Source organism: Providencia rustigianii (assembly GCF_900637755.1).
In the GTDB taxonomy this organism is placed as follows: domain Bacteria; phylum Pseudomonadota; class Gammaproteobacteria; order Enterobacterales; family Enterobacteriaceae; genus Providencia; species Providencia rustigianii.
On sequence record NZ_LR134396.1, the window covers coordinates 692,058 to 922,743 of the forward strand.

At 41.2% G+C, this 230,686-nt stretch carries 192 protein-coding genes, 1 tRNA gene, 1 other RNA gene, 1 pseudogene and 1 other annotated feature (2 of these 196 only partly in view); of the genes and pseudogenes, 111 read left to right on the forward strand and 84 right to left on the reverse strand.

Features of this window, described 5'->3' with window-relative positions; all coding sequences use genetic code 11:
• From deoB to EL244_RS03140, 4 genes are all read left to right on the forward strand, one after another.
• Window positions 1-403, forward strand: the final stretch of a protein-coding gene (gene deoB, locus EL244_RS03125) for a phosphopentomutase (RefSeq protein ID WP_006815891.1). It extends 821 nt beyond the left edge of the window; 403 of the gene's 1,224 nt are visible here — the last part of the coding sequence; its start codon lies off the left edge, out of view; its stop codon occupies window positions 401-403.
• Window positions 404-486: 83 nt separating this feature from the next.
• Entirely contained in the window at window positions 487-1,203 is a 717-nt protein-coding gene (deoD, locus tag EL244_RS03130) for a purine-nucleoside phosphorylase (RefSeq protein ID WP_006815890.1), read from the forward strand.
• 139 nt (window positions 1,204-1,342) lie between these two features.
• Complete coding sequence (locus tag EL244_RS03135; RefSeq protein ID WP_126458688.1) at window positions 1,343-1,648, forward strand: type II toxin-antitoxin system HigB family toxin; 306 nt, start codon at window positions 1,343-1,345, stop codon at window positions 1,646-1,648.
• Between the two features lie 2 nt (window positions 1,649-1,650).
• Entirely contained in the window at window positions 1,651-2,010 is a 360-nt protein-coding gene (locus EL244_RS03140) for a helix-turn-helix domain-containing protein (protein ID WP_115164848.1), read from the forward strand.
• Window positions 2,011-2,056: 46 nt separating this feature from the next.
• Here EL244_RS03140 and EL244_RS03145 read toward each other — a convergent pair whose 3' ends face one another.
• Window positions 2,057-2,557, reverse strand: a complete 501-nt coding sequence (locus EL244_RS03145) for a GNAT family N-acetyltransferase (protein ID WP_126458691.1) — start codon at window positions 2,555-2,557, stop codon at window positions 2,057-2,059.
• Between the two features lie 171 nt (window positions 2,558-2,728).
• Here EL244_RS03145 and EL244_RS03150 point away from each other — a divergent pair, with 171 nt between their 5' ends.
• Window positions 2,729-3,772, forward strand: coding sequence for a hypothetical protein (locus tag EL244_RS03150; protein WP_126458694.1), 1,044 nt, complete (start codon window positions 2,729-2,731; stop codon window positions 3,770-3,772).
• 82 nt (window positions 3,773-3,854) lie between these two features.
• Here EL244_RS03150 and EL244_RS03155 read toward each other — a convergent pair whose 3' ends face one another.
• The 5 genes from EL244_RS03155 to EL244_RS03175 all read right to left on the reverse strand — a co-directional run bounded on the left by EL244_RS03155 (window position 3,855) and on the right by EL244_RS03175 (window position 12,811).
• Window positions 3,855-6,644 (reverse strand): M16 family metallopeptidase, encoded by a 2,790-nt coding sequence (locus tag EL244_RS03155; protein ID WP_126458697.1) that lies wholly within the window; start codon window positions 6,642-6,644, stop codon window positions 3,855-3,857.
• Entirely contained in the window at window positions 6,634-8,340 is a 1,707-nt protein-coding gene (locus tag EL244_RS03160; RefSeq protein ID WP_126458700.1) for an ABC transporter ATP-binding protein/permease, read from the reverse strand. The genes EL244_RS03155 and EL244_RS03160 overlap by 11 nt, the downstream gene beginning before the upstream one ends.
• 47 nt (window positions 8,341-8,387) lie before the next feature.
• Window positions 8,388-11,168 carry a TonB-dependent receptor gene (locus EL244_RS03165; RefSeq protein ID WP_126458703.1) on the reverse strand — a complete coding sequence of 927 codons (2,781 nt, stop codon included), beginning with the start codon at window positions 11,166-11,168 and terminating at the stop codon, window positions 8,388-8,390.
• 123 nt (window positions 11,169-11,291) lie between these two features.
• Window positions 11,292-12,275, reverse strand: coding sequence for a FecR family protein (locus EL244_RS03170; RefSeq protein WP_126458706.1), 984 nt, complete (start codon window positions 12,273-12,275; stop codon window positions 11,292-11,294).
• Complete coding sequence (locus EL244_RS03175) at window positions 12,275-12,811, reverse strand: RNA polymerase sigma factor (protein WP_126436368.1); 537 nt, start codon at window positions 12,809-12,811, stop codon at window positions 12,275-12,277. The genes EL244_RS03170 and EL244_RS03175 overlap by 1 nt, the downstream gene beginning before the upstream one ends.
• Window positions 12,812-12,976: 165 nt before the next feature.
• Here EL244_RS03175 and EL244_RS03180 point away from each other — a divergent pair, with 165 nt between their 5' ends.
• Window positions 12,977-13,759, forward strand: coding sequence for an energy transducer TonB (locus tag EL244_RS03180; RefSeq protein WP_039855640.1), 783 nt, complete (start codon window positions 12,977-12,979; stop codon window positions 13,757-13,759).
• Between the two features lie 25 nt (window positions 13,760-13,784).
• On the opposite strand, the gene EL244_RS03185 is transcribed toward EL244_RS03180, so the two are convergent.
• Window positions 13,785-14,543 (reverse strand): AhpA/YtjB family protein, encoded by a 759-nt coding sequence (locus EL244_RS03185; RefSeq protein ID WP_006815878.1) that lies wholly within the window; start codon window positions 14,541-14,543, stop codon window positions 13,785-13,787.
• A 159-nt stretch (window positions 14,544-14,702) separates the two neighbouring features.
• Between EL244_RS03185 and serB the strand changes: the two genes are divergently transcribed.
• The 3 genes from serB to nadR all read left to right on the forward strand — a co-directional run bounded on the left by serB (window position 14,703) and on the right by nadR (window position 19,081).
• Complete coding sequence (serB, locus tag EL244_RS03190) at window positions 14,703-15,680, forward strand: phosphoserine phosphatase (protein WP_006815877.1); 978 nt, start codon at window positions 14,703-14,705, stop codon at window positions 15,678-15,680.
• A 650-nt stretch (window positions 15,681-16,330) separates the two neighbouring features.
• Window positions 16,331-17,713 carry a DNA repair protein RadA gene (gene radA / locus EL244_RS03195; RefSeq protein WP_115163972.1) on the forward strand — a complete coding sequence of 461 codons (1,383 nt, stop codon included), beginning with the start codon at window positions 16,331-16,333 and terminating at the stop codon, window positions 17,711-17,713.
• 129 nt (window positions 17,714-17,842) lie between these two features.
• Window positions 17,843-19,081 (forward strand): multifunctional transcriptional regulator/nicotinamide-nucleotide adenylyltransferase/ribosylnicotinamide kinase NadR, encoded by a 1,239-nt coding sequence (gene nadR / locus EL244_RS03200; RefSeq protein ID WP_112836153.1) that lies wholly within the window; start codon window positions 17,843-17,845, stop codon window positions 19,079-19,081.
• 49 nt (window positions 19,082-19,130) lie between these two features.
• On the opposite strand, the gene ettA is transcribed toward nadR, so the two are convergent.
• Complete coding sequence (gene ettA, locus EL244_RS03205) at window positions 19,131-20,798, reverse strand: energy-dependent translational throttle protein EttA (protein ID WP_039855637.1); 1,668 nt, start codon at window positions 20,796-20,798, stop codon at window positions 19,131-19,133.
• 437 nt (window positions 20,799-21,235) lie between these two features.
• Between ettA and EL244_RS03210 the strand changes: the two genes are divergently transcribed.
• The 3 genes from EL244_RS03210 to trpR all read left to right on the forward strand — a co-directional run bounded on the left by EL244_RS03210 (window position 21,236) and on the right by trpR (window position 24,419).
• On the forward strand, window positions 21,236-21,817 hold the full coding sequence (locus EL244_RS03210; RefSeq protein ID WP_006815873.1) for an NleF caspase inhibitor: 582 nt from the start codon (window positions 21,236-21,238) through the stop codon (window positions 21,815-21,817).
• 275 nt (window positions 21,818-22,092) lie between these two features.
• Window positions 22,093-24,021, forward strand: a complete 1,929-nt coding sequence (gene sltY, locus EL244_RS03215; RefSeq protein WP_126458709.1) for a murein transglycosylase — start codon at window positions 22,093-22,095, stop codon at window positions 24,019-24,021.
• A gap of 80 nt (window positions 24,022-24,101) precedes the next feature.
• Window positions 24,102-24,419 carry a trp operon repressor gene (trpR, locus tag EL244_RS03220; protein ID WP_112836155.1) on the forward strand — a complete coding sequence of 106 codons (318 nt, stop codon included), beginning with the start codon at window positions 24,102-24,104 and terminating at the stop codon, window positions 24,417-24,419.
• 73 nt (window positions 24,420-24,492) lie between these two features.
• Here the strand turns inward: trpR and yjjX are convergent, their stop codons facing one another.
• Window positions 24,493-25,029 carry an inosine/xanthosine triphosphatase gene (gene yjjX / locus EL244_RS03225; RefSeq protein WP_006815869.1) on the reverse strand — a complete coding sequence of 179 codons (537 nt, stop codon included), beginning with the start codon at window positions 25,027-25,029 and terminating at the stop codon, window positions 24,493-24,495.
• A 52-nt stretch (window positions 25,030-25,081) separates the two neighbouring features.
• Here yjjX and gpmB point away from each other — a divergent pair, with 52 nt between their 5' ends.
• A complete protein-coding gene (gene gpmB / locus EL244_RS03230) occupies window positions 25,082-25,729 on the forward strand; it encodes a 2,3-diphosphoglycerate-dependent phosphoglycerate mutase GpmB (protein WP_126458712.1) in 648 nt (215 codons plus the stop codon).
• 55 nt (window positions 25,730-25,784) lie between these two features.
• Here gpmB and robA read toward each other — a convergent pair whose 3' ends face one another.
• Window positions 25,785-26,696, reverse strand: a complete 912-nt coding sequence (gene robA, locus EL244_RS03235) for an MDR efflux pump AcrAB transcriptional activator RobA (RefSeq protein WP_006815867.1) — start codon at window positions 26,694-26,696, stop codon at window positions 25,785-25,787.
• 187 nt (window positions 26,697-26,883) lie between these two features.
• Here robA and creA point away from each other — a divergent pair, with 187 nt between their 5' ends.
• Window positions 26,884-27,387: a protein CreA gene (creA, locus tag EL244_RS03240; RefSeq protein ID WP_126458715.1), complete on the forward strand. Its 504-nt coding sequence runs from the start codon at window positions 26,884-26,886 to the stop codon at window positions 27,385-27,387.
• A gap of 229 nt (window positions 27,388-27,616) precedes the next feature.
• Here the strand turns inward: creA and EL244_RS03245 are convergent, their stop codons facing one another.
• The gene (locus EL244_RS03245; protein ID WP_197721686.1) at window positions 27,617-28,120 is read right to left on the reverse strand and encodes a phosphoribosyltransferase; all 504 of its coding nucleotides are present in this window, start codon (window positions 28,118-28,120) and stop codon (window positions 27,617-27,619) included.
• 853 nt (window positions 28,121-28,973) lie between these two features.
• On the opposite strand from EL244_RS03245, the gene thrL reads away from it, so the two are divergent.
• From thrL to thrC, 4 genes are all read left to right on the forward strand, one after another.
• A complete protein-coding gene (gene thrL, locus EL244_RS03250) occupies window positions 28,974-29,042 on the forward strand; it encodes a thr operon leader peptide (RefSeq protein WP_108479263.1) in 69 nt (22 codons plus the stop codon).
• Window positions 28,981-29,101, forward strand: a sequence feature (Thr leader region). Its footprint overlaps the gene before it by 62 nt.
• A gap of 24 nt (window positions 29,102-29,125) precedes the next feature.
• A complete protein-coding gene (thrA, locus tag EL244_RS03255; protein ID WP_112836159.1) occupies window positions 29,126-31,585 on the forward strand; it encodes a bifunctional aspartate kinase/homoserine dehydrogenase I in 2,460 nt (819 codons plus the stop codon).
• Between the two features lie 3 nt (window positions 31,586-31,588).
• Complete coding sequence (gene thrB, locus EL244_RS03260; protein WP_126458718.1) at window positions 31,589-32,518, forward strand: homoserine kinase; 930 nt, start codon at window positions 31,589-31,591, stop codon at window positions 32,516-32,518.
• A 3-nt stretch (window positions 32,519-32,521) separates the two neighbouring features.
• Window positions 32,522-33,817: a threonine synthase gene (gene thrC, locus EL244_RS03265; protein ID WP_126458721.1), complete on the forward strand. Its 1,296-nt coding sequence runs from the start codon at window positions 32,522-32,524 to the stop codon at window positions 33,815-33,817.
• A 61-nt stretch (window positions 33,818-33,878) separates the two neighbouring features.
• Here the strand turns inward: thrC and EL244_RS03270 are convergent, their stop codons facing one another.
• From EL244_RS03270 to EL244_RS03290, 5 genes are all read right to left on the reverse strand, one after another.
• Window positions 33,879-34,370 (reverse strand): hypothetical protein, encoded by a 492-nt coding sequence (locus EL244_RS03270; RefSeq protein WP_230084845.1) that lies wholly within the window; start codon window positions 34,368-34,370, stop codon window positions 33,879-33,881.
• Window positions 34,371-34,562: 192 nt separating this feature from the next.
• A complete protein-coding gene (locus EL244_RS03275) occupies window positions 34,563-34,772 on the reverse strand; it encodes a hypothetical protein (RefSeq protein WP_126458727.1) in 210 nt (69 codons plus the stop codon).
• A 219-nt stretch (window positions 34,773-34,991) separates the two neighbouring features.
• Window positions 34,992-35,444 carry a hypothetical protein gene (locus tag EL244_RS03280; protein ID WP_126458731.1) on the reverse strand — a complete coding sequence of 151 codons (453 nt, stop codon included), beginning with the start codon at window positions 35,442-35,444 and terminating at the stop codon, window positions 34,992-34,994.
• Between the two features lie 96 nt (window positions 35,445-35,540).
• Entirely contained in the window at window positions 35,541-36,923 is a 1,383-nt protein-coding gene (locus EL244_RS03285; protein WP_126458734.1) for a Cu(+)/Ag(+) sensor histidine kinase, read from the reverse strand.
• Window positions 36,916-37,599: a heavy metal response regulator transcription factor gene (locus EL244_RS03290; RefSeq protein WP_126458737.1), complete on the reverse strand. Its 684-nt coding sequence runs from the start codon at window positions 37,597-37,599 to the stop codon at window positions 36,916-36,918. Before EL244_RS03290 ends, EL244_RS03285 begins: the two co-directional genes overlap by 8 nt.
• 157 nt (window positions 37,600-37,756) lie before the next feature.
• Between EL244_RS03290 and EL244_RS03295 the strand changes: the two genes are divergently transcribed.
• Genes EL244_RS03295 through EL244_RS03310 form a run of 4 tightly spaced genes read left to right on the forward strand, consistent with a single transcriptional unit; the run spans window position 37,757 to window position 43,913 of the window.
• Window positions 37,757-39,136: an efflux transporter outer membrane subunit gene (locus EL244_RS03295; RefSeq protein ID WP_126458740.1), complete on the forward strand. Its 1,380-nt coding sequence runs from the start codon at window positions 37,757-37,759 to the stop codon at window positions 39,134-39,136.
• Between the two features lie 10 nt (window positions 39,137-39,146).
• On the forward strand, window positions 39,147-39,491 hold the full coding sequence (locus tag EL244_RS03300) for a copper-binding protein (RefSeq protein ID WP_126458743.1): 345 nt from the start codon (window positions 39,147-39,149) through the stop codon (window positions 39,489-39,491).
• Between the two features lie 12 nt (window positions 39,492-39,503).
• Window positions 39,504-40,772, forward strand: coding sequence for an efflux RND transporter periplasmic adaptor subunit (locus EL244_RS03305; protein WP_126458746.1), 1,269 nt, complete (start codon window positions 39,504-39,506; stop codon window positions 40,770-40,772).
• 3 nt (window positions 40,773-40,775) lie between these two features.
• Window positions 40,776-43,913: an efflux RND transporter permease subunit gene (locus EL244_RS03310; RefSeq protein WP_126458748.1), complete on the forward strand. Its 3,138-nt coding sequence runs from the start codon at window positions 40,776-40,778 to the stop codon at window positions 43,911-43,913.
• A gap of 86 nt (window positions 43,914-43,999) precedes the next feature.
• Here EL244_RS03310 and EL244_RS03315 read toward each other — a convergent pair whose 3' ends face one another.
• Window positions 44,000-45,013 carry an aldo/keto reductase gene (locus EL244_RS03315; RefSeq protein ID WP_126458751.1) on the reverse strand — a complete coding sequence of 338 codons (1,014 nt, stop codon included), beginning with the start codon at window positions 45,011-45,013 and terminating at the stop codon, window positions 44,000-44,002.
• A gap of 196 nt (window positions 45,014-45,209) precedes the next feature.
• Window positions 45,210-45,986, reverse strand: a complete 777-nt coding sequence (gene yaaA, locus EL244_RS03320) for a peroxide stress protein YaaA (protein ID WP_126436384.1) — start codon at window positions 45,984-45,986, stop codon at window positions 45,210-45,212.
• A 366-nt stretch (window positions 45,987-46,352) separates the two neighbouring features.
• Between yaaA and tal the strand changes: the two genes are divergently transcribed.
• On the forward strand, window positions 46,353-47,306 hold the full coding sequence (gene tal / locus EL244_RS03325) for a transaldolase (protein WP_039855672.1): 954 nt from the start codon (window positions 46,353-46,355) through the stop codon (window positions 47,304-47,306).
• A 205-nt stretch (window positions 47,307-47,511) separates the two neighbouring features.
• Window positions 47,512-48,096: a molybdopterin adenylyltransferase gene (gene mog, locus EL244_RS03330; protein WP_006815852.1), complete on the forward strand. Its 585-nt coding sequence runs from the start codon at window positions 47,512-47,514 to the stop codon at window positions 48,094-48,096.
• A 66-nt stretch (window positions 48,097-48,162) separates the two neighbouring features.
• Here mog and satP read toward each other — a convergent pair whose 3' ends face one another.
• Window positions 48,163-48,729 (reverse strand): acetate uptake transporter, encoded by a 567-nt coding sequence (satP, locus tag EL244_RS03335; RefSeq protein WP_006815851.1) that lies wholly within the window; start codon window positions 48,727-48,729, stop codon window positions 48,163-48,165.
• A gap of 350 nt (window positions 48,730-49,079) precedes the next feature.
• On the opposite strand from satP, the gene dnaK reads away from it, so the two are divergent.
• Both dnaK and dnaJ read left to right on the forward strand, forming a co-directional pair.
• Entirely contained in the window at window positions 49,080-50,990 is a 1,911-nt protein-coding gene (gene dnaK, locus EL244_RS03340) for a molecular chaperone DnaK (protein WP_006815849.1), read from the forward strand.
• A 104-nt stretch (window positions 50,991-51,094) separates the two neighbouring features.
• The gene (gene dnaJ, locus EL244_RS03345; RefSeq protein WP_006815848.1) at window positions 51,095-52,237 is read left to right on the forward strand and encodes a molecular chaperone DnaJ; all 1,143 of its coding nucleotides are present in this window, start codon (window positions 51,095-51,097) and stop codon (window positions 52,235-52,237) included.
• 60 nt (window positions 52,238-52,297) lie between these two features.
• Here dnaJ and EL244_RS03350 read toward each other — a convergent pair whose 3' ends face one another.
• Both EL244_RS03350 and EL244_RS03355 read right to left on the reverse strand, forming a co-directional pair.
• On the reverse strand, window positions 52,298-53,686 hold the full coding sequence (locus tag EL244_RS03350) for an amidohydrolase (protein WP_412033782.1): 1,389 nt from the start codon (window positions 53,684-53,686) through the stop codon (window positions 52,298-52,300).
• A gap of 118 nt (window positions 53,687-53,804) precedes the next feature.
• Complete coding sequence (locus EL244_RS03355) at window positions 53,805-54,653, reverse strand: EamA family transporter (protein WP_006815845.1); 849 nt, start codon at window positions 54,651-54,653, stop codon at window positions 53,805-53,807.
• A 394-nt stretch (window positions 54,654-55,047) separates the two neighbouring features.
• On the opposite strand from EL244_RS03355, the gene nhaA reads away from it, so the two are divergent.
• Both nhaA and nhaR read left to right on the forward strand, forming a co-directional pair.
• Window positions 55,048-56,250, forward strand: coding sequence for a Na+/H+ antiporter NhaA (gene nhaA, locus EL244_RS03360; protein WP_006815844.1), 1,203 nt, complete (start codon window positions 55,048-55,050; stop codon window positions 56,248-56,250).
• 160 nt (window positions 56,251-56,410) lie between these two features.
• Window positions 56,411-57,334, forward strand: a complete 924-nt coding sequence (nhaR, locus tag EL244_RS03365; RefSeq protein ID WP_126458756.1) for a transcriptional activator NhaR — start codon at window positions 56,411-56,413, stop codon at window positions 57,332-57,334.
• A 51-nt stretch (window positions 57,335-57,385) separates the two neighbouring features.
• On the opposite strand, the gene rpsT is transcribed toward nhaR, so the two are convergent.
• Window positions 57,386-57,646, reverse strand: coding sequence for a 30S ribosomal protein S20 (rpsT, locus tag EL244_RS03370; protein ID WP_036950300.1), 261 nt, complete (start codon window positions 57,644-57,646; stop codon window positions 57,386-57,388).
• Window positions 57,647-58,245: 599 nt separating this feature from the next.
• Here rpsT and ribF point away from each other — a divergent pair.
• From ribF to carB, 8 genes are all read left to right on the forward strand, one after another.
• Window positions 58,246-59,184: a bifunctional riboflavin kinase/FAD synthetase gene (gene ribF / locus EL244_RS03375; RefSeq protein ID WP_006815840.1), complete on the forward strand. Its 939-nt coding sequence runs from the start codon at window positions 58,246-58,248 to the stop codon at window positions 59,182-59,184.
• Window positions 59,185-59,212: 28 nt separating this feature from the next.
• A complete protein-coding gene (ileS, locus tag EL244_RS03380; protein ID WP_126458758.1) occupies window positions 59,213-62,023 on the forward strand; it encodes an isoleucine--tRNA ligase in 2,811 nt (936 codons plus the stop codon).
• Window positions 62,023-62,526, forward strand: a complete 504-nt coding sequence (gene lspA, locus EL244_RS03385; protein WP_006815838.1) for a signal peptidase II — start codon at window positions 62,023-62,025, stop codon at window positions 62,524-62,526. Before ileS ends, lspA begins: the two co-directional genes overlap by 1 nt.
• A gap of 102 nt (window positions 62,527-62,628) precedes the next feature.
• A complete protein-coding gene (fkpB, locus tag EL244_RS03390; RefSeq protein ID WP_112836171.1) occupies window positions 62,629-63,099 on the forward strand; it encodes an FKBP-type peptidyl-prolyl cis-trans isomerase in 471 nt (156 codons plus the stop codon).
• A complete protein-coding gene (gene ispH / locus EL244_RS03395; protein WP_006815836.1) occupies window positions 63,080-64,033 on the forward strand; it encodes a 4-hydroxy-3-methylbut-2-enyl diphosphate reductase in 954 nt (317 codons plus the stop codon). The genes fkpB and ispH overlap by 20 nt, the downstream gene beginning before the upstream one ends.
• 220 nt (window positions 64,034-64,253) lie before the next feature.
• Window positions 64,254-65,075, forward strand: a complete 822-nt coding sequence (gene dapB, locus EL244_RS03400; protein WP_126458761.1) for a 4-hydroxy-tetrahydrodipicolinate reductase — start codon at window positions 64,254-64,256, stop codon at window positions 65,073-65,075.
• A 446-nt stretch (window positions 65,076-65,521) separates the two neighbouring features.
• Window positions 65,522-66,685, forward strand: coding sequence for a glutamine-hydrolyzing carbamoyl-phosphate synthase small subunit (gene carA, locus EL244_RS03405; RefSeq protein WP_115164849.1), 1,164 nt, complete (start codon window positions 65,522-65,524; stop codon window positions 66,683-66,685).
• 15 nt (window positions 66,686-66,700) lie between these two features.
• Complete coding sequence (gene carB / locus EL244_RS03410; protein ID WP_006815832.1) at window positions 66,701-69,922, forward strand: carbamoyl-phosphate synthase large subunit; 3,222 nt, start codon at window positions 66,701-66,703, stop codon at window positions 69,920-69,922.
• A gap of 74 nt (window positions 69,923-69,996) precedes the next feature.
• Here the strand turns inward: carB and EL244_RS03415 are convergent, their stop codons facing one another.
• From EL244_RS03415 to EL244_RS03445, 7 genes are all read right to left on the reverse strand, one after another.
• On the reverse strand, window positions 69,997-70,614 hold the full coding sequence (locus EL244_RS03415) for a bifunctional 4-hydroxy-2-oxoglutarate aldolase/2-dehydro-3-deoxy-phosphogluconate aldolase (RefSeq protein WP_112836175.1): 618 nt from the start codon (window positions 70,612-70,614) through the stop codon (window positions 69,997-69,999).
• 23 nt (window positions 70,615-70,637) lie between these two features.
• Window positions 70,638-71,570 carry a 2-dehydro-3-deoxygluconokinase gene (gene kdgK / locus EL244_RS03420; RefSeq protein ID WP_126458764.1) on the reverse strand — a complete coding sequence of 311 codons (933 nt, stop codon included), beginning with the start codon at window positions 71,568-71,570 and terminating at the stop codon, window positions 70,638-70,640.
• A gap of 119 nt (window positions 71,571-71,689) precedes the next feature.
• The gene (locus EL244_RS03425; protein ID WP_112836179.1) at window positions 71,690-72,268 is read right to left on the reverse strand and encodes a DJ-1/PfpI family protein; all 579 of its coding nucleotides are present in this window, start codon (window positions 72,266-72,268) and stop codon (window positions 71,690-71,692) included.
• 48 nt (window positions 72,269-72,316) lie between these two features.
• Window positions 72,317-73,171, reverse strand: coding sequence for a tagatose bisphosphate family class II aldolase (locus EL244_RS03430; protein WP_126458766.1), 855 nt, complete (start codon window positions 73,169-73,171; stop codon window positions 72,317-72,319).
• Window positions 73,172-73,284: 113 nt separating this feature from the next.
• Window positions 73,285-74,760: a DUF2264 domain-containing protein gene (locus tag EL244_RS03435; RefSeq protein ID WP_126458769.1), complete on the reverse strand. Its 1,476-nt coding sequence runs from the start codon at window positions 74,758-74,760 to the stop codon at window positions 73,285-73,287.
• A 52-nt stretch (window positions 74,761-74,812) separates the two neighbouring features.
• Window positions 74,813-76,420 (reverse strand): sulfatase family protein, encoded by a 1,608-nt coding sequence (locus tag EL244_RS03440; protein WP_126458772.1) that lies wholly within the window; start codon window positions 76,418-76,420, stop codon window positions 74,813-74,815.
• Window positions 76,421-76,445: 25 nt separating this feature from the next.
• Window positions 76,446-77,681 carry an anaerobic sulfatase maturase gene (locus EL244_RS03445; protein WP_006815825.1) on the reverse strand — a complete coding sequence of 412 codons (1,236 nt, stop codon included), beginning with the start codon at window positions 77,679-77,681 and terminating at the stop codon, window positions 76,446-76,448.
• A 525-nt stretch (window positions 77,682-78,206) separates the two neighbouring features.
• Here EL244_RS03445 and agaR point away from each other — a divergent pair.
• The 11 genes from agaR to EL244_RS03500 all read left to right on the forward strand — a co-directional run bounded on the left by agaR (window position 78,207) and on the right by EL244_RS03500 (window position 88,183).
• Entirely contained in the window at window positions 78,207-78,983 is a 777-nt protein-coding gene (gene agaR, locus EL244_RS03450) for a transcriptional repressor AgaR (protein WP_039855619.1), read from the forward strand.
• A 52-nt stretch (window positions 78,984-79,035) separates the two neighbouring features.
• Entirely contained in the window at window positions 79,036-80,319 is a 1,284-nt protein-coding gene (kbaZ, locus tag EL244_RS03455; RefSeq protein ID WP_126458775.1) for a tagatose-bisphosphate aldolase subunit KbaZ, read from the forward strand.
• An 8-nt stretch (window positions 80,320-80,327) separates the two neighbouring features.
• The gene (locus tag EL244_RS03460; protein WP_126458776.1) at window positions 80,328-81,512 is read left to right on the forward strand and encodes an SIS domain-containing protein; all 1,185 of its coding nucleotides are present in this window, start codon (window positions 80,328-80,330) and stop codon (window positions 81,510-81,512) included.
• Between the two features lie 33 nt (window positions 81,513-81,545).
• Window positions 81,546-82,040 (forward strand): PTS N-acetylgalactosamine transporter subunit IIB, encoded by a 495-nt coding sequence (agaV, locus tag EL244_RS03465; RefSeq protein WP_006815820.1) that lies wholly within the window; start codon window positions 81,546-81,548, stop codon window positions 82,038-82,040.
• Between the two features lie 49 nt (window positions 82,041-82,089).
• Window positions 82,090-82,860 carry a PTS N-acetylgalactosamine transporter subunit IIC gene (gene agaW, locus EL244_RS03470; protein WP_006815819.1) on the forward strand — a complete coding sequence of 257 codons (771 nt, stop codon included), beginning with the start codon at window positions 82,090-82,092 and terminating at the stop codon, window positions 82,858-82,860.
• A complete protein-coding gene (locus tag EL244_RS03475) occupies window positions 82,850-83,737 on the forward strand; it encodes a PTS system mannose/fructose/sorbose family transporter subunit IID (RefSeq protein ID WP_126458779.1) in 888 nt (295 codons plus the stop codon). The genes agaW and EL244_RS03475 overlap by 11 nt, the downstream gene beginning before the upstream one ends.
• A 57-nt stretch (window positions 83,738-83,794) precedes the next feature.
• On the forward strand, window positions 83,795-84,226 hold the full coding sequence (gene agaF / locus EL244_RS03480; protein ID WP_112836187.1) for a PTS galactosamine/N-acetylgalactosamine transporter subunit IIA: 432 nt from the start codon (window positions 83,795-83,797) through the stop codon (window positions 84,224-84,226).
• Window positions 84,223-85,395, forward strand: a complete 1,173-nt coding sequence (gene nagA / locus EL244_RS03485) for an N-acetylglucosamine-6-phosphate deacetylase (RefSeq protein ID WP_126458782.1) — start codon at window positions 84,223-84,225, stop codon at window positions 85,393-85,395. The genes agaF and nagA overlap by 4 nt, the downstream gene beginning before the upstream one ends.
• A gap of 37 nt (window positions 85,396-85,432) precedes the next feature.
• Window positions 85,433-86,263, forward strand: a complete 831-nt coding sequence (gene kduI / locus EL244_RS03490) for a 5-dehydro-4-deoxy-D-glucuronate isomerase (RefSeq protein WP_126458784.1) — start codon at window positions 85,433-85,435, stop codon at window positions 86,261-86,263.
• A gap of 78 nt (window positions 86,264-86,341) precedes the next feature.
• Window positions 86,342-87,097: a 2-dehydro-3-deoxy-D-gluconate 5-dehydrogenase KduD gene (kduD, locus tag EL244_RS03495; protein WP_115163983.1), complete on the forward strand. Its 756-nt coding sequence runs from the start codon at window positions 86,342-86,344 to the stop codon at window positions 87,095-87,097.
• Between the two features lie 18 nt (window positions 87,098-87,115).
• Window positions 87,116-88,183 carry a glycoside hydrolase family 88/105 protein gene (locus EL244_RS03500; RefSeq protein ID WP_126458786.1) on the forward strand — a complete coding sequence of 356 codons (1,068 nt, stop codon included), beginning with the start codon at window positions 87,116-87,118 and terminating at the stop codon, window positions 88,181-88,183.
• Window positions 88,184-88,345: 162 nt separating this feature from the next.
• Here EL244_RS03500 and EL244_RS03505 read toward each other — a convergent pair whose 3' ends face one another.
• The 4 genes from EL244_RS03505 to metC form a co-directional block, all read right to left on the reverse strand.
• Window positions 88,346-89,065, reverse strand: a complete 720-nt coding sequence (locus EL244_RS03505) for an oligogalacturonate-specific porin KdgM family protein (protein WP_126458789.1) — start codon at window positions 89,063-89,065, stop codon at window positions 88,346-88,348.
• Window positions 89,066-89,185: 120 nt separating this feature from the next.
• Complete coding sequence (locus tag EL244_RS03510; protein WP_006815811.1) at window positions 89,186-90,745, reverse strand: sulfatase-like hydrolase/transferase; 1,560 nt, start codon at window positions 90,743-90,745, stop codon at window positions 89,186-89,188.
• A gap of 460 nt (window positions 90,746-91,205) precedes the next feature.
• Window positions 91,206-91,880 (reverse strand): DedA family protein, encoded by a 675-nt coding sequence (locus tag EL244_RS03515; protein ID WP_006815809.1) that lies wholly within the window; start codon window positions 91,878-91,880, stop codon window positions 91,206-91,208.
• Window positions 91,881-92,016: 136 nt separating this feature from the next.
• Window positions 92,017-93,201, reverse strand: a complete 1,185-nt coding sequence (gene metC / locus EL244_RS03520; protein ID WP_126458792.1) for a cystathionine beta-lyase — start codon at window positions 93,199-93,201, stop codon at window positions 92,017-92,019.
• A gap of 387 nt (window positions 93,202-93,588) precedes the next feature.
• On the opposite strand from metC, the gene exbB reads away from it, so the two are divergent.
• The 4 genes from exbB to yedF all read left to right on the forward strand — a co-directional run bounded on the left by exbB (window position 93,589) and on the right by yedF (window position 97,720).
• Entirely contained in the window at window positions 93,589-94,533 is a 945-nt protein-coding gene (exbB, locus tag EL244_RS03525) for a tonB-system energizer ExbB (RefSeq protein WP_126458795.1), read from the forward strand.
• A 5-nt stretch (window positions 94,534-94,538) separates the two neighbouring features.
• Window positions 94,539-94,964 carry a TonB system transport protein ExbD gene (gene exbD / locus EL244_RS03530; RefSeq protein WP_006815805.1) on the forward strand — a complete coding sequence of 142 codons (426 nt, stop codon included), beginning with the start codon at window positions 94,539-94,541 and terminating at the stop codon, window positions 94,962-94,964.
• A gap of 1,305 nt (window positions 94,965-96,269) precedes the next feature.
• Window positions 96,270-97,484: a selenium metabolism membrane protein YedE/FdhT gene (gene yedE / locus EL244_RS03535; protein ID WP_006815803.1), complete on the forward strand. Its 1,215-nt coding sequence runs from the start codon at window positions 96,270-96,272 to the stop codon at window positions 97,482-97,484.
• Entirely contained in the window at window positions 97,481-97,720 is a 240-nt protein-coding gene (gene yedF, locus EL244_RS03540; RefSeq protein WP_006815802.1) for a sulfurtransferase-like selenium metabolism protein YedF, read from the forward strand. The genes yedE and yedF overlap by 4 nt, the downstream gene beginning before the upstream one ends.
• A gap of 204 nt (window positions 97,721-97,924) precedes the next feature.
• Here yedF and EL244_RS03545 read toward each other — a convergent pair whose 3' ends face one another.
• Window positions 97,925-98,434 (reverse strand): GNAT family N-acetyltransferase, encoded by a 510-nt coding sequence (locus tag EL244_RS03545; RefSeq protein ID WP_006815801.1) that lies wholly within the window; start codon window positions 98,432-98,434, stop codon window positions 97,925-97,927.
• 230 nt (window positions 98,435-98,664) lie between these two features.
• Window positions 98,665-99,570 (reverse strand): recombination-associated protein RdgC, encoded by a 906-nt coding sequence (rdgC, locus tag EL244_RS03550; RefSeq protein ID WP_006815800.1) that lies wholly within the window; start codon window positions 99,568-99,570, stop codon window positions 98,665-98,667.
• Window positions 99,571-99,746: 176 nt separating this feature from the next.
• On the opposite strand from rdgC, the gene mak reads away from it, so the two are divergent.
• Both mak and EL244_RS03560 read left to right on the forward strand, forming a co-directional pair.
• On the forward strand, window positions 99,747-100,652 hold the full coding sequence (mak, locus tag EL244_RS03555; protein ID WP_126458798.1) for a fructokinase: 906 nt from the start codon (window positions 99,747-99,749) through the stop codon (window positions 100,650-100,652).
• A gap of 716 nt (window positions 100,653-101,368) precedes the next feature.
• Entirely contained in the window at window positions 101,369-103,321 is a 1,953-nt protein-coding gene (locus EL244_RS03560) for a bifunctional 2',3'-cyclic-nucleotide 2'-phosphodiesterase/3'-nucleotidase (RefSeq protein ID WP_126458801.1), read from the forward strand.
• A 236-nt stretch (window positions 103,322-103,557) separates the two neighbouring features.
• Here EL244_RS03560 and EL244_RS03565 read toward each other — a convergent pair whose 3' ends face one another.
• From EL244_RS03565 to sbcD, 4 genes are all read right to left on the reverse strand, one after another.
• A complete protein-coding gene (locus EL244_RS03565) occupies window positions 103,558-103,857 on the reverse strand; it encodes a hypothetical protein (RefSeq protein WP_126458804.1) in 300 nt (99 codons plus the stop codon).
• A 446-nt stretch (window positions 103,858-104,303) separates the two neighbouring features.
• On the reverse strand, window positions 104,304-104,903 hold the full coding sequence (locus EL244_RS03570) for a nitroreductase family protein (protein ID WP_006815796.1): 600 nt from the start codon (window positions 104,901-104,903) through the stop codon (window positions 104,304-104,306).
• Window positions 104,904-105,093: 190 nt separating this feature from the next.
• On the reverse strand, window positions 105,094-108,777 hold the full coding sequence (locus EL244_RS03575) for an AAA family ATPase (RefSeq protein ID WP_126458808.1): 3,684 nt from the start codon (window positions 108,775-108,777) through the stop codon (window positions 105,094-105,096).
• A gap of 2 nt (window positions 108,778-108,779) precedes the next feature.
• Complete coding sequence (gene sbcD, locus EL244_RS03580; protein WP_126458811.1) at window positions 108,780-109,994, reverse strand: exonuclease subunit SbcD; 1,215 nt, start codon at window positions 109,992-109,994, stop codon at window positions 108,780-108,782.
• Between the two features lie 302 nt (window positions 109,995-110,296).
• Between sbcD and phoB the strand changes: the two genes are divergently transcribed.
• From phoB to brnQ, 3 genes are all read left to right on the forward strand, one after another.
• Complete coding sequence (phoB, locus tag EL244_RS03585; protein WP_115163991.1) at window positions 110,297-110,986, forward strand: phosphate regulon transcriptional regulator PhoB; 690 nt, start codon at window positions 110,297-110,299, stop codon at window positions 110,984-110,986.
• A 23-nt stretch (window positions 110,987-111,009) separates the two neighbouring features.
• Complete coding sequence (gene phoR, locus EL244_RS03590; RefSeq protein WP_112836195.1) at window positions 111,010-112,323, forward strand: phosphate regulon sensor histidine kinase PhoR; 1,314 nt, start codon at window positions 111,010-111,012, stop codon at window positions 112,321-112,323.
• Window positions 112,324-112,815: 492 nt separating this feature from the next.
• The gene (gene brnQ / locus EL244_RS03595) at window positions 112,816-114,144 is read left to right on the forward strand and encodes a branched-chain amino acid transport system II carrier protein (RefSeq protein ID WP_126458814.1); all 1,329 of its coding nucleotides are present in this window, start codon (window positions 112,816-112,818) and stop codon (window positions 114,142-114,144) included.
• Between the two features lie 72 nt (window positions 114,145-114,216).
• Here brnQ and ggt read toward each other — a convergent pair whose 3' ends face one another.
• The 3 genes from ggt to EL244_RS03610 form a co-directional block, all read right to left on the reverse strand.
• Window positions 114,217-115,923, reverse strand: a complete 1,707-nt coding sequence (gene ggt / locus EL244_RS03600; protein WP_232004563.1) for a gamma-glutamyltransferase — start codon at window positions 115,921-115,923, stop codon at window positions 114,217-114,219.
• A 290-nt stretch (window positions 115,924-116,213) separates the two neighbouring features.
• Window positions 116,214-116,816, reverse strand: coding sequence for a peroxiredoxin C (locus EL244_RS03605; protein WP_006815789.1), 603 nt, complete (start codon window positions 116,814-116,816; stop codon window positions 116,214-116,216).
• A 206-nt stretch (window positions 116,817-117,022) separates the two neighbouring features.
• Window positions 117,023-117,634 (reverse strand): acyl carrier protein phosphodiesterase, encoded by a 612-nt coding sequence (locus EL244_RS03610; RefSeq protein ID WP_006815788.1) that lies wholly within the window; start codon window positions 117,632-117,634, stop codon window positions 117,023-117,025.
• Between the two features lie 164 nt (window positions 117,635-117,798).
• Between EL244_RS03610 and queA the strand changes: the two genes are divergently transcribed.
• The 11 genes from queA (at window position 117,799) to pgpA (ending at window position 127,854) form a co-directional block, all read left to right on the forward strand.
• The gene (gene queA, locus EL244_RS03615; RefSeq protein WP_006815787.1) at window positions 117,799-118,875 is read left to right on the forward strand and encodes a tRNA preQ1(34) S-adenosylmethionine ribosyltransferase-isomerase QueA; all 1,077 of its coding nucleotides are present in this window, start codon (window positions 117,799-117,801) and stop codon (window positions 118,873-118,875) included.
• A gap of 82 nt (window positions 118,876-118,957) precedes the next feature.
• On the forward strand, window positions 118,958-120,085 hold the full coding sequence (gene tgt / locus EL244_RS03620) for a tRNA guanosine(34) transglycosylase Tgt (RefSeq protein WP_126458820.1): 1,128 nt from the start codon (window positions 118,958-118,960) through the stop codon (window positions 120,083-120,085).
• Between the two features lie 216 nt (window positions 120,086-120,301).
• Window positions 120,302-120,634, forward strand: coding sequence for a preprotein translocase subunit YajC (gene yajC / locus EL244_RS03625; protein ID WP_006815785.1), 333 nt, complete (start codon window positions 120,302-120,304; stop codon window positions 120,632-120,634).
• Between the two features lie 27 nt (window positions 120,635-120,661).
• Window positions 120,662-122,509: a protein translocase subunit SecD gene (gene secD, locus EL244_RS03630; protein WP_071599562.1), complete on the forward strand. Its 1,848-nt coding sequence runs from the start codon at window positions 120,662-120,664 to the stop codon at window positions 122,507-122,509.
• Between the two features lie 10 nt (window positions 122,510-122,519).
• A complete protein-coding gene (gene secF / locus EL244_RS03635) occupies window positions 122,520-123,488 on the forward strand; it encodes a protein translocase subunit SecF (protein ID WP_006815783.1) in 969 nt (322 codons plus the stop codon).
• A 112-nt stretch (window positions 123,489-123,600) separates the two neighbouring features.
• The gene (gene nrdR, locus EL244_RS03640; RefSeq protein ID WP_039855609.1) at window positions 123,601-124,050 is read left to right on the forward strand and encodes a transcriptional regulator NrdR; all 450 of its coding nucleotides are present in this window, start codon (window positions 123,601-123,603) and stop codon (window positions 124,048-124,050) included.
• A gap of 5 nt (window positions 124,051-124,055) precedes the next feature.
• Window positions 124,056-125,171, forward strand: a complete 1,116-nt coding sequence (gene ribD / locus EL244_RS03645; RefSeq protein ID WP_006815781.1) for a bifunctional diaminohydroxyphosphoribosylaminopyrimidine deaminase/5-amino-6-(5-phosphoribosylamino)uracil reductase RibD — start codon at window positions 124,056-124,058, stop codon at window positions 125,169-125,171.
• Between the two features lie 103 nt (window positions 125,172-125,274).
• On the forward strand, window positions 125,275-125,748 hold the full coding sequence (ribH, locus tag EL244_RS03650; protein ID WP_006815780.1) for a 6,7-dimethyl-8-ribityllumazine synthase: 474 nt from the start codon (window positions 125,275-125,277) through the stop codon (window positions 125,746-125,748).
• Window positions 125,749-125,817: 69 nt separating this feature from the next.
• Window positions 125,818-126,234: a transcription antitermination factor NusB gene (nusB, locus tag EL244_RS03655; protein WP_006815779.1), complete on the forward strand. Its 417-nt coding sequence runs from the start codon at window positions 125,818-125,820 to the stop codon at window positions 126,232-126,234.
• A 127-nt stretch (window positions 126,235-126,361) separates the two neighbouring features.
• Window positions 126,362-127,345, forward strand: coding sequence for a thiamine-phosphate kinase (gene thiL / locus EL244_RS03660; protein WP_126458825.1), 984 nt, complete (start codon window positions 126,362-126,364; stop codon window positions 127,343-127,345).
• On the forward strand, window positions 127,345-127,854 hold the full coding sequence (gene pgpA / locus EL244_RS03665) for a phosphatidylglycerophosphatase A (protein WP_006815777.1): 510 nt from the start codon (window positions 127,345-127,347) through the stop codon (window positions 127,852-127,854). The genes thiL and pgpA overlap by 1 nt, the downstream gene beginning before the upstream one ends.
• Window positions 127,855-127,919: 65 nt before the next feature.
• Here pgpA and dxs read toward each other — a convergent pair whose 3' ends face one another.
• From dxs to xseB, 3 genes are all read right to left on the reverse strand, one after another.
• Window positions 127,920-129,785 carry a 1-deoxy-D-xylulose-5-phosphate synthase gene (gene dxs / locus EL244_RS03670; RefSeq protein ID WP_126458828.1) on the reverse strand — a complete coding sequence of 622 codons (1,866 nt, stop codon included), beginning with the start codon at window positions 129,783-129,785 and terminating at the stop codon, window positions 127,920-127,922.
• A gap of 157 nt (window positions 129,786-129,942) precedes the next feature.
• Window positions 129,943-130,860, reverse strand: a complete 918-nt coding sequence (ispA, locus tag EL244_RS03675; RefSeq protein ID WP_006815775.1) for a (2E,6E)-farnesyl diphosphate synthase — start codon at window positions 130,858-130,860, stop codon at window positions 129,943-129,945.
• Window positions 130,861-130,863: 3 nt separating this feature from the next.
• The gene (gene xseB, locus EL244_RS03680; protein WP_006815774.1) at window positions 130,864-131,115 is read right to left on the reverse strand and encodes an exodeoxyribonuclease VII small subunit; all 252 of its coding nucleotides are present in this window, start codon (window positions 131,113-131,115) and stop codon (window positions 130,864-130,866) included.
• A gap of 220 nt (window positions 131,116-131,335) precedes the next feature.
• On the opposite strand from xseB, the gene thiI reads away from it, so the two are divergent.
• The gene (thiI, locus tag EL244_RS03685; RefSeq protein ID WP_006815773.1) at window positions 131,336-132,787 is read left to right on the forward strand and encodes a tRNA uracil 4-sulfurtransferase ThiI; all 1,452 of its coding nucleotides are present in this window, start codon (window positions 131,336-131,338) and stop codon (window positions 132,785-132,787) included.
• Window positions 132,788-132,854: 67 nt separating this feature from the next.
• Here the strand turns inward: thiI and yajL are convergent, their stop codons facing one another.
• Both yajL and panE read right to left on the reverse strand, forming a co-directional pair.
• Window positions 132,855-133,448 (reverse strand): protein deglycase YajL, encoded by a 594-nt coding sequence (gene yajL / locus EL244_RS03690; protein ID WP_126458831.1) that lies wholly within the window; start codon window positions 133,446-133,448, stop codon window positions 132,855-132,857.
• Window positions 133,411-134,322: a 2-dehydropantoate 2-reductase gene (panE, locus tag EL244_RS03695; RefSeq protein WP_126458835.1), complete on the reverse strand. Its 912-nt coding sequence runs from the start codon at window positions 134,320-134,322 to the stop codon at window positions 133,411-133,413. The genes yajL and panE overlap by 38 nt, the downstream gene beginning before the upstream one ends.
• Before the next feature lie 174 nt (window positions 134,323-134,496).
• Here panE and EL244_RS03700 point away from each other — a divergent pair, with 174 nt between their 5' ends.
• Window positions 134,497-134,988 carry a YajQ family cyclic di-GMP-binding protein gene (locus tag EL244_RS03700; protein ID WP_115163995.1) on the forward strand — a complete coding sequence of 164 codons (492 nt, stop codon included), beginning with the start codon at window positions 134,497-134,499 and terminating at the stop codon, window positions 134,986-134,988.
• Window positions 134,989-135,045: 57 nt separating this feature from the next.
• Here EL244_RS03700 and EL244_RS03705 read toward each other — a convergent pair whose 3' ends face one another.
• The 9 genes from EL244_RS03705 to EL244_RS03745 form a co-directional block, all read right to left on the reverse strand.
• On the reverse strand, window positions 135,046-136,407 hold the full coding sequence (locus EL244_RS03705) for an MFS transporter (protein ID WP_126458838.1): 1,362 nt from the start codon (window positions 136,405-136,407) through the stop codon (window positions 135,046-135,048).
• Window positions 136,408-136,774: 367 nt separating this feature from the next.
• Window positions 136,775-137,662 carry a heme o synthase gene (gene cyoE, locus EL244_RS03710; RefSeq protein WP_006815767.1) on the reverse strand — a complete coding sequence of 296 codons (888 nt, stop codon included), beginning with the start codon at window positions 137,660-137,662 and terminating at the stop codon, window positions 136,775-136,777.
• Window positions 137,663-137,674: 12 nt separating this feature from the next.
• Window positions 137,675-138,007 (reverse strand): cytochrome o ubiquinol oxidase subunit IV, encoded by a 333-nt coding sequence (locus tag EL244_RS03715; RefSeq protein ID WP_006815766.1) that lies wholly within the window; start codon window positions 138,005-138,007, stop codon window positions 137,675-137,677.
• Window positions 138,008-138,622 (reverse strand): cytochrome o ubiquinol oxidase subunit III, encoded by a 615-nt coding sequence (locus EL244_RS03720; RefSeq protein ID WP_006815765.1) that lies wholly within the window; start codon window positions 138,620-138,622, stop codon window positions 138,008-138,010. It lies immediately after the preceding gene.
• Window positions 138,612-140,603, reverse strand: coding sequence for a cytochrome o ubiquinol oxidase subunit I (gene cyoB / locus EL244_RS03725; protein ID WP_126458841.1), 1,992 nt, complete (start codon window positions 140,601-140,603; stop codon window positions 138,612-138,614). The genes EL244_RS03720 and cyoB overlap by 11 nt, the downstream gene beginning before the upstream one ends.
• Window positions 140,604-140,607: 4 nt before the next feature.
• Window positions 140,608-141,600: a cytochrome o ubiquinol oxidase subunit II gene (cyoA, locus tag EL244_RS03730; RefSeq protein ID WP_126458844.1), complete on the reverse strand. Its 993-nt coding sequence runs from the start codon at window positions 141,598-141,600 to the stop codon at window positions 140,608-140,610.
• Window positions 141,601-142,026: 426 nt separating this feature from the next.
• On the reverse strand, window positions 142,027-142,818 hold the full coding sequence (locus EL244_RS03735) for a nucleoside-specific channel-forming Tsx family protein (protein ID WP_126458847.1): 792 nt from the start codon (window positions 142,816-142,818) through the stop codon (window positions 142,027-142,029).
• Window positions 142,819-143,096: 278 nt separating this feature from the next.
• Complete coding sequence (gene ampG, locus EL244_RS03740; RefSeq protein ID WP_126458850.1) at window positions 143,097-144,608, reverse strand: muropeptide MFS transporter AmpG; 1,512 nt, start codon at window positions 144,606-144,608, stop codon at window positions 143,097-143,099.
• A gap of 157 nt (window positions 144,609-144,765) precedes the next feature.
• The gene (locus EL244_RS03745) at window positions 144,766-145,347 is read right to left on the reverse strand and encodes a YajG family lipoprotein (RefSeq protein ID WP_126458853.1); all 582 of its coding nucleotides are present in this window, start codon (window positions 145,345-145,347) and stop codon (window positions 144,766-144,768) included.
• A 316-nt stretch (window positions 145,348-145,663) separates the two neighbouring features.
• Between EL244_RS03745 and bolA the strand changes: the two genes are divergently transcribed.
• From bolA to EL244_RS03790, 9 genes are all read left to right on the forward strand, one after another.
• Complete coding sequence (gene bolA, locus EL244_RS03750; protein ID WP_039855596.1) at window positions 145,664-146,002, forward strand: transcriptional regulator BolA; 339 nt, start codon at window positions 145,664-145,666, stop codon at window positions 146,000-146,002.
• Window positions 146,003-146,343: 341 nt separating this feature from the next.
• Window positions 146,344-147,648, forward strand: a complete 1,305-nt coding sequence (gene tig / locus EL244_RS03755; protein ID WP_006815755.1) for a trigger factor — start codon at window positions 146,344-146,346, stop codon at window positions 147,646-147,648.
• A 457-nt stretch (window positions 147,649-148,105) separates the two neighbouring features.
• On the forward strand, window positions 148,106-148,726 hold the full coding sequence (gene clpP, locus EL244_RS03760; RefSeq protein ID WP_006815754.1) for an ATP-dependent Clp endopeptidase proteolytic subunit ClpP: 621 nt from the start codon (window positions 148,106-148,108) through the stop codon (window positions 148,724-148,726).
• A 118-nt stretch (window positions 148,727-148,844) separates the two neighbouring features.
• A complete protein-coding gene (gene clpX / locus EL244_RS03765) occupies window positions 148,845-150,122 on the forward strand; it encodes an ATP-dependent protease ATP-binding subunit ClpX (RefSeq protein WP_006815753.1) in 1,278 nt (425 codons plus the stop codon).
• A 233-nt stretch (window positions 150,123-150,355) separates the two neighbouring features.
• Window positions 150,356-152,785, forward strand: coding sequence for an endopeptidase La (gene lon / locus EL244_RS03770; protein WP_126458856.1), 2,430 nt, complete (start codon window positions 150,356-150,358; stop codon window positions 152,783-152,785).
• 239 nt (window positions 152,786-153,024) lie between these two features.
• On the forward strand, window positions 153,025-153,300 hold the full coding sequence (gene hupB / locus EL244_RS03775) for a nucleoid-associated protein HU-beta (protein WP_172459960.1): 276 nt from the start codon (window positions 153,025-153,027) through the stop codon (window positions 153,298-153,300).
• Between the two features lie 169 nt (window positions 153,301-153,469).
• Window positions 153,470-155,338, forward strand: coding sequence for a peptidylprolyl isomerase (gene ppiD / locus EL244_RS03780; RefSeq protein ID WP_126458859.1), 1,869 nt, complete (start codon window positions 153,470-153,472; stop codon window positions 155,336-155,338).
• Between the two features lie 144 nt (window positions 155,339-155,482).
• Window positions 155,483-155,854 carry a ComEA family DNA-binding protein gene (locus EL244_RS03785; protein WP_126458862.1) on the forward strand — a complete coding sequence of 124 codons (372 nt, stop codon included), beginning with the start codon at window positions 155,483-155,485 and terminating at the stop codon, window positions 155,852-155,854.
• 212 nt (window positions 155,855-156,066) lie between these two features.
• Window positions 156,067-156,495: an acyl-CoA thioesterase gene (locus EL244_RS03790; RefSeq protein ID WP_006815748.1), complete on the forward strand. Its 429-nt coding sequence runs from the start codon at window positions 156,067-156,069 to the stop codon at window positions 156,493-156,495.
• 50 nt (window positions 156,496-156,545) lie between these two features.
• Here EL244_RS03790 and queC read toward each other — a convergent pair whose 3' ends face one another.
• Window positions 156,546-157,241 carry a 7-cyano-7-deazaguanine synthase QueC gene (gene queC / locus EL244_RS03795; RefSeq protein WP_126458865.1) on the reverse strand — a complete coding sequence of 232 codons (696 nt, stop codon included), beginning with the start codon at window positions 157,239-157,241 and terminating at the stop codon, window positions 156,546-156,548.
• Window positions 157,242-157,468: 227 nt separating this feature from the next.
• Between queC and EL244_RS03800 the strand changes: the two genes are divergently transcribed.
• From EL244_RS03800 to EL244_RS03810, 3 genes are all read left to right on the forward strand, one after another.
• Window positions 157,469-157,930, forward strand: coding sequence for an Lrp/AsnC family transcriptional regulator (locus EL244_RS03800; protein ID WP_006815745.1), 462 nt, complete (start codon window positions 157,469-157,471; stop codon window positions 157,928-157,930).
• Between the two features lie 74 nt (window positions 157,931-158,004).
• Window positions 158,005-159,750, forward strand: coding sequence for a SmdA family multidrug ABC transporter permease/ATP-binding protein (locus EL244_RS03805; protein ID WP_126458868.1), 1,746 nt, complete (start codon window positions 158,005-158,007; stop codon window positions 159,748-159,750).
• Window positions 159,747-161,531: a SmdB family multidrug efflux ABC transporter permease/ATP-binding protein gene (locus EL244_RS03810; RefSeq protein WP_126458871.1), complete on the forward strand. Its 1,785-nt coding sequence runs from the start codon at window positions 159,747-159,749 to the stop codon at window positions 161,529-161,531. Before EL244_RS03805 ends, EL244_RS03810 begins: the two co-directional genes overlap by 4 nt.
• 106 nt (window positions 161,532-161,637) lie before the next feature.
• On the opposite strand, the gene tesB is transcribed toward EL244_RS03810, so the two are convergent.
• A complete protein-coding gene (gene tesB / locus EL244_RS03815; RefSeq protein WP_006815742.1) occupies window positions 161,638-162,504 on the reverse strand; it encodes an acyl-CoA thioesterase II in 867 nt (288 codons plus the stop codon).
• A 242-nt stretch (window positions 162,505-162,746) separates the two neighbouring features.
• Here tesB and EL244_RS03820 point away from each other — a divergent pair, with 242 nt between their 5' ends.
• Together EL244_RS03820 and ffs are read left to right on the forward strand one after the other, a co-directional pair.
• Window positions 162,747-163,205, forward strand: a complete 459-nt coding sequence (locus EL244_RS03820; protein WP_126458874.1) for a YbaY family lipoprotein — start codon at window positions 162,747-162,749, stop codon at window positions 163,203-163,205.
• Window positions 163,206-163,349: 144 nt separating this feature from the next.
• Window positions 163,350-163,446: signal recognition particle sRNA small type (gene ffs / locus EL244_RS03825), an RNA gene on the forward strand.
• 315 nt (window positions 163,447-163,761) lie between these two features.
• Here the strand turns inward: ffs and EL244_RS03830 are convergent.
• The 4 genes from EL244_RS03830 to gloB form a co-directional block, all read right to left on the reverse strand.
• On the reverse strand, window positions 163,762-163,965 hold the full coding sequence (locus tag EL244_RS03830; RefSeq protein WP_006815740.1) for an HHA domain-containing protein: 204 nt from the start codon (window positions 163,963-163,965) through the stop codon (window positions 163,762-163,764).
• 71 nt (window positions 163,966-164,036) lie between these two features.
• On the reverse strand, window positions 164,037-164,405 hold the full coding sequence (tomB, locus tag EL244_RS03835) for an Hha toxicity modulator TomB (protein WP_006815739.1): 369 nt from the start codon (window positions 164,403-164,405) through the stop codon (window positions 164,037-164,039).
• Between the two features lie 527 nt (window positions 164,406-164,932).
• Window positions 164,933-166,309, reverse strand: coding sequence for a murein transglycosylase D (gene mltD / locus EL244_RS03840; RefSeq protein ID WP_126458877.1), 1,377 nt, complete (start codon window positions 166,307-166,309; stop codon window positions 164,933-164,935).
• Window positions 166,310-166,392: 83 nt separating this feature from the next.
• Window positions 166,393-167,145: a hydroxyacylglutathione hydrolase gene (gene gloB / locus EL244_RS03845; protein ID WP_126458880.1), complete on the reverse strand. Its 753-nt coding sequence runs from the start codon at window positions 167,143-167,145 to the stop codon at window positions 166,393-166,395.
• Window positions 167,146-167,179: 34 nt separating this feature from the next.
• On the opposite strand from gloB, the gene EL244_RS03850 reads away from it, so the two are divergent.
• On the forward strand, window positions 167,180-167,905 hold the full coding sequence (locus EL244_RS03850; protein WP_126458883.1) for a class I SAM-dependent methyltransferase: 726 nt from the start codon (window positions 167,180-167,182) through the stop codon (window positions 167,903-167,905).
• Window positions 167,906-167,913: 8 nt separating this feature from the next.
• Here the strand turns inward: EL244_RS03850 and rnhA are convergent, their stop codons facing one another.
• A complete protein-coding gene (gene rnhA, locus EL244_RS03855) occupies window positions 167,914-168,384 on the reverse strand; it encodes a ribonuclease HI (protein WP_006815735.1) in 471 nt (156 codons plus the stop codon).
• A gap of 54 nt (window positions 168,385-168,438) precedes the next feature.
• Between rnhA and dnaQ the strand changes: the two genes are divergently transcribed.
• Complete coding sequence (dnaQ, locus tag EL244_RS03860; protein ID WP_006815734.1) at window positions 168,439-169,200, forward strand: DNA polymerase III subunit epsilon; 762 nt, start codon at window positions 168,439-168,441, stop codon at window positions 169,198-169,200.
• Window positions 169,201-169,321: 121 nt separating this feature from the next.
• A tRNA-Asp gene (locus EL244_RS03865) sits at window positions 169,322-169,398 on the forward strand.
• A 139-nt stretch (window positions 169,399-169,537) separates the two neighbouring features.
• Here EL244_RS03865 and yfdE read toward each other — a convergent pair.
• The 5 genes and pseudogenes from yfdE to frc form a co-directional block, all read right to left on the reverse strand.
• Window positions 169,538-170,671, reverse strand: a complete 1,134-nt coding sequence (gene yfdE / locus EL244_RS03870; protein WP_126458886.1) for a CoA:oxalate CoA-transferase — start codon at window positions 170,669-170,671, stop codon at window positions 169,538-169,540.
• A gap of 137 nt (window positions 170,672-170,808) precedes the next feature.
• Window positions 170,809-171,039, reverse strand: a pseudogene (locus EL244_RS03875) (CoA transferase); the annotation flags it as partial.
• A 66-nt stretch (window positions 171,040-171,105) separates the two neighbouring features.
• Window positions 171,106-172,050 carry a transporter YfdV gene (gene yfdV, locus EL244_RS03880; RefSeq protein ID WP_126462718.1) on the reverse strand — a complete coding sequence of 315 codons (945 nt, stop codon included), beginning with the start codon at window positions 172,048-172,050 and terminating at the stop codon, window positions 171,106-171,108.
• Between the two features lie 99 nt (window positions 172,051-172,149).
• Entirely contained in the window at window positions 172,150-173,853 is a 1,704-nt protein-coding gene (oxc, locus tag EL244_RS03885) for an oxalyl-CoA decarboxylase (RefSeq protein WP_126458892.1), read from the reverse strand.
• A gap of 69 nt (window positions 173,854-173,922) precedes the next feature.
• The gene (frc, locus tag EL244_RS03890; RefSeq protein ID WP_126458895.1) at window positions 173,923-175,173 is read right to left on the reverse strand and encodes a formyl-CoA transferase; all 1,251 of its coding nucleotides are present in this window, start codon (window positions 175,171-175,173) and stop codon (window positions 173,923-173,925) included.
• A gap of 2,558 nt (window positions 175,174-177,731) precedes the next feature.
• Here frc and EL244_RS03895 point away from each other — a divergent pair.
• The 9 genes from EL244_RS03895 (at window position 177,732) to fbaA (ending at window position 194,978) form a co-directional block, all read left to right on the forward strand.
• On the forward strand, window positions 177,732-178,241 hold the full coding sequence (locus EL244_RS03895) for a cell envelope biogenesis protein OmpA (RefSeq protein ID WP_126458898.1): 510 nt from the start codon (window positions 177,732-177,734) through the stop codon (window positions 178,239-178,241).
• 64 nt (window positions 178,242-178,305) lie between these two features.
• Window positions 178,306-184,008 (forward strand): Ig-like domain-containing protein, encoded by a 5,703-nt coding sequence (locus tag EL244_RS17880; protein WP_172597497.1) that lies wholly within the window; start codon window positions 178,306-178,308, stop codon window positions 184,006-184,008.
• An 84-nt stretch (window positions 184,009-184,092) separates the two neighbouring features.
• Complete coding sequence (locus EL244_RS03915; protein ID WP_126458901.1) at window positions 184,093-185,352, forward strand: TolC family protein; 1,260 nt, start codon at window positions 184,093-184,095, stop codon at window positions 185,350-185,352.
• A 4-nt stretch (window positions 185,353-185,356) separates the two neighbouring features.
• The gene (locus tag EL244_RS03920; protein WP_126458904.1) at window positions 185,357-187,570 is read left to right on the forward strand and encodes a type I secretion system permease/ATPase; all 2,214 of its coding nucleotides are present in this window, start codon (window positions 185,357-185,359) and stop codon (window positions 187,568-187,570) included.
• Between the two features lies 1 nt (window position 187,571).
• Complete coding sequence (locus EL244_RS03925; RefSeq protein ID WP_126458907.1) at window positions 187,572-188,807, forward strand: beta-barrel domain-containing protein; 1,236 nt, start codon at window positions 187,572-187,574, stop codon at window positions 188,805-188,807.
• 415 nt (window positions 188,808-189,222) lie between these two features.
• Window positions 189,223-191,217: a transketolase gene (gene tkt, locus EL244_RS03930; protein ID WP_126458910.1), complete on the forward strand. Its 1,995-nt coding sequence runs from the start codon at window positions 189,223-189,225 to the stop codon at window positions 191,215-191,217.
• A gap of 337 nt (window positions 191,218-191,554) precedes the next feature.
• Window positions 191,555-192,574: an erythrose-4-phosphate dehydrogenase gene (gene epd, locus EL244_RS03935; RefSeq protein ID WP_006815721.1), complete on the forward strand. Its 1,020-nt coding sequence runs from the start codon at window positions 191,555-191,557 to the stop codon at window positions 192,572-192,574.
• A gap of 103 nt (window positions 192,575-192,677) precedes the next feature.
• Window positions 192,678-193,841, forward strand: coding sequence for a phosphoglycerate kinase (pgk, locus tag EL244_RS03940; RefSeq protein ID WP_006815720.1), 1,164 nt, complete (start codon window positions 192,678-192,680; stop codon window positions 193,839-193,841).
• Window positions 193,842-193,901: 60 nt separating this feature from the next.
• Window positions 193,902-194,978: a class II fructose-bisphosphate aldolase gene (fbaA, locus tag EL244_RS03945; protein ID WP_006815719.1), complete on the forward strand. Its 1,077-nt coding sequence runs from the start codon at window positions 193,902-193,904 to the stop codon at window positions 194,976-194,978.
• 122 nt (window positions 194,979-195,100) lie between these two features.
• Here fbaA and hpaC read toward each other — a convergent pair whose 3' ends face one another.
• From hpaC to EL244_RS04010, 13 genes are all read right to left on the reverse strand, one after another.
• Complete coding sequence (gene hpaC, locus EL244_RS03950) at window positions 195,101-195,619, reverse strand: 4-hydroxyphenylacetate 3-monooxygenase, reductase component (protein WP_006815718.1); 519 nt, start codon at window positions 195,617-195,619, stop codon at window positions 195,101-195,103.
• 19 nt (window positions 195,620-195,638) lie between these two features.
• The gene (gene hpaB, locus EL244_RS03955) at window positions 195,639-197,201 is read right to left on the reverse strand and encodes a 4-hydroxyphenylacetate 3-monooxygenase, oxygenase component (RefSeq protein ID WP_006815717.1); all 1,563 of its coding nucleotides are present in this window, start codon (window positions 197,199-197,201) and stop codon (window positions 195,639-195,641) included.
• A gap of 446 nt (window positions 197,202-197,647) precedes the next feature.
• Window positions 197,648-198,526, reverse strand: coding sequence for a 4-hydroxyphenylacetate catabolism regulatory protein HpaA (gene hpaA, locus EL244_RS03960; protein WP_126458913.1), 879 nt, complete (start codon window positions 198,524-198,526; stop codon window positions 197,648-197,650).
• 347 nt (window positions 198,527-198,873) lie between these two features.
• Complete coding sequence (hpaX, locus tag EL244_RS03965; protein ID WP_006815714.1) at window positions 198,874-200,244, reverse strand: 4-hydroxyphenylacetate permease; 1,371 nt, start codon at window positions 200,242-200,244, stop codon at window positions 198,874-198,876.
• Window positions 200,245-200,401: 157 nt separating this feature from the next.
• Complete coding sequence (hpaI, locus tag EL244_RS03970) at window positions 200,402-201,208, reverse strand: 4-hydroxy-2-oxoheptanedioate aldolase (protein ID WP_126458917.1); 807 nt, start codon at window positions 201,206-201,208, stop codon at window positions 200,402-200,404.
• Between the two features lie 10 nt (window positions 201,209-201,218).
• A complete protein-coding gene (gene hpaH / locus EL244_RS03975) occupies window positions 201,219-202,022 on the reverse strand; it encodes a 2-oxo-hept-4-ene-1,7-dioate hydratase (RefSeq protein WP_006815712.1) in 804 nt (267 codons plus the stop codon).
• Window positions 202,023-202,206: 184 nt separating this feature from the next.
• Window positions 202,207-203,670 carry an NAD-dependent succinate-semialdehyde dehydrogenase gene (locus EL244_RS03980; protein ID WP_126458920.1) on the reverse strand — a complete coding sequence of 488 codons (1,464 nt, stop codon included), beginning with the start codon at window positions 203,668-203,670 and terminating at the stop codon, window positions 202,207-202,209.
• The gene (locus EL244_RS03985; RefSeq protein WP_154600428.1) at window positions 203,667-204,896 is read right to left on the reverse strand and encodes a Bcr/CflA family multidrug efflux MFS transporter; all 1,230 of its coding nucleotides are present in this window, start codon (window positions 204,894-204,896) and stop codon (window positions 203,667-203,669) included. Before EL244_RS03985 ends, EL244_RS03980 begins: the two co-directional genes overlap by 4 nt.
• Before the next feature lie 24 nt (window positions 204,897-204,920).
• Entirely contained in the window at window positions 204,921-205,304 is a 384-nt protein-coding gene (locus tag EL244_RS03990; protein WP_006815708.1) for a 5-carboxymethyl-2-hydroxymuconate Delta-isomerase, read from the reverse strand.
• A 9-nt stretch (window positions 205,305-205,313) separates the two neighbouring features.
• Window positions 205,314-206,195, reverse strand: coding sequence for a 3,4-dihydroxyphenylacetate 2,3-dioxygenase (gene hpaD, locus EL244_RS03995; RefSeq protein ID WP_006815707.1), 882 nt, complete (start codon window positions 206,193-206,195; stop codon window positions 205,314-205,316).
• Between the two features lie 406 nt (window positions 206,196-206,601).
• On the reverse strand, window positions 206,602-208,068 hold the full coding sequence (gene hpaE / locus EL244_RS04000; RefSeq protein ID WP_006815706.1) for a 5-carboxymethyl-2-hydroxymuconate semialdehyde dehydrogenase: 1,467 nt from the start codon (window positions 208,066-208,068) through the stop codon (window positions 206,602-206,604).
• Window positions 208,068-208,835, reverse strand: a complete 768-nt coding sequence (locus EL244_RS04005; protein ID WP_006815705.1) for a fumarylacetoacetate hydrolase family protein — start codon at window positions 208,833-208,835, stop codon at window positions 208,068-208,070. Before EL244_RS04005 ends, hpaE begins: the two co-directional genes overlap by 1 nt.
• Window positions 208,835-209,467, reverse strand: coding sequence for a fumarylacetoacetate hydrolase family protein (locus EL244_RS04010; RefSeq protein ID WP_126458923.1), 633 nt, complete (start codon window positions 209,465-209,467; stop codon window positions 208,835-208,837). The genes EL244_RS04005 and EL244_RS04010 overlap by 1 nt, the downstream gene beginning before the upstream one ends.
• Window positions 209,468-209,861: 394 nt before the next feature.
• On the opposite strand from EL244_RS04010, the gene hpaR reads away from it, so the two are divergent.
• Complete coding sequence (hpaR, locus tag EL244_RS04015; RefSeq protein ID WP_126458926.1) at window positions 209,862-210,314, forward strand: homoprotocatechuate degradation operon regulator HpaR; 453 nt, start codon at window positions 209,862-209,864, stop codon at window positions 210,312-210,314.
• 152 nt (window positions 210,315-210,466) lie between these two features.
• Here hpaR and EL244_RS04020 read toward each other — a convergent pair whose 3' ends face one another.
• Both EL244_RS04020 and EL244_RS04025 read right to left on the reverse strand, forming a co-directional pair.
• Window positions 210,467-212,473: a BCCT family transporter gene (locus EL244_RS04020; RefSeq protein WP_126458929.1), complete on the reverse strand. Its 2,007-nt coding sequence runs from the start codon at window positions 212,471-212,473 to the stop codon at window positions 210,467-210,469.
• An 831-nt stretch (window positions 212,474-213,304) separates the two neighbouring features.
• Window positions 213,305-214,042, reverse strand: a complete 738-nt coding sequence (locus EL244_RS04025) for an SDR family oxidoreductase (RefSeq protein WP_172597498.1) — start codon at window positions 214,040-214,042, stop codon at window positions 213,305-213,307.
• 95 nt (window positions 214,043-214,137) lie between these two features.
• Between EL244_RS04025 and EL244_RS04030 the strand changes: the two genes are divergently transcribed.
• A complete protein-coding gene (locus EL244_RS04030) occupies window positions 214,138-214,962 on the forward strand; it encodes a LysR family transcriptional regulator (RefSeq protein WP_115164005.1) in 825 nt (274 codons plus the stop codon).
• Window positions 214,963-215,020: 58 nt separating this feature from the next.
• Here the strand turns inward: EL244_RS04030 and cptA are convergent, their stop codons facing one another.
• A complete protein-coding gene (cptA, locus tag EL244_RS04035) occupies window positions 215,021-216,730 on the reverse strand; it encodes a phosphoethanolamine transferase CptA (RefSeq protein ID WP_112836222.1) in 1,710 nt (569 codons plus the stop codon).
• A gap of 340 nt (window positions 216,731-217,070) precedes the next feature.
• Here cptA and EL244_RS04040 point away from each other — a divergent pair, with 340 nt between their 5' ends.
• From EL244_RS04040 to EL244_RS04105, 14 genes are all read left to right on the forward strand, one after another.
• On the forward strand, window positions 217,071-218,249 hold the full coding sequence (locus EL244_RS04040) for an ion channel (RefSeq protein WP_126458932.1): 1,179 nt from the start codon (window positions 217,071-217,073) through the stop codon (window positions 218,247-218,249).
• A gap of 33 nt (window positions 218,250-218,282) precedes the next feature.
• Entirely contained in the window at window positions 218,283-218,900 is a 618-nt protein-coding gene (gene ccmA, locus EL244_RS04045; RefSeq protein ID WP_112836225.1) for a cytochrome c biogenesis heme-transporting ATPase CcmA, read from the forward strand.
• Window positions 218,900-219,565, forward strand: coding sequence for a heme exporter protein CcmB (gene ccmB, locus EL244_RS04050; protein WP_006815695.1), 666 nt, complete (start codon window positions 218,900-218,902; stop codon window positions 219,563-219,565). Before ccmA ends, ccmB begins: the two co-directional genes overlap by 1 nt.
• A 37-nt stretch (window positions 219,566-219,602) precedes the next feature.
• Entirely contained in the window at window positions 219,603-220,418 is an 816-nt protein-coding gene (locus EL244_RS04055; RefSeq protein WP_154600429.1) for a sulfite exporter TauE/SafE family protein, read from the forward strand.
• 136 nt (window positions 220,419-220,554) lie between these two features.
• The gene (locus tag EL244_RS04060) at window positions 220,555-221,115 is read left to right on the forward strand and encodes a LemA family protein (RefSeq protein ID WP_006815693.1); all 561 of its coding nucleotides are present in this window, start codon (window positions 220,555-220,557) and stop codon (window positions 221,113-221,115) included.
• Between the two features lie 30 nt (window positions 221,116-221,145).
• Window positions 221,146-222,183: a hypothetical protein gene (locus EL244_RS04065; RefSeq protein WP_126458938.1), complete on the forward strand. Its 1,038-nt coding sequence runs from the start codon at window positions 221,146-221,148 to the stop codon at window positions 222,181-222,183.
• 1 nt (window position 222,184) lies between these two features.
• Window positions 222,185-222,727, forward strand: a complete 543-nt coding sequence (locus EL244_RS04070) for a LemA family protein (RefSeq protein ID WP_126458941.1) — start codon at window positions 222,185-222,187, stop codon at window positions 222,725-222,727.
• On the forward strand, window positions 222,724-223,146 hold the full coding sequence (locus EL244_RS18265; RefSeq protein ID WP_126458944.1) for a hypothetical protein: 423 nt from the start codon (window positions 222,724-222,726) through the stop codon (window positions 223,144-223,146). Before EL244_RS04070 ends, EL244_RS18265 begins: the two co-directional genes overlap by 4 nt.
• A 283-nt stretch (window positions 223,147-223,429) precedes the next feature.
• Window positions 223,430-223,960, forward strand: a complete 531-nt coding sequence (locus EL244_RS04080) for a fimbrial protein (protein ID WP_126458946.1) — start codon at window positions 223,430-223,432, stop codon at window positions 223,958-223,960.
• 63 nt (window positions 223,961-224,023) lie between these two features.
• Window positions 224,024-224,749: a fimbrial biogenesis chaperone gene (locus tag EL244_RS04085; protein WP_126458949.1), complete on the forward strand. Its 726-nt coding sequence runs from the start codon at window positions 224,024-224,026 to the stop codon at window positions 224,747-224,749.
• 12 nt (window positions 224,750-224,761) lie between these two features.
• Complete coding sequence (locus tag EL244_RS04090) at window positions 224,762-227,290, forward strand: fimbria/pilus outer membrane usher protein (RefSeq protein ID WP_126458951.1); 2,529 nt, start codon at window positions 224,762-224,764, stop codon at window positions 227,288-227,290.
• Complete coding sequence (locus EL244_RS04095) at window positions 227,287-228,657, forward strand: fimbrial protein (protein ID WP_126458954.1); 1,371 nt, start codon at window positions 227,287-227,289, stop codon at window positions 228,655-228,657. The genes EL244_RS04090 and EL244_RS04095 overlap by 4 nt, the downstream gene beginning before the upstream one ends.
• Window positions 228,657-229,346 (forward strand): fimbrial biogenesis chaperone, encoded by a 690-nt coding sequence (locus EL244_RS04100; protein ID WP_126458957.1) that lies wholly within the window; start codon window positions 228,657-228,659, stop codon window positions 229,344-229,346. The genes EL244_RS04095 and EL244_RS04100 overlap by 1 nt, the downstream gene beginning before the upstream one ends.
• A gap of 940 nt (window positions 229,347-230,286) precedes the next feature.
• Window positions 230,287-230,686, forward strand: partial view of a fimbrial protein gene (locus EL244_RS04105; RefSeq protein WP_126458960.1) — the 5' portion only. 227 nt of this gene lie beyond the right edge of the window; 400 of the gene's 627 nt are visible here — the first part of the coding sequence; it begins with the start codon at window positions 230,287-230,289; its stop codon lies beyond the right edge, outside the window.

Sequence of the window (230,686 nt, forward strand, 5' to 3'; positions counted from 1 at the left end):
AGCGACCGGCATCAATGCACTGTTTGACGCGACATTAGAAGAGATGAAAATTGCGGGAGACGATACTATCGTTTTCACTAACTTTGTTGATTTCGACTCTGCTTATGGTCACCGCCGTGATGTTGCTGGTTATGCTGCTGCCCTCGAATTATTCGATAGCCGCTTACCTGAAATGCTGAAACTGGTCAAAGAAGACGACATTCTAATTTTAACGGCTGACCACGGTTGCGACCCAACTTGGCCGGGCACTGACCATACTCGCGAGCACATTCCTGTTCTGGTCTATGGTCCAAAAGTAAAACCTGGTTCATTAGGCCACCGTGAAACTTTCGCAGATATTGGCCAAACCGTCGCGAAATATTTTGATTTATCACCAATGGAATACGGCAAGCCAATGTTTTAAGCTGGTGACATTGTGATTTAAAAATAAGGTGGGTAACCACCTTATTTATTTTTAATAATTTTGATGATTAAAAGGGAATAATAATGGCTACTCCACATATTAATGCAGAAATGGGTGATTTTGCTGACGTCGTATTGATGCCAGGCGACCCACTGCGCGCGAAGTACATTGCAGAAACATTCCTTCAAGACGTTCGCCAAGTGAACAACGTTCGTGGCATGTTAGGTTTCACTGGGACTTATAAAGGCCGTAAGATTTCGGTGATGGGTCACGGCATGGGTATCCCTTCATGTTCAATCTACGCAAAAGAATTAATCACTGATTTCGGTGTTAAAGTCTTGATCCGTGTTGGTTCATGTGGCGCAGTCATGGATGATGTCAAACTGCGTGACGTTGTTATCGGTATGGGCGCATGCACAGACTCGAAAGTAAACCGTCAGCGTTTCAAAGACCATGACTTTGCAGCAATTGCAGATTATGACTTAGTGCATAACGCAGTTGAAGCAGCAAAAGCGAAAAATGTTAATGTTCGTGTGGGTAACTTATTCTCTGCGGATCTGTTCTATTCTCCAGATCCAGACATGTTCAAAGTGATGGAAAAATACGGCATTTTGGGCGTGGAAATGGAAGCTGCGGGTATTTACGGTGTTGCTGCTGAGTTTGGCGCACGCGCACTGACTATCTGTACCGTCTCTGACCATATCAAAACTGGCGAACAAACCACTTCAGATGAGCGTCAAACTACGTTCAACGAAATGATTGAAATCGCACTGGATTCAGTTCTGCTAGGCGATAAATAATCGTTTATTAGAGTTTAAATCTAAAGATTAAATGCCACTTTTGAGTGGCATTTTTTTTGTATTTGATTACCGCTTGAAGTTAGTCCTAAAATGGGACTATAATTTGACTTCATCCCAGCGTGGGACTATAAATCTGGATATGAAAATTATATCCATAAAAACTCTGAAATATTTTTGGGTTCGATACCCTGAAACGGAGCAGCCATTGAGAGCTTGGGTCGATGAAGCTGTAAAAGCTGCATGGAAAACACCCGCAGATATCAAAGGAATGTACCGAAACGCGAGTATTTTAAAAAATAAGCGTGTGGTTTTTAATATAAAAGGAAATAGTTACCGATTGATTGTGGCGATTGCATATCAGCGTGGATGGATATTTGTTAAGTTCGTAGGTACTCATGAACAATATGATGAAATTGATGCAGAAACGGTGGAGTTACTATCATGATTATGAAGATTAAACCCATCAGAACCGAACAAGACTATGAAGCTGCATTGAAAGCTATTTCTCCAATGTTTGATAATGAACCTGAAATAAATACCCCTGAAGGCGATTATTTTGAAGTCATGTGTTTATTGATAGAAGAGTATGAAAAACGGCATTACCCGATTGAGGCGCCTGATCCTATTGAGGCAATTAAATTCCGAATGGAGCAGCAGGGTTTAACCGTAAAGGATTTAGAGCCTGCGATTGGTAAAGCTAATAGAGTATATGAAATTCTTAATGGAAAACGTAAGTTAACACTTCCGATGATCCGCCGCTTACATTGTCAATTTGGTATTCCATTGCGTAGTTTGGTTGGTGTTTGACCGAAAAAAAAGCCACTTTTGAGTGGCATTTTTCGAGGGAATGACATCAATTTTTTTGTCTAATCCGACTCATCATGATCGCATCCATATATTTACCATCACGGAATGCATAATCACGCATGATGCCTTCCTGCGTAAATCCAAATTTTTCATATAGCCCAACACCGCTGCCGTTGGCGGCAAAAACCTCACATTCAATGCGATGGATATTGAGCCAATTGTCACAGTAATCCACCATCACTTGCATTAATTGCGAGCCAATTCCTTTACCTTGATGCGCTTCACTCACGGTGATCCCAAAAGTCGCAACGTGACGGCGGCGGATTTGTGGTGGCTGGTGAATGACCAGTAACCCTACAACATCCTCGCAAATTGTCGCAACAAACTGTGTTACTAGAGGATCATTCGCGCCTAATCGAGCCTCCCATGTTTTAGTCGTTGGGTAAGGAAGCTGCAAAGTATTAGCGTAGGCAGAATAGTCCGCATGAATTTGGGTGATTGTAGGAACATCTTCTAATGTAGCTCTGCGTATTATTACGTCATTCATAAAATTCTCCAGATGTTTATAACATATAGTAATCACATTAATGAAATTGTCTGTCAATAGTGGATATCTATGTATTAAAAATAATAACTGGTTTATATCAATATATGATACAAAGTTATTTATTATCTTTATATACTTTTATTTTATGGATTTTAAAAAGGAATATTGATAATGAAATTTTTTGAAATAATTAATGCTCATAAAAACATTGGATCTGAAGTGATTAAATATATTCATTCGAAAAATAAAAATACAGAGATAAAAGATAATTCGCTGAATAAAATCATGAGTAAATTATATGAAATAAAAAACACATACTCTTATGTTGATTTTTCAAATCAAATAGAGTCAGCGAAAAGTCAGTTATTAGATTTTCACAGTGAGGGTGTTAGAAGTAAAATTCAGAGTGTCATCATTAAAGTAGAAAATACATCAAATACAGAATCTTTATCCGAATGTATTTATACTATAGGTAATCATAAAAAAAACAATTTATCATTAATTAAAACACCGTTGAAGAAAATGATTTTATTGTATAAGGATAAACCGACATATATAAAATCTGAAGACACGCTTACTGATATTGTAAAATTGAAAAAGAGTAATACGAGAGTATCAAATAAAACGGTAAGAGCTATTAATAAACGTGTTGATAAGATGTTGGATGGGAAGTCAAAAGATGAAGCAAAATGTGAAATGAAAAAAATACAGGATATTATTGTCGAGGGTAAGTTAAAACGTACCGCCCACATAAAAATAATGAAAAGTCTTAATAAAAAAAGAAATGGAATAGATAATATACTAAAAACATACCCTAAATTATCATTACCTGTTGGTAAGGTAAGTGAATCTAAAGAAAAACAATCTAATGCACTATTACTGAGTGTGAAAAATGAAAGTTCTTTAAAATATAGTGAACTAGATATGGAAATAGATTATCTACCTAAATATAAAATTTTAAAAATGATTTTAATAGAAACATTAAAGGATAAAGGCATTGAAAATAAGGGGGTTGAAAAAATATTAAAACACCTCAGTTATCTTGAACACCAAGTCGGTTATGATAAATTGAAAATAAAATTATATTTGACTACAAAATTGATAAATAGAGACGGACTTTTTTTAGATAAACATTGTATAGATCTTTACCTAATGGATAGATTAAATTTGCCAGTTAAAAACCTTATACTCATTATTAATGGACTTACATCATAAATAACAGAGATTAATTTAAAGGTGATGGTTAGTGAGAGAGAACCAACTACCAAAATTTTCTGGTAGCTGGTTGTTAAACTGATTACGGGGTCATCATAAACACTTTCTGGTTTTGGCCTAAATATTGCTTAGTAAGCCGGTTAATATCTTGAGTACTGAGCTTCTCAATAATTGCTTGCTCTTGGGTGATACGTTGGAACTGTTTATCATCCGCTGCCACTTGAGCTAACGCTTCAGTCCAATAACTTGAGCTGTCTGTTACCTGCGAATTTTCCGTGAGCCAGATATTTTTGGCTTCAGTTAACTCTTTCTCTGTCACACCGGATTGACGAATTTTATCCACCGTTTTTTGGGCGATTTGTACCATCTCAGAAGCGCGCTCTGGAGACGTGGTAAAATTCAAGCGTCCCATATAATAAGGTTGCGGTCTTTTTGCTAACATTTGAGAGAATCCAAGGGCATAGATACCGCTCGCTTTCTCACGCAGTTCTCCACGTAAACGCTGGCTAACAATCGTATCAATTAACTGCATGGCTAATTGATCTTGCTGTGACCACTGGGCTGGTGCGGCAAATTGAATGCTGACCATGCTTTTATCGCTGCTACTGATGGGATATTGCTGATTAAAGCTCTCCATCTTTGGCATGATCCCTTGGTTACGCCATACCAACTTACCATCATGAGCTGGGATAGAAGCAACCCATTGTTCTAACAAAGGTTTCAGTTCACGGGCATTCATGGCTCCGGTGATCACCAACGTCATATCTGCCGTCGACGTTAATAATTGGCGGTTAGCTTGCTGCAATTGTTGGGCGGTGAATTGCTTCCAAGCACCTTGTGGTGAAATCACTAATAGCTCGCCGTGCTGATAACTTTGCTGATTAATATGATCGAGGAAAGTGCGTTCAACAGGCGTTTTTGCCAGATTTAATTCAAATGCTTGTTTCTGTTGTTCTAGCTTTGCACCACTAAATTGTGGAGTAGTCAGCTTTAAGTTAAGAAGTTTCAGCGCAGTTTCTAAATTATCGACTGGCGTTTTACCGCGATAACCGTGAGTCAGTAGCTCACTGTATGGTCGCACACTAATTTGATTTTGTTTTGCGAGCAAGGCTAGATCACGGGCACTATAGTTACCATAACCACTGGTTTCGGGGAGTTTTAACGCCCAATCGGTTAAACCTGCGGTTTGTGGGGTTTCTAAGGAGCGTCCACCGGGTAACTGTAAATTGAATTGAATATCATCTTTCAGATTTTTATCTGATTTAACAATAACCTTGATTCCATTACTTAATATCCATTGCTCTGTTTTGGCGATCGGTAAGTCAGATTCTTGTGCAATTGAGCCTTTAGTAACTGCGGGTAATTGCAAATTAATCGCCTGAGATCGTAAGGCAAAAGGACCCGGAGAGGTTTGGCGAATTTTCTGCCATTGTTCGCTAAAGGTGGCTTTATTAACACTGTTGGCATCGGTATCAGGGCCAATTAACGCTAAACGTGGAGAGGCAACCTGCAAAAGTGTTGCAACGTGACGTTGTAAATCTTGTGGCTTGATATCTTTTGTTAACTGGTAACTGTTATCTAATTGCTGGCGCTTATTCCACATTGGCATCTCATATTCGAGTGCGGTGGTCAGTTGTCCAGCCATATAGTCATTACTGTAACGTTGTTCGGAACCTGCTTGTTGGCTGAGTTTTTTCAGCATAGCTTGTTTTGCTGTGTCTAATTCTTGCTGAGTCACTGGCTCTGTTGCAAGACGCTGCAACTCCGTGAATAACACTTCAGTGGCTCCCGCATAATCATTGCCTTTTGGATGGATAATCATGAGTTGCTGGAGACGTTGATTATCCAGCATTGATCCCTGCTCATTGATACTGATAGACGGCAGAATGCCATTATCCACCATCACAGAAAAACGTTGATTTAGGATGGTTAACCATAAATTATCCATCAAATCTTCAGCTTGACCTTGGCGAGTATTTAGCGGTGCAGAGACATTTTTTTGCAGAGCAAACTGAACATAACGCGCTCCTTGCTCTTTATCAAAAATCCCTTGAACTAACATATTATTAGAATCGGTAAAGCGCTTCCACTCCGGTGAATCTTGGGAAATTTTTTCTGGCTTCGGAAGTGCGAATAAGGTGTTAACCTCATTGCGAACTGACGAAGAATTAAAGTCCCCAATAATCAATAAGCTCATACGTTGAGGCTGATACCACGTTTGGTAATAGTTTTTAGCTTGTTCAATGGGGGCTTGGCGAACCACATCGAGTGAACCAATCGGATTGCGTTCGGCATAGCGGCTACCGTGGTAGCGTAATTTTTCTAAGCTGTCATTGATGCGGTAACCCATTCCTTGGCGTAAACGCCACTCTTCGATAATCACAGGGCGCTCTTTTTCAAAAGCATCTGCATCGAAGGTCATATTCGCCGCCCAATCTGCCATGACCTGCAATCCACTGGTCACTTGCGCAGGTGTTGCATTAGGTAACGATAGTTTGTACAACGTGCTGTTTAAGCTGGTGATTGCATTCACATGGCTTCCTAATTTCAGTCCCTGTTGCTCCAACTGTTTAAAGCCAGTGGTTCCCGGGAAATGTTTAGTACCTTTGAATGCCATGTGCTCAGTAAAGTGCGCTAATCCTAGCTGCTGCTCAGTTTCTTGTAACGACCCCGCGTTGACTAATAAACGCAGTTCGACACCCGGCTGGTCTCGTTGCAGCAAGTAAACTTGTAAGCCATTATCGAGTTGATAATGTTGTAAGTCTTGGCGAACAGGCAACAACTGTTGCCCATGATTTTTCGGCGACATATTGCCAGCACAGCCACCAAGCAGCAGGGCAACAGCGGCAGCTAAAGTAATTTTACGAAACATATTCAGGGGTTCCTGTCATTAAAGGGGCATCATTGTGAGGCTCAGTTAAATCAACATGTTGATCAGCGAGCTGACCGACAAAGCGTTGATGACTCACTAACACAATGCTGCTTTCAGGGAGCTGGTTTTTCAGCAGTTGTAGCAGGGCTAACGCGCTGTTTTCATCTAATGCAGACGTGGTTTCATCCAATAACATCAGTTTTGGTCGGTTGAGTAACAAGCGGGCAAACATCACTCGCTGCTGCTCACCACCCGATAAGCGATTATTCCAGTCAGTTTCTAAGGCGAGCTGATGATGAAGTTTTTCTAATCCAACGAGGCTCAACGCATGTTGCAATTCAGCCTGTGAAAATTTGCTGGCATCTTGTGGATACGCTAACAAGTTATCGAGACGACTGACGGGGAGATATAGACGCTGAGGTAGCCACATTACGCTGTGAGTTCGCGTGATATCGCCATGAAAGAATGGCCAATGACCGCTTAACGTTCGTAGTAAGGTCGATTTGCCAATCCCTGAGCGACCGGAAACTAGCACTAATTCGCCAGTTTTGACATTGAGAGAAACGTTATCCAATAGAGGGCGATGGTCTGCGGTAAATAAGCTAACGGTCGCCTTGAGTGGTGATTGATTTTCTTCAATAGTGACTTCAGGGGTTTTATCATGCTCCAGTAAAACCACGAAATTATATAGACGAGCAACGGTTGCTTGCCATGCGGCAATTTCTTTATAGGCAAAAATAAACCAGCCTAATGATGTGGCAACGCTGGAGAATGCTTGGCGTAATTGCATCAACCCACCAAGCATTATTTCACCTGCCAAAAATTTGGGCAGTGCCAGTAATACAGGGGCTAATGCGGTCACTTGCTGATAGCCAACGGTATAAAACGAAAGGTTACGTTCACAACGAATGAGCTGGTTCCAGTTACGGATGATTTCGCTGAAACGACCCATTAATTCTTTACGATCTTGATTCTCACCCCGCTGTCCGGCGATGGCATCACCGTGCTGGCGGCAGTTAATTAAACTACTACGATAATCGGCTTCACGACGCTGTTTATCCATATGCAAACGACGTAATGGATAACCAATCAGTTGGGTTAGAGCGATCCCGAAGATAGTATAAATAATACATGCCCAGAACATATAGCCGGGAATGGTCCAAACACTGTCTGCGAAACTAAATGAGAGGCTGCCAGATAGCGTCCATAAAATGGCGGCAAAGGAGACCAGTGTTAGCATGGAGTGCAGGAACGTCACCAGCAAATTCAAGGTGGACTCAATCAGTAAGCGGATATCTTCCGCGATACGTTGGTCTGGGTTATCAGGTTCTTGGGAGGCTAATCTCAGCATATAGTGTTTACTATTACTGGATAACCAACGACTCAAAACTTGTTCGGTCATACCTTTACGCCAGCGGATAATAAGCATCTGCTTGAGGTAAGAGCCCATAACGACCACAAAAATTAGCCCACTGACTAAAATAACAAAATACTGCAATAGCCCGTAAAGAGCTTGTCCATCTAACTTTTGCAGAGCGTTATAAAAGTCACCATTCCACATGTTCATTTTGACATTGAACCAGACGGAGGAAAGGGTTAATCCCAGTGAGGCAAACAGTAATAGCCAGCACAAAAGGGCAGCACGCTGCCCCCAAAAAGGTGTTACTAAATAGAAAAATTGTTTAATAGTCTTCATCGCACTATTTCTTGGTTATGGTTTTTGACATTGCTCATTGGTATCGCTTAGAAGTCGTAATTCACTTGAAGCCAGAATTGACGACCCGGATCGTAAGATTTAATGGTCCTATTGCTGTAGGTAAAGGTATCTGCAACGTTTTTGTTATTCAGGACGTTATTGACTTCAACAGAGACACCAAATCCATAAGCAAAATCAGGTTTCCAGCCTAGGCGGGTATCCCATGTATATTTGCTTGAGTAATGTTGGTCAGTGTATCGACGAATTAAACCATACTCAGGATCGGTGTAGGTGCCTTCTCCATTTCCATAACGAACGACTTGGTCACGAGCTCCCCACCACTGTAGGCGGTTGTACCAAGTTAGGTCATAGTTATCCCACACACTGGTTAGCTCTAAGTTAACTTTGAAAGGGGAGTTGAAGCTTGTTGAAGGTAATTTTGAGGCATCAATGACTTTGCCATTATAATAAACTTTGTTTAGATTCAGGTCATTACGACCTTCAAAGTAGTTATAGCCAGAGTCTTTTGGAGTATTACTGTCTGTTTGTTGCCAAGTTAATGACGCCGTCATCACATGGGAAGCTTCCGCCCATTCCCAAGGTTGTGAGTTGTTAACAGATAATGTCACAGTATCATGTGAGCTACGCCCATCATTATCGAAAACTCGGATCTTGCTTTCAGGATCAAACATATCCAATTTTTTTGTTTTTGTACGGCTACGAACTTCATCATAGCCTTCGCGATGAACATATTGTAAGCGCCATGTAGTCGCAAGAATATCTTGTTGAAGCGCAAGGGTAAGTTCGTCGTTATATGGTGTTTTAAGTGAGTCTAAGCCTTCATAATCTTTCTTGTTTTCCCAAGTATTGATATTGGGGTTAACAGTACATACATCAGACATCATATCGCAGGTTTGCATACCACCATTTTGAGCACCGTATAATGCGTAGTTAAGCATGGAACGTCCATAATAGCGGTTGGCGCCCGCAATAATTTGGGTTTTTCCATTACCAAATACGTCATAAGTTCCTGTAAGGCGGGGGGCTATATTGGTACGGCTAACGAAGTCATCACGGTCAAGACGAATACCGGGGCGTAATGTGAGTCGACCATACTCGATAGTGTCATCTAAAAATAGTGCATAGTTGGTGTAATCAGCGGTGTATTTACCTGCTTTAAAGCGGGCGGCATTCCACAGCATCCCATTAAACATATCATCTTTATCAACGTTTCCTGTAAACGTGTATTGAATATAATCTTTGTCACGTTTATAGATGCCTTTTGTATAGCTGATTTCGGTTCCGACCGTTGGTTTATGGGTCGCTCCTAAACCATCTTCTAATGGATTAAAGCGCATGACAGCTTTCGCACTTTGACTTCTTTGTTGGGAAATAAGATCCCCTAAGCCACCACTATTGGCATCGACCATATTGCTGTAATCATTGTCAACGGCAGCACGAAGAATGACGGAATATTTTTGGTCATTATCGCGCTCATCTTTCAGATCTTGCGTATTGGCGGTGAGCTCTAATTGACCAAGACTCAACTGATGTTTATAAACGGCTGTTAGACCAAAACCATTATGCGTTGAGTCATAACCTGAATTCATCACAGATGAAGAGAAGAGGCGGCTTTGATACGACGCATAGTTAGCGGATAAATCTAGCGAGTTAACATCCGATAAATCAATCGAGTATTTTAGGAAATAGTTATCTGACGTTCTGTGCTGGTTTTTGGAGCCAGAAGCGAACTCAGTCATCTCAACTTCACCGTTCTCGATGACAGCACCAGCACCTCCCGTCACGGTCATCGGGATTGTCGAGCTACGGCGTGATGCGGAGAATACCACCCCAGAATTTTCGGTGACACCCAGTTCAAACCAACCACCAAAATCATTTTTATCATAGCGATTCTGGAAACGAGCAGGGTTTGCCGTGTCATTCTTGCTGGTATCAATGGCTTGGGTTGAATCGTGGAACAGATTATTCCAGCCAGAGCGGGTCAAGCGATAATAGGCGTGGGCGCTATTTTCACCTTGCCAGCGGCGGCTATTTACTTCAACGGTGCCCCCAGTAAAACCACCAAATTCCACAGGAATATTGTTATCGTAGACTGCCATGCTATCAATCAAGCGGCTATCAATGTAGATCCCTTGATCGCTACTGCTGAGCTTCGTTGCCGTTTCCCCTAAGCCATTATCGGCAGGGTCAAAGTCATTATTGAAACTGACGCCATCAAGGCGATAGGCATTTTGGTAGCTGCTCGAACCGTGAATAGAAATACGGGAAGGCTTGATTTCCCCTTGGTTCATGGAGTTACTATCGTTATTGGCAAATTGCACCGCAGGGTTGGTTTTCATTAAATCTGTGATGTTGCCGTCACCGGTGTTTTTTTGGCTAATTTCTTCTGCGGTGACATATTGTGGTGCCGACATCACATCCATTGATGGGTGATTTTGCACCGCGCCAGAAACTTGGGTTTCGGGCAGAACCAATGTGCCTTGGTTTAAATTCTGCGGGCGGATCACTAACATGCCATTTTCATTGACTAATTCTAACCCGCTACCAATGAGGATTTTTTGTAATGCGGTTTGCGGAGAATAAGTCCCTGATAATGCGGGGGCGCGTAAGCCGTTAAGCTGCCCCTTATCGTATAACAGTGCGACTTGCCCTTGACGGCTAATTTGCTCAATGGAACTAGCAAGCCCTTGTTCGGGTAGTGAAAACGTAAGTTCTTGAGCGATAACTGATTGGCTGACTAAGGCGCTAGCGACCGCCACTGACAGCGCAATCGGTTTAAATCGGCCGATTGTGAATTGAATTGCCATGGATATCCCTTATTCTTAAGCTGCACAAAAAGTGTGCGATAAAATGTTCAATAAAAAATGAAGCTACTTAAGAAGAGGGTGAAATGAGAATTATCCTCACCTGCAAATGAAAATATTTTTCAGTTATTTTTGTTTATTCTGAATAATCAATAGATTAGTTTTGTCTTGATAGACAACTTGTACAGGAAGCAATGAGGGAAGTGCCTGAAAAAAGGCTTCAGGACGCTGGAGATTTATTCGACCAGAGATTTTTCGAGCGGCTAATGTGCTTGGCGAAAGTTCAACATTGAAACTTGAATAGGTTTTTAATTCTGCAAGAACATCAGAAAGCGGTTTATCCACAAAAACCAGTTCACCGTAACGCCATCTCGCCACATCTTGGGGATTAACGTTACGTAACGCGATTTGGCCATCAACTTTCGGACTTACGGCACTTTGCCCAGCGAGTAAAAATACCGGTTTAGCCTCTTTTTGGCTTTGAAAGGTGACGATACCTTGGCTGACATTTACCGCGACTTGCTGCCCTTGTTTATTGACTTCGAATTCGGTTCCTACCACTTGGATCCGCCGTTGATCCGCTTGAACAATAAATGGACGATAAGGATTCGACTTTACCTTAAAGTAAGCGGTGCCTTGGTCTAAATACACTTGGCGAACTTGAGTCTCATAGGCGACGCGGATTCGAGTATTGTGATTAAGAAACAGTCGTGAGCCATCGGATAGAGTGACTTCTTTAGGGGAATCAGTGGCGGCTAATGTCATGTTATTTAATAACATGGACGGTAGGTGGCTATAGGGTAAAAAGAGTACGGCGGCAATAAAACAGGCGGCAACAAGATGACCCATTGGCTTCCAAAAAAAAGAAAGTTGGCGTTTGGGTATCGTGATATCAGTACTCGTCGGACGTGGCATTTCATCAAAATCTTGCCAAATTCCGGCGATAGATTCAAAAGCATCAGCATGAGCTTTCGAAGCTTGTAGCCAAGCTTTGAATTGCTGAGATTGCTGGTTGCTAAGCCGCTGGCTATGTACGCGAGTAAACCACAGCGCCGCGTCTTCATCGATGCGCTGTTGTTCATCCAGTTGCTGAGTTTTTGAGTCTGCCATTACTTATTATTGCCCTGATCTTCAAGGTGTTTTTTACAGTGAACTAATGCCGCAGCAATATGTTTTTCAACCATACTGATAGAAATTTCCATCCGTTCAGCAATCTCACTTTGCGATAAGCCATCAAAGCGATACAGCAAAAACGCTTCTCGACGACGAGGAGGCAAGAGATCAATGGCTTCACTTAACTGCGTAATACGTTGCTGATGTTCCAATATTTCACTGGGATCTGCCGCAGTTTGCTCGAAACTATGCTCATGAGCGACATCATCAATCGAAGTCGCTGATTGATTTTGTTGCTGATTACGTCGCCAATGGTCAATTAACACATTACTGGCAATTTTGAACAGATAAGCGCGGCTCTCTTTGACGGGATCCTCCGCTTTACGGTTCAGCCATAGTGTAAACACATCCTGTGATAAATCATCCGCATCGTTACTATTACCTAGCCGATTGCGGAAAAATCGCACAAGCTGGCTATGGGTTGATTGGTACGCCCCACTAATCTTGCGGGCAAGGGATTTATCGATAGTCATTTTCTGGTGTCAAAAGTGAAAGAGTTCAAATTATTTGCTCAAATTTACTTTGTAAAATAAATCAATACCTTGTAGTTACTATTGTTATTTTATTAATAATAATGAATATCATTTTGATTTGTATTATGCCTATAATCGGCGAAAAATAAAGATGTGAGGCAAAATATGAACAGCAGTATGGGTCAGCTGGATCGCCCAATTTTTCGTCCTCTGGGCGGTTTATTTGTTAGTCTTGTTTTCCATGGAACACTCGCAATGATTTTTATTGGATGGTTCACGTCGAATCTTCCGAGAACTGGGGTTTTGCCACCTGCAATCTCTTTGCAGCTGGGGCTATATCAGCTTGAACAGCAGAATGAGCCTGAGGTGAATAACGCCCCAAAACAGCAGATGGCGACGCGTGAGGAAATTCAACCTGAAGTCGTTGAAAAAGTAGAAAAATTACCCCAAACTCCCCTCGTAGATAATGGAACGTTAACCCGAGTTACCGAGAAAAAACGTCCACCGAAAAAGCAACAAATCCAAGAGAAAAAAGTGTTGGAAGACGCGCCGGTTTCCCCTCAAGAATCAATGGTGACTTCCGTGCCGACATCCGGTAGTGCATCGAATAACAGCGCTAATTTTTCCAGCAATGCTGCGGCAGCGGTGAGCGGCCATCAAGGATGGCAAAGTGAAGTCCATCAGCGACTAGCAAAATCCAAGCGTTACCCAAGAGCGGCATTGCGTTTTCGTTCTACAGGAGTATCGCAGGTAAAAATTATCGTTGATAACCATGGCGGGCTGGTGAGTGCGAGTTTGATTAACTCATCAGGAACTAAGATTCTGGATAAAGAGGCAATGGCGACTATCCAGCGAGCAGCGCCATTCCCTGTACCACCAGAAACGTTACTTGTTGAAGGAAAAGTGGAGCTAATTGCGCCGATCGTGTTCGATACGACGTCAATCTAGAGAATAAATGGGTTGTTTTTTTCGATTAATTTTCTGGTTTATTGACGTGTTTTTTTACCACTCGTCTGGAACGATGTGCACTCGGTTCCTTACGGCGTTTTCCGTGAGGACGTTTATTCGGTGTTTTTAGTGGGGGGCTGTTTTGTTGTACGGCTCCCTTGCCATTATCACTTTCATCATTCTCTTCTGGCGTGACAATTAACGGCTGCTGCTGACCTTTCTTTTTCTTCAAACGGAATAACGTATTTGCCAAGATAAATCCGATGCACAATGCTAATAATATAAAAGTGCGCATAATATTTGTGCTGTTATCGGTTTGTTGAGTATCTGCGATGAGCAATTCAGTATCGATAGTTAGGCGTAAATAGCCTTTCGGTTCTTTTTCCCCTTGAACGGGGACGACTAGCTGATATTGAAAATTTTGCAGTGCGACATTGCTATCGATAGCCAACCTTTCTTTGACGGTTGTAGGCTCACCGACTTGAGTGACTAGCACGCCTGCGGCAGTATATAAACTCGCATCTAAAATATATTTATCTCGGGCGAGATGATTAAGATTGGCATTAATTCGTTCTAAATTAAAATCTTTGCTGCCGGGAACCATATAATCGGATAAGCTGAATGCCACTTGCTCAGCTAATACCTGAGTTAATTGCTTAAATTGTTCCACTCGATTTTGATTTTGGCTATAGCCCAAGTATGAAACCCCATGCATCAGCAAGGTTACCAGTGCAACGCAAATAACGATAATAACGGTTTTGTGTAGCCTAAACGGGAGTTTCATAAGATTAATGGTGCTCTTTGTCTGTTTGACCGCAATGGCGTGAATAGCAAAACGATAACGTGCTGGAAAATCTAAGTATAGTAATTTTATTCAGGGTATACATTACAAAAAAAAGGTTGTGCCCACAAAAGTTTGTATCCACTACAGGAGCTAATTTTCATGTCAACGAGTTTGACCTATTGTTATCTGCCCGATGAAATCCAGAAATGGCCGGGTTTACCACTTTCACTAAGTGGTGAAGAAGTGATGCCATTAGATTATCGTGCAGGGGACACAGGGTGGTTATTATATGGCCGTGGTTTAGATAAAGCCCGGATCAGTGATTTCCAGCAGCGTTTAGGGATCGCTATTGTGATCGTCTCTTCTTGGCGCATTGATGACTATCAAGTTGTCCGCATCGCCGGCAGCATTACTCCTAGAATTAAAAAACTTGCCGATGATAGTCAATTGGATGTGGTGCCATTAGGTAAAATTCCGCGTTTACGATCTCCTGGGATCTTGCTGATGGATATGGATTCTACGGCGATCCAAATCGAGTGTATTGATGAAATTGCTCGACTAGTCGGTGTGGGTGAACAAGTTTCTGAAGTGACTGAGCGGGCGATGCAAGGTGAGCTAGACTTTACAGAAAGTCTGCGTGCTCGTGTTGCACTTCTCGAAGGTGCAGATGCTGCAATCCTCGATCAAGTCCTTGAAACCTTGCCACTGATGCCTGGATTGACCAGCTTGGTTCGCAAACTCCAAGCGATGGATTGGCATATTGCGATTGCGTCCGGCGGCTTCACTTTCTTCGCGGATAATTTGCGCCAACGCTTAAAACTGGTCGCGGCCGTGGCTAACCAACTCGAAGTGAAAAATGGCAAACTGACGGGGAAAGTTAAAGGCCCTATCGTGGATGCCAAATACAAAGCACAAACCCTCGTAAAACTGGCTGAAAAATTAGACATTCCACTGGAACAGACTGTGGCTATTGGTGATGGAGCAAACGACCTCAAAATGCTCAGAAAAGCAGGGTTGGGAATTGCGTATCATGCGAAGCCGAAAGTGTATGCGAGGGCGAAAGTGGGGATTAAGCATGCGGATCTCATGGGAGTCCTATGTGTCCTGAGCGGGGGGCTCAAGCACGAGGAACGCTAATTTTCGTCATATTTCGGATTGTAGGGGTGTTGGCTTCTTTCGGTTATCCTAGTCACATACTTGTGTATGCTCCTAGGAATATCCTCAATTGCCGCCTACCTACAACGCCGAACTATTTAGAAAATTTGTAGAAGTTAAAAACTAAAGAGTTTTCGTCATATTTCGGATTGTAGGGGTGTTGGCTTCTTTCGGCTATCCTAGTCACATACTTATGTATGCTCCTAGGAATATCCTCAATTGCCGCCTACCTACAACGCCGAACTATTTAGAAAATTTGTAGAAGTTAAAAACTAAAGAGTTTTCGTCATATTTCGGATTGTAGGGGTGTTGGCTTCTTTCGGCTATCCTAGTCACATACTTATGTATGCTCCTAGGAATATCCTCACTTGCCGCCTAGTCGTAACGTGAACTATTTAGAAAATTTGTAGAAGTTAAAAACTAAAGAGTTTTCGTCATATTTCGGATTGTAGGGGTGTTGGCTTCTTTCGGTTATCCTAGTCACATACTTGTGTATGCTCCTAGGAATATCCTCACTTGCCGCCTAGTCGTAACGTGAACTATTTAGAAAATTTGTAGAAGTTAAAAGTCAAAGAATTAAAGATTTAAAAATAAAGCGCTAAATATTTTTATTGGGTGATTAAGGAGTGGCTGTGGCGAAAGGTGCAAAAAGGGCATTTGTGTGTAATGAGTGTGGGGCGGATTATCCGCGCTGGCAAGGGCAGTGTAGTGCCTGTAATGCATGGAATACCATTACGGAAGTGCGCTTGGCATCGACGGCGGCGGCTCGTACAGATAGGCTGACGGGGTATGCAGGAAATGCGGCTGGCGTCAGTAAAGTCCAAAAACTGTCTGAAATTAGCCTCGAAGAACTGCCGCGTTTTACCACGGGATTTAAAGAATTTGACCGCGTGTTGGGGGGAGGGGTAGTACCGGGAAGTGCAATTTTGATCGGGGGAAGCCCGGGGGCAGGTAAAAGTACCCTATTGCTGCAAACTATGTGCTTGCTATCCCGAGAAATGAAAACCCTCTATGTGACTGGGGAGGAATCCCTACAGCAAGTCGCGATGCGTGCTCACCGTTTAGGGTTACCAACAGATTCACTGAATATGTTGTCGGAAACCAGTATTGAACAAATCTGCCTGACTGCCGAGCAAGAACAGCCTAAATTGATGGTTATTGACTCCATTCAGGTCATGCATATGGCGGATATCCAATCCTCGCCGGGTAGTGTAGCGCAAGTGCGTGAAACCGCCGCCTATCTGACTCGCTTTGCCAAAACTCGCGGTGTGGCGATCATCATGGTCGGTCATGTCACCAAAGATGGTTCACTGGCGGGACCTAAAGTCCTTGAACACTGCATTGACTGCTCGATTATGCTCGATGGGGATGCGGATAACCGTTTTCGTACTTTGCGTAGCCATAAAAACCGCTTTGGTGCAGTCAATGAGCTGGGTGTTTTTGCTATGACCGAACAAGGGTTAAAAGAAGTCAGCAACCCTTCGGCAATTTTTTTAAGCCGTGGGGATGAAGTGACGTCTGGTAGCTCGGTGATGGTGGTATGGGAAGGTACGCGCCCATTACTTGTAGAAATTCAAGCCCTTGTCGACCATTCTATGATGTCCAATCCACGCCGTGTTGCTGTCGGTTTAGAACAAAACCGTTTGGCTATTTTGCTGGCGGTGCTGCATCGCCATGGCGGGCTACAAATGTCCGACCAAGATGTGTTTGTGAACGTGGTCGGTGGCGTCAAAGTGACGGAAACCAGCGCTGACCTTGCGTTGCTATTATCTTTAGTGTCGAGTTTCCGAGATCGTCCTTTACCTCGCGATTTAGTGGTGTTTGGTGAAGTTGGACTGGCAGGAGAAATCCGCCCTGTACCGAGTGGGCAAGAACGTATTTCAGAAGCGGCAAAACATGGTTTCAAACGCGCTATCGTTCCCCATGCCAATATGCCAAAAAAATTACCGGCCGATATGAAAGTGTATGGGGTGAAGAAGTTGGCGGATGCATTAAGTATTCTCGATGAGCTCTAAATTATCGTCATGCTCCGCGCTGTCGCTGTCGCTTGCGCCTAGCGACAGCACGGATCATTTAGATAATTGTGAGTAGGAATGGTTGAAGAGCATCCTCATTAAGGCGCTCAAAGCGAAAGGACAAATAATATGGCTGAATTTGATTATCTAAAAAGTGCCATCAAGGGTGCTGGTTATACATTACAGCAAGTGGCTGATGCAACAGAGATGACCAAAGGGTATCTCAGCCAGTTAATTAATGACAAAATCAAAAGTCCGAGTGCTCAAAAAATTGCTGCACTTCATCGTTTCTTAGGCTTGGAGTATCCCATCCAACAAAAAACGATTGGCGTGGTATTCGGTAAATTTTATCCGTTACATACGGGGCACATTTATTTGATTCAGCGAGCGTGTAGCCAAGTTGATGAGCTGCATGTGATTTTATGTCACGACGAGCCTCGCGATAAAGAGCTATTTGTGAATAGCTCCATGTCTCAACAGCCTACCGTGAGTGACCGACTGCGCTGGTTGCTACAAACCTTTAAGTATCAAAAAAATATTCATATTCACTCATTTGATGAGCAAGGAATTGAGCCTTATCCTCACGGTTGGGAAGTGTGGAGCGAAGGAATGAAAGGCTTTATGAAAAAGCACAATATTCATCCTAGCTTTATCTATTCTGGTGAGTCAAATGATGTTCAACGTTATAAAAAGCACCTTGGGATCGAAACTATCTTGATTGATCCTGAACGCACCTTTATGAATATCAGTGGAAATCAAATTCGTCAGGCGCCATTCCGTTATTGGGAATATATTCCAACCGAAGTGAAGCCTTTCTTTGTACGTAAAGTGGCAATTTTAGGTGGCGAATCTAGCGGGAAATCAACGTTAGTGAATAAGCTGGCGAATATTTTTAATACTACCAGTGCGTGGGAGTATGGGCGCGATTATGTCTTCAGCCATTTGGGTGGCGATGAGATGGCGCTGCAATATTCTGATTACGATAAAATTGCGTTAGGGCATGCCCAGTATATTGATTTTGCAGTGAAGTATGCGAACAAAGTTGCCTTCATTGATACGGATTTTGTCACCACTCAAGCATTTTGTCTGCGTTATGAGGGTAAAGAGCACCCTTTCGTGCAGGCATTGATTGACGAATATCGTTTTGATTTGGTGATTGTTCTGGAGAATAATACGCCGTGGGTGGCGGATGGGTTACGTAGCTTAGGCAGTGATAAAGACCGTATGGAGTTTCAAACTTTATTGATTGAGATGCTGAAGAAAAACAGTATTGATTTTGTCCATGTGGAATCCTCTGACTATGACTCACGTTTCTTAGAGTGTGTTTCGTTAGTTCAGCAATTACTGATGCTAGATAACTCAATGTAATTAAAAAAAACGGCACCCAAAGGTGCCGTTTTTTGATCATAAAAAGGGACTATTTAGTCATCTTTTTATACTTGATACGGTGTGGTTGCAACGCATCAGCACCTAAAGTACGTTTCTTGTAATCTTCGTACTCAGAGAAGTTACCTTCGAAGAAGGTAATGTTGCCTTCATCTTGGTAATCGATAATGTGAGTCGCGATACGGTCAAGGAACCAACGGTCATGGGAAATAACCATTGCACAGCCTGGGAATTCTAACAGGGCGTTTTCCAGTGCGCGTAAAGTTTCAACATCAAGGTCATTGGTTGGTTCATCGAGGAGCAGCATGTTACCGCCAACTTGCAGCAGTTTTGCTAGATGTAAACGACCACGCTCACCACCAGATAGCTCACCGACACGTTTACCTTGGTCAATGCCTTTAAAGTTAAAGCGACCAACATAAGCACGGCTTGGGATCTCAAAGTTACCGATACGCATGATATCTTGACCATTGGAAATCTCTTCCCATACAGTTTTGCTATCATCCATCGCATCACGGAACTGATCCACGGAAGCAATCTTCACGGTATCACCCAACGTGATTGAGCCAGAATCCGGTTGTTCTTGACCTGAAATCATGCGGAATAGGGTTGATTTACCCGCACCGTTCGGACCGATGATCCCCACGATCGCCCCTTTCGGGATCGAGAAGCTCAGATTGTCGATCAGTACACGATCCCCATAAGATTTACTCAGGTTTTCAATTTCGAGTACTTTGTCACCCAGACGTGGTCCAGGTGGAATAAACAGCTCGCTGGTTTCGTTACGTTTTTGGTATTCGACGCTGTTAAGCTCTTCAAAGCGAGCCAGACGCGCTTTACCTTTCGATTGGCGGCCTTTAGGATTTTGACGGATCCACTCAAGTTCTTTCTCGATGGATTTACGACGAGCAGCTTCAGTTGACGCTTCTTGCGCCAGACGCTCATCTTTTTGCTCCAACCAAGAAGAGTAGTTACCTTCCCAAGGAATACCTTCACCACGGTCAAGCTCGAGGATCCAGCCTGCGACGTTATCGAGGAAGTAACGGTCATGGGTAATTGCCACAACGGTGCCCTCGTAGTCATGCAGGAAGCGCTCTAACCAAGCTACGGATTCAGCATCCAAGTGGTTAGTCGGTTCATCGAGTAGCAACATGTCAGGTTTTTCTAACAGTAGGCGGCAAATTGCCACTCGGCGGCGTTCACCACCAGAGAGGTTTTCAATTTTGGCATCCCAAGCTGGTAAGCGTAATGCATCCGCGGCACGCTCAAGTTGGTTATCCAAATTATGGCCATCATGAGCGGCGATAATTGCTTCTAGCTCACCTTGCTCTTTGGCTAATTTATCAAAATCCGCATCAGGATCGGCATACAGAGCATAAACCTCATCAAGACGGTTTAATGCTTGTTTCACTTCACCTACAGCTTCTTCAACCGCTTCACGTACAGTGTGCTCAAGGTTCAGTTTTGGTTCTTGTGGCAGATAACCAATTTTAATGCCTGGCTGAGGACGTGCTTCCCCTTCAATATCCGTATCAATACCCGCCATAATGCGCAGTAAGGTGGATTTACCAGCACCGTTAAGACCTAAAACACCAATTTTAGCTCCAGGAAAGAAGCTCAGAGAGATGTTTTTTAAAATATGACGTTTCGGTGGAACAATTTTTCCCACTCGATACATGCTGTAGACGTATTGAGCCAATTTATCTTACCTTTTGTTTTATAAGAAAAAATTAAATATTTTTCATCTATGAGACATATCAGGGACATTTATCGCTAACTTTAGCATTTTAGTACTTCAACCTGGCAACTTATGTGCTCAGAGGGGGAATTCCCATAGACAGTAAAATCATTTGTGCCTAACTGTAATTGTTCTTGTACCTAAGTCAATAATTTCCCATATGAGAGTGCCATATCGATCAAAATTTTGTCTGTTGTTGCGATCAAACCATGAGATTGTTTATGACGCAAAGGATGGCGTTTCGTGCAATTTAGTAATCATTAACTCGTTTAAGATGGGAGCGATAACGGGATAAATAGCATGTTTTAAGCATGGTTTATTAGCGTTATAAAAATATGGACTCATTTACTTATCATTGTGTTTTTATACTGAAATAAATCTGCGTAAAAGGAATTAATATGTTTTCAGCTAATATTTCTCATCGTCATTCTGATTTAATTGATTTTAGCGATGTATCCACTCAAGGCAATACAAAAACCAATGGCTTTAATTCTTCAACGACAGTGAATGAATTAAATGCTTATCACTTATTGGATTCATCACAACAAAATGAAGTGGATAGTATGATTAATGCTTATTCAATATCGAATAAGGAACAACGAAATCAATTAAGTAGCAAAATAGATAAAATTGTTGATGATTTATTTGAGATTCGAAATTCGGTTTATCAGTTTATCAATGAAGGAACGGATAGTGTTCGCGGGGAATTCAAACCGGGGAAGAACGCTAATGATAGAGACCACTATATTAGAATGTTAGTGGCTTTTAATACGATAAACAATGGAATTGAAAAAGTGAGAGAAGACAAAGGGTTTGCAAAATGTGATGTCGATGTCAGTCTCCATCTCCACCACTCTTCTTCAGTATATGGAGACCTGCAATCATTGAATAAATTATTGAGTGAAAATAGCATGAGAGCTGATTCAACGGCTCATCTTCCGAACCTAACGTATAATAAAGGCGAACTTCAATTTGGCTAAATAGCAATCTAGGTATTATTTCTAGAACGGGAATACAGATAAATATCCCTATAATTCACGCCAACACATTTTGTTGGCGTGATGATGTTGGTTTTTCTAGCGCCTTCAACCGCCCCGCCCCCCCGCACTAATGAGTGTAAAAGTATTGTAAACTCGATAAATTCAAGAAATCTCCACTGTCACTGGCTGAAAACTTTAGGTAGCATTAATATTATTGATACATGTAATTGATGCTTTGGGTATGTTTGAGGTTTATCTCTAACAGGATTTAAGCGATGGAGCGGGTAAATATGAAAGGTTGGTTAGCGGCAGTTCCAGTGACGATGCTGTTAGTATCCACAACAGTTTGGGCGGATTCTATACAGGCACAACGTGAACGTTATCAAGCGATTAAGCTCGCTTGGGATGCCAATAAAATGGATGAAGTGGAACGATTGTTACCAACCTTACAGGATTATCCACTCTATCCCTATTTGATTTACCGTGAGCTGTCCCAAGATTTGGATATTATCTCCCCAAGACAAGCTCAAGAATTCATTAATACCTATCCGACGTTACCTGCCGCAAAAACACTCAAAAACCGTTTTGTGAATGAGTTAGCACGTCGCCAAGAGTGGAAATCATTACTGGAATTTAGCCCTGAAGCTCCTCAACCAGCAGAAGCGCAATGTAATTTCTATTTTGCAAATTGGGCAACGGGAAATAAACAAGTTGCGTGGCAAGGTGCTGAAAAATTATGGCTCAATGGCCATTCGATGCCAGCTTCCTGCGACAAATTATTTAATGAGTGGGAAAGGGAAGGCTACCTATCGACCGATATGATTTTGGCGCGCATTCATTTAGCGATCAAAGAAGGAAATACGTCAACCGCAACTTATCTTGCTAAGCGTCTTCCGAACAGCTATAAAACGGTCGCAGATGCGTTGGTTAAATTGCAAAATGATCCGGCATCGGTAGTGGCATTCGCCAAAAACCTCACACCAACAGATTTTACTCGCCAAGCGACGATAGCGGGTTTTAGTCGCTTTGCACGTCAATCACCGGATGAAGCGCGTGCCGCTTTAGCGGGAATTAGTTCTGCCCAGAAAATGAATATGGCAGAAACCCAGCAACTCAAAGATAGCGTAGCATGGCAATACATGGGGGATGTAACCCCTGAGCAGGCAATGTGGCGTGATGAAACTATCCGTGAAACGAATTCAGCAACCTTAAAAGAGCGCCGCGTGCGCTTGGCCTTGGGGCAAGGTGACAAAGCGGGCGTCGCAACGTGGTTGAAGCAACTTCCTAATGAAGTGAAAAATAAGGAAGAGTGGCAATATTGGCAGGCGATGACATTAATTGATCAAGGTAAAACCGCAGAAGGGGAAACACTACTGCGCCAGTTAACGTCAAAACGTGGTTTTTATCCAATGGTTGCGGCTCAGCAGCTGAAAATGGATTATCCCGTGTATGTGAATAAAGCCGTACAACCGGATGAAAGTATTCATAATATGCCGCAAATTCAGCGTGTACGTGAATTGATGTATTGGGAAATGGATAATCTTGCGCGTTCCGAATGGATTAATTTAGTCTCTTCGATGTCTGCTAATCAGCAGGAGCAGTTAGCGCGCTATGCCTTTAACAATAAATGGGCAGATCTCAGCGTTCAAGCCACGATCACGGCGAAGTTGTGGGATCATCTGGAAGAGCGATTCCCTCTTGCATGGGAAAAGCAATTTAATACTTATACTCGTGATAAAAGCATCCAGAAAAGTTATGCAATGGCGATTGCTCGTCAAGAAAGCGCATGGAACCCTCAAGCACAATCTCCTGTGGGCGCAACGGGCTTAATGCAGTTGATGCCAGCAACAGCAAAACATACTGCGAAAAAGCAAGGTATTAGCAACTATGTGAATACCAGCCAACTGACTAACCCAGTCATGAATATTGAACTCGGAACTGCCTACTTAGATGATGTTTATCAACAGTTTGGTAATAACCGTATTTTAGCCAGTGCGGCTTATAATGCGGGGCCATCACGAGTGAATCGTTGGTTAGGTAACAGTGCAGGGCGTATTGATGCAATTGCATTCGTAGAAAGTATTCCATTCTCCGAGACCCGTGGCTATGTGAAAAATGTACTGTCTTATGATTTATTTTATAAGCATTTCTTAGGGGAGAAAGGGAATGTGTTATCTGCTTCTGAATGGAATATGAAATACTGATTCTTATTTTATTTTTAACTATGACGGATAGCGTTCTGTGCTATTATTTGTACTAGTTTAATAGTATGGAAGGTAAGGCGATGACTGTAGAATATACCCCTGATCCGGCATTAACCGCCGATGAGAATGCAGATTGGCAACGTTTTGTGGAACTGCTGCAAATGGCATTTGAACAAAATATACAGCATTCAATTCTTCAGCTATTACTCACTCCGGATGAACGGACAGCGCTAGGAACTCGAGTGAGGATAGTGCAAGAGTTGATGCGAGGTGAAATGAGCCAACGAGAGTTAAAAAATGAGTTAGGTGTTGGGATCGCAACCATTACTCGTGGGTCGAATAGTTTGAAATCAGCACCGATTCCGGTCAAAGAGTGGCTAGAGTCGAAATTACTTTAGTCTTATTTAACCAAAAAGCAGGGCTCCCAATGATTGAGAGCCCTGCATGCATTTTAAATTGTTTCGGGTATAATTAATCGTCTATCTGGTTTAGCTCTTTATAAATTTCGTGCTTAATAGGAACTAAGGCAAGTATTAAGGCTTGTTGATAAACACTGGTGCGCGTCAGAACGCCATTGGTGAAAAAGCCAATAGCGCCACCTTGTTGCTTGATATTATCAATACCGGTTAAGAATGCCATTTCGTCGCCAAGCTCACGCCCTTCACGGATCCCCGCAAGAATTTTTTCTGGGATCATGATACTGGCAGAACGAGATTCTCCACGAATTTGGCTGTGTTCGATAACAATCCAAGCGAATGTCATATCATCTTCGACGCCAGCTTCAATACCGACCCAAAAGTCAGCTTCTGGGCGAACTTGTCTCGATGCCATCACTCGTTGTCTTGCACCTGTACGGGTTTCATTATTACCGATAGGTTGCTGTGGAACGCTGCTATCGACATTAATATCTTCAATTTGATAACTGCCTGGTCCAAAAACAGCATCGAAAGCAAGATGAATTGCTTTAATTTTGGCAGGATTAGTCGTTGCAGCTATAACTTGGTACATTAATTATTTTCCTTTGAACACATACTTTGCACAGTAATAACGGAACACATCTATGTTACAGGTTTATCTTGTTCGCCATGGCGAAACTAAATGGAACGTTGCTCGTCGCATACAGGGTCAATCAGATAGCCCTCTGACGGCTCTTGGTCGTAAACAGGCGGAACAAGTCGCCAATCGGGTCAAATCAGAAGGTATTACCCATATTATCACTAGTGATATGGGACGCACACGCGAAACTGCACAAATTATTGCGGATGTTTGCGGTTGTGAAATTATCACAGAACCGCGTTTACGTGAACTAAATATGGGCGTATTAGAACAGAGAGAGATTGATTCACTCACCGAGCAGGAAGAGCAATGGCGTCAGAGCTTGATCAATGGCGCAGATGGTGGACGTATTCCTAATGGTGAATCAATGGATGAATTGTTTACGCGCATGTTTGCAGCATTGAATCGTTGCCTTGAATTACCTGAAGGTAGCCGCCCATTGCTGGTTAGCCACGGTTTAGCGCTAAGTACCTTATTAAGTCGTATCTTAGGGGTTCCTGCTAATTCACCGCGTCGTTTACGATTGCGTAATTGCTCCCTTTCTCGAGTGGATTACCAAAATAGCCCATGGTTAGCCAATGGCTGGATCGTAGAAACGGCGGGAGAGGTAACCCATTTAACACAGCCTGCCTTAGATGAGCAGCAGGGTTAATGGTATAAAAAAGGCGTTTTCATAGAAAACGCCTCAATCACCAAAAAGACCTATTTTATTGTGCGTACTGTGTGCTATCTATTTTGATAGGTACATAGTAGCTGAATGCATCAATATGGGTTTTCGGATCACTATTGCTCACATCATCAATCTCAACATCTTTAATTTTGTAATGCTCAATATCATAGCCAGGGCGACGAGTTAGGTTTAGCTTCGGCAGATAGATACCATAAATCTGATACAAAAATTCTTGTAGTCTTTCTCTATTTGCTTCACCACTGAAATTGAACTTCACATATTCCCCTGCGGGAATGGTGATATGGCTGTATTGCGTATTATTGAAACTTGCATCTTCAGGTTTGACCGCTGTGGTATAAAACACGGTCTGCTCATCTTCTTTTTCAGCATTGTGAATAGCGTGATGTAAGCCAAAGACTTCAGATGCTACGCTGGTGGTATGTTCTAGGTAATAGCGCCAGAATGATTGACGCATTTGCGAACAGGCTGTTGACCACTCCTCTAAGGCGTAGGAGCAGCTTTGTTCTAAACCAACCAATGATTGTTCCGGTATCTGCACAAATTCATAATTCAGAGGGTGGTGATCATTCAACAAGATAGGTGGACAGATACCCGCGGCACACCACTCTTCAGTGCGGCGATAAAATGCCGGAGTTAGGTTAAATTGTTTTTTAAATGCACGAGTGAATGTCTGTTGTGAATCAAATCGGTACTGTAATGCAATATCAAGGATGGGACGGCTGGTTAGGCGCAGTGCTACAGCCGCTCGGGACAGGCGTCTTGCGCGAATATAAGCACCGATAGCTTGATCGGTTACATCCTTGAACATTCTCTGTAAATGCCACTTTGAATACCCCGCTTTAGCGGCAACATTATCTAATGATAATGGTTTATCAAGGTTATCATCTATCCAGCGAAGAAGATCGCGAATAATATTAGTTTGATCCATGGATATCCCCAAGCAATACGACTCACAGGACTGATATGAGTTATCAATGATTCGCTATTCTATAACAAGTTATCTTTTTCGTTTATAGTAAATGCGGTGTATTTAAGATTTAGTTACAAAACAGAGTGATCATCATTTTTATTATATTAAGATGCTGTAGTTAATTAAGCTGAAAAGGGAATACAGAATGCGTTTTTCTAGATTAAAAAATTACGCCTTAGGCGATACCATAAAAAAACTCGTTATCGCATCATTACTATCGACATTCTCTTTTGCCACGGTGGCTGAAGAAATTGGCTCAGTGGATACGGTATTTAAAGTATTTGGTCCGGATCATAAAATCGTTGTCGAAGCTTTTGATGACCCCGATGTAGATAATGTAACGTGCTATTTAAGTCGTTCTAAAACAGGTGGAATTAAAGGCGGTTTAGGCTTAGCCGAAGATACGTCGGACGCTGCAATTTCTTGCCAGCAAGTGGGCCCCATTGAATTGACTGATCGTGTAAAACGTAACCCACAGAAAGGGCAGGTCGTTTTCCAAAAGAGAACTTCATTAGTCTTCAAAAAGCTGCAAGTGGTGCGTTTCTATGATCCAAAACGCAATGCGTTAATCTACTTGACGTATTCGGATAAAATGATTGATGGCTCACCAAAAAATGCATTGAGTGCAGTGCCAGTTATGCCTTGGTAACGATATAAATGCAAAAGGCACTTTTTACAGTGCCTTTTGATTGTGCAATGTGAAACGACATTTTTACAACCTGTTAGTTGCCTTATCCGCTCTCTAAGGATGTGATTTCTGACCCTTACGGTCTGGCTACACACGCGCAGCGCGGGCGACGTTCGATAATTTATAGAGCAGGGCCGCTCATACCAGCTCTTATGGGTATCCTATCGATTATGACTATTCGAGGCAATTATTATTTTTTACTTGAGCCAAATAAGGTGAGAGCCTCAATATTAACGATTGGATATCGTTGTTTTAGTAACTTAAATGCCGCCATCAATGAGGTACCTGTTGTTACCATGTCATCAACAAGTAAAATATTACAGGGGACAGATATATTGCTGGGTATATTTCCCCAAGTTAGCGGATTAATATATTTTCTTAACTTGACCCGAGTAATTGATTTTATTTCAAAAGGTGTTTTGGGTGAGTTAAATGAAATAAATCGTTTAATATCTTCATGTAAGGCGGAGCGTTCGGACGATCGTATGGGTAAATTATAAAGGCTATCAAGTGTATGTTGTGCGCTATTTTTTATTATTATGTCGTGATGATACTCACCAATTCCTGAATGTTTGATTACTTTCTTAGCAAATAAAGCTGTTAAATTACTAGATGATGGTAATGGAATAAGCCAATCCCATACAAAACCAGCGGCGAGAAATTTTGGCAATATTTGTCGATAGCTTTGATACATATCAAAATCAATTGTAGCACGTTAACAAAGATTGTTAGGTAGAGAATTATACCAAATTTAGATTACTCTGAGGTATCGAATTGAGGTAAAAAATAATAGTTTTAAAAATAGATAATGTTTTTATTTCATGAGTATATGGATGAGAGCCCGCATAGTTATGGGGTACTCACTACTGAAATTTAACTTAAGGTGGTTGAAGGAACGTTTTTTTACTGTAATTTTTTTTCTAAAAATAAGGAAGAGTAAAATCAATTTTATTAATCTAAAATCGCGTAAAAATAGCAATTCTGGTTTTTTATAACTCAAACTAGGGGATTACACCTATTCACTTTGAATTATTTCCTTTTATTTTACGAAAAATTAACAAATTGATTAAGAAATATCTGAATTCTATTTTCTTCTTTATAATAAATTTTATGACTATTGAGTAATCAATTAATGGAATTGATTTGTGACTTGGTAAGGTGATTTTATGGTTGGCATCAATATTGATGAAAAATAATTCAAGATAAACATAGATTTTCAAAACCGTGTTTATCTCAATATTTTGATTACCTCTGAGCTAGCAATGACAGATATCAATAATTAGAATTTGACTGTTTATTGAACAATAAATGCATCCACTATTGAAATAATATTTAAATCTGACAACTCAATGGTGATTGGTTTTTATTTCTGGATTATGGAGATTTTGCCTGTTTTTATACAGGAATATTCCCTAAAGCTAGGTGATCTTTAATCTAGCGAAAGGACGGAATTATGCGAGTTAGAGCAAATAAATTTGACATTTTTCAACAATTACTTTAACCGTATAGGGAGAAATTAAATGTTCCCAATGAGACAGACAGAATTTATGCGTAACATCAGCCTGACTACGATTATTACCACCACCACCGTAACCACAGGAAACGGGGCGGGCTGACGCATCCAAAAAATAAAAATGAAAAAGCCCGCATCCAAAAAGATGTGGGCTTTTTTTTGGTGTTAATTCAGGAGAGAAATACCATGCGTGTGCTTAAATTTGGCGGTACTTCGGTTGCAAATGACGAACGAGTACTGAACGTTGCTGACATCGCTGAAAGCAAATTAGCTGATGGTCAAGTGGCTCTGGTGCTATCTGCACCAGCAAAAATCACTAACCATCTCGTTGCAATGATTGAAAAAACAGTCGCGGGTCAGGATGTCATCACGCATGTGAATGATGCAGAAATGATTTTTGCAAATCTGTTAAAGGGCTTGAAAGATAAGCTACCCGGCTTCGAATATGACAAGTTAAAAAAACTAACTGAACACGAATTCGCGCAAATTAAACAAGTACTGCATGGTATTACTCTTCTTGGACAATGCCCTGACAGCATTAACGCCGCAATTATCTGTCGTGGTGAAAAACTCTCTATTGCCATCATGGAATCTGTTTTAAAAGCGCGTGGTCACAAAGTTACTGTGATAAACCCAGTCGAAAGCTTGCTTGCAAAAGGGCACTATTTAGAATCCACAGTTGACATCAATGAATCAACAAAACGGATTGCAGAATTAAATATACCAAAAGACCATTTTATCTTGATGGCAGGTTTCACCGCAGGGAATGATAAAGGTGAACTCGTGGTTTTAGGGCGTAACGGTTCTGACTATTCTGCGGCGGTATTAGCGGCATGCTTACGCGCTGATTGCTGTGAGATTTGGACTGATGTTGATGGTGTTTATACCTGTGACCCACGTTTAGTGCCTGATGCAAGATTACTCAAGGGAATGTCGTACCAAGAAGCGATGGAGCTTTCATATTTCGGCGCGAAAGTTCTTCATCCTCGGACTATTGCACCGATTGCTCAGTTCCAAATTCCTTGCTTGATCAAAAACACCACTAATCCGAGTGCTCCGGGAACGTTAATTGGGGATGGACAAACGGATGTCAGTACCCCAGTTAAAGGGATCACTAACCTGAATAATATGGCGATGATCAACGTCTCAGGTCCGGGAATGAAAGGCATGGTGGGTATGGCTGCGCGTATTTTCTCAGTCATGTCGCGTAAAGGAATCTCCGTGGTACTGATCACCCAATCGTCCTCAGAATACAGTATCAGTTTCTGTGTGCCACAAAATGAACTTCGACGAGCACGTACTGCGCTAGAAGAAGAGTTTTATTTAGAGCTGAAGGATGGGGTATTAGACCCATTAGATGTGATGGAGCAACTGGCTATCATCTCCGTTGTGGGTGACGGTATGCGCACGCTAAAAGGCATTTCAGCGCGTTTCTTCTCTGCATTGACTCGTGGCAATATTAATATCGTGGCGATTGCTCAGGGGTCCTCTGAGCGCTCTATTTCCGCGGTTATTGCCAATGAATCAGCGACAACGGCGGTGCGTTTATGTCACCAAATGCTCTTCAATGCAGAACAAGTGATTGAGGCCTTTATAGTGGGTGTCGGTGGGGTTGGTAATGCGCTGATTGAGCAGATTCATCGCCAGCAACAATGGCTAAAACAGAAACATATTGACCTGCGTGTGTGTGGTATCGCGAACTCAAGAGCGATGCTAACTAATATGCAAGGTATTGATTTAGATAACTGGAAAGCGGAGCTCGCTGAAGCAAAAGAGCCATTTAGTCTTAGCCGCTTGATCCGCTTAGAGCGTGAATATCACTTCTTGAATCCAGTAATTATCGACTGTACATCAAATCAAGAAATTGCTGAGCAGTATGTTAATTTCTTAAAAGATGGTTTTAACGTCGTGACGCCGAATAAAAAAGCCAACACATTGTCGATGGATTATTACCATCAGCTACGTGAAGCATCAGAGAATTCGAAACGTAAATTCTTGTATGACACTAACGTTGGCGCAGGTTTACCGGTAATCGAGAATCTTCAAAACTTACTCAATGCTGGGGATGAGCTGGTTCATTTCAGCGGTATCTTATCTGGCTCCCTTTCGTTTATTTTCGGTAAGTTAGATGAAGGCATGTCATTGTCTGAAGCGACAACATTAGCAAAAGAGAAAGGCTTTACAGAGCCGGATCCTCGAGATGATTTATCCGGTATGGATGTAGCACGTAAATTATTAATTCTTGCCCGTGAAGCGGGATATAAATTAGAACTGGAAGATATTGAAATTGAATCAGTATTACCCGCTGATTTTGACAGTTCAGGTAACGTGACTGAATTTATGGCACGTTTACCCCAGCTAGATGCCCCATTTGCTGAGCGCATAAAAGCCGCAGAGGCAGAAGAAAAAGTGTTACGCTATGTCGGTCTTATCGAAGAAGGTCGCTGTCAGGTGAAAATTGTCGCCGTTGATGGTAACGACCCACTGTTTAAAGTGAAAAATGGCGAAAACGCACTGGCATTCTATACGCGCTATTACCAGCCAATTCCTTTAGTGTTAAGAGGCTATGGTGCAGGTAATGATGTAACTGCGGCGGGTGTATTTGCGGATATGCTGCGTACCCTATCATGGAAATTGGGAGTTTAAGAAGTGATTAAAGTTTATGCACCTGCTTCAATTGGGAATGTGAGCGTTGGGTTTGATGTGCTTGGCGCGGCAGTTTCACCTATTGATGGCTCATTATTAGGTGACTGTGTCAGTATTGAAGCGGCGGATACTTTTTCATTAACCAACCAAGGTCGATTCGTTAGCAAGCTGCCAAAGAAAATGGAACACAACATTGTTTATCAATGTTGGGAACTGTTTTGTGAGCGTCTTGGTAAAAAACTGAATGTGGCAATGGTTCTCGAAAAGAATATGCCCATTGGTTCTGGTTTGGGATCAAGTGCATGTTCAGTGGTTGCCGCACTGATGGCACTCAATGAATTTGCAGGTAAACCGTTTGACCAAACTGAACTGCTTGGGATGATGGGGGTCTTGGAAGGACGCATTTCAGGAAGTATTCATTATGATAATGTTGCACCTTGCTACCTCGGCGGCTTACAGCTGATTATAGAGCAAAATGGCATTATTTCGCAGCCGGTTCCTGCCTTTAAAAATTGGTATTGGGTAATGGCTTATCCGGGGATTAAAGTCTCCACTGCGGAAGCGCGTGCCATTTTACCCGATAGTTATTCCCGCCATGACATTGTGAACCATGGGCGATATTTATCAGGCTTTATCCACGCTTGCCATACTAACCAGCCAGAATTGGCGCTCACGATGATCAAAGATGTAGTTGCCGAGCCATACCGAACTCAATTACTACCGGGTTTTGCTCAAGCTCGTGAGTATGCTAAACAAATTGGGGCGCTAGCCTGTGGAATTTCAGGTTCAGGTCCAACCTTGTTCACCATTAGCGATGATATAAAAATCGCGCAAGAAATGGTGGAGTATCTAAAACAACATTACATTCAAAATGATGAAGGCTTTGTGCATATCTGCCATTTAGATCTGGTCGGTGCAAGGACAATAGGGTAAACGATGAAACTGTATAATTTAAAAGATAACAATGAACAAGTCAGCTTCGCGCAAGCCGTGAAACAAGGTTTAGGTAAGCAGCAAGGTCTGTTTTTCCCGCAAGATTTACCCGCTTTTAGTGCGAGTGAAATAGATGAATTATTAAAACTGGATTTTGTTACTCGCAGTAGCCGAATTTTAAGTGCATTTATCGGCGATGAAATTCCAGCAGAACAGCTACAGGCTCGTGTTAAAGATGCTTTCGCATTTCCTGCCCCGGTATCTAAAGTGGAAGATGATGTGGCTACGTTAGAGCTATATCATGGGCCAACGTTAGCGTTTAAAGATTTTGGCGGGCGTTTTATGGCGCAAGCGTTAGCACAAGTTGCAGGCGGGGCGCCAGTGACTATCCTAACGGCAACTTCGGGTGATACTGGCGCAGCAGTTGCTCATGCTTTCTATGGTGTGGACAATGTTCAAGTCGTGATCCTGTATCCGGAAGGAAAAATCAGCCCACTACAAGAAAAACTGTTCTGTACACTGGGTAAAAATATCAACACAGTGGCTATCAAAGATGATTTCGATGCGTGCCAGGCATTAGTGAAGCACGCTTTCGATGATGAAGAATTGAAAAAAGCGTTGTATCTAAACTCTGCGAACTCAATCAATATTAGCCGTTTATTAGCGCAAATTTGCTACTATTTTGAAGCTGTCGCTCAAATCCCAGCAGAAAAACGGGATCAATTGGTGATTTCGGTACCAAGTGGTAACTTTGGGGATCTAACAGCGGGATTACTCGCGAAATCGATGGGATTACCGGTTAAGCGCTTTATTGCGGCGACGAATGTGAATGATACTGTTCCTCGTTATTTAGAGGATGGCAAATGGACACCACATCAAACGGTCGCTACTTTATCGAACGCGATGGATGTGAGCCAACCAAATAACTGGCCACGAATTGAAGAGCTATTCCGTCGTAAAGGTTGGTCATTAGACGAGCTGGGTCATGGGGTAGTCAATGATGAAGTGACTAAAGAAACGGTACGTGAATTAGATAAAAAAGGGTATTTATCTGAGCCTCATGCCGCAGTCGCTTATCGTGTTCTGCGTGATCAACTGCAAGATGGTGAATATGGCTTATTCTTAGGAACAGCTCACCCTGCGAAGTTTAAAGAGAGCGTTGAAGCTATCTTAAACAAACAAATTCCATTGCCTAAAGAATTAGCGGAACGTGCAGATTTACCGCTATTATCGCATTTTTTACCTTCTGATTTCGCTCAGCTGCGTGAATTCTTAATGAAACTAGCGCCAAAGCAATAATTAATATTGATGTTTATAACGGAAGCTGAGGCTTCCGTTTTTTATGCCGTGATCCTTACGCTTATGAATCGGTTCCATCAGAACCATTTTGTCCTCCGTTAGGGCCTCCTTTTCCTCCTTTACCGGGTTGCCCTCCAGGGCCTGAATTGCCACCACTGCCACCATTGCCACTACCAGATGCATCACCGCCATTGCCCCCATGCCCACCATTATATCCGCCGTGACCTCCACTGCCTCCGTTACCATTGATGGAACCATTCCCACCGTTGCCGCCATTACCTAAACCATCACCATTTCCACCGTGGCCACCATCGCCACCGCTAATACCACCGTTTCCTCCATTTCCACCATTACCATTGCTGCCTGGTGTTGCATGTCCTCCATGATTGCCATGACCATGATTTCCGCCATTGCCTCCATTCCCTCCTTGTTGACCGTCGCCGCCTCTACCCCCTTGACTGGTATTTCCATGCTGTCCGTTTGTTCCATTATTTCCATTGTACGAGAAATGAAAATAAGTATCTCGACAGTGAAAAGGTAAGCAAAGGTTCAAAATTGATTTATTATCATTAATATTTTGCTTATTTAAATAAGATAAATATATTTGATTATTAATAATATTATTAGAGTAACTTGAGGTTGATATAATAGAAAAAGATAGAATAGAAAAAAATGAAAATAAAGAGTAATTCGTCATAGTATGCTCCATTCCCCCCATGATAAAGGGGGGAGTAATTGTCTTTATTTAATTTCCGTTACCGCCATTACCACCGTTGCCACCATTTCCACCATGGCCACCGCTACCCCCGTTACCGCCGTGCCCTCCATTGCCGCCATTACCTCCATTATTCAAAAGATATTCAGTGGTTGGAGTAATGTTATTAACTTGAACAGTAGAAGCGAGAATAGATAAAGGGAATAGTAATGTGAATAATGTAATAGATAATTTTTGCATATACATACCTCGTTATTAAGTGAGAAAATTAAACTGCAAGGGAAGTGTAATTAATAATCGAGAGTAATCAATATGTAAAATAAAATAGTTATTTAACTAAATTTAGTGAGGGTAAAGATTATTTATTAATCTGAATAGTTTTTAAATGTTTTTATATAGATAAATACTGCCATGATAAATTTAGGGTTTTATGCATGGCAGTTTAATTCGCTATTTATTTTAAAGTTTATTAATTTGTTCTTGAATTACTGATGATAAACTATTTTTATGTGAGTTTAATATGACTTTTGCCTGCTCTTCTTTAGTCAAAGTAGAAAAGGATGTGACGCCATTAATTTTATCTGATTGTACATTAATAGACTGTTTTTTATGATCATTTATCATTTTCTCCATGGTTGGAGATGTATTGTTTTTTGAAAAACTGAGGGCTACTGCCCGTTTTTCATGCTCTTCTAGTTCTGAAAAAGATGAGCCAGAATTAATACTTTTTTCTGTATTGATACCCGCTTGATTTAGATGTTGATTAATTGCTTGCTGATTTGCTGGTGACGTATTATTTTCATTAAAATTTAATGCAGTGGCTGCATTTTGATGAATATTCGTGTCTGTTTGAGAATAAGCTAGACTGATGGTGCTAAGCATAATGGCAACCGCAATAATACTTTTCTTCATGATAAATCCTTATTAGGTGATATGTTTTGTTAGTATCATAATAAGGTTTTATATCTGTCTCAAAGGTGACGGTAAAATGACAAAGTAGACATTTATCTATTTTTCTATCGGTATAAATAAGGTAAATCGCGTAGAGTATTCATCGGATGTGACATTTATGGCTCCTTTATGAGCCAGAATAATTGATTTGACAATCGCGAGACCGATACCACTCCCTTCATTTTTTCTTTGCCTAGATTTATCCACACGATAAAAACGGTCAAAAAGTTTTGGCAAGTGTTCTTCAGGAATTCTTTTTCCTGGGTTACTAATAATAATTTCTACACCATTTTTAACATCAGAGAGATTAATGCTCACAGCATCGCCTTTAGGCGTATAGCGAATCGCATTTGAAATCAAATTGGTTAATGCACGTCTGAACATCTCTTTGTCTGCCAATATCGGCTTAGCATTTCCAATTATTTTTAACTTAATACCATTATCCTCAGCAAGGAACTCAAAATAATCAAAAATAACAGAGACTTCATTTCTTATATCAATATGTATTTTTTCGGGCAGTAACATGTTGTCATCCGCTTTTGCTAGAAACAACATATCAGAAATCATTCTTGATAGGCGATTATATTCCTCTAAATTAGAGTATAAAACCTCAATGAGTTCTTCTTTAGAACGACTTTTACTTAATGAAATTTGAGTTTCTGTCATTAAATTAGTAATAGGCGTTCGCATTTCATGAGCGATATCTGCTGAAAAATTAGTTTGTCGAACAAATACATCTTCAATTTTTATTAACATTTGATTGAAAGAGATAGTGAGCTGCTTGAGCTCTTTAGGAACAGTGTTTGGATCTAAACGAATACTTAAATTTTCTGAAGTGACATTCTTAATTTCATCACTGACTTCTTTTAAGGGCTTCAACCCACGAATAACAAGTAAATAAACAATGAAAATACTGAGTACACAGGCAATTAATGCAGTAATTATTAGATTATTAATTAATGAGTCTAAGTAGTCATGATGAAAATTTAATGATAATGCAGTGACTAATCTGTATTTATCATTGCTTTGAGGTAACTCAATAAATGTTTCCGATAATCGATAATTTTCAAAAGGTTGTGATTTAAGATTCCCACTAGGATGATGGTTTTTTAGTTGGTTAATCATGTCTGATGTTGTACTAGAGGCCGCTAAAATTGTTCCATTTCTATCTTCTAAGTAAAAGATAATATCCTGATGCTCATCAATAATCGTTTTTATTTGAGATAACATTTCAATGCTATTGTTATTATTTTTAGTGAGAAGACTATGAATCGTTAAGTTTATTTGATTTATTGAATACTCATCTTGCTGTTTAAAATGAATAACAACAGATTTTATCATGATAGCGCTAAATATAAATAGAGCAATGGAGAGCGTTACACTGATTGAGACAATAAGGCGTGTAGAAATTGAAGAGGAAAAATTAAATAATTTATTCATCTTGAGGTAGCTCAAATAAGTAACCCATTCCTCTTATTGTATGGATCAATTTTGGTTCATAGCTGAGATCTATTTTCGATCTGAGTCTTTTTACGGCAACATCGATGACGTTGGTATCGCTATCAAAATTCATATCCCATACTTTTGAGGCAATTAAAGAGCGGGATAAAACTTCACCTTGATGGAGAGCAAAAAATTCAAGTAATGAAAATTCTTTACTGGTTAAATTTATTTTATTATTAGAGCGCATCACACGTCTTTTGACTAAATCGATTTGTAAGTTGGCTATAGTGAATTGTGTTTTCTGTATGATATTATTTCCACGGCGTAATAATGTTCTAACTCGGGCGAGTAACTCAGAAAAGTCAAAAGGCTTGATTAAATAGTCATCTGCACCTAACTCTAAACCTTTAACACGATGCTCTACATTCCCTAATGCCGTTAACATTAGAATAGGTATATTTTTTCCTATGCTTCGCAAATTTGTTGCGATTTCCCACCCATTGATATCAGGTAACATGACATCAAGAATAATTAAATCATACTCTTCCGTAGAAGCCATATGTAAACCCGTAATTCCATTTTCAATTGCATCCACAATAAATCCAGATTCAGTTAAACCTTTGGATAGATACTCTCGAGTTTTTTGTTCATCTTCAACAACAAGTAATTTCACAATAACCTCTAAATATATTGGGGATAATAGGCACATTTTAGTCATCGAATGATTAAAATGTAAAATGACAAATTTGTCATTTTCATGTCATGAATCTAACAGGATGGAATTTCTACACTAGCAAAATATAGATAATCAATAGAGGTATGGTTAGACCATGTATAACCTTAAGATATTATTGCTAGCAAGTAGCGTAATTTTGACTGGATGTATTTCTCTTGAACCTGAATACCAGCGACCTAAGCTTAATATTCCCGTAAATATAGAACCTGGCGTTACCTCATTGATGGACGAAAATAAAACGGTATTTATACTTCCTAGTTGGACAGATTTTATTGTTGACCCTAACATGCAAGAAATCATAAGAATTGCATTGGAAAAAAATCCTGATTTATACCTTACCGTTCTTGATATAGAAGAAGCAAAAATACAGTTCGGCATTACAGAGTCTGAGCTTTATCCTAAAGTAGGGATATCTTTAAGTAGTGAGTATAGTAAAAATCTACAAGGGGAGAGTGCGTTATCTAAAAAATACAATTCAGGTATTGATATTAGCTATGAATTGGATTTTTTTGGCAAAATAAAAAATTTAACACAAGCCGATAGAGCTAAATTTTTAGCCTCGAAAGAGTTAAATCGAGCTGCTGAAATTATAACGATTAAAACTGTTGCTCAAGCCTATTTAGATATTGTCTACAATCAAGAGTTACTGAGCATAGCGGAAGAGACTAAATCGAGTTATTTAAATAGCCAATCTATTGTGATGCAAAAATTAATAGCTGGAAGTGCGACGGTTTCTGATGTCGAACAAGCCAAAGGTCAAATTCAATCTGTTAATATAAAAATGGAAAAAATTAAAGTTGAGATAGATAAAAATAAAAATTTATTGAATTACTTGACTAATAATTATACTGAAAATATTGATGTGGTATCAGTAAAATATACGCCTATTACTATTCCTTCAAATATTCCTTCAGAAATTTTATTGAATCGTCCTGATGTGATGGCGGCTGAACAAAATATCATTGCTGAAAATGCAAATATTGGAGTGGCCAGAGCCGCTTTTTTTCCATCAATTTCATTTAATACTGGTTTATCAAGTAGTAATGAGTCTATTTCAGGTTTGTTTGACTCATCAAATGGCATATGGAATTTTATTCCCAAAATCACATTGCCAATTTTTACTGGTAATAAAAATAGTAAGAATTTAGAGCTAGCAAATATTAGAAAAAATAAAAGCATTGTAAATTATGAAAAAAGTATTCAAACAGCTTTTAGGGAAGTTAAAGATTCCATGGTACTAAAATCTAGTATTGAAAATCAAATTATATCTCAACAAGCTTATGTTGTTACTTTAACTAATATATTAAGTCAAAAGCAAGCTGGTTATAACTATGGAAGTTTGAGCTACTTAAATGTCCTAGATGCTCAAAGGAATTTATTTTCTGAAAAACAAAATTTATTAATGCTGGAAATAGAACAACAAAAAAATGAAATCAATTTATTTTCTGCCTTAGGTGGCGGAAATATTAACTAATGAGGTTGTAATGAAAAATTTAAATAAAGTAATAATGGTCATATCTATTTCTCTTTTTACTACTATTGGATATGCCAGCTCTACGGTGGATAGCCATTCATCCCATCATGAAGAGAATTCTGCATCAACTATTAGTGCAGAAGGAAAACTCATTTCAATAGATAGAGAAAATAAAAAACTAACAATTAATCATAATGAAATAAAAAGTATCAATTGGCCCCCAATGACAATGCGATTCACTTATCAAAATGAAAAAATGATCGAAGGTCTTAGTGATGGTGATGATTTGATATTTTCATTTGTTCAAAATGGAAACATTTCACTATTAGAATCCATTGAAAAAAAATTTGAGTAAATGGAGGGAACTATGTCATTAGTTAATTTAACTAAGGTTGTCATACTGATCATTATCTCAAGTATGCTTTCAATTTTTATATATAGGTATTTTTTTACGATTGAAAAAAACACACTAAAAACAGAAGTTAAAGAGCGTCAGGTTCTGTATTGGTATGATCCTATGTATCCAAGCACTAAATTTGCACAACCGGGTAAATCTCCATTTATGGATATGGATTTGATGCCTAAATATGCAGATGACAATATGGACTCGACTCAACAAAATGGTATCACGATTAATCCTGCACAAATTCAAAACTTAGGACTGAAGACAACCAAGGCAACATGGGGGAAGCTAAACTATGACATGACATTTCCCGCTGAAATTGCATTCAATGACCATCAGTTTGCTGTGGTTCAAGCCAGAGACGCTGGTTTTGTCGAAAAAGTCTATCCATTTGCAATTGGTGAGAAAATAACAGCAGGAACCCCCTTGGTTGATTTAACGATCCCTGCTTGGGTGGAGGCTCAAAGTGAGTATCTTGCTTTAAAAACAATTGAAAATAACCCAACAAATTTAAATAGTGTTTTAGAGCGCCTACGTTTAAATGGTATGCCTGAAGAATCTATCAAAAAGTTTGTGAATACAGGAAAAGTTCAAACTCGTTTCGTCATCAAAGCGCCCATATCTGGTGTCATTACTGCACTGAATTTGCGGTTAGGCATGAATGTCACCAAAGATGCCGTTATCGCTCAGATTCAAGGTACCGATCCACTATGGGTGAACGCATCTCTTTCGCAATCTATTGCAGATTTACTTGATAATAATGTTAACTTTTCTCTCTCCATTCCTGCATTTCCAACCCACAAATTTGTTGTTACTGATTGGGTTATCTTACCTAGCGCCGATGTTGCAAGTCGTACAATTAATATTCGCGCAAAAATTGATAACAAGAACAATCTGTTAAAGCCCGGCATGACAGCATATTTGAATTTGGTAGCAACAACGAATGAAGCAATGTTAATTCCATCTCAATCGATTGTTGATTCAGGCAAAGAGCAGCATGTTATTGCCGTTGGCGATAACGGGGAGTTTATTCCCAAAAAAGTGAAAGTCATTCGTGAATACCAACAAATGACAGCCATTTCAGAAGGCCTTGAAGTTGGCGAAAAAATTGTGACTCAAGGTATTTTTCTCATCGATTCAGAAGCCAATATTTCTGGCGCTTTAGAACGTATGCGCGAAAAAACTGAGGATCACGCCTCCGTCGATCATTCTGCTCATAAAATGTCGGAGTAAGCTATGTTGGAATGGATTATTAGGCGCTCAGTAGCCAATCGGTTTTTAATCATGATGGGGGTGGTTTTTCTCATTATTGGGGGGATATGGAGTATTAAAAATACGCCTGTTGATGCGCTACCTGACCTATCAGATGTTCAGGTTATTATAAAAACGACGTACCCAGGTAAAGCTCCCCAGCTTGTTGAAAATCAAGTGACCTATCCGATTACAACAACAATGCTATCTGTCCCAGGTGCAAAAACAGTTCGCGGTTTTTCTGCATTTGGGGATTCCTACGTCTATGTTATTTTTGAAGATAACACCGACCTATATTGGGCGAGATCTAGAGTCTTAGAATATTTAAATCAAGTTCAAACAAAATTACCACAAGGTGCAGTCACGTCAATTGGACCGGATGCCACGGGTGTTGGTTGGATTTTTGAATATGCTCTGGTTGATAAGAGCGGAAAGCATAATTTAGCCGAATTACGTTCTCTACAAGATTGGTTTTTAAAATATGAACTAAAAGCCTTACCTAACGTATCAGAAGTCGCTACGGTCGGTGGGGTGGTTAAGTCTTACCAGATTATTGTCGACCCTTTAAAATTGGCCCAGTTTTCAATCACACTGCCTGAAATTAAGCAGGCAGTCGATGTCTCCAACCAAGAAGCTGGAGGATCATCAATAGAAATTGCAGAAGCCGAATATATGGTAAGGGCGACGGGATATCTTCAATCCCTAGACGACTTTAATAAAATATATCTCAAAATGTCAGACAATGGCGTTCCACTTTATTTACGGGATGTTGCTCGCATTCAAGAAGGACCTGAAATGCGAAGAGGCGTTGCAGAATTAAATGGTGAAGGTGAGGTTGTTGGTGGCGTTATTCTGCTCAGATCGGGAGAAAATGCGCGGGATGTGATTCGAGATGTAAAACAGAAATTAAACGACTTAAGCAGTAGCTTACCTGACGGCGTACAAATTGTGACGACCTACGATAGAAGCATACTGATTGATAATGCGATAGATAATTTAAGTTATAAATTACTTGAAGAGTTTATTGTTGTGGCATTGGTTTGCGCTATTTTCTTATGGCATTTTAGGTCGGCATTAGTCGCGATAATCTCCTTACCCCTTGGGCTTTTTATTGCTTTTATCATCATGCGTTATCAAGGCATAAATGCAAATATAATGTCTCTTGGTGGCATTGCTATTGCGATTGGAGCCATGGTAGATGCCGCTATTGTCATGATTGAGAATGCACATAAAAAATTAGAGCATTGGCAGAACCAGAATGAAGGAAAAACCCTTGAAAATACTCAACGTTGGAAATTAATTACAGACTCTGCTGTTGAGGTTGGACCTGCATTATTTATTAGCCTATTAATTATTACATTATCGTTTATCCCTATTTTTACCCTCGAAGGGCAGGAAGGGCGTTTATTTGGTCCTCTGGCATTTACTAAAACGTATGCTATGGCTGGTGCCGCAGCATTGGCGCTGATTGTGATTCCTATTCTTATGGGATATTGGATTCGAGGAAAAATACCGAGCGAAACCAAGAATCCTCTAAATCGTTGGTTGATTTCTATTTATAGTCCAATTCTATTAAAGGTTTTATCTTGGCCCAAAACGACATTATTTATCGGTATTTTGGTTTTATTTACTGTCATATGGCCATTAAAGAACCTCGGTGGTGAATTTTTACCTTCAATTAATGAAGGGGATTTACTTTATATGCCCTCAACATTACCGGGTGTCTCTCCTGCTCAAGCGGCTTTTTTATTACAAAATACCGATAAATTGATTAAGAGCATTCCAGAGGTTGATACCGTTTTCGGTAAGGTAGGTAAAGCGGAAACAGCTACAGATTCAGCCCCTATGGAAATGATAGAAACTACCATACGCTTAAAACCTAAAGAGGAATGGCGTCAAGGAATGACGTTAGAAAAAATCATTGAAGAGTTGGATGAAACAGTACGTTTACCTGGGGTAGCAAATCTATGGGTTCCACCGATACGAAACCGTATTGATATGCTTTCTACAGGAGTAAAAAGCCCTATTGGTATTAAAGTATCAGGGAAAGATTTACAAGAAATAGATGCATTTGCACAAGAGATTGAGAAAGTCACGAAAACCGTACCCGGTGTTGTTTCTGTCTTAGCGGAAAGGCTAGTCGGGGGACGCTATATTGATGTGAAGATTGATCGCGAAAAAGCCGCTAGATATGGAATGAGTATTAGCGATGTGCAAGCTTATATTTCTATGGCGACGGGGGGCGAAATGATTGGTGATACGGTTGAAGGAATAGAGCGTTACCCTATTACGCTTCGTTATCCTCAAGATTACCGAAATAGTGTTTCCGCCCTACAGCTCTTACCTATTTTGACCCCGAATAAGCAGCAAATTGTTTTAAAGGATGTTGCGGACGTAGTCATAAACATTGGTCCGCCGATGCTGAAAACTGAAAATGCACGTCCAACGAGTTGGATCTATATTGATGCTCGAGGGCGAGACATGGTTTCTATTATTTCAGATATAGATACCGCGATAAAAAATAATGTGCAAATAAAGCCAGGAGTCAGTTATTCATTTACTGGGCAATTTGAGTTGCTTGAAAGAGCTAATCAAAAACTCATGCTTATGGTTCCTGCAACAATCATGATTATTTTTGTATTACTTTATTTGGCGTTTAGGCGTTTTAGTGAAGCCCTACTGATTTTGCTTAGCCTTCCTTTTGCATTAGTTGGCGCAGTTTGGTTTTTATATTGGATGAACTTTAATTTGTCAGTGGCGACCGGAACAGGATTCATTGCCTTAGCTGGGGTTGCTGCTGAATTTGGTGTTGTGATGTTGATTTATTTACGGCATGCAATTGAAGATAAGGAAAAAATTCAAGGTACTCATAAACTGTCAGCGGCAGATTTAGATAATGCGTTATATGAAGGTGCTGTTCTAAGGGTTCGACCGAAAGCAATGACTGTAGCTGTTATATTGGCTGGATTATTACCTATATTATTGGGAACTGGAGTGGGTTCTGAAGTCATGAGTCGAATTGCTGCACCAATGATTGGTGGGATGATCACTGCGCCATTGCTCTCATTATTTATTATTCCTGCTGCATACAAATTAATTTGCCAGTTTAGAAACAAAAAATAGTTTTATACAAGACGAGGATAATGTCTCAGCCACGCAGTACAAATAGTGGCTGAGATATTTTCTTAAGAACTAAAATGTGACAGAGTTTACTGCTCGTTATTTAATACTGATTCGTCATTTAGTATTAGCTCGATAGTTTTTAACTCTTCCTGACTAAAATCACGATTTTCCATCATTCCGAGAGCATCATCGATTTGGCTAATGCGGCTGGCTCCGATTAAGACGGATGTAATCCGGTCATGGCGCAGCAGCCACGCAAGGGACATTTGGCTCAGTTTTTGCCCACGAATTAAGGCTAATTCATTCAGCTTTTTGACTTTAGCGAGGACATTGGAGGTTAATCTTTCTGGCGGGAGTGAAGGGTTGCTCGCTGCCCGAGAATCTGCGGGGATCCCGTTAAGATAGCGATCAGTCAAAATACCGCCAGCAAGGGGGGAATAGGCAATTGAACCAACACCCTCTTCCTCAAGCAAATCTAATAATCCCTCTTCAGGGGTGCGTTCCAGCATTGAGTATTTTGGTTGATGAATTAGGCAGGGGGTTCCAAGTTGTCGCAAGATATTGATCGCTTCTTCGGCGGTTTCTGCGGGATAATTAGAAATACCAATATAGAGTGCTTTACCTTGGCGCACTAAGAGATCTAAAGCGCTCATGGTTTCTTCGAGGGGAGTTTGTGGGTCGGGTCGATGATGATAAAAAATATCAACATACTCTAAACCGAGCCTTTTCAGACTCTGATTAAGGCTAGAGACTAAATATTTTTTACTTCCCCAATCCCCATAAGGACCTTCCCACATGGTGTAACCCGCTTTTGTGGAGATCACCATTTCATCTCGATAAGGCAGAAAGTCTTGTTGAAGGATCCGTCCAAATTTTTGCTCTGCGGAGCCGGGTGGTGGACCATAATTATTGGCGAGATCAAAATGCGTGATCCCATGGTCAAAGGCATGCCGTAGCATTTCTCGACAATTATCAATAGGCTTATTGTCGCCAAAATTATGCCAAAGTCCTAACGAGATTAGTGGGAGTTTTAATCCACTGCGCCCACAATGGCGATATTCCATATCAGTATAACGATGTGACGATGCGAGATACGGCATTGTTCACCTCCAAAAATTGATGATAAAGATCTCACCAAATATTGGCATAAAGGTCTCAAGGGCACTGAGGAATGAATGCTATAAAGTCACTGAAACGATTATTTTTTCAACAAAATGTGATGGGGATTTGAAATATTATGTCTGATGTTGAGTATGGCGCTTATGGGGTGTGTTAAACACCCCATAAGCGTAATTATTAGATTTGCTCTGCGCGAGTAAAAACTAGCTCATTGCCTTTAGATTGCTGCTCATCAAACTGATAGCCTTCTAAATTAAAGTCAGATAGCTGTTTTGATTGGGTTAATTTATTTTGGATAATAAAGCGGCTCATCAATCCTCGGGCTTTTTTTGCATAAAAACTGATAACTTTATATTTGCCATTTTTTTCATCCAAAAAGACCGGTTTAATAATTTCGCCGTCTAACTTTTTGGTATTTACAGATTTAAAATATTCATCGGAAGCTAAGTTCACTAGGATATTATCCCCTTGAGCCGCTAATGCTTCATTTAAATGTTGAGTAATTATATTACCCCAGAATTCATATAAATCTTTACCGCGGCTATTTTTAAGGCGAATCCCCATCTCTAAACGATAAGGCTGCATTAAATCCAATGGACGTAAAACACCATATAAACCTGACAACATACGCAAATGTTGCTGAGCAAATTCAAAATCTGCTTGAGAAAAAGTTTCAGCTTGCATGCCAGTATAGACATCGCCTTTAAATGCCAAAATAGCTTGTCGAGCATTCTCAGGGGTAAAGTTGGGTTGCCATTCACCAAAACGTGCCGCATTTAATCCTGCGAGTTTATCGCTGATTTTCATTAAGCTAGCGATATCGGCGGGCGTTAATTTTCGACACTCTTTGATCAACTTTTCAGACTCACTGAGTAATTCGGGTTGAGTATACAACTGAGTAGCGAGTGGGCTTTCGTAGTCTAATGTTTTGGCAGGTGAAATAGTAATCAGCATAACTTGACCCTTGTGAAAGTAGAATTATTGCCTACTGTAGCAAAAAATTAATTAGAATGGTGAATTGCTGCAATAAGTAGATTCCATTTTTATTGTCTGCTCTACTGGTTCAATAAGTTATATGGGCTAAATGGATTCAGTTTTAAATTCTGCTGCGAAAACGATTGCTGATCAAATAGTTGCTTGCCAAGAGATTTCCTCGCTTGCAGCAACTTAGATGCGTGATATTATCATGGGACGGTGCGGCGCTAGCCTCAATTCCTTAATAATACGCAAAGTAGTTTAAGTTGTAGAATGGTGGTTCATAAACGTAGCCAACACCCCTACAACTTGAAATATGACGGGTATAACAACGAGATTAAAGAAATGACCGACAAACTAACCTCCTTACGTAGTCTAACAACTGTTGTTGCCGATACTGGCGACATCGAAGCGATGAAGCTGTACAAGCCACAAGATGCGACAACTAACCCATCGCTAATTTTAAATGCTGCACAAATTCCTGAATACCGTAAATTAATCGATGATGCGGTAGAGTGGGCTCGTAAGCAAAGTGATAATCGTGAACAACAAGTTGTTGATGCTTGCGACAAACTGGCTGTCAATATCGGTCTGGAAATCCTGAAATTAGTTCCGGGTCGTATCTCTACTGAAGTTGATGCGCGTCTTTCTTATGACGAAGAAGCTTGTATTACTAAAGCTCGTCGTTTGATGAAAATGTATAATGAAGCCGGTATCAGCAATGACCGTATTCTGATCAAATTAGCCTCTACTTGGCAGGGTATCCGCGCTGCGGAAAAACTGGAAAAAGAAGGCATTAACTGTAACTTAACGTTATTATTCTCTTTTGCTCAAGCGCGTGCTTGTGCGGAAGCAGGTGTTTACCTGATCTCTCCATTCGTAGGTCGTATCCTAGACTGGTATAAAGCAAATACAGATAAAAAAGAGTACGCTGCTCAAGAAGATCCAGGTGTGGTTTCCGTCACTGAAATCTACAACTATTACAAAGCTCACGGCTACAAAACTGTGGTAATGGGCGCGAGTTTCCGTAACGTTGGTGAAATCATTGAACTGGCAGGTTGTGACCGTCTAACCATCTCTCCAGCCTTGCTGAAAGAGCTGTCTGAGTCACAAGGTGAATTGGTTCGTAAACTGAAAGATGAAGGTAAAACTCAAGAGCCGGGTGCTAAATTGACCGAAGCTGAGTTCTACTGGCAGCACAACCAAGATCCAATGGCAGTGGATAAACTGTCTGACGGTATCCGTAAGTTCGCTGTTGACCAAGAAAAATTAGAAAAGATGATCGCAGCGTTGCTGTAATCGTTCATTTTCTAGAAAACCCAGCTAAATTGGCTGGGTTTTTTTCTGCCTTTTTTTCATTGATTAAACTCTCAATTCCACATTTTCACACAAAAGTCCCGCTGTCAGCTGTTCTCCATCATGGTATGATGCACCGTGTTTATTGTTATTAGCGGGGAATTCCCCTGCTAAATAAACAGTTTCGATAATTAATTTTGAGGTTTGTATGAATGAGTTGCGCATAGGTCTGGTATCGGTTTCTGATCGTGCTTCAGGAGGAATTTATGAAGATAAAGGTATTCCAGCACTGGAAGAGTGGTTGACGAAAACCCTAACCACGCCTTTTCGTATAGAAACCCGTTTGATCCCAGATGAGCAAATCATGATAGAACAAACGTTGTGTGAGCTGGTGGATGAATTTTCCTGTCACTTAGTGCTGACAACTGGCGGAACGGGACCCGCGCGTCGTGATGTCACCCCAGATGCGACATTGGCTATTGCTGACCGTGAAATGCCTGGCTTTGGTGAACAGATGCGCCAGATTAGCCTAAAATTCGTACCAACGGCTATTTTATCTCGCCAAGTCGGCGTGATCCGCAATCAGTCACTGATTTTAAACTTACCGGGGCAGCCAAAAGCAATTGCTGAAACCTTGGAAGGGCTTAAAGATAAAGAAGGGAATGTCGTGGTATCCGGTATTTTCGCGAGTGTGCCATACTGCATCCAACTCTTGGATGGTCCATATATCGAGACTGACCCGGCAATTGTTAAAGCATTCAGACCTAAATCTGCAATACGTACTGCGGAATAATATCTAGCTAAAAAATCAGGCGGATTTTTGCCCGCCTGATAGTGTCAACAGTATAGAGTCTATTAATTAGCTACGTTGACCAATTGGCAAAATCGTTTTGCCATATTGCTCATTTAAAATTTCTGCCATTGCTAAATAAAATGCACTCGCACCACAAATAATCCCTTCATAACCAGCGAATTGTAACAGTGCCGCATTGTTAGTCAGATTACCGATCGCTAATAGTGCAAATAGCACGGTTAGGCTGCCGAAGACAAATTGCAGCACTAAATTAGCTTTAAAGGTACCTAAAAACATAAAGAAGGTAAAAACTCCCCAAAGCAGCAGGAATATCCCTAAAAATGCGGGGTCAGTTGCTTCTGCTAAACCCATGGTTGGTAAAAACAATAAACCAACTAAAGCAATCCAGAAAAAGCCATAAGAGGTAAATGCGGTTGCGCCAAAAGTATTTCCTTTCTTATATTCAATAAGTCCAGCGATCACTTGGGCAATACCACCGTAAAAAATTCCCATACTTAAAATAACGGATGATAGAGGGAAAAAGCCTGCGTTGTGGATGTTCAGCAGGATTGTTGTCATACCAAAGCCCAATAAACCAAGTGGGCCTGGATTGGCAAGCGAACTAGATTGCATATAACCTCTGGTAAAATTTTTAAAAATCAAATAGATATGATGAGTGTTTGAAATCCCATAGTATGGGGACGCGCATGATACTCAGTTTTAATTGTCGAAACAATGATCGAAAGACTGGTTTTTTTGTATTAAATGTAAAAATTTTTTAATCCCCCCCCTTGATGAATGAATTTGTGACCCCATCTTTATGTCATCAACAGTTATCAATCCGAATTATTGTGAGTTGCAAAAAAATTAAGGTTACAAAAAAATCAAGGTTGAAGTAAAAACTCCCTTGAAAATGAAATATTGAGCCTTATATAGATTGATATCGAAATTAATTAAAAAGAATTCCTTTGGAGGCGTTTGATATGGGTAAAATTATTGGTATCGACTTAGGTACAACTAACTCATGCGTTGCAATTATGGATGGTACTACTGCGCGTGTTCTTGAGAACAGTGAAGGCGATAGAACTACTCCTTCCATCATCGCTTATACACAGGATGGTGAAATTTTAGTTGGTCAGCCAGCAAAACGTCAGGCTGTGACTAACCCAGAAAATACATTATTTGCGATCAAACGTTTAATTGGTCGTCGTTTCCAAGATGAAGAAGTTCAGCGTGACGTGTCTATCATGCCATATAAAATCATCGCAGCAGATAATGGCGATGCATGGTTAGATGTGAAAGGGCAAAAAATGGCTCCGCCACAAGTTTCAGCTGAAGTTCTGAAAAAAATGAAGAAAACCGCGGAAGACTATCTGGGCGAACCAGTGACTGAAGCAGTAATTACTGTTCCTGCTTACTTTAACGATGCTCAGCGTCAAGCAACAAAAGATGCGGGTCGTATCGCAGGTTTAGAAGTAAAACGTATCATCAACGAACCAACCGCTGCTGCACTGGCTTATGGTTTAGATAGAGAAGTTGGCAACCGTACTATCGCGGTTTACGACTTAGGTGGTGGTACATTTGACTTATCAATCATCGAAATCGATGAAGTTGATGGCGAAAAAACGTATGAAGTTCTGGCAACCAACGGTGATACTCACTTAGGTGGTGAAGACTTTGATACTCGTTTAATCAACTATTTAGTTGAAGAGTTTAAGAAAGAACAAGGTTTTGATCTGCGCAATGATCCACTGGCAATGCAACGTCTGAAAGAAGCTGCTGAAAAAGCAAAAATTGAGCTGTCTTCTGCTCAACAAACAGACGTTAACCTGCCATACATCACTGCAGATGCGTCAGGTCCAAAACACATGAATATCAAAGTGACCCGTGCAAAACTGGAGTCACTGGTAGAAGATTTAGTTAAACGTTCTATGGAGCCAGTTAAAGTTGCTCTGCAGGACGCTGGCTTAAGCGTAGGCGACATCAACGACGTTATCTTAGTTGGTGGTCAGACTCGTATGCCAATGGTACAAAAAGCGGTTGCTGATTTCTTCGGCAAAGAACCACGTAAAGATGTTAACCCTGATGAAGCGGTAGCGATTGGTGCGGCTGTACAAGGTGGTGTTTTAGCGGGTGATGTTAAAGACGTTCTGTTACTTGACGTAACTCCACTGTCTTTAGGTATCGAAACCATGGGTGGCGTGATGACTTCGTTAATTTCGAAAAATACCACCATCCCAACAAAACATAGCCAAGTGTTCTCAACCGCAGAAGATAACCAAGCAGCAGTAACTATTCATGTGTTGCAAGGTGAACGTAAACGTGCGGCAGATAACAAATCGTTGGGTCAGTTTAACTTAGATGGCATTCAAGCAGCTCCACGCGGTATGCCTCAAATCGAAGTCACATTCGATATCGATGCTGATGGTATCTTGCACGTTTCTGCAAAAGACAAAAATAGTGGTCGTGAGCAGAATATCACCATCAAGGCATCTTCTGGTCTGAACGAAGAAGAAATTGCGAAAATGGTTCGTGATGCAGAAGCGAATGCTGAAGCAGACCGTAAATTTGAAGAGTTAGTACAGACTCGTAACCAAGCAGACCAACTGATTCACGGTACTCGTAAACAAATCGAAGAGGCGGGCGATAAATTACCAGCTGAAGATAAAGCGAACATCGAAAAAGCAACTTCTGAACTAGAAGTCGCGACTAAAGGTGAAGATAAAGCAGATATCGAAGCGAAAATCCAAGCGCTAGTAACTGCATCAGCTAAACTTTTAGAAATTGCACAGCAGCAAGCTCAAGCGGGCGGCGCAGCGGGTGCAGATGCTAAAAAAGATGACGATGTCGTCGACGCTGAATTCGAAGAAGTTAACGATAAAGACAAAAAATAAGGCCCTTAGCGGGCGCAGTGACTATCGAAAATAATGGTTACTGATACCGGACACGGGCGTTGAGGGAACTCTGCGCCCGTGTCTGCATGTTAAGGGAAAAATAAATGGCTAAAAGAGACTTTTATGAGGTTTTAGGCCTCGAAAGAAATGCGACAGATAAAGACATTAAGCGAGCGTATAAGCGCTTAGCAATGAAACATCATCCTGACCGTAATCAGGATAATAAAGATGAATCTGAAGCTAAATTTAAAGAGATAAAAGAAGCTTACGAAATTCTATCCGACGAGCAAAAACGTGCGGCTTATGACCAATATGGGCATGCGGCATTTGAGCAAGGCGGCATGGGTGGCGGCGGTGGCGGTTTCGGCGGCGGCGACTTCAATAGTGATATTTTTGGTGACATCTTCGGTGATATTTTTGGAGGCGGTCGCAGACAACAACGCCAAAGCCGTGGTTCAGATCTACAATACAACATGGAACTGACTCTTGAAGAAGCAGTCCGTGGAGTGACCAAAGAGATCCGTATCCCAACATTAGAAAGTTGTGATGTATGCCATGGTAGTGGTGCAAAACCGGGAACTAGCGCTGATACGTGTTCAACTTGTCACGGTATGGGACAAGTTCATATGCGCCAAGGTTTCTTCTCGGTACAGCAACCTTGCCCAACTTGTCACGGTCGTGGAAAAGTTATCAAAGATCCGTGCAACAAATGCCATGGTCAAGGGCGTGTTGAAAAATACAAAACCTTGTCTGTTAAAATCCCTGCGGGAGTTGATACCGGTGACCGCGTTCGCTTATCTGGTGAGGGTGAAGCTGGCGCAAATGGAGCACCTGCGGGAGATTTATTTGTTCAGATGCATGTATTGCCTCACGATATTTTTGAACGTGATGGTAATAACTTGCACTGTGAAGTTCCAATTAACTTCGCAGTAGCGGCACTGGGCGGTGAAATTGAAGTGCCAACTCTTGATGGACGCGTGAAGCTGAAAATCCCTGCCGAAACTCAAACAGGCAAGACCTTCCGTATGAAAGGTAAGGGTGTGAAATCAGTACGTGGTGGTATGCAAGGTGACTTGATGTGCCACATTGTCGTTGAAACACCCGTTAAACTGAATGAGAAACAGAAAGAGTTACTCAAAGAGTTTGGCGAATCATTAGGCGGTACGGGTGGTGAGAAAAACAGCCCCCGCTCAAAACGCTTTTTAGATGGTGTAAAAAAATTCTTTGATGATTTAACCAGTAAATAATTGGTTTATCATTAAGTACAGATAATGGCTGATCCTGCGAAAAACGGGATCAGCCTTTTTTTATTTCACACTTTCGCCACTTGCAATGACGGCTTGGCGAACGTTATCAGCAAACTGCTGAGCATCTTTGATAATGTTTTTTTCGTCCACGGTAAGAACGTTACGTTCTTCCATTAAAATATTTCCATCTACAATGGTATGGCGAACATTAGAGCCATTAGCACCATACACGAGAGCTGCATATGGGCTGTACATCGGTACCATATTTGGGGATTTAGTATCGACAACAATAATGTCAGCTAATTTACCGATTTCGAGCGAACCTAATTTATCTTCCATATGAATAGCTTTGGCTGATCCTTTAGTTGCCAGCTCAACAACGGTAATCGGTGGCATGGCCGATCTATCTTTATTTTCGAGCTTATGAATTTTCCCGACAAGGTTAAGTTCATTCATGGTAGTTAAGGTGTTGCTAGACATAGGCCCATCGGTGCCTAAGCCTACGCGAATCCCTTTTTCTAACATACGTGTGACAGGGGAAACTCCTTTGGCTGACTTAGTGTTTGCACTGATATTATGAGCGACTCCAACATCATACTGTTTTAATAAATCGAGATCTTTTTCATCCACCATAATGGCATGAGCTGCAATGACTTTATTGTTCAAGGCACCGATATCCGCCATATATTGAACTGGGCTTTTTCCTCCAGTGCGCTTTGCTATTTCTTCTTGCTCTCTATCGGTTTCGGCTAAGTGGATCATGACAGGAACATTAAGCTCTTGGGATAATTTCGCAATTTTTTGTAAGTGCTCAGTGGTATTAGTATACGGCGCATGTGGTGCAAAAGCGGGGGTGATCCGAGAGTGATCTTTATATTGCTGAATAAAATTGACGGCATAATTGATACCTTCATCTGCATTTTTAGCATCAGCAACTGGGAATTTAATCACTGACTCACCAAGAATGGCGCGCAAGCCAATTTTATCGACGGTTTTGGCAACTTCATCTTCAAAATAATACATATCCACATAGGTAGTTACGCCCCCTTTTACCATTTCGACGTTAGCTAAATTAGCCCCAATTCGAACCATATCTCGGGAAACCATTTTGCTTTCTAATGGAAATATATATCGATGTAAACGGTCAGGAACATCATCAGCTAATGATCGAAAAACGGTCATCGAGGCGTGGGTATGGGTATTGATTAGCCCAGGCATGACTATATCTCCAGCCACATTTAATTGTTTTTTAGCGGTATATTGGCTGGCTAACTCAGGGCCTCCAACGGCAACAATCTTATTTTTATTAATAACGACCGTACCTTGTTCAATGACTTGATTATTTTTGTCCATGGTGAGCACGGTGCCATCAACAATCATTAAATCTGCGGGTGTTGGCGCAATTGTAGGTACGGAAAATGCGGACAAAGGCGTTGCTACAATAGACATGGCAATTAAGGATCTTAAAAGGGACATTCTCACCTCATAATTAAATGACAATAAACGCTAAATTTCTCGAACGACGATAAATGATTCTAACAAGAAAATTGATTTTCCAGTGATGATATTAACTGGCTAATTTAGCGAGTAAAACGCCAAGTAAAATAACAATACAAGCGAAGACTCGCATTAAATTAAATTTCTCTTTGAGAAACACAATAGAAAGAAACATAGCAAATAACACACTGGTTTCCCGAATTGCAGCAACCAAGACGATGGGGGCTTGGCTCATCGCCCAAATAGCGATTCCATAGCTGATTAGCTGCATTAACCCACCTAATAACCCGGAACGCCAGTATTGCTGAAACCCATCTAATAATGAACTGCGGTATTTAATGGCACCGGGAACAGCAAGAATGAGTCCATTAAGTAAAAATAACCACAAAGTATAGGTGACAGGATCTTGGCTGGCTCTTGCTCCATATCCATCCGATAGGGTATAGCAGGCAGTGAAAAATGCGGTACATAAAGCAAAAACAAGGGCTTTCCCTTTAATATTTAAGGAAAATTTCCTACCAGCAAAGGCAATAGCCACCACGCCGGAAATAATCAATAGAATTCCTACAAAACTTAAAATGGGTAGAACTTCATGAAAGAGAACAACACTCAATAGCGCAGTAATTAAAGGTGCTGACCCCCTAGATATGGGATATATCTGGCTGAGGTCTCCATGGTTATAAGCTTGACTTAAAAAGTAGATATAACCGAGATGAAAAAGAACGGATAGAACAAGCCATGGAACTGCTTCTGGGGCTGGTAACCCAAACCAAAAGAGTGCAGGGATAGTGAGTATGCCGGAAAAAACGGCAATCATCACCAAGCCAAAAAAGCGGTCATTACCAAATTTAACGAGAGCATTCCAGCTTGCATGGCAAAAAGCGGCGAGCAGCACAGAAATCAGAATAGATAAGGACATAATATAAACAGAGAGCCGATGGACTAACAATCCATTCAGTATTCATTAATTCGATTTTTTTGTGAAGCTTAAGCTCTTCGATATTGAACTTTGATTCTATTTTTGCGAAGCGCTTCGAAAACAAAAATAAACGATTATTTTTACTGTTCAAAAATTGATACCGTCTTATTAGTCCCTAAAAAAATTGAATTTTTAAAGCGCTTTACTAAGTAAATTTATTGTTTGTTTTTAGAATAATTGTCTATAGTGAAATTAACGATTTATTATCATTTGCTGTGATCTTAAATACTAATGATTCGGAAAAAACGATCATTAATGCATAAATAAACGATTTTTTACGAATTAATGATTAGCATACTATTAACATTCAAAAACATTTTTTGAGGTTATACATATGACAGCAATTATTCGTAAATTTTTAAAATTAGAAGCAGCAGGAGGGCTACTCCTGATTATTGCTGCCATAGTCGCATTGATAATGGCTAATTCGCCATTACAAGGGGCTTACCAGCAATTTTTAGATATTCCGGTAGCAATTAAAATATCTTCACTAGAATTAGATAAGCCATTAATTTTATGGATTAATGATTTCCTTATGGCAGTTTTTTTCTTAGTTGTTGGTCTTGAAGTAAAGCGTGAATTATTGGAAGGATCCCTCGCGGGGCGTGACCAAGCGATATTTCCAGCTATTGCAGCTTTAGGTGGAATGTTGGCACCGGCATTAGTTTATCTTGCATTTAATGGTGCAGATGACGTAACTCGTCAAGGTTGGGCAATTCCAGCTGCAACGGATATTGCATTTGCACTGGGTGTGATGGCGCTATTAGGTAAAAGAGTACCAACTCAATTAAAAGTGTTTCTACTGGCGTTAGCGATTATTGATGACCTAGGTGTTATCGTAATTATTGCGTTCTTTTATACAAATTCGGTCTCCATGATTGCGTTGGGACTGGCGGCATTATGTGTGGCGATCCTGATTTTGATGAACTGGCGTCGAGTGGAAAATACGGCGGCTTATCTTGTCATTGGGCTTATCTTATGGGTATGTATCTTGAAGTCAGGTGTACATGCTACGTTAGCGGGTGTGATCGTCGGTTTCTTAATTCCATTGCGTGGAACGAATGGTACTAAACCTTCAGAAGAACTGGAGCACATGCTTCACCCTTGGGTGGTTTATTTAATTTTACCGATATTCGCATTTGCCAATTCAGGTGTTCAACTGAATGGAGTGACTTTTGATGGATTAATGAGTCCATTACCTTTAGGCGTTGCTGCTGGGTTAATTTTCGGCAAACCGATCGGTATTTTCTTATTTAGTTGGATTTCGGTAAAAGTAGGATTGGCGAAATTACCGGAGTCGATTAACTTGAAGCAAGTATTCGCAGTATCTGTACTTTGTGGGATCGGTTTTACCATGTCTATATTTATCACTGGTCTAGCCTTTGAAGGGTTAGATGAGGTGTATAGTACATACTCTAGACTGGGAATTTTAATTGGGTCTACCACTGCGGCATTGTTAGGCTATGTGATGTTAAGGATTGTCTTGCCAAAACCAAAGGTGACTCAATCAGATGATGAATTAACATCTAAAGCGTAATTATTAGTAAGAATTTCCGAGTCAATCATCTATGATATACCCGTGGTATAAGTACTTTACTGCGGGTATTTTAACTTTATAACTCCTGAATGATGGGAACAGGTAAATCGTATGGTCAGTATGTACTACGACAATTATTGGCGATACAAAAGGAATCGATATGCGGATTTCACATCTAAATTTTAACCATCTTTACTATTTTTGGCATGTCTGTAAAGAAGGTTCTGTCGTTGGGGCAGCAGAAGCACTTTATCTGACTCCACAAACTATCACAGGGCAGATAAAAGCCCTTGAAGAGCGTTTGGGCGGTAAATTGTTTAAACGCCAAGGGCGTGGTTTAGTACCTTCAGAACTAGGGCAATTGATTTTCCGTTATGCGGATAAAATGTTTATGCTCAGCCAAGAGATGCTCGATATCGTTAACTATAGTCGGGAATCTAACCTATTGTTTGATGTGGGCGTTGCTGATGCATTATCGAAACGTTTGGTGAGTCGAGTATTAGAAACGGCAGTTGTGGAACATGAGCAAATTCATTTGCGCTGTTTTGAATCGACCCATGAACTCCTACTGGAGCAGCTTAGCCAACATAAATTGGATATGATTTTATCTGACTGCCCAGTGGACTCTTCACAGCAAGAAGGGCTGTTCTCGGTTAAATTAGGGGAGTGTAGCGTCAGCTTTTTCTGTCGTCAGCCTGTGCCGAAGAAACCTTTCCCAGAATGTCTTGAAGAGCGTCGACTATTAATTCCGGGGCGCCGTTCTATGCTAGGTCGTCACCTGCTAACGTGGATACGTAATCAAAACTTACAAGTTGAAGTACTTGGCGAATTTGATGATGCGGCGCTAATGAAAGCATTTGGGATGTATCACAATGCAATATTTGTTGCACCATCTTTATATGCATTGGATATTTTTGCAGACAATGAAGTTGAGGAAATAGGGCGGTTAGACAGCGTAAAAGAAGAGTATTATGTGATTTTTGCCGAAAGAATGATCCAACATCCGGCGGTACAACGAGTCTGTAATAAAGACTTCTCTGATTTGTTCTCAACACCTTTTGATAGTCTCGAACAAAAAGTCTAGCAGACAAAAAAACCGGCCTAAGCCGGTTTTTTTAGTAATCAAGAAGCGAAATTACATTGCTTTGATTTGAGCAACTAAGTTAGCTTTATGACGTGCTGCTTTGTTTTTGTGGATCAAGCCTTTACTAGCATGGCGATCAACAAGCGGTTGCATGTCATTGAATGCTTTCTGTGCAGCTTCTTTATCGCCAGCAGCGATAGCAAGGTAAACTTTCTTGATAAAAGTACGTACCATAGAGCGACGGCTAGCATTGTGCTGGCGACGTTTCTCTGACTGAACGGCACGTTTCTTAGCTGATTTGATATTAGCCAAGGTCCAACTCCCAAATGTATTCTATGAGGACAATTCAAAGGTCGAGGAATATGCCCTGTCGCCCTTCATTTGTCAATGGATTTGTGCAAATAAACATCGTGTACTTCGATGTCAACATGCGTTGTGAATGGTGCAAGATTCTATCAGTAAATATTAGAAGAATACAGATCTTAGCATGAAAAAAAGCATAATTGATGGCAGATAATGCAAATCATTTTTGGTGAATAAATTTTTTTAGGGATATCAATCGGTCAACAAGCTCGAATTTACCCATATTTTGCCTGTTTTTTGTACTGCGCATGGTTTCAAGTAAAATCGCTGAGGATAAAACGATAAAAATTGAATATTTTTAGAGACCTCAGCGGAAATTTGTTGTATTGATAACCCACTGGTTATCCCAACTTTTTGATATCCCACTCTACTCAGATGTGATTAGTGAGCCCGCCTCGTGCGAATGCTGGCTGAACAGTGTAAAATCATTTGATTAAATAGTGTAGAAATCAAAAAAATAGGGTTTAATGAAAGCTTTTACGAACTTAGGTTAACCTTATGCGTCGTACAAGGTATAATCCTGCAATTTCCTCGGTATTGAGCCTGTTATGGAGCTAATTCGCGGTATACAGAATATCCGCTCGTACCATCATGGTTGCGTGCTGACTATTGGTAATTTTGATGGTGTTCATCGCGGACACCAAGTGTTACTTCAAAATTTGAAGCTCAAAGGCAAGCAGTTAGGACTACCGACTGTTGTGATGATTTTCGAGCCACAACCTCTTGAGTTTTTTACAGGGGATAAGGCGCCTGCTCGATTAACTCGCCTGAGAGATAAAGTAAAATACCTTGCTGATAGCGGGGTGGATTACCTATTGTGTGTCGAGTTTAACCAGCATTTTGCTTCACTAACACCTGAAGCTTTCGTGTCTGACTTACTGGTCGACAAACTTGGGGTTAAATACCTTGCGATTGGTGATGATTTTAGATTCGGAAAAAATCGCATGGGAGATTTCACCTTTTTGCAGCAAGCAGGTGAAAGGCTCGGCTTTGAGGTTGCAGATACTGAAAGCTTCTGTGATTCAGGTATACGCATTAGCAGTACGGCAATTCGCAAAGCGATCCAAGAAAATAACCTCGTATTAGCCGAAAATTTATTAGGTCATACGTACTGCATTAGCGGTCGTGTTGTTCATGGTAATCAACTTGGTCGCACGATAGGTTTTCCGACAGCAAACCTACCGTTAAAACGTTTAGTCACACCAGTGACTGGCGTGTATGCTGTAGAAGTTCATGGTTTAGGCGATAAGCCTCTACCGGGTGTGGCAAATATTGGTACACGCCCAACGGTATCTGGAAAAGGTACCCAGTTAGAAGTCCATCTTATTGATGCCAACATGGATCTATATGGGCGTCATATTGACGTAGTGTTACGTAAAAAATTACGTGATGAACAGCGGTTTGCTTCCCTAGACGCGCTGAAGGAGCAAATTGCTAATGATGTAGTTGCCGCAAGGGAATACCTCGCAGCAATTGGAATCAGATAATTTAGCGGAAAATTGGAACTGAGAATCGATGAGTGACTATAAAAATACCCTGAATCTACCAGAAACAGGGTTCCCAATGCGTGGCGATCTCGCTAAACGCGAACCACAGATGTTAGAGCGCTGGTACAAAGAAGGTTTGTATCAGGCAATCCGTAAAGCAAAATCGGGCAAGAAGACGTTTATTCTGCACGACGGTCCTCCGTATGCGAACGGCAGTATTCATATTGGTCACTCAGTAAACAAAATTCTCAAAGATATTATTATTAAATCCAAAGGGCTGGCGGGCTTTGATTCCCCATACATCCCTGGTTGGGATTGCCATGGCTTACCTATTGAACACAAAGTTGAACAAATCGTAGGTAAACCAGGGGAGAAAGTTTCCGCCGCTGAATTTCGTGCAAAATGCCGTGAATATGCCAAAGAGCAAATTGAAGGGCAAAAAGCTGATTTTATCCGTTTAGGTGTGCTAGGTGAGTGGGACAAACCTTACTTGACCATGGATTTTAAAACCGAAGCGAACATCATCCGTGCACTGGCGAAAACTGTTGCAAATGGTCACTTAGTGAAAGGTGCAAAACCCGTTCACTGGTGTACAGCATGTGGTTCTTCATTGGCTGAAGCGGAAGTCGAGTATTACGACAAAACATCTCCATCTATCTATGTTCGCTTCCCTGCGGTAGATAGCAAAGCGGTATGCGAAAAATTTGGTGTTGCTAGTGATAAAGTCCCATCTTTAGTTATCTGGACGACAACGCCTTGGACCTTGCCAGCAAACCGCGCGATCTCGTTGAATCCAGAATTCAAATACTCTCTGGTGGATGCCAATGGTGATTTAGTCATTCTGGCAACTGATCTTGTTGAAGATGTGATGAAAACGGTCGGTATTGAGTCATGGACTGTATTGGGTGAATGTGAAGGCCGCGCATTAGAATTATTGCGCTTTGAACATCCATTTATGGGCTTTGATGTACCTGCAATTTTAGGCGAGCACGTAACGTTAGATGCGGGTACTGGTGCGGTTCATACTGCGCCGGGTCATGGCCCTGAAGACTATGTAGTCGGTCAAAAATATGGTTTAGAAACCGCAAACCCAGTGGGTCCAGATGGTTGTTTCTTACCCAATACCTACCCAACATTAGATGGCTTATTTATTTTTAAAGCCAACGATGTGGTGCTGGATATTTTAAATGAGAAAGGCTTACTGATGTACAAAAAAGCTATTTCTCACAGCTACCCATGTTGCTGGCGCCACAAAACGCCCGTTATTTTCCGTGCGACACCACAATGGTTTATCGGCATGGATAAAAACGGTTTGCGTAAACAATCTCTGAAAGAAATTGATATCGTTCAGTGGATCCCAGGTTGGGGTCGCGCACGTATTGAATCAATGGTTGAAAACCGCCCGGATTGGTGTATTTCTCGTCAACGTACTTGGGGTACCCCAATGTCGTTATTCGTACACAAAGACACCGAAGAACTGCACCCACGCACCTTAGAGTTAATGGAAGAGGTTGCTAAGCGTGTTGAAGTCGATGGTATTCAAGCATGGTGGGATCTTGACGCTGCTGAGTTGTTAGGCGCAGATGTGGAAAGCTATCGCAAAGTTCCAGATACGTTGGACGTATGGTTCGATTCAGGATCGACCCACTTTGCTGTGGTTGATGCGCGTCCAGAATTCCACGGGAATTCTGCAGATATGTATCTGGAAGGTTCAGACCAGCATCGCGGCTGGTTCATGTCTTCATTGATGCTGTCTACCGCGATGAAAGGTAAAGCGCCTTATCGCCAAGTATTGACTCATGGTTTCACTGTAGATGGCCAAGGCCGTAAGATGTCTAAGTCTTTAGGCAACACCGTGAGCCCACAAGAAGTCATGAACAAACTGGGTGCGGATATCTTACGTCTTTGGGTTGCATCAACAGATTATACTGGCGAAATCGCCGTTTCTGATGAAATCTTAAAACGTGCAGCAGATTCTTACCGCCGTATTCGTAACACCGCACGTTTCTTACTGGCAAACTTAAATGGTTTCAATCCAGAAACTGATATGGTGAAACCAGAAGATATGGTGGTGTTAGATCGTTGGGCGGTAGGTCGTGCGCTTGAGGCTCAAAAAGAGATTACAAAAGCGTATGATGAGTATGATTTCTTAGGCGTTATCCAACGTTTAATGCATTTCTGTTCGATCGAAATGGGCTCATTCTACCTCGATATTATCAAAGACCGTCAGTACACTGCGAAAAGTGATGGCTTAGCTCGTCGTAGCTGCCAGACGGCACTGTTCCATATCGTGGAAGCGTTAGTTCGTTGGATCGCGCCAGTTCTGTCCTTCACATCGGATGAAATCTGGAGAGAATTGCCAGGTAAGCGTTCACAGTTTGTTCTCACTGAAGAATGGTACGACGCTTTATTTGGTTTAGATGCATCTGAAGCGATGAATGATAACTTCTGGGCTGATTTATTAGCGGTTCGTGACGAAGTGAACAAGGTTCTGGAACAAGCGCGTACAGATAAACACATTGGTGGTTCTCTGGAAGCCTCTGTGACCTTATACGCAGATCCAGAACTGGCTGCGAAGCTGAATAGTTTAGGTGATGAACTGCGTTTCGCATTGCTAACATCTCAAGCGAATGTTGCTGATATTGCAACGGCTCCAGCAGATGCACAGCAGAGCGAACTGAAAGGTCTGAAAATTACCTTTAATAAAGCAGCGGGTGAAAAATGCCCTCGTTGCTGGCACTATGCTAGTGATATTGGTGCAGTGGCTGAACAACCAGATATTTGTGGTCGCTGTGTGACTAACGTAGCCGGTAACGGTGAATTGCGTAAGTTTGCTTAATGAAAACACCTATTTGTTCTACGGGTTTGCGTTGGCTGTGGCTAACGGTTGTGATTATCATCGCAGATTTAGGAATTAAGCATTTAGTCTTAAAAGACCTTGTTCTGTATGAAGCACATCCAGTGATTCCGTTTTTTAACATTATGTATGCTCAAAACTTTGGAGCAGCATTTAGTTTTCTGGCGGATAAAGGCGGCTGGCAACGTTGGTTCTTTGCTGGAATTGCGATTGCGATTTCTATCATCTTAATGGTGATGATGTATCGTCAAAGTGTTAAAAAACGCCTCAGCAACATTGCTTATGCATTGATTATCGGGGGAGCAATCGGTAATTTATTTGACCGACTCGTCCATGGCTTTGTTGTCGATTATATTGATTTTTATGTTGGCGACTGGCATTGGCCGACTTTCAATCTAGCGGATATGGCGATTTGTATTGGCGCAGCATTAGTCATATTTGAAGGCTTTTTGCCTGAGAAACCCAAGCAAGAAGACACCAAATAGAGCAGATAGCGCGATAGGTTACTAAAAACCTGATATTGCACATTAATAATCACAGCCCGGATATAGCCGGGCTGAATTTTATGACAGAAAATAGGTTTAGATATGTCTACTCAAATACAGCCGCAGAGTTCTGTTTTACTGCATTTCACATTGAAATTGGAAGACGGCTCAACGGCGGATTCTTCTCTTGCACAAGGAAAACCTGCGTTATTTGTCCTCGGCAATGATTCTCTATCCCCCGAATTGGAAGCGCAATTAATTGGGCTTTCAGTTGGTGACAAGAAGACATTCTCTTTGGCTGGGGATACGGTATTTGGGAAGCATAATCCAGATCTAATGCAATACTTTTCATTACGTGATTTTATGGATACAGGCATTCCTGAAATTGGCACTATCATGCTGTTTACTTCAATGAATGGCAGTGAAATGCCGGGTGTTGTAAAGTCCATTGAAGGGGAATCTATTACGGTTGATTTTAACCATCCACTGGCTGAACAGCAGATTACGTTTGAAATTGAAGTTATCGAAATAGACCCACAATTGGAGAGTCAACATGCAAATATTAATGGCTAATCCTCGTGGATTTTGTGCGGGTGTTGACCGTGCAATCAGTATTGTTGAGCGTGCGTTAGAAATTTATGGCGCACCAATTTATGTGCGCCATGAAGTGGTACATAACCGCTATGTGGTGGATGATTTACGTCAGCGCGGCGCTATTTTCATTGAAGATATTTCAGAAGTCCCAGACGGCTCGATTTTAATCTTCTCTGCTCACGGCGTTTCTCAAGCGATCCGCCAAGAAGCTCGTTCACGTGATTTAACCATGTTGTTTGATGCTACTTGCCCATTAGTGACAAAAGTCCATATGGAAGTGGCAAGAGCGAGCCGTAAAGGCAAAGAAGCCATTTTAATTGGGCATGCGGGTCACCCAGAAGTCGAAGGCACCATGGGGCAATACAGTAACCCTGAAGGGGGAATGTATCTCGTGGAAAGCCCTGACGATGTTTGGCATTTACAGGTAAAAGATGAAAATAACCTGTGTTTTATGACCCAAACCACGCTTTCGGTGGATGATACCTCCGATGTGATCGACGCTTTAACTCGCCGTTTCCCGAACATTGTCGGACCACGCAAAGATGATATTTGCTATGCAACGACTAACCGCCAAGAAGCGGCGCGTGAGTTAGCTGAAAAAGCGGATATCGTTCTGGTTGTGGGATCGAAAAACTCCTCGAATTCTAACCGTTTGGCAGAGCTAGCATCCCGAATGGGAAAAGCGGCTTTCTTAATTGACGGTGCAGAAGATATCCAGACTGACTGGTTAGTGGGTAAGCAAATTATTGGCTTAACAGCAGGGGCATCCGCGCCAGATATTTTAGTTCGCCAAGTTATTGATCGTTTGAAAGCGTTAGGTGCTGATTCTGTTGTCGAGCTGCAAGGGCGCGAAGAGAATATCGTATTTGAAGTACCGAAAGAGTTACGCGTCGACGTCAAAGAAATTAGCTAATTTAAAAAATTAATAAAGTGATAGCCATTGTTAAGCATGGCTATCACGCTCTATTTCCTCATTTTATCCCCTACGATACAAATTTTTCTGATAATCATTTCCCTTTCTACGCTTTTATTAATACCCCCTGATTATTGCTGGCGTCTCGATACAAGATTCTTTAAGGTGTAACTATGATTTAGTCTTAGTTATCGCCCAATTTATTATTCAAGGATCAAAAATGGCAGATTCAATGGTACGTGTTGCGATTGTCGGTGCAGGTGGTCGTATGGGACGCCAATTAATTCAGGCAGTGCAAGAACAAGAAGGTGTTCAATTAGGCGCGGCTCTTGAGCGTGAAGGCTCATCGCTAATAGGAACAGATGCGGGGGAATTGGCGGGTATCGGTCAAGTCGGAATTAAGGTTGTCGGTGGGCTAGATTCTGTCGTTGATGACTTTGATGTTTTGATTGATTTCACACGTCCCGAAGGCACATTACAACATTTAGCATTTTGCAAAACACACCAAAAAGGCATGGTAATTGGTACAACAGGGTTTGATGAACAAGGCAAGCAAGCCATTGCTGATGCAGCAAAAGTTATTCCGATTGTGTTCGCTGCCAACTTCAGTGTTGGTGTGAACTTGGTGCTGAAATTACTGGAAAAAGCCGCAAAAGTGATGGGAAATTACACCGATATTGAAATTATAGAGGCACACCATCGCCATAAAGTTGATGCTCCATCAGGAACAGCATTAGCGATGGGTGAATCCATTGCTGATGCATTAGGTAAAGATCTCAAAGAGTGCGCCGTTTATACACGAGAAGGCTATACCGGAGAGCGCGAACCGGGCACGATTGGTTTTGCTACTGTACGTGCTGGTGATATTGTTGGTGAGCATACGGCGATGTTTGCTGATATTGGTGAGCGTGTAGAGATAAGCCATAAGGCTTCTAGCCGTATGACGTTTGCTAAAGGTGCAATTAAAGCATCTTCATGGGTTAGCGCTAAAAATAATGGGTTATATAATATGAAAGATGTCTTAAATCTTGATGTTTTATAATTTTATTCAAATAAAAATCATAATAAAATCAAGCATCATTATTTAATGATGCTTTTTTTTAAGTGCTATTAATTTATTTTTTATTGAGTTTATTATTTATTGTTGTTTTGTGTTTTATTTCCATTGTTTTTCATTGAAAATTTAACTTTGGATTCACTTCTGACTGCGTTATCATCATTTTTAACTTTTCTTTGCTATTAATCGTTTGCTTTTCTACCTATGAATAGTTATTTCATTGCCTTCTCGACTAAAAAGTAGGTAATAAAGTAAAAAAGTAAGGTAAATGTGAAAAAAAAGCATTTTTTTCTAGACAAGACCCTATCTCATCATTAGAATGCGCGCAATTTGCCAAAAATCTGCTTAAAAACTCATTTTGGCATTGATTTAGATCGCAAAATCTGAATTAATATGCAAAAAACGTGATTGATTATTCTCCGGAGGGTGTTTTGATTAAGTCAGCTATATTGGTTCTGGAAGACGGAACCCAATTCCACGGGCGCGCCATAGGTGCTGAAGGGGCCGCTATTGGAGAAGTCGTTTTCAATACTTCAATGACCGGATATCAAGAAATAATTACCGACCCTTCCTATTCCCGCCAAATTGTTACTCTCACTTATCCCCATATTGGTAATGTCGGCACTAATGCTGATGACGAAGAATCTCCTAAAGTACATGCTCAAGGCCTCATCATTCGTGACTTACCATTAATCTACAGTAACTTTCGTGGTCAGGAAGGATTGTCTGAATATCTGAAACGTCACAATGTGGTGGCTATTGCAGATATCGACACGCGTAAATTAACCCGCCTGTTGAGAGAAAAAGGTGCGCAAAATGGTTGCATCATTGCCGGTGACAATCCTGATGTCGCATTAGCGTTAGAAAAAGCGCGTAGCTTCACGGGATTAAATGGTCTGGATTTAGCCAAAGAAGTCTGCACTAAAGAAATTTATAGCTGGACTCAACGCTCTTGGAATCTAGATGAAGGGCAACCCGCAGCAACGAAGGCCGATGAATTACCATTACATGTTGTTGCTTATGATTTTGGTGCCAAACGTAATATTCTGCGCATGTTAGTTGACCGTGGTTGCCGCTTGACGGTGGTTCCTGCAACGACTCCAGCAGAAACCGTTTTAGCCATGAACCCAGATGGTATTTTCTTATCTAACGGCCCAGGCGACCCAGCACCTTGTGACTATGCCATTAATGCCATTCAAGAGTTTCTGAAGACTGAGATTCCGGTATTCGGAATCTGTTTAGGTCACCAATTACTGGCGTTAGCCAGCGGTGCTAACACGGTGAAAATGAAGTTTGGTCACCATGGCGCCAACCACCCAGTTAAAGATTTAGACAAAGATGTTGTGATGATCACCGCTCAAAACCACGGTTTTGCGGTAGATGAGTCGACATTACCCGATACATTACGTGTGACGCATAAATCTCTGTTTGATGGAACCTTGCAAGGTATCCACCGCACAGATAAACCTGCATTCAGTTTCCAAGGTCACCCAGAAGCGAGTTCTGGTCCTCATGATGCAGCCGGTCTTTTTGACCACTTCATTGATTTAATAAATGAATATCGTCAAAACACACCACGTCAAAACGCAAAATAATCGGGGAGCAGAGAAATGGCAAAACGTACAGATATAAAAAGCATTCTGATCTTAGGTGCGGGTCCAATTGTTATCGGTCAAGCATGTGAATTTGACTACTCTGGTGCACAAGCGTGTAAAGCGCTGAGAGAAGAAGGTTACCGAGTTATTTTGGTGAACTCTAACCCTGCTACCATCATGACTGACCCTGAAATGGCAGATGCTACCTACATCGAACCGATTCACTGGGAAGTCGTACGCAAAATTATTGAAAAAGAGCGCCCAGATGCGGTATTACCGACCATGGGAGGGCAAACAGCCCTAAACTGTGCGCTGGAACTTGAGCGTAAAGGTGTACTGGCTGAATTTGGCGTCACCATGATTGGTGCGACAGCCGATGCGATTGATAAAGCTGAAGACCGTCAACGCTTCGATAAAGCGATGAAAAAAATTGGCTTAGGCACTGCGCGTTCAGGTATTGCCCACACAATGGAAGAAGCTTATGCCGTCGCTGACGACGTTGGCTTCCCTTGTATTATCCGTCCATCATTTACCATGGGTGGAAGTGGCGGCGGTATCGCCTATAACCGTGAAGAGTTTGAAGAAATTTGTACTCGCGGTTTAGATTTATCTCCAACCAACGAATTATTAATCGATGAGTCGCTGATTGGCTGGAAAGAGTATGAAATGGAAGTTGTCCGCGATAAAAAAGACAACTGCATTATCGTCTGCTCCATTGAAAACTTTGATGCGATGGGGATCCACACTGGCGACTCTATCACCGTAGCGCCTGCGCAAACGCTGACTGATAAAGAATACCAAATCATGCGTGATGCCTCGATGGCAGTATTGCGTGAGATTGGGGTAGAGACTGGTGGTTCTAACGTTCAATTTGCGGTTAACCCAAAAGATGGTCGCTTAATTGTTATCGAAATGAACCCTCGCGTATCTCGCTCATCAGCACTAGCATCAAAAGCAACGGGCTTCCCAATTGCTAAAATTGCCGCGAAACTGGCAGTGGGCTACACCCTCGATGAGTTAATGAATGACATTACGGGTGGCCGTACCCCAGCATCATTTGAGCCATCAATCGACTATGTTGTGACAAAAATCCCTCGCTTTAACTTCGAAAAATTTGCAGGTAGCAACGACCGTCTAACCACGCAAATGAAATCGGTTGGTGAAGTGATGGCGATTGGCCGTACTTTCCAAGAATCCATGCAAAAAGCACTGCGTGGCTTGGAAGTGGGCGCAACAGGTTTCGACCCGAAAGTGAGCCAAGATGACCCTGAATCATTAACTCGCATTCGTCGTGAATTGAAAGATGCTGGCTCTGACCGTATTTGGTACATCGCGGATGCATTCCGCGCTGGCTTATCGGTCGACGGTATTTTTAACCTGACCAATATCGACCGCTGGTTCTTAGTGCAAATCGAAGAGCTGGTACGTTTAGAAAATGAAGTGGCAGAGCTAGGCATTAATGGCCTGAACAAAGAATTTTTACGCCACCTAAAACGTAAAGGTTTCGCGGATGCACGTTTAGCGAGCTTAGTGGGTGTTTCTGAAACGGAACTACGTAAATTACGCCAAGGCTATGATTTACACCCAGTCTATAAGCGAGTGGATACCTGTGCCGCTGAATTTGCCACAGATACCGCGTATATGTATTCCACTTATGAAGAAGAGTGTGAATCCAACCCGAATAACGACAAGCCAAAAATCATGGTGTTAGGCGGTGGTCCAAACCGTATCGGTCAAGGTATCGAATTTGACTACTGCTGCGTACATGCTTCTCTAGCACTGCGTGAAGATGGTTACGAAACCATCATGGTGAACTGTAACCCAGAAACAGTCTCTACCGACTACGACACTTCAGACCGCTTATATTTTGAATCGGTAACGCTGGAAGATGTACTAGAAATCGTCCGCATCGAACAGCCTCAAGGCGTGATTGTCCAGTATGGTGGACAGACACCACTGAAATTAGCGCGTGCGCTGGAAGCGGCGGGAGTTCCTATCATTGGAACTAGCCCAGATGCTATCGACCGTGCAGAAGACCGTGAACGTTTCCAACAAGCCGTTAACCGCTTAAACTTGAAGCAGCCAAAAAATGCGACGGTAGCAACCATCGAACAGGCTGTAGAAAAAGCAGCAGGCATCGGTTATCCGCTGGTGGTTCGCCCATCTTATGTCCTCGGTGGCCGTGCAATGGAAATCGTCTATGACGAAGTTGACCTGCGTCGTTACTTCCAAAATGCAGTGAGCGTTTCTAACGATGCGCCAGTCTTACTCGACCGTTTCCTTGATGATGCGATTGAAGTGGATGTTGATGCTATCTGTGACGGCGAAATGGTACTGATTGGCGGCATTATGGAGCACATTGAACAAGCGGGCGTTCACTCTGGTGACTCGGCCTGTTCACTGCCAGCTTATACATTAAGCCAAGAAATTCAGGATGTGATGCGTGAACAAGTGCGTAATCTTGCCTTTGAATTACGTGTTCGCGGCTTGATGAACGTCCAATTCGCAGTGAAAAATAACGAAGTTTATCTGATTGAAGTGAACCCTCGCGCAGCCAGAACAGTTCCATTTGTATCTAAAGCAACGGGTGTTCCTTTAGCGAAAGTTGCTGCTCGTGTGATGGCGGGTCAAACACTGACTCAGCAAGGTGTCACCGAAGAAGTCATTCCGCCTTACTACTCCGTGAAAGAAGTGGTTCTGCCATTTAACAAGTTCCAAGGTGTTGACCCAATCCTAGGACCTGAAATGCGCTCTACGGGTGAAGTCATGGGCGTTGGTCGCACATTCGCAGAAGCATTTGCGAAGGCGATGTTAGGCAGCAGCTCCACCATGAAGAAATCAGGTCGCGCACTGTTATCGGTTCGTGAAGGGGATAAAACTCGCGTTGTGGATTTAGCAGCTAAATTGCTGAAACATGGCTTTGAGCTGGATGCAACTCACGGAACGGCGATTGTTCTGGGTGAAGCGGGTATTAACCCTCGCTTGGTTAACAAGGTGCATGAAGGTCGTCCGCACATTCAAGACAGAATCAAAAACGGTGAGTATGACTACATCGTGAACACCACGGCAGGTCGCCAAGCGATTGAAGATTCAAAACTCATTCGCGGCAGCGCACTTCGCTACAAAGTTCACTATGATACAACGCTCAATGGCGGTTTCGCGACGGCACTATCATTAAGCGCAGACCCAACCGATAAAGTGATTTCTGTTCAAGAGATGCACGCATTAATTAAGTAATCATTGAGTTAATAATGAGCAGCCCCAGTAATGTTATCGCTACTGGGGCTTTTTTATCATGTTAATAATGTGGATTAAATGTTCGCCGCCTCAGCGATAAGCTTACCGAGTTCTTCCCACTGTTCATTATCGACTAAATCAGCCGGAACCATCCAAGACCCACCACAGACAATGACTGAAGATAATGAATTATATTGGTGGATATTTTCTGTATTAATTCCCCCTGTAGGCATAAAACGAACGGGATAAACCGTCCCTAAAGCCTTGAGCATCGATACACCGCCTGAAGCTTCCGCTGGAAAGAATTTTAATGTGGTTAGATTAAATTCAAGAGCTTGTTCAACTAAGCTCGGGTTATTCACGCCGGGGATGATGGGGATATTTTTTTGTTGGCAGTAGCTAACAATTTTAGGGTTAAACCCCGGACTAACAATAAAATCGACACCGGCATCAATAGCAAGATCAACTTGTTGGGTCGTTAAAATAGTACCTGCGGCAATCAGTAAATCTGGATAGGCGGCTCGCATATTTTTAATTGCATCAACGGCAGCATCAGTACGGAAAGTGACTTCGGCACAAGGTAAACCATTTTCCATTAATGCTTTGGCAATTGGAGTGCCGTGCTTAGCATGATTGATAGTGATTACGGGAACGACGCTGAGTGCGGTTAATTTTTCAATGAGTTGGTTCATTGGGTATCCTTTTTATCTTTTGCTCAGTCAATAGTTGGCATTGCATCTAGTGGAATGATAGCGCCCCGGTGTTGGATAACTGTTCCGGCTAATAAATGCCCCATTTTTGCGGCTTCATCAGGGGATGAGCCGAGAATTCGACTGGCTAAATATCCTGCACTAAATGAGTCCCCCGCCGCGGTTGTATCAATGATGTGGTCAATTTGATTGGCTGCAATGCTAATGCAGTGGTTATCAATGATGACGAAACAATCATCCCCTCCGCGTTTAATCACAATTTCTGGTACCCCATATTGTTGTGTACGGGCGATAGTGTCATTTTCATGAGTATCACCATAGAGAGATTTTTCATCATCAAAGGTCAGAAAAGCGATATCTGTAAGATGGAGAATTTGCTGATAAGCTTGCTGGGCAATGTTGGGAGATTGCCAAAGAGTAGGGCGATAATTATTATCAAATATAATTTTTGCGCCCTGTTGTTTGGCTATTTTGAGCATCGTTAATAAACATTGACGCGGTTCCTCGGGTAAAATTGCCAAGCTAATACCGCTCAGATAAATATAATTTTGCTGGTTAAGCCGCTGCTGAGTTTGTTCTTGGGTGCGATCATTGAGCCAAAACTTCGCCGCAGAATTATCTCTCCAATAGAAAAAACGTCGCTCACCATCGGGGGACGTTTCAATTAAATACATACCAGGCAGTGCTTTTTCAGAAAGAAAAACATCTTCTGTATTTATCCCTTCTTTTTCCCAACTCTCAATCATTTGTTGGCTAAAGGGATCTTTTCCTAATCCGGTGAGATAGCGCGTTACGACACCATGATCTTTCGTTAAACGGGAAAGATACAATGCAGTATTGAGAGTATCCCCACCAAAACTTTGTTTGTATAATTCACCTGATTTCTGTAACTCAACCATACATTCGCCGATAACCGCGACTTGCTGATGTGTACTCATTTTTATCACCTGCGTGATGACGATCCATCGTTGATCGTGAATTTTTATGAATTAAATAGAGAGCGTTGGGTGAAAAGTAAAGACTGAAAAATCAGCCTTTACTCCGATTTTTTATAGGATTAAAGATAAGTTAGTGGCCAGTGTTTAAAATAAATATGATTAGCTTGCCAGTCTACTTTTTCACTATTATCACTGAGTAAATGGCGTGCAACAGTAAACGCAAACTCAAAACTGACACCTAAACCTTTCGCACTAATAAATTTACCATCAACCACGACATCTTGATCAATGTAGGTTCCATCTTCGAATTTATCCGCAAGTTTATCGCCAGTGCTGTATTGGCGTCCTTCCAGTAAATGATGTGCGGCGAGTACTTTAGCGCCAGATGAACACAGGGCGCAAATGTATTTATCTTCTTGAATATGTCGACGGATAAAGTTAATAACATCGTTATTGGCGCAAAGTCTATCAGTGCCTTTTGGGCCTCCGGGCATCATGATAGCGTCATAACTGTGAGATAATTTTTCACTTAGTAGGAAATCGGCACTAATTTTTGTCCCAAAATAGGTATTTAAAACTAAGCTATCCATACACGAAAGGACATCAACATGGATATCCAATCGGCGCATAATATCGATAAAAACAACGGCTTCTCCCTCTTCAAAGCCATCCGCGAGTAAAACAGCAACTTGTTTCATGGTATTCCTTGCATCGTGAGATGTTATGTCACTTGATTATTAATGGAGCTAAAGTTTTCCCGCACTTTTACAGACCCGAATTTTATCCATTACGACGGCTTTCATCGCCGCTTTGCCGGGAACAAGGTAGTGACGAGGATCTGTTGCCTCTGGGTTTTCAAGAAAATAGTGTTTAATCGCATCAGAGAACGCAATTTTGAGCTCAGTGGCAACGTTAACCTTACAGATACCAAGATCGATACAACGGAGAACATCGGCATCTGGGATCCCTGATGCGCCATGAAGCACTAGTGGGATCTCGGTTTTTTGGCGTATTTTATGTAACCGATCAAAATCGAGGCGCGGTTCATTTTTATACATGCCATGGGCAGTACCGATGGCAACGGCAAGGGAATCGATCCCAGTTTGTTGGATAAATGTCACTGCAGAATCTGGATCGGTAAATAAAGCATCTGCCGCATCGATAACTAAATCATCTTCTTGCCCACCTAAGCGCCCTAATTCGGCTTCAACGGTGCAATCCCATTGATGGCAATAATTGACAACTTGCTTAACGATCTGAATATTTTCTTCAAAAGGAAAATGGGATGCATCGATCATCGCAGAACGCACACCGGCGCTGACTTTTTGGAAAATATCAGGGATATCTTCATGATGATCGAGATGCAGAGCGACAGGCACTTTGTAGCGCTCAGCGGCTTGCTGGCAAATCGCAATCAAATAGTCGCTTCCCGCATAGGAAAATGTACTTGGTGTACCGGCTAAAATAACGGGAGATGACATCTCTGCTGCGGTTTCCATCACAACTTGAATGGTTTCTAAATTGTGGATATTGAATGCGGGAACGGCATAACCGCCCCGTTGGGCTTGGGCTAGCATATTACGGGTTGATACCAGGTACATAATGACCTCTCACCTTTCATTTGATTTCGATAGATAATAATCGAAAGAAATAGAAAGGTAAAAGATCTAAATCACATTTATTCCTTTCTTTTCGAAAGTTAGTGAAAGTTAAGTTAAAAATAATGTGACATTTTGGAGCTATAGCTGGTGATACCTTTGCGTAACAGATTGTTTTTTGGTCTTCTTGATTGACCTATCAGGTTCTCAACGATTTTTTGTGTACAAGATTGCTGTTCTAAGCGGCGTGTTAACGGGCTTTGCTGGTGGGTATATTCCTCACGAAATATCACCGTTACTTCTTGGGTTTCTTTGACGCCAATCACCGAGGCTTTGATGGCCGGTATTTCGAAATGAAAGTCAGACTTTTCGATAGGCAGGGGATTGGCTAGAGCCTCCCAAAGATCGATTCGTTGACCACAATAGAGCGCAACAATGACGGCTCTTAATGACCAAAAACTGCTCGCTGGACCGCTGTAATTATCGACTAATCGAGGATCATCACTGAATAATCCTTGTGTCGGTGCTCCCGCTTTAAATGCCCCATGGCTAATAAAATAACGTAGCGTATTTTCCAAGGCATTTTTTGCTTCACCCACAGTGACGGATGAACAGCCTAAATCCACGCCAGCAATAAGCGGCGCAGAAACGGCCAGTCGGTAACATGCACTGCGTCCAAAAAAAGGAATGCCAGTCGGCGTCATAAAATGCAGGTAATGTTGATTAAAGTGATTGAGTGATTGTTGGATAAAATCAGTATCGAAATCGGGGGATATTTGGTTAAGCCAATAAAGGGAATAGTAAAATCCCCATGCATTATAGTAATCAAAATTGCCTTTAGCACCATCTCGAAACCACCCATCTCCCACATAAAACTCTTTGACTCGGTCATAGCGCCACAGGGCAATATGGTTGATACCGGTGAGATCTCGAATAACAAATTGAACCAAGAGAGGGAACAAATGCCAATTATTATCGACAATCTCACAATGATTAACTTGCTCAAACCATGTGATGATTTGCTGCTGCAATCTGGGTTCTAATTTATCCCAGACCCAGTCTTTACTGAGCCAGAGTGTTAATGCTAAATCTGCGGATTCACAAATTTTTTGGTCATAATTTTCAAGTTTTCCCCAGTAGCCTTTATGTGTTGGGTCGGTACCGTGAATAAAAGCTTGGCGGATCATATCGCTGATATGAATAGACTGTAAATTTAAGCCATTTAGCGTCTCTTGACGGCTATGAATTAACCACGCCGCGAATAAAGGAAGTACGCGGCTTACTCCCTCTAAAGCATCGGTACGAACAGTTTGCTGCCCCGGGCGGCCGGGATAATAAGCATGGGTATAGTCCCAAATCTGATAATGGGAAAATGCTTCCGCAACATAACGAACAAGAGTTTCGCAAAGAGATGAAAGTGATTGAGTACGATCTTGAAAGATTTTAATCATAAAATCATCATGGTTTTTATACGCAGACTTACGAACAAATCGTCGAATCACATTCTGCTTGAATAATTTTTTATAGATATGAAGGTCGGGATGCTCATAAGGGAGCTTTGGACGTTCTGTCGGAGTGATTGGTGTCGCCATAACGAATCTCTATCATATTTTATGGGCACATCCTTGTGCGTCCATTTCGGTTTTATTTTGCTGAATCAACGAGAACTTGATAGCGGTCTTGTCCCCAAACCACTGGTTTAGGTTGGTCTTTCACCCACTGGTAATAGGCCGATTTCAGTTGTTTAACTTTTTCAGGGTATTTGGAGGCCAAATCAATGGATTCAGATGGATCTTGTTTGTCATTGAATAATTTAGGCTGGTTGGTACCGTCATCATAAAAATAGAGAGCCCATTCACCATCACGAACAGCCCATGAACCTTTAGATAATTTTTCGAGATTCGGATTTTTTGGTGCCTCTTTACGTTGATAAGTGATCCACTCATGATAACCGTGCCAAAAATCCTGATTCTCTTCGCTGTAATGTTTAGTTCCGGGACCTGTCCAATACAGATATTGATGTGGTGATTTTTGTGTTTTCCCTTGAAGTAGCGGCATAATATTTTTACCTTCTACTTTCAGGGTGTCAGGAATGGTGATCCCAGCGCTTTGCAACGCGGTAGGTAAAATATCGATGGCTGAAACCATCGCATCACTTTGTTTGCCCGCAGGAATATGGCCTGGCCAATAAGCCACAAACGGTATACGAACCCCACCATTAAACATTTGCCCTTTAAAGCCCTTATCCATCGCATTCATTGGCATTGGAGACTCATGGACGGCGCCGTTATCAGAAATAAAGAAAATCAGGGTATTTTCGAGCTCACCATTTTCTTTCAAGGTGGTTATGATTTTACCGATCCCTTCATCTGCGGCATTTAATGCAGCAAAATACTTATCCGCCTCAACATTACCGGTATTAAATTTATCCATATATTTGGTGGGAGAAGCCTCCTCTAGCGGGATATGAGGAACGCTATACGATAAATTAATGAAGAAAGGTTTGTCTTTGTGGCCATCAATGAATTTAATGGTTTCATCCGTTAACAAATGGGTTATATAGCCCGGAGCGGGAACATTTTCACCATTGCGCCAGATAGCTGGTGAATTCCAAAGCGCGGCACCAGAAGCGTAATAACTGTAGGCGTAATCGAATCCTCTTTCATGGGGGGCAAATCCCGGCTCTGGTGTAGAGATCATATTGTCATGATAGTCTCGGGTTTGCTTATCTTCGGCAATTTTTGGTTTTTTTATGACTTTTGCATTGTGCCATTTACCAATACTGGCCGTGGCGTAGCCATCTTCTTGGAACAGAGCTGGAAGCAATTTGATATCTTCTGGAATGCCTAACATCGCATCATCATTGCTATAAGTGCCAAAGCTGGCGGGAGAACGCCCAGTAAAAATCCCTGCGCGTGATGGGCCACATACCGGATGAGCAACAAATGCGTTGGTCATCTTGATACCACCAGCTGCCATTTCAGAGACATTTGGCATTGCGATTCTTGCGGCTTCCACCATTTTATTAATGTCACCATCGTAGCGTGATGGCGCTGGACGCTTGGATAACTCATTCACATCGAGGCTATCGAGGACAAAGTCAAGCTGACCAGTACCCAAGTCATCCATAACAATTAAGAGAACATTGGGCTTTTCCGGTGTTCCCCCAGCGTTAGCAGCAATCGGGGGAACTAAACAACTGGTGGCTATCAGCCCAGCAAGTAGGCTTTTTTTCACAGACGGTAAATTCACGGAAGCTATCTCCAGATAGATAAAATTATTGCTTATAAGCACGCTGCATTGCAGGGAGCGCATCACTGGCGATTGCACCTTGAGTAATCGCTTGCTGCATAAGTCGCATACCTAAAGCCGTATGATTAAAAATCTTTTTATAAGAACTACATAAATAGTTATGACGATATTTTTCGCCTTCAATGGAAATAATGCGATGCTTTGGACAGCCCCCGTAACAGAGGCTCTGAACCTCGCATTTTTTGCAAAGATTGGTTAACTTGTCGTATTTGTTTTGCCCAAAGCGCAGCTGTTGTTTTGACGTGACAATGCGAGCCAAGGTATTTTGATTCACATTTCCGAGGCGATTAGCCGGGTAAACATAGTGATCGCATGAATAAACATCACCATTTGCTTCGATAATTAATGCCTGACCACAGGTTTTTGATTGAATACAGGTCGACGCAGGGTAGCCCATCCATGTGCCTAATAAGCTGTCGAAGAGACGAACATAGATTTTTCCTACATCACCTTGGCGGATCCACTCATCAAATACATCGGCCATAAATTGTCCATATCCGTCACTTGGTACGGAAAATGGAGCCATGACCGCATTCGGTCCCGGAGCGTAGTGCCCACCTTGGGTATGAGGGAAACGTCTATCCACTTCAACGATAGGAATAAACTGGAAAAAGGTGGAACCTAGTGCCTTGAGAGCTTGATAGGTTTCTTTGCCCTTGCGCCAGTTTTGGTCGTTAACGACGGTCAGTGTATTGAATTCAACACCATACTCAATGAGGAGTTGGATAGATTTTTTGACGCGCTCAAATGTTGGATTACCGTTGACTGAGATACGGTATTTATCATGAACGGCTTCGAGCCCATCAATAGAGACTCCGAGTAAAAAATGGTTGTCGGCGAAAAACTGAGCCCACTGGCGGTTAATTGCGATAGCGTTGGTTTGCACACTATTGGTGATGGTTTTTCCTTGGGCATATTGCTTTTGGTATTCAACAACACGTTCAAAAAATGGCAGCCCCGCGAGCGTCGGCTCACCACCTTGCCATGAAAAATCGACTTGGTCGCCTGCATTGGACTGAATATAGTCTTTGATATAGCGTCGCAATACATTGTCGGGCATCACATCGTGCTGACCGTTTTGGGTTTCCTCATTGAAAACATTTTCTTTTTCAAGGTAAAAGCAATACTCACATTTTATATTGCAGTGATAGCTAGTGGGCTTTGCCATCATATGAAAATAAGCGGGTTGTTTTGAGGACATGGGTTTTATCCGAAAGAGTCAGGTTATTTTTATAGCATTACGCAAATCACGAAAAATCAAAAGAGATTGAAATCACATATTTGAAAAATGAAAGCATTTGAAATTCAAGTGAAGGGATTTTGATAGCAAAAAAATGGATTTTACGATCAAAAAATGAAATGTTGAGTTGGTTTTTTACTTTACGTAACACCTGAATTTTTCGAAGTAAAAATTGAAATTAGCACTTTTTACTAATTTACTGTGGATTTACTCCCTAAAATTTCATAAATCTTAGCTTAGTGGCAATATGCTTAATAATTGATTAGTTAAAATACAGTATTTAGCACTTTATTAATTGGTTAGTTTTGTATTCGAAGCTATCATATTGGAAATTTGAAAATATCCGTAAGCACGCAACGTATGAATCGAAACTTTGTGAAAGAGATCAAAAGTTTTGTTTTTTTACGTTGTTGGTATTTTTTGGCGTAGTAAACTTAATTTGAAATCAAACGAAAGCAATTCGATTGATTTCGTAAGGAGATGAAAGTGAAAGCGGCAGTTGAGCGGCGTATGGAAATACTCGACATGATTAACCTACATGGTAAAGCAAGAGTCGAGGATCTAGCCGAAAAATTTAACGTCTCAAGTGTCACCATTCGTAGCGACTTAAGTTTTCTTGAGAAAAATGGTTATGTGGTTCGCTCTCATGGGGCAGCAATTCCGAATACCGGATTTATTGCTGAACTCAGTATCCACGAGAAACGTGGTCAGAATGCGGGCACAAAAAATCTTATTGGGAAAGCTGCCGCCACGCTAATCAAGAATGGGGACACCGTCATTTTAGATTCGGGGACAACTACGCGGGAGATTGCGACACATTTGAAGTCGCGTGAAAACGTAGTGGTCATGACTAACGGTTTAGATGTTGCGATGGAGTTGGCGAATGCCGCTGGTGTCGAAGTGTTGATGACTGGCGGTGCATTGCGAAAAAGTGCTTTATCGTTTTCTGGCTCTCAAGCAGAAAACAGCCTCAGAAATTATCGATTTGATAAAGTTTTTCTTGGGGTTGATGGATTCGATTTACGCGTTGGTATCACCACACACAATGAACAGGAAGCCAGTCTTAACCGTTTAATGTGTGAAATCTCGGAGATTGTGATTGCGGTTGCCGATTCTACGAAATTCGGGAAGCGCAGCTGTCATATGATCCGTGAGTTTGGGGGTATAGACATTTTGGTCACTGACTCGGGTATTCCTGAAGAGTATATCCAAGAGCTAAAGGACCATAAAATCGAAGTTATTATCGTCGATAAGGAACAGTAGCGCGCTAACTCCATTAACAACATGGCCATGTTGATTGTGGAGTTAGTGTTTAATGCATCCTTTAGAAAAGATTGTTCAGCAGAATAAATTAGGGAAACAAAACGGTATTTATTCTGTTTGTTCTGCCCATCCCTTCGTGATTGAGGCTTCACTACAGCAAGCGCTGGACAATGATTCCTTTCTTCTTATTGAAGCCACGTCAAATCAAGTTGACCAATTTGGTGGTTATACTGGAATGACGCCTGCGGACTTTTATCAGTATGTCACTGAAAAAGCGGAGCAAGCAGGTTTTCCTCTTCATCAATTAATCCTAGGTGGCGACCATTTAGGACCTAATCGCTGGCAAGATCTCAACGCTGAAGAAGCGATGAAAAATGCAGATGAGCTTATTGCTCATTATGTTGCCGCTGGATTTAAAAAAATTCATCTCGATTGCAGCATGTCTTGTGCTGATGATCCTGTGCCACTCACCGATGAAATCGTTGCAGCTCGTGCAGCTCGCCTTGCTGTGATTGCCGAAAAGACCGCAAAAGAAAAATTTGGTCACAGTGACATTGTGTATGTGATTGGAACTGAAGTTCCTGTACCGGGAGGTGCAACCGAAGCCCTTGAAGGGGTTGAAGTGACGGCACCTGAAGCTGCTCGAAAAACATTAGATTGCCATGCGAAAGCATTCGAAGATGCCGGTGTGGGTGAGTGCTGGTCTCGGGTGATTGGCTTAGTGGTTCAGCCTGGGGTGGAGTTTGACCACACCGGTGTGATTGATTATCAACCTGAAAAAGCCCAGTCCCTCAGTAAAGTGGTGGACGATTATTCTCATTTAGTCTTTGAAGCTCACTCCACTGATTATCAAAATCCTGAAGCTTACAAACAATTAGTCCGTGACCATTTCGCCATTTTAAAAGTGGGTCCTGCATTGACCTTTGCGATGCGTGAAGCGTTGTATTCCTTATGTGAAATTGAAAATGAAATGTTCCCGTCAGAGCAATGCTCCCATTTGAAAGAAAAAATGGAGCAACTGATGTGCAGAGAGCCGCATTTCTGGCAGAAATATTATCATGGAGACGCCCACCAGCAAGCCTTTGCTCGCGTGTACAGCTTCAGTGACCGCATTCGTTATTATTGGCCTGATGAAGAAATTAACCAAGCCATCAATATGCTAATCAATAACTTATCGTCTAAGCCAATTCCGTTACCACTATTGAGCCAATATTTGCCTCATCAATTCCAACAATACAGAGAAGGTTTGTTGGATGGCTCTCCTAAGTCATTTGTGTTTGCGAAGATCCGCGATGTGTTATCGGTGTATGCCGATGCGTGTAAATTCAGTCACTGAGGTTTGACATGGAATATTTAAGTTATCAAACGGCTGAACTGGAACAACTGAATGCGTTCTGGACAGCAAAAGAAATTGAACAACAGCCTGAGTGCTGGGAAAAAGTGAGCGCAGCAGTAAAAGCGCGTCGCACAGAAATTGATGGTTTTTTAGCGCATGTTTTAGCAGCGCCAGAATCTCGAATTATCATGACTGGTGCAGGAACCTCTGCTTTTGCAGGACGTGCTCTTGCACCAATATTAACCGGGCATTTAAAACGCCGAGTCGATGCGATAGCGACCACTGATTTAGTTTCTGATCCCAAAGAATATTTAGCCGAAGATGTACCTACTTTATTGATCTCTTTCGCGCGTTCTGGGAATAGCCCTGAAAGTGTTGCTGCACTGGATGTTGCTGAGAAATGTCTATCTAAAATCTATCATTTGGTTTTAACGTGTAACAGTGATGGCCAGTTATATCGCTATTGTCAAAATAATGCTCACGCCTTGGCACTGCTAATGCCGGAAGAGTCAAATGATCGCTCTTTAGCAATGACCTCCAGTTTTTCGTCAATGATGATGGCGGCATTGTCTATTTTTCTACCTGATACTTTTTATTGCGATGAAGTTAAACCATTTTTTAAAGATTATCACCAAACCTACCAGCAATTTAACCGCACAATTCGTCATGATTATGCAGGGAAATTCAAACGCGTCATTTATTTAGGTAGTGGCGGTTTACAAGGGCTAGCGCAGGAAGCCGCTCTGAAAATGTTGGAGTTAACGGCCGGTAAAGTCGTGGCTAATTATGATACACCATTAGGTTTTCGACATGGACCTAAGTCTATCGTTAATAAAGAAACGTTGGTCGTGCTGTTCCTTTCGAATGATCAATATATCAGACAGTACGAAACTGACTTATTACGAGAGGTAATTCACGATAATGCATCAGCTATGGTGATCGGGGTCACTGCATCTCCATCTAATTCTTTTTCAAAAGAAAATTTTATTTATATTCCAAAAATGGAGCAATGCTCTGATGCAGCATTACTTTTTCCATATCTGATGTTAGCACAGGCATTTGCATTCCATAGTTCGATTGCACTGGGGAATACACCGGACAACCCATCTCCAACAGGAGAGATTAATCGTGTTGTTCAAGGTGTCACTATTTACCCGTTCTCATATCAAAAAGATAGCGTCAACGCATCTTAAAGATAAACACAATAAATTATAAGAGAGCAAGTTATGCACACACCTAATATTGTTTGGACCCGAATCGATGAGCGCTTATTACATGGGCAAATCCGTATTACTTGGGGTAAACACACTGAAGCAAATTTAATTCTTGTTGCAAATGATGATGCTGCGGAAGGACCTAATGCCGCCTTCATGCAAGCAGGAATGAAAGCGTCTGCGGGTGGAGAATATGCTGTTCGTTTTTTCTCTATTCAGAAGACAATTGATGTCATTAGCAAGGCATCACCACGTCAAAAAATCTTCGTTCTTTGTAATAATCCGACCGATGTCGCCCGTCTGGTGGAAGGCGGAGTGCCTATCACTCACTGTAATGTTGGCAATATGCATTTCCATGAAGGGAAGCGCCAAATCACTAAAACAGTGTCAGTGGATGAGCGTGACTTAGATGCATTTCGCCGCCTAGTTGATAAAGGCGTGACTTGCACCATTCAAAATACTCCCGACCAAACACCCGTGAATGTTTTAGCTCTCGCATCCGCATAAGTCGGATTGAGAAAAAAACTTAATTCTTAGGCGTTTAAGGAAAATTATTATGATCTTTGAAGCTTCGTTAGTGGCTTTATGGGCCTTCTTTTGCGGTATTGATAAGTATGACGTTGCATTAAACATTCACCGCCCTCTGATTACCGGACCTGTTGTGGGTTTGATTATGGGGGATATGCAAATCGGGTTAATCGCAGGTGCAACTCTTGAGCTGGCCTGGCTGGGATTAGTACCGAATGCGGGAGCTCAGCCACCGGATGTGACATTAGGTACCATCGCTGCGGTTGCTTTTGCAGTAATGACTAAACAGCCCCCTGAAGTTGCCATGGGGATTGGGATGCCCATCGCCGTATTAATGCAAATGTTGATTATTGGTTTCTTCGCGATGACTGCATTTACCATGGGTAAAGCTGATCGTTATGCAGAAAACGCAGATGCTGGGGGAATATCAAGGCTTTTAGTCGTCACAATAACGATACGTTCATTACTTTACGCCATTGTGGCTTTCGTCACGGTGTATTTCGGCGAACATGCTGCGGAATGGATTGATCAAAATACACCAAAAGTATTGCTCGAAGGCTTAGGTATTGGCGCGAAAATGGTGCCTGCGATTGGTTTTGCAATGCTATTAAAAATCATGTGGTCGAAAGAAGTGGCTGGGGTGTTCTTCGTTGGTTTCGTGATGACAACCTACTTGAAACTACCAATCATGGCCGTGGCTATTCTCGGTGCATCTGCCGCAGCGCTTTACTACTTTTTCAGTGGAAATGGTAACAAAAATAATTCACAGCCAAGCGAGGATTTTGAAGATGGTATCTGATAATAAAGCCGTGGTAGAAACGAAAAACTTACCTGCTCAATCTTACGTTGATGGTATCGATGAATATCAAGATACAACCGTACGGAAAGTCATTACCAAAAAGGACTTATGGCGCTGTGCATTCCGTGGATTATTTATGGAAGGGAACTTTAACTTTGAACGTATGCAAGGTGGCGGTTTTGCTTTCTCCATTATTCCTGCACTGAAAAAAATTCATGGTAATAACAAACGTGACTATGCCACGGCATTGAAAAACCATCTGCAATTTTTCAATGCGAGTCCAAAATTATTTACTTTCTTACTTGGCACCGCGGTTGCCATGGAAGAAAACAAAGAGAAGCCATCAACCGTAAACGTCATGAAAGTGGCGGGAATGGGACCTACTGGTGGTATCGGTGATGCTATTGACCATATGACATTGATGCCGTTAACCCTCGCGTTAGGTGCATCTATTGCGATGGATGGCTCGATTGCAGGCCCATTTGTCTTCTTCTTCCTCTACCAGATTGTTCACTTTATTGTCTATTTCGGGTTGATGTTTATGGGATATCGCGCAGGAACTGCGGCGATGGTGAACATGAGTGATGCCACTGAGAAATTAGCCAAAGCCGCCAACATTATGGGGATCTTTGTGATTGGGGCGCTTTCCGCCACCTTTGTCAAAGTGCAAACCACCGCCTCCTTAGAGCTGGGCGGGAAAGTGGTGGAATTGCAAACCGCGCTATTCGATAAAATCATGCCGAATTTATTACCGTTAGGTTTGGTATTCCTCATGTTCAAAATGGTGAAAGGCACAGGTTTCTGGGCTAAACCACCAGTTCTGATTTTCTCAACATTGGCCTTCGGCGTTATTGGTCATGTACTGGGTGTGCTGTAATTATCTGAATTAAATTGAATTTTAGCGGGTAGAAACTTACCCGCTTAGGAGTAAATAATGATCGGTTTGGTTGTTTCTGGGCACTTAAATTTTGCAAGTGGAATGGCGTCGGCGGTCAGAGCTATTGCGGGTGAACAAGAGAATATGGTGTTTCTCGATTTTATCGAGACGATATCCCCTGATGAGCTGGAACAGCAGATGCGCTGTGCGATGCAAGCTATGCCTTGTGAGCAAGTTGTATTTCTTACGGATCTTCCGGGTGGAACACCCTGTAATCGCGCCATGGCGATCATGATGGAAAATCCTTCAGTTGAAGTTCTCTCCGGTGTCAGCCTCCCCATGATTGTGAATGCGGCGTTTGAGCGAGAAGGCGTCACTGCAAAAGAGCTGATTTCCATCTTACGTGAAATTGGGGTTAGCAGTATCCAAGACTTGCGTGAGCAACTGTCAACATTATCTGAATTTGAAGATGAAGAAGACGGATTATGAGCCAGCAATACGCAATTTTAGCGGATCGAATTTTTACGCCAGAGGGTATACAGCAGCACCAATATGTCTGCGTTAGCAATGGGACCGTGCAACAAATTACGGGTATTGCTCCAGAAAATTGTCCCATCGTGCATTTAAAAGGGCGTTCATTGCTTCCAGGATTTGTCGACATTCATATTCATGGTCGAGCAGGCTCTGATGTGATGGATGCAAGCTTAGAGGGATTGCAAATTATTGCGGATGATTTGGTCAAGACGGGGGTTGCGGCATGGGTAGGAACCACGGTTACGGCACCCATGGACGATATTAAACACGCGTTAATCCAAGTTCGTCAATTTATGGCTCATCAGCAAACATCAGGTGCACAACTGTTAGGAAGCTTTCTTGAAGGCCCTTATTTCACTGAACGTCATCGAGGTTCTCATCCAGTGAAATACCTCAAGGCTCCGACCGTCAGCGAACTTAAATCTTTGCAAGAGTGGGCTGGTGGTTCGTTATTACGGGTCGCGGTGGCACCTGAAGCTGATGGCGCTATTGATGCTATTGATTGGCTAGTTCAACAAAATATCAAAACCAGTGTTGCCCATACCGCAGCGGATTTTGCCCAAACTAGCGAGGCATTTTCTCACGGCGCTGATTGTGGCGTGCATCTTTATAACGGTATGACGGGATTACATCACCGCGAACCGGGTTGCTGTGGTGCAGTGCTCTATCACGATGTACTCGCCGAATTGATAGCGGATGGCATTCATGTTCATCCGGTCATGATGAACTTGGCATATCGCATGAAAGGTTATCAGCAAGTTGCTTTAATTACTGATTGTATGCGTGCTGGGGGATTACCGGATGGCGAGTATGCCTTGGGCGCTCAAATGGTTCAGGTGACTCAAGGGCAAGCCAGAACCGCAGACGGTTCTTTAGCCGGTAGCACCTGTAGCTTGGATGCGGCACTGCGCAATATGGTGAAACTCGCTCAAGTTCCTGAATGGGAAGCGGTACAAATGGCGACGGCGGTGCCTGCGGAGTATCTCGGCATTGGTCAGCAATATGGCTATATCCGCGAGGGAGCCGTTGCAAGTTTTGCGGTTGTCGATGACAACTTTTATTTAACTGACACATTCATCAGAGGTGAACACGTTCACTCTGTTAATGGGAAAGCCAACTCGTGAGTTTGGTACTCCCCCTGTAAATTATGAGGTATTTATAATGGAAATTCGTCAACCAATTCACAGTGAGCACGCTAAAACGCTGGATACTGCTGGATTACGTAAACAATTCTTAATCGAAGGATTGTTTTGTGAAGGGGAAATGAATCTCACTTATAGTCATATTGACCGCATTATCGTAGGCGGTATTGTTCCAACACATAAGCCATTGGCACTGATGGCAGGGAAAGCATTAGGCGTTGATTTTTTCTTAGAACGTCGTGAACTGGGTGCCATCAATATTGGCGGTGCAGGTAAAGTGGTTGTTGATGGGGAAACATTTGAAATTGCGCCTCGTGAAGCACTTTACATTGGCATGGGCGCGCGTGAAGTAGAATTCAGCAGTGCGGATGCCAATCATCCTGCACGTTTTTATATAAACTGCGCCCCGGCCCATCATACCTACCCAAGTCGCAAAATTACCATTGACCAAGCATCACCGGAAAAACTGGGTAAGGTTGAGAACTGTAACGTACGGACAATTTATAAATTCTTACATCCATCGATTCTACCAACATGTCAGTTATCTATGGGAATGACCGTGTTAGAGCCAGGGAGCCTGTGGAATACCATGCCATGCCACACCCATGAGCGCCGCATGGAAGTTTATCTGTATTTTGATATGAAAGATGACAACGTGGTTTTCCATTATATGGGTGAACCAACCGAAACTCGTCATATTGTGGTGCGTAATGAGCAAGCGGTGATTAGCCCGAGTTGGTCAATTCATTCAGGTGTCGGTACTGCGGCTTATACATTTATCTGGGGAATGGTGGGTGAAAATCAGGTATTCCACGATATGGATCATGTCGCAATGACAGATTTGAAATAACGCCCGATTACTCCTTTTTATTTTCTTATCTAACAAAACGGTGTTGCTGAATTGGCGGCACCGTAAGAGAGGCATGCCATGAATTTATTTGATTTAACAGGAAAAGTAGCCATTGTCACTGGATGTAATACAGGTCTAGGTCAAGGTATGGCGATTGGATTAGCTCAAGCTGGGGCGGATATTGTTGGTGTTGGAATACAAGATGCACCAGAAACACGTGCCGAAGTCGAAAAGTTGGGACGCAAATTCCATTATGTCGTCATGAATTTAATGGAGCAAGATAAGTTACAAGACCTCGTGGACGATGCGGTATCTGCCATGGGGCACGTTGATATTCTGGTGAATAATGCGGGGATTATTCGTCGTGAAGACTTATTAGAATTTAGTGAAAAAGATTGGGATGATGTCATTAACATTAACCAAAAAACGCTCTTTTTCTTATCCCAGCGTGTTGCTCGTCAGTTTGTGAAGCAAGGTAATGGCGGAAAAATTATCAATATTGCTTCAATGTTGTCATTCCAAGGCGGCATCCGAGTGCCTTCTTACACTGCCAGTAAATCTGCGGTTATGGGGTTAACTCGCGCATTAGCGACGGAGCTTTCTCAATATAATATTAATGTGAATGCCCTCGCTCCGGGTTATATGGCCACAGATAATACCGCAGCACTAAGAGCTGATGCTGAGCGTAATGCAGCGATTTTAGAGCGTATTCCCGCTGGACGTTGGGGGCTGCCATCTGACTTAGCGGGGCCTGCAATTTTCCTTGCTTCCAGTGCCAGCGATTATATCAATGGATATACGATTGCCGTTGATGGTGGGTGGCTCGCTCGCTAGTCCATCAGGAGGATCCAAATGGAACAGGTATTATCATTTCAGTCATTACAGCGTGATGTTGTTTTGCAGGATATGAAACGTGTTTATCGTTTTCAATCAAAGCATCAGGTTCGTAGTGTGGTTCGCCGCAGTGGTAAAACACGCTTTATCAAAGATACAGATTGGGAACGCGGTGTTCTGTGGTCGTGTGTTGCTGCCGCTTGGCAAGCAACTCAAGACAGTGAGTATCTTGATGGGGTGTTGGAATATACGTTACATACCGGATTTCGCACGGGGCCAAATCCCCGTTTTGCCGATGATCATGTGTGTACACAAGCCTATTTAGCCGTCAGCTCGCAGTTTTCTCAACCGGAAGTTCTTGAACCGACAATAAAAGCATTTGATTTGATGTTGGATGAACCGAAATTAGGTCGAGAGGACTGGTGGTGGTGTGATGCCCTTTTTATGGCACCACCGGCTTTCGCTGCATTGTCAGCAAAAACGGCTGATCCCCGCTATCTCGCTTATATGCATCAGGCCTATTGGGATGCAGTAGAGCATTTACGAGATCCCGAAACTGGTTTGATTTACCGGGATTATCGTTATATTCCTGATGGAAAAGGGGGCGAATTACGTGAAGCCAATGGGGAAAAAGTTTTTTGGAGTCGAGGTATTGGCTGGGTGATAGCCTCCGTACCGCGTATCTTGCAGCATTTACCAGCTGATTTTGCAGGAAGCCAACAATACTTAGATTTATTTGTTGAGCTAATCGAGTCTGTTGTGGAATATCAACAAGAAGATGGTTTCTGGCGTACAAGCCTGTTGGATCCTCAAAGCTTCCCAGCTCCTGAAAGTAGTGCAACCTCGCTATTTTGTTATGGATTAGCTTGGGGGATAAACCAAGGTGTATTAGATAAAACGCGTTATCTGCCAATACTTGAAAAAGCATGGGGAGCGCTAAAAAACTGCATTCATGAAGATGGCATGTTAGGTTGGGTTCAATTACCGGCATTTAATCCTCGAGATGTTAAATTTGAACATAACATGGATTATGGTGCAGGAGCTTATTTATTAGCGGGTAGTGAAATTATTAAGTTATTCGATTAGTAATTATATAAATTAATACGCATCGTTTTTCCATTGCACTTGCTTTAGCTTATCGGTCAAAATATTGACCGATTTTTTTGTTTTTATTTTCAAATAAAAAAGAAACCCCACGATAATAATCATGGGGTTTCTTTGTATTATTGAATTTTATTTTTGATTATATTACCAAGTATATTGAATACCAACACGGAAACGGGTTTGTCGGTCACTGGAGAACTTACTTTCTTTCACATTACCAACTTCAACAAATGGTCTCCATAAAGCACCATCATCCGTTTTTATATCATAACGAAGACGTACGTTATGTTGATAATCGAATTTCTTATTATTATAAAGTGGCTGTGCGTTATCCGCCATTTCCCACATTAAATCTAATTGATACTGAAGATCCAGTTTACCCCATTTATAACCAATCCAGCTGTCGAACTCTTGAATTTTAGAGTGGTAGTTACTGCCATTTTCCCCGACTTGGCCGTAATCCCAAACTTTCCACTTATAACGGCCTTGTAAACGAATACCGTTGTCAAAGGTGTAGTTCAGACGGACATAAGGAACATAGACAAGACCTTGTTTATCGAAGTCGAGTGAGGAGCCTACAAGTCCAACTAAATTTGAATTGAGTTTGGTATAATAAAATGCTGAAAATTCAGAGCCGTCAATTTTCATGGCATCATATGCGCCGTCTTTATTGCCATAACGGGCATCTAATTCAAAACCAATATTTTTCCCTGTATCAAGAAAAGCTTTAATTCTGTCACCACTTTTCCCTGAGGCATCTAAATATTGATGGCGGTATTCAATGGTTGTTTTGTAATTATTTGCATAAGTGTAGTTAGATGCTATTAAAAACAAAACGGTGCCAGATATTAATAATTTTTTCATTATCTTTATTCCGAAGCTAGAGGCTATTTAAGCATTATTTAAATGATTCCCTGTTTTATTTGGGAAATTGTTTTTTTTGTTTATAGAATTGCCATCAATAATAAGATGGCAAGGATGGAATTACTTCACTTCACATTCAGTGATTTTCTTATTCAATTTTTTGGTTGTTGCAGTAATAAATTCACTTGGTCTCCAAGAGTCACCGGTTTTTTCTAACCAAGGGGTTAACTCTTCTTTAATTAATTTCTCAATAAGTGGTTTATTTTCATCGGCAACATTTTTCGTTTGATAAGGATCTTTCACATTATCGTAAAGTGTATATTTCAATGGTTGCCCATCTTGGCGATCAATAACCAATGTGTGTGTTTTGGTGCGTACTCCGCGTTTACCAAAGGAAGGTTCACCGTATGGGATAAACAAATAAAGCTGAGAACTGGCGCTATCCCCTTTACCTGTTGCGACTCGTTCAGCTAAGTTGCTACCTTCTACAGAGCCAGGTATCCATTGTTCTAGTCCAAGTAAACCTAAGATTGTTGGATAAATATCCGGTGCAGACATTAAAGCATCGTCTTGACCGGCCTTAATTTTACCCGGAAGACGGAACATCATTGGAACCCTCATGGATTCTTCGTAAGGGTTATTTTTAGTTGGCTGCCCATTAGCACCAAGGCAACTGCCATGATCAGAGAAGAAAACAACCAGCGTATTATCATCAAGTCCCTGTTTTTCTAGCTCATTCATTATTCGGCCAAACTGGTCATCCACGCCATTTACCATGGCGAGATATTCTTTAAAATATTGTGGACCATAGCCTTCTTGATATTCAGCATCCCACTGAACATTCGGACGAGTATTTAATTCTTTAGATGTTTTTCCTTTATAAACATCAAGGTATTTTTGTGGAACTTGGTCATAAGGTGAGTGAGGGGGATTCATGGAAACCACTAATGCAAATGGTTTGGTTTCATCACGAAACTGCCCATTTTCGTTTCGTAAGAATTTTATCGCCATATCGGCTTCGTGTTCTGGTCCCCACTGGTCAACATAGATCGGCTTTTCACGTGGCGTATTATTGCCCCAATACATCGGTTTCATATGTAAATCATATGTGCCGTAAGAGTACCAAAAATCGAATCCATGGCGGCGGTCGGGCGCTGCCCATTCATTCCAATACCGTCCTTCCATCGGGTTATTGTAGCTTTCAATATAAGGGGCATAAGGTGCATCTAAATGCCATTTACCGATATAGCCAGTACTGTAATCTAAGGATTGAAGGACATCAGACCAACATTTTGCATACGGAGATAAATCAATACCGACTTTTCCGCCATAGTCATGAGTATTGCCGGTGATCCCATTACGAACAGGGTATTGCCCTGTCATAAACATGCCACGAAAAGGTGAACACAATGGATAGTTAGAAGCCATCTGTGTCATCACTTTCGCTTGTTTGGCAAACTTATTCAGATTGGGGGTAATCGAAGGATCTTCTCCCATAAATTGTAATGCATGGGCACGCATTTCATCGGGAAAGATAATTAATAAGTTGGGTGCTTTCTCTGGTCGAGAAGGCATGCCATTTGAAGGCATCCCGGTATTGGCTAAAACGGGACTAGAAACCGATATTGCTGCACCGCTGGCTGCTAGTCCTTTGATAAAGGTTCTACGCGAAACAGTCATTGCTTCATCCTCTTTTTGTTTGCGTTTTCTTTCGCTTTGTTGTTTGTTTCTTATTTATACTTTTACATAACTTAAAAAAGTAAGCTATCGAAGATTTTAAAATTGAAATGAAGATCACAAAAAGTGAGCAAATAGATGTGTTAAATATTGGAGGAATAAAATGGCAATTGAATGAAATAAATTAATTAGTTGATTTTAATGGTAAAATATTTTTTAAGGAAATGGCGTAAATAGCACGGTATCTAAGGTAAATATCACTCACTAACATTTCTTCATTTGCTTTCATTTTTTGAGTGGGTAAATAAACTCATGAAGATTTTTTCAATAGGAATAGCTTGGGAGGATTAGGCGCTTGAATTTAAAGTAAAATAAAAGGGCCATTGATGACCCCTCTTTCTATAAATGTTTATCTCATATTCAACTATCTTATTTTGTTAAATTATTATGAGATTAGTCGTGATTAATCTTTCTTACTGCCGCTGAGAACTTTACGGTGTTTCCAATACATCACAATCGAACCAATCAAGCCACTGACGAGAAGAATGACGGGAATAATCATTAAGGCGGTGATGACGATTTGCTCATGATTTCTCACAAACGGAATCTGGTTAATTGCATAACCTAAAGTCACAATAATACCCACCCATAAGAACCCACTTAACCAGTTAAATAGTTGAAAACGGCGATGGCTTAAATCAGAAAGACCAGCAAGCAAAGGCAATAGTGTTCGAACGAAAGCTAAAAAACGCCCGATTAATAGTGCGTATAAACCTTGTCGATTAAACATATCGTTGGCTTTTTTGTGGTATTCATCGGGGAGTTGCGCTAACCACCGTTTCACCATTTTGGTTTCGCTGAGCCAGCGCCCTTGGATAAAACCAATCCAGCATCCTAAACTGGCCGCAGTCGCGAGCAACAATATAGTGGGAATAAAATGAAGAACACCTTTAGCGATCAGAGCGCCAGAAAGTAATAAAAGGGTATCACCGGGTAAAAAAGCAGCGGGAAGCACTCCATTTTCTAAGACAATCACCACAAAAAGCACGGTGTATATCACCCAAAGTACTTCTGGGTTGGAAAGCTTCATAAAATCGTGTTGCCAAAGTGCCAGTACGATTTCGCGTATGACTTCCATAATCGTTCCTGTGTTTGCATAAAGCGAATTATGCCCTCTATCTTACAGGAAAAAAGTTAGGCTAGTTTGATTTGTTCAGGGATTTATTGAAAAGGCAGAGGCTAACTGCCCAGTCATATATCGCGAAAATGACAACCTAAAGACGCTCAAACGCGCGTTGCAAATCATCCATTAAATCTTGAGGATGTTCCAACCCAATATGCACACGGAAAAACGACCCAAGTTTTGGTTGATAATCATATTGGCGCATGCTGATTAAATCTTCGGTTTGATAGCCTAAAATGAGCGACTCAAATCCCCCCCATGAATAGCCCATTTTAAAGTGAGTAAAATGGTCGAGAAATTGACTAAATTGCTCGGGGGATAACCGGTTTTTTAATTGGAATGAAAACAGCCCGTTGGCTCCAGTAAAGTCACGTTTAAAATATTGATGCCCCGGGTTGCTTGGAAGTGCAGGATGAAAGACTTGTTCAACCGCGGGGTGCTCAGCTAACCAATTTGCGATAGCTAAGCTACTGGTTTCGTGTTGTTTTAAGCGAGTGGCTAAGGTGTGTAGACCTCTGCCCGCCATATAAACAGTATCTGGATCTGCGGTTTGCCCAAGTAGATAGGAGTTTTCTCGCAAAGTTTCAATACAGCGCTGATTGGCAACAGCAACGCCAAGCATTCCGTCAGAGTGCCCATTAATATATTTAGTTGCGGACTGAATGGATATATCGGCATCAAACAGTAGGGGTTTTAGGAGTACACCTGCCGCCCAAGTATTGTCAATCATGATAATAATATCCGGGGATTTGTGGCGAACAGCTTTGACGATAGCGGGAAGATCATGAACTTCCATCGTGATAGAGCCTGGGGATTCTAAAAACACAATGCGCGTATTGGGGCGAATTAGGTCGGCAATTTGCTCACCAATCAGTGGATCAAAATAACTTGTCTCAACATTGAGATTAGTGAGGATCTTATCGCAAAAATTTTGGGTTGGATCATAGGCAGAGCCTGTCACCAAAATATGTTCTCCGGAAGAGATAAACGACATAATGGCATTAGTGATGGCAGCGGCGCCAGAGGGATAGAGAACGCAGCCTGCGCCACACTCTAGCTCAGTCATCGCTTCTTGAAAGGCAAAATGGGTTTGAGTTCCTCGGCGACCATACATAAGTACACCATTTGCACGATGACGGATTGCGTGTTTCTTATCTTCGACGGAGTCAAATATCACGGAAGAGGTGCGTTGGATAATGGGATTCACCCCTTTTTGGGTATATTTAGGGTTTCTTCCTAGGTGTACCAACTGCGTTTCAGGTCTAATTTTTGCCATGATATCTTCCTTATTTGCCTTTGCCGATAACCTTATTTGCTAATAAATACTCACGGGAGTAGCTAGGTTATCATCTGAAGTTAAATGATTTCAGCGAATAAGAGCAAGTGTAAAAGTGACTACCTGAATATTCTTCATAATAAAGACATCGATGACCTTAACAGAAAAAAGGGCTTATTTAGCTTACAACAAAGAAATTGCAAAAAATTGCGAATACTAATGATAATTACTATCAATTCGTGCCGTGTTTGATATTATCTGCACATCTTGACGAAAGAGATGGATGGCGTGAGTCAAATTTCGCTTTTAATGGTTAGTCGATGAATGGCACAATCATCGATATAAATTTTTTTATACAACACAAATATAGAGAGTAAAGGCCAACTGATGCGTAAATTAACAGCTTCTATTCTATTGGCGATCGGCTTAATGGGTACAGCGGTTGCTGAAACAACTCCAGCTGTCAGCCCAAGCACACCCGCTACAACTGCAACAACTCAAAATTCAGCAACACCATCAACACCCGCTAATACACCTTCAAATATAGAGGCGACATCAGCGCCTGCAACATCCAACCAAGAATTAACAGTCAACAATACAGTAGTGACTGAAAACGTCGATATTACGACGGATGCTCATGGTGGAGGTTTTGACCAAGATTTATCTGTTTGGGGTATGTATCAAAACGCGGATGTTGTGGTTAAAACGGTGATGATCGGCTTGTTACTCGCATCGGTGATTACATGGGCTCTATTCCTATCCAAAGGAACTGAAATTTTAATTGCTCGTCGTCGTTTAAAATATGAAGCGAAGGCGATTGCAGAAGCTAAATCTCTTGATGAAGCCGTGAGTATTGCTGAAGGGTTTAAATCAGGCAGTATCACTCGTATGTTATTAGCTGAAGCAACCACTGAAAAAATGCTTTCCGCTAACAGTAACGATCTTTCTGGTATTAAAGATCGTACCGGCTTCCGCTTAGAAAGAGCGGTTGCGGCAATCAGCCGTTATATGGGGCGCGGTAATGGCTACCTTGCAACCATCGGGGCAATTTCTCCCTTTGTCGGTTTATTTGGAACCGTATGGGGGATTATGAACAGCTTTATCGGTATCGCACATTCGCAAACCACAAACTTGGCCGTGGTTGCTCCGGGGATCGCAGAAGCCCTTCTCGCGACGGCAATTGGTTTGATCGCTGCAATCCCTGCGGTGGTTATCTATAATATTTTTGCTCGTATGATCAATAACTATCGTGGTCAAGTTGGTGATGTTGCGGCTCAAGCGGCACTACTACTGGGGCGTGATCTCGATCTGGCAAACAGCAAAGCAAGGTAACGATTATGGCAATGCGTTTAGGTGACGAACAAGATGATAGCGGTGAAATGCATGAAATCAACGTAACACCTTTTATCGATGTTATGTTGGTCTTGCTAATTATCTTTATGGTTGCGGCGCCACTGGCTACGGTTGATATTAAAGTGGATTTACCTGCTTCAACCGCTAAGCCTCAGCCGCGCCCAGAAAAACCTGTATTTCTGACGGTGAAATCAGATAGCCAGCTCTTTATTGGTGAGCAAGCGGTCAGTAAAGACCAGCTTGGAATAACATTAGACCAAGCAACGAACACCAACAAAGAAACGACAATCTTTTTCCAAGCAGATAAGACGGTCGATTATGAAACGATGATGGACGTAATGAATGCATTACGTCAATCTGGCTATCTAAAAATTGGTTTAGTCGGAATGGAAGCAACTACAGCTAAGTAGTCGTCATTCCTCTAGGTGCGCTTTACTTTTGATGTTTACTCGCTTGCTATGGAGTAAGTATTTTGAAGTAAGGCGCATTTTTTTGATTGAAATTCATTCTAAATTTAATGAGATTCCCTCCAAAATAATATTTTATTTTATAGTTTCACATCTAAATGGTTTAATTTTTAAGGGGTAAATTTCTCAGATTATTGATGCTATTGTAATATTTAATTCTGATGATTTACTTCGCTTGTAGATACGTATAGCGAGTAAAGTTAATCTAAAATAAACCATTCATATTGTATGGGATTGATGTGGCCTGATACACCATAAATGCATACTCTTAACGAGAGTATGCATTTGTAGTTAAACGATGAATATTCCTCGGATGTCATTGATTAATGCGAAAATAAGCAAAAAATAATATTTTAAGCTAAAATAAGTCCTGTTTTACGCGATGATAATAAATTCCCATAAGTATAAAAAATATTAATATCTTTTAATTTAATTGAAAAAATAAAAAAATCCGGTAATTCATTTGTAATGTATTCTAATATAAATATTATTGATTGAATCATATTCAAGCATAAATAAAATATAAAATAATAAATATTGAAAGAGTTGCCTTTATAATGAGGTAAGTTGATTAACTTACTGTTATAACTAGTTTTTACCCTAATTTCCCAGGGGGACTTAAATAAAATAAAAAAACACTTGCGCAACATTTCTATGACGCTATAATGCAATCAATAACATTTAGAAATACTTTTACATACTTTTTAAATTCCAAATTACTTGTTTTTAAATTTACTAATGCTAGGGAATACATAAAGTCAAAATGAATTTTTAATTAGACTTTATATTAAAAATAAATATAACCACTTAAATTTGAATTTAGATCTGTAGTGTAATTGTTAGAGTGTTTAAATGTTATTACTGAAGTCAAATGGGCTGACTTTAGACTACACATAGCAAAGCTGTAATAAAAAATAATTTAAAATTATACTCCTCTATAAATAATATAAGACTAAAACGCTAAGCGCTATCATATAGATAGCGCTTTTTTTTGTTTGTTTTCAGCATACTCTTAACTGAAAATATTTTGATGTCATCAGATTTGAAATAAGGAAAATCTGATGTGATAAAAGAGCCTAAAATCTAGGCTTAAATCAATATTTCTTAAAATATTTAACGTTTATTATTTCACGATAAAAATGAACAGAGTATGATATGCCCCTCTTCGCTGTGGGGCATTTTAAAAACACATCATACAACGGCGAAATTCTTTGCCAGGTGCTGGCTTGAATAAATCTGGAAGTAACAATGACTTGGTCTGAGTTTAAATCTCACTATCTCATCGGTTTTTGGAAACCGTTACCTGCCGTGATCGCAGCAGGGATTTTATCGACTTATTATTTTGGGTTAACAGGGACATTTTGGGCTGTAACAGGGGAGTTTACTCGCTGGGGTGGGCACATCATGCAATTATTTGGTGCTCATCCTGAAGAATGGGGATACTTCAAAATTATCGGTTTTGAAGGAAGTCCACTCGACAGAATTGATGGTGTAATGATTCTGGGTATGTTTGCGGGTTGCTTCGCGGCTGCGTTATGGGCAAATAATGTCAAAGTTAGAATGCCACAACATCGAATCCGTATTTTCCAAGCCATTCTTGGCGGAATTATTGCTGGCTTTGGTGCACGTTTAGCAATGGGATGTAATTTAGCGGCATTCTTTACTGGGATCCCTCAGTTTTCTCTGCATGCATGGTTTTTTGCAGTGGCAACGGCAGTTGGTTCATACTTCGGTGCTAAATTCACCCTGATGCCAATGTTTCGTATTCCTGTAAAATTGAAAAAAGTCTCTACTGCATCCCCGTTGACACAAAATCCAAATACAGCGAAAAAGCGCTTCAAACTAGGAATGGCTATTTTTGCTGCCGCGATGGCATGGGGCTTCTATACATTGCTAGACTCTCCAGTGATGGGGTTTGCTATCCTTTGCGGCATCGGTTTTGGCTTATTGATTGAACGAGCACAAATCTGTTTTACTTCGGCATTCCGTGACCTGTGGATCACCGGGCGCACTCATATGGCGAAAGCGATTATTATCGGTATGGCAGTCAGTGCGATTGGGATTTTCAGTTATGTACAATTGGGCGCTACACCAAAAATCCTATGGGCAGGTCCTAACGCCATCATTGGTGGTTTACTGTTTGGTTTCGGAATTGTACTCGCTGGTGGCTGTGAAACGGGCTGGATGTATCGTGCAGTAGAAGGCCAAGTTCATTACTGGTGGGTCGGTTTCGGTAATATCATTGGTGCCACTATCCTTGCGTATTATTGGGATGATTTAGGCCCATGGTTAGCGACAGATTTTGATAAGGTCAACCTTCTGGAAACCTTCGGACCTCAAGGTGGCTTGATCGTGACTTATGTTTTATTAGCTATCGCATTTATTTTGATGTTGTTATGGGAAAAGCATTTCTTCCGTAAACGTAATCAAAAACTTGCGAGTGCATCAATGGAGGCCGCATGAGCCAAAAAGAGATAGTACCTGATTATCGATTGGATATGGTGGGTGAACCTTGCCCGTACCCTGCTGTGGCGACGTTAGAAGCGATGCCTTCGTTAAAGCCGGGAGAAATATTAGAGGTGGTCAGCGATTGTCCTCAATCGATTAATAATATTCCGTTGGATGCTAAAAACTATGGTTATAAAGTGTTGGATATTCAGCAAGATGGTCCAACAATTCGTTATTTAATTCAAAAATAACAAATACGCGTCATATTTTGCACTGTCGCGGTGTTGGCTTCATGCGTTAGCCCTAGTCACATACTTGTGTATACTCCTAGGGTCTAACTCATTTGCCGCCTTGCGACAGCACAAACTATTTAGCGTATTTCAGTGATACCCTAAAATATTAAAGCTACCTATCAGTCGTGAAATTACAACTGATTGTTATAGGTGATAGTTCGGTTACTCATCCTGCCAGTTCTCAATATCCAGCACCAGCTCACACTCATCATCGATGTAGCCACCCGTAGGGATAAATCCCAACTTCTGATAAAATTCAAATGGGCTTTCTTCGCCTTCTCCACAACTATTATATAGGCGCGGGTAACCTTTCTTTTTTAAATAGCGGATAACTTGAATTAAGGCTTCACGCCCAAAACCTAATTTTTGATAAGGCTCAGCGATCATAAAGCGCCATAGCATGATCCCATTGTATTCAAGTTCATCATCATCTAAACCAGAATGCAGCATAATGAATCCAACAGGGACATCATCTGCATAAATGCCTCGATACCAAGCGCAATCTGAGAACTGGGCTTCAACCATGGAGTAGGCATTATCTGCCACCATGCTACGCTGGGCTTCGCTCAGTGTATGGCTAAGTAAACAAATTTCGGAAAAATTTTCTGCGGTAACCTTTTGCAAGGAGACTAGAGAACTTTCATCCACTTCCGGCTCGATGAACTCTTTCATAACAATTCCTTCGCTCGAATATTGACCAATAACTCCATAAAGGGAGTGCGCTATTATTTTTTTATTGAATAAATGAAAATTGCTGCTGATTTGTTACGTGAATGTAATTTAATCAACCAGAGATTCGATTGCCAGTCAATGACTTCATTACGGCTATGCAAGCAGGGTCTAAAAAGAAGTGGCAACTTGCAAAAATGCACGCTGCCATCGAGAGATAGGGGGATTAAAAATTACTGTTCGGCTTCGCCACCCAATACATCAATCAAACGGGCGATTAAAGCACTCAGTTCACCCGTCATTAAGATATAGTCGGCATCAAATTTTTGGGCAAAATCTTCTTTAGGGATATCTTCATTTTTATCTTTTAATGTATCGCTGAATTTCAATTTTTTTAGCGAGCCATCATCGGATAACATAAATTGGATCCGTTCTTCCCAATCTAATGCGAGCTTGGTGACTAATTTACCGGCTTCGATATGTGTCGCAATTTCATCTGAGATCAAATCTTGTTTCTTACAGCGAATGATCCCACCTTCTTCTAGAATGGCTTTTAATTCAGCTTCATCCATTACCGCAAAACCTTGCGGTAATGATCCGGAGCGAACCCATTCAGTTAAAGTTAACTCAATAGGATCTTTAAAGGTCAATGGGACGACGGGCAGGGAGCCTAAACTTTTACGCAGTAAGGCCAAATTATCTTCAGCTCGTTTGGCACTCGCAGCTTCGACAATAATTAATTGGTTAACCGTATCAATCCAAATGTAGGTTTTACTGAACTTACTAAAAGCGCGCGGAAGAAGGTCATGAACCACTTCATCCTTTAACGAATCTTTTTCAGTCTTTTTCAGTTTGCGAGCTTGGTCGGCTTCCAGTTTTTCAATTTTATCTTGTAATGCTTGCTTAATCACTGGCGATGGCAGCATTTTATCTTCTTTTTTTGCACAAATAAGAATCTGATTATTGGCTGCATGGGTGAGTGCATCGCCTCCACGCATAGGTGGAACCCAGCCTGTTTTCATCATGTCCTGGCTTCCACATGGGGTATAAGCCAGCGGCGCAAGTTGTCTTTCCAGATCATCCGCGGAGAGTGCCAAGTCCCGATTCAGGCGATAGACCAATATATTCTTGAACCACATGAAAAACCTACCTTTGTCATTGAAAACATGTTTTGCAAGGGGGCTATGATAGCGAATTGTCGGTTATTAAGCGAAAAAAAATGCCCGTAACTTCGTGGCGTTTTACTTTCTACCAAGGGAGCCTAATAATGTAGTGAGACAATTAAATTTAAAATAGGTAATAAGCGAGCGCCATTATGAGAATTGGTATTGACTTAGGCGGTACAAAAATTGAAGTGATTGCGTTGGATGATGATGGGCAGATCTTATTTCGTCAGCGTATTGCAACGCCTCGTGGTGATTACGAAGCGACGCTGGAGGCGATTCAAGGCTTAGTGGGCGCAGCAGAGGCTGAGACAGGGCAAACAGGAAGCGTTGGGGTGGGTATTCCGGGAACCTTATCGCCAGTCACGGGGAAAGTTAAAAATGCTAACTCTACTTGGTTAAATGGCCAACCCTTTGATATCGACTTAAGCCAGCGTTTAGGGCGCCCAGTTAAAATGGCGAATGATGCAAATTGCCTTGCGGTGTCTGAAGCGGTGGATGGTGCAGGGGCTGGCGCTAAAGTAGTTTTTGCGGTGATCATTGGCACGGGATGCGGTGCGGGAATTGCGATTAATGGGCAAGTGCATTCTGGTGGTAATGGGGTTGCTGGCGAATGGGGGCATAATCCCTTACCTTGGCAAGATGACCAAGACCGGTTATTTCTCGCTGGCGAAACGTGTTATTGCGGGTTAACAGGCTGTACTGAACAATTTGTCTCAGGCACAGGGTTTATGGCGGATTATAAAAAACTCGCGGGCGAATCAAAAACAGGTGAAGAAATCATTCAGTTAGCCCAAGAAGGCAACAAGCATGCCATAAAAGCATTTGAACATTATCAAGACCGCCTAGCCAAAGCGCTAGCTCAAGCCGTGAACATGCTAGACCCAGATGTGATTGTACTGGGTGGAGGCATGAGTAACGTGGATGAACTGTATCAAAATCTACCAGAAAAAATTAGCAGATGGGTGTTTGGAAGAGAGTTTGATACGCCAATCCGTAAGGCGGTGCATGGGGATTCGAGTGGGGTGAGGGGGGCTGCCTGGCTCTGCTCTTCTTAATTTGTCCCATAGCGTTGTTAGCTGCTCTCGCTCGCCCTAGTCACATACTTGTGTATGTTCCTAGGGCCTCACTCATTTGCTGCCTAGCCATAGAACAAATTACTTTGAGCATAATGTTTATTCATGAGCACAGCGCGAATTATTTAGCGAAAAATGCCGTAAACCCTCGCCCAATGCGGGCGGGATATAAGAGCTTGTAAATAGGCAGTAGGTAAAAAATAATCTCAAATCTCAAATCTCAAATCTCAAATCTCAAATCTCAAATCTCAAATCTCAAATCTCAAATCTCAAATCTCAAATCTCAAATCTCAAATCTCAAATCTCAAGCTTTCTCAATCAACTGCTCGATGAAATAGAAAAAATCATTCTAAAAATAACTTAAAAGTTGCTTAGTTGATCAAGTGGAATATGAAATAGGTTCTAGTGAGTTATTTTGTGAATAGATTATTTTGTCGATAACTCAAATAATGAAGGGGGATATTTGAAGATAAATCTATTTTTGTGAGCCATATAAAACTCAGGATTCATAAAAAGACTAAAACCGTGATTTAGTCACAGAAAATGGTTACTGTTTGCAATGTATTATCATTAAAACTTGATATCTAACACACAGTAACCTGTTTTATTTCAATTGCAGTTGGAATTTTAGCCAACAGCCAATAAATGAATCTGGAATTTTCGAGAGGCATTCTCTCAAAAGGCAGCTAAGGGGATTTATCGTGAAAAAGGTTTTACAACTCTCATCTCTGGCATTGCTGGTGGCATTCAATGTCAATGCAGCAACTGTTGACCTACGTGTAATGGAAACATCCGATGTTCACAGTAACCTGATTGACTTCGATTACTATAAAGACAAGCCAACAGAACAATTCGGTCTCGTACGCACGGCAACACTGATTAAAGCAGCTAAAAATGAAGCCACCAACGCGATTTTGGTTGATAACGGTGACTTAATTCAAGGTAGTCCGTTAGCAGATTACATGGCAAATAAAGGCTTAAAAGAGGGCGAATCTCATCCCGCTCATAGCTTGATGAATACCATGGGTTACACGGTCGGTAACTTTGGTAATCATGAATTTAACTTCGGATTAGATTACTTAAAACAAGCCATTGCAGGGGCTAAGTTCCCATACGTTAATGCCAATATCGTGGATGCTAAGACGGGTAAAAATTACTTCAATCCATACATTATTGTGGATACCCCAGTTAAAGACCGAGATGGCAAAACCCAGACTATCAAAGTGGGCTACATTGGTTTTGTACCACCACAAATCATGATTTGGGATAAACCTAACTTAGAAGGCAAAGTGAAGGTCAATGACATCACTGAAACTGCGAAGAAATTTGTTCCACAAATGAAGAAAGAGGGCGCTGATATTATTGTCGCGATCCCGCATTCTGGTTTCTCTCAAGAGCCATACAAAGCGATGGCAGAAAACTCAGTTTATTATCTCAGTGAAGTTCCGGGTATCAACGCAATCATGTTTGGCCACTCCCATGGTGTGTTTCCAAGCAAAGAGTTCGCGGATATCAAAGGTGTCGATGTTGCTAAAGGAACCGTGAATGGTATTCCTGCTGTCATGCCGGGACAATGGGGAGATCACTTAGGGGTTGTTGATTTAGTTGTGAATAACGACAGCGGCAACTGGAAAGTGGTTGAAGCACAAGCTCATGCTCGCCCAGTCTATGATAAAGCCAATAAAAAGGCGCTGGTGGAGCGTGATGAAAGTCTGGTCAAAATTATTGAACAGCAACACCAAGGAACTCGAGATTTTGTCGGGCAGTTGATCGGTAAAGCATCTGAAAATATGTATAGCTATTTGGCATTGGTGCAAAGTGACCCTACCGTACAGATCGTCAATGATGCACAAATGGATTATACCCGTAACTTTATCCAAGGTGACCCTGATCTGGCAGATTTACCAGTATTAGCTGCGGCTGCACCGTTCAAAGCGGGTGGACGCAAAAATGCTCCGGCTGAATTTGTGGAAGTCGAAAAAGGGGATTTAACTTTCCGTAATGCGGCAGATCTCTATCTATATCCAAATACATTAGTGGTTGTTAAAGCAACCGGATCCGATGTGGTTGAATGGTTAGAATGCTCTGCGGGAATGTTCAATCAGATTGATGCTCAGTCTACAGCGCCACAAAGCTTAATTAACTGGGATGGTTTTAGAACGTATAACTTTGACACAATTAGTGGTGTAAATTATCAAATTGACCTGACTCAGCCAGCGAAATATGACACTGATTGCCAAGTGGTTAATAAAGATGCTAACCGTATTAAACAGGTTACATACCAAGGCAAGCCGATTGATCCAAAAGCAACGTTCTTGATCGCAACCAATAACTACCGTGGTTACGGTGGTAAATTTGCCGGAACAGGTGATAGCCATATTGCGTTCGCTTCCCCAGATGAAAACCGTTCAATCTTAGCGGCTTATATTGCGAAAGTATCGAAAGAGAAAGGTGAAGTAGTCTCTAAAGCTGATAACAATTGGTCATTTACACCAATTAAAACAGATAAAAAATTAGATGTTCGTTTTGAAACTTCGCCAAGCGAGAAAGCTGCCGAATTTATTAAACAACATGCTCAGTATCCAATGAAGCAAGTCGCTACCGATGATATTGGTTTTGCTATTTACCAAGTTGATTTAACTGAGAAATAATTTAAGCAGTAAAAGTAAGTCTTTAAGCCTGTCTGAATGTCAGGCTTTTTTTTCATATGAATGTTTTGCGGATGACATTTATATGAAAAAAATAATTTAAGGGAGTAATGGATGTTTATTGACCATTTAAGGTGCCAATAAAATAGACTTTAGGTGTTAAATAGAGCTCGAGGAGCTAAAGCAATGGAATAATATCGACTCCTCGAGCATACAGACTTATTTTCTCGGTAGTTAAATTATTCATAACGCACGTTCAACATTGGTAATTTACTGGATTTGTCATATTCGACTTTGACATACTCAGATTCAACTTGTTGCCCATTTTTTAATGAGCCCGAAGCGGAAACTGTTTTGCCGTTACGATAACACTCAACATTAACATTCGTTTTCTCTGAGACATTAACTTGGCATTGCGGTTCATAAACATAACCACTAAATGAAACTGTTCCTCCTGACGACTGGCTTGTATTATTGGCGAAAGAACAGCTGGAAATGAATATTGCAACAACAGTTGTTAATAAAGATAAACGTTTCATAGTCCACCCCCTTTATAACACTGACCCACCATCCAATAGTGTTTTGTGCTCTCATTTTTAGTGTAGTTCAAATATCGATGATGCAAAAAGAAAATTTTAATCTATACGTAAATACTAGTATTTTTAGAATATAACATATTGATATCAATCAAATTAAAGTTTGGTTTTTATTTCATGCTATTGATTAACAAATTTAATTGTTATAAATAAATGACCAAAATATAAAATATAAATATTATTTTTGAATAGGGTTGGTTAATTTTTATTAATATATTCTATGGCAGATTTAAATGTAGATATATTCCTAATAGGTTGGAGTTTTATATTGTTAATAAATTAATGATAATATGGTTTGGTGAATAGGATTATATGACAGGGAAATGACGGAAAATAAAAAAGGTTTCTGCGAATGCAGAAACCTTTAAGTAAAAATCTTTCAGGATAATTTATTTAAAAACTTTGAAACGAACATCATCGTCCATAAAGTCTTTATCACCAGCAGGCTGTTCAATTGAACCAAATACCATTTGAGCACGTAAAATCCAATTAGCTGGAATATTCCACTCTTTTTGGACTTGATTATCAATTAATGGGTTATAGTGCTGCAGTGATGCCCCCACATTTTCCTGGGATAAAGTCGTCCATACAGCCAGTTGCGCCATACCGCTCGCTTGTTCTGACCAGATAGGGAAATTATCTGCATACAGTGGGAATTGTTCTTGTAAGCCAGTTACAACATTTTCATCTTCAAAGAATAAAACGGTACCCGCACCGGCGATAAAACTATTAATTTTTTGCTCAGTTCCAGCAAAAGCCGCTTCTGGTACGATAGCGCGTAAAGCTTCTTTGGTGATATCCCACAGTTTTTTATGTTCTGCGCCAAATAACACAACAATACGTGAAGTTTGTGAGTTAAATGCGGATGGAGAATGTTTGACGGCTTCTTTAATCAGTTCAGCGACTTTCTCTTCTGAAATTGGTAATTTATCGCCTAAGTTGTAAATAGTGCGACGATTTTTAATCATTTCGATAAATGCATTAGACATTTTTGTCCCCTTGCTTTTGTGTAGAGCACGGCAATTTATTGAATAACTTCAGAAGCCGTAACTTGTTTTGTTGTTAACAACTATAGCGCTATCAATTCGAAATCATAGAAAAAAAATTTAACCTATATATTCAAATTTTTGCAATAAGCACTAAAAAATCAATTAATTCATAACGATATGCTATTTTTTGTCAATTAATACGATATTGACTAGGAAGCTCACTAACACCAAGACCATTGGTTTTTTTTACGAGAATTTGAACGGGGATGCGCTCTTTCATGGCTTCCACATGGCTGATGACACCAATCGTTTTTCCCGATGCATTAAGGCTTTCTAAAGCATCAAGGGCAATGTCTAAAGTCTCAGCATCTAAAGTGCCAAAACCTTCATCTAAGAAGAGGGATTCTAGTTGGGTTCGATTACTAACCATATCAGACAGCGCAAGGGCTAGGGCTAAACTTACCAAGAAGCTCTCTCCCCCAGATAACGTCTTTATATCGCGTACACTATCAGCTTGCCAACTGTCGATCACTTGCAGTTCAAGGTTCGCTAAGTGACTACGTTGGAGTAGGTATCGACCATGTAATTTATCGAGTTGTTGATTTGCCAATGAGACTAAACAATCGAGAGTAAGCCCTTGAGCATAACGGCGAAATTTATCCCCCTCAGCAGACCCAATTAAACTGTTTAAATAACTCCAATCATCGTAACTTAATTGGCTCTGTTCAATTTTATTCAATAACTCTCGTTGCTGATGGCGCTGTTGTTTATCCGCATCTAATTGACTGATTAGCCGTCCTTGCTGCTGATTTATCTCTTTAATTTCTATATCTAATTGGTGCAATGCCTGCTGAATTTGTTCCAATGATAATTCTGAGAAATCACTAAGTTGTTGTTGTTCATGGTTAGTGATTGCTAACTGACATTCTTTATAACGCGTTTCGCTTTGCAGTAATTGCTGGGAAACTTGTTGTTTTAATTGCTCCAGCTGCATTTTTTCTTCTGCTGGGAGCAAAGCCCTAAGGAATTGTTCCTGAGTATCGAATGGGCTACTGGCCAGTGATTCAGAGAATTGATTTTGTACTTGCTCATATCGATGGGTTAACTGTTTAACGAGTTCGTTAAGTTCTTTCAAGCTACCTTGTAAGGCTGCCATGCTCTTCTCAACATGGCTGATTTGTTGCGTTAGCCCCTCTATAGCAAGGGAGAGCTGAGTTTGTTTTTCCTGCATTTGGGTGACAAACGCATTCACTGTCTGTCCTTCCAATAAAGTACGGCGTCGAGCCTGCTGCTGTTCCAATTGTTGGCTTAGCTGTTGTAATTGCTGTAAATCTAAAGTGATTTGTTGCTCCAACTGACTTTTGTGGACGGTTTCAACGGTGAGAGCCGCAGTATTGACGTCAATTTTTTGAGTGAGTTGCTGAGCTATCATTTTTTGTGATTCGTAGCGTTTCGAACGCTCTTCAATATCCATAAACCAAGGCTCGAACTGCTCTTGGGTTGGTCGTGCTAACTTGAAGGGCGCGAGGGATGCTTCTAATTGTTGAACTTGCTGTTCATAACGCTGTTGCAGGGTTTGGTGCTCTACTTGGTTTTCAGTTAGTTGTTGTCGTTGATGTTTTAAACGTTCATCCAGTAAGGCTAACTCAGCTTGCTGTTGCTTGGCTTGAGTTTGCTGCTCATGCAATTGGTTTTTGGCATTTTGGTATTGGCGCTCTAATTGGGCAAATTCATTGAGCATAGCTTGCTGGCTTGTTAGCTGGTTTTGTAATTCTGTTTGTAGCTGCTCAACAGCGAGTAATTCTTTGGCTAATTCAGGTGTAAGTGCTTGCTCACAGATTTGTTGCCATTGTAAGTCGAGTGCACTTAATTGTTCAGTTAATTGCGAGCTTTGCTGGATATTCTCTTGCTGGCGCTGTTTTTCGGCTTGTAGAGATGCTTGTAGCTCAATAACATGCTTTTTTTCAGACTCAATTTGGTTAGCCAGTGCTTTTAATTGCTGCTGAGTTTGATTGACGGTTATCCCTTGATATTCATGTACGGCGGGATGCTCCAACGAGCCGCATAATGGGCAAGGGGTGCCTGCTAATAATTGTTGGCGTTCCTGCTCTAAGCTAACAATTTTTTGCTCAAGCTGTAATTTCTGCTCTAAAATTTGTAATTGTGGTTGTAACTGAATAACACGTTCTTGGACGGTTGTACTTTGTTTTTCTAGCTGAGTAATGGTTTCAATTAATTGATTTTGTTGATGTTGTAGTTTCTGTAATTGCTGTTTTTTATCGGTATGCTGGGTGATCAGCATCGGAAGTAAGCGAGCATGTTGTAAGCGAGTTTGTAGCTGAGAAATGGCAAGGTTGGTTGCGGCAATATCTAGCTTAGCTTGGTTTTCTTGGAAATGTTTTTCGAGCTGAGCAAAAAGATGTGTTTGTTGCTCAAGCGCTTGTTGAGTTTTCAAAAAAACAGATGATTTTTGTTGCTGGTCAAGTTGTATAACGCTCTGTTCTTTTGTGATAACCAACTGTTTTTTAATATTTTTCTGTAGAAGCTCCTCCAGTTCATAAATGAATTTTCCTTGTTGTTGCCAGCTTCCTAGATGAGAGCTTATTTGTGCGTCTTGCTGATGCTCCAGTAGAAAGTTATTTGTTGAGGATAATTCACGACTGAATTGTGCAATTTGGTTCGTGGTATTGTCGACTAACAGCTGTTTTTGTTGATAGTCAGACTGCAATTTATGGAGCTGCTCAGTGAGTTCATTTTTTTGCAGACTAAGTTGAGTGAGTTGGTTATCTAATGGGCGAACTTCATTATCGATCACAGAAGTCATTTTTTTTACCCACTCAATATGTTGAGTATGGTTCTGCTGAGCTTGTGTGAGTTGAATTAGCAGCGGTTCATGCCGCTTTTGCTCTGTTTCTAAAGCATGAGCCAGTTGTTGCTGTTTTTGTGTCTGTTCTTCAAGTGAATGTTGAAGATTTTGGACTTCTTGCCATAGTGGGCGCAGTGATTCTGCTGGAGTGCTTGCGGCTAATTTCTGTAAACTTGGTTCTGCCGCTTGGTATTGCAGCTGAGCCTGTTGAAGTTCAGATTGCAGACGTTGTAAATTCAGCGAAAGCTGCTGATGCTGCTGATACCACGTTAGCGCTTGCTGATGACGGTTTTTATTTTGACTGATTACGCGCTCTTGATCGGCTAATTGTTGCTGTTTTTCAACAATATCTTGGTGCTCCGATTCGGTTAGCAAATTTATGCTACTGGCTTGTGCGCGTAGTAGGTCGAGATCGGTTTTGGCTTGTTTGTGTTGGTTATAAATATAAACCGAAATCTGGCTATAAATTTCAGTTCCTGTAATTTCTTCAAGCAGGTCGGCGCGTTCTTTTTCTGACGCATTCAAAAAGGCGGCAAAATCCCCTTGGGATAGTAAGATTGATTTCGTGAATCGACCAAAGTCCAATCCGGTTATTTGGGCTATTTTTTCACGGACTTCGCTAATTTTTTCTGCAAGAATTTTACCATCAACAACGGTCGCCAATTCGGCTTTTGGTGGTTGCAGTTTACCATCTGCTTTATTGCCTGCTCGTCTTTGACTCCAAAAGGCGCGATAAGCAATACCTTTAACTTCAAATTCGACCTCAGCTAAACAGTCACCAGTATGGCGAGTCATTAATTCGTTTTGCCCAATGGATATTTGACCTAAACGTGGAGTTTGGTGATATAGGGCAAGACAAATAGCATCTAAGAGGGATGTTTTCCCTGCGCCGGTTGCGCCAGTAATGGCAAACAAACCATGACTCGCAAATGGCTCTTCGGTGAAATCAATTTTCCATTCACCTTTCAGGGAGTTAATATTTTTTAAACGTAAACTTAATATTTTCATTTTTATTCTCCCTGTCCAGAACGCAGTATGGCATAGGACTGTTTGAATAGTTGTAGCAAACGTTGCTCTAATTCTTTGTCTTCTAAAGACTCTTGTGCTAAGCGGCGAGAAAAAACTTCTTCGGCAGTCAGCTCGCTTAGTGCTTCATTTGATTTTGTATTACTTTGCTCTTGAAGGAGCTTTCGAGCTCGGCGCAGGCGAACGACTTCCACAGAAAGTGGTTGGGTGATTTCTTCTATGCGCTGCTGAATATCCCCCAAATAGTCTTGAGGTGCGACTTCAATATCTAACCATACTGGTTGGTCACTAACTTGTTCTTTTAGTGCGTCAAGTTGTTGCTCAAGCTCTTTTAATGAGCCCTTTAAGCTTTGAAGCGGTTGTAAAACCGGGATAGGCAGTAGAGTGACATCGACAAAATGGTGACCATCAAATTCAACTAAACAGACACTTTTTTGCTGTTGTGCTTCATCAAAACTTAATGCAATTGGTGAGCCGCTATAACGAATATGCGGTTGCCCTCCAATCACTTGGGAGCGATGAATATGCCCTAGTGCAATATAGTCAGCGGGAGGAAATGCGCCTGAAGGAAAAGCATCCAGCGTACCGATATAAATATCGCGAACAGAATCAGTAAGAGCAGCTCCCACGACGGTTAAGTGCCCTGTGGCAATAATTGGGATATCTAATCCGAGGGATTTACGCAGCTCAACAGCACGTTGGTAGCAATGCTGGTAATAATCATGAATTGCAGTTTGTAATGAAAGCTGTTTTTCTTCGCTGGTTTGTCCGGCAACGCTGGTTTGAATATCCCGAGGACGTAAAAAAGGGATGGCGCAAACTAGCCCTGTGGGCTGGCCATGTTGGTCTTTCAACGTAATGATATGGGGTTCGCCACCTGAAGTAATGACATGGGTATTAAGGTAGCGTAATAATTCACTCGACTCATTTAGCACGGAAACTGAATCATGGTTACCGCTCAATATCACGAGTTGGCAACCTGTCTGCTGTAAATCAACGATAAATTTATTATATAGCTCACGGGCGTAACTTGGTGGCGCGCCAGTATCGAATATATCCCCTGCAACAATCAGTGCATCGACGTGGTGTAATGTTATTTGCTCAATCAACCAATTCAAAAAGTGTTGGTGTTCTGCCGCTCGACTTTTGGTGAAAAAGTATTGTCCGAGGTGCCAGTCCGAAGTGTGGATGATGCGCATGAGCTGTCATTTCCTATGATTATTACACTTTTTACTATACTAAGATGCAATGTGTTTATTGGAGAACAGTATACCCTATAGGGATAATATGATGGCAAAGTCCGATAAAATAGTTGCGAAGCGCTTCGCAACGAAGGCAGGAATGTGTCACTGTAGAGGGGGTTTATGTTGCACTTAAATGACATTTAGTTGTTAATCTAGCGATGGATCTGAGTTTTGCATTGAGGCATTCATATTTCTGTCACAAAACTGACGCATAATGCGTTCACATTAAAAATCTCTTCTTATTTACAGGAACAATCATGGCAAGACGCATTCTAGTTGTTGAAGATGAGGCGCCCATCCGAGAAATGGTTTGTTTTGTATTAGAACAGAACGGTTTCCAACCGACAGAAGCCGATGATTATGATTCTGCAATCGCACAGTTAGTCGATCCTTTACCTGATTTAGTCCTTCTAGATTGGATGATCCCTGGAGGTTCTGGGATTCAAGTTATCAAACACATGAAACGCGATAGTGCGACGCGTGATGTTCCTGTCATGATGCTCACTGCGCGTGGCGAAGAAGAAGACCGCGTAAAAGGGCTTGAGGTGGGAGCCGATGACTACCTTATTAAACCTTTCTCACCAAAAGAATTAATTGCTCGGGTGAAAGCTATCTTGCGTCGCATTTCGCCAATGGCAACGGAAGATATTATTGAAATGAACGGGTTAGTGTTAGACCCCACTTCTCACCGAGTCACAAGTAATGAAATACCCATTGATATGGGACCCACTGAATATAAATTACTCCATTTCTTTATGACGCATCCTGAACGAGTTTATAGCCGTGAACAGCTACTTAATAATGTATGGGGCGCAAATGTTTATGTTGAGGATAGAACGGTGGATGTGCATATTCGTCGTTTAAGAAAGGCACTTGAGCAGGAAGGGCATGATAAAATGATACAGACGGTACGTGGTACAGGCTATCGCTTCTCTGTTCGTTATTGAGAAACCATTAGGGAGAAACATGGGTGCTTGAACGCTTATCAATAAAACAGCTGGTTTGGGGGCTGTTTTTATTTATTTTACCCGCATTAATATTGTCTATTTTTATCGGTCATCTTTCATGGCTGCTGGTGATTTCATTGCTGGCTGCTTTATTATGGCACGGTTATAACCTCTTAAAATTATCTGACTGGCTATGGCTTGATAGAAGTATGCTTCCACCAGAAGGGAAAGGCGGATGGGAGCCTATATTCTACGGTATTTATCAGATGCAGCAGCGTAACCGTAAGCGTCGCCGTGAACTTGGGCAATTGATTAAACGCTTTCGAAGTGGGGCTGAATCACTTCCCGATGCTGTCGTGATGATGACGACGGAGGGAAGTATTTTCTGGTGTAATCGGCATGCTCAGCAACTTCTGGGTTTTCGTTGGCCTGAGGATAATGGACAACATATCTTCAATTTACTGCGTTATCCTGACTTCAGTCGTTACTTTACTGTCAAACAGTATGAACAAGCGTTGACCATCGAATTGAACAGTGGGGAAATTGTTGAGTTTCGTATTTTACCTTACACCAGTGGACAGTTATTAATGGTTGCTAGGGATGTGACTGAAAAGCGCCGACTGGAAAAAGCGCGTAGAGATTTCTTTGCTAACGTCAGCCATGAGTTACGTACGCCACTGACCGTTATCCAAGGGTATCTTGAAGTCATGGATGATCAAGACGGAATTTCACCAATCAATAAAAAAGCGCTCACGGTGATGCAAGAGCAAACCCATCGAATGGATAACTTGGTGAAGCAGCTGTTGCAACTATCGCGTATTGAAGTTGCACCACATATCAATCTCGATGAAGAGATTAATATGCCGGTGATCCTCAAAATGATTGAGCAGGAAGCGATTAGCTTAAGCCAAGGGCGCCACGAGTTTGAATTTAATATTGATGAAAAACTACGGGTGTATGGTAATGAAGAACAGCTACGCAGCGCCGTAGCAAACCTTGTGTATAACGCAGTGAATCACACTCCAGAAGGCACTAAAATTAAGGTGACTTGGCAGAGAAACAGCAGTGGTGCACGGTTTAGCGTGAGTGATAATGGTTCAGGGATCCCTGCAGAGCATTTACCTCGACTAACTGAACGATTCTATCGCGTCGATAAGGCTCGCTCTCGTCAAGGCGGAGGTGGTACAGGGTTAGGCCTTGCAATTGTCAAACATGCCGTTCAGCACCATAGCAGTCAATTATCGGTGACGAGCCAATTAGGCAAAGGAAGTGAATTCGCATTTACCCTACCGAATGTATTTATTGTTACTGATAAAAAGTTGATAGAGAAAAACTAAGATAAAAACAAATCTTGGTAATTAAATCATATAATTACCAAGGTTTTTTATCTTGTTGCTCGTCTAAAATTGGCGTAAAAATTAACGGTTACACTATATTTTTGTTTTAATCCTGCAATTTTCTTCATCTTATCCTGCTAGTTTTCATCTTAAGTGACTAAATAATGTTTTATTGCTTAATTTTTAAGCTGAATATATAGTGGATATTGCAATTTTACTGATAGTAATCACTGGTTCTTAAATTTAGTTTGGTTGTTTGTTCTTGTTTTAAGGTTTGCTATTGCCTTTTTCCCCTATAAAAGTTTTACTTGTCGCCAGTTATTGGCGATTTTTACTGTTTTTTGATGTTTAGTATTGCAAAGCTAACTAAGACATGCATTTTATATTGTTAATGCCATGTTAATCAGAACTCTATTTCGTCATATATGTTTCAATAGGTTATTCTTGAAATATCCTATTTTGTCTCCGTAAATTACTAAAAATTAACATATTATGGCTCATCGTTTATCATCCAGAGATATTATTGCTTTAGGTCTTATGACCTTTGCATTGTTTGTTGGTGCTGGAAATATCATTTTCCCACCAATGGTCGGCTTACAAGCAGGGGATCAAGTGTGGACTGCGGCACTGGGTTTCCTTGTTACTGGAGTCGGTCTTCCCGTTCTTACTGTTGTTGCTCTCGCTAAAGTTGGCGGTGGTATTGAAGCCCTCAGCACGCCGGTTGGTAAAGTGGCTGGGCTTTTATTAGCTATCGTTGCGTATTTATCTGTTGGTCCACTATTTGCGACACCTAGGACGGCAACTGTTTCCTATAAAGTCGGTATTGCACCATTGCTGGGTGGCGAATCAGAAATTTCGTTATTTATTTACAGTGCGATTTATTTCGTTTTAGTGGTCGGGATTTCTCTGTATCCAGGAAAATTATTGGATAGTGTTGGGCATATTCTTGCACCTGTTAAAATTTTAGCGCTGGCGGTGTTAGGTATTGCTGCTGTCATGTGGCCTGCCGGTGAGCCGATTATGGCGACTCAGGCATACCAAGAAATGGCATTCTCCAATGGCTTTATTAATGGTTATCTGACAATGGATACCTTGGGAGCCATGGTATTTGGTATCGTCATTGTTAACGCCGCCCGTTCCCGAGGAATTGAAAACTCATCATTACTGACTCGCTATACAATGTGGGCTGGTTTGATTGCTGGTGTATTACTGACCTTAGTTTATCTTTCTCTGTTTAAATTAGGTGAAAATAGCGGCTCGCTGATCCCTAATCCTGCTGATGGCGCAGATATCTTACACGCATATGTCCAATATACATTTGGTGATTATGGAAGCTTCTTCCTTGCGGTATTGATCTTTGTTGCTTGCATGGTAACGGCGGTCGGCTTAACGTGTGCTTGTGCTGAGTTCTTTAGTCGCTATGTATCGATTTCTTATCGTAAATTAGTCTTAATTCTCGGTGTATTCTCCATGGTTATTTCGAACCTTGGATTAAGCAAATTAATTGCGTTTTCATTACCTGTACTTGTTTCGATTTATCCACCTTGTATTGTGCTGATTTTAATGAGCTTTACATTGAGATGGTGGCGTAATCCGACGGTTGTCATTGCTCCAACAATGTTGACGAGTTTTGTGGTTGGCTTGATTGGTGCAGTGAAAGCAACTGAGAGTTTGAAAGCGTACATTCCTGATTGGATGACTTCAATTCCACTGTATGAGCAAGATTTAGCATGGTTGTTACCATCGCTGGTAGTGCTAGTGATTGCCGCCTTGTGCGATAGATTGATAGCCCCATCTTCTGAGCAGCATAAACATGCTTAATATTTTGTGAGTGCTCAATGAAATGCCAGCTGGCGATAAATCAGCTGGCATTTTCGCTATTACGGTAGCAAACTAATTCACACCAACGGCGCTGCCCGCAGGGCGACGAACATCATTGGAACCGTAGATAAATCCTTCACGAACCTTACCTGAGACCGCAGAATCATTACCTGACGATTTAGCGCTGACGCCTGCACCATCTGGAATACCAATCATAATCAGCTCTGCTGCACCCCATGGGGTCTGCTCTACCATTTTGTAACCCATCTTATCTAATAGGGCTAATGAGTCTTTAGAAACGCCTCGCTGCTCATAATAAACCTCATCAGGTAGCCATTGATGATGAATTCGTGGCGCATTGACGGCTTCTTGAGGTGGCATACCATGGTCAATAATATTCAAGGCAGTTTGTAGTGTAATGGAAATAATCCGTGAACCACCCGGAGAACCAAGCACCAAGAATACTTTTCCATCTTTAGTCACAATTGTCGGGCTCATCGATGATAGTGGGCGCTTACCGGGGGCGATTGAGTTACGCTCTCCTTGAACTAACCCATACATATTCTTCTCCCCCACTTTAGTGGTGAAATCATCCATTTCATCGTTGAGGAAAAAGCCTGTTCCTGGGGGAATGACGACAGAGCCAAAACGACCATTTATGGTATAAGTCGTGGAAACGGCATTGCCTTTATCATCAACGACAGAATAGTGGGTGGTTTCTGGTTTTTCGTGGGGCCCCATGCCGGGTTGGACTTGAGTGGATGGCGTCGCTTTATTTGGAACAATCTCTTTGCGCAGATCGGCGGCGTACTGCTTGCTGAGCAATTTGTCCGTTGGATTATTAACGAATGCTGGGTCACCCAAGAAGGTATTTCTATCCATATAGGCGTGGCGCATGGCTTCCGTCAAAGTGTGAATATATTCGGCGGAGTTAAAGCCCATTTCTTTCAGATCGTAACCTTCTAAGATATTTAATGTTTCACAGATAGTCACTCCGCCAGAGCTTGGTGGTGGAGCCGAAATAAATTTATAGCCGCGATAAGTGCAGCTCACAGGCGTAGTATCCGTAATGGTGTAGTGAGCGAAGTCTTGGGCCGTGAGGATACCGCCATTTTTCTTAGAAGCCTCTTCGACAATTTTGGGGATCTCTCCCTCATAGAAAGCGACGGGACCATTATTTGCTATCTTTTCTAATGTGTTAGCCAAATCAGTTTGTACAAGACGATCTCCAGGTTGGTAAGCACTCCCATCTGGTTTTAAGAAAATACGTGCGACTTCTGGATCTTGTTTGAATCGTTCGGTTGTTGTATCCAAAACATCGGTATCAGCACGAGTTAAGATAAAACCGTCTCTTGCTAGCTTAATGGCGGGTTTCATGACCTGCTGACGATCCATTGTTCCGTATTTTTCCAATGCGTAATCTAAGCCTTTTACTGTGCCGGGAACCCCAGAGGCTAGATAGCCATACAAGCTAGCATCTTTAATTAACTGACCATTTTTGTCCAAATACATATCGGCACTAGCGGCTTTTGGTGCAGTTTCTCGGAAATTAATAAAGATATCTTTTCCGTCAGCCAAGTGGAGGGTCATAAAACCACCGCCACCAATATTGCCACAGCAAGGGTTGACGACAGCTTGGGCATAGCCCACAGCAACGGCAGCATCGACGGCATTTCCTCCAGCTTTGAGAATATCTGCACCCACTTGTGAAGCGAGATGTTGAGATGAAACGACCATTCCTTTTTGAGCTTCTACTGCGGGTTCAGAGGCCGCGTACAATTGTGTGGAAACCAATAAGGACAGCAGTAATACAGAAAGACTCCATGATTTTTTATCATTCGTATCTCCCGATTGTGAAGAAGGATATTGGGCTAATTATGATATACAGCTAATTAATAAATTGTTAATTATTTGTATCAAATATGTATATCATGATTTATTCAAGAGACTGAGGGATAAGAGTGAAAAGTGTTAACAAGGTAGAAAAAATTTGAGATAGGTGTGGGGCTTATGGGGTGAAAAACAAAAATGCCGGCATAAAGCCGGCACTTAAAACTGACTGGATAGAATTACAGACCAGTTGCGTTTTTAGTCAGGAATGCTGCAACGCCTTTTGGAGATGCATTCATGCCTTCTTTACCTTTTTCCCACTGAGCTGGGCAAACATCACCGTGCTCTTCGTGGAATTGCAGCGCATCAACCATACGCAGCATTTCGTCGATGTTACGGCCTAATGGCAGGTCGTTAACCACTTGGTGACGAACAACACCGTTTTTATCAACTAAGAAAGAACCGCGCAGAGCAACGCCTGCTTCAGGGTGCTCGATGCCGTAAGCTTTCATGATTTCACGTTTGATATCAGCAACCATCGGATATTTAACTTCACCAATACCGCCGTTATCAACTGGCGTTTTACGCCATGCGTTATGAACAAATTCAGAGTCAAAAGAAACACCAACAATTTCTACGCCGCGTTTTTTGAATTCTTCATAGCGATGGTCGAATGCAATCAGCTCTGAAGGACAAACAAAAGTGAAGTCCATTGGCCAGAAAAAGATCACAGCTGGACGACCATTCAGGTGGCTTTTCAGGTTGAAATTATCAACAATTTCACCATTACCAAGAACAGCAGCAGCAGTAAAGTCAGGGGCTTGACGTGTTACCAGAACCATAATTTACTCCTATGAGTTTTAAGGGTATCTATCTCCGCAATGACCGTAAAGCCTGCGGGAAAATCTCTCCATAGGATAAAGATTTATCTTATGGGAATAAAGGCATTAAAACCGATTAATATGATAGTTTTTACCTATCAATTGTACTCATTTAATAAATTAATATCAATAAGATAGTTTTATTCCATTAAAGTGCAAGTTTTAATTTATTCCGATGCACGTAATGTGAACTCTTGGGCAAAAAATTGTTGCTTAGCATTGTCGATCATCAGTGGATAAAATTGAAAGAAAATGTCTTCAAGTTCCACGTAATTAAGTAAAAAATCATCGAAAGACCCACTTAACGCACTTAGCTTTGGACGTCGCCTTGCCATGCCATTTAAGGATTTCCCTATGTACTCCTTTTCGCCGTAGCGAGTTAGCCATTGTTGTGACCAGAGATACTCATTTAACTCCTGAAATTTTTCAGGGGTATGACATAAATGGGGTTCAATGATTAGCCGGGCAGAATGTAAAAATTCAGGGAGTGAAATATGTGTTTCAATGCGATGCCAATATCGAGAAAGAAAATGATCCCAAACGAGATCTAAGGTAATAGGTGCGACTCGGCGGTATTCTTCTCTAAATAGCGCGCGTGCTTGCTTAACCAGCGGGTGGGTATCAGTGATCCTATCCACCGCTCTGTGCATTCGGATCCCCGCTACAATCTCTGGTGAATAGTTCCCAGCAGGATTGCCGCGTACATAGTCAGCCATCATGTTACCCAAAAGTGAACTTTTGGCGAGGTGTGCGAGGTGAAGATGAGCAAGATAATTCATGCGGTTACTATAAACTAAAAAGTTAATAGATACAGCTTGGGCTATTTAATTAAATATTTACCCATTATTGCTGTTTTTTTGAACTAAATGGCGCTTATTTCTTGCGCCAGAGGCAGTGCAGCACTAGACTAGTCGCCTTATTTTTTTAGATTGAAGTCAATACAATGCGTGTATCCGATTTTACTTTTGAATTACCTGAAGAACTTATTGCCCATTATCCTCAAGCAGAGCGTAGCTCATGTCGCTTGCTAAGCCTTGATGGTGCCACGGGGCAGCTCACGCATGGTGTGTTTACCGATATCCTTGAAAAATTGGAGCCGGGTGATTTGCTGGTGTTTAACAACACTCGCGTGATCCCTGCACGACTGTTTGGTCGCAAAGCGAGTGGCGGTAAAATTGAGGTGTTGGTTGAGCGCATGCTGGATGAACACCGAGTTTTAGCCCATGTTCGCGCATCAAAAGCACCCAAAGAGGGTGCAGCTCTGTTGCTTGGTGAAGATGAAAGCGTGAATGCTACAATGGTTGCTCGTCATGGTGCGTTGTTTGAACTGCGTTTTGATGATGCGCGGGATGTGTTAAGCATCCTGAACCAGATTGGACATATGCCGCTGCCTCCGTATATTGACCGCCCAGATGAAGAGTCTGATAAAGAGCTTTATCAAACGGTTTATAGTCAACGCCCGGGAGCAGTGGCTGCACCAACAGCAGGGTTACATTTTGATGAACCACTGTTAGAAGCGTTACGTCAAAAAGGCATTGAGATGGCTTTCGTGACACTGCATGTTGGCGCAGGAACGTTCCAGCCAGTACGTGTGGATTCGATCGAAGACCATATTATGCATTCTGAATACGCTGAAGTTCCTCAAGATGTTGTTGATGCAGTTCTTGCATGTAAAGCACGCGGAAATCGAGTCATTGCAGTAGGAACGACATCTGTTCGCTCATTAGAAAGTGCGGCCAAAGCCAGTCAAGATGCGCTAATTGCTCCATTTTTCGATGATACTCAGATATTTATTTATCCGGGGTACCAATATCAAGTGGTCGATGCATTGATCACTAATTTCCACTTACCTGAATCCACATTAATTATGTTGGTCTCTGCGTTTGCGGGATATAAAAACACCATGCAAGCCTATCAAGAAGCCGTTGAGCAAAAATACCGTTTCTTTAGTTATGGCGATGCCATGTTTATTACGCCGAATGCTAATGCTCGTTTCGAGTCAATTGGCGAGGCAAATTAATTAGTAAGTTACAGCGAAGCTGTTTGCTTATACCGAGTAACCAATAGCACCAGACTGTTTTTCTGATGCTAGGAGATAAAACGTGAAATATGAATTACAGACAACCGATGGCAATGCTCGTCGTGGTCGCTTGATTTTTGAACGTGGTGTGGTGGAAACCCCTGCATTCATGCCAGTAGGAACTTACGGTACGGTGAAGGGGATGACCCCTGAAGAAGTTAAAGAAACTGGCGCTCAAATCCTGCTGGGTAACACTTTCCACCTGTGGCTACGTCCAGGTCAAGAGATCATGAAATTACACGGTGATTTACATGATTTTATGCAATGGCAGGGACCGATTTTAACGGACTCCGGTGGTTTTCAAGTCTTTAGTCTTGGCGCAATGCGTAAAATTAAAGAAGAAGGTGTCCATTTCCGTAATCCAATTAACGGTGAAAAAATATTCTTAAGTCCTGAAAAATCGATGGAAATTCAGTATGACCTCGGTTCAGATATCGTCATGATTTTTGACGAGTGTACGCCATATCCAGCGGATTGGGACTACGCAAAGACATCGATGGAAATGTCTCTTCGTTGGGCTGCGCGTAGCCGCCAGCGCTTTGATGAACTGAATAATAAAAATGCATTATTCGGTATTATTCAAGGCAGTGTTTACGAAGATTTACGTGATATTTCTGTTAAGGGGCTGGTAGAAATCGGCTTTGATGGGTACGCTGTAGGCGGTTTGGCTGTGGGTGAACCTAAAGAAGATATGCATCGTATTTTAGAGCATGTTTGTCCACAAATTCCAGCCGAAAAACCTCGCTATTTAATGGGCGTTGGTAAGCCTGAGGATTTAGTCGAAGGTGTTCGCCGTGGTATCGACATGTTCGACTGTGTTATGCCAACGCGTAATGCTCGTAATGGTCATTTATTTGTGACTAGCGGCGTGGTGAAAATTCGTAATGCTAAGTATAAGTCAGATACATCAACCCTTGATGCGGATTGTGACTGCTATACTTGTCGCCATTACAGCCGTGCATATCTACACCATCTTGACCGTTGTAATGAAATTCTGGGTGCGCGCCTCAATACCATTCATAATTTACGTTACTATCAGCGCTTAATGGCCGGTATTCGAGAAGCCATTGAAGCTGGAAATTTTGAACAGTTTGCCTCTGATTTTTACGAGAAGATTGGGAAACCTCAGCCTTCATTAAATAGAGAGTGAATTTAAGTGCGAAGTTAGCCCTTTCTGTGTAGCATATCGGGCTGTATCCTTTGTTCTTTGCACTGTTTTCAAATTATTGGTATCAATAATTTGAATTATTTAGTGTAAATAATAGTTTTTATTTCTAGTTACAGAGCGGTTTGATGTATTTTATGTAACTTGAAGTAGTTAATATGTATGTTTGAAATTGCTTTCAATAACAATGAGGAAAGTTGAATGAGTTTTTTAATTTCTGAAGCTGCGGCATCTGCAGGCGCACCAGCACAAGGTAGCCCATATTCACTGATTATCATGCTGGTTGTTTTCGCACTGATTTTCTATTTCATGATCCTGCGTCCACAACAAAAACGTGCTAAAGACCACCGTAAGCTGATGGAATCCATTGCAAAGGGTGATGAAGTTTTAACCACTGGCGGTTTAATCGGACGTGTAAATAAAGTTTCTGAAACGGGTTATGTTGTTCTTGAACTGAGTGAGAACACTGAAGTAACTATCAAACGTGATTTCGTTGCTGCTGTTTTACCTAAAGGCACAATGAAAGCAATTTAATTCTGAATTTTCCCGAAGGGAACTGCCGTGCTAAACCGTTATCCTTTATGGAAGTATCTGATGTTGATCACTGCGATCCTCGTCGGTTTGCTGTATGCACTTCCAAACCTATATGGTGAGGATCCGGCTGTTCAGATCACTGGCGTGCGGGGAACCGCCGCCAATGAACAAACGCTGATCCAAGTCCAAAAAGCTTTAGAAACAGATAAAATTCAAAGCAAATCTGTTGCTCTTGAAAATGGGGCAATTTTAGCCCGTTTCAACAACTCTGATGTTCAGTTGCGTGCGCGTGAAGTTATCATGAATGCGCTGGGCGACCAGTATGTTGTTGCATTAAACCTAGCACCTGCTACGCCTAAATGGCTCGAAGCCCTCGGTGGGGAACCAATGAAACTTGGTCTCGACTTGCGTGGTGGGGTTCACTTCCTGATGGAAGTCGATATGGACACTGCATTAGGTAAATTGCAGGAACAAAACATGGATGGTTTGCGTAATGACTTGCGCCAAGCAGGTATTGCGTACTCTTCTATTCGTAAAGGCAGTGATTATAGCGTTGAAGTTCGCTTCCGTAATGCTGATGATCGCAGCTTAGCTGAGAAAACGCTGGAACGTAAATATCCAGACTTAGTGTTTTCCGATGGCAGCGATAATACCATGATTGCTGTTATGACGGATGAGCGCTTACGTGAAGCTCGTAACTATGCCGTCTCCCAGAACATTACTATCATTCGTAACCGTGTTAACCAATTAGGGGTCGCTGAGCCTCTGGTTCAACGTCAAGGTGCGGATCGTATTGTTGTTGAATTACCGGGTATCCAAGATACTGCTCGTGCAAAAGAAATTTTAGGTGCAACTGCAACATTAGAATTCCGTTTAGTGAATACCAGTGTTGATAGTGCTGCGGCTGAAAGTGGACGAATTCCGGGCGATTCCGAGATTAAATATGACCGTGATGGCACGCCATATGTGCTGTACAAACGTGTTGTATTAACGGGTGACCATATCACTGATTCCACATCGGAAACAGATGAAAATGGCTATCCACAAGTCAGTATCGGTCTTGATAGCCCTGGTGGCTCTATCATGTCTGACTTTACTCGTGACAACCAAGATAAGCTGATGGCAACCCTGTTTGTTGAATATAAAGACAGTGGTAAGAAAGATGCAGCGGGTCGTGCGATTTTAGTCAAAGATGAAAAAGTGATTAACGCTGCACGTATTCAAGCGCGTTTTGGTAGCAAATTCCGTATTACAGGTATTGATAACGCGAATGAAGCTCGTCAGCTTTCATTATTGTTACGTGCCGGTGCGTTAATTGCGCCAATCCAAATTGTTGAAGAGCGTACAATCGGCCCAACTCTCGGTATGCAAAATATCGAACAAGGTCTGAAAGCGTGTATTGCTGGTCTATTAGCATCAATCCTATTTATGATTATTTACTATCGTAAGTTTGGTCTGATTGCGAGTAGCGCACTGATGGCAAACTTGGTGATGATTGTTGGTGTTATGTCCCTATTACCGGGAGCAACATTAACCATGCCGGGTATTGCAGGTATCGTCTTAACCCTTGCGGTTGCCGTCGATGCCAACGTTCTGATAAACGAGCGTATCAAAGAAGAGTTACGCAATGGACGTTCGGTGCAGCAAGCGATCCACGAAGGGTATAAAGGCGCCTTCTCAAGTATTACCGATGCAAACTTAACCACCTTAATCACCGCAATTATTCTCTATGCAGTGGGTACTGGGTCGATTAAAGGCTTTGCAATTACGACAGCGATTGGTGTCGCAACCTCTATGTTTACAGCTATTGTTGGTACGCGTGCAATCGTGAACCTACTTTACGGCGGTAAACGTATTAACAAGCTGTCAATTTAAGGAGCACGTTGTGGCACAGGATTATACTGTTGAACAATTGAACTATGGTCGTAAAGTCTATGACTTTATGCGCTGGGACAACGTTGCCTTTGGTATTTCTATCGTATTACTGATCGCTTCTTGCGTGATTATCGGGCTCAAAGGTTTTAACTGGGGCTTAGATTTCACGGGCGGTACAGTTATCGAAATCAACTTAAGTCAGCCTGCTGATTTGGATAAAATTCGTGATAGCTTGTCTAACTCGAATCATAAAGATCCCTTAATCCAGAACTTTGGTAGTAGCCGTGACATTATGATCCGCTTACCGCCAGTTGAAGGTGTTGCGGGTCAAGAAGTTGGTAAAGAGATTATCACCATCATCAACCAAAATGTTGATGATCAAGCAACCGTTAAACGTATTGAATTCGTGGGACCAAGTGTAGGTGCAGAACTGGCGCAAACGGGAGCATTAGCTCTGTTAACGGCATTGATCTGTATCTTAATCTACGTTGGTTTCCGTTTTGAATGGCGTTTAGCAGCGGGTGCGGTATTAGCACTTGCGCATGACGTTGTCATCACATTAGGTATTTTGTCTCTATTTCATATTGAAATCGACATGACAATTGTGGCGTCATTGATGTCAGTTATCGGTTATTCCCTTAACGATAGTATCGTAGTTTCTGACCGTATCCGCGAAAACTTCCGTAAGATCCGTCGTGGTACACCTTATGAAATTATGAATGTCTCTTTGACCCAAACATTAAGCCGTACCATCATGACTTCAGCAACGACCCTTTTAGTGGTTTTGATGCTGTATCTGTTTGGTGGCGCAATGTTAGAAGGCTTCTCACTGGTTATGTTAATCGGTGTGACTATTGGTACTATCTCATCTATCTATGTTGCTTCTGCACTGGCACTGAAGATGGGAATGAAGCGTGAGCATTTACTTCAGACGAAAGTCGAGAAAGAAGGTGCTGACCAAGAGTCTTTATTGCCTTAATTTTTGATGGGTATAAAGCATTGAAAACACCTTGTGAGTTCCACCTTGCAAGGTGTTTTTCATTTCAGTCTGAGTTACACTACCTACCTATAGAAAATAATCAGGAATCGCTATGCATTGCCCATTTTGCTCAGCTGTAGATACGAAAGTCATCGACTCGCGTCTGGTTGGTGAAGGCTCACAAGTGCGCAGACGCCGCCAGTGTTTAGTTTGCCATGAACGTTTTACCACTTTTGAAGTGGCGGAATTGGTTATGCCTAGGGTTATCAAAAGTGACGAGGTCCGCGAACCTTTCGATGAAGAAAAACTGAATCGAGGTATGCTGAAAGCCTTAGAAAAACGGCCAGTGAGTTCTGATGCTATTGAACAAGCGATTATTTCTATCAAGTCCCACCTAAGAGCAACGGGTGAGCGTGAAGTCCCATCAAAACTGATTGGGAACTTGGTAATGGATGAATTAAAAAAGCTCGATAAAGTGGCGTATATTCGCTTTGCCTCTGTTTATCGTAGTTTTGAAGATATACGAGAGTTTGGTGAAGAAATCGCTAAACTACAGGATTGATATCAATGCTTGAACAAGACCGCATATATATGGCTCGTGCTTTTGAATTAGCACGAAAAGGGCGTTTTACTACCTCACCCAATCCGAATGTAGGCTGTGTCATTGTCCGTGATGGTGAAGTTGTCGGTGAAGGCTATCACCAGAAGGCGGGAGAACCCCATGCTGAAGTTCACGCATTGCGTATGGCGGGAGACAAAGCTAGAGGCGCAACGGCCTATGTGACCCTTGAGCCTTGCAGTCATCATGGACGCACGCCACCTTGTGCAGAGGCCTTAATTAAGGCTGGGGTAAGCCGTGTGGTTGCCTCAATGCAAGATCCCAATCCCCAAGTCGCAGGTCGCGGGCTATATATGCTCTCCCAGGCTGGGATTGAGACATCCAGTAATATTCTATTGGAACAAGCTGAAGCTCTAAATCGTGGCTTCTTAAAACGTATGCGTACCGCTTTCCCCTATATTCAATTAAAGCTAGCCGCGTCATTAGATGGCAAAACAGCATTAGAATCAGGGGAAAGTAAGTGGATCACTAGCCCAGCGGCACGTAAAGACGTGCAGGTTCTCAGAGCCCAAGCAAGTGCAATCCTCAGTACCAGTAATACGGTGATTGCCGATGATCCGGCTTTAACGGTTCGTTGGAGTGAATTACCGAGTGATATCCAGCAAGAATATCCAGAAGATCAACTGCGTCAGCCGATCCGTATTGTGTTAGACCGCCATAATAAAGTGACTCCTGAGCACCAAGTGACTCAGTTAGCGGGGGAGTGTTGGTTAATACGCCCAACGCCAGATAATGAAGTCACATGGCAAGGTCAAGTGGAGCAAGTTCCGATCCTTGCGGACGAAAATGGCATTGATTTAGTGATTTTGATGATGCAGTTGGCTAAACGTAATATCAATAGCATTTGGGTTGAAGCAGGACCAACACTTGCAGGCTCACTACTAAAGTTAGGTTTAGTTGATGAACTTATTGTGTATATTGCCCCTAAATTGCTAGGGGATACTGCGCGTGGATTAGTCAATTTCCCTGCATTGAAATCTCTTTCAGATGCGCCAAACTTTGAATTTACTGACGTGGAAAAAGTGGGAAATGACTTGCGGGTAAGACTGCGTCCCGTATGGTAAATGTGTTTTTTTTAGCAGTTTGCTAAAAATCACTCATACGATTAATGAAAGAATGTGATAAAATCCGCGCCCCGCGGGTTATAATTAATATTTGAGGAAGACTATGAACGTAATTAAAGGTGTTGTTGCCGCGCCAAAAGCGCGTGTTGCTATCGCTATCGCTCGTTTTAACAACTTTATTAATGATAGTCTGCTGGACGGTGCAATTGATGCATTAGATCGTATTGGTCAAGTTGCTGAAGAAAACATCACCGTTGTTTGGGTTCCAGGTGCTTATGAATTACCGCTTGTGGTTAAAGCTCTGGTAGAAACTAAAAAATATGATGCAGTTATCGCATTAGGCACCGTTATTCGTGGCGGTACTGCGCACTTTGAATATGTTGCTGGTGAGTGTAGCTCTGGTCTGTCTCATGTAGCAATGAACAGTGATGTTCCTGTGACTTTCGGTGTATTAACCACTGAAAATATCGAGCAAGCTATTGAGCGTGCTGGTACTAAAGCAGGTAACAAAGGTGCAGAAGCTGCACTGACTGCTCTCGAAATGATTAATGTGATTAAAGCTGTAAAAGGCAAATAATACAGTCGTTATTTCGGGCGGCAGACGCTCGAAATAGGCTGTGTAGTTTTTTTATTTAAGGGGAATCTTGTGAAACCTGCTGCTCGTCGCCGCGCTCGTGAGTGTGCTGTACAGGCCATCTATTCATGGCAATTATCCGGCAATCCTATTGCTGAAGTGGAATATGAGTTTTTAGCCGAACAGGACATGTCTGACGTCGACGTTAACTATTTCCGTGAACTGATCTCGGGTATTGCGAGTAACGCAACCAAGCTGGATCAACTTATGTCACCGTATCTTTCTCGTCAGTTGGAAGAATTAGGTCAAGTTGAAAAAGCGATTTTACGTGTATCAATGTATGAACTAAGCTATAGACAAGATGTTCCGTTTAAAGTTGCAATCAATGAAGGTATTGAATTAGCAAAAGTATTTGGAGCTGAAGATAGCCATAAGTTTGTCAACGGTGTGTTAGATAAAGCAGCACCTGTAGTTCGTCGTAAAAAATAATATAATCAGGTTCCCTCCTGTAATACTTTAGATGTGATGGGTAGGCTGGGGTCCAGTCTACTCTAGTACTTATGCCTGTATTTTCAGTTTATTGAGAATCCGGCATAGCGAAAACGGAAAATCTACCATGTCTTATGGCGAATTTGACCTCATCGCGCGTTTTTTTAATCGTCAAACAGTAAACCGACGTGATGTAAATATCGGTATTGGTGATGACTGTGCGTTGATGACCATCCCTGAAAAGCAGCAACTTGCTGTGAGTACGGACACTTTAGTTTCTGGTATTCATTTCCTACCCGACATTTCTCCTGCCGATCTCGCCTATAAATCCTTAGCCTCTAATTTAAGCGATCTTGCTGCAATGGGCGCTGATCCTGCATGGGTATCTTTGGCAATTACATTGCCAACAGTTGATATGGACTGGTTACAGGCTTTCAGTGACACTTTATTTGAGCAGCTTAATTACTATGGAATGCAGTTAATTGGCGGCGATACCACTCGTGGGCCAATGAGCTTAACCTATACCGTTCATGGTTTGATTCCAATAGGAAAAGCGCTATCGCGCTCGGGTGCGAAAAATGGTGACTGGATTTATGTGACTGGAACTCTCGGCGACAGTGCTGCTGGGTTTGCTATACTTCAAGATAAACTACATCCGGAAAGTACGGAACATACACAGTGGTTAATTGGGCGTCATTTACATCCGCAGCCACGGATATTACAGGGGCAAGCGCTACGTAATTTAGCCTCATCGGCCATTGATATTTCTGATGGCTTAGTTTCTGACCTTAACCATATCTTAAAAGCCAGTGGTTGTGGGGCGAGGATCAATCTGGATGCGCTGCCTCAATCAGAAGCATTAAAGCAAAATTGTTCCGTTGAACAGGCTAGAATCTGGTCATTAAGTGGTGGTGAAGATTATGAATTATGCTTTACTGTTCCTGAAATGAATCGCGGCGCTTTAGAAATGGCATTAGCCCATACCGGCGCGGGTTTTACCTGTATTGGTCAAATTAAACCGCAATCGGAAGGGATCCGCTACTTTTGTCATAACCAAGCTGTAGATGTGGATCTAAAAGGTTTTGACCACTTTGTACAAGAAGGTGCCTAATGGCAAGTGCTCAAGAAAAAGCAGAAGCAAAAAAACGATTGAATATGCGTAATCCGTGGCACTTATTGGCGACGGGTTTTGGCAGTGGTTTATCGCCAATTATTCCTGGTACGATGGGTTCTTTAGCCGCGATCCCTTTCTGGCTACTCATGGATAAATTACCCGTTTGGAGTTGCTGGGTGATTATTGTGGTGGGTTTCTGGTTTGGATGCTGGATCTGCGAGCGCACCTCCCATGATATGCGGATCCACGATCATGGCAGTATCGTTTGGGATGAGTTTATCGGAATGTGGATCACGTTGATGGCGATCCCTGTTGTCAGTGTACAGTGGGTACTTGCAGGGTTTGTGATCTTCCGTATCTACGATATGTGGAAGCCGTGGCCGATCCGTATTTTTGATCGTCGAGTTGGTGGCGGTTTTGGCATCATGATCGATGACATTATTGCGGCGATTTTTGCTTATGTCACTATTTGGTTACTGGTTCACTATCAGGTCATGCCATTCTAATTTAATAGATTGATGTGTAAAAAAAGACCGCCTAGGCGGTCTTTTTTCATATATAAAACAGTGAATTATTTTTGCTGGTAGTCAGTAATTGATTTCACAATGCCAGCCGCATCCAAGCCAAGGTCAGCCAATAATTCTTCTTGAGTTCCCTGTGGAATAAAGAAGTCTGGTAAACCAAGGTTGAGAATGGGGAGGACTTTTTTCTCACGCATTAAGAACTCATTCACGCCACTACCCGCGCCGCCCATAATGGCATTCTCTTCAAGGGTCACCAGCATATCGTGGCTGTTTGCCATGTCGAGAATTAAGGCTTCATCTAATGGTTTTACAAAGCGCATATCGACGACGGTTGCATTGAGCTGTTCAGCGGCTTCTAAGGCATTGCTTAGTAGTGTACCAAAACTTAAAATTGCAACTTTCTCACCTTGACGGCGTACAATTCCTTTACCAATTTCTAATGGTGAAAGTGGCATAAGTTCAGCGCCTACACCCGCGCCACGCGGATAACGTACTGCGGTAGGGCCTTCCTGATAGTGATATCCGGTATGCAGCATTTGGCGACATTCATTTTCATCACTCGGTACCATGATCACCATGGTTGGGATACAGCGTAAGAATGAAATATCAAATGAGCCTTGGTGAGTTTGACCGTCAGCACCGACAATACCGGCACGGTCAATAGCAAACATAACCGGTAACTTTTGGATTGCTACATCGTGGATAACTTGGTCGTAGCCACGCTGTAAGAATGTGGAGTAAATTGCGACAACTGGGTTATAGCCACCAATCGCTAAGCCAGCAGCAAATGTCACGGCATGTTGCTCTGCGATGGCCACGTCAAAATATTGGTTTGGATACTCTTTAGAGAAGCGAACCATACCTGAACCTTCGCGCATTGCCGGTGTGACAGCCATTAACTTGTCATCATTTTTAGCTTCTTCACATAGCCAGTCACCGAAAATTTTAGAGAATGTCGGTCTAGTATCTTTGCTTTTTGGTAATGTGAATGTGGCTGGATCAAATTTAGGTACAGCGTGCCAGCTGATTGGGTCTTTTTCTGCTGGCTCATACCCGCGACCTTTTTTGGTCATAATATGCAGGAATTGAGGACCTTTTAGGTCACGCATATTTTTCAGGGTTTGGATCAGTGCGACCACATCATGCCCATCAACAGGTCCGATATAGTTAAAACCTAGCTCTTCAAACATGGTGCCGGGAACGACCATGCCTTTGATATGTTCTTCAGTTTTTTTCAGTAATTCTTTGATCGGTGGGATATTCGAGAAGACTTTTTTGCCACCTTCACGCAGAGTTGTATACAGTTTGCCTGAGAGTAAATGTGCCAGATGGTTATTTAACGCACCGACATTTTCGGAAATCGACATTTCATTATCGTTGAGGATCACCAACATATCCGGTGCGGCATCCCCTGCATGATTCATGGCTTCGAAAGCCATTCCAGCTGTGATTGCACCATCGCCAATCACACAAACGGTTTTACGATTTTTATCTTCTTTTTCAGCCGCAATTGCCATGCCTAAACCCGCACTAATGGAGGTTGAGGAGTGACCAACGCTTAAAATGTCATATTCACTTTCTGCACGCCATGGGAATGGATGCAACCCATTCTTTTGGCGGATGGTATCAATTCTGTCACGGCGTCCTGTCAGAATTTTATGTGGGTAAGCTTGGTGACCAACATCCCATACTAAGTTATCAAATGGAGTTTTGTAGACATAGTGTAGGGCGACGGTAAGCTCTACTGTGCCCAGCCCTGATGCAAAGTGGCCGCTAGAGCGACTAACGCTATTCAGTAAAAATTGTCTGAGTTCATCACAAAGCTTTGGCAAGCTTTCCTTTGGCAGTAGGCGCAATTCATCAGGCGTCTCTGCAAGTGCCAGCGTTGGATATTTAGCGGTATCTATACTCATTAGGTGCTCACTACTTAAATTAATTAGGGTATTCCCTGTCTACTTCCCGTTATTGCTGAGTCGGTATTATTTTTCATTCATCGCAATACGTCAAAGTGGCTCGGGTAATGATGTTATAATTATCGGTCTTATGCATACCAAAAGGCAAAGCATATTGTTAGCTTTTGCGTTCAATAATGAAATTGGCTAATGCTCTGAGTAATTCAGTATTGTAACCTTGAGATTGTAATAATTCTAACGCGGTGATCGCATCTTGATATAGCTCTTTAGCCTTCTCTTGAGCGGCTTCAAGACCGAGTAATGACGGATAAGTGCTCTTTTCATGCTGTTCATCCGCACCTTGGCGCTTGCCCGTAATTTCACTGTCGCCGATGACGTCTAGAATATCGTCTTGGACTTGGAAGGCAAGCCCAATAGCATTGGCATATTGATCTAAAATAGCGATGGATTGACGTCCTTTTTCTCCTGCTGCGTAAGCGCCTAAGCGGATCGCGGCACGGATAAGTGCGCCTGTTTTATGTTGATGAATACGCTCAAGAGCGGCAAGATCTACACGTTTTCCTTCGGCGTCGAGATCTAATGCTTGCCCACCGCACATGCCGGCTAAACCACTGGCATAGGCGAGTTCAGAAATCATTGCAATACGATCTTTATCTGAAACCTCTGGCATGGCAGCGCTGGACAGCAGTTGGAATGCAAATGTCTGCAATGCATCCCCCGCTAAAACAGCGTTACCTTCACCAAATTTAATATGGCAAGTGGGTTGCCCTCGACGTAAATCATCGTCATCCATGGCGGGTAAATCGTCATGAATTAATGAATAAGCATGGATACATTCGACGGCTGCCGCAGGTGCATCTAGGTTATCTTGGCTAACGCCAAGCATTTCGCCAACCGCGTAGGTTAAGAACGGACGCAGGCGTTTTCCACCCAGAAGCGTGCCATATTTCATCGCCTGAGCAAGGGGAAGATCGGCAAAAGGTAACGTCTCTAATGAGTTTAATAAATACTGATTAACTCTATCATGGGCTTGGCGTTGCTGATGCGCGAAGGCATCTTGGTGTTGTTCGGACATAATTTATTCTGTATCAGGTGAAAAATCGTCAAGGGCTTTGTTTTCATCATCGCTCAGCAAAATTTGCACACGTTGCTCTGCTTGCTGGAGGACTTTTTGACCTTGCTTAGCAATTTGGACGCCGCGTTCAAATTCATTTAATGCGTCTTCCAAAGGGAGCTCTCCAGACTCAAGGCGAGCGACGATCTGCTCAAGCTCTGTGAGGGAGTTTTCAAAACTAACAGTTGGAACTTGCTGGGATTTTTCTTTAGCCATAATCGTTAATCACTAATGTTAAATCACTTAAAAGGGGGAGTTTTAATTATGGAGCAGACTAACTTAGTCTCGCCGTGGTTACAATTTATTATTGGTGTTTTTAGATTCAGTACGCAAGATAGTGCTATAATACGCCTCTTTATTGACAATTGGTAAAGTGTACGTGTGTCACTTTTAAACAACGTCCGTTTTCCCCTCTAACCAAGAACATGCAGCTATTATGAAGTTTATTATTAAGTTATTCCCTGAAATCACGATCAAAAGCCAAACAGTTAGAATCCGTTTTATTAAAATTTTGACTAGCAGTATCCGCAATGTCTTAAAAAGTCTTGGCGAAGAAGTCTCGGTTGTCCGTAATTGGGATAACATTGAAGTGCGTGTTAAAGGGGATTCGAAGCACGACGAAATCTGTGACATGCTTAGCCGTATTCCAGGTATTCACCATATTCTAGAAGTGGAAGAAAAACCTTTTACTAGTCTACACCATATTTTTGAAATGACATTGGAATCTTATGGTGCGTCATTAGAAAACAAAACATTCTGTGTACGGGTGAAACGTCGTGGTAAACATGAATTTTCATCTATTGACGCCGAGCGCTATATTGGCGGCGGTTTAAACCAACATATTGCTTCAGCAAAGGTCAAGCTAAAAGACCCTGATACCACTGTTCATTTAGAGATTGAAGATGAAAATCTGATCCTCGTTAAACGACGTATCGAAGGGATCGGCGGTTTCCCAATTGGGACTCAAGAAGATGTTTTATCGCTGATTTCTGGTGGATTTGATTCCGGTGTTTCTAGCTATATGTTAATGCGTCGTGGTTGCCGTGTGCATTACTGCTTTTTTAATTTAGGCGGAGCGGCGCATGAAATTGGCGTTAAACAAATCGCTTACTATTTATGGAATCGTTTTGGTAGCTCCCATAAAGTACGCTTTATTGCGGTTAACTTTGAACCTGTCGTCGCAGAGATCTTAGAAAAAATCGATGACGGACAGATGGGTGTTGTCTTAAAACGTATGATGGTACGTGCAGCCTCGAGAGTGGCCGAGCGTTATGGTGTACAGGCGATAGTCACAGGTGAAGCCCTTGGTCAGGTCTCTAGTCAAACTCTGACTAACCTACGGTTAATTGATAATGCATCCGATACCTTAATATTACGTCCGCTAATTTCCCATGATAAAGAGCACATCATTAAGCTGGCGCGCCAAATTGGTACTGAAGATTTCGCAAAAACAATGCCGGAATATTGCGGTGTTATTTCGAAGAGCCCAACCGTGAAAGCCGTGAAAGCGCGCATTGAAGCGGAAGAAGCTAATTTTGACTTCAATATCTTAGATTCTGTGATTGAGCAGGCGAAAAATATCGATATCCGCCAGATTGCGGAAGAGAGCCGCGAGCAAGTTGCTGAAGTTGAGATGGTTAGTGAGCTATCTGCGGAAAACGAAGTGATTTTAGATATTCGTTCTATTGATGAGTTTGAAGATAAACCATTGAAAGTAGATGGCATTGAAATTAAACATATTCCATTCTACAAATTAGGTACTCAGTTTGGTGATTTACCGAAAGAGAAAACCTATTTGTTATATTGTGACCGTGGTGTGATGAGTCGCTTACAAGCACTGTATTTGAAAGAACAAGGTTTTGATAATATTAAAGTTTATCGCCCATAATGTTTAGTGAAAAATAATTTTTGATAAAAAAGCGAGTTGTAATAGCTCGCTTTTTTCTTTCAATTTTTTAGTCTTCTAAGTAATCATTAATGCCCGGTGGCAGCACTAATTGTGCTGCGACGTTCGCGGCAACGGCTCGCCCTTCTAATAATTCAATCAGTTTTAATGCGAAATCAAAGGCGGTTGCAGGGCCTTGGCTGGTCAGCAAGTTAACCCGCTCATCAAAATAAACGCGTCTATCCACCCACTTATGGCTCGGGATTTTATCTTGCATCGTTGGGAAACCGGTCATATTCCCTAATGGGAATAGCTGATGGTATTCCAAAACCAGTGCTGGGGCAGCACAAATTGCCGCAACAATTTTTCCATCCAAGTGCATGCGCCTCACTTTTTCTACGACAAGAGGGCTATCGCGAAAAGTTTCAGCTCCAGCTAATCCTCCCGGTAACACAATTGCATCGAACGGTTCATCCGCAACATGGATTAGCGGTGTGTCTGCGATGAGCTTAATTCCCCGAGATGCGGTGATATTTAAGGAGCCATCTTCTGTAACGCTTGCAAGTGTTACGTTGATACCAGCACGAACCAGCAAATCGGCGGTAGTGACGGTTTCTATCTCTTCGCTACCATTGGCGATGCAGATCAGAACGGAAGCTGTCATGTTGTTGCTCTCTATTTTTAACTAAATGATATAGACGGTCATTTTCGGGGGTATGCAGACCATGGCCTCGGGCTTGTTTGATTAAATACCCGGTAATGTAATCAATTTCAGTGCGCCGGTTATTTCGATCATCTTGTAGCATGGAAGAATAATTGTCGGCGGTATTGTGAATAATACTGTAGATGTATTCGGTCAGTTCAGCCTTATCAATATGCAGCCCTTCGGCGGTCATTACTTGGCAGCATTCATCAATCAGCTTAGTAATTTGTTTTGGATAATTGATGAGTTGACCATTAGGGCACTGATATTCAATGGTCAGGGGATTAATGACACAATTTACTGCCAGTTTTTTCCAGCTAGTGCTTAAAATTTTATTATGCCATGCGACATCGGGTAAGGCTTCGTGGAGGATATCGGCAATCGGGGAATAAGCTTCTGCTCGGGAGTTGGCTGCTCCGATATGAGTGACGCCATTGGCAACGTGGAAAACTTGATTGTTATTTTGCCAAGCTGCATGGGTTGTGATGCCACATAAAAAAGGATGACGTAGCACTCCGAGTTCTTCAAGTGTGCCTAATCCGTTGTGCAATAATAAAATAGGGCAATTTTCAGGGATCGTTGCAAGTAGCGGGAGCAGGGCATCCGAGACTTGCCATGCTTTCAAGCAAACAATCACGAGTTCACTGGCGTGAAGGTGGTGAATATTATTACAGGAAATTAACTCTCGAAATGTACTTCCATCAGGTTCATTGACGTCCACAAATAGGTCTGGCTGAGCAACTCGTAGCCAACCTTGGGTATCATGCCCCTGTGAGGTGAGCGCAGCAAGCCATAACTTACCAATTGCACCACAACCAATTAGGGTTATTTTCATATTTTTTCCCGGCTATCTGAGAGACGTAGATTTTCATTCTTCCTTATTATCATAGCGGTTTTATGATGAGATTCGAAATAATTCGCGGCGTTATATCGTGTCAGGCTCTGACAATTTGGAGTGTCAGGAGCAAATAGGCTATTATAAGCCGATTGATTATAGGAGAGCTTTAACATGCCATCATTTGATATTGTATCTGAAGTAGAAATGAGTGAAGTCCGCAACGCAGTCGAAAATGCTCAGCGCGAATTGACCACCCGTTGGGATTTTAAAAATGTTGCAGCCAGTTTTGAACTGAACGATAAAAATGAATCTATCAAAATTACCAGTGAGTCAGATTTCCAAGTTCTACAATTAGTAGATATTTTACGGGAAAAAATGGCGAAGCGGGGCATCGAAGGGGCGGTTTTGAATGTGCCTGAAGAGATTGTTCACAGTGGTAAGACATACAGTGTTGAAGTGACCTTAAAGCAAGGTATTGATGCTGCGATTGCAAAGAAAATTGTTAAATTAATCAAAGACAGTAAGCTGAAAGTTCAGGCTCAAATTCAAGGTGAGCAAGTTCGTGTTACAGGCAAAGCTCGTGATGATTTGCAGTCGGTCATGGCGTTAGTGCGTGGTGGTAATTTAGGTCAGCCATTCCAGTTCAATAACTTCCGCGATTAATCAATTACCCTCGCGGTTATTGGAATTTAGCCCGCGTCGCGGCGGGCTAATGTTTTTCTAGCGCTGAACGATGGCTTCAAGCTGCTCTCGCGTAATGATTTTTTTATCCATCTTAATATAGATACTCATTTCATCAGCAATAATCACTACATCTAACACACCATCTAATCCAGCAAGTTCTTGCTGAAGTTTATCGACATTTTTAAATCGATGAGGCAAAACAATACGGATGCTACTGACGTAAGGCGGTTGCTTCATGGTTAAGCTAATCAGGAGCCACACTGCACACAGAATGAGTCCCCCAATAAATACCGTATTGGCGCCTTCAAATTTATACAACCATCCTCCTAAAATACCGCCAATCGCGACGCCGAGAAACTGGCTGGTGGAGTAAATCCCCATCGCAGTTCCTTTATAACTCGCGGGGGCTTCTTTACTGATGAGTGAAGGCAAAATGGCTTCCATGACATTAAAAGCAATAAAGAAGATTTGAATTCCTAAGAATATGATCCACAGGTTATTACCTGAACGCCAAAGTACGATTTCAGCGATAGCGAGTAATAAAATACAGAACAGAAATACCTGCTTCATTTTACGCTGCTTTTCAGCATAAATAATGAAGGGAAGTACACAAACAAAAGCCACCAGCATGGTGACTAAGTACGCTTTCCAGTGATCTTGGGCTAGATAACCCGCATTGATCATAATCAGGGGCAGAGCAACAAAGCTCGACATGAGTAAGGTATGTAAGCTTAAAATCCCAATATTGAGTTTGAGTAATTGAGGGTTGAGCAGTACCGCCCTTAAGTTACTTTTTACAAAAGCCGATTCACGGTTCATAACGTGGTGAGTATTATTGGGTACGACAAATAGGGTAACCAAAATAGCCCCAACAGCGAGTAGGGTAATCCCCCAAAATAGACCACTTAGGCCAACGGCATGGGTAATAATGGGGCCTAATACTAGTGCAATCGCGAAAGTGATACCGAAACTTATGCCTAAAAAAGCCATGGCTTTAGTCCGATTTTGTTCACGGGTTTGATCGGACAATAACGCCATTACGGCTGAAGAAATTGCTCCAGCACCTTGGATGGCACGTCCAATAATAATTCCCCAAATTGAATCACTTAGAGCCGCGACGACGCTACCAATAATAAAGATGAGCAATCCAAAGATAATGAGTGGCTTGCGTCCAATTTTGTCAGACATCAAGCCAAAAGGAATTTGGAAAAGTGCTTGGCTTAAGCCATAAATACCAATAGCGACACCGACGAGAAATTCGCTAGCACCTTGCAAGTGCATTCCATAGCTGGTGAGTATAGGTAGAACCATAAACATGCCGAGCATGCGTAGGGAGAATACCGACCCCAATCCCCAAGTGGCACGGAGTTCTAGGTGGGTCATTTTATTATCATTCATAAAAATACTCGTTATATTTTGAGCTGTAGCGGTGTTGGCTACGCTCACTAACCCTAGTCACGTAGTTATCTACGTTCCTAGGGATTAGCTTCACTTGCCGCCTTGCTACAACCCAAACTATTTAGAGTATTAAATCTTAATGAGCTTAAATTATTCTTTTTATTTCGGGCTGTAGCTGTATGGGTGTTAATTCAAATTTAAATCAATAAGTTAAATTATTTTGCTATATGACAATATTGATTTATTGATAGCAGGCGGCTATTTAACCATAAAAATCATCACAAAAATATTCGGGAATAAAATAAAAACGGCGGGAAGTTTTCACTCCCCGCCGTTTGAAGGCATTCATCGTCAATAATGCGATAAATTATCTGACTAATGCTATAACAGTATCACTTGAAACCGTTGGATCAACTGACATCATCACACTGAGCGACGTGATCGCTACAATGGAGAAGATAAACAGTTTACGAGCCCATACGCGGTCATCATTTTCAGTTTTGAAACCGGAAATTGCCATGCCGAGCCACCATAAGCTGACGGCTGCGCCAACAATCAGATATTTATAACCCGTGTATCCGCTGATAGCGAGCATTAAAGTCGCAACCATAAATGCAAGGATATACAAGAAGATATGTGTCTTAGCGACAGAGATACCTTTGATTACCGGTAAAACAGGAATGTTTGCGGCTTTGTAATCCTTGAAACGGAAAATAGCGATGGCATAAGAGTGTGGCATCTGCCACAAACTGAAAATCAACAGCAGGATCAATGCTCCAGCGTCAAATTCGTTTGTGACAGCGCAGTAGCCGATAACCGGTGGTGCTGCGCCTGATAGACTGCCAATCAATGTGCCATAAACTGATTTACGCTTCATATATAGGCTATATAAGCCTACATAAACAATGAAGCCAATGAGTGCAAGGAGCATTGCCAGTGCATTGGCCGCTACGAGTAGCAGCACCATACCAGCAATACCCAATACAGTTGCGTAAATCAGGCTAACTTTCGGGTCAATCAGCCCTTTGACTAAAGGGCGATTCTTGGTTCTTTCCATGATACGGTCAATATCACGGTCGATGTAGTTGTTAAAAACACAACCAGAGGCAACGACCAATGATACACCCAGCAAAGTCGCAATAAACAGCGGGTAATCAATCGACCCTTTAGAGGCCAGCAGAAAACCGCCGATCACAGAAATCAGATTTCCGAAAATAATTCCTGGTTTGGTCACTTGCAGGTATTGCTTAAACATATCGGCAACTCTTTAGTCGAGCATCATATTGATGTTCAGGTTGTACATAATCCACAGAGAGCCAATAACAACGATACCGACGATTAGCATAGTGAACAAGAATGCTACGAGGTTCCAGCGCTCATCTGATGATGTATTCATGTGTAAGAAACAGACTAAGTGTACAAGGATTTGCACGACAGCCATTCCAACAACCGTCGCCAGAATAACGCCTTGTGAAGCCGTTCCATTCATCACCATCCAGAAAGGAATTACCGTCAGGATAACTGACAGAATAAAGCCAATCAGGTATGTTTTTACGCTACCGTGGCTTGCTCCTGTGTGAGCATCTCTTTCATGACTCATTTAAATCGCCCCCAGCAGATAAACGACGGTAAATACGCAGATCCAAACCACATCTAAGAAGTGCCAGAATAAGCTCAGGCAGTTCAGACGTGTTTTGTTCACCTCGGTTAGACCGCGGCGAGAAATTTGAATCATCATAATAATAATCCAAACAAGACCCGCAGAAACGTGTAGACCGTGTGTTGCAACTAAAGCAAAGAAGCCAGACAAGAAGCCACTGCGATCCGGACCGAAACCTTCAGCGATGAGTTCATGGAACTCATACACTTCCATAATAACGAAGCCAAGGCCTAATAGGAAAGTCGCAAATAACCATACATTAACGTATGCGATTTTTCCTTTATGCATCGCTATCATCGCGAAGCCGTAGGTAATACTACTGACTAACAGTAAGAAGGTTTCGCCTAATACGAATTTCAGACTGAAGATATCTTTACCTTCAGGGCCGCCAGCGGTTCCATCAGCCAAAACAACATAAGTGGCAAATAAACATGCAAACAGAATCAAGTCGCTCATTATGTAGAGCCAGAAACCGAATACTTTGGTTCCGCCTGCATCATGGTGCCCATGTTCTGCATGGGCTAAGTTTTGATTAGTCACTGTATTAGTTGACATCGTTCACACCTGCCTTACGCAATTCTTCAAAGTGCTTATTCTCGATTTGTTCGATTTCAGCCACAGGTACGTAGTAATCAACATCTTCGTCGAAGCTTTTAACAATCCAAGTTACGATCATTCCACCGAAACCTACAATTGCCAGCCACCAGATGTGCCAGATCATTGCGAAACCAAGAATCAAGCTAAACCCAGCGATAATCACGCCTGCGCCTGTATTTTTTGGCATATGAATTTCTTCATATGAAGTTGGTTTCTTGTGAGCGATACCTTTCTCTTTCATATCCCACCAAGCATCGCGAGTTTGAACCTGTGGTTCAATAGCGAAGTTGTAGAATGGAGCCGGAGAAGATGTTGCCCACTCAAGAGTACGTCCACCCCATGGGTCACCGGTTAAATCGCGGTTTTCATGACGGTCACGGATACTCACAATAATTTGGATAACTTGGCAAGCGATACCCAGTGCAATCAGACCTGCACCACATGCAGCTGCAACCAGCATTCCGTGGTAAGCAGGGTCAATATTCTGGCTCAGACGACGGGTCATACCCATAAAGCCCAGAATATATAACGGCATGAATGCTAAGAAGAAACCAGTAATCCAGAACCAGAAGGCACGGACACCCCATTTCTCATTCAGCGTAAAGCCATAAGCTTTCGGGAACCAGTAAGTCATACCTGCGAAGCAACCGAATACCACACCACCGATAATGACGTTATGGAAGTGAGCAATCAGGAATAGGCTGTTATGCAGAACGAAGTTAGCACCTGGAACTGCTAATAGAACACCTGTCATACCACCAACAGAGAAGGTGATGATAAAGCCGATAGTCCATAGCATTGGTGATTTAAGTTCGATACGACCTTGGTACATAGTGAACAGCCAGTTGAAAATCTTAACCCCAGTTGGAATAGAGATAATCATTGTGGCGATACCAAAGAAGGCGTTGACGTTTGCACCAGAACCCATTGTGAAGAAGTGGTGTAACCAAACAACGAATGACATCACGGTAATCGCGATGGTCGCCCATACCAATGAGGTATAACCGAACAGACGTTTTTTGGAGAACGTCGCTGCAACTTCCGAGAAGACACCAAATACTGGAAGTATCAGGATATAAACTTCTGGATGACCCCAAGCCCAAATTAGGTTGATGTACATCATCATGTTGCCACCCATATCATTCGTGAAGAAATGGGTGCCTAAATAACGGTCTAAAGTCAGCAGAGTGAGTGTTACAGTCAAGATTGGGAATGCAGCAACAATCAGAACGTTCGTACAAAGCGCTGTCCAGCTAAACACCGGCATTTTCATCAGCGACATACCCGGTGCACGCATACGGATAATAGTCGCAATGAAGTTAACCCCTGTTAAGAGTGTACCGATACCGGATATCTGGAGACTCCAAAGCCAGTAATCGACCCCGACCCCAGGGTTGTACTCCAAGCCTGACAGTGGCGGATACGCTAACCAACCTGTTTGAGCGAATTCACCTATCCCTAAAGAGATGTTGATAAGTACAACACCGACGACAAAGAACCAGAAGCTCAATGAGTTTAGGAATGGGAAAGCAACATCGCGCGCACCAATTTGCAGTGGAACGACGAGGTTCATTAAACCAACCACAAATGGGGTTGCCATGAAGAAAATCATGATAACGCCGTGAGCGGTAAAGATTTGGTCGTAGTGATGAGGGTTTAAGAAACCTTCTTGACCTGCAGAAGCCAGTACTTGCTGACCACGCATCATGATGGCATCGGCAAAGCCACGGAACAACATGACCATTGCAACAATGATGTACATGACACCAATTTTTTTGTGGTCAACTGAGGTTAACCACTCTTTCCACAACCATTTCCACTTACCGAAATACGAAATTGCACCGACTAAGCCAAGTCCACCGAGGACAATAGCAATCAGTGTAACCACGATAATCGGTTCATGGAGTGGAACTGCATCCAGTGTTAATTTTCCAAACATGCCCTTATTCCTCAGCGCCTGCATGAGCGTTATGGCTCATTTGCATTGTATGACCTGTAGATTCTTGTGCCTGAGCATTGTTGCCCATATGCATAGAATGATTTGCTTCATTGTTTGTATCTACAGGAGCGTGACCTTTATGGTGTTCATGACCAAACTTCAGAATGATGTCTTCATACAGTTTAGGTTTCACGCTAGAAAAATAGGTAACAGGAACGTCGATGCTAGGTTTAGCAACTTCGTCAAATGCCTGCATCGTATCCATAGTTTTAGGAGACGTTTTTACCTTTTGAACCCATTCATCAAAGCCTTGGCGGTCAGGTGTTGCGATAGCATTGAACTTCATATCAGAGAAACCTTTACCACTATAGCTTGCAGAGAAGCCTTTGTAGGTACCCGGTTCGTTCGCGATTAAGTGAAGTTTAGTCTGCATACCCGCCATTGCGTAGATTTGGCCACCTAAAGATGGAATGAAGAATGAGTTCATTACCGAATCAGACGTAATTTTGAAGTTTACAGGAACACCAGTAGGGAATGCGATTTCGTTGACTGTAGCAATACCTTGCTCTGGGTAGATAAAGATCCACTTCCAGTCAGCTGAAATAACTTGAATGGTAATCGGTTCCTGATCACTCACTAATGGCTGATACGGGTCCAGCTCATGAGTTGTTTTCCAAGTGATAGCACCCAGAATGATGATGATAATGATAGGAACAGTCCAGCAGACTAACTCAATTTTATTTGAGTGGGCCCAGTTAGGACGGTAGGTAGCTGACTTATTGGATTCACGATATTTTACGGCAAAGATAAATGCCATAAAAATAACCGGAATAACAACAAGGAGCATTAAGCCGATTGCGATAAGAATCAGCTCTTTTTGTTTAACGCCGACGGCGCCTTTCGGATCCATCAACACCATATCGCAACCGCCTAATAATAAGGCTGCTACAACGAGTGAGATTGCTCCAATGCTTTTTTTGTAGTTCATATGTCTCATCCACGACCCCAAATGACAAGATTCTAATTGTCGTTTCATCAGTGCGGGCATTTTACGGTAAGGTTATGCGAGTGTAAATGATTGTAAGGTAAAGAAACGGAAATGTTAGCTCTTTATGTTAATATGATCACATGTAAAGCTTTTATATCTAAAAGGTTAAAATTGCTACTGGTTATAGGTATATATTGATAAAACAGTATGAATACTAAATTATCTTGGTAATTTTTCAAAGAAAAATATAGACAAAATTGACAAAAAAATGACGAAACTGATTCGATTGTTAAGAAATGCCGTAAGGGAATGTACTCAATTTGTTACCGATAAAGCAAATTTGATTGCTTTATCGGCAAAAAAGAGACAGAGAATTGCTATTTTTTTGAAATTAAAGGAAATATATTAAAAAAATATACAAAAATCCTTTAGTCACTAAAAGTTATACTTTAATGTGTAAATGAGTCCATCTTGATAGAAATCATCGCCTAATTTATTGTCAGCATAACGGTATTGAAGACCTGCAGATAAATGTGGTGTTGCATTCCACCAGAATGCTAAAGCACCATTCACACCGTCACGACCGCCATTTCCATAGCGTTTATGGCGCGCGAATTCCATTTCATGCCAGTTGGTAACCATGAAATCTTCTTGGAATATTTTAAAGTTATAACCTGCAACCCAGCCAACAACATAACCGTTGTTACCAGAATAATAGGTTTGATCGACATAATGTAATGCAACGAATGGTTTAAACCATAAGTTACCAATTGACGTGTTGTAGCCTACCCCATACAGCGTGTTAACTTCATGGAAGTTGCCGCCATGTTTATCACCGGGTAGTGACCAAGTTCCATAAACGTGACCATACAGGTTGAATCCAGTATCCGCTAAATAAACTCTAGCGGTTGTTTTTAGCGTGTAACGTTGGTTTTTGCCTGGATCTTCATGTTGTTTATTGAAAGGATTTTCCACATCGAAGAATCCATATAACTCTCCCCAATTGAAATTAGCGCCACCTTCTAATTCAAAGTAAGCAAAATCTTCTTTGTGGGTCGTATTTTTAGATTTGTTCTCAGTATGGCGGGACCAATCCAAATAGTTCACATTGATGTCAGCAAAACCATTTTGGTATCCAAGAAAATTTTCAGTATTTTCAGCACTTGCAGTTCCTGCTAAAGACGCCAAAGATGCTAAAGCAGCAGCGCAGAGTAGATTTTTTTTCATGATATATTATTTTCGTTTATACATTAATAAAAATTAGTTGCTACGCAAATTTTTAGCTTGTCAACTAACCATCCTCAAACGTGTGATATATTAGGCTTTAGATTTGCAATTAAAAAATATCTTTCAGTAAATGAGTGATCTTGTTCACGATTTTCTTGATCTTTAAGCGATATTTGCTAGGGAGATCTAATTTGTATTAATAGAAAGGATTCCCCAAATTAATCTGTTTAATTTGGGGGGAGTAAATTTTTGAATGGTTTGAAAAATAACCTAAAATATTATGCTGGCTTATGTTTCGTTGCTTTGCGTACGGCGAGGTAGTCAAGGGTCCCACCGACAATCAGACTAATAGCACCAATGCCTATCCCTATGTTAAATATAATATTTTGATATTGAGGTAGGGATAGCCACAGCGAAAGATGGGAAGTAAATAGGTAAACTTTCACGCTTGCAAATGATGTGATAAGTAAACTGATTAACCAAGCGGATAGAATCGATGTTGCCACGATTAAGGCATACACAGCGATTTTGTAGCCATTAGCAAATAGTTCACGGCGCTGAAATAACCCTGTGGTTTGGGTGTAAACCAAAGATGTGCGGCAGGCGAGTAATAATAAAACGCCGGGAACAGCCACGCCGATGGATATCAGATAGAACATTGGCCAGCCGTAGGTGCTGACAAAAATACTGGCGACAGGGCCAATATAGACTCGGCCTACCGCAGATAAAGCAGAAAGCAGAGCAAATTGTGTTGCAGATAATGATTTATTACATAAGGTCATGAGTAACGCGACAAATGCAGCTGTACCCATTCCAGAGAAGATATTCTCAAGGAAAATAATGGAACCCATGCTAATGATATTCGGCGGAGTAACAGCAAGGAACCAGTATCCAATATTGGAGCCGCCTTGTAATATTCCAAAAACGAGTAGAGCTCTAAATAAGCTCATATTTTTCATTAAATAACCACCAAATAGCGCACCAATAATTGTGGCTGCCATTCCAACGGTTTTATTCACTGTTCCCACTTCACTGAGACTGAAGCCAAGTGCATTAAGCAAAAAATTAGTATTCAGAGCCATGACAAAAGCATCGCCCATTTTATAAAAAATAAGTAGCAGCAAAACTAGCCAAGCATTGTTACGACTGAAAAATTCAGAGAGAGGGGCGTAGATAGCGTCCTTTAATGACGCTGGGGGAGCAATATTATCTTTTGGTTCTTTGGCAAAAAGAGTCGCGAATACCCCAATCAGCATTAAACTTGCCATGACTAAATACAGTTGTTGCCAAGTGAGGAATTTATCCGCTAACCAAAGCGCTAATCCCCCAGAAACCAACATACTGATTCTATAGCCCATGACTGAGGTTGCTGCCCCGATTCCGCGTTCTTCTGCACTGAGTAAATCAGTTTTATATGCATCAAAAACAATATCTTGAGAAGCAGAACAAAAGGCGACAGTGACCGCTAATGCCGCGAGCCACCATAAATGTTCAGAGGGATTCATGAAGCTCATCCCCGCAATGCTGATAATTAATAATATTTGAGTGGTCAGTAACCAACCGCGACGACGCCCTAAAAAAGGAGGAGTGTAGCGATCCATCATCGGAGACCAGAGGAATTTTAATACATAAGCTTGACCAACTAAGGAAAAGAAACCGATGGTTTTGATGTCAATATTTTCAACGGTTAGCCAAGCTTGTAATGTTCCCGCAGTGAGTGCTAGAGGTAAGCCAGAGACAAAGCCTAGCAGGATTAAAGTAACATTATTGGGTAGTGTGAAACGTGGCATTATTCCCTCATAGCCTATGTTGGTTCTGCAATATTACGCGGGAGATATCTGAGATGAATAAGCAACCCAAATAATAGGTATTGTTTGGGTTGCTGGATTTAACTGTAGCTTGTCACAACTTGAATGATACTAATATGAAACCATTCATTTTGCCTGACTAATATCGTGAATTTTGTCTGATAAAATCCGTGAGTTCTTGGTCTTTAGCCATATCCGCAATTAAGTCACTCAGCGCTAGGTTGATTGCTTCAGTAATTTTTTCATTCGTAGCACCCAGAGCACCTTGGGTATTGTAATTTCGAGTGAAGGTACGGCTTTTGGTTGAGCCATTAGGCGCTGTTGCATTCACAGCAACGCTTGAATTAACCGTAATATTGTGGCGCAGGCTGCCTTCGCTGACTTGAGTACTTAGTTTGTTTAATTGAACAATTAAGTTGATATTCGCGGGAGATGTCACCATAAAACCACGAGCTGCCATTTGTTTTTCAACCGCTTCTTGCATTAAATAACGTGGATCCCTTGATGGATTAAGTACCACCAAGCTGCCATTGCGGTTAACTTCAGCTAACGACCTATTCGGACGATTATCAACACTACTGACGCTAATGGATGTTGCATTAAGCGTTGGGTTTTTAGCCGGTAAAGCAATTTTCGGCTCAAGAGATAACGTATTACTTGGTGCTGTACAGCCAGCAAGTAAAAATAGTGCAAAAAGTGGAAAACACAGTTTTCTTAACATAATTCTTCCCAGTTCATCTTTCCTAATTGAAAATGTTCCGTTATGGTTCGGGTAACGATAGCTAATGTTATTAGACAACAGTTTGAGAAAAAATTCGCATAAATGTATATCACATGGAACATTTCGCGTTTTCGGCGCCAAATTATCAATGATGCTGACGTTATTATCCGCTATTTCTATAATAAGAAGATAGTCGTTACGCAGTGTAATTGAGCGCTTTTTTCAATGCTAGAGGCTGTTGGATATTCAAGAACAATCTTTAATAAGTATAGGCTATCAACCCACATTGGGTTTCCCATTTTATCAAGGAGCTTTTATGGACGCCAATACACCACCAACAATGCAGTCCCGCGTGAGTGAAAAATTGCAGGCGGCTTTTAAACCAGATTATCTGGATGTGATTAATGAAAGTCATCAGCATAATGTTTTGCCTGGCTCTGAAAGCCACTTCAAAGTTGTTTTGGTTAGCGAAAAATTTGAAAATATGCGTATGATTGGGCGCCATCGCGAGATCTATGCTATTTTGGCTGACGAATTAGCTGGCGGGATCCATGCATTAGCCCTACATACCTATACGCCTAAAGAATGGGACGAATTAGCAAGTACGGTGTTAAAATCGCCAGCTTGCCGTGGTGTTGGTGGTATCAATCGCTAATTACTGGTCTAAAATTGATTCTGCCACAGCGAGTGGGATCTAATTAGCCTCTATGTAATGGATACTTTTTCCCCAATTTGATAAGGGAAAATGAAATTTTAGCCAGAAAAGTCACAAATAAAGAGGAATAATAGCTTCTTTTATCGGCTTTTCTCGACTCTGGGCGCATGCATCGGTATAATGTTGCGTCTAATTTTCAGTAAGGTTTCGGGACGCTTCTGATATCAGGGATGACCGTTACGAAAGTAACGACCCCGGTTCTGGAAGGGAGATGGTCATTATGATTTAATGACATAGCTCTGGAGTAGACCGATCACTAAGATTTATTTTGAGGTAAGAAGATGCAAGTTTCTGTTGAAACGACTCAAGGCCTTGGGCGTCGTGTAACAATCACCGTTCCTGCCACTGATATTGAAAAAGCGCTGAACAGCGAGCTGGTTAACGTTGCTAAAAAAGTTCGCATTGATGGTTTCCGTAAAGGAAAAGTACCAATGCATATCGTTAAACAACGTTATGGTGCGTCTGTAATGCAAGACGTTCTGGGCGATGTTATGCAACGTAACTTTATCAATGCAATCATCGAACAAAAAATTAATCCAGCTGGCGCACCAAGCTATAAGCCAGAAATGTTCGAAGATGGTAAAGACTTTGTTTTCTCTGTTGAGTTCGAAGTTTACCCAGAAGTCGAATTAAAAGGTTTTGACGCTATTGAAGTTGAAAAACCAGTTGTAACCGTGAAAGACGAAGACCTCGACAACATGCTGGAAACTCTGCGTAAGCAACAAGCACAGTGGAAAGAAGTTGAAGATGCAGCAACTGCGGATTCACGTATCACTATCAATTTCTCTGGTTCTATCGATGGTGAAGAGTTTGAAGGTGGTAAAGCTGAAGACTTCGCACTGGTTATGGGCGAAGGTCGTATGATCCCTGGTTTCGAAGACGGTATTGTTGGTCACAAAGCTGGCGAAGAATTCGACATCGAAGTTAACTTCCCAGAAGATTACCATGCAGAAAATCTGAAAGGTAAAGCAGCTAAGTTTGCTATCGTCCTGAAGAAAGTAGAACAACGTGAACTGCCAGAATTTACTGAAGAATTCGTTAAGCGTTTCGGTATTGCCGACGGTTCAGTAGAAGGTCTGCGTGCAGAAGTTCGTAAAAATATGGAACGTGAGCTGAAAAATGCAATTCGTAACCGTATTAAAGCGCAAGTTCTAGACGGTCTGGTTAACGCTAACGAAATCGATGTTCCAGCAGCGGTTGTTGATGGTGAAATCGATGTTCTGCGTCGTCAAGCAGCACAACGCTTTGGTGGCAACGAAAAACAAGCGATGGAATTACCGCGTGAACTGTTCGAAGAACAAGCTAAACGTCGCGTACTTGTTGGTCTGCTGTTAGGCGAAGTGATCAACAAAAACGAACTGAAAGCTGATGAAGAGCGCGTTAAGGCACTGATCGAAGATATGGCATCTGCTTACGAAGATCCGTCAGAAGTTATCGAATACTACAGCAAAAATGAAGAGCTGATGAACAGTGTTCGTAACTTAGCGTTAGAAGAGCAAGCTGTTGAAACTATTCTTGCTGCTGCAAAAGTAACTGAAAAAGAAACTAACTTCACTGAACTGATGAACCAAGTTCAAGCAGGTTAATTTTTCTTTTTAGCAGTACAAAACAAAAACCCGTAGTTATTGCGCTACGGGTTTTTTGTCAATTAGAGCCGTTAAATTTAGACTTTTCATAAATCATCTTGAAAAAAATATTTAAACCCTAATTATAATAAGAGTCCGTTGGATATCACAAATAGGGCGATGGAATTATTTTGTACTGAAATAATTTTTCAACAGCATAAAACCGTGTAACTAGATAGACTTGTGTTAAACTCTTGTATAGAGCGCCTTGCTCACCACAGCACTCTGGACTGTATTTTAGAATTATTTTTCAAGTGATTTGTTTGAAAAGTGACTAAAATAATCAAGTAAGTGCGGATATCGAGCAGGCAGATACAAGAAATTTAAAGGCAATTGTTTGTAGTACATTCCTGCCCAAAATGGCGGACAGACAGCAAATTAGGCGCAAGCACCAGAAAGTTTTTAATAGGAGATTTCGATGTCACATTTTGGCGGTCAGGAGCAGTTAGCATCCCAAATGGCACTTGTGCCAATGGTTATCGAGCAAACCTCTCGAGGTGAGCGCTCATACGATATTTATTCACGTCTATTAAAAGAACGTATTATCTTCCTTACTGGCCAAGTAGAAGATCATATGGCGAACTTAATTGTCGCTCAGATGCTATTTCTTGAAGCAGAAAATCCAGAAAAAGATATCCATTTGTATATCAACTCACCAGGCGGTGTGATTACTGCGGGGATGTCAATCTATGACACCATGCAATTTATCAAGCCTGATGTTAGTACGATTTGTATGGGGCAAGCTTGTTCTATGGGAGCATTCTTGTTAACCGCGGGTACTAAAGGTAAACGTTTCTGCTTACCAAATTCTAGAGTCATGATCCACCAACCATTAGGTGGCTATCAGGGACAAGCGACTGACATTGAAATCCATGCTCAAGAAATCTTGAAAGTGAAGTCGCGTATGAATGAGTTGATGGCTCATCATACTGGTAAATCCATCGAAGAAATTAGTCGTGACACAGAGCGCGATCGTTTCTTATCCGCGAATGAAGCGAAAGAATATGGTCTAGTTGACCATATTTATACTAGCCGTTAATTTGCGTAATTTTTTGATATAACAAATTATATCCGAAACTATTTGAGAAATTTTTTGCCTTGTTTTTCTGACTTACACTGATAAAACAAGGCATGATGAATATAAGTGAGGTCTACTGATGACAGATAAACGCAAAGAAGGGGCAGGTAAATTACTGTACTGTTCTTTCTGCGGAAAAAGTCAGCATGAAGTACGCAAGCTGATTGCCGGTCCGTCAGTCTACATTTGTGATGAATGCGTGGATTTATGCCTCGATATCATCCGTGAAGAAATCAAGGAACTGGCTCCGCATCGTGAGCGCAGTGAATTGCCAACTCCCCATGAGATCAGACAGCACCTTGATGATTATGTAATCGGTCAAGAAAAAGCTAAAAAAGTATTAGCTGTAGCGGTTTATAACCACTATAAGCGCCTACGTAATGGTGATAAAACCAGCGATGGTGTGGAGTTAGGTAAAAGTAATATTCTGTTAATTGGTCCTACTGGTAGCGGTAAAACGTTATTAGCGGAAACGTTAGCACGTTATCTGGATGTACCATTTACGATGGCAGATGCTACCACATTAACTGAAGCGGGTTATGTGGGAGAAGACGTTGAAAATATTATCCAAAAGCTCCTGCAAAAATGCGATTACGATGTAGAAAAAGCGCAACGTGGAATCGTTTATATCGATGAAATTGATAAAATTTCACGTAAGTCGGATAACCCATCCATTACCCGTGACGTCTCTGGGGAAGGGGTTCAGCAGGCATTACTGAAATTAATTGAAGGTACGGTTGCTGCGGTTCCGCCACAAGGTGGTCGTAAACATCCTCAACAAGAATTTTTACAGGTTGATACCTCTAAGATCTTGTTCATTTGTGGTGGTGCATTTGCTGGGTTAGATAAAGTCATTGGTCAGCGCTTGAATACACGTTCAGGTATTGGTTTCGCAGCTGAAGTGAAAGGTGAATCAGAGAAAGCCACCGAAGGTGAGTTATTAACTCAGGCTGAGCCAGAAGATTTGATTAAATTTGGTCTGATCCCTGAATTTATTGGCCGTTTACCTGTTGTTGCGACACTAACTGAACTGAGTGAAGACGCTCTCATTCAGATTCTAAAAGAGCCAAAAAATGCGTTAACTAAACAGTACCAAGCGTTGTTTAGTCTTGAAGGTACTGAATTAGAGTTCCGTGAAGAGGCTTTGGTCGCAATTGCGAAAAAAGCAATGGCACGTAAAACCGGAGCTAGGGGTTTACGTTCTATTGTAGAAGCAGCCTTACTCAATACGATGTACGATCTACCTTCAATGAGTGATGTTGAAAAAGTCGTTGTCGATGAAAATGTGATTAATGAGCAGTCAGAACCGTTGCTGATTTATAGTAAGCCTGACGCTCAGGCTTCTGGCGATAACTAATCCCACAAAGATGTTCAATAAATAATCAAACAAAATGAGGGGCAACCCTCATTTTGTTTTTTATGCTTAACTACCCATTGAATGCTAAAATCTTGTCCCCATATAGTTTATATTCTTAGTTGTGGTTTCCTTATTTTGAAATAACATTGTTATAGTGCAGTGTTTTACAAGAATATTTTCCTTTGATAAGAGACAACCCTTAACTGGCGTGTGCTAAACGAAGAGAGAGCTTTATGAATCCAGAGCGTTCCGAACGCATTGAAATACCAGTATTGCCTCTGCGTGATGTAGTGGTATACCCACATATGGTGATCCCACTGTTTGTTGGACGTGAAAAATCCATTCACAGTCTGGAAGCAGCAATGGATCATGATAAGCAAGTGATGCTGGTTGCGCAAAAAGAAGCCTCAACCGATGATCCTGGGGTGAATGATTTATTTGCTGTTGGGACTGTTGCGTCTGTTATTCAGATGCTTAAATTACCCGATGGCACTGTCAAAGTTTTAGTCGAAGGACTTAAACGTGCTCGTATCACAAGCTTAACTGACAATGGCGAATATTTCTTAGCGCAAGCAGAATACTTGCTAAACGATGACGCTAAATCAGCAGCTGCCTATGATGAAACAGGAACAGTGCCAACGGCAGAATTGGTTGATGAAAAAGAGCAAGAAGTTTTATATCGCACAATTGTTAGCCAATTTGAAAGCTATATTAAGCTGAACAAAAAAATTCCACCTGAAGTCCTGACTTCACTGCATGCGATTGAGCAAGATCAGCTGGATAAACTGGCTGATACGATTGCATCACACATGCCATTAAAATTAGCGGACAAACAACGCGTTCTTGAAATGGCAAACATTGCCGAGCGTGTTGAGTTCCTGATGGCAATGATGGAATCAGAAACAGAATTACTGCAAGTTGAAAAGCGCATCCGTAATCGCGTGAAAAAGCAGATGGAAAAAAGTCAGCGCGAATACTATTTGAATGAGCAAATGAAGGCCATTCAAAAAGAGCTGGGCGAAATGGATGATGCGCCGGATGAATACGAATCGCTGAAACGTAAAATCGAAGAAGCGAAGATGCCAAAAGAGGCACAAGAGAAAGCAGAAGCTGAATTGCAGAAGCTGAAAATGATGTCTCCAATGTCAGCAGAAGCGACAGTGGTACGTAGCTACATCGATTGGATGGTTCAGGTACCATGGCATAAGCGTAGCAAAGTCAAAAAAGACTTAGTGAAAGCTCAGGAAGTCCTTGATACCGACCATTATGGTTTAGAGCGTGTTAAAGACCGTATTCTTGAGTATCTGGCGGTACAGAGTCGTGTGAGTAAAATTAAAGGCCCAATCCTGTGCTTAGTGGGGCCTCCAGGGGTTGGTAAGACATCACTGGGGCAATCTATTGCCAAAGCGACAGGTCGTGAATACACCCGTATGGCATTGGGTGGCGTGCGTGACGAAGCGGAAATCCGTGGTCACCGTCGTACCTATATTGGTTCGATGCCAGGTAAACTTATCCAAAAAATGGCAAAAGTTGGGGTGAAAAACCCGCTATTTTTACTGGATGAGATCGATAAAATGTCTTCCGACATGCGTGGGGATCCGGCTTCTGCATTATTAGAGGTATTAGATCCAGAGCAGAACGTCGCATTCAACGACCATTATTTGGAAGTTGATTATGACTTGTCTGACGTGATGTTTGTGGCGACATCGAACTCGATGAATATCCCTGCACCATTATTAGACCGTATGGAAGTGATTCGTCTATCTGGTTACACCGAAGATGAAAAACTAAATATTGCGAAGAGACATCTGTTATCTAAGCAAATTGAACGTAATGCTTTGAAAAAAGGTGAACTATCTATCGATGATAGCGCGCTGATGAGTATCATTCGTTACTATACTCGTGAGGCGGGTGTTCGTGGTTTAGAGCGTGAAATCTCTAAACTGTGCCGTAAAGCGGTTAAAGCACTGTTAATGGATAAAAAATTGAAGCACATCAGTATCACCGCAGATAATCTAAAAGATTATTTAGGTGTTCGTCGCTTCGATTATGGACATGCAGATACAGAAAACCGTGTAGGACAGGTAACAGGTTTAGCATGGACTGAAGTTGGTGGTGACTTACTAACTATCGAAACCGCATGTGTACCAGGTAAAGGTAAATTAACCTATACCGGCTCTCTCGGTGAAGTCATGCAAGAGTCGATTCAAACCGCATTAACGGTTGTACGTGCTCGTGCAGAAAAACTGGGTATTAATGGTGACTTCTACGAAAAACGTGATATTCACGTTCACGTACCGGAAGGCGCAACACCGAAAGATGGTCCGAGTGCAGGTATTGCAATGTCAACCGCACTAGTTTCTTGCTTAACGGGTAATCCAGTTAAAGCGGATGTAGCGATGACTGGGGAAATTACCCTACGAGGCTTAGTGCTACCAATCGGTGGATTGAAAGAGAAGTTATTAGCGGCGCATCGTGGTGGAATAAAAACAGTTTTAATTCCTGAAGAAAACAAGCGGGATTTAGAAGAAATTCCTCAAAATGTGATTGCTGATTTGAAAATTCATCCAGTAAAAACCATTGAAGAAGTCTTATCTCTAGCTTTAGTTAATCCTCCTTTTGGGATGGAAGTAGTAAAAAATAAAGCGAAAAAGGTGAGCTAAGTCATAAAGCTCGTATAAAACTAAGGCTGACAGCTAATTAAGTGCTTGTCAGCCTTTTTTTTCATCGCTACTTTTAGCGAAGATTCTGATAATGGTTCGCATGCTATTTGTTCTCTTGCCATTGATATTCAGGATTGATATAACGGCTGCATCATTAATTAACCATACTTACTATTGTTAACTATACTGTAATTGGTTAATTAACCGATCAAGTCAAAACTAATATGGGGATGATAATAGTGAATAAGTCTCAACTGATTGAAAAAGTCGCTTCAGAAGCGAACATTTCTAAAGCCGCAGCAGGTCGCGTAGTCGATGCTTTCGTTGCCTCTGTAACGGGTTCGCTGAAAAAAGGTGATGATGTTACTTTAGTTGGCTTTGGTACTTTTTCTGTACGTAAACGCGCAGCGCGTATTGGTCGTAATCCGCAGACAGGTAAAGAAATTAAAATTGCCGCGGCTACAGTACCTGCTTTCCGCGCCGGTAAAGGTCTAAAAGACGCTGTTAATCGTTAATTGAGTTTTAGTCGCGTCTTTCACGCTTTTTTGCGAAAACTCAAACTGACGTAATGTCTTTAATCAGATAATATATAAGCGCACCATGGAAATGGTGCGCTTTTTTTCCTATCTGGGTTAGAATTAGCGCATTATTAAGAAATTCAACAAAGCGGAGTTAAGCCTTTTTATGATGGAAGATCTACGCACGAAGGCGAACAGTCCTTTTATTAAAGTGTTGTTAGCTATTATTATCCTGTCATTCGTGCTGACAGGTGTTGCTGGCTATGTGATCGGTGGTTCAAGTAATGATGCCGCTGAAGTCAATGGGCAGCCAATAAGCAGGGAACAATTACAGCAGGCTTTTCAACAGGAACGCCAATCATTACAAGAATACTTAGGGGATAAATTCGCTGAAGTAGCCAGTAATGATGAATATATGAAAGAGCTGCGTACCCAAGCTTTGAATAACTTGATCAATACCCAATTGATTAATCAATATGCGAATGAATTAAATCTCTCTGCAAGTGATAAGCAAATTGAACAGGCTATTTTTGCAATGCAAATTTTCCAAACTGATGGAAAGTTTGACAGTGAAAAATATCGCGAAATCTTAAGCCGTTACAATATCAATGCAGACAGCTTCGCCGCACAAATTCGTCAAGACTTAGTCCGTGCGCAATTAGGCAAATCCTTTACGGGGACTGAGTTTGCACTGCCTTCTGAAGTGAAAGCTTATGCTGAGCTATTTATGCAGCAGCGTGAAGTTCGCACTGCACTGCTGCCACTAGCTGAAGTTCAAGCTAAACAAACCGTCACAGACGACGAATTGAAAGCGTATTATGACGCTAATCAAAATAGCTTTATCTCACCTGAACAAGTTCAAGTGAGCTATGTAGAAATGGATGCTGCATCAATGCCGAAAGCAACGGTAAATGATGAAGAAATCACAACCTACTACCAGCAAAACCTGAAAAACTTCACTAAAGCAGAGCAAAAACTCTATAGCATGATTCAAGTTGCATCAGAAAAAGATGCGCAAGCTTTAGAAACTGAACTGAAAAATGGTGCTGATTTTGCTGCGTTAGCAGCTGAAAAATCAACAGACAAATTCAGTGCAGGTAATAAAGGTGTGATTGGTTGGATGGAAGCTGCATCTACACCAAGTGAAATCATCAGCGCGAACCTAACTGAAAAAGGTCAGGTTTCTGCACCAATTAAAGTTCAAGACAATTATGTTCTGTTCCGTTTGGATGATATTACGCCAGAAGCAATTAAGCCGTTAGATGAAGTTAAAGACAGCATTAAAACAAGCTTAACTCAAGATAAGAGCATCAAGCAGTTTTATGATTTACAACAGAAAGTGAGCGAAGCTGCAACAAATGATAATGAATCATTGGCTTCTGTTGAAAGCGTTTCTGGACTGAAAGTTAGCAATACCGAATGGTTTGATCGTAAAAATCCACCAGAAGCACTGAACTTCCCTAAAGTCATCAATGAGATTTTCAGTGAACGCTTAATTGATAAAAATGGCGCTACAGGTATTAACTCTGATGTGATTAACGTTGAAGGTGACCGTGCCTTTGTTGTTCGTGTCACTCAGTACAAAGCGGAAATGACAGAGCCATTTGGTCAAGTTAAATCTGAGATTGCAACGCTGGTGAAACGCCAAAAAGCCTTCACTCAGTTAAAAGCAGATGGCGACAAACTAATTACTGAGTTAAAAGCGGGCAAGGGTGATGAGGCTCTGAAAGCTGCTGGTACTCAATTTGGTTCTGTTCAGACCGTCTCTTTCATTGCACCGGCTACCGATGTCACTGATGTTGCAATGAAAATGACTCCGCCAATTGATGGCAAACCAACATACTCAATTGCTTATGATAAACAAGACAACTTACTGGTTGTTCAGCTAGATAAAGTGACTTTAGGTCAGCCAACTGCAGAAGAGCTGAGCCAACTTGGAAGTCAGTATCAAGCGATGATGAGCTCTGTGGTTAATGAGTCATTGATGCAAAACTTGCGCGCTAATGCAAAAATTGAAATTCAAAATATTGAATAATTGAGAAGCGCTTCGCAACTGAGATTGTAATCTTGGTAATAAAAGGCCACCTTTGGGTGGCCTTTCGCATTGTATAAACAAGCAAAAAGCATTGAGTGACAGCCTCTGGCATTGTGATGTTTCTACACACATAGGAGAACTGAAATGAAATGGAATAAAAATATTAAACAGGGATTAGGGACGTTATTTATGGCTGCCATGTTGTATTCAACATCGGGAGCTACATTTGCCAAGAAAATAGAACCAGAAAAATCTGTGGTTGCGATGACTCAGCCAAAAGAAATGATAGAAACTAAGCCAACGACGGGTTTAGTCAGCCCTGAACAAGTTAATATCAATCAAGCAAGCGCTGAAGAATTAGCAAAGATCCTCAGTGGAATTGGTAAACAAAAAGCTCAGGCAATAGTGGAATATCGTGAAAAATATGGGGCATTTAATTCCATTGAAAATATTCTTGAGGTTCAAGGTATTGGTCCTGCATTTTTAGAAAAAAATCGTAGTAAGTTAGTGTTGTAACGATAAATAAGCTCATCAGTAAATGATGGGCTTATTTCACTTTGGTATTTTTAACTGAAAGAGTCAAAACAGAAGTGAAGGTTTTTTATTCTAAAAATAATTTTGTAGAGCTTAATATGAGAGCTAAGTCTTATAAGTGATATTTTCTCAGCAGGCTATCTAAAGATTTGTTATTTTTATGTTATCGATAAAGTTGACTGGTCGGAGTAGTTATGGCGATAAATATTAAAGTACTTGGGTATCACATTGATGTATTCCAGCATGTAAACAATGCTCGTTATTTGGAGTTTTATGAGGCAGACAGATGGGAGTGGATGGGAAAAGCGAATCTGATTGAATGGGCAATCCAAAATAAAATTGTGATGGCAGCTGTAAACATTAACGTCAATTATTTTCAGGCAGTTGGTTTGGGAGATGAACTCACAGTAATATCCCGTATGGATAAAATTGGTGTTAAAAGCGCGGTTTGTTATCAACAGATTATCCGTAATAGTCATGGGCAATCTGAAGTTGTATCAGATGCTTATGTTACTTTTGTTTTTATTGATGGAAAAACGAATAAAGCCATGGTGATTGCAGATGAACTGCGTGAAAAGATTGAGGCGCTCAATAACAAAAAAGATTCTTTTATTGAAATGTAGCCAACCGAAATAATTAACTCTTTGGTTGGCTTTTTAAAATTAACGATAAACTACGGTTTTAGCTGCTCGAGAAGAGAATCCATTACAGCTTGTTTATTGCTTAAGTAATAATTCAAGCCTTTGCTGCGTAAGTGGCACGCCGCACATTCTCCACAGCCATCACCTTGAATGCCGTTATAACATGTTAGTGTTTGTTGGCGAATTGTCTCTAGATGGCCATAATGATCCGCTAAAGCCCAAGTTTGCGCTTTATCTAACCACATTAGTGGAGTCTCGAATCGGATATCTTTAGCTAGGCCTAAACTTACAGCATGGTTGAGGGATTTAACGAACTCATCACGGCAATCAGGGTAACCAGAAAAATCAGTTTCGCAAACTCCCGTGATCACCGCTTCGGCTTGTACCTGATAAGCATAAATAGCGGCTAACGTGAGAAATAAAATATTTCTACCAGGAACAAACGTACTCGGGAGACCGCTCGCTTCACTCTCCTTAAAGTCAGGAACCGGAATATTGTCTCGGGTAAGGCTGCTAATAGCTAATTCACTAAGTAGAGTGACATCAAGAACTTTGTGAGCTTCAGCGCCTAATTGTTGGCTAAGTTTTTGTGCGACTTCGATTTCTAAACGATGGCGCTGACCATAATCAAAAGTGATGCAATGAACTTCATCATAATGTTTAAGTGCCTGTATTAGGCAGGTTGTGGAGTCTTGCCCCCCGCTAAAGACAACAACGGCTCGTTTCATAAGAACCTCCTGAGCTCGAATAGGATTTAGATTTAAGGCTATGTTAGCGATGGGGAAAGGGAATGAACAGTCTATTTTTTTACTCTATTACTATTTAGTAAGCAATTTATGCTATATTCCCGCGATTTTTATAAAGTTATTCTACAATATTCACAACACGTAACACCTTTATTGTTTTCACATGGTAGAATTTTGATGATGAAAGTACATAAGGAAGGGGGCTAAATATGTTGGATAAAATTGATAAAAAGTTACTTTGCTTATTACAAAATGACAGTGGTCTATCATTAAGCGCATTAGCGGAAGCGGTGAACTTAACATCAACGCCATGTTGGAAAAGGCTAAAACGGTTAGAAGACGAAGGTTATATCCGCGGTCGAGTGACACTGCTGGATGGCGAAAAATTAGGTTTAGGACTTACGGTTATCGTAATGATTAAAACTCAGCAGCATAATAGCGAATGGTATGAACAGTTTGTCTCTTTTGTCGAACAACTACCTGAGGTATTAATGTTTTATCGTATGGCTGGGGAATATGATTATCTAATGCAAGTCGAAGTACATGATATGAAATCGTATGATTTATTCTATAAAAAGCTGGTTAATGGCGTTCATGGTTTAATCGATGTGACCTCCAGTTTTGCGATGGAAAAAATCAAATATACGACGGTTCTGCCTATCCCCGATTAGTGGGCTATATCAATAGAACGGCAATATATAAATAGAAATTCGGTCGTTATTAACATCATTCAAGGCAGTAATACGTGCGATTATTTTCACAATTAGGTTGGTACTTTTTTAGTGAATGGCGACGCTACTGCGGCGCTATTTGTTTTTTAATTATCATCGCTATTTTACAAGTCATTCCTCCGCGCCTAGTCGGTGAAGTTGTAGACGGCATCAGTAAAGGGTCTATGACTAACCCGCAGTTGGTCAATTATGTCTTAGCCATGTTGGTCATTGCACTGGCGGTATACGGATTACGCTATGTTTGGCGTTTATGGCTATTTGGCGCCTCATATAAGCTCGCCGTTCAATTAAGACAGAAAATTTATCAACGACTTAGTCAGCAAAACCAATCTTTCTATTTAAAATATCGTACAGGGGACTTGATCGCCCGCTCAACAAATGACGTAGATCGGGTTGTTTTTGCCGCTGGGGAAGGGGTATTAACCTTTGTTGACTCCTTAGTCATGGGCTGTGCGGTATTGGTCATGATGAGTGTAGAAATTAGTTGGCAACTGACATTACTTGCCTTGATTCCTATGCCGATAATGGCTTTAGTCATTAAGCGTTATGGGGATCTACTTCATCAACGCTTTAAGCATGCTCAAGGTGCTTTTTCTTCATTAAATAATCATGCCCAAGAGAGTTTAACCAGCATTCGTATGATCAAGGCATTTGGTCTCGAGGAGCATCAATCAAATCAATTTGAGCAGGTGGCGACAGAAGCTGGACGCCGCAATATGCATGTTGCGAAAGTCGATGCACGTTTTGACCCAACCATATTTGTGGCAATTGGTATGGCAAACTTATTGGCAATCGCAGGGGGAAGCTGGATGGTGTTGAATGACACATTAACCCTCGGCGAGTTAACCAGTTTTGTGATGTATTTAGGATTAATGATTTGGCCTATGTTGGCATTGGCGTGGATGTTTAATATTGTTGAACGAGGCAGTGCTGCCTATAGCCGTATATTGAGTTTATTGGATGAGCCTTTAGTTATCAAAGATGGTGCTCACTCTTTACAGCCAGATAAAGGCATATTAGAAGTTAATATTGGTGTATTTCAATACCCAGAAACTCAACGTCACGCCTTAAAAAATATTCGTTTTACTTTAAAACCGGGAGGTTTTTTAGGGTTATGCGGACCTACAGGCTCGGGTAAATCTACTTTAATAACCTTGTTACAGCGCCATTTCGATATTGATGAAGGGAATATTTGCTACCAAAATCGCCCATTAACAGACATTCATTTGAATGAATGGCGAGCTAGGTTATCGATAGTTAATCAATCTCCATTTCTGTTTTCTGATACGGTAGCTGGAAATATTGCTCTTGGTCACCCTGAAGCGACTCAAGCCCTGATTGAAGAGGCCGCACGTATTGCCTGTGTGCATGAGGATATTTTAAGGCTTCCTGAAGGTTATCAAACTGAAGTTGGTGAACGAGGTGTGATGCTTTCTGGCGGGCAAAAACAACGTATTTCCATTGCAAGGGCTATTTTACAAAATGCGGAAATATTGATTTTAGATGATGCGCTCTCAGCGGTTGACGGGCAAACCGAGTTTACAATCTTGCAAAACTTAAGCCATTGGCGGCAAGGAAGAACGTTAATCATCAGTGCACATCGATTATCAGCATTAGTAGAAGCTGATAATATTTTGGTGTTGTGCCATGGCGAAATAGCAATGCAAGGCACTCATGAAGAACTCAGCCAACAGGTGGGCTGGTATAAAGATATGTATCACTATCAGCAGATTGAAGCGGCTTTGGATGGTGATCTATGAGCCAAAAAAAATCACTTTGGCCAGCATTAAAACGGTTGTTGTCTTATGGAAAAGCGTATCGCGGAACCATGGGGATTGCGGTCGGGATGCTATGGTTAGCGGCGATTGCGGAAGTCAGTGGTCCTTTATTGATTAGCTACTTTATTGACAATATGGTCGCTAAAAAACAGATTATCATGCCACTGACGCTGTATATGGCTGTTGGGTTTGTTTTACTGCAAATTACAGCGGCACTGCTTCATTATTATCAAAATATTTTGTTCAATAAAGCTTCTGTTGGGGTTGTACAAAGTTTAAGAACGGATGTGATGAATGCAGCATTACGCCAGCCATTGAGTACGTTTGATAAACAACCGGTAGGGCAAATTATTTCGCGGGTCACCAATGATACTGAAGTGATCAAAGACTTATTTGTGACGGTCGTACCAACCGTATTTCGCAGCATTGCACTAATATGCGCTATGCTGGTGGCAATGTTTTCCTTAGAGTGGCGGATGGCTTCGATAGCGGTACTCATTTTCCCCGCAGTCTTTATTATCATGTTGATTTATCAGCGCCTTAGTACGCCAATAGTTCGTCGGGTTCGTGCGTATCTTGCAGATATTAATAATAGTTTTAATGAAGCTATTAGTGGAATGACGGTTGTACAGCAATTCTTGCAACAAGCACGATTCGGCAAAAAAATTCAAGAAATCAACCAAGAACACTATCTGGCTAGAATAAAAGCATTAAGGCTTGATGGGTTATTATTGCGCCCATTACTCAGCTTAATTTCTGCCGCAGTTTTGTGTGGGTTACTGCTGTTATTTGGGCTTGATGGTGCGAGTACGATCGGGGTTGGGGTGCTCTATGCTTTTATTAATTATCTTGGGCGCTTGAATGAACCATTAATTGAACTCACATCTCAGCAATCTATGTTGCAACAGGCCGTTGTGTCTGGGGAGCGCGTATTTGAGCTTATGGATAGTCCTCAGCAAGGGTATGGCGATAATATACAGCCGTTACAGCACGGAACAATTGAAATAAAGCACCTTGCATTTTCTTATCGCGATGACAAAAAAGTTTTAGATGACATTAATTTGTCTGTTCCAGAAAATAATTTTATGGCATTGGTAGGGCATACAGGAAGTGGCAAAAGTACTATCGCTAATCTGATTATGGGCTACTACCCTTGGCAAAAAGGTGAAATTTTATTGGATGGCCGAGATTTAAATACGTTATCACACCAAGTGTTACGTCGTGGAATTGCGATGGTTCAACAGGATCCTGTGGTGCTCGCGGCGTCATTCTTTGATAACGTTGCATTAGGGAGAGATGTCTCTCAGGATAAAGTTTGGGAGGTTCTTGAAACTGTCCAGTTGGCTCAGCATGTTCGTAATATGCCAGAAGGATTGGATACACTGCTTGGCGAGCAAGGAAATACATTATCTGTAGGTCAACGCCAGTTGCTCGCAATGGCTAGGGTATTAGTCATTACCCCTAAAATTTTAATATTGGATGAAGCAACTGCGAATATTGATTCAGGAACTGAGCAGGCAATCCAAAAGGCATTACGGGTTATTCGCCAAAAAACTACATTAGTAGTAATTGCTCACAGACTATCAACGATTGTTGATGCGGACCAAGTGGTTGTTTTGCATCGTGGAACGATTGTAGAGCAAGGGAATCATTCTCAGCTTCTACAGCAAAAAGGTCGTTATTATCAAATGTACCAGTTACAACAGGTGGGTGATTCGCTGAACTCTCGCGATGAGGTTGCAGTGGAGACCGCGCTAGTTTAGTCGTACCGAACTAAATATCAATTTTACCTAATCAAAAGAGCCACCAATATTTTTGGTGGCTCTTGAACTTTCAATTTTGAGTAAGTGACTACTTATTTTTTAGCCCTCAGCGAAACTTTCTCTTCCGAATAACCCCTTCTTGGACTGTCGTTGCAACAAGTTCTCCTTGCTGATTATAGATTTGACCTTTTACAAATCCTCTGCCTCCTGAAGCTGATGGGCTTTCGATTGCATATAGTAGCCATTCATCTATTCGATAAGGTCGATGGAACCACATTGAATGATCAATAGTGGCAACTTGTAAGTCTCGTTCCATAAAGCCACGACCGTGAGGCTGTAAAGCAGCAGGCAAGAAGTTATAGTCAGATGCGTAACCTAATAAGTAATCATGTAAGGCTGGGTTATTGGGTAACTTACCTTTTGATTTAAACCAAATATAGCGGAACGGTTCTTGAGGAGCACTATCAAATGGGCTGTAAAATTGAATAGGGCGGAATTCAAAAGGATTTGGGCGTAGAGCATACTTTTTTACAGATTCTGGCAGTTTATCAGCTAATCGCTGAATAATTTCATCTTGTGAGATTAATTGCTCTGGTGCGGGGACTTCAGGCATTAGGTTCTGGTGATTGAATCCATCTTCCTGTACCTGAAAAGACGCAGTCATAAAAAAAATGGGTTTACCATTTTGGATTGCACTGACTCTGCGGGTACTAAAACTACCTCCATCTCTTAAAATTTCCACATCGTATACAATTGGGCGTTGGCTATCGCCTGGACGTAAGAAATAGCTATGAAATGACGTGATAATACGATCTTCTGGGGTTGTTTGTTTAGCGGCATATATCGCTTGTCCGACGACTTGTCCACCAAAAACTTGAGGTAAACCAAGGTCTTCACTTTGCCCTCGAAAAATGCCTTCTTCAATTTTTTCGAGTTTTATTAGGCTCACTAAATTTTGTAATTCTGGGCTCATAGTTACCTTGATGATGGTTAAAAAATATCAGATAGCACTATTTTCCCATTAATTACAAAAAATAGGTAGGCAGTTTGTGTATGACTAAATAGGTATTCTTTTTCTGTTACATTTTGAAATATAATTTCATTATTTAATATGTATTAGATATAATTTTCTAAGGTTAGATAAATGAAGATGTATAGATTATAATGGCGACGTAAAAATATACAGTAAAAACAATTAGTTATAGGGATTTTTTTATGGGGTTGCAGCGCAGTGTTATTAGTTTGTTGGTAATTGTTTTTTTAGTGGGCTGCGAAGGAAATAACGCTAAACCTGCAGAAAAAAGGTTACAAGGAAAAGATAACCATGACAATCAACAAGTCGATATCGGTAAGGTCAGTGGTAATCTAATGATTATTAAAGGGGCCGTGCTCCCTGAGGATGTGGATATTACGGTCACATTGGCAGATACATCGTTCACTGATTTACCCGCTTTAATATTGTCACAAAAACACTATAACCAATTGAATAATAAAACATCCTTACCATTCGAGTTGACTTATCATAAAAATGAAATTAGAAAACAGGCTCGGGTGATGGTGAGTGCGACTGTGTATGGAGAAGGAAAGTTATTGTATATCAGTGATTCTTCAATTGAAGTTATCAATAATGGTATAACCGAAAATATAGATATTTTATTAGTACCGGCGAATTAACCTTATTTTTAGGTTAATTGATTTTGAAATGAAAACTCTCGATTTTTTGAGTAATAAATCAGCACTTGATTTCCACTTTCTTGCTATTTTAATGGCTATCAAGCATAATGCCCCTGCTTTGAAAGAAGCATTCAATGGGGGCTCTGTTGGTTCTCCCGCAACGCTAACTTGTTAACTAGGTCAGGTCCGGAAGGAAGCAGCCATAGCAGGGGTCGTGTGTGCCGGGATGTCGCTGGCAGGGCTCCCACCCAAATTATACCTTTCCCTTTTTTCTTTTGAATTGATTTTCTCTCTATTCCAAGAATACTTTCCAGTACACTCACTAACCCTATTTGATAGATTTCATGATATTTATAGAATATTTTTAGGAATATTAGGTAATAACAGAGAGCTATTGAAGTTTTAAAAACTAAAATATATCAGTCAGAGATTATTTCTATAATAGAAAAATAGAATTGCATTTATTGAATGCTGAAAATTAAGAAAATGAAATACCATTGAGCCGATAAAAAGTTACCGGCTATAACCATTTACTATCTGTACGCGTAAATAGAATTTATCTAACAAACTTCCAAACAGATGGAGGGATCTTATCGTAAAGTTTATTCATGGTGAGCTCTGCAAGACGGTGGTCTGCAGCAGAGTAAAATAACTCTAACTCATCATCTGATAACTCATATTTATTTTTTTCAATGACGCGCTCAAGTGTTTCAAGAGTTGTGCATTTTCTCAAACGCATCAGATAATCAGATTTGGTCATAACGCCCTTTCTTTTATGAAAAATAATCTAAAACTTAGTATGTCATAGTTAGGAGAAGGTAAATGATATACCTATGTTTTACTTGTCAGACATTTTAGATCATCATCTAGCACGGCGACAAGATTTTGATTCATACTTTCCCAGTCAGTGATTTCGCTAAAGGTAATAACTGGACTGCCAAATAAATCATATGTTTCGTCAAGATACTCTTCGACTAATGATATAACGAGATTTTCTTTTGGGTATTTGATCTTAAATCGCCAAACAAAGGAAGTGATGTGTTCGACAAGCTCGTTAAGACTCACACTTAGGGGTGAGCTGAGATCATTTATCCAATGAGTTGTTGTTTTTTGTAAACTTGATATCGCATCACGATTCAAGCTGTTACATAGATACTTTAATTCTGCTATATCATGTTTTTTGGGTGAATATTCATCCATAATCACCTCCACGGGCGAATCTGACTTTTACTTTGTGTGTTTTATATCAAAAATAATGTCATGTTAACTAAATATAAGCATCAGTGTTCAGTATAAATAGACAGAAGTTAATGTACTGAAAAATATAAGATTATCACTACGTGAGAGAATTTTTTAGATTATCAATGCTATATAAGTAATATTCGAATATAAACTGGCTGCTCAAAACAATTTTCGCCACGTTGATAATAATAGCACTTTTATGACATAAGTCACCACCCAATAACTACTTTTTTACAGATAATCGTAACAAGTAGAACTGATATTGCTATTTATTTTCTTGGTATTGATTGAATGAAAAATGTAAATAACACTGAACTCTTTATACATTTTAGTATGCTTAATATGAAATATTACAACTAAAAATGTAACATTGATTGATAACTTGATTAAAACTAATTAAATAGTTTATTTCTAGTCATTGAGTTTTATTTAATATAAAAAACTCCGCAGTTTTGAACTGATACGGAGTTTTTTATTAAATTAATTTAAAGATATAAGTTTAAAGTCACACCCGGCTTTAAGTCTGCCATTTTAACGCCTGAGTTCCAGTTCATCAGGTCATTTAGCTTAATGCCGTGACGTTTCGCAATACCATAATAAGTATCGCCTTTTCTGACTTTATAGGTACCATTCTTACGACTATTCGCAACAGGTGCTGCTCCAGATATTTTTAGCGTTTGCCCTGGAACGATAGCTTTGGCGGTTTTTAGACCATTAAGCTGCTGAATATTTTTTGCGGTCGTATTGAATTTTCTCGCTATACTTGCTACCGATTCACCTTTACGTACTTTATAAGAGAAGGTTTTACTTTGTTTGGTATTGTTTTTAGCGATATGAGTACTACGCTTGGTCTCTTGTGCATAACGATGTTGAGACAGGGCAGTTCGAATATCATTCAAAACATCTTGATCCGTAAGTGATAGTTTTAGCTTCTCAGCTTTTGCTGTCGGTAACAGAATATAATGTGGACCATTAGGGGCAGTCACCCCGCGGGTATACCCCGAGTTATATGTTTTAATTGACTCTTCAGTCAGCCCGACTAATTCGGCAGCTTGGGTTAAACTAATCTGTTGACCAACGTCAATTTGAGTCAAACCGCGATTCTTATTACTTTTCGGTAATCTAACCTGATAACGCTCAGGCTCTCTTAATACTTGGCTTAACCCTAGAATTTTTGGAACGTATTGCTTAGTTTCTTTCGGTAGTTGCAGAGACCAAAAATCAGTTGGTAATCCAGCCGCTTCATTCTTTTTAATTGCGTTTTGTACGCAGCCTTCACCACAATTATAGGCCGCTAACGTTAGCTCCCAATCGTGGCCAAACATAATATTAAGGTTTTCAAGCAAATCCAACGCAGCTTTTGTTGAAGCAACCACATCACGGCGTTCATCAACCCATTGAGTCTGTTTTAACCCGTAACCGCGAGCGGTAACTGGCACAATTTGCCACAGACCTGCTGCTTGAGCAGGGGAGGTTGCTTTAGGATTAAATGAACTTTCAATGACGGGAATTAGAGCTAATTCCATCGGTAAGTTACGTTCATTAATTTCATCTACAATTAAATACATGTAAGGTTCAGCTCTTACAGCAACATCATAGATAAAATTTTGTTTGTTTGAATAGCTGTTGGCCATTTCCCTAACGGTTGAGTTGTTAGGGATATCCATCTTCAGTTCACCACTAATATAACCCCAAAGGTCGTGATCGACTTTTGAGAGTTGTCTACTCGCTGCCTGATTATGAGATGCAACAGTGTCAATTGAGTGATTAGCTGAAGATTTTTGATGCTTTGCGGTAACTTTTGGTGCACTTTGGCAGCCAGCAAGCAAAACAATGGCGATGAGGGTCGCAATTATCTTCATTATCTCTATTTATCTTTCATTTTTAATGTTTAAAAGTTGAACAGATAATACTGATTTTACCTGTCATTGACAATGATTATACGTCAATATTGATCTTTTAATTGGCGTAACAATGTGAAAATGGCTCTTAATGATGGATTTACCATCTTAATGTTCAATTTTTGTTGTAATTCTACATTATTACACTGTAAAAAAATGTTAATATTTCTCTCTGTTTTCAATGTACTAGGTACGGTCGCCTGTTGATTTTCACGTAATGCTGTGACTTTTTCGGAATAATTCTTAATAGCTTCATTTTCAGGCCAAATATGCTGTGCAAATTTTAAGTTAGAAAGCGTATATTCATGAGCACAACAGACCAAAGTGTCGTCGGGTAAAGCGGCAATTTTTTGAATAGATTGAAACATTTGTTCTGGTGTACCTTCAAAGATACGACCGCAGCCTGCCGAAAAAAGAGTATCACCACAAAATAGATACGGAGCTTGATAAAAACCAATATGCCCTAGAGTATGCCCTGGCAATCCTAGTACTTTAAAATTAAAGTTACCGATCACGACAGAATCACCATCTTCAATTAGCAGTGTTGCTCCCTTTGCGAGCGTTTCTTGAGGCCCAAAAACAGGAATATTGGGATATGCTGCAATAATATCTTTAACGCCTTGGGTATGGTCGTTATGATGATGAGTGAGCAAGATTGCAGCGGGATTTAATTGGTTAGTTTTTAATGTTGCGATTACGGGCTCTGACTCCGCAGGGTCAACGATGATACATTGTTGGTTATCAGCTAGTAACCAGATGTAGTTATCGCTTAAAGCGGAAATTCGAATTAACTCCATAAATAACCTCGATTCTAATTCTAAGGGGAATGTGATGAAACCTGCGCGTATTGAGAAAAACATTCAAATGCCCGCCAGTTGGTCCGCTATTCCTTTTGGCGAACATTATCGCCAAGCCTTGGATATTCAATTAGCACCATGGTGGCAAAAAATATTTGGTTTTCATCTGCTTAAATTAGGGCATTTAAGCACAGAAATCCAGACTAAACAGTGCATGATACCTCATCAATTTTCTCTAGGAGAAGATTCGAATATTTTTGATGTGGCCGCCGCCCCTGAAGCACTTCCGTTCGCAGATAAGACAATAGATGCTTGTGTTATGTCGCATATGCTGGCGTATAGCAACAACCCACACTGGATCTTACGTGAAGTGGACCGAGTATTAATTGATGATGGTTGGTTAATTATTTCGGGATTTAACCCATTCAGTTTAGCGGGGATGGCGAAGCTAGTTCCGATACTCAGAAAGCAGCAGCCGTACTGTAGCCGGTTTTTCCCATCATTAAGAGTTTTTGACTGGTTAGGGTTATTGAATTATGAAGTTCTGTATCACCAAAATTGCCAAGTAATCCCTTGGATATCTCCGGATAAGCGCATAAATAAGTGTGGTGGAGTTGGGGTGATTAGCGTCATTGTGGCGAGAAAAAGAACCTATCCTTTAACGCCGACGCCCCTAAAATTCAAACAACCAAAAGTGAAAATCACAACGGCATTAGGGGCGACGAAGGAAATCAGTAAACAAACGAAACTAACTAAGTAGTCGAATGATTATTCTTGAGCTGGTTGGTATCCAGTATCTTCTTTAGTAGGGGAGTTTGCTGCAGCGCGGGCTAATTCATCACATTTTTCATTTTCTGCATGTCCTGCATGTCCTTTGACCCAACGCCAGTCAATCGTGTGGCGAGTGATGGCTTGATCGAGACGCTTCCATAGGTCGACATTCACAACGGGCGATTTATCCGCTTTTTTCCATTGGCGACGTTTCCAATTATGGATCCACTGAGTGATCCCTTGGCGTACATATTGGCTATCCGTTGTCAGGATCACATCGCAAGGTTGAGTTAATGACTCAAGGGCGATGATCGCAGCCAACAATTCCATACGATTATTGGTGGTGAGGAAAAAACCGTCACTGAGTGTTTTTTCATGCTGCTGATAACGCAACACAATGCCATAACCGCCGGGTCCTGGATTACCTAAACAAGATCCATCAGTGAAAATTTCTACCTGCTTTGTCATTTCTGTTACACTCTTTCTTATTCATCAACTTCTAGTTTGACACAAAAAAACATTATGAGCACGGCGATAACCAGACAAATTGTCCTCGATACTGAAACCACGGGTATGAACAAGCTTGGTGTTCATTATGAAGGTCACAATATTATTGAAATTGGTGCTGTCGAGGTAATAAACCGTCGACTAACAGGGCGTAATTTCCATGTTTATATTAAACCTGACCGCCTAGTTGATCCTGAAGCCTTTGGTGTTCATGGTATCAGCGATGAATTTTTACAAGATAAACCAGTCTTTGCAGAGATTGCCGATGAGTTTATTGAATTTATTCGAGGGGCTGAGCTTATTATTCACAATGCTCCCTTTGATATCGGCTTTATGGATTACGAATTTCGTAAATTGAATCGTGGAATTCCGCCCACTGCGGAGTTTTGTTCTATTACCGATAGCTTGGTTCTAGCTCGAAAAATCTTCCCGGGCAAACGCAATAACTTGGATGCATTGTGTGATCGTTACTTAATCGATAACTCTAAGCGAACACTGCACGGGGCATTGCTCGATGCGGAGATCCTCTCTGATGTTTATCTAGCGATGACTGGAGGGCAGACGTCCCTCGCTTTTTCGATGGACTCTGACTCAAAGAATATTCAACAAGCAAATGAAATCCAACGTATACAACGTCCTGCTAGTGGATTAAAAGTTCTTTATGCCTCTGATCAAGAAATTGCAGAGCATGAGGCTCGCTTAGATATTGTCGATAAAAAAGGTGGAAAGCCCTGTTTATGGCGAAAAAGTGATGATGAGGAAGATGTCCTTCACTAATTAAAGTCAGATAATGCCCTGCAAGACTAAAAATTGTTCAACTGTACGATTTTTCAAGAAAAAGTGTTGACTGTGATACCGAGTATTCGTAATATGCTTGGCGTTCCCAGTAGGGAACTTCGGAGCGGTAGTTCAGTTGGTTAGAATACCTGCCTGTCACGCAGGGGGTCGCGGGTTCGAGTCCCGTCCGTTCCGCCAAATTATGACGCCATGCTATTAATTAGCATGGCGTTTTTTTTCATCTAATGTCTAAGCATTTTGGGTTTTGTTATTACTGTAGTAACTCTAATATCTCAATAGTGCTTTTCTACTCGTCACGAAGACTTATTAATTAAAATTAAGAAAACTCTTTACGAAGTATCTCTCCATGCTCATTTAACTCTGGAGCACCTTTTCTTTCTTTAGGATCTGGGTAGCTACTTATTTTTATTGGGTTACCGGGCATCTTGATACCGCCAGCTTCAATTAACATATTTCTGGCTTGTGTCTGTGGTAGTTGCATTGCTTCCGCTACGCTCAATAATGGAGCTGCGGGAACTCCGGCTACATCTATAGCGTTAATCCAATAATCTGCGTTATGTTCTTTTAGCTTATTTTCAATAAGCTTTTTGAGTTGTTCTTGATTTTTAACCCTATCAATATTTGTTAAGAAACGAGGATCCTTGATTAGTGATGGTAACTCAATGGATTGGCATAGCTTAGAGAATAAAGAGTCATTTCCACAGCAAATAGTAATAGGCTTATCCTTAGTATTAAAAACATCAAAAGGGGACATATAGGGATGGCGATTTCCAATCCGTTCAGGCGCTTTCCCTGTTGCAACATATGCCATTAATCCATGTTCAAGAAATGATATTGTTGAGTCGAACATGGCAATATCAACATGAGCCCCTTTACCTGTTTTTTCTCTTGCATATAAGGCGCTGACAATACCACAGAACATATATATACCAGCGCATAAATCAGATATTGATGTTCCAACACGGACGGGAGGTCCATTATGAAAACCTGTTTCCATCATGATGCCACTCATCGCTTGAATAATCGTGTCATAGGCAGGAAAGTCTTTTAATGGTCCGGTATGACCAAAACCAGAGGATGAAGCATAAATGAGTCGAGGATTTATTGTCGATAGCTCTTCATATGAAAACCCGAGTTTATCCATAGTTCCTGGACGAAAGTTTTCGGCAACGATATCTGCTTGTTTTATCATATTGATAAAAATCTCGCGATCATCATTATCTTTTAAATTAAGAACGATGCTTTCTTTTCCTCGATTCACAAAACTATAATATAAAGATTGCCCATTAACATAAGGCCCATATGTCCGGGTATCATCACCATGACCTGGAGTTTCAATTTTTATGACTCTTGCTCCAAGATCACATAGCATTTGAGTTCCAAATGGACCATTTAATACATGCGTAAGATCTATAACAAGTAAATCTTCGAACGGACCTTTACTTTTCATTTGATTACCTTTTTATTTATTGTCATGCTTTTTTTTTATTTCTATTATTTGAGTATCATTGTAATTAAGTTCTTCTAATACTTCGTGTGTATGCTCCCTTAATAAAGGTGACATTACTATTTTAGAAATAAACCCAGAAAATCTTCGACTAAAATATCGATTTGTTTAATAAGACGTTCTATAACCTGTTTACCTTCAGGAGTTTTAGTATTGAGTTCAACAGAGCATTTATTGCTACTAAGCATGGCGAAATAAAGAGCACCAATATTAGTGCCAAACCATGCCAGCACTTGAGTACAGGATGGACCTGATTGAGCGTCTGTGAAATCAAGTACGAAAATACTATCAAGAGGTTTTAAATTACTCATATTTTCCCTTGTCGAAGAATATAACCATGATAAAAATAATTTATCATGGTTATATATAGAACGAATTTAGCTCACGAGCCTTGCTATATATATCCATAATGGTGCTGCAATTATGAAACCAATAACACTGACTGCAAGTGATGCGGTTCCTGTTCTGGTATAAACATTAAATCGGCTTGCGATAATCGTTCCTGAAAAAGCAGGAGGAAGAGCACCAGCCAAGACCATCATTTGTAGTTGAGTGGATTCCATGTGAAATAACAGACCAGCAGCCAGCATTAATCCTGGCATTAAAATTAGTTTTAACATGGTGTTATAAACAATCTCACCATCAAACTCGAATTTATTTGCAGCCAGCGTTAACCCTGCTGCAAATACAGCGACACCAGAGTTGGCTTTTGCAATTAAATCAAATGTAGGATCTAATACATTTGGTATTTTAATTCCGATTAATACTAAGACGGTTGCTAAGATAGGTGACCAAACAACAGGTTCTTTAAATGCAGATTTAAGCGCACTCATACCACCACTACTTTTACCTCCACTCGTACTTGATGGATTAAGTAAAAATAACCCAATAGGTATAGTAATCGCGTTTACAATAATAGAAATAATGGCAACAACTAATCCTGTTGAAACAGTATCACCATAAATAGGATCTAATACTGCAAATCCAAGAAAACCAATAGTTGGAGATCCTGCAATTAATGCACAAACAGCGGCTTCAGAACGTGAATGCTTAAATAATTTTTTACAGCTAAAAAATGTAAAAAAGAAACATACTAATAGAACGACCAAAGAAATAATAGTTAGCTTCATATCAGCAAAAATCATTTCTCTATTTGCTCTAACGAGAGAGACAAATAATGCCGCGGGCAATGCATAATTTAGAACTAATTTATTAAATGCTCTCGCTTGATCTTCAGTAAAAACACTTTTTCGACCACTGAAAAAACCCAATGCTAATATAATTATTATTGGCAATAAATCACTCATGAATATTTTATACATGAAATCGATCATAATAGTTCACCTAATATTTTAAAATAGAGCTAATGCGCTAAAAATAAATTAACGCACTAGTTACTCATGTGTTTTCCTGCTGGATAATTAATTTCCAGCAACAGACTTAGGATTTAAGTTTCCAATATGACCGCTTTCTGTACCAACAGCTGGGTCAATAATGACATTTATTAATGTCGGGGAGCGAGAGGTAATTCCTTTTTTTAAGGCTTGCTGAATTTCTTGTGGCGTTGTTGCGTAATAACCTATTCCGCCAAATGCTTCTATCATTTTATCATAGCGAGCATCAGCCATAAGAACAGTTGGCGAAGGATCTGTATCGCCATGGAGATTTTTATCATCACCACGATAGATGCCGCCATTGTTAAAGATAAGGATAGTTACTGGTAATTTATAGCGGCATATTGTTTCAATTTCCATACCACTGAATCCAAAAGCGCTATCACCTTCAATTGCAACAACGGGAATACCACTTGTAACACTGGCACCCACTGCGTATCCCATACCGACACCCATGACGCCCCATGTTCCACAATCTAATCGCTTACGCGGTTGGTACATATCAATGATATTTCTTGCATTATCGAGGGTATTGGCACCTTCATTAACAACATAAATATCTTTATGGTCTACGAGTACATCTCTGATTGCACGTAGCGCATTAAAGTAATTCATTGGTGAAGTATCGGTATTTAACTTCGTTGCCATTTTTTCAACATTCACTTTCTTATGTTCATCAATAGTGGCAAGCCATTCATTAGGGGATTTTACGGGGATTGATTTTAACCCGGTCAGTAATGCTTCTATGCTTGAATCGATATCACCGACAATAGGAGCTGAAATAGGTCGATTACTGTCAATTTCTGTCGGTTCGATATCTAATTGAATAAATTGAGTATCAGGCGACCAATGTTTACCTTTGCCATGGTCAAGTAACCAATTAAGGCGTGCACCCATTAATACTACAACATCCGCATTTGATAACGCATAGGAACGAGCAGAAGCTGCTGATTGAGGATGGTTATCGGGTAATAATCCTTTTGCCATCGACATTGGTAAATAAGGAATACCTGTTTCTTCAACAAATTGACGAATTTTTTCATCTGCTTGAGCGTATGCTGCACCTTTTCCTAAAATGATCAGAGGCTGCTTGGCTGATGCGAGTAATTGAAGAGCTTTCTTTATTGAATATGGTGATGGAAGTTGTTTAGGTGCTGGATCTTCAACTTTGAAAATGGTTTTATCTGCTTCATCTTTATCCATTACAGCCGCTAAAACTTCGGTGGTGAGGTCAAGATATACTCCACCAGGTCGGCCTGATACTGAAGTTCGTATTGCTCTGGCTAATGCAATTCCTAAATCTTCAGGTTTATTCACTCGATAGGATGCTTTTACAAATGGCTTAGCTATATTCATTTGATCCAATTCTTCATAGTCCCCTTGTTGGAGGTCTATAATTGCTCTATTACTAGAGCCACTGATTTGAATCATTGGGAAGCCATTGGTTGTTGCATTAGCTAGAGCCACCATACCATTTAAGAAACCTGGCGCAGAAACGGTGAGGCAAATACCCGGTTTTTGGGTAATATATCCGCTAATTGCTGCTGCATTACCTGCCGATTGCTCATGGCGAAATCCAATATAACGTATTCCCACGGCTTGAGCGTGCCTAGCCATATCGGTGACAGGGATGCCAACAACGCCATAGATTGTATCAATATCATTTTTTTTCAACGCATCAATAATGATATGCATACCATCTGTTAAATTTTGATTTTGGTTAGTAGACATGTCAACCTCATAAATAACAACGTAACAGAATGATGGGGAAGTTAATCTTCCCCTCTCAAATTTTAAAATTTAGATAGCTTTATTAATGCGCATAGAGGCAATTTCATCTGCGTTATAGCCCAGTTCAGCCAGAACTTCGTCGGTATGCTCACCGAGTAATGGGGCGCTTTTAATCTCTGGTGTAAATGAGGAGAATTTCATTGGGCAGCCTACAGTTAAGTAACTACCTCTTTTAGGTTGTTTGACTTCGACAATACTTCCACTACCACGAAGTGATTGATCTCGAGCGATTTCACGCATGCTAAGTACTGGTGCACATGGAACACCGTATTTACTTAGATATTCAACGGCTTCATGTTTATCTTTATCAGCTAAAAATTTTTCAATTTCAGCAAAGATATCAAAGATATGTGGCTGACGTGCTTTTGGAGTACTGTAAGCAGGATCTGTTGACCATTCCGGTTTTCCTATTGCAATGCAGGTTTGTTCCCAATCCTGTTCTTGGATAGTAAAGTAGATATAAGCATTTGGGTCAGTTTCCCAGCCTTTACATTTTAAAATCCAGCCTGGTTGGCCTCCTCCACCCGCATTACCTCCACGAGGTACTGCATCACCGAAAGTACCATTTGGATATTGAGGATATTCTTCTAAGAATCCAATTTTCTCTAAGCGTTGTTGGTCCCGTAATTTTACCCTGCACAGGTTCAATACCGCATCTTGCATTGACATCGTCACTCGCTGGCCTTTACCTGTTTTTTCTCGATGTAAGAGTGCGGCAAGTAAACCGATAAGTAGATGCATACCTGTGTTGCTGTCACCCAATGCAGCTGAACTCACTAAAGGTGGACCATCCCAAAAACCTGTCGTTGATGCAGCGCCACCAGCGGCTTGAGCAACATTCTCATAAGCTTTAACGTCGGCGTAAGGTGAATTTTCATTAAATCCTTTAATGGAGCCAAAAATGAGGCGAGGATTTAATTCTTGGATGTGTTCCCAAGTAAAGCCCATATGGTCGATGGCACCGGGATGAAAGTTTTCGACTAAAATATCGGCTTGTTTAATAAGGCGTTCCATAACTTCTTTACCTTCAGGTGTTTTGGTATTGAGTTCAACGGAGCGTTTGTTGCTATTCAGCATGGTGAAATAAAGAGCATCAACATCAGGAATATCTCTTAATTGATTTCGAGTGACATCGCCAACACCTGGGCGTTCGATTTTAATTACATCAGCGCCAAACCATGCCAGCATTTGGGTACAAGATGGTCCGGATTGAACGCCAGTGAAATCAAGAACTTTAATACCTTGTAAAGGAAGATTCATAAGTTACCTCATCATTTCTATTTTGGAGTTGTATTCTGTTGAATGCATATTAATCCCGAGTAACTACGGGGTGATTTTTATACGAAATATAATCATTTAATGATATTCAAGATGTAATGGGTATTAATTAATATTCAAATAAATACCCATGCATCGTGTATCTAAATAGATGCAAATCATCTGGTTTAAATTGTAATGCTCAGTTTGTAATTTTTAAGATTACAGAGAGATATGTGTTATATGTTTAAAATAATATACTTTTGATAGAGTATTAAAATCCCATTTTTTGGGTGGAGAATATATGTTGATATAGGTGTTAACTAAATCAATAAGAGTTGAATTTATATATTCTTACTGTGTATTAATATTCCGCTCTGTGTTTTTAGACTAAAACCATTTTTTGTTTAACTCAAAAAAATAATTGAAAATAATTAATCTAAGTCAATTTAATTATATGTTTTTCGCTTTTTGATAATTTATTTGTAAGAAAGTGTTAGTCTATATGTTTAGATGAAACAAATATCAAAATAAATGTTCTTTAATTGACAATCTTTAAATGATTATTTCCATTGAATGGTGATGGCTATTATTTTTACTTACTACTTTCATGGCGACATCAATGATTTCATTATAAATTAACTTATTTTAATTCTAGTGAATCATGATTTAACTTAATGAAATATAAGGGTATTTTGATTTTTGTTTTTTTGTGGGTTAAATGATTTTTGGATTAATTTCAAGCTCGGTTTATAATTAAATAATATATAATCATATTGTTAATAACCATTAGAAATATATCATTTAAAGTGTAATTTAGATCTTTTAGCATAAAGTTTAATGAAGGAGATTAATTAATATCTGGACGGTATTCCTAAGTGTTACGAGTGGTTAGTGTAGATTTTAATTTTACATTGAATGGGAGGCTTTAATTTTTCATATGTGAAAAGTTAAATATTAATATATTTGATTTGACTATTTTTTGTTAGCGAGTTTTTGTTGATGTTCAATTAATGTTAAATTTTATAGTTAATTTTTTCCGTGAATTTATTAAATGAACTATTGTTAGGTTTATTCTTTGTCACATTCATAAATGTATACTTTGTTTTTATGTGAATTTCAAAACGATATTGGAATCTAAAATCAGTCAGATTGATCATATTCATCTTTGGAGTGTAGTGTTCAATATTAATTAAATCGATGTAAATGGAGCTCGGTGTCGTGCAGCAAGACTCTCATTAAATAACCTAGGCTTTAGTGGCAATCGAATGATTGAGGATATTTTTATAAACTGAAAGATACCCATCACTTTCTTATTGATGTAATTGATAACGACACCTGCCATCAGGGATGCTTGTAGCATGTTTATGGTTTAAAGAGCATTGATAGTCGTACAAGCGTTTAGGGATGTTAAACAATGCCACATAGTATAGAGAGAACGGTGGCTGATATTGTCACTATGAAATCACTCAGATTAGTTGGAGAGAAAGCATAGTTTCTTGCGCTATCGGCTCCAATTATTTGCTATGTAGATAACTCCTTCTGCGAGCTTACATGAAAAAGCTCTGGAAATATTGAAAACGGTTGTCCTAAATGTGTTGCGATTGGGAACCTTCATATGGAGAAATGTAGTTCTATGAAAATATATCGTGATTTTTAAATTTTAAGAAGGTGCTTCGCTCACAGAGAAAAAGTTAGCTATAAAAGGTGTGATGTAGTTACAAAATAAGTAGTCCTTATTTGAAGTATGGCAGCATAGTTCTTAAAATAGGAATAAGTCATCCAGGATTGATTAGGAATAATTCCTAGGTAAATGTTATTATAATAAAGATAATTCTTAAAATAATATCAATAATTAGATTTAGGTTATATCCAATAAGATAACGGATGAAATATAGGTTCAATTATGAGCAGAGTTAAATATGAAAAACATCAAATCAATAAAAAGATCTATTTAAATATTTAAAGCTAAATATATACTCGTGCTGCGAGTATATTGAGGTAATTAATTATAAAATCGGATTTAGATACATCAATTCAATTGTTACTTATTATTAACAATAGTTGTTATCCATAAAGTGAGTAAGGATTTCCGATAGATTAATAATCTAACAATATATATATTTATAGTATTTTATGTTTATTTTATGTTTTTTTATGGTTTTTATACATACACACCATATGGGTTATAAAAATATTCATTTTCTTAACATGTTTATTTTTTCTTTAAAAACAATTAGTTAAATTTCAATTGATAGAATAGCGACTAAAATTGATAGCAATTCTAGCCATTGGTATTTTTAGAGGCGTAAAATTGACGCATATCAAGTTTGAAAGATATAATGATGAAGTTTTCACCATGTAATAAATAATTTTTATCTACACTGAGTGGATAGAATTAAGGCATAAAATAATAATAAACTTTCTATTTTTACGCTGAATTTTCATTGAAATTCGGCTTTAGTTTTATTCGTTTTTATTTCAATATTATTCCCCGAAATACATAGTTGGGGAAGAGTGATCCACATAATTTAAACACCATTAGCATTGATAGGAATATTATGAAAAAGATATATGGCGTTGTAATGCTATTATGCATTGCAGCATTGACTGGCTGTATGCGTAATACAGGGCTGCATGGTTATAATAACGAATCTTGGAAGAATAAGAACATTCTTAAAGAGAGTAATGAGATAGATAATAATAAGTCTCAAATCTCTTTCTATAGAGTAGATAATCAAGTTGAAGGTAAAACAATTAATATATTTGTGAATAAACAGTACCTAACTTCTTTAGAACCCAATGCATCTAAACAAATTAAAGTGTGCTCAGGAAATAACAATTTAACTGCACATAAAACTGATGTTACAGAACGTTATAATACGAAATTAAATGAAGAAGATAATAACGTACTCGAAGCTGGAAAATCTTACTCATACTTAGTGACTGAAACTGATGGTAAGGTATCGCTAAAGCTAATGACAGAAAAAGAAGTTAATGATTTTAAAGGGAAAGTAAGTACGCAGGTTCACACGCTTCCTCGTGTAAATGTGTCCACAGAGTGCCAATAAAAAAACACCCTTAAACTAAATTTAATTCAATAAATAATTGTCTTATATGAGGCAATGGATAACTATGTCTACTAAAAAAATATCAATTAAAGTTAATAATAGTAAAGAAACTATTGAGCAATATTCTGTTACCGGTGGGGAAAACGGTGCGGGTAAATTAAAGCAGCCATTGCATATTAATGCACAAAAAGATGTAAACTATTTATTAGTTGATGAAGAAACTCAGTTTGCACCAGAAAACATTGCAGTCAAACGTGTTGATAAAAACCTCGTTATCGCTTTTGAAGGCGGTGATGTAGAGAATCCAGACTTAATTATTGAAAACTACTTCGCAGATAACGGTGCTATTGGTTATCAAGATGGAAGTTCTAACCTCATTATTGGCCAGTATGAAAATGGTCAATATTTCCCTTATGTTCCTGAAAGTGCTGTAAAAGCAGATGCAATTAGTCAGTTAGCGGATGGCCAAGCGGCTGGGCAAGCGATCGGCGGTGATGCATTACCTCCAATTTGGGCATTTAATCCATGGTGGCTGGCAGCACTGGTTCCTCTTATTGGTATTCCTGCTGTCGCTATTAGCGGCGGTGGCGGCGGTGGTGGTCATTCCAAAGTTGTTGACCATGCGCCTATTGCTGGTGATGATTCCGCACATGCAAAACATAATACCCCAGTAACTATCCATGTTACGGCTAATGACAGTGATGTTGATGGCGACTTAAACCCGAATTCTATCCGTATTGTCAAAGAGGGTTCTAAAGGAACTGTGGCTATTGGTAAGGATGGGAAGATCATTTATACGCCTAATAAAGGCGAATACGGTGTTGATACCGTTACTTACGTAGTAAAAGATAAAGCGGGTCACGAATCTAATGTAGCCACTATTACGGTAAATATTGATGCCGCTCCAGTAGCGAAAGACGATTCAACTTCAACTAAAGAATCTCAGCCAGTGACGGTTGATATGGTAAATAACTACTCCGATAAAGATGGAGACGTTGACCATAATTCTTTAGCCGTTAAAGTGAATGGTGGAAAAGGTGTCGCTGAATTTGTTAATGGTAAGTTAGTTTACAAGCCAAATGCGGGTGAAGTGGGTACAGATACCATCACTTATACTGTGACTGACAAAAACGGCAATATCTCTGAAGATGCTACTGTCACTATTAATATTGATGCACCGCCAGTTGCCAATGATGACTCCGCTAAAGCGAATAAAACTCAGCCGATTCAGCTAGATGTGTTAGGCAATGACACCGATCTGGATGGTGACATTGATCCGAAGACCTTAGAAGTCGTTGAAGGACCAAAACAAGGCACTGCAAAAGTTGTTGATGGCAAGTTGGTCTATACCGCCAATCCTGATGCAACGGGTCAAGATACCATCACGTATCTGGTGAAAGACAAAAACGGCAACGTTTCGAACAAAGCGACGGTGACGATTGAAATCACTGAGCCGCCTGTAGCGAATAAAGATGAAGCGGAAACTCGCCATAATACGCCAATTGAAATCGATATCACCGCGAACGATACGGACCGAGACGGCGATCTGGATAAAAACAGCGTCGTGATCACCCAGCCGGGCGCCAAAGGCACGGTGACCATCGGTGAAGATGGCAAGCTGACTTACACCCCGAATAACGGTGAGCACGGCACGGACACCATCACGTATCAAATCAAAGATAAAGCTGGAAACATCTCAAACGAAGCGACGATCACGGTTAAAATCGATGCCGCGCCAGTAGCGACGAATGATAAAACGGACACACGCCACAATACCCCAGTAGAAATCGATATTACCGCGAACGATACGGACCGAGACGGCGATCTGGATAAAAACAGCGCCGTGATCACCCAGCCGGGCACCAAAGGCACCGTGACTATCGGTCAAGACGGCAAGCTAATCTACACCCCGAATAACGGTGAGCACGGCACGGACACCATCACGTATCAAATCAAAGATAAAAACGGCAACGTGTCAAACACCGCGACCGTGACGGTCGTGATTGATGCGGCGCCAGTCGCCGAAGACGATAAAGACAGCACCAAAGAATCGGTGCCGGTGACCATCGATGTGCTGGCGAATGACAAAGATTTGGATGGCGATATCGATCCAAACACGTTGACTATCATCACTAATGGCGGCAAAGGCACGGCCGAGTTTGTTAACGGTAAACTGGTGTACACGCCGAATGCCGGCGAAGTGGGCACTGACACCATCACTTACCAAGTGAAAGATAAGAATGGTAACGTGTCGAATAAAGCCACGGTGACCATCGATATTGATGCGGCGCCAATTGCCAATCCGGATGAAGCGAAGACGAAAGAGTCTAAGCCAGTGACCATCGATGTGTTAAAAAATGACACAGACTTAGATAAAGACATCGATCCAAGCACCTTGGTTATCAAAAGCAATGGCAATAAAGGCACGGCGACGGTGGTTGATGGCAAGCTGGTTTATCAACCAAAACCGGGCGTGGTAGGCGAAGACACGATCACTTATCAAGTGAAAGATAAGAATGGTAACGTCTCTAACGAAACGACCGTTAAAGTGATCATCGACGCGGCGCCAGTGGCGAAAGACGATAAAGACAGCACCAAAGAATCGGTGCCGGTGACCATCGATGTGCTGGCGAATGACAAAGATTTGGATGGCGATATCGATCCAAACACGTTGACTATCATCACTAATGGCGGCAAAGGCACGGCCGAGTTTGTTAATGGCAAGCTGGTTTATACACCAAACAAAGGTGAAGTGGGCACTGACACCATCACTTACCAAGTGAAAGACAAAAACGGTAACGTGTCGAACAAAGCCACGGTGACCATCGATATTGATGCGGCGCCAATTGCCAATCCGGATGAAGCGAAGACGAAAGAGTCCAAGCCAGTGACCATCGATGTGTTAAAAAATGACACAGATTTAGATAAAGACATCGATCCAAGCACCTTGGTTATCAAAAGCAATGGCAATAAAGGCACGGCGACGGTGGTTGATGGCAAGCTGGTTTATCAACCAAAACCGGGCGTGGTAGGCGAAGACACCATCACTTATCAAGTGAAAGATAAGAATGGTAACGTCTCTAACGAAACGACCGTTAAAGTGATCATCGACGCGGCGCCAGTGGCGAAAGACGATAAAGACAGCACCAAAGAATCGGTGCCGGTGACTATCGATGTGCTGGCGAATGACAAAGATTTGGATGGCGATATCGATCCAAACACGCTGACTATCATCACTAATGGCGGCAAAGGCACGGCCGAGTTTGTTAATGGTAAGCTGGTTTATACACCAAACAAAGGCGAAGTGGGCACTGACACCATTACGTATACCGTGAAAGACAAAAACGGCAACGTGTCGAACAAAGCCACGGTGACCATCGATATTGATGCGGCGCCAATTGCCAATCCGGATGAAGCGAAGACGAAAGAGTCCAAGCCAGTGACCATCGATGTGTTAAAAAATGACACAGATTTAGATAAAGACATCGATCCAAGCACCTTGGTTATCAAAAGCAATGGCAATAAAGGCACGGCGACGGTGGTTGATGGCAAGCTGGTTTATCAACCAAAACCGGGCGTGGTAGGCGAAGACACCATCACTTATCAAGTGAAAGATAAGAATGGTAACGTCTCTAACGAAACGACCGTTAAAGTGATCATCGATGCAGCGCCTGTAGCAACTAATGACAGCGGTATTACCTTAAAAGAGACTCCAGTAACTGTCGATCTGAGTGACAATATTAGTGACTTAGATGGTGATTTTGATCTGTCTACATTAGAAATCGTAGCTAATGGTCAAAAAGGTACTGCGACAATCGATGCAAACGGCAAATTGGTTTATACCCCAAAACCGGGTGTGACAGGCACTGATACCATCACTTATCAAGTGTTTGATAAAAACAAAAACGTATCGAATACGGCGACCGTGACCATCTCTATCAAAGAGTCAGGCACTGAAGCTGTCGATGTATACGAAAAAGGTCTCAGAACTGATGGTACTGCGGGCTCATCGGCAATCACTGCGAAAGGGGAAATGATACTCGCCAACCCTGATGATAAGCCAGTTGCGGAGCAAGACATTCAAATTACGAAACCAACAACGGAGTTAACATCCGGTGGTAAACCTATTACTTGGGAAAGTACCGATAATGGTTTCGTTGGTAAAGATGCGGGCGGTAAAGACGTTATTACGCTGACAACCAATAGCTCTACTGAAAATGGTCAGACAAAAGTCGGCTATGAAGTGACTTTGAAAGGTTTGGTTGACCATCCAGTAGGTAAAGAATCACTGAATATTGAGTTTGGTGTGAAAAATGGCAGCGACGAAGTGAAAACTGAAATTATCGTTCACGACGATAAGCCATTTGCGAATGATGTTAACGTTGCTGTTGAGGTACCACAAGAAAATGCATTCTATGCGAATGTCATTATCTCCTTAGACTTCTCAGGTAGTATGTGGATTTATGACAGTGGCATACCAGATGCGAGTCGAGAGGGTCGAGATGGTATCATGAGCCGTTTTAATGCGGCGTTGAATTCTATTGAGACACTGTTGGATAGTTATCAAGAACGTTTAGATAGTGCAGATTCAGGGGAAGTTCGTGTAAGTCTGAATGCGTTTGCAGAAAAAGCAACGGCAATTGGAACATCATCCCAGCATAACTATGGTCAAGCATATTGGTGTTCAATTGATGAAGCGAAATCAATTATTGCTGATTTAAGAAAAACACAGTGGACTCCTCCATTCGTTAATGAAATTGGCGGTAATACGAACTACGATGCAGCACTGCAACAGATTGTTAGTACGTATAAAAATGCCCCAATATCTGGTCAGCCGATCAAAAATGATTCTGTTGATAATACCTTCTACTTTATCAGTGACGGTATTCCAAACTATGGTAATCAGGAAGGTGGTAGAGGTGCGGGTATTGACGCTAAATCGCCTGGTGATTATCAAGCGGGAAGTGCGACTTCAGATATTGGTGAAGACAAATGGACTGAGTTTTTATCAACAAATGGCATTCGTTCTGTCGCTATCGGAATTGGTAAAGACATGGCGACGGTTCAAAGTGGAAAAACGGGTAAAGATTACCTCGAATCCGTTGCCTTTGATGGTAAAAACAAAATTGATAACGACACGAATGACGTCATCGTTCTGAAAGACATGAGCTCTCTAGGTAATATTTTAAGTAAATATGTCCCGAGTGAGAACACGTTAGAAAGTAGTTTTTCGAAAGGTAAAGATGCCAATTCATCATTAACTTTCGGTGCAGATGGCATGGCATCAATCAGTATTGAAGTTGATGGCACAACCTATAAGTTTGACCCAAAAACGAAATTAATTACCAGTGATGGTAAGGATAGTAGTGTATGGGCAGATTTCGGTAATGGTGAGTTAGCCGTTAAAACTGAAGCCGGTGGTTTGTTATCTATTTCGTTAGGTGAAAAGAACTTTGGCGATTTCACTTACCGTCCTGATAATAAACGTCCTACTGGCATGACTGAAGAAAAATTCACATTAACGCTGACAGACAAAGATGGTACGAGCTCTAAGCCAACCATCACTGTTGACATCAGCAAGCTCAAAGAGTCGGGTAATACTGGCTTAAATGACACTGACCTGACAGCGCTAAAACTGTTCTCGCCGGAAAGTGCCATGGAGCTGCATGGAGTAGACACCGATGTCAATGCAACATCCAGTCACTCAACAGGGTTCATGAATTCATCATTAGATGCATTACAAGAAACCCAACACGCTGTGATTTAAAACCTTGAGAGAGGGTTACCAATTGGGTAGCCCTCCCTATTTTAATGTCGTCAACACCAGTTTCTCTTACTTTGTGTCCATTTTATGAAATTAATTATTAACAGCATTTTAGTGGCTTTAGTCGTTAAAATGTTATCGTTCACTGCCATCGCAGATGTTGTTGAATTAAAAAATTTATTAAAAGATTCCTTAGATAATGCCCCTGAAGTCCAAGAGGCTTATGCTAATTATCAAGCGGCACAAAGCAATGTAAAAGCCGCAGAATCAGGGCACTATCCCGTAGTCAGTCTGATGGGAACCCAGCCACTGGCTCAGCAACATAAATACGAAAGTAACTCCATGGAGTCGGGATTCCATCTCGGCACTAAAGCCACCATGAATATCTATGCGTGGGGCGGGATTGAAGCGGGTGTCGACCGTGAACAATCCAAACAAAGTTACTATGAAAACCAATATTATCTTTCTCAGGAAGATATCAGCGTTCGTATTAGCCAACTCTATTTGTTGGTTTTACGTCATAAAGAAACCCTCGATGTGATTGATGAAAACCTGGTTCGTCACCATCAGGTTTTAAAGCAATTAACCACCATCGTTCAGCATGACCCAGGTCGCATGAGTGAATTAACTCAAGTTAAAGCGCGCACCTTAAAAGTTGAAATGAGCCGTGCAGAAACAGAACGAAACCTTTATTTAGCGCTAAGCCAATTGTCTATTTTGACTCAAAAAGAGTTAACTGTAGATCAGTTTGCCGACCCATTTAGAGAAACCACCAGCGGTGCGATTCTGGCAAAGTTTCAAGAAGATAACCTAGAAAATAATCCAAGTTATAAAGCTCAGGTCGCAGATGCTAATAGCCTTGATGCAGATGTTAAAGTTGCCAGCGCCATGAGAAAACCTGCATTGAATTTGGAAGTGAATGCAACGCCAGATAACAGCGAAGTTTTTTTACGCGTCTCGTGGAATATTTTTGATCAAGCCAGTTACTACAGCCAAGCACAAAAAGAGTATGCGTTGTCAGCGGCGAATGAGCGAATTAAAAAAACGTTTCGTGAAATCAAAGAGATGAGTCAGTCTGCCGCCATTAATATGGCGCAGAGCGAAAAGCAAGGCAGTATCGCAAAAGAGTATATTGCAGAACAAAAAGTCGTGGTCAGTAACTATGAAAAACAGTTCACCATCAACCGTCGTACATTGATCGACTTGCTAGACGCTTATAACGAGCTCGCCAATATACAAACCAGCGCGGTGATCCTGCAAAACGACTTCAGAGACGCGACACTCAATTATCTCAGCGTGCAGGCAAAAATGTCTGCGTGGATGAACCAAGAATTAGCATCTAAATAAAATTATGAATATTATTAATAATATATCTTTAGTCACCAAACGTTTGGGTTATACACTTTCACCTGAAATTTTATTATCACAAACCAAACGAACTGAGAGCAAATCTCTCGATTATGCCTCTTTAGTTAATGTGCTGGATTCCCATCAGTTTGATAATCAAATCATCGAAATCGACCTGCAAAAAATCCCAACCATTGCCGCCCCTTTTATGCTGTTACTGAATAACAATGAATCGGTGGTGATTAGCAAAATTGAAGAGAGTCAACAGGGCCGCCGTTTTGAAATTTTAACGGAAGAGGGTTTACGTCAAACTCTAAGCCTGCAAGAACTTACCGCAAACTATTCAGGTTATAGCTGGTTTATCAAGCGTAATATCAAATCAGAAACTCGTTCTGAGATTGATAAATATGAAAAAAGTGGTTTTTGGAAGATTATTTGGCGATATAAAAAATACTATTACCAAGTGATTATTGCCTCATTCGTCATCAACGTATTAGCGCTGATTAGCTCATTATATGTCATGAACGTCTATGACCGCGTGATCCCAAACCAAGCCTATGAAACCCTATGGGTGCTGTCAATCGGCGTGGTATTGGCGATCTGTTTTGAATTTCTAGCCAAAATGTTGCGCTCTTACCTGCTGGATATCGCAGGAAAAAAAGCGGATATCGTAATTAGTGCAATGCTATTTCACCGAGTGATGGGGATCCGTTTAGATAAGCGCCCAGCCTCATCCGGATCGTATGCAAATAATTTACGCGACTTCGAATCTATTCGTGAATTTATGACCAGTGCCAGCTTATTGGCTCTGGTCGACTTGCCCTTTATTTTATTATTCATTGGTGTGATCAGTGTGATTGGTGGTGCTCTAGCATTGGTTCCATTGACCATCATTCCGATCGTGGTGATCGCGGGGATCTTGATCCAAAAACCACTAGCTCAAGGCATCAACGCATCCATGAAAGAAACTTCACAACGCCAAGGTTTAGCGGTGGAAGCAATTGAAGGCATTGAAACATTAAAACTGAACAATGCGGTTAACTGGGCGCAACAACGTTGGGAAATGCTAACGGAAAAAACCGCATTCTCATCAATTAAAGTGCGTAACTTAACCAACTTTATGGTGAATTTTAGTGCTGCAATGCAGCAATTAAATACGGTAGGTTTAGTGTTTGTCGGAACCTACTTGATCCATGCGGCTGATGTGAACTCACGTATCACCATGGGGGCATTGATTGCCAGTGTGATCTTATCCGGACGTGCATTAGCGCCTCTGGGACAGATAGCGGGCTTAGCGACGCGATTTCAATCTGCGCGCATGGCATTGGCCGGTGTCAGAAATATTTTTAGTCGCCCAATCGAACGTGAAGATCACAAGAAATATATTGCGCCAACTGCTGTGCAAGGGTCATTGAAATTGGCGAACGTCACTTATCAATATAATAAAGATAGTCAGCCAGCCCTGAACAACATCAATTTGACGATTCAGGCGGGGGAGAAAGTGGCGATCCTCGGTAAAATTGGTGGCGGTAAAAGTACCCTGCTGAAATTATTAACCGGACTGTATGAACAGCAGCAAGGAAATATCAGTTTAGATGATCTCGATATTCGTCAAATTGATCCGATTTTTCTGAGAAGCAAAGTTGCGCTGTTAACTCAAAAGCCACGTTTATTTTTCGGTACCTTGCGTGAAAACTTAGATTTAGCACGTCTCGATGGTTACTCCAGCGATGACGATTTAATTCAAGCATTAAAACGTTTTCATCTCGACAAGATTATTCGTCAGCATCCGGCGGGTTTGGATATGCCATTAGGGGAAGATGGCTTAGGGTTGTCTGGTGGGCAAAAACAGATGGTTGCTCTTGCTCAGCTAACCTTACATCACCCAAAAGTTGTTTTACTGGATGAGCCAACGACAGGTATCGATATTGATACAGAGAAAGTGGTACTGAAAGCGCTGGAAGCGTGGACTCAAGATAAAACACTGATCGTGGTCACCCATAAGCTCCCAATTTTAAGCCTAGTCGACCGTATTATTGTTATGGATGAAGGTAAAATTTTATTAGATGGTCCAAAGCAAACGGTATTAAAAGCATTAGGGCAGACGGAAATCCCAAGAGAAACCATTGCGACGGATAAGCCTGTTGTTCAGTCAGCTCCGCAAGTTCGCGTGGTCTCTCAAGTTAGGCATGTTATTAAGAAAGAAGAGGAGGTTTAAGATGGATGACAACGGTAAAGTACCTAAACAGCAGAAAACCTTCTCAAGCGATTTTTCTCATGATCTCGCTTCAGTGATGAAAAAAGAGCGTAGTAATTTATTGTTTCTGCCCATTATTTTTCTCGCTTTATTACTGACTATTTTTATTGTTTGGGCTTACAACAGCAATTTAGAAGAAATCATTCGTGGGCAAGGGACGATTATCCCAAGCAGTCGCGAACAGGTCATTCAAAGCATTGATCCGGGCAATATCCAAGAGATGTATGTTAAAGAAGGGGATATTGTCGATAAAGGCCAGATTTTACTGAAACTGGATGATGCAAGAAGCATGGCGATACTACGAGAAAGCCAAGCTAGAGTACAAAATTTAGAAGCTATTTCAGCGCGTTTACATGGGGAATCTCATAATGAAGCGCCGGATTTTTCTAAAATTGCCGATCAAGAGCTGGTTGAGCGTGAAACCAATGCATATAACGCGAAGAAAACCCAGCGTGACCAAGCCATTTCAGGATTGCGTCAGAGCAAAGCACTACTGGATAGAGAAATTAGTATTACTAAGCCGTTAGCAAAAGAAGGATTGGTTTCAAACGTAGAAATTTTGCGAATGGAAAGACAGTCTGTAGAGTTATCGACTCAGATAAATGAGCGCATGAATAGCTACCTTGCAGAAGCGAATGCGGAGCTAGTGAAAGTTGAATCGGAGCTGGATCAAGCGGAAGAAAATATGCTGATGCGTGAAGACCCAGTGACGCGTTCTGAAATTCGAGCTCCAGTACATGGTATTGTCAAAAATATCAAAATCAACACACTAGGCGGTGTTGTGAATACGGGACAGGACATTCTGGAGATCATTCCTCTGGATGATAAGTTAATGGTTGAAGCCTATATTCGTCCTCAAGATGTGGCTTTTTTAAGACCAGGAATGCCGGTAGTGGTGAAAGTAACCGCTTACGATTATGCGATTTATGGCGGCTTAAACGGGGTAGTGAAACTGATCAGCCCAGATACGTTGAGCAATGATACTCGTCGTAGCGAATTGAAGTTAAATCCGGATGAAACTTTCTACCGAATTATTGTGGAAACGGATACCAATTATCTGTTAGATAAAAATAACTACAAGATGGAAATTATTCCCGGAATGGTGGCTTCAGTGGATATTAAAACGGGTGAAAAAAGTGTGTTTGATTACCTGATTAAACCGATCACTCGAATGAAGCAGGCGATGACTGAACGTTAATCGCAGTTTGCAAACAAAGGCGCTCATGGTAGCGCCTTTTTATTTTGCTCAAGGTTTTACATCAAAAAATTTGCCAAATATCACTAATGTTGCGGCTAATTAATTAAGAAACATAAATCACCTTGATCCTAAGTGGTGAAGTCAGGTTTAATAAGGTTAGATAATTGCGCAAAACAGATTAGTTACAGGGAAAATTTGCGCAATTGAATGGATTCAGCTTGACGATAGCTAAAAAAATCCTCAGTCTGCTGTCATGATTGTTTCAAATAATTGCTGTATGGATGAATTTGCGCTAGTTTCGTAGGGTCTTTCGCTCAACATCGAATAGCGGAGACTTCCCTTATGAAAAGCAATAATCCGTATTGCGTTGTGAAAATCGGTTTAAGTACGTTCTTATCCTACTTGGAGTATACTAATGACGACTCGTAAAACCCTTGCTAATGCTATCCGTTTCCTCAGCATGGATGCGGTTCAAAAAGCAAAATCAGGGCATCCTGGCGCACCAATGGGCATGGCAGATATTGCTGAAGTTCTTTGGCGCAACCATATGAATCATAACCCAGCAAACCCACATTGGGCGAACCGTGACCGCTTCGTACTGTCCAATGGTCATGGCTCAATGTTGATTTATAGCCTGCTGCATCTGACGGGTTATGACTTATCGATTGATGAGCTAAAAAACTTCCGTCAATTACATTCTAAAACCCCAGGTCACCCAGAATATGGCTATACTCCAGGTGTTGAAACAACCACGGGTCCTTTAGGCCAAGGTATTGCAAACGCAGTGGGCTTTGCCATTGCTGAACGTACTTTAGCAGCACAATTCAACCGTCCAAGCCATGATATCGTCGATCACCACACATACGTGTTTATGGGTGATGGCTGTATGATGGAAGGTATCTCTCATGAAGTGTGTTCATTAGCAGGTACATTAAAATTAAATAAACTGGTCGCATTCTACGATGACAACGGCATCTCTATCGATGGTGAAGTTGAAGGCTGGTTTACTGATGATACAGCGGCACGTTTCGAAGCATACGGCTGGCATGTTATTCGTGATATTGATGGTCACGATGCTGATCAAATCAATGCTGCAGTTAACGAAGCACACAAACAAACAGATAAGCCAACGCTGATCATGTGCAAAACAGTTATCGGCTTTGGTTCTCCAAACAAAGCGGGTACAGAAGCGGTTCACGGCGCACCTTTAGGTGATGCTGAAATCGCAGCAACCCGTGAAGCATTGGGCTGGAACTACGGTCCATTCGAAATCCCAGCTGAAATCTATCAAGCTTGGGATGCTCGCACTGCTGGTAAAGAAAAACAAAGCGCTTGGGACGTTAAATTTGCCGCTTATGCGAAAGCATATCCTGAATTAGCGAAAGAATTCGAACGCCGTATGGCGGGTGAATTACCTGCGAACTTTGAAGCAGAAGCGAAGCAATTCATTGAAAATCTGCAACAAAATCCAGCGAACATTGCTAGCCGTAAAGCGTCTCAAAATGCGTTAGAAGCGTTCGGTAAAGTTTTACCTGAATTTATGGGTGGTTCTGCGGACTTAGCGCCAAGTAACTTAACCATGTGGTCAGGTTCTAAACCTCTGAATGAAGATAAAGCGGGTAACTACATCCATTACGGTGTACGTGAATTCGGTATGTCTGCCATCATGAACGGTATCGCATTACACGGTGGTTTTGTGCCTTACGGTGCGACTTTCTTAATGTTTGTCGAATACGCGCGTAATGCGGTTCGTATGGCTGCATTGATGAAAATCCGTAGCATTTTTGTTTACACTCATGACTCTATCGGTCTGGGCGAAGATGGTCCAACTCACCAACCAGTAGAGCAACTGGCAAGCTTGCGTGTTACGCCAAACATGAGCACATGGCGTCCTTGCGACCAAGTTGAATCTGCGGTGGCGTGGAAATACGCGCTCGAGCGTAAAGATGGTCCAAGTGCACTGATTTTCTCTCGTCAAAATCTGGAACAGCAACCTCGTACTGCACAGCAATTAGCAGATATCGAAAAAGGGGCTTACATCCTGAAAGATTGCGTGGGTACACCTGAGCTGATCTTTATTGCAACGGGTTCTGAAGTTGAATTAGCAGTGAAAGCTGCTGACCAATTAACGGCAGAAGGTCGTAAAGTTCGCGTAGTTTCTATGCCATCAACCGATGCATTTGACAAGCAAGATGCGGCATACCGTGAAGCGGTTCTGCCTTCAAGTGTGAGCGCGCGTGTTGCTATCGAAGCGGGTATTGCTGACTACTGGTATAAATATACTGGTCTGAACGGTGCCATCATTGGTATGCACTCATTCGGTGAGTCTGCTCCTGCGGATCTTCTGTTCAAAGAATTTGGTATCACTGTTGAAAATGCAGTTAATGCAGCAAGAGCGCTACTGAAATAATCATTTTTATTGACTCTATCGGTGCCGTAAAAATTTTCGGTACTGATAGAAGTAAAGCTGATTAACGTTATTTACGCCTCAATATCAAGTTTGGTATTGGGGCGTTGTTTTTTTGTGCAGTAGTATGGGTTTTTCTATTGCGTTCTGTAAATATATATTTTAATCTAAACCTAGATTAGCTGAACCGTTTCAGTCTCATTTGAAATAATGTAATTAAATTTTAAAAGTGTCGGTTGAAGCACACTTTTGATGTTTGACAGTTAAAATGAGCAGTAGAGTTGGTGGTAGTCAGTTATCCTTAGCAACCGTGTGATTTTGCTCAGATACAAGGTGTAGAATGGCGATCAGGGTAGCAATTAGTGGCTTCGGTCGAATTGGTCGAAGTGTCCTCAGAGCGTTGTATGAATCAGGTCGTCGGGCAGAAATTGTCGTGGTGGCAATCAATGAGTTAGCCGAACCGGAAGGTATTGCTCACTTGCTGAAGTATGATTCAAGTCATGGGCGCTTTGCATGGGATGTTCGCCTCAATGGTGACCTGTTACAGGTAGGGGATGACAATATTCGTCTATTCCATCAATCTGATATCAGCGAGCTACCTTGGAAAGAGTTAGGCGTGGATGTTGTGTTAGACTGCACTGGAGTTTATGGCTCTCGTGCCGATGGTTTAAAACATCAGGCGGCGGGCGCAAAAAAAGTGCTGTTTGCCCATCCAGGAACTGACGACCTCGATGCCACTGTTGTGTATGGTGTTAACCATATGGATTTACAATCAACAGATAGCATCGTCTCCAACGCATCTTGCACCACTAACTGTATTATCCCAATTATTAAGCTATTGGATGATGCATTTGGTATTGAGTCGGGCACTGTCACCACCATTCATGCATCCATGAATGATCAACCCGTTATCGATGCTTACCATAAAGACCTACGAAGAACTCGTGCAGCAAGTCAGTCAATTATTCCGGTAGATACCAAGTTGGCTGCTGGGATTACCCGAATTTTCCCTAAGTTTCAGGGAAGCTTTGAAGCGATTTCTGTTCGTGTTCCAACCACTAACGTGACCGCAATTGATTTAAGCGTTACTGTAGATGCAGATGTCTGTGTTGATAAAGTCAACAAGCTATTACAGAGCGCCGCGCATGGGCATTTTCGTGGTATAGTAGACTATACTGAACTACCGTTAGTCTCGATGGATTTTAACCATGATCCGCACAGTGCCATCATCGATGGAACTCAAACTCGAGTCAGCGGTAAGAACTTAATCAAAACCCTTGTTTGGTGTGATAACGAATGGGGGTTTGCTAACCGGATGCTAGATACAACACTAGCAATGGCAGCAACAGGTTTAAACTAATTGGCGATTGACAGACTGCTGGGCACAATAGGTAACAAAATTACTGAGTACCTCGCGCTGTCGCTAATGAAAACTTTATAGAGAATCAACAAGAGGATTCACCATGTCTGTAATTAAGATGACCGATTTGGACTTAGCGGGTAAACGCGTTTTCATTCGTTCGGACCTAAACGTTCCTGTTAAAGACGGTAAAGTTACTTCTGATGCACGTATCCGTGCTTCATTACCAACAATTGAGTTAGCACTAAAACAAGGTGCTAAAGTCATGGTTACTTCCCACCTTGGTCGTCCGACTGAAGGCGAGTATAACGAAGAGTTTTCTCTGCAACCTGTTGTTGACTATCTGGCAGAAAAATTAGACAACCCGGTTCGTTTAGTTAAAGACTACTTAAACGGTGTTGATATCGCTGAAGGCGAATTAGTGGTTCTGGAAAACGTTCGCTTCAATAAAGGCGAAAAGAAAGACGACGAAACACTATCCAAACAATATGCTGCTCTGTGTGATGTCTATGTTATGGATGCATTCGGTACGGCTCACCGTGCTCAAGCATCAACTCACGGCGTCGCTAAATTCTCTCCAGTTGCTTGTGCAGGTCCACTGTTAAGCAATGAACTGGAAGCATTAGGTAAAGCTCTAGGCAATCCAGCTCGTCCAATGGTCGCTATTGTTGGTGGCTCTAAAGTGTCCACTAAACTGACCGTATTGGATTCCCTGTCTAAAATTGCTGACCAACTGATTGTCGGTGGTGGTATCGCAAATACCTTCATCGCAGCAGAAGGGAACAATGTCGGTCGTTCACTGTACGAAGCGGACCTGATCCCTGAAGCGAAAAAATTACTGGCTCATTGCCAGATCCCAGTACCAACAGACGTTCGTGTTGCCACTGAGTTCTCAGAAACCGCTGAAGCGACTTTGAAAGCTAGCAACACTATCAAAGATGATGAGCAAATTCTTGACTTAGGTGATGAATCTGCAGAACGTCTGGCAGAAATTCTGAAAAATGCAAAAACCATTCTTTGGAACGGTCCTGTGGGCGTATTTGAATTCCCTAACTTCCGTAAGGGAACTGAAATCGTTGCTCGTGCTATTGCAGAGAGTGATGCTTTCTCAATCGCTGGTGGTGGTGACACCCTAGCGGCGATCGATTTATTCGGTATCGCTGATAAGATTTCCTACATTTCTACCGGTGGTGGTGCTTTCCTTGAATTCGTTGAAGGTAAAAAGCTCCCAGCTGTTGTGATGCTAGAAGAACGTGCTAAAGCGTAATTAATTTGTTCATACATAACAGGCAGCCTACGCTGCCTGTTCACCACAGGACCTTTTCACATGTCTAAAATTTTTGATTTTGTTAAACCAGGTGTGCTTACTGGTGATGATGTACAGAAAGTTTTCGCGGTTGCCAAAGAAAATAACTTTGCATTGCCAGCTGTGAACTGTGTTGGTACTGACTCAATTAACGCTGTGCTTGAAGCAGCAGCAAAAGTACGTGCTCCAGTGATTATTCAGTTCTCTAACGGTGGAGCTGCATTTATCGCAGGTAAAGGCCTGAAAGCGGAAGGACAACAAGCTGCGATTTTAGGTGCAATCTCCGGCGCTCATCACGTACACCAAATGGCAGAACATTATGGTGTTCCTGTTATTCTGCATACTGACCATTGTGCAAAAAAATTACTTCCATGGATTGATGGCCTGTTAGATGCGGGTGAAAAACACTACGCTAAAACAGGTAAGCCACTGTTCTCTTCTCACATGATTGACCTGTCAGAAGAATCATTGGAAGAAAACATTGCAATCTGTTCTAAATATTTAGCGCGCATGGCGAAAATCGACATGACGCTGGAAATTGAATTAGGTTGTACTGGTGGTGAAGAAGATGGCGTTGACAATACAGGTATGGATAGCTCTGAGCTGTACACTCAACCTGAAGATGTGGCATACGCTTATGAAAAACTGCACGCAGTAAGCCCGCGTTTCACTATCGCAGCCTCTTTTGGTAACGTACACGGTGTTTATAAACCAGGTAACGTACAATTAACGCCAAAAATTCTGCGTAATTCTCAAGACTATGTTTCTGAGAAATTCAATCTGCCACACAATAGCTTAGACTTCGTTTTCCACGGTGGTTCAGGTTCAAGCGCTGCTGAAATCAAAGAAGCAGTTAGCTACGGTGTCATCAAAATGAACATCGATACTGACACTCAGTGGGCAACTTGGGATGGTATTTTACAATACTACAAAGCGAAAGAAGGCTACCTGCAAGCTCAATTAGGTAACCCAGAAGGCGCTGATAAGCCTAACAAGAAATACTATGACCCACGTGTATGGCTGCGTAAATCACAAGAATCCATGGTTGTTCGTTTAGAGCAAGCATTCAAAGAACTGAACTGTGTAGACGTTCTTTAATTTACGAGTCTAACCGTTAGTCTCTTATCCCCCAGTAGGGTAACTTACTGGGGGATTTTTTATATTTTTCCCTATAAAAAAGCCCCTTTTGCAAGAGGCTTGATAAACAACGTTCAGTTAAATTATGACGTCGGTTCTAGGATTTTATGTATCACCGGATGAAACTTGCGTTTGAAGTAGACTAAACCGTGCCCATCATCACTAACGACAATTTGCTTCATTTCAACCATATACACTGAATGGGTACCAATATCCTGAACTTGGGTAATTTCCCCTTCAAGATTGGCGAGGGCATTTCTTAACAGTGGTTGTTCTAAAATACCCTTATCCCAGACATCCCAACCAAAACGCTCATCCATCGTTGAACCTTTCATACCAGCAAAGTGGCAGGCAAGTTCTTCTTGATCATGATTGAGTACGTTAACGCACAGGCGGCCATTCTTTTGAAAAACCGCATTCATCGCACTGTTGCGGTTCACGCATACCATCAAAGTGGGTGGCGTATCGGTCACTGAACAAACCGCAGTCGCCGTAATTCCACAGCGACCTTCAGTACCATCTGTCGTGACGATGTTAACTGCGGCACCGAGACTTGCCATCGCATCTCTGAAACGTAGGCGATGTTCATTTTCTAAAGACATTTTGACCTCCTGCTGCCAATTATTTCAGCAGCGAATCTAACAGATTAATATCGTTGTTGTTGTGCAGGTGAGGACGTTTCCAACCGTGCTGGTCGTAGTCAGATAGGCAGCGATCAACCATATCTGTCATGGCTTTCATATTGCCAGAACCTTGAGCATGACGCAGACATTGCAGACGAATCTCGTCTTGGCTTCCTGCGTAGTTAATCTCATACAGTTCGTGGCGACCGCCAAATTCACTGCCGATAGCATCCCACATTAATTTTAAAATTTTAATACGTTCAACGTGATCCATCCCATTTGACCCGCGAACATATTTAGCCAGATATTTATCAATCTCTGGGTTATTCATATCACGAACGCTTGATGGCAGATAAATCAGACCGCTGGTCACGTTACTTTCAATGATATTCTTGATTTTGGTATAGGCCATTGGTGCCATAACACGATAAGTTTGGATTGCTTGTGTGTCTGGTAAGTATGCTCCACCTTCCCACGCTTTGGCTTCCGAACACATCGCATCGGTTAGTGACCAGAACAGATTACGCCATGCAACCACTTCACCGAGATCCGCTTGAACACCACGGAAATCAATAACACCCGTACATTCAAGGCTCTTTTGTAACAGACCGGTGATGAAATCCAGTTTAACCGCTAAACGTACGCAAGCTTGTAATGGGAATAAGCGAGCAAAACCGCCTTGTACTGCCCAATTACGTGCTCGGTCGAAATCACGATAAATCAACACGTTTTCCCATGGAATTAAAACATGGTCCATAACCAGAATGGCATCATTCTCGTCAAAACGGCTAGATAAAGGATAATCAAATGGTGAGCCAGTTGCACCTGAAACTAATTCATAGGATGCGCGAGAAATTAATTTCACGCCATCAGCATCCATCGGGGCAACGAACATCAGTGCAAAATCAGGGTTATCACCCATCACTTGTGCAGAACCAAAACCGATAAAGTTATAGTGTGTCAGTGCTGAGTTCGTCGCGACCACTTTTGCGCCGCTGACGATAATACCTGCATCAGTTTCTTTTTCTAGTTTTATATAAACATCTTTAACTTCATCAGCTGGCTTATGGCGATCGATAGGTGGGTTAACAATAGCATGGTTAAAATACAATCCGCTTTCTTGGACGCGTTTGTACCAGTGACGTGCGTTATCTGCGAACTGCCCATAATATTCAGGATTAGCACCTAAACAGCTGGCGAATGCCGCCTTATAGTCTGGAGTGCGTCCCATCCATCCGTAGCTTTGGCGTGACCAGTCTGCGATAGCGTCACGCTGTTGGCGTAAGTCGTTGGCACTTTTTGCGAAACGGAAGAATTTATGTGTGTATCCACCGTTACCGGTGTCTGTATCCCAGCAAAGTTGGTCATGAGTCGTTTTATCATGGAGCGCATCATATAACTGTCCTATGGAAGCTGCTGAGTTACGAAAAGCGGGGTGAGTCGTGACATCTTTAACTCGCTCACCATAGATATAAATCTCACGACCATCTTGCAAACTTTTTAGATATTCTTGGCTATTAAATGGGCGTTTGGCATCGGAACGAAAATCTTCGGGTTTCATGTCTACCTCGTTTTATAACAAAGAGGGCTTGCGGGCTGTAGGTGTACAAAAGTTGCAAGCTGAATAATGTTAATATTATGTTTATTTTGTGTTTATCAATTGAATCGTTTTCTGTGGGGTTTTAAAAGAGATTTTTCAAAGGATCGCTGGTACTTTTCGTTGGTGGGCTGGTTTTGTGAAAGAAATGTGATCGTAACGATGTTTTGATATTAATAATATATTTATATTTTCATTTATTATCAATAAATACAATTAATTAAAATATATTACGATATTAATAATAATAATTTAAATCTGTTTTTGTTGTTTTTTTTACTCAAAATCTTCACTTTTTGTTAAGCGCTAATAGTACAATTGTAACTTTAAAAATAAAAATGTAAGACATCAAAAATGTTTGCAATATGTAAAATATATTGAGAGTGATTTTAAATTTGTGGAATCAGTATTTAATGGAGGTTTTGTTCACGCCATTGGCTCGGTGATGTTCCCTCTGAGCGATTAAAAAAGCGCGCAAAATAAGCCGGATCTTTAAATCCAAGTTGGTAGGCAATTTCAGAAACCGGACTATCACAAAATAGCAGCATGCGTTTTGCTTCACGTAAAATTCTATCGAAAATTAATTTTTTAGGCGGGCGGTTAGCAAATCGCCGGCACATATCTTTAAGTCTCGACTCCGTGATGCCAAGCTTATTTGCATATTCAGGCACAGAGAGGTGTTCACGATAGTGCATATCGATCAGTTGGTTAAATCGTTGGAATAACCGATGCTCCCCTCGAACCCCACTCACATGGTGCTCATCTAAAGGAATAGAACGCAGTAAAAAGGTAAATAGTCCCTGAGCTAGGGAGGATAAAACCTGATCTCGACCAATATCGTTATTTGCGGATTCTCGCGCCATTAAAGCCCAATAATGGTTAAACGTATCGATATCCTGTGGCTTATCTGCCACGGATAAACAAATTGCTGGAATATCGACCAGATCGGGATTGGCGGAGTATAGAGACTGCAAAAGTGGTGAAATCAAATCCTGACGAACTGTCAGAACGTGCCCATCGGTATCTTCTTGGGTGAAAAAAGCGTGAGCGACAGACGGGGGCGTTAAGATAAATAACGGCGCTTGAACCGAATAACGAGACTCATCTAACTGTAGAGTAATGTGCCCAGTAACCAAATAGTGCAGCTGGAAGAAGCCGTCATGACGGTGAGCCTGCATGTCGCGACCGAAGAAGGAGGCGAGTTTGCCGAAGGTTTGGTAGTGGACGTCGTCGTTACCCAAGGTTTCATCGTAGTCTTTCCCAATATCTATATTTGTAATGCCCGTCATATTTCGACCCATAGCGTTGTTGGCTGCTCTCCGCTACTCGAGTCACATACTTATGTATGCTCCCCGAGATATCGTCGCTTGCCGCCTAGCTATAAGCCGAACTATTTAGGGCAGTCCCAGAAAATTCGACTTATAGCATTATTGACTTAGTTTGAATTATTTTGGGGAATTACTCCCCTTTAGCCTACAGATTTATGAACATTGGGCAGCCCCTGAGAATTCAGCCTGTAGCATAGTTAGCTGCAACTCTAATTATTTTGAACAATATTTAGGGGGAAGCTTAAATAAATTCAATTTTTCCAATCTGTTGCAGCACTTAATTTATTAAAATTCGACTGTTTTACAGTTTACGGTGTGGCTCTTGGTCTTGAGTTTTTCATTGGGATAGCGATGACCAGAAGAGCACCGACGACCAGCAAACCTGCCACAAAATACAGACCGGAGTTGAAGCTACCGGTTTGATCCTTTAGCCAACCGATTAACAGTGGACTGACCGCGGAGCCTATATTACCTGTTGCGTTGATGACGGCAATACCGATTGCGCGAGCGCGTAAACTAATCGACTGATCTGGGGTGGTCCAGAAAACCGCCATAGCCGTAAATGACCCCGTTGATGCCATAATAATCCCCAATAACTGGATCATCGGCTGATGAGTCATCGCAGCGATAACCCAACCGGCGGCCGCGAACAAATACGGTAACGCGGTGTGCATTTTACGTTCTTGCAAGCGATCAGAACGCCGACTCCAATAAATCATCCCAAAAATAGTACAGAACTGCGGAATCGCGGTGAGTAAACCAATCATGGCATTGCTGCTGCCCTGATTAAAACTCTGCATGATTTGCGGTGTCCAAATATTAATGGCGCTCAATGTGTTGGTCAGACAGAAATAGGCCACGGTATACATCAAAATAACCGGAGTGAAAATCTCTTTCCATAAGCTGGTATTTTGCATTGCAGTATGGCTTTTTGAACCGTGGGGTTGCACTAACTCCAGCTGATCCTTATCCATCATCTCTTGCAGCGTATCTTTATCTTCTTGAGTTAACCATTTCGCTTTTTTCGGTGAATCATCCAGATAGAACCAAACCAGCACACCCAGAATGACGGATGGGAAACCTTCCAATAAGAATAACCACTGCCAGCCTTTGAGATTCAGAATGCCATCCATACCTAAAATATAACCAGAGGCAAGGGAGCCAAATGCCATGGTCACTGGCATTGCAATCATAAATAAGGCATTAGCACGAGCACGGAAATAAGCAGGGAACCAATAAGTTAAGTAAACCAGTATGCCCGGCAAGAAACCCGCTTCAGCGATACCAACTAGCATTCGTAGAATGTATAAGCTGGTGGGACCGGTAGCGAACATGGTTGCCGTGGATGCGATGCCCCAAAGCACCATGATGGTTGCAATCCAGCGGCGAGCGCCGACAATGCCCAGCATGATATTACTTGGAATACCGAAGATAACGTAAGTGGCATAAAACAGCGTGGCAGCCAGACCAAACATGGTGGAAGACAGACCAATGTCTTTCCCCATAGTGAGCCCTGCAAAGCCAATATTAATACGGTCTAAGAAAGAAAAAACGAATAGAACGAATAAAAAGACGATCAATCGCTTAAATAATTTATTGATGACTCGCTGCTGAGGTTCCGTCAAATTTTTATGCTGATCAGCAGGGTTAGTGCTGGTCGCATTTTGTGAATTACTCATGATAATGCCCTCTATTACAATTTATTATAGGTACAAGGGTCTACTGGGCAGTCCTAAATGGCTGCCTTAAGTTGTGGTTGCGATGTATAACTTACTTTCTAAGTCGCTCGTGAGTTTGTAGGGTAAATTGAGCGGCTTAGAGGAGTTCAAAATTGCTTTAGTACACGCTGGATGAACTCGGGTTCATATCGGAAACAGTTTTACCAAACTTTGCGGCAAGCGTTTCAGCGGTACGGGCTAATAGGGTGGTGTCCACCCCTACGGCAACAAACAGAGCACCAATTTGGATATAGTGCTCAGCAATGTCAGGTGCTACCATTAAAATTCCAGGGGCTAAGCCCGCTTTACGAATTTGTTTAATAGCATCTTCGATAACTGCTTTGACTTCAGGATGGTTAGGGTTACCTGAAAAGCCCATGTCTGCACTGAGATCCGCAGGGCCGATAAAGACACCGTCGACACCTTCGACTTTTAAAATTTCAGGAAGATTTTTGATGGCTTCACGTGTTTCTACTTGGACGATCACACACATTTCGTCGTTAGCGCGTTTGAGATAATCCGGAATACGGTTCCAACGAGAGGCGCGAGCTAACGCACTGCCCACACCACGAATTCCTGCGGGTGGATAACGAGTGGAGCGTACCGCAAGCTCCGCTTGCTCGGCATTTTGCACCATTGGCAGTAAGAGTGTCTGTGCGCCAATATCCAGTAATTGTTTGACGATCACGGGATCATTCCACGGTGGACGAACTACCGGTTGTGATGGGTAAGGGGCGATAGCTTGTAATTGGGCTAAGGTAGTTTGTACATTATTCGGAGCATGCTCTCCATCAATTAACAGCCAGTCAAATCCTGCGCCAGCGACTAATTCTGCACTGTATGGGCTACATAATCCGAGCCATAAACCAATCTGCGGTTTGCCACTTTTGAGTGCTTTTTTGAATTTATTTTCTAACAGACCCACAGTGAACCCCTTAAGCAAAACGGCAGCTAATTGAACCCATCACGCCGTAATCAACGTGAAAAACATCCCCTTTGCGAGCAGGAACTGGGCGAGTAAACGAGCCACCAAGGATAATTTGTCCCGGTTGTAATTCTACATTATGGGGAGCCAGTTTATTGGCCAGCCATGCAACACCATTGGCAGGGTGGTTAAGTACTGCCGCCGCAACACCAGATTCTTCGATCACACCATTACGGTAGAGCAGTGCGCTGATCCAGCGAAGATCTAAATCACGAGGCTTAATTGGGCGTCCACCTAAAATCACGGCGCCATTTGCGGCATTATCAGAAATGGTATCGAACACTTTACGTGGGCGATTAGTTTGCGGATCGATATTGTGGCAACGGGCATCGATCAATTCGAGCGCGGGGATCACATAGTCCGTTGCATTATACACATCGAATAAAGTGCAGTTAGGGCCACGCAGTGGTTTTGCGAGGACAAATGCTAGCTCAACTTCGATACGTGGAACGATAAAACGATCCGTTGGAATATCACAGCCATCATCAAAGAACATATCGTCAAGCAGTGCGCCATAGTCAGGTTCATCAATTTGGGAGCTGGCCTGCATCGCTTTGGATGTCAGTCCGATTTTATGACCTTTTAACACGCGACCTTCTGCAATTTTCAGTCCGACCCACTCTTTTTGAATAGCATAAGCATCTTCAATGGTCATTTCTGGGTGATCCAGAGAAATTTGGCGGATCTGTTCACGGTTTTTTTCTGCCTGATTTAGGCGCTGCGCGACTTGTGAAATTATGTCTTTGTGTAGCATCAATTTTTCCTTTTTTATCTAAGCTCGCCATGCTTCGAGCTATAACTACGTTAGCTTCATTCGCTAACCCTAGTCACATACTCCTGTATGCTCCTAGGGATTAGCCTCATTTGCTGCCTTGTTCTAACTCGAATTATTTAGAGCTAAGATTTTAAAAGCTAAGACCGCCAGCTAATGTTTCTTTCTAGTTAGATAACCCACCGAAGCAGAGATATTTCACTTCCAGATAATCTTCAATTCCGTAGCGTGAACCTTCACGTCCCAGCCCAGATTGCTTAATGCCGCCAAATGGAGCGACTTCGTTTGAAATAATACCTTCGTTAATACCGACCATTCCGCTTTCTAAGGCTTCAGCAACGCGGTAAATGCGCCCGATATCCCGTGAATAGAAATAGGATGCCAAACCAAATTCAGTGTCATTGGCGAGGTCGATAGCTTCTTGTTCATCGCGGAATTTAAACAGTGGCGCTAATGGTCCGAACGTTTCTTCTTTGGCAACTTTCATGGATTCTGTCACGTTGACCAATACCGTTGGTTCAAAGAACAGACCGCCTAAAGTTGCTGGTTTTCCACCCGTTGCAACGGTGGCACCTTTGGCGACAGCATCTGCAATATGCTCAGAAACTTTATCAATAGCGGCTTGGTTGATCAGCGGACCTTGTTCAGAATCAGATTGAGTCGCTGGACCAATTTTTAATGCACTGACCGCTTTTGCGAGGCGAGCGGCGAACTCATCGTAAACCCCTTCTTGAACAAGAATACGGTTTGCACACACACAAGTTTGCCCGCTATTGCGGAATTTAGCCGCTAAAGCCCCTTGAACTGCAGCGTCTAAATCGGCATCGTCAAATACGATAAACGGCGCGTTACCGCCTAATTCCAGTGACATTTTTTTCACGGTATCGGCACATTGTGCCATCAGTAATTTACCCACGCGGGTCGAACCGGTGAAGGTCAGTTTGCGAACAATTGGGCTTGAAGTCATGACCGCACCAATCGCTTTGGCATCGGTACCTGGAACGATGTTGAACACGCCAGCTGGAATACCCGCTTCTTCACCCAGAGCAGCTAATGCCAGCGCAGATAATGGAGTTTCTGCCGCCGGTTTTAATACCATGGTACAGCCGGCAGCCAGTGCAGGACCCACTTTGCGAGTGATCATCGCATTGGGGAAATTCCAAGGGGTGATGGCTGCGACAACGCCAACAGGCTGTTTGATAGTCACTAAACGGCGACCCGGTAGTGGTGAAGGAATAGTTTCACCGTAAGTGCGTTTACCTTCTTCTGCAAACCACTCGATAAAGCTTGCTCCATAGGCAATTTCACCCATGGACTCGTTAATGGATTTACCTTGTTCGGTGCTGAGAATTAGCGCAAGCTCTTTTTGGTTTTCCATCATTAAACGGAACCATTTATTTAAAATCTGGCTGCGTTCTTTAGCGCTTTTAGCTCGCCATGCTGGCAGGGCTTTTTCTGCGGCCTCAATGGCTTGTTGAGTTTCTAATGCACCCACATTACTGACGCGAGCAATCACTTCACCATTTGCGGGGTTAGTTACATCAAACTGGCTGTTATCTTTGGCATCAATCCATTGACCATTAATGTAAGCCTGTTGGCGGAATAATTTAGAATTGGTATTTAAACTCATTTTTCGTTGTTCTCCGAAGACACTGAGTGAACTTGTGCGCGGACATTCTTAGCTGACAAACGTTGGCTTGCGAAACTGAGTCCGGCACAAATCGCCATCACGAGTGCCATAGCAAATGGGGATTCATCTTGTAGTATGGAGACTGCAACACTGGCTAGGGCAGCCAATGCAAATTGAATTGAGATAGCGAGCGCACTTGCGCTGCCAGCAATTTTTCCACGATGCTGCAGTAACAGTGACAAACTGTTGGTGCCGATAGCATTGACCATCGATAAGAACAGAACCACTAGGATAACAATAATTGGTAGGCTTTGTTGATAGAATGTGAGTAACAACACGCCAAAAATCAATTGAATACCACTTTGCATGCCAAGTAGGCGCGGCAAACTATACACTTTGAGTAATTTCACATTCAGCAGCAGCATGGCGATCATACCCAAAATATTACACCCAAATAGCAGCCCGTAATATTGCTCGGAAACCCCAAAGTAGTTGATGTACACAAACGGCGAACCACTGATAAAGGCAAACATTCCAGAAAATGAGAATGCCATAGTGCCAATAATGCTCAGTGCTTCTCGGTCTGTAAGCACCTGTCCATAGTTACGAAATGCCACGCTCAGTAAATTTTTTGATTCTCGTTGGTGAGGCAATGTTTCTGGTAATAATACGAAAATAGCGGTGACAGAACATAAACCTACTGCGGCTAACAGATAGAAAATAGCTTGCCATTGGTAGTGAATTAATAAGAATCCCCCCAGCAATGGCGCCAGTAGCGGAGCTATCATGGTCACTAGCGTCATTAATGACAGGACTTTTGGTAATTCATTGGATGGATATACGTCACGGGCAATCGCACGAGCCATCACAATAGCGGCTCCACTCCCGAAGGCTTGTAATGCCCTAAAGGTAATTAAGGCTTCTGAGCTGGTGGCTTGGGCGCATAACAGGCTAGCGAGGGTAAAAATCACCAGCCCACTTAATAACATTTTACGGCGCCCCAATAGATCGCTGAGAGGGCCATAAAACAGCATACCAACGCAGAAACCACCAAAGAATGCACCAAGGGTATATTGCATTTGTCCTTGCGTTGCATTCAGCTCTAGCCCCATTTGTGGTAAGGCTGGAAGGTACATGTCAATCGATAGGGGACCAAATGCGACCAGCGATCCTAATAATGGGATTAGCCAGCGCGGTATCGGTCTGTTGGTAAATGAAGTTGGCATATTACCCCCTATCGACATCCATGATTAAGACTTAAACAACGCGTGAACGTTATTCTGCTTGTAGTTCAAAACGGGGTCCAGCTCTTCCATGGTGAAAGAGAGTGCTAAATAACGTTTTGCCATCAAATCTGCAAAGTGTGCTTTGATCAGGTCAAATAGCATTTCCCCCGTTTTTTGGCGATCTTCAAGGGAGCGACCTGCGCCGATTTTTAACGTCATATGCACAAATGCGTAATCGTGTTTACCATCAGCCATTTGCCAAGTATCGAGCCAAATAGCACGGCTACGTACACCCGCTAAAGGAAAAATACCGGTTCCTGCCAATGCGCTATTCACTTTGGAAAACAGCTCTGGTAGAGCGGCTTCTTCACGAATATTATCGGTACATTCTGCATAAAAGTGTGGCATAGGTATCCCTTAAGCTTGTGCTGCTTGCTTGTCAGTAATAAAACTTGGCAGAGGGAAAATGGCGTTGATCTGCCCTGTACCGGAGCTTGCAAACAGATCAGTCAATACTTCGACTTTCTGGTCATATTTATCCCAGCCTAATAGGCCTAATAACATCACTGTGTCATGCATGTGACCTTCGCCGTAGCAGTAATCCGCATATTCAGGCAGCATTTTGCAGAACTCAGCAAACCGACCTTCTCGCCACAGTTTTACGACACGTTTATCCATTTGTTCATCGAATTCGCGGGTATAGCTATTCATCCCGTTTTCAGCCAGTTGGTCATCAATAAATCGGTGAGACAGCGAACCACTTGCCAGCACCGCCACTGTTCCATCGTATTTTTCAATGGCGGTCAGTACGGCTTCACCCAGCTTGCGACTATCTTCAAAGCTGTGAGAAGTACAGAAAGCAGAAATAGAAATCACTTTAAAATGGCGGTCGCTATTCATATAACGCATGGGTACGAGGGTCGCGTATTCTAGAGTTAAGCTCGGAATTTCATGAGATTGAGCACGGACGCCTAACTTACGAGCTTCCTCACCAATCATCCGGCCGAGTTCAGAGTTACCGTCATATTCATATTCCATATCGCGAATGAAATGCGGGAGCTCGTTACTGGTATAGATGCCTTTAAAGTGATCGGCGCAGTTAATGTGATAGGCACTGTTGACCAGCCAGTGGGTATCAAAAACGATAATGGTATCGACACCCAATTCACGACAACGACGGCTAATTTCTTTGTGACCGTCAATGGCGGATTGGCGACAACCGTGGTTTTTACCCGGCAGTTCAGATAGGTACATTGATGGGACGTGTGTTATTTTTGCCGTCAAAGCCAGTTTACCCATTTTATTTCCCCTTATTCGTCATACTTCACGTTGTAGCTGTGTTGGCTTTACTCTGTCACTCGGGTCACATACTTATGTATGCTTCCCGAGATGCCATCGTTTGCCGCCTTGCTACACCGCGAATTATTTAGAATAAGTAGCTGAATTAATTATCATTGATTCAAAATTACTTAGAATAAAAAATGGTGTAGCTTGCTACGGAATCATTTTGCTTTTTACTGTGTATGCTTCTCTAGATGCCATCGTTTGCCGTTTTGCTTAAGGGTAAGACATTGAGTCTGCCTAAGTTGTGGCTCTTCTAACAACCTGAAGTGACTTGGTTTATCAGTTTTAACGATGCTGAGTATCAATAGAACTCAGCGGAAAGTGCTGGAATATAAGGTTTCCAGCACAAAGCGTTGTAAGCTTACACACCCCAGCGTGGGATGTTGTGGTCGCCGTAGGAGATGCAAACGTTCTTCATTTCGGCGAAAACTTCAAAACTGTACTCGCCACCTTCACGGCCGACGCCGGAGGCTTTTACGCCGCCGAATGGTTGGCGTAAGTCACGAACGTTTTGGGTGTTAACAAATACCATGCCCGCTTCGATATTGCGTGAAAGACGCAGGATCTTGCTGACATCTTGAGTCCAGATATATGAAGCTAGACCGTATTCAATGTCATTTGCCATACGCAGACCGTCTTCCTCTGTCTTGAATGGGATCAAACAAGCGACAGGTCCAAAGATCTCTTCTTGTGCTACACGCATACGGTTGTCGACATCAGCCAGGACGGTTGGACGTAGGAAATGACCATTTTTCAGATGAGCAGGTAGATCCGTTGGTTTATCTGGACCACCCGCTAATAAGGTTGCGCCTTCTTCCATACCAATGCGGATATAACCGGAAACTTTGTTCCAGTGCTGCTGGCTGATCAATGCGCCCACTTGAGTTTTCGGATCCATCGGGTCGCCGACGATCAGACGATTTGCTCGTTCAGCAAAGCGTTTTACAAATTCAGGGTAGATACTTTCTTGAATGAAAATACGTGAGCCCGCAGTACAACGCTCACCGTTGATAGAGAAAATGGTGAATAGGGCGGCATCCATGGCACGTTCAATATCCGCATCTTCAAAAATAAGAACTGGGGATTTCCCCCCTAATTCCATTGAATATTTTTTCAAACCCGCATTTTGCATGATGGCTCGACCCGTCGCGGTGCCACCTGTAAATGACACTGCGCGCACATCTTGGTGTTTTACTAACGCATCACCCGCTGTAGCACCATAGCCTTGAACCACGTTCAAAACACCCGCTGGAATTCCGGCTTCAAGGGCTAATTCACCTAAACGGTTGGCAGACAATGGAGATAGTTCAGACATTTTCAGAACGGCAGTGTTACCCAATGCTAAGCAGGGGGCCGTTTTCCATGTCGCTGTCATAAAGGGTACGTTCCACGGAGAAATTAACCCGCAGACACCCACAGGCTGGATCAGGGTGTAGTTCATCATTTTGTCGTCAACCGGATAGGTACGACCATTCATTTGTTGGCAGATTTCAGCAAAAAATTCAAAGTTATGGGATGCGCGTGGGATCAAAACATTTTTAGTTTGGTGGATCGGTAAACCGGTATCTTGGGTTTCCATTTGTGCAATTTGTGGCACGTTTTCGTCGATCAACTCACCCAAACGGCGCATTAAGCGAGCGCGTTCTTTCATTGGGGTGTTTGCCCACTTAGGAAACGCCTCTTTTGCCGCAGCAACGGCTTGGTTGATCTCGTTTTGACCACCTGATGCCACTTCGGCTAAAACTTCACCCGTTGCTGGGTTAGTGGTTTCAAAATATTCTTTGCTTTCAACGTTTTTGCCATTGATCCAATGATTAATCTTAGTCATCACACTCGCTCCTCATACTCTTTTTCGCTGATGATGGTATTGATCAGCCTGCCCACACCTTCAACTTCCACGATCACTTCATCACCCGGAACCACGTCAGAAAGTCCTTTCGGCGTACCGGTTGCGATCATGTCTCCTGGTTGCAGAGTCATAAACTCACTCAGATAGGAAATTAAAAATGGGATATTGAAAATCAGATCCGCAGTCGTGCCTTTTTGACGTAATTCACCATTTACGTAGGTGTACAGCGCCAGATTATGTGGATCTTTAATGTCGGATTTGTCCACCATCCAAGGGCCAATTGGCGTCAGTGTATCGCGGCTTTTTACGCGCAGGTTTGGACGGTAGTAATTTTCTAAATAGTCGCGGATAGCGTAGTCGTTACACACGGTATAGCCTGCTACATAGTCCATCGCATCTTCTGGAGATACGTTGCGCGCGTTTTTACCAATAATGACTACCAGCTCAGATTCATAATGCATATATTCCACATTATCTGGGCGTACAGAAACTTGGCGGTGACCTGTTAGGCTGTTTTCTGCTTTGATAAAAACCAGTGGCTCTTCAGGTGGCTTAAATTCTAATTCTGCTGCGTGGTCAGCATAGTTCAGCCCAAGTGCGAATAACGTCCCTTGCGCGGGTGGCAGCCACTCAACATCAGCAGAAGCCCCTGAAATAATGTCTCCAGAAGGCAATTTTATTTCTTCGTTGTCACCGACAGTGACAGAATATTCGATACCTTGATAACGAATTTTTGCGTGTTTCATTATTGTTGTCCTCCTGCCGTAACGACCGTATTTTTCAGGCTAGGGAAGCCTTCTGCTTGGATCTCCACTTTATCGCCGGGTTTAATGGTGGCTCGTTGATGAGGGGTACCCAACAAAATGACATCTCCTTGCTTTAGGGTCGCAAAGTCACTCAGTGCAGCAACTAAATCGCAGGCATCTCGCACTAAATCTTTGGTTGACCATCTGTCGACTTCTTTGCCATTTACAAGCGTAATGATGTCGATAGGCGCGGATAAATCAGTGTTTACCATTTCGCCAATCGGGCAGAAGCTATCACGGCATTTGGATTTAATGGCAGGACGATAAAAAGTGTCTTCCGGTAGACTGACTTCATTTGCCAGCGCAAAGCCTGCGATAAACTCCATCGCGTTTTGCTTGCTAACTTTGCGCGCATCTTTACCAATCACCAGTGCCAATGTGGCACCACTTTGCACTTCTTCACCCATTGGATGAAGAATGTTGTCCCCTGAATTAATTCGCGTATTACGCGGTTTAATAAACCACACAGGTGTTTTAGGTGGGGTTTTATAAGGGGCTTGCTGGAAGGCCTCGAGCCAATAGTCAAGCTGGCTTTGGTGGTTGAGGGCAACGGCAAATACAGTGCCTTTCATGGACAACTCCTTATTAAAGAAATCTACTTTTGAATAATTATTAATATATTAATAAAGTATAAATTTGTAATTGGCAATAGGTTTGTATAAATGTTAATTTTAATTGTGATCTCATTAACATTATCTAAGGCTACATGTGTAACGCACTGTTATTAGTGTTGTTATTATTTTTTTAGTTTTTAAAAATTCACAATAAATTAACTTATATTTTTTAAATAAGTTTATTTACTCATTAATATTTTAGGGTTTTTCTTTGAGATTATTATTGCTGCATGCTACTCTTGCACTTAAGATAATAAAGGGTGTTTGTTACTTGTCGTAACTAGCACGGAGGCTCATTAAACTCTCTTATGAGTGTTTAATAACGTTAAATTGAGTGGTGAGTTTTAAGCTTATGCATGAATCATTGACAATTGCATTATTACAGGCGAGAGAAACCGCAATGGGATTCTTTCGACCAATATTGAAGTCATATAATTTGACAGAACAGCAATGGCGTATTATTCGAGTTTTGGCTGATAAGCGTTCAATTGATTTTCATGAGCTATCAGTACAAACCTGTATTCTTCGTCCAAGCTTGACTGGTATTCTGACGCGAATGGAACGTGAAGGATTGATCTTTCGTTTAAAACCGTTGAATGACCAGCGTAAACTGTATGTGTCACTGACACCAACAGGGCAAGATCTTTATGATAAAGCGCGTCAGGAAGTTGAAGAAGGTTATCAAAAAATTGAGCAAGCCTTCTCACCAGAAAAAATGCAGCAATTGACCGCGTTGCTAGATGAGCTGATCGCGTTGGAAAGCCCGGATTACAGTAATATTATGGATAGAAGCAAGACAGCCTAGATATACTCGTCATACTTTGAACCGCAGCGTTGTTGGTTGCGCTCAGCTACTCGGGTCACATACTTGTGTATGCTCCCCGAGATAGCTTCACTTACCGCCTAGCTGGACTTCAAATTATTTAGAGTATGTATTTGGGGGCATATTTTTAGCGATTACTTGCCGAGCAAGTGCAAGAAGTGAATATGTTTTTCATACTGATCGAGAATGTCATGGATGATTTGCTCTTTCGCCCAGCCCATCACATCATAGTCTTGCCCGCCTTCTTTCAAGTGAATTTCAGCTCGATAATATCGCTGCTCTTCGCTTTTTTCTTCATCATTTTCCGTACCCATACCAGATAACGCAAAAGATGGCTGAATATAGTAACGTAGGCGAACTTCGTATAAAAAGTTCATATCGTCGCCTAAATCTACCTCAAAGCCGATACGGTCATCTTTGTCAGTATGAATATGGCAAACAGTGCCTTGCTTGGCTAATTCCTCTGACACCATCTCCATCGATGGTTTTACGGACTCGTCCATAAAGCGTTTTACATGTGCGCGTTTCGGGAAATAGACAATATTACGCAAACGGCGCTGCCATGGAATTGGATTACGGCTAGCCGTTGGTGCGATGGTGGCTAATTGCTGGCTATCTCGTTTATAGGCATCGACTCGTAACGCTTTAAATAACCCATAAATAGAAATTAATAATACGATAGCAAATGGCAGAGCGCTGGCAATGGTTAAGGTTTGCAGTGCTTGTAAACCACCAGCCAGTAGCATAGTGATGGCGACAACACCCATTAAACCAGCCCAGAAAATACGTTGCCAAATTGGAGTATCGGAATCACCGCCTGAAGCTAAAGTATCAACCACCATTGCACCTGAGTCAGCGGAGGTAACGAAGAATACCACCACCATCAACATCGCAAAAAATGACAGTACGGTTGAGAATGGAAAGTAAGTTAAAAATTCAAATAGCGCGAGGGAAACATTGGATTGAACAGTTTCGGCTAAGCGAGTTGCACCTTGATTTTTAATTAAATCAATTGCGGTATTTCCAAAGAATGTCATCCACATTAGGGTAAAACCTGCTGGGACAAACAGTACGCCAGTGACAAACTCTCGGATTGTACGACCACGGGAAATACGTGCGATAAACATCCCGACAAATGGTGACCATGATAACCACCATCCCCAATACAGTAGCGTCCATCCCCCTAGCCAGTCGCTCGATTTGGGTTCGTAGGCATATAGATTGAATGTCTTACTGACAATCTCAGAAAGGTATCCCCCCGTATTCTCGACGAATGACTTTAGCAGCAACACGGTAGGACCTAAGATCACAATAAGCAGTAATAATAAGAATGCTAATCCAAGGTTAAGCTCCGATAGAATGCGGATCCCTTTATCCAAACCGGAAACGACTGACAGGGTAGCTAAGGCGGTAAATGTAATGATCAAGCCAACTTGAACTGTGGTATTTACCGGTAAGCCAAACAAATGGTTCATTCCTGCATTAACTTGCAGTACCCCAAAACCTAATGAGGTGGCGACACCAAATACAGTTCCTACTACCGCAAACACATCGACGGCGTGACCAATGGGGCCGTAGATCCGGTCACCAATAATTGGGTAGAGCGCCGAACGTAAGGTGAGCGGTAATCCGTGGCGATAGCTGAAAAATGCCAGTATTAATGCGACGATGGCGTAGATTGCCCAAGCATGTAACCCCCAATGGAAGAATGTGAGGCGCATGGCTTCTTTTGCCGCTTCAATGGTCTCTGGTGTGCCCACAGGAGGATTGAGGTAATGCATGACGGGTTCTGCAACTCCGAAGAACATCAATCCAATGCCCATTCCGGCAGAGAACAGCATGGCAAACCATGACACATAGCTAAAATTAGGTTGGGCGTGATCAGGACCGAGCTTTATTTGTCCATAACGTGAGAGTCCCAGATAAGTCACACTCAGCAAAATGATTGCTACAGCGAGAATATAGAACCAACTGGCGTTGTTAAATAGATTCTTTTGAAGATGACTTAGATGGGATTCTGCCATTTCTGGCATTAGAGCAGCAAAACCGACGATAAGTAGGATAATTAATGCTGAGCTATAAAACACCGGGGGACTGATTTTTGTACGTACTTTTTTAGTTTCAGTAACGTTTTGACTCATAACGACCTTCTTGGTTTTTATTTTATTTTTGCATACCAATCACATAGAGGTATACGGCGATCTATCCTTCTGAATGAAACAATAGGTTATTGCGAAAGGGTTTCTGGTGAGAAACGGGGTAGAAAACACAATAAAATACATCAAATCGTGGCGCTGAAAATGTTAGTTTTTGACTAAATTATCAACTGAAATTTATGAAAGTTATCTCCCTTATATTCTTATTATAGATAAAAAATGATGGGCTATACTGCCATGATGGGCATCAATGATCAACCCAAGGAGAAAAGGGGGATATATTTAAAGTTAAAATATCATGTTATTTATCATGTGATTGCAACCAAAATGTAGTAAATATTGAGGTCGGTAATATGAAGTAAATCAGATAAGTAAAATTCACAGTTATGTCTGTAAAAATTGATAACAATTCAACGATCTATAAAGGTTGTTGAAGGTAAATATCTGCCATCGTTTAGGGGGATAAATAAGGCGATTTATTAGGATCTACCAAGAGGGTGAATTTTACCATTCCTCACTCACCTTTTTTAGTTAACTTGCCGTCATCATCATATTGCTCAATGATGCTCTCAAAAACATGATTATTCATCGTGGCTAGTATATAAACGCCCCTTGTTTTCACTATGATTTTTCTTAATGCGGAGGCCTTCATAAACGAGATAACTTTTTGTGATTAGAATGGTTTTTATTTCGATACGTATAATTGATTAATTCTTAGAAAGGGAAATATTATTTTATCTTCAGTGAGACATTACTAAAGGGATAAATTTACTCCCCTTAGTAATAATTATTTTTATTTATTCAATAATAAAAAACTTAAGCGCCTTGACGGGTCGCTGCTAAAACAATTTCACGGATACACACACTTTGAGGTTGGGAATAAGCAAACAAGATTGCATTTGCCACATCTTCTGGAGATAACACTTTGCCACCCATATCTTGTTTCCAAGATTGGTAGCCGGCTTTAATATCATTGTTGGTTGTATGGCTTAAAAGTTCAGTCTCTACAGCTCCGGGAGCAATGACGACAACTCTGACATTATGGGGAGAAAGTTCCTCTCGTAAGTTTTCGGATAACCCATGTACCGCAAATTTTGTTCCCACATAAGCTACATGATTTGGGAATGTTTTACGCCCAGCGACGGAACTGATATTAATAATCGTGCCTGCATTACGTTTAATCATGCCATCGGTGACGGCATAAATTCCATTCAGAAGTCCCTTAACATTCACATCTAACATTTGTGTCCATTCATCAGGATTTTGATTCTCAATATTACCAAGTAGCATAATACCGGCATTATTGATGATGGCATCGACGGGACCAAATTGTTGCTCTGCCTCTTTCACCGCAGCTTGAAATGATTGACGATCGGTGACATCAACTGCTCGGCATAATGTATTGGGTAAATTAAGCGCTTCCATTAATTCAACACGACGGGCTAATAACAGTAATGCGTGACCCCGCTCAGAAAGTAACTTTGCAGTAGCTTGACCAATACCCGAACTTGCACCAGTAATCACGACGAGGGGTTTGCTATTATTCATGTTCATTTTTTCACCTATAGATATAATTGATGTGTATACTTTAAAATCGAATTAAAACGAAAAAAAATAGTTTATTTTTCTTACAGGCATAAAAAATATCTATGGATAAGCGACAACTGAGAGCATTTATTTGTGTATTTGAAGAGCGGAATATTACACATGCCGCTGAATTGTTGCATGTCACACAACCTGCATTATCCTCAACAATTAAAGCACTTGAAGATGAACTGGATACGCAACTGTTTATCCGTAAGCCTAGAGGCGTGGATGTCACTGAGCATGCGCGGATGTTGTACCCCCATGCTTGTCGAATGATTAATGATATGGATGTGCTTGCCTCGCGTTTTTCAAAACGTCAAAGCCAAACCGAGTTAACGATCGGTATTGAACAAGATATACCATCCTCTTGCTTAAGCTACCTTTTAGCGACAATACAACATAATTTAGACAATGTTCAATTAACGTTAGACCCAGGTTGCACGGGAAATATTCGTTTAGGATGTGAAAGTTTACGCTGCGAGGATGAATTATTTATTACGCTTTTTGAGGATACTTATGCGCTTGCTTATCCCGTTGACCATCCTATCTCTCAAATAGACGAATTAACGTTAGCGCATCTTTATAATCAGAATTGGATTTTGTACCCAGAATCCAATTTTCACCAACGGTTTCAATTATTTTATGATTCATCAGTGGGTGGGAATAATACCAATGCGGGGTCATTTTCTTTAGCGTTGGATCTCGTTGAGGCGGGTTTTGGATTAACGATAGCGCCATCTTTGCTGATCAAATCCCGTTGTCATTTAGCGTCTCGACAACTGCCTAGTTATCCTTTGCCACATAGAATCGGTATTTGCTATACCATCCAAGCATTAGAAAATTATGGAGTATCGCAATTATTGAGTGTTTTAAATAAAAGTGTGTAGCAATAAATTTATATAAATAACGTGCAAGTGAATACTCACTTGCACGTGGGATTAACAACTATTTTTTTAGATCATCGTACAGCATCAGCGATGATTTATTTTCAGGATCACCAATCCAGCGAGGTTGTGGCTGGTAATCTTTATTAATCAAGCTTTTCTGTGGTTCAAATCCCGTGTAATTCAGACCCGATAAGTCAGACCATGTATAGATAAAATCCATAGTGCTATATGGGCGGTCGGCCTTATCTTTTAGATCAAACTGATGACTTTGCAGCCATTCTGGAGACTGCCAAATAAAGAACGGAATGTTATACATCACCTTACTTGGCTTGCCCTCACTACGGCCTAACATCTCATGAGGTGGCGTGTCGTAGACATCTTCGCCATGGTCAGAGAAAAAGACCAAGAAACCATTTTCTTTCGATGCATCAAAATCTTTGATCAATGAAGAAACGACATAGTCATTATAATGTTGAGCATTGTCGTAAGCATTGTAGTCTTTGATTTGGTCATCTTTTAAGTTTGCAGGTACCGGGCTATTTTTATCGCTAAATATCGCTTTGTTTTCAGGATAACGGAACTCGTAACGCATATGGGTTCCTAGCAGGTGCACGACAATAAATTTCTTCTCAGCCGGGTCGGCAAGCGCTTCTTTAAATGGGTCTAATACCACGTCATCATAGATACGTGAGCTTTGAGCCATGTCATTATTCAAATAATATTGCTTATCTGTTTGACGAGAAAACGCGGTCAGCAAGGTATTACGCTCAGTCATCGTTTGCTGGTTGGTGATCCAGAATGTTTTAAAGCCCGCTTGCTTCATCATGTTCATGATAGAAGGGCGAGAGTTAAAGAGTTCTGGCTCAGTTTGCGAGGCAAACGTGAGGATTTGCTGTAAAGCTTCGATGGTATAAGGGCGCGATGTGACCACATCATTAAACACGGCTAGATTATCAGGATATTCTTTTTCTAACTGATCCAATTCGGGTGTGGTTGGGCGCGAATAACCATACAAACTCATTCTGTCACGGCTGGTGGATTCACCGATGACCAGAACAAATGTTCTTGGAGTATTGCCATTCACATCGACAAAGTTTTCAAGTGGTGGAATTTTGCTGTTATCACGAATCAACTCTTCCATATTGGCGAGTTGGTTTTTATAAAGAAAGTAACCACTCACAAACTGCCATGGTGCGGCATACGCGAGCTTACTGTTAACGTAAGAAACTACGTTCTCGAAAGGGCGCTGCTGTTTGATAGCTTTATTGTAATAAGGAACGCCAAACAAGATAGTCAACACTAACGCAGAGACAATCACGCGGGCTGGCACTGGTAGCGTGACGGGTTTTAAACGGGTCCATAAAAGTATTGCGCCAAGGGTGTAAGCCAAGATGACGGCAACCACCTTAAAGCTCAGATATTGTTTGAGGAACTCTCCCGCTTCGTTGGTGTTGGTTTCGAACATCACAAACATCACGCTTTGGGATAATTGATGCCCATAGACCACGAAGTAGGCAAGAGCGATGACGGAAGAAAGCCAAAGTACAATCCCGATTAACCCAGCTACAAGTTTAATTTTTCGCGGGAAAAACAGTGCAGGAACTAGCCATAAGGAGCTATAAAGTAAAGAATCTCTCAACCCGATGGTGTTACTTTGCCCAGTCACCACGACATAGAGTTGTAATAGAGATGAAAAATACCAGAAGTAAATTAGTAGCCAGAATAAGGATAACCAGCTGAACTTACCTGTTTTTATCGAATTAACCATAAATTTTTTAGCTCTTAATTATTCGTTTCGTTAAGTAACAGTCAAAACATAGTCTAAAAATCGTTTTTTAGATAGAAAGGACGAGTTTAAGTTCAAAAATAGTTTAAAAATGGATAAGGCTATGACATTAGTTAATCTAACTTATTATTTATAAATGTTTTTTAAATGACATTCTAATTTGGTAAAGATGGATAAAATATGACAATAATGCGCTGAAAAATGATGTTTTTTGATGATGATTTTTCATTTATTGCATAAGCAATGGAATTGATATTATTCTTTGTTAATCTAAGTGCTAGAAAATACTTATGGGCGGTTTAATTGATGGGTGACTCAAACGATGCTAGATAATTCCTTTGTGGCTTTTTTGAAATCCTCTTTAGCCGTGAGAATTCTAATTTCAGTACTCATCATTATTGATGGGACCATGATTTTAAAACCAATATTAAGTGCTTATACCGACTATATCGATTGGCGTCAGAGTGGTTTTACCGAATGGTTAAAATCCTTAGGCTTTATGAAGCTATTGGATATTCCTCGTTTTCTGTTAGGCATTTCCTTAATTTTCCTATCGCTATTTATGATCAATGGCGCGCGTATCGCATGGGCTTTTGCATTATTACTTCTCGCGATTATTGCGTTTGTTGACCTTAAAGTTGCAGAAGAACATGTGCGTCAAGGCTATTTCTCGCTTGGCTTATGTGCGGCACTGGTTATTTTTTGGAAGCTGTATCCTCACCATAGCTTAAGCAGTGCGGGGTTTGTTGCCGTCACCTGTATTATCGCATTATTACTCTACTCAATTTTTGGCACGCTCTATATTGGCAATGAATTTCTACCTGTGGTGAAGGATGGCACAACCGCGTTTTACTTCGCATTAGTGTGTATGACGACGGTAGGGTTTGGGGATATTGTTCCTGTCACTGTTGATGCTCGTGTTTTTACGGTTACGGTGATTATTTTAGGGATCACGATCTTTACCACGTCAGTGGTGTATGTGGTTGGGGTATTGGCTAAAGGGACGAAAGAGATTGTCCGGAAGAGGTTTTCGTATATGAAAAATCATTATGTTGTGATTGGTAGCACGCCGATGGCAGTTAACTTGTACCAAGCGCTGAAAAAGCGAGAATTGCCTGTTGCTGTCATTTGCCAAGAGAGTCACCGTAGCCATTACCCAGAAAAAGACAATATTGTGGCGGGAGATCCGACAGATTCTGCATTGTTGGCAGAAACAAATGTGAGACAAGCCAAATGTGTCCTGATCATGACGGACAGTGACTCCCTGAGCACATTTGCTTTATTGGGCGTCAAATCATTAATGGACAGTAAAAGTGACACGAAAACCGTGGTGCTAGTAAATCAAGAAAGTAATATGGATAAAATTCGTTTACTTCATCCTGATATGCTGTTTTCGCTCTCATCATTAGGTTCTGAAGTTTTGATGCAAGTGCTTTGCGGTGAAACAATTTCTAACGACAGTATCAGTGATATGCTGCTGAATAAAATTACCAAAAGCTAACCATTAGATTGATGTAAAAAGGAAATCTGACTTATGCTGAGTGCAGCGAAAATCACTTGCCATCGACAAAATAGAACGTTATTCCAGCATTTGGATTTCTCTGTTTTGCCAAGTCAGATTTTACAAGTTGAAGGTCCTAACGGTGCGGGGAAAACCACCTTATTGCGAATGATGGCGGGGTTATTAAAGCCTGATGAAGGCGAGATCCTCTGGGAAAATCAATCAATAGATAAGCTTAAAGAAGAATTCACCCGTCATCTACTCTACTTAGGGCACAAGCCCGCCGTAAAATCGTTGCTAACGCCCTATGAAAACCTCAAATTCTATTATCAAATGCACCATAAAGACGCTGAAGGCGAAAAAATTTGGGCCGCATTAGAGGAGGTTTCACTCATTGGGTATGAAGATATTCCTGTGGGGCAGTTATCTGCGGGGCAACAACGGCGAGTCAATCTTGCCAGACTGTGGCTAAGTGAAGCGCCTTTATGGATTTTAGATGAGCCATTTACTGCCATTGATGTGGCGGGAGTTAATCGTTTAACCGAGCGTTTTCACCAGCATGCTCAACAGGGCGGCATGATTTTATTTACCTCCCACCAAGCAATGTCTGGGCATTTTGGCACATTAAAACTGACAGGCGGGTACGAGTGATGTTTGGGTTATTAATTAAAAGAGAGCTCAAAATTGCCTTCAGAAGTTTTTCTGAATTGGTTAACCCGCTATGGTTTTTTCTGATCGTGATTACATTGTTCCCGCTGAGCATCGGACCTGAACCTCAATTATTGGCGCGTATTTCTGTGGGGATTTTTTGGGTTGCAGCGATTTTATCTTCGCTCCTTTCATTGGAGCGTCTGTTTAAAGATGATTACCTTGATGGCTCGTTAGAGCAGTTATTACTGGCTCCTCATCCACTTTTTGTTACGGTACTGGCCAAGGTGATTTCTCATTGGTTAGTGACTGGATTGCCGTTGGTGTTACTTTCCCCTGTTGCTGCCATTATGTTATCAATAGATGGAGATACCTTGCTGGTGCTAGCGGGGACATTATTATTGGGAACGCCGGTATTAAGTTTTATTGGCGCGATTGGCGCTGCATTGACTGTATCGTTAAAAAAAGGTGGGGTGCTTGTCAGCCTATTAGTCCTACCTCTTTATATTCCTGTGCTGATATATGCCACTGGAACCATGGAGGCCTACAGTTTTAATATGCCACTTGGCGGTTATTTTGCCATTCTTGGCGCACTTTTTGCCGCAAGTATCACCTTTTCACCGTTGGCAATTGCTGCTGCACTGAAGATTAATGTGAGTAATAGTTAATTGCTCCGTTTCTTAGACACATAGAAAGCGCATAACGATGTTAATCCTGATAGTAGAAGGTTTATTGATAGGCTGTTTGCTTGGCTTAACGGGGGCTGGAGGCGGTATTTTGGCCGTGCCTGCGCTGATGACGAGTCAAGGATGGAGTGTTGCTCAAGCGGCTCCCGTGGGACTATTAGCTATAACGTTAGCGGCATTTGTTGGTGTAGTTCAAGGTCTTATTCAAGGTCACATTCGTTATAAAGCGGCCATTTGGATTGCATTAGTCAGTATTCCCAGTGCGAAATATGGGGTGTATTTAGCGAATGTCATCTCGCCTCAATGGCTCACATTGGCTTTTAGCTTGGTGATGTGTGTAGTCGCTTACCGGACCCTTTTTAAGTTAGTGAGTGACAGTGATAATGCCCTGTGCAAAATAAACCAGCAAACAGGACGCTTTATTTGGAATTTTAAAACAGCGTCTATTCTAGGGGGCGTTGGGATTATTGCCGGGCTGCTGACTGGACTTTTAGGGGTTGGTGGGGGATTTGTGATTGTTCCCGCATTAAGAAAACTAACCAACTTAAATATCAAAAGTATCATTGCTACATCATTGATGGTTATTTTTCTGATTGGTGGCATCAGTATTTCAATTAATTTATTAAATGGCTTCGAATACCCTCTCGATATTAGCGCTACGTTTATTTTATCCTGTGTTGTCGGTTTGATTATCGGCCGCATCATGATTCATTATATCTCGGCACTGCGGATCCAAATTCTATTTGGTATTTTAGTGATGCTGGTGGCGGCATATCTCCTGTACTCTTTTATCTCCTTTGTTGTTGTTGTTAACGGAATTCCCCATCTCTTTTAATTGTTTTTTTCTATCTCAAATAAATCACGTCTGATTTTTCGTATTTGCTACTATTCCGATTGAATAAAACACCCTATTTATATAGCGTGGCTTAAGATCACAGGGAAATGCATTATTCTTAATAAAAGGTATCGTTATGACAACCACCGTTATTGTTATTCTGCTGGTATTGATTGTTATTTTTGTTGGTTGGGGAATTTCTATTTATAACCGATTGATTAGTGCGAAAAATCAAGTCAGTAACCAGTTCGCTAATATTGACGTTATTCTAAAACAACGTGCAGACCAAATTCCTCAATTAGTGGCTGTAGCTGAAAAAGCCATGGAACATGAAAAAACATTATTTACGTCATTGAGTGATGCACGCCAACACTATTTTAATGCTCAGGATGTGAATGAAAAAATTGCGGCATCCAACGAAATGGGGCGTGCTTTAAAAGGGCTGATTGCTGTTGCGGAAAACTATCCTACATTGATTTCGGGTGAGCAATTCACTCAGTTACAAATCGCGCTCAGTGAAGTGGAAGATAAAATTGCCCAGCGCCGTGAAGGCTTCAATGATGCCACTACAGAATATAATACCGCCATTCAAATGTTCCCTGATAGCCTCATTGCGAACGCTTTCAATTTTACCTCATTACCATTACTTGAAATTTCAGAAGATGAAAAAAAATATGATGGTATTCAATTCAAATAATGTGATGGATTTAGGGTGTAAGGCGTAAATATGTATTACATTCTCGGTGCGGTATTTGGTTTTATTTTGTTTTATTTAGACCTAAAGCTCTCTAAAAAGCCAAGAACAAATTGGGGCGTTATCCCATTTGCGGGTATTGCGGTAGGAACATGGGAGCAACTTTCTCCCTCCGCAGGTGATTATGAGAAATATGTTTATTTAGGCATTGCTCTGATCATTTCTTTCGTAGTGATCCGTGTCATCGTTAGGGTAAGTCGTGAAGCTAATGTGCGTTACCAACGACTACAGAATGAAGGCTCATCTAAATTTACAGCGCTGTTAAAAGTTATTGTAGGCTCGTTATTGGCCACCTGCTTAGCGGTGGGCTTCTTTATTGATATGCGTATATTTTTTGGGGCTTTTGTTCTAGTTTTTATTTTCAATATAATTGAAAATACGCCCAAAAAGCGCTTTTTAAAATTTCAAAAGAGTTTAGCAACGTCAAAAATTCGCTCAATGGCAATGGGATTAGTGGAAGTCGAAGGGCAAATAACCCAAGGAACTGAAATCAAAAGTCGCTTAGGTAAGCGTAGCTGTTATGGTTCTTTTTATTATGAATACTCCATTTCGAAAGATAAAGACGGCAAAAAAAGTTATACCCTCCAAGATAGTAAAGTGAGTTTGAACGATTTTACGATTACAGACGATACAGGCTCGGCGAAAGTCATTTGTGACCCTGATTATTTTGTTCATGCAGGCTTAACACCACACATGGATTTTGAGCAAGGCAATCGTCGTTATAAAGAGATTTTAATTGAAGGTAATGTTAGCTATTTATTAATTGGCTCAGTAGACAGTGAAAATGGTCAACGGATCATCACCCGCAAACCACCGCACTTATTATTAGGTATTTCCCCGTCAGAGTATGTCACTCGTTGGAATAAAACCGCCCCCATGCGTAAGAATCTAGGAATAACAGCAATCATTGCTGCTATTTTGATTGTGGTTATTTTAATGACCCCCTCCAGTTATCAAGATGGTTTCCTAACTTTACATTTTAATCAAATTTCCCTGTTTGGCAGCGAATAATATGAACGCTCTTATTTTTTTGATTTTTATTGGTGTCATTGGCATGATTTTGATCCGCTATATTGTGGGGATCTATAACAATATTATTTTCTTAAAAAATAACTGTGACAAAGCGTTTGCTAATATTGATGTACTCTTGAAAAAGCAAGCCGACTTGATGCCATCATTGACGGTAGTTGCTGGGGTGGCAATGGCGCATGAAAAAGCATTGATCAATGAGTTACTGGAAAGCCGCCAACAATATTTATCAACGAATCAGCTTGATATTAAGGTTGATTCGGCAAACCAGTTACACTCACGTCTTAAACCTATGTTGGCCATTGCTGAGAATTATCCTCAGTTAATTAGCAAACAGGCACTGTTGGCTTTGCAAACAACAGCAAAACAAATTGAAAATCAAATCGCAGATCGTCGTGAATTTTTTAATCAAACAGTGACGTTATACAATACAGATATTCGTCTTTTCCCCAATGTCATTTTTACTGTGCTGTGCCGATTTAACGATATTCCGTTGCTCTATCCTCAGCAGGAGTTCAAGTCATGATTACAATCCCCTTTTCTTTGTTTGGCTTTACCGATTGGCTGCTCTACAGAGGGGAGGGTGGGTTGGTGATCATATTCGCTACCTTTGGCATGATCCCCGCCGGTATTGTCGTTGCTTTGGTTATGAGAGCTATTGGGCTGAAAAATTATATTGCACCAGTGGCATTCGGAATGATGAGCTCGATGTTTGTCAGTATGATCGTGATGATCCCGATGCTATTGATGTTTGGTTTGAGTGATATCCCAAAGGCGATACTTATTTGGATGGTGGTAGTGGTTAGCTGCATTATATTTTTTCTAGTCAATATCAATTACATAGATATATGGAATTCAAGTCTAGAAGAAAAATTAAATAATTACTCTGGTAAACAAAAAAAAAGCGAGCTAAATACACAGAAAAAAAATAGGGGGGGTAAATAGGAAAAATTACTATTTAAAAATTAAATATGTGTAATAACATAATGAAACTATTTTAAATTTAGAGCCATAACCATAAATATAGTTACACCTATAATGTGTAACTCATTAATACAAAAAGAAAAAGTAAAAATGATGTAATTACTTACATATTTTTACTTAATAATCATTTGTGAATGTCTTAAATTAATGCTCTTCTAAAGATAGTTTTTCTGAAAAATAAATTATTTTAAGGGATTTCTATTGGGTAATTATTAAATTATCTATCATAAAAGAGAGAGTCATTATGAGTAAAATTTCTTTTGCTATATTGATTGCAGGTACTTTTTCTATTGCAGCTAATGCTGAGTCTGAAAATACTATTCGTTTTCAAGGTGAGGTTGCTGATGAAACGTGTACAGTAACTATAAATGGGAATACCGCTTTACCTGTTATTTTATTACCAACAGTTCCTGTTAGTGCGTTAGATACCGCAGGTAAAACAGCAGGTCAGACTCCATTTACAATTGGTGTTAGTGGGTGCACTGGAGCTAAACAAACTGATACAAATATTAAAACTATCTTTATTGCTAATAATCTGACAACAGATGGGCGTATTGGTAACACCTCTACAAATAATAATGTTAGTCTAGAAATTATTGACCCAGCGAATGTCGGAACAAAAATAGATTTAACTGGTGTAGGTAATAACGGATTGATATTAAAAGCAAATGCAAAGTCAGCATCATATGATTATGCCGTTCGTTATTATGCAGATTCTGTGGCGAGTGCAGGTAAAGTCGAAGGTAGTGTTCAGTATTCTATCTCTTATCAATAATACTGGTTGTCTCCTTTTTAATAAAGAGGAGACATTTAAAAACTGTAAGAGAGAGGATAAATAATGAATACAATAAGAAAGGTAATTATTTCTCTATTTTTGTTTTATAGCACAGTATCATTTTCAAGTGTCACTATGGTGAAAACAAGGATTGTTTACTCATCAGATTTACGTTTTGAAATTTTAAAATTCATGAACAATGATGGTATTCCTTATATTATGCAGGTTTGGGCTGATAAAAATAATGTAAATTCAACGCCTGATAGTGCTGATGCTCCCTTTATTGCTCAACCTCCCATTTTTCGTATTGAACCTAAAACTGGGCGAGATGTTCGACTTATTTATTCAGGAGAGGGGCTACCACAAGATAGAGAGTCAATATTTTATTTAAATGTAGCTCAAATCCCGCCTAAAGGTCTCAATCAAGAAATTCAAGATGGTAATAGTTTTACTATCATTATTAGGCATAGATTGAAATTATTTTATCGTCCTGTAGCGATTCAATTTGAGTTAAATAATCTTGAGGAAAATATTACTTTTTATAAGGAGAAGGATGGTCGTATTAGAGTAAAAAATGACTCACCTTTTTTTGTGTCATTTTCATCAATATCTGCATCAAATCAGGCGGGTAAAAAATATGAATTTGAATCAATGATGATTCCGCCGTTATCAACTGAAATATTGTCAATGAATGATAAAAATAAACTTACATTTTCCCCTGATAAAATTAGTTATAAATATATTAATGATTTAGGCGGAAAAAATAGCGTGGAAAATAAAATTCATTAATATGGTGTTGGTATGAAAATTATAATAAATAAAAATAGGGTAGCTAATTATCATATGAAACTAGCTTTCTTGGTAAGCCTATTTATTTTTTTTATAAATTTTTTTTCACCTGCTTTGGCTGATAAATATGAGTTTGACCCTTCACTACTGTTAGGCAGCAACAATAGTATCAATCTTAACCAGATTAGCGATAGTAATTATGTTTCACCTGGTGAGTATGATGTTGATATTTATATAAATAATAAATTTTTAGATAGAACTAAAGTAATTTTAAAAACAAACTCTGAAAATAAAACAGTTCCTTGTTTTACTCAGCAGCAAATTGAGGATATGGGGTTTTTAGTTAATCAAAAAATTCTTGATAAATTTACTGACTGTATTGAGCTAAACCAGATACATGATGATGTTTCTGAGACTTTTGATGCAGCGAATTTTAGGGTTTCTGTTGTAGTACCTCAAATTTTATTGAAAAAAATGCCTCAGGGTAATGTTAATGAATTTGACCTAGACCCTGGTTCAACAATGTTATTTTCTAATTATTTAGGAAACTACTATAAAAATAAAGCCAATGGACAAACATCAGATTATGGGTTTGCTAGCTTTAACCTAGGATTAAATCTAGGTACATGGCAATTTAGGCAACAAGCATCGTATTCTTATAATTCATCGGTATCAGGAAATAATAGTGAGTTTAACTGGATAAGAAGCTACTTACAAAAACCTATTATTTCATTGAAATCAATGTTAGTTGTGGGTGATATTTATACTGTTGGATCTCAATTTTCTAGTCTAGCGTTTAAAGGCGTTCAATTAATGTCTGATGAACGCATGCTACCTGATTCACAGAAAGGTTATGCTCCTGTGATTCGGGGGATTGCAACAACGACTGCACGAGTTGTTGTTAAGCAAAATGGTGTTGAGATTTATCAAACAACAGTCTCTCCAGGGCAATTTGAAATTAATGATTTATATCCTACGAGTTACGAAGGTGATCTACTTGTAGAGATTAATGAAAGTAATGGTAAGGTTTCTTCTTTTACGGTGCCATTTACGGCATTACCAGAGTCAGTTCGTTCTGGCAGTATGAAATACAATATTTCGGCTGGGGAAGTTAATGATTTTGGTTCTCAACATAGCTTATTTTCTGATTTATTTTTTCAATATGGATTAAGTAATACAATTACTTTAAATTCAGGAATTCGTGTCGGTCACCAATATCAGGCATTATCCGCAGGTGCGGTTTTAGCAACAAGATTAGGCGCATTTGGTTTTAATTCTGCCGTTTCTAACACTGATATTGATGGACAAATTTATCAGGGTGGAAGGTTAGGTGTTAACTATAGTCGTACATTTAGTCCTACCAATACAGTCATAACATTAGCGGGCTATAAGTATTCGACGAAAAATTTTCGAGAATATAATGATGTTTTGGGATTAAGAGAAAGCTCACGTAACGGTATGGTTTGGAATTCCAATACCTATAATCAGGAGAGCCAGTTTACACTCAGTGTTAACCAATCGCTAAATACGTGGGGAGAGCTGTATATTTCAGGCTCTATTAATAACTATTATGGTAGTAAAGGGCATGATGCTCAATATCAAATAGGGTATTCAAATACGTATAAAAATCTAGCATATAATATTGCTTACAGTCGTCAGAAAACAGGGCAAATTGTATCAAATAATACATTCTCGTCAGTTCATTCTGATTCCACTTCTGAAGATTTATTGATGCTATCAGTTTCTGTTCCATTAGGTGTATCGGATTATTCACCAATGTTAGCATTATCTTCAAGTCATTCTAGTGAGGATTCGAGTTACCAAGCCAACCTTTCAGGGTTAATTGGCGAAGAAAAAACATTATCATACAGTGCGAATATTGACTACGATACGCAAAATAATGCGGTTGGCAGCGGTCTACATTTAATAAAACAACTTCCTTATTCTACCATTTCAGGCAGCATTTCTAATGGTAAAAATTACACTCAAAGCAGTGTTGGAATCCAAGGTGCATTAGTTGCTCACAGCGGTGGCTTAACATTAGGACCTCGAATCAGTGATTCATTTGCATTAGTTGAAGCTAAGGGGGCGAGTGGTGCTCGTGTTAATAATGGAATGGGGGCAAAAATAGATCCTTTTGGTTATGCGATTGTGCCGTCTCTAGTTCCTTTTCAATATAATAATGTTAGTTTAGATGGGAAAAATATTAGTAATAATAATATTGAATTGCTTGAAAATACAAAACAAATTGCGCCTTATTCAGGGGCTAGTGTAAAAGTCCGTTTCAAAACTCAAATCGGTTATCCCATTCTTATTTCAGTATCACCAGAGACACCATTACCTTTAGGTGAAAATGTGATGAATGGCGACGGACATGTTGTAGGTATTGTCGGTCAGGGGAATCAGATTTATGCAAGAACCGAGCATCTAGAAGGGATATTAACGGTCGGTAATCAAAAAGCAGGTTGTCGAATTGAGTATGTAATACCGAAAGATAAAGAGTTTGAAAAACTTATTTTGTTATTGGGGCAATGTTTATGAAATTAGATAACTATTACGTATCGTTACGGGGTTTTTTGATTTCACTTGTTTTATTACCTAATTTAGCATTTGCTACCTGCTATAAAATAACGACAATAAATACCAATCCAAATAGTGTTGATTATACTGAGCCAGGCAAAGGAACAGCAAAAAGTTGGGCTGGAGCGAGAGACGATTCAGGTTCTATGGGGACAACACCGAAAATTATTAATGTGAATAATGACCAATTTCAGCCCCCAGGAACATTAGTTGCAAGTGGTTTTGTATCGATGTTAGAAGCTGGATATGAAACCTATGAACCAGACCAAATACTCTTTCGCTGTACTGAGGATGAAGAAGGAAAATTAAAAGAGTTTTACTCAACCAACGGAGACTATAACTATGGTGGTAAAATTTTAGTCAATCCAGCATTGGGATTAAATGAAACGTATATTAGCCTTGGTAACGGGTTAGGGATCCGTATTAAAAATACGATAACGGGAGAATATTACAGTCGATATTGGAAGGCTCGTCCTTTGAATAATTTAGAAAGAGACAGTAAAGGATGGATATTAGTAAAGGCCAAAGATTTTTCTAATATGGAAGTTGAGCTATTCAAAATTGACTATGTGAAAACATCCGATGCACCACCTGCCTCTAATGGGTTAATTACTTTTATTAACCAACCTGCTGGCTATATTGCTTTTCAAAGCTCTAATTTGTCATCAGGGCTTTATGTCGGTGCTGATCATGCATCTAACTATAGTGGCTTTTATGCATATTGGCCTGCGTCAGTAAATATGGCTCGTCGTATTTATATTCGAAATTCTGCAAGTTGTTTTGTACGCAATGTGACTCCTTATGTTTTTTTTCCATTATTTTCAATCTCTGAATTAGAAAGTGGTAAAAAAGTGACCTTACCGATTAACATTGATTTCTATTGTCAAATTGCGCCACCGGCAAGCAATAACGTCGGGAATATGGTCAGTGGTACAGCAGATAGTCAAACAGCAATGGGTTTTTTACCAAGGCCGGCAAATGTAAATACCGCGGTCAACTTAGGGCTGACTGTTAGTGGTGGTGCTGCGGTGACCCATTTGGTTTCTGATGGCTATGGTACCGATAAAAATGTAGCGAAAGGTGTTGGTATTCGATTATATAATTCAAGAGGAATGTCTCTTAACTTATTATCTACCTTAGTGAATACAGGGCAGGGCGCACTTTATGGGTGGTATCCTGTTCTTGATGATGCATCTGTTATTTCTAATGCGAATGGAGTTTGGGAATTTACTACGACTTTATATGCATCATTAGAAGCGCTTCCTCATGAGCAAATCACAGCAGGTAAGTTCAATGCAACACTACAAGTCATTATTCAGGTGCAATAATGAGAAAAGTCAGCATATTTATTTTTTTATTATGTTATCCCTTTATTGCCATATCGAATTTATTGTTAGATGGGTCAAGAGTTATTTTATATCAATCAGATAAAGAAGCATCACTGATGATAAAAAATACAGAAAAATACCCTGTTATTGTTCAATCATGGGTCGATAATGGTGATCCTGCAAATACACCTGAAACAATCACAGATGTCTCCGCATTATCATTACCTCCAATATTGAAGTTAAAGTCAAATGAAGCACAACAGATTCGGATTATTAATAAATTTACCAATACAGTACAAGATAGGGAATCGCTATATTGGCTTAACCTTTTAGAAATAACCCCAAAGCAGAATGGTCAATATCAGGAGGATAATCTTATTAATGTAACTATTAGGCTACAAATAAAAGTATTTTATCGACCTGATAATTTAAACATGAGCATTTCAGAGAGAAGTAATGCAATTTTGTTTAAAAAGATAGATAACCAGCTTTTTATCGAGAACCCAACGCCTTTTTATATCACAGTTCAGTCTGCCAGTATTGATGACAATTCAACTATTCTTCTTCCAATGCTGCCACCTTTTTCTAAGCAAAAAATAACCGTAGAAAATAAAAAAATTACTCGCATAACATACATATTGCTCGATGACTGGGGGAATGCCTTTTCTGATGAGAAAAAATTAGATTAATTTAACCCCATGTTTGGATAATTTCCTTGTATTACAATAAATTAAGTGAGTGAAAATTTATTGTAACTCTAGAGTAAGATAATGTTGCTACGACAGGATATCAGAGAGTGTACAGTTAGCATCAACTGATATCGTATTTTTAAAGATGAATTATTATCTGCTGATATCTTAAATCAATAAGCCATATGTTAACTCGTAGGATAATTCTTCTATTATGGGATTGCCCCATGGGGCAGTTCGGCTCGAAAAAATGATGTAATCTACGATAGCTCACCACAAAGGGTTGCATAAGATAATGCTGTTTGTAATAAAATAAGAGCATGTTGATAATGATTCACACTGTATGAGTGTAAACATTTGGTGTTAATTTAGGCATTATCTAACTAAATTGTGTGGATTTTGTATAGATACTGTCTATGTGTGTTGGTTTTGGATAGTGTTTCTTTTATTTAACTTTATAATATCTACAGAAAATTTTATTTAAGTCTTTTTTTATGTAAATATAATAATCATCGATTAAACTCCATAGTGGAGTGAAATTGTAAATAACCACCGTCATACGCAAATTAAGAGTATTTTCGATATAAAAATCTAATTTTTCGCTCGTTTTGCGAATAGTTTGGTTTAATATATATTAATTGCGTGGCTGTAAAATCAAAGTTGTACTTATTTTATTGTTTTCTATAGTGAAATAAAATGAAACAATTTGTCATAAGTTATTATTTTAAATAACCACAAAAATTGGGTTGATTTAAATTATAAAAATACATGCTTATAATAGCCTCATCGAATTAATTGGTCCGATGAAATTTATTGGCATTTAATCGATATTAAAAACAAACAATTTATTATTGAGTAATTAACTCATTTTCTTATTAAATATTTTAATAGGAGGGTTTTGTTTGTTTGAATATTATTTTTATTATATAGGGTTTAATCCATGTTCAAGAAAACAGTAATTGCACTATCTTTAGTTTCTTTATCTGGTGCGGCATTAGCTGCTGCACCAGTAGCTAATTTGAAAGTCACGGGAACAATCACGCCTCCAACTTGTACTATTAAGGGCCAAAACTCTGTTGATATTGAATATATTTTCGATGTCTCTCCGGGAATGTTCCCTGTATCAGGTAACTTAGCACTTGAGCCAAAAACAAATAGCATTGAAGTTATCTGTGATGCTGCAACGTATTTAACGTTTTCCTCAACAGATAATCGTGCCAGTTCTGTATTAACCGAGAGTGTTTATAACTTCGGATTAGGTTTATTTGATACAGATAAAAAAGTCGGTTTTTATACTATTAACATGAAAAATGCGACAGTAAAACAAGACTCAACAAGTA

What these genes read in the sequence shown, in the direction of transcription:
- deoD (WP_006815890.1), top strand. Translation starts at nt 487, where the DNA reads ATGGCTACTCCACATATTAATGCAGAAATGGGTGATTTTGCTGACGTC.
- EL244_RS03135 (WP_126458688.1), top strand. Translation starts at nt 1,343, where the DNA reads ATGAAAATTATATCCATAAAAACTCTGAAATATTTTTGGGTTCGATAC.
- EL244_RS03140 (WP_115164848.1), top strand. Translation starts at nt 1,651, where the DNA reads ATGAAGATTAAACCCATCAGAACCGAACAAGACTATGAAGCTGCATTG.
- EL244_RS03145 (WP_126458691.1), bottom strand. Translation starts at nt 2,557, where the DNA reads ATGAATGACGTAATAATACGCAGAGCTACATTAGAAGATGTTCCTACA.
- EL244_RS03150 (WP_126458694.1), top strand. Translation starts at nt 2,729, where the DNA reads ATGAAATTTTTTGAAATAATTAATGCTCATAAAAACATTGGATCTGAA.
- EL244_RS03155 (WP_126458697.1), bottom strand. Translation starts at nt 6,644, where the DNA reads ATGTTTCGTAAAATTACTTTAGCTGCCGCTGTTGCCCTGCTGCTTGGT.
- EL244_RS03160 (WP_126458700.1), bottom strand. Translation starts at nt 8,340, where the DNA reads ATGAAGACTATTAAACAATTTTTCTATTTAGTAACACCTTTTTGGGGG.
- EL244_RS03165 (WP_126458703.1), bottom strand. Translation starts at nt 11,168, where the DNA reads ATGGCAATTCAATTCACAATCGGCCGATTTAAACCGATTGCGCTGTCA.
- EL244_RS03170 (WP_126458706.1), bottom strand. Translation starts at nt 12,275, where the DNA reads ATGGCAGACTCAAAAACTCAGCAACTGGATGAACAACAGCGCATCGAT.
- EL244_RS03175 (WP_126436368.1), bottom strand. Translation starts at nt 12,811, where the DNA reads ATGACTATCGATAAATCCCTTGCCCGCAAGATTAGTGGGGCGTACCAA.
- EL244_RS03180 (WP_039855640.1), top strand. Translation starts at nt 12,977, where the DNA reads ATGAACAGCAGTATGGGTCAGCTGGATCGCCCAATTTTTCGTCCTCTG.
- EL244_RS03185 (WP_006815878.1), bottom strand. Translation starts at nt 14,543, where the DNA reads ATGAAACTCCCGTTTAGGCTACACAAAACCGTTATTATCGTTATTTGC.
- serB (WP_006815877.1), top strand. Translation starts at nt 14,703, where the DNA reads ATGTCAACGAGTTTGACCTATTGTTATCTGCCCGATGAAATCCAGAAA.
- nadR (WP_112836153.1), top strand. Translation starts at nt 17,843, where the DNA reads ATGGCTGAATTTGATTATCTAAAAAGTGCCATCAAGGGTGCTGGTTAT.
- EL244_RS03210 (WP_006815873.1), top strand. Translation starts at nt 21,236, where the DNA reads ATGTTTTCAGCTAATATTTCTCATCGTCATTCTGATTTAATTGATTTT.
- sltY (WP_126458709.1), top strand. Translation starts at nt 22,093, where the DNA reads ATGGAGCGGGTAAATATGAAAGGTTGGTTAGCGGCAGTTCCAGTGACG.
- trpR (WP_112836155.1), top strand. Translation starts at nt 24,102, where the DNA reads ATGACTGTAGAATATACCCCTGATCCGGCATTAACCGCCGATGAGAAT.
- yjjX (WP_006815869.1), bottom strand. Translation starts at nt 25,029, where the DNA reads ATGTACCAAGTTATAGCTGCAACGACTAATCCTGCCAAAATTAAAGCA.
- gpmB (WP_126458712.1), top strand. Translation starts at nt 25,082, where the DNA reads ATGTTACAGGTTTATCTTGTTCGCCATGGCGAAACTAAATGGAACGTT.
- robA (WP_006815867.1), bottom strand. Translation starts at nt 26,696, where the DNA reads ATGGATCAAACTAATATTATTCGCGATCTTCTTCGCTGGATAGATGAT.
- creA (WP_126458715.1), top strand. Translation starts at nt 26,884, where the DNA reads ATGCGTTTTTCTAGATTAAAAAATTACGCCTTAGGCGATACCATAAAA.
- EL244_RS03245 (WP_197721686.1), bottom strand. Translation starts at nt 28,120, where the DNA reads ATGTATCAAAGCTATCGACAAATATTGCCAAAATTTCTCGCCGCTGGT.
- thrA (WP_112836159.1), top strand. Translation starts at nt 29,126, where the DNA reads ATGCGTGTGCTTAAATTTGGCGGTACTTCGGTTGCAAATGACGAACGA.
- thrC (WP_126458721.1), top strand. Translation starts at nt 32,522, where the DNA reads ATGAAACTGTATAATTTAAAAGATAACAATGAACAAGTCAGCTTCGCG.
- EL244_RS03275 (WP_126458727.1), bottom strand. Translation starts at nt 34,772, where the DNA reads ATGCAAAAATTATCTATTACATTATTCACATTACTATTCCCTTTATCT.
- EL244_RS03280 (WP_126458731.1), bottom strand. Translation starts at nt 35,444, where the DNA reads ATGAAGAAAAGTATTATTGCGGTTGCCATTATGCTTAGCACCATCAGT.
- EL244_RS03285 (WP_126458734.1), bottom strand. Translation starts at nt 36,923, where the DNA reads ATGAATAAATTATTTAATTTTTCCTCTTCAATTTCTACACGCCTTATT.
- EL244_RS03295 (WP_126458740.1), top strand. Translation starts at nt 37,757, where the DNA reads ATGTATAACCTTAAGATATTATTGCTAGCAAGTAGCGTAATTTTGACT.
- EL244_RS03300 (WP_126458743.1), top strand. Translation starts at nt 39,147, where the DNA reads ATGAAAAATTTAAATAAAGTAATAATGGTCATATCTATTTCTCTTTTT.
- EL244_RS03305 (WP_126458746.1), top strand. Translation starts at nt 39,504, where the DNA reads ATGTCATTAGTTAATTTAACTAAGGTTGTCATACTGATCATTATCTCA.
- EL244_RS03310 (WP_126458748.1), top strand. Translation starts at nt 40,776, where the DNA reads ATGTTGGAATGGATTATTAGGCGCTCAGTAGCCAATCGGTTTTTAATC.
- EL244_RS03315 (WP_126458751.1), bottom strand. Translation starts at nt 45,013, where the DNA reads ATGCCGTATCTCGCATCGTCACATCGTTATACTGATATGGAATATCGC.
- yaaA (WP_126436384.1), bottom strand. Translation starts at nt 45,986, where the DNA reads ATGCTGATTACTATTTCACCTGCCAAAACATTAGACTACGAAAGCCCA.
- tal (WP_039855672.1), top strand. Translation starts at nt 46,353, where the DNA reads ATGACCGACAAACTAACCTCCTTACGTAGTCTAACAACTGTTGTTGCC.
- mog (WP_006815852.1), top strand. Translation starts at nt 47,512, where the DNA reads ATGAATGAGTTGCGCATAGGTCTGGTATCGGTTTCTGATCGTGCTTCA.
- satP (WP_006815851.1), bottom strand. Translation starts at nt 48,729, where the DNA reads ATGCAATCTAGTTCGCTTGCCAATCCAGGCCCACTTGGTTTATTGGGC.
- dnaK (WP_006815849.1), top strand. Translation starts at nt 49,080, where the DNA reads ATGGGTAAAATTATTGGTATCGACTTAGGTACAACTAACTCATGCGTT.
- dnaJ (WP_006815848.1), top strand. Translation starts at nt 51,095, where the DNA reads ATGGCTAAAAGAGACTTTTATGAGGTTTTAGGCCTCGAAAGAAATGCG.
- EL244_RS03350 (WP_412033782.1), bottom strand. Translation starts at nt 53,686, where the DNA reads ATGTCTATTGTAGCAACGCCTTTGTCCGCATTTTCCGTACCTACAATT.
- EL244_RS03355 (WP_006815845.1), bottom strand. Translation starts at nt 54,653, where the DNA reads ATGTCCTTATCTATTCTGATTTCTGTGCTGCTCGCCGCTTTTTGCCAT.
- nhaA (WP_006815844.1), top strand. Translation starts at nt 55,048, where the DNA reads ATGACAGCAATTATTCGTAAATTTTTAAAATTAGAAGCAGCAGGAGGG.
- nhaR (WP_126458756.1), top strand. Translation starts at nt 56,411, where the DNA reads ATGCGGATTTCACATCTAAATTTTAACCATCTTTACTATTTTTGGCAT.
- ribF (WP_006815840.1), top strand. Translation starts at nt 58,246, where the DNA reads ATGGAGCTAATTCGCGGTATACAGAATATCCGCTCGTACCATCATGGT.
- ileS (WP_126458758.1), top strand. Translation starts at nt 59,213, where the DNA reads ATGAGTGACTATAAAAATACCCTGAATCTACCAGAAACAGGGTTCCCA.
- lspA (WP_006815838.1), top strand. Translation starts at nt 62,023, where the DNA reads ATGAAAACACCTATTTGTTCTACGGGTTTGCGTTGGCTGTGGCTAACG.
- fkpB (WP_112836171.1), top strand. Translation starts at nt 62,629, where the DNA reads ATGTCTACTCAAATACAGCCGCAGAGTTCTGTTTTACTGCATTTCACA.
- ispH (WP_006815836.1), top strand. Translation starts at nt 63,080, where the DNA reads ATGCAAATATTAATGGCTAATCCTCGTGGATTTTGTGCGGGTGTTGAC.
- dapB (WP_126458761.1), top strand. Translation starts at nt 64,254, where the DNA reads ATGGCAGATTCAATGGTACGTGTTGCGATTGTCGGTGCAGGTGGTCGT.
- carB (WP_006815832.1), top strand. Translation starts at nt 66,701, where the DNA reads ATGGCAAAACGTACAGATATAAAAAGCATTCTGATCTTAGGTGCGGGT.
- EL244_RS03415 (WP_112836175.1), bottom strand. Translation starts at nt 70,614, where the DNA reads ATGAACCAACTCATTGAAAAATTAACCGCACTCAGCGTCGTTCCCGTA.
- kdgK (WP_126458764.1), bottom strand. Translation starts at nt 71,570, where the DNA reads ATGAGTACACATCAGCAAGTCGCGGTTATCGGCGAATGTATGGTTGAG.
- EL244_RS03425 (WP_112836179.1), bottom strand. Translation starts at nt 72,268, where the DNA reads ATGAAACAAGTTGCTGTTTTACTCGCGGATGGCTTTGAAGAGGGAGAA.
- EL244_RS03430 (WP_126458766.1), bottom strand. Translation starts at nt 73,171, where the DNA reads ATGTACCTGGTATCAACCCGTAATATGCTAGCCCAAGCCCAACGGGGC.
- EL244_RS03435 (WP_126458769.1), bottom strand. Translation starts at nt 74,760, where the DNA reads ATGGCGACACCAATCACTCCGACAGAACGTCCAAAGCTCCCTTATGAG.
- EL244_RS03445 (WP_006815825.1), bottom strand. Translation starts at nt 77,681, where the DNA reads ATGTCCTCAAAACAACCCGCTTATTTTCATATGATGGCAAAGCCCACT.
- kbaZ (WP_126458775.1), top strand. Translation starts at nt 79,036, where the DNA reads ATGCATCCTTTAGAAAAGATTGTTCAGCAGAATAAATTAGGGAAACAA.
- EL244_RS03460 (WP_126458776.1), top strand. Translation starts at nt 80,328, where the DNA reads ATGGAATATTTAAGTTATCAAACGGCTGAACTGGAACAACTGAATGCG.
- agaV (WP_006815820.1), top strand. Translation starts at nt 81,546, where the DNA reads ATGCACACACCTAATATTGTTTGGACCCGAATCGATGAGCGCTTATTA.
- agaW (WP_006815819.1), top strand. Translation starts at nt 82,090, where the DNA reads ATGATCTTTGAAGCTTCGTTAGTGGCTTTATGGGCCTTCTTTTGCGGT.
- EL244_RS03475 (WP_126458779.1), top strand. Translation starts at nt 82,850, where the DNA reads ATGGTATCTGATAATAAAGCCGTGGTAGAAACGAAAAACTTACCTGCT.
- agaF (WP_112836187.1), top strand. Translation starts at nt 83,795, where the DNA reads ATGATCGGTTTGGTTGTTTCTGGGCACTTAAATTTTGCAAGTGGAATG.
- nagA (WP_126458782.1), top strand. Translation starts at nt 84,223, where the DNA reads ATGAGCCAGCAATACGCAATTTTAGCGGATCGAATTTTTACGCCAGAG.
- kduI (WP_126458784.1), top strand. Translation starts at nt 85,433, where the DNA reads ATGGAAATTCGTCAACCAATTCACAGTGAGCACGCTAAAACGCTGGAT.
- kduD (WP_115163983.1), top strand. Translation starts at nt 86,342, where the DNA reads ATGAATTTATTTGATTTAACAGGAAAAGTAGCCATTGTCACTGGATGT.
- EL244_RS03500 (WP_126458786.1), top strand. Translation starts at nt 87,116, where the DNA reads ATGGAACAGGTATTATCATTTCAGTCATTACAGCGTGATGTTGTTTTG.
- EL244_RS03505 (WP_126458789.1), bottom strand. Translation starts at nt 89,065, where the DNA reads ATGAAAAAATTATTAATATCTGGCACCGTTTTGTTTTTAATAGCATCT.
- EL244_RS03510 (WP_006815811.1), bottom strand. Translation starts at nt 90,745, where the DNA reads ATGACTGTTTCGCGTAGAACCTTTATCAAAGGACTAGCAGCCAGCGGT.
- EL244_RS03515 (WP_006815809.1), bottom strand. Translation starts at nt 91,880, where the DNA reads ATGGAAGTCATACGCGAAATCGTACTGGCACTTTGGCAACACGATTTT.
- metC (WP_126458792.1), bottom strand. Translation starts at nt 93,201, where the DNA reads ATGGCAAAAATTAGACCTGAAACGCAGTTGGTACACCTAGGAAGAAAC.
- exbB (WP_126458795.1), top strand. Translation starts at nt 93,589, where the DNA reads ATGCGTAAATTAACAGCTTCTATTCTATTGGCGATCGGCTTAATGGGT.
- exbD (WP_006815805.1), top strand. Translation starts at nt 94,539, where the DNA reads ATGGCAATGCGTTTAGGTGACGAACAAGATGATAGCGGTGAAATGCAT.
- yedE (WP_006815803.1), top strand. Translation starts at nt 96,270, where the DNA reads ATGACTTGGTCTGAGTTTAAATCTCACTATCTCATCGGTTTTTGGAAA.
- yedF (WP_006815802.1), top strand. Translation starts at nt 97,481, where the DNA reads ATGAGCCAAAAAGAGATAGTACCTGATTATCGATTGGATATGGTGGGT.
- EL244_RS03545 (WP_006815801.1), bottom strand. Translation starts at nt 98,434, where the DNA reads ATGAAAGAGTTCATCGAGCCGGAAGTGGATGAAAGTTCTCTAGTCTCC.
- rdgC (WP_006815800.1), bottom strand. Translation starts at nt 99,570, where the DNA reads ATGTGGTTCAAGAATATATTGGTCTATCGCCTGAATCGGGACTTGGCA.
- mak (WP_126458798.1), top strand. Translation starts at nt 99,747, where the DNA reads ATGAGAATTGGTATTGACTTAGGCGGTACAAAAATTGAAGTGATTGCG.
- EL244_RS03565 (WP_126458804.1), bottom strand. Translation starts at nt 103,857, where the DNA reads ATGAAACGTTTATCTTTATTAACAACTGTTGTTGCAATATTCATTTCC.
- EL244_RS03570 (WP_006815796.1), bottom strand. Translation starts at nt 104,903, where the DNA reads ATGTCTAATGCATTTATCGAAATGATTAAAAATCGTCGCACTATTTAC.
- EL244_RS03575 (WP_126458808.1), bottom strand. Translation starts at nt 108,777, where the DNA reads ATGAAAATATTAAGTTTACGTTTAAAAAATATTAACTCCCTGAAAGGT.
- sbcD (WP_126458811.1), bottom strand. Translation starts at nt 109,994, where the DNA reads ATGCGCATCATCCACACTTCGGACTGGCACCTCGGACAATACTTTTTC.
- phoB (WP_115163991.1), top strand. Translation starts at nt 110,297, where the DNA reads ATGGCAAGACGCATTCTAGTTGTTGAAGATGAGGCGCCCATCCGAGAA.
- brnQ (WP_126458814.1), top strand. Translation starts at nt 112,816, where the DNA reads ATGGCTCATCGTTTATCATCCAGAGATATTATTGCTTTAGGTCTTATG.
- EL244_RS03605 (WP_006815789.1), bottom strand. Translation starts at nt 116,816, where the DNA reads ATGGTTCTGGTAACACGTCAAGCCCCTGACTTTACTGCTGCTGCTGTT.
- EL244_RS03610 (WP_006815788.1), bottom strand. Translation starts at nt 117,634, where the DNA reads ATGAATTATCTTGCTCATCTTCACCTCGCACACCTCGCCAAAAGTTCA.
- queA (WP_006815787.1), top strand. Translation starts at nt 117,799, where the DNA reads ATGCGTGTATCCGATTTTACTTTTGAATTACCTGAAGAACTTATTGCC.
- yajC (WP_006815785.1), top strand. Translation starts at nt 120,302, where the DNA reads ATGAGTTTTTTAATTTCTGAAGCTGCGGCATCTGCAGGCGCACCAGCA.
- nrdR (WP_039855609.1), top strand. Translation starts at nt 123,601, where the DNA reads ATGCATTGCCCATTTTGCTCAGCTGTAGATACGAAAGTCATCGACTCG.
- ribD (WP_006815781.1), top strand. Translation starts at nt 124,056, where the DNA reads ATGCTTGAACAAGACCGCATATATATGGCTCGTGCTTTTGAATTAGCA.
- ribH (WP_006815780.1), top strand. Translation starts at nt 125,275, where the DNA reads ATGAACGTAATTAAAGGTGTTGTTGCCGCGCCAAAAGCGCGTGTTGCT.
- thiL (WP_126458825.1), top strand. Translation starts at nt 126,362, where the DNA reads ATGTCTTATGGCGAATTTGACCTCATCGCGCGTTTTTTTAATCGTCAA.
- pgpA (WP_006815777.1), top strand. Translation starts at nt 127,345, where the DNA reads ATGGCAAGTGCTCAAGAAAAAGCAGAAGCAAAAAAACGATTGAATATG.
- dxs (WP_126458828.1), bottom strand. Translation starts at nt 129,785, where the DNA reads ATGAGTATAGATACCGCTAAATATCCAACGCTGGCACTTGCAGAGACG.
- ispA (WP_006815775.1), bottom strand. Translation starts at nt 130,860, where the DNA reads ATGTCCGAACAACACCAAGATGCCTTCGCGCATCAGCAACGCCAAGCC.
- xseB (WP_006815774.1), bottom strand. Translation starts at nt 131,115, where the DNA reads ATGGCTAAAGAAAAATCCCAGCAAGTTCCAACTGTTAGTTTTGAAAAC.
- thiI (WP_006815773.1), top strand. Translation starts at nt 131,336, where the DNA reads ATGAAGTTTATTATTAAGTTATTCCCTGAAATCACGATCAAAAGCCAA.
- yajL (WP_126458831.1), bottom strand. Translation starts at nt 133,448, where the DNA reads ATGACAGCTTCCGTTCTGATCTGCATCGCCAATGGTAGCGAAGAGATA.
- panE (WP_126458835.1), bottom strand. Translation starts at nt 134,322, where the DNA reads ATGAAAATAACCCTAATTGGTTGTGGTGCAATTGGTAAGTTATGGCTT.
- EL244_RS03700 (WP_115163995.1), top strand. Translation starts at nt 134,497, where the DNA reads ATGCCATCATTTGATATTGTATCTGAAGTAGAAATGAGTGAAGTCCGC.
- EL244_RS03705 (WP_126458838.1), bottom strand. Translation starts at nt 136,407, where the DNA reads ATGAATGATAATAAAATGACCCACCTAGAACTCCGTGCCACTTGGGGA.
- cyoE (WP_006815767.1), bottom strand. Translation starts at nt 137,662, where the DNA reads ATGTTTAAGCAATACCTGCAAGTGACCAAACCAGGAATTATTTTCGGA.
- EL244_RS03715 (WP_006815766.1), bottom strand. Translation starts at nt 138,007, where the DNA reads ATGAGTCATGAAAGAGATGCTCACACAGGAGCAAGCCACGGTAGCGTA.
- EL244_RS03720 (WP_006815765.1), bottom strand. Translation starts at nt 138,622, where the DNA reads ATGTCAACTAATACAGTGACTAATCAAAACTTAGCCCATGCAGAACAT.
- cyoB (WP_126458841.1), bottom strand. Translation starts at nt 140,603, where the DNA reads ATGTTTGGAAAATTAACACTGGATGCAGTTCCACTCCATGAACCGATT.
- cyoA (WP_126458844.1), bottom strand. Translation starts at nt 141,600, where the DNA reads ATGAGACATATGAACTACAAAAAAAGCATTGGAGCAATCTCACTCGTT.
- EL244_RS03735 (WP_126458847.1), bottom strand. Translation starts at nt 142,818, where the DNA reads ATGAAAAAAAATCTACTCTGCGCTGCTGCTTTAGCATCTTTGGCGTCT.
- ampG (WP_126458850.1), bottom strand. Translation starts at nt 144,608, where the DNA reads ATGCCACGTTTCACACTACCCAATAATGTTACTTTAATCCTGCTAGGC.
- EL244_RS03745 (WP_126458853.1), bottom strand. Translation starts at nt 145,347, where the DNA reads ATGTTAAGAAAACTGTGTTTTCCACTTTTTGCACTATTTTTACTTGCT.
- bolA (WP_039855596.1), top strand. Translation starts at nt 145,664, where the DNA reads ATGGACGCCAATACACCACCAACAATGCAGTCCCGCGTGAGTGAAAAA.
- tig (WP_006815755.1), top strand. Translation starts at nt 146,344, where the DNA reads ATGCAAGTTTCTGTTGAAACGACTCAAGGCCTTGGGCGTCGTGTAACA.
- clpP (WP_006815754.1), top strand. Translation starts at nt 148,106, where the DNA reads ATGTCACATTTTGGCGGTCAGGAGCAGTTAGCATCCCAAATGGCACTT.
- clpX (WP_006815753.1), top strand. Translation starts at nt 148,845, where the DNA reads ATGACAGATAAACGCAAAGAAGGGGCAGGTAAATTACTGTACTGTTCT.
- lon (WP_126458856.1), top strand. Translation starts at nt 150,356, where the DNA reads ATGAATCCAGAGCGTTCCGAACGCATTGAAATACCAGTATTGCCTCTG.
- ppiD (WP_126458859.1), top strand. Translation starts at nt 153,470, where the DNA reads ATGATGGAAGATCTACGCACGAAGGCGAACAGTCCTTTTATTAAAGTG.
- EL244_RS03785 (WP_126458862.1), top strand. Translation starts at nt 155,483, where the DNA reads ATGAAATGGAATAAAAATATTAAACAGGGATTAGGGACGTTATTTATG.
- EL244_RS03790 (WP_006815748.1), top strand. Translation starts at nt 156,067, where the DNA reads ATGGCGATAAATATTAAAGTACTTGGGTATCACATTGATGTATTCCAG.
- queC (WP_126458865.1), bottom strand. Translation starts at nt 157,241, where the DNA reads ATGAAACGAGCCGTTGTTGTCTTTAGCGGGGGGCAAGACTCCACAACC.
- EL244_RS03800 (WP_006815745.1), top strand. Translation starts at nt 157,469, where the DNA reads ATGTTGGATAAAATTGATAAAAAGTTACTTTGCTTATTACAAAATGAC.
- EL244_RS03810 (WP_126458871.1), top strand. Translation starts at nt 159,747, where the DNA reads ATGAGCCAAAAAAAATCACTTTGGCCAGCATTAAAACGGTTGTTGTCT.
- tesB (WP_006815742.1), bottom strand. Translation starts at nt 162,504, where the DNA reads ATGAGCCCAGAATTACAAAATTTAGTGAGCCTAATAAAACTCGAAAAA.
- EL244_RS03820 (WP_126458874.1), top strand. Translation starts at nt 162,747, where the DNA reads ATGGGGTTGCAGCGCAGTGTTATTAGTTTGTTGGTAATTGTTTTTTTA.
- EL244_RS03830 (WP_006815740.1), bottom strand. Translation starts at nt 163,965, where the DNA reads ATGACCAAATCTGATTATCTGATGCGTTTGAGAAAATGCACAACTCTT.
- tomB (WP_006815739.1), bottom strand. Translation starts at nt 164,405, where the DNA reads ATGGATGAATATTCACCCAAAAAACATGATATAGCAGAATTAAAGTAT.
- mltD (WP_126458877.1), bottom strand. Translation starts at nt 166,309, where the DNA reads ATGAAGATAATTGCGACCCTCATCGCCATTGTTTTGCTTGCTGGCTGC.
- gloB (WP_126458880.1), bottom strand. Translation starts at nt 167,145, where the DNA reads ATGGAGTTAATTCGAATTTCCGCTTTAAGCGATAACTACATCTGGTTA.
- EL244_RS03850 (WP_126458883.1), top strand. Translation starts at nt 167,180, where the DNA reads ATGAAACCTGCGCGTATTGAGAAAAACATTCAAATGCCCGCCAGTTGG.
- rnhA (WP_006815735.1), bottom strand. Translation starts at nt 168,384, where the DNA reads ATGACAAAGCAGGTAGAAATTTTCACTGATGGATCTTGTTTAGGTAAT.
- dnaQ (WP_006815734.1), top strand. Translation starts at nt 168,439, where the DNA reads ATGAGCACGGCGATAACCAGACAAATTGTCCTCGATACTGAAACCACG.
- yfdE (WP_126458886.1), bottom strand. Translation starts at nt 170,671, where the DNA reads ATGAAAAGTAAAGGTCCGTTCGAAGATTTACTTGTTATAGATCTTACG.
- yfdV (WP_126462718.1), bottom strand. Translation starts at nt 172,050, where the DNA reads ATGTATAAAATATTCATGAGTGATTTATTGCCAATAATAATTATATTA.
- oxc (WP_126458892.1), bottom strand. Translation starts at nt 173,853, where the DNA reads ATGTCTACTAACCAAAATCAAAATTTAACAGATGGTATGCATATCATT.
- frc (WP_126458895.1), bottom strand. Translation starts at nt 175,173, where the DNA reads ATGAATCTTCCTTTACAAGGTATTAAAGTTCTTGATTTCACTGGCGTT.
- EL244_RS03895 (WP_126458898.1), top strand. Translation starts at nt 177,732, where the DNA reads ATGAAAAAGATATATGGCGTTGTAATGCTATTATGCATTGCAGCATTG.
- EL244_RS17880 (WP_172597497.1), top strand. Translation starts at nt 178,306, where the DNA reads ATGTCTACTAAAAAAATATCAATTAAAGTTAATAATAGTAAAGAAACT.
- EL244_RS03915 (WP_126458901.1), top strand. Translation starts at nt 184,093, where the DNA reads ATGAAATTAATTATTAACAGCATTTTAGTGGCTTTAGTCGTTAAAATG.
- EL244_RS03920 (WP_126458904.1), top strand. Translation starts at nt 185,357, where the DNA reads ATGAATATTATTAATAATATATCTTTAGTCACCAAACGTTTGGGTTAT.
- EL244_RS03925 (WP_126458907.1), top strand. Translation starts at nt 187,572, where the DNA reads ATGGATGACAACGGTAAAGTACCTAAACAGCAGAAAACCTTCTCAAGC.
- tkt (WP_126458910.1), top strand. Translation starts at nt 189,223, where the DNA reads ATGACGACTCGTAAAACCCTTGCTAATGCTATCCGTTTCCTCAGCATG.
- epd (WP_006815721.1), top strand. Translation starts at nt 191,555, where the DNA reads ATGGCGATCAGGGTAGCAATTAGTGGCTTCGGTCGAATTGGTCGAAGT.
- pgk (WP_006815720.1), top strand. Translation starts at nt 192,678, where the DNA reads ATGTCTGTAATTAAGATGACCGATTTGGACTTAGCGGGTAAACGCGTT.
- fbaA (WP_006815719.1), top strand. Translation starts at nt 193,902, where the DNA reads ATGTCTAAAATTTTTGATTTTGTTAAACCAGGTGTGCTTACTGGTGAT.
- hpaC (WP_006815718.1), bottom strand. Translation starts at nt 195,619, where the DNA reads ATGTCTTTAGAAAATGAACATCGCCTACGTTTCAGAGATGCGATGGCA.
- hpaB (WP_006815717.1), bottom strand. Translation starts at nt 197,201, where the DNA reads ATGAAACCCGAAGATTTTCGTTCCGATGCCAAACGCCCATTTAATAGC.
- hpaA (WP_126458913.1), bottom strand. Translation starts at nt 198,526, where the DNA reads ATGACGGGCATTACAAATATAGATATTGGGAAAGACTACGATGAAACC.
- hpaX (WP_006815714.1), bottom strand. Translation starts at nt 200,244, where the DNA reads ATGAGTAATTCACAAAATGCGACCAGCACTAACCCTGCTGATCAGCAT.
- hpaH (WP_006815712.1), bottom strand. Translation starts at nt 202,022, where the DNA reads ATGCTACACAAAGACATAATTTCACAAGTCGCGCAGCGCCTAAATCAG.
- EL244_RS03980 (WP_126458920.1), bottom strand. Translation starts at nt 203,670, where the DNA reads ATGAGTTTAAATACCAATTCTAAATTATTCCGCCAACAGGCTTACATT.
- EL244_RS03985 (WP_154600428.1), bottom strand. Translation starts at nt 204,896, where the DNA reads ATGCCAACTTCATTTACCAACAGACCGATACCGCGCTGGCTAATCCCA.
- EL244_RS03990 (WP_006815708.1), bottom strand. Translation starts at nt 205,304, where the DNA reads ATGCCACACTTTTATGCAGAATGTACCGATAATATTCGTGAAGAAGCC.
- hpaD (WP_006815707.1), bottom strand. Translation starts at nt 206,195, where the DNA reads ATGGGTAAACTGGCTTTGACGGCAAAAATAACACACGTCCCATCAATG.
- hpaE (WP_006815706.1), bottom strand. Translation starts at nt 208,068, where the DNA reads ATGACTAAGATTAATCATTGGATCAATGGCAAAAACGTTGAAAGCAAA.
- EL244_RS04005 (WP_006815705.1), bottom strand. Translation starts at nt 208,835, where the DNA reads ATGAAACACGCAAAAATTCGTTATCAAGGTATCGAATATTCTGTCACT.
- EL244_RS04010 (WP_126458923.1), bottom strand. Translation starts at nt 209,467, where the DNA reads ATGAAAGGCACTGTATTTGCCGTTGCCCTCAACCACCAAAGCCAGCTT.
- hpaR (WP_126458926.1), top strand. Translation starts at nt 209,862, where the DNA reads ATGCATGAATCATTGACAATTGCATTATTACAGGCGAGAGAAACCGCA.
- EL244_RS04020 (WP_126458929.1), bottom strand. Translation starts at nt 212,473, where the DNA reads ATGAGTCAAAACGTTACTGAAACTAAAAAAGTACGTACAAAAATCAGT.
- EL244_RS04025 (WP_172597498.1), bottom strand. Translation starts at nt 214,042, where the DNA reads ATGAACATGAATAATAGCAAACCCCTCGTCGTGATTACTGGTGCAAGT.
- EL244_RS04030 (WP_115164005.1), top strand. Translation starts at nt 214,138, where the DNA reads ATGGATAAGCGACAACTGAGAGCATTTATTTGTGTATTTGAAGAGCGG.
- cptA (WP_112836222.1), bottom strand. Translation starts at nt 216,730, where the DNA reads ATGGTTAATTCGATAAAAACAGGTAAGTTCAGCTGGTTATCCTTATTC.
- EL244_RS04040 (WP_126458932.1), top strand. Translation starts at nt 217,071, where the DNA reads ATGCTAGATAATTCCTTTGTGGCTTTTTTGAAATCCTCTTTAGCCGTG.
- ccmA (WP_112836225.1), top strand. Translation starts at nt 218,283, where the DNA reads ATGCTGAGTGCAGCGAAAATCACTTGCCATCGACAAAATAGAACGTTA.
- ccmB (WP_006815695.1), top strand. Translation starts at nt 218,900, where the DNA reads ATGTTTGGGTTATTAATTAAAAGAGAGCTCAAAATTGCCTTCAGAAGT.
- EL244_RS04055 (WP_154600429.1), top strand. Translation starts at nt 219,603, where the DNA reads ATGTTAATCCTGATAGTAGAAGGTTTATTGATAGGCTGTTTGCTTGGC.
- EL244_RS04060 (WP_006815693.1), top strand. Translation starts at nt 220,555, where the DNA reads ATGACAACCACCGTTATTGTTATTCTGCTGGTATTGATTGTTATTTTT.
- EL244_RS04065 (WP_126458938.1), top strand. Translation starts at nt 221,146, where the DNA reads ATGTATTACATTCTCGGTGCGGTATTTGGTTTTATTTTGTTTTATTTA.
- EL244_RS04070 (WP_126458941.1), top strand. Translation starts at nt 222,185, where the DNA reads ATGAACGCTCTTATTTTTTTGATTTTTATTGGTGTCATTGGCATGATT.
- EL244_RS18265 (WP_126458944.1), top strand. Translation starts at nt 222,724, where the DNA reads ATGATTACAATCCCCTTTTCTTTGTTTGGCTTTACCGATTGGCTGCTC.
- EL244_RS04080 (WP_126458946.1), top strand. Translation starts at nt 223,430, where the DNA reads ATGAGTAAAATTTCTTTTGCTATATTGATTGCAGGTACTTTTTCTATT.
- EL244_RS04085 (WP_126458949.1), top strand. Translation starts at nt 224,024, where the DNA reads ATGAATACAATAAGAAAGGTAATTATTTCTCTATTTTTGTTTTATAGC.
- EL244_RS04090 (WP_126458951.1), top strand. Translation starts at nt 224,762, where the DNA reads ATGAAAATTATAATAAATAAAAATAGGGTAGCTAATTATCATATGAAA.
- EL244_RS04095 (WP_126458954.1), top strand. Translation starts at nt 227,287, where the DNA reads ATGAAATTAGATAACTATTACGTATCGTTACGGGGTTTTTTGATTTCA.
- EL244_RS04100 (WP_126458957.1), top strand. Translation starts at nt 228,657, where the DNA reads ATGAGAAAAGTCAGCATATTTATTTTTTTATTATGTTATCCCTTTATT.